This is a genomic window from Massilia atriviolacea (assembly GCF_003953935.1).
GTDB classification, from domain to species: Bacteria; Pseudomonadota; Gammaproteobacteria; order Burkholderiales; family Burkholderiaceae_D; genus Telluria_A; species Telluria_A atriviolacea.
In genome coordinates this window covers 455,602-636,599 of the sequence record NZ_RXLQ01000002.1, presented here as the reverse complement: position 1 = coordinate 636,599, position 180,998 = coordinate 455,602, and the positions used below count along the sequence as shown (strand labels likewise).

Genomic DNA, 180,998 nt, shown 5'->3' with positions numbered 1-180,998 from the left:
CTATCGTGGTGTCCGAAATTACTTGACCACAGCACTGCCTCTGTCAAAACGGAACGTAATTCGGCGCCAATCCTTTCGCCCTGCACTCTGAGTTGTTCGCGCATACTTTCTTGCTGGGCCTTTTCGCGCTTTAAGGCACTCAAAAACTGACGCGACTCGATCAGGTCGTTCTCTTTCGCGTGCACCGTCAGCGCAGCCATCATTCCCTGATTGCCCAGGATCCGCGCCGCATCCACCGTCCTCTCATGAATCTGTACTCGTTCGTTCTGCAAATGGATCGACCCGGCGATTTGGGATAGATCGGCGTCAATACCCTTGCGTCGCGTTACAAGCTCTTCGCGCTGGCGCAAGAGTTGATCGCGCCGCGCGTTCGCCTGGCTCGCCTGCAAGTCGAGCTGGCTTCGCTGATTCTCGCGCAGGCTTACTGAAAGCGACTCGCCGTGCTCGAGTCTCGGCGTGGAAGAGACAAACATGAGAACTTGCCCACCTCGCACGCGATCGCCCTCATTGACAAGTACCCGCTCTGCAATGCCGGATTTCGTTGCCATAATTCGAAACGTTCCCGCTGCCGGCGTCACTTGTCCAATGACAGTTTGTTTGTGCGCGTAATGCGTAGTACAGACAAACCAGGCCGCGACGGCAAACAGGGAGGCGAGCAATAGGGTCAGGCTCCACTGCGGTATCCCAGCGGGCATCGCAGGCACACCAAAGCCCTCAGCCTCAGTCAGGCGGACCTCCCGCCTGAACAGTTCTGCAGCCTGCTGCTCCTGACTAGCCTCGTCGTACATTTTTCGAACCATGCGTGATATGGCATGCCGACATTCGTGACGACCACCTTGTGTGCTTCGATGCGACCGTACGAATTTAGTTCCGAACCCGCATAAAAAAATTTTGGCGAATCCATCAACCTGAACTTGTTTCATCCGTTTGCAAGTACAAAGACCCGCCGTGAGACCTGTTGGATGGCACGCGAAACACAGTGTTGGCTGTTACATATCACCCGTGCTCAGGACAAGGCTGCCAGCTCATCCTCGGTAAACCCCGCCCGCCGGCGCGCCTCCAGATTGAACGGGCCCTTGAGCACCGGCGCTTCGTAGCGCAGCGCCAGCGCGGCGTATGCCGCCTGCGGATCGAGCGCGCGCGCGTCGCACAGATGGCGATACCAGCGGTTGCCGATTTCCACATGCCCGACCTCGTCGCGCAGGATGATATCGAGGATCGCGGCCGCCGCCATGTCGCCCGCCTGCGCGATTTTTGCGCGCAGCGGCGGAATCGCATCGAGCCCGCGCGCCTCAAGCGTGCGCGGCACCAGCGCCATGCGGGCCAGCACGTCGCCCTTGGTCTTCTCGACCATCTCCCACAAGCTGTCGTGCGCCGCGAAGTCGCCGTAAGCGTAACCGAGCACCTCCAGGTGCGCGGCCAGCATCGAGAAGTGATACGCCTCCTCCTTGGCCACGCGCAGCCAGTCGGTGTAATAGGCGTCCGGCAGGCCGGGGAAGCGCCACAGCGCGTCGAGCGCCAGGTTCATGGCGTTGAACTCGATGTGGGCCAGCGAATGGACCATCATCGCGCGCCCCTCCACCGTCACCATCGAGCGCCGCCCGACCAGGCGCGGCGGCACCAGCTGCGGGCGCTCCGGCCGGCCCGGAATCGGTCGCACGACCTCGAACGCGGCCTCGCTGTCGACGCGCCAATCGCCGTCCAGCCGCGCTTGCGCCAGCGCGGCGATGGCCGCCGTCTTGGTGGCCGGATCGGGTTCGAGTAAGCACTGCAGCGCATGCGCGCGCAGTTCCAGCGGGTGGGCCATGGCATTACCTTGTACGTGAAATGGCCGCAGTATACCAAGCCGGCCCGCCGGCGCCGCTCAGAAGCGGTACGACTCGCCGTCGGCCGGCACCAGCACGCGCTGCGCATCCATCTTCATCCCGGCGATGTAGTCGCGCATGTCCTGACGCGTCTGCATGGCGTGGTTCACGGCTTCCATGTGGATGCCGACCACGGTCGCCTTGGGCGCCAGCTGGTAAGCCTTGTACAAGTCTTCCTTGCCCATGATGATCGATCCGTCCATGCCTGTCACGCGCGCGTAGCCGGTGTTAAGCACGATGACGTCGGGCTGGAAACGCGTGATCGCCGCCTCCACATCGCCATTCCAGATGGTGTCGCCGGCCACGTACACGCGCTTGTAGCCTTCGCGCTCGAACACGATGCCCGAGGCGGTGCCCAGCAGCGCCGCGAGCGGCTTAACGCGCATCATCCGGTCGGTGCCGTGCTGGCCGCCGGTCCGGATCAGTCGCGTGCCCTTGAACACCGTGTTCGCGTCCAGCGAGCGCACATTGGTAAAGCCATCCTTGCGGATGCTTTGCGCGTCGTCCTCGTTCTGCGTAAAGATCGGCATGTCCTTGGGCAGGCCCTGTTTGGCCGCATCGTCCCAGTGGTCGAGGTGGGTATGGGTGACGACGATGGCGTCGGCTTTCATCACCTCGGCCAGCGGCAGCGGGAGCTCGACCAGCGGGTTGCGCAGCTGGCTGTTGTAGGTGCCTTCGAAGCCGGGATACGCGCCCTTTTTTGCGAGCATCGGATCGACCAGGAAGGTGGTGCCGGCGTAACTGAGCTTGATGGTCGCGTTGCGGATGTGCTGGAACTGCACGGCGTCGTTGCCAACGCCCGGGCCGGCGCAGGCCGCGAGCGAGGTGGTCAGGGCGGCGGCGGCGGCGTAGCGCGTCAGGTTCTCGGTGGTGGACACAGGGTTCTCCTTAAAGGGTTTAACAGAGCGGGAAAGTGCGGTCTCCCGGCGACTGGGCGTATCTTGCGCCGATCCGGACAAGGCAAAAAGTGGCCCGAAGGCCGATCTTCGATATAATCGGGCCATGCGAAAAAACCTCCCGCTTCCGGCCGCCCGCAAAGTGGCCATCATCGCCTTCGACGGCATCACCCCCTTCCACCTGTCGGTGCCCTGCCTGGTATTCGGCACCGATGCCGGCGACGGCGCGGCGGCGCGCTTCGAGCTTGCCGTCTGCGCGGTCGAAGCAGGCCCGCTGCGCACCTCGGCCGGCTTTGCCATCGCGCCCGAATCCGGCCTCGCCGCGCTGGACGACGCCGACATCGTCGTCATGCCGGCCTGGCACGACGACTGCCGCAGCGCGCCGCCGGTCCTGCTCGACGCCCTGCGGCGCGCCCACGCGCGCGGCGCGCGGGTGGTGGGCCTGTGCCTCGGCGCCTTTCCGCTGGCGCAGGCGGGCCTGCTCGATGGCCGGACCGCCGCCACGCACTGGGCGGCGGCGGACGCGTTCGCGAGCCTGTATCCCAAGGTGCAGGTCAACCAGGAAGTGCTGTACGTGGACCAGGGCGATGTGCTCACGTCCGCCGGGGTGGCGGCCGGCCTCGATTGCTGCCTGCACCTGCTGCGCCAGCTGTGCGGCGCCGAGATTGCCAACCGCGTGGCGCGGCGCCTGCTGATCGCGCCCCACCGCGATGGCGGACAGGCGCAGTTCATCGAGCGTCCGCTGCCCGTGTCGCACAGCGAGGGCCGCTTTGCGCAGGTACTCGACTGGGTGGCCAGGCATCCGCAGCACGCGCACAGCATCGACGCCCTGGCCGAACGCGCCGCCATGAGCCGGCGTAACTTCACGCGCCACTTCCGCCAGAGCACCGGCACCTCGTTCAAGCAATGGCTGCTGAACCAGCGCATGGCGCACGCCCAGCGCATGCTCGAAAGCGGCGACGCCTCCATCGAAGTGGTGGCGCAGGAAGCGGGCTTCGGCACTGCGCTCTCGCTCAGGCAGCACTTCCGCACCGTCCTGCGCACCTCGCCATCGGCCTACCGCAAGCTGTTCCGCTCGGACCAGCCGGCGGCCGCCTGATCTACAAGGAAACAATATTATGGTTTAGATAAATTATGTAAAAAATCAAGGTTTGGCCCATGCATTGGAAATACAGTTTCCAGACTGTTCAAGCCGAAAGGCAATGCGATGAGCAGCGTTGTTGAAGGGCATGTCCGATGCCCTCGACGTGGGAGTCTTACCTTGAACCTGGAGTGAAAATGAATAAGCAAAGCACCAATCGCATTCATTTGAAAACCGCAGCAATCTGTCTCGGCCTGCTGGCCGGACTGGCCGGCCCGACTGCTTCCGCACAGTCGACCCCCTCGGCCAAAGCGACGTTCGCTTACACCTCGCTCACCGTTCTGCCGCCTTGCAACAGCACCGATGCCGCCGGCTGCGACGGCAAAGGCAGCGATGGCTGGACCAGCATCCTCAAGCAGCAGCTGAAAACGGCGAACCAGAAAGACCTGTTCGTCAACGCGTCGCTGCAATGCGGCATCGTGACCGATACCACCGTCAAAAGCGTCAACGGCTCGCTCGATACGGCGGAAGCGCGCGCAACCATCCGCGTGAAGGTGAAGATCACCAGCCCGACCGGCGTCGTCTCGTATGCCCAGCCCGCCACCGGCAGCGATGCCATGAACGCGGTCGGCGACGGCATCGTGTTTTGCGACCGTTCGCAGACGCTCAAGGCCAAGTTTTCCGGCCTGAACTGCAAGGCCGATGCCTACGGCACGGTGACCTGCGCCGATCCGGAAGAACTCCAGCTGATCCTCAAGACCCTCAACGCCAACGCCTTCAATTTCGTGGCGCCTGCCATGGGCAGCGGCGTGAACACCATCGAGGTGCTGGCGCGCTCGTCGGCCAGCGGATCCGCCACCGGCACCAACGGTTCGCTCGGTAGCGCCAATGCCTTCGTCGGCGCGGGCTCGGTCGCCGTCGAAGAAGTTCGCATGATCAAGGGCAATACCGGCGAAACCATCAGCTTCTGATCCAACGGCGCAATGCCGCTGGCTGCCTTGGGCGGTGCATGACGCCGCTCGAGGCACGCGTCCCACCTCGCTGCCATCCCGCGCAGCACGCAGCACGCTCTCCCGCAAGCGACGCATTTACCGGTTTCACCAACTGAGCGTGAAGTCGACCTGCCGGTATGCCGGGACGACAAACCATGTTGTCCGTCGTGACATAGTGACTATTCGTTAGTATTCCCGAAAGCAAAGATAGTAGACTCTGGGGAATAGTGGGCAAGCGCGGTGCTGCCCACGCTGACGACTCTCTCCAGAAACGGAACGTATGAAATTGACCAGGATTTGCGCAGCTGCGCTGCTCTCGATTCAACTGGCAGGCTGTTCGGGTAATGCCGAACTCGATGCCGCCAATGCGAAAATCGCCTCGCTGGAAGCGCAGCTGGCGAGCGAGAAAGCCCGCATCGGCGGCGCGGACGCGTCCAGCGCCGGCGGCAAGAACGGCGCCAAGGATGCGCCGGCGGCCGCAAAGGCCAGCGCCAGCGCCAGCGCCCCGGCACCCGGCGGCCAGCAATGGAAATACGACGCCGACGAAGACAAGATGACCGGAACGACGGTCTATCATGCGACCGTGAAAAGCAGCAATACGGTCGACTTCACGCCCCCGTATTCCGGCGCGCAGCATGGGTCCCTGGTTTTACGCTCTGGCAAGGGAAGCGGAAAGGACGTCATTTTCACGATTCAAAAAGGTCAGATCATGTGCCACTCGTACCAGGATTGCCATGTCCTGGTCCGCTTCGACGACGAGAAGCCCGTGGTGTACGCCGCGGCCGGGCCGTCGGATAACAGTTCCGAGACGATTTTCCTGCGCGGTTACGACAAGTTCGCAGCCAGGATGCGCAAGGCCAAGATGGTGCGGATCTCGGTCGACATCTTCCAGCAAGGCTCGCCGGTGTTCGAGTTCGATGTGAGCGGCTTCGATCCCGACAGATTCCAGCCCAAGGGCAAATAATCCACGCACCGGAGCGTCATGGATCGAGCAAGCGGCTTGCGCGCCATCCAGGCCGCAAGCCCGCCGCGCGCGAGCCGCGCGAGCTGAAGTCGACATCGTCGAACGGCTCCGGCGAGAACATCGACCAGTGGCCGGTCTTGACGGCGATCAGCGCCACTTTCAGGCGGATCCGCATGCGCTGGTTTTCGTCCGGAACCAGCGCACCGAGGATCGGCACCCAGGACACCACCTCGGTCGACAGGTTTTCCCTGCCCGATTCCAGCACGCCCCAATACACCATGATCTTTTCGGTACCGCTGCGCGCGGCCGCCAGGCGCAGGTGGCCGGCGTAGGTCGCCCCGCTAAGCAAAATATGCAGTCGGTGCCGGTCTCTTTGTGACGAAAAGTTTCACCGCCGTCGGCGCCGCGCGACACATCGCGCAAGCGGGATGTCAACCGAATGGCGCCGCCATGCGCTATGGATAAACAGGCCGGCGCCACAAGCACGCCGCCTGTCCGCCATCCTGTTCAACAAGCCCGAAAGGAAGCGCCATGCCCGCACGCCCACAACGCGTCACACCCGAGGACGCCTTCATCATCGTGCAACAGCGCGGACATGACCGCGTCGTGTTCGAAGTCAACGCCGGCAAGATGGTCTCGATTCGCGTCGAGCCGGAACCGGATCGCGCGCCCGGCGACGACATCACACACGAGACCGCCTTGGCGGAGATGGATACCCGGGGCAGTTGCTGACAGAGCGCTTCAAGCGTCAGGCCAGCATCGCAAAAATACAGTACGCTTGTCGTTCTCGAACGATTGTCCGGCCGGTGACGGCGATGCAAGCAGACGGAAAGGGATGACATGACACTGGCGACCGATCAGGACGGCGGCGCCCGGCCATTGTCCGCAGTGGCGATGGCGCTGGAGGGGATCCGGGAACCGGTGCTGGAGCACTGGGCGATGCTGGTCCGGCGCCATGTGCGCGGCGCCCGGTTCCTGCTCACGCCGATCCTGATCAACACCCTGCCCTCGTTCTACGCCAACCTCATGCAGGCGCTCACGCCCGGCTATCCGCGCGACGACGCCACCAGCCACTCCAGCGCCGCCATCGCGCACGCCGGCGAGCGCGCCCGCATGACCGACTACGGCGCCGAACAGCTGATCCACGAATACCAGCTGTTCCAGGAAGCGATCCGGGATGTCAGCGCCGCCCACAAGCTGGTCATCAGCAGCGCCGACTGGCTGCTCATCGAACGCTCGATTAACGCCGCCATCCGCGAAGCGGTGCGCGCATTCACCGCGATTCATGAAGAACTGCGCCACAAGGTGGCGGCCGCGCTGTCGCACGACATGCGCACGCCGCTGGCCGTGATCGCCAACGGCGCGCAGCTGATCGAACTGGCCGAGGACCTGGCGCAGGCCAGGCGCCTGGGCACAAAAATCGCGGCCAATGCGATCCGCCTCGAGAACATGGTCGGCGAAGTGCTCGACGCCCTCACCGCGCACAACGGCGCGCGCCTGCCGCTGCGCCTGTCGCGCTTCGACATGCGCGAGCTGATCGTCGAGGTGCAGCGCGAATTCGCCGACCGCTACCCCGCCGCGCTGGAGGTGGCCGCGCCCAGCGTGACCGGCTGGTGGTGCCGCGAAACGCTGCGCCGCGCGCTCGAAAACCTGGTCGCGAATGCGATCAAATACGGCGACGGCGGCCCGATTCGCATCGCGCTGGCCGAGACGCGCGGGAATATCGTGCTCACCGTGCACAACACCGGCAATCCGCTGGACGAGGATCAGCGCTGCCGCATCTTCGACTACCTGCGGCGCGAACAGCAGGTGCAGGCGCAGGGCTGGGGCATCGGCCTGCCCTTCGTCAAGCAGGCTGCCGAAAGCCACGGCGGCAGCGTGGCCGTCGACAGCGCACCCGCCACCGGCACCACCTTCCTGATCGATGTGCCGGTCGACTGCCGTCCGTATGTCGATGCGGACAGCCGCGCGGCACCGCCGCTCTGCGCAGCCGAGCGCCAGTCCGTGTCCGACTGACACCGTTCGCACCGCCCATTCCTTGAAGACAGTGCGTTGCAATAGTTGCCATGCTATGCATATAACCACTTTTTGCTGGCCTACGCGACGACCGGGATCCTTGCGACCGTGTTTCACCACATGGAGCGAAGCGCTGGCGAATCTGGGCTTTGTTCTGGCCGACGACGGTGCCAGGCTACCATCCGCTATTGCCGCTGCGCTCGGCGCGCGTCACATGGTGCATCACGCTGGCGCAGATGCTCTCTGCCAATTGCTCCTGCAAACGGATAGCCTGCCCGGCCTCGGCATCGAACTGGCCGCTCCAGGCGATCGCGCCGGCGCCGATCTCGATCGCGCGGATCAGCACCCGGGTGCGCTCCTCGTCGCGCCGGATGCTGCCTTCGATGGCGTGGCTGGGCGCGGCGCCCTGGGCGCACTGGGCCACGAAGCGGTCGCCCAGCACGCTGTACATCTGGTGCGTCAGCTGTTCGTTCAAACCTTGCGCAAATGAAATATCAGGGGCGCGCTCGCTCATGCACACCAGCGGCGTCAGGGTCAGCCTGCGGCGCTGCGCGCACAGGCCGGCGGGCCCGGCCAGCGCCTCGATCTCCGGCAAATATTTCCCAAGTGGAATAACAAACCTATATTGTCCTCCCCTGCCCGCGCCAGCGTAGTACGTGCGCAGGCGTTCGCGCAACCGTCCCATCTGGACCCGCACGATCGGATCTTCGCCGGCGTGGTAGGTCGCCTCGTCGCGTCCGAAAGCGGCAATGCCGAGCGCATACTGGCTCAATTCGTGCTCGCGGTCGGCCAGGCGCGCCTCGACAATGAACTGAAGCAAATGGCGCATGCGCTGCGCCTTGACGAATTCCTCGCTGGCCAGCACCTCGGCCAACATTGCCCTTATGCAAACTTCTTGTGGGACCGCGCCGGCGGCGGAATGGTGTAATTGGCTGAACATGGCAAGTCTCCGAAAGAGCGGACAGAAATATGGTCTTTTTGCAAATGCCGGTGTAGGATGGCATTGAAGGCAAGCTTAGCGAATCCGTACGGCGACATTCTTCTGAAAACCTTCCCCTCCCAAGTGATTGATTTTCTTATGATTTTATTTTCCGTCTCACGCACAGGCGGCATACCCGCCGGTCCTCCTGGTAGCCGCGCTTGAGCCGCCAGCCATTCCGCTTCGGCGAATGGATGGTCGATCCGGCCACCAATTCGATCAGTTCGGCGGACTTGCTGAAGAAAATGGAGCCGAGGGCGATGGACGTCCTGATGGCCTTGTGTCAAAAAGCCAACACCGTCGTCAGTACAGAGCAATTGCTTGAGCAATGTTGGGGATCAACTTTGCCTGGCGATAATCAAGTTCACAAAGTCATCGGCCAGCTGCGGCAGGTGCTCGGCGACGACGTCTCGGTCGGCGACTATATCCAGACCATCCGCAAGCGCGGCTACCGCACGGTGGCGCCGGTCGAGTGGCTGGAAGTTGCGCCGGCGGCGCGGCCGGCCTGGCATGGCGACTCGCCCTTTCGCGGCTTGCAGGCATTCCAGGAAGAACACGCCGCCGTGTTTTTCGGCCGCAACGACGCCACCGTCCAGCTCAAGCAAGCCCTGCTCGCGCAGGCCGCGAGCGGGCTGGCCCTGATGCTGGTGCTCGGTCCCAGCGCGGCCGGCAAGACCTCGCTGGTGCGGGCCGGCTTGCTGCCGGCGCTGGCCGGCCCCCAGGCGCATGACTGGAGCGTGGCCTCGGCCATGACCATGGACCTGGGCGAAATCGGCGAACTGGGCCTGCTCGACGCCCTCGGCAGCGTGATCCTCGACTGGCACACCGACGGCCACCCGGTGTTCGCCGGCGCCAGCGCGGTCGCCCTGGCGCAGCGCATGGCCAACGACAGCGGCGCCGTCATCGGCGAACTGGCGCGCGCGCTGAGCGCCGCCCACGGCCCCGGCCGCAGCCGCTGCGCGCTCTTCATCGACCGCTTCGAGGCCCTGTTTACCCTGCCCCATATCGACGAGGCGGCGCGCCAGCAGTTTATCGACGTCATCGAAGCCTTTGCCCGCAGCGCATCGGTATTGGTCGTCATCGGTTGCCGCAACGACTTTTATCCGCGCATCGCCGAGTACCCTTTCCTGATGGTCTCGAAATCCACGGGCGGCCATTTCGACCTGGGACGCCCCTCGCATGCCGACATCGCGCAAATCATCCGCCTGCCGGCCCTGGCTGCGAACTTGCGCTTCGGCATCGATCCCGTCTCGCAGGCGCGCCTGGACGACATCCTGTGCGACAGCGCCCTGCACGGCCAGGATGCGCTGCCCCTGCTGCAATACACGCTGCAAGAACTGTACCGCCTGCGCACGCCCGAGGGCGAGCTGACGGTCGAAGCCTTCCAGCGGCTGGGCGGCATCGAGGGCGTGATCGGCCTGCGCGCCGAGGAAATGATCGGCGCCATGGACCAGGCGGTGCAGGAGGCGGTGCCGCGCGTGCTGTCGCTGGTGGTGACGCTGTCGGCCAACGAAGACAGCGTCACCAGCCGGCGCGCGCCCTGGACCGCGCTCCAGAACGGCGCCGAGCGCGCGCTGGTCAACACCCTGGTCGAAGCGCGCCTGTTCGTGAGCGAACTGGTGGGGGGCGAACCCGGCTTCGGCATCGCGCATGAAGCGATCCTGCGGCGCTGGCCGCGCGCGGTGGCGTGGATCGGCGCGCACCGCTCGGCCCTGCTGATCCGCGCCCGGATCCACCTGCTGGCCGGGCGCTGGGCCGCCGAGGGCCGCGCCAGCGATATGCTCATTCCCGCAGGCAAGCAGCTCGATGAAGCCCTCAGCCTGCTCGATGCCACCGCGTTTTCGCTCGCGCCCGACGAACTGGCGCTGGTGCGGGCGTCGCAGGCGCGCGCGCGGCGCCGCGTGCGCCTGCGCTATGCGACCTTCGGCCTGGTACTGTGCCTGGCCCTGTTCGCGGGGCTGGCCGCGCTCAGCGCCATGCAGTCCAGGGCGGCCGAGCAACAGCGGCGTGCCGAAGCGGAAGGCCTGATCGGCTTCATGCTGGACAACCTGGCCGAGAAGCTGCGCCCGCTGGCACGGCTGGACTTGCTCGATGACATAGGCGTGCGCGCGATCCAGTATCTGTCGCTCTCGCGCAGCGACGAGTTGAGTCAGGTATCGCTGGCGCACCAGGCCAAGGCCCTGCAAACCATCGGCGAGGTGCGCAGCGCGCGCGGCGACCCCGAGGGTGCGCTGGCGGCCCTGCAGGCGGCGCGCGCGATCACCTCGCGCCAGTTACTCATTGCGCCCAAGGATCCCGTGCTCCTCATGAATGCCGGCACCAACGCTGCCTTGATCGGGGAACTGCATCTGAAACGAAGCGAGTGGGACAAGGCGGGCGAGCTGTTCGGCGCTAACCGCGACTTCAGCGACCGTCTGGCGGCCGTGCGCCCTGGCGACCCGAATGCCTGGCTCGAACAATCGTACGCCCACAACAACCTCGGCACCCTGGCCATCATGCGCGGCAGGACGCGCGAAGCGCAAGCCGAATTCGCCCGCTCGCTGGCGCTCAAAACCCAGGCCTTCGGCGCCAGGCCGGACGACCGCTCGCTGGCGGCGGACCTGGCAGACACCCTGTCGTGGACGGCATCGGCCAAGGAAGAGCTGGGCGAGCTGGCGGCGGCGATGACGCTCTTCGAACAGGCACTGGCGCTGGCCGAGTCGCTACACCGGCGCGCGCCCAAGGATGCACTGTGGACCCACAAATATGCGCGCGCCTTGCAGCAACGTGCCGAACTGAGCCGGCACATGGGTCGCGACACAGCGGCGCTGGCCGACTTCGCGCTGGCCAGGCGCCTGTTAAGCGCCATCATTGAGGCCGAACCGAACAACCGCGTGTGGCAAGCCAACCTGGTATCGCTCTCGCTGGGCGAGCTGCGCATCCTGGGTGCGCGCGCCGACCCGCGCGCGCAGCCTGGCGCGCTGGACGCGGTGTTGGCCCGCATCGGCGAACTGACCAGGCTCGACCCGGGCAATGCCGAGTGGTCAAAGCTGGAAGCGACCGCCCTGCTGCGCGCTGTGCAGGCGCGCGCGCCGATGCGCTACGGTGCCGAAGCGCTGGACATGCTGCGCCGGGCCGACGCGCTGGCCGCCAGCGTCCACGCCAAGAACGAGTCCGATCTGCGCGCCCGCGCCATCCTGGCCGAGGCGGCGCTGACGCGCGCCCAGGTCGACCAGGCCGGCGGCGACCAGCCAGCAGCGCGGCGCCATTGCGGCAAGGCGATCGAGATACTGGGCAGCGAAGCTGCGGGGAGCATGAATTTCCGGCTGTTGAACCCCTTGGTGCGGGCCAAGCTGTGTTTGGGGGAGCAGGAAGATGCCATTGCCTCCATGGCAGTATTGGAGAAGATGGCGTTTAAAGAAGTAACTTACCAGATGTTTCTCTCGACTTACTCGAGCAAAGGAAAATAATGAATCAAGACACCGAGCCATTTGTAAAAACGACAGCCATCTGCATCGATACGGTTGCCTCCGGAAGTGGTAACGCGGGAGCGAACAATCAATACATGGTCTCCTATTCACCGTCGTCAGTAACGGTCAACGAGTACAACACGCTGCTCGTGTATTGGATCGTCCCGAAGACGGGGGCGAACTTTGTCTTTTACAATTACGCCGAAACCCAACCCGACGGTTTCCCACCGCAGTTGAGCAAGTCTGGGATTGTGTCGAACGACGGAAGCATCATGGCCATGTTCGACGCGGATTCGAACACGACGTGTATCGATCTCTCGATCACATTCACGTTTGTTGATAAATCCATCTCTCCGCCTGTCTATTTCTGCTTCGATCCGCAGGTCGGCAACGACGTTCGCGCCAAACCTTGAGTCGCACGCCGGCCGCGACGATGCCGGGGCCGGTTTTCATCGTTGAGCACTGTTGACGTGTAGAATGGAAACATTGCAACTTTTAACAGATCCCGATGCGCCGCGCCGCCCCTGTCCTCTCCTTGCGCCAGTTTGGCGCCACGCTTGCCATCGTGGCAACGATCGCCACGCCCGCGCTTGCCGAGCAAGCAGCGGGCACGCTCCCGCCCGTTGCGGAGACAAGCATGGCGCGCCTGAATTTGCCCGCCTGCGCCAAGCCGGTCTATCCCAAGCAATCCCTGCGCGAAGAGCAGCAAGGCACGGTTACGCTGGCGTTCCTCATCGGCACCGATGGCGCGGTAAAAGATTCCAAAATCGTCACATCGAGCGGTTTCCCCTTGCTCGACCAGGCCGCCCAGGACGGCATCGGGCGCTGCAAGTTCCTGCCCACCCGTATCAACGGCAAGGCGGAAGAAGCCTGGATGAAGATGCAATACGTCTGGACCTTGGGCGACCCCACCCCGGCCCAGGCAGCTGCCACGCTGGCGCATGCCCGGCTCAACGCCGAACGCGGCAAGCCGGAATCGCAGTATCAACTGGGCACGATCCTCATGAACACGTCCAACCCCGCCCACAACCAGGCCGAAGCCATGGACTGGCTGCGCAAGGCGGCGGACCAGGGCTATGCGCGCGCGCAATTGATGCTGGGCGCGATCATGCAAGCAGGCCGCGCCGGCAAACCGGATGCGGAACAAGCCATGGCCTGGTACCGCAAGGCCGCCGAACAGGGCATGCCGGAAGCTCAGCATGCGCTGGCGCTGGCGCTGCTGGTCGGCGACCGTCCGGAAGACACGTCAACGGCGGTCGACTGGCTGCATCGCGCGGCAACGCAAGGCTACGCCCGCAGCCAGGCGGTGTACGGCGCGCTGCTGACCGACCAGAGTGCTCCGGAATCGGTCGCGCAGGGAATCGACCTGCTCCGCAAGGCGGCAGCCCAGGGCGACGCCTACGGCCAGCTTGAGCTTGCGCGCAACTACGGCGCCGGACGCGGCATGGAGCGCAACGATGCCGAGGCGGCCGTCTGGTATGAAAGAGCTGCACTCGGCGGCAACAAGCAGGCGCAGCGCACGCTGGCCGAGCTCTACCAACGCGGCCAGGGCGTCGCTGCCGACGCGGCCAAGGCCGCCCGCTGGCAGAAAGCCGCCGACGCGCCACCCGCGCGCCCGCGCTGACGCAGAGCGCGCCCGGCCTTGCTGGCGCTGGCAGCGCAGGCGATGCACGCGCTTTTCGAAAGACACGGCCGCGAAGCGGCTTCATCCAGGGAGGCAGCATGACAGTGTTTTCGGCGTATCTGGCGCGGATGGAAGTGCCATCGCAACAGGCGCGCGCACAGGCGGTGCTCGACTGGGTCGCAACGACATACCCGGCGCTGGAGCGGCGAATCGCCTGGAACCAGCCCATGTTCACCGACCACGGCACCTTCATCATCGCGTTCAGCACGGCAAAAAACCATTTGGCTGTCGCGCCGGAGGCGGCCGCCATCGCCCGGTTTTCCAGCCAGATCGCCGAGGCGGGCTACCAGCACACCAAACTGTTGATCCGCATTCCCTGGAACGCCGAGGTCGACTTTTCCCTGCTCGGACAGCTGATCGACTTCAACATCGCCGACAAAGCCGATTGCGCGACGTTCTGGCGCAAGGCTGGCAAAGCCTAGCTGCGCCCCAGCGCCGCACGCAGTTGCGCGAGCTTGTCCAGCACCGCGCCGCGTGTTTCCTGCGCCCGCGCGACCACCTGCACCTCGATCGACAGCAGGCGTGACACGGCCGGCGGCAGCGCGCGGTAGGCCACGCCGATGCGCGATGTCGCCCGCATCGATTGCGGGCACAGCGCCACGCCCTCGCCCGCCGCCACGGCGGCCAGCAGCAAGGTGAAGTCCTTCGGCTCGGGCCGGCGCGGCGGCGCGTAGCCGAGGCGCCTGAAACCGCGTTCGCATTTATCGTAGAACGCCGGATTGTCGGCGCGTGCAAACCAGAACAGCGGCAGCTCGCCGAGCGCGGCCAGGTCGACCTCCTCGCCGGCCGCGGCCGGATGGTGCGCCGGCAGCGCCACGATCATCGCTTCATGAGCGAGCGGCTCGAGCGCCAGGTCGGCGCCCGGGGCGGCGATATCGCCCACGATCGCCAGGTCGAGCTCGCCGGCGCGCACGCGCTCGACCAGTTGCCGCGACCAGGCCCGTTCCAGCGCCCGTCCGCCGGTCCACGCCGGATCGGTCACCAGCGCGTGCAGGGACGGCATCAGCGACGGATTGATCACGCTGGTCAGGCCGATGCGCAAGGGAGCGGCAGCGGCTTTTCCATCGTGAAAGCGCGCCTTGGCCGTAGCGACCGCCGCATCGAGGGCGAGCAGGATGGCCTGGGCCTCCTGCCTGAACGCTTCGCCGGCCTCGGTCAGGCTGACCCGCTGCGTGTCGCGCTCGATCAGGCGCACCCGCAGCATCTCTTCCAGGCTCCTGATCTGGCGCGACAGCGGCGGCTGCGACATGTGCATCAGCTCGGCGGCGCGGCGGAAGTTGAGCTCCTGCGCCACCGCCAGGAAGCATTGCAGGGTCCTGGTGCTGGGCAGGTGCCTGGACAGCAAGAGCATGAGGGGTTCTCCAAAACCGGATGCGCGCAGGGTGCGGCACCAGGCTGGCATTATCCCACTCTCACCTCATCGATTGCCAGCCGCATTGCTGCCGAGGGCGGCAAACTCGGTGCTGTCGTCGAAGGTGGTCGCCTGCAGCGACATGACCTTGTCGAACACGCGCGCCGCCCGGTCCACCGGGGCCAGGACATTCCACGGCGGAAAGGCCGGGTTTTCCGCGCCCACCGTGGCCGGCGAATAGTTGCTGGTGTCGATCTGCGCCGCCAGATTGCCCGTGTGTTGCTTGAGCAAGGTATCGATGTCCTGGTCGAGCTGGGTGAAATAGCCGATCACGTCGCCCACCACGTTCAGTTGCAAACCCTGGGTGGCGCCGAGGGAACTGAGCATGGTGCCGATGTTCAGCAGCGTCACCAGGATCACCTCGTCCTGGCCGATCTGGGTGCCCAGCGTGCGGATATCGAGCAGGTCCTGCAGGGTCTTGTCGTTGAGCTCGATCACCTTGACCAGCCCCTTCACATAGGCCACGCCCATCTGCACGCCGGCCGAGACCACGCCGCCCACGTTTTCCTCGGCTGCGGCGCCGGCCAGGGTCACGCCCTGCTCGATCTCGGTGCCGGCGGTGTCGATGAAGGTGTCCAGCACCGCCGCATTGTTTTCGGCGATATTGTCCTGCAGGCTGGCAACCTTGGCTTGCAGGGAGCCGATCACGGTGGACACGGTGCCGACCTCGGCCAGGACGCGGTCGAAGTCCTTGTTGAAGGCGGCCAGCGCCGCTCCCAGCGCGCTTTCATAGTCCGATACCGATGTGGCGGCGCCCTTGACGCCGGCCAGGATTTCTTCCAGCAAGCCCTTGAAGCGGGTCAGCTCGTTCAGGACGCCGGCCTCGTCCTTGTTGTAGGCGCAGGCGATCAGGGTCCCGTACTCCTGGTCCATGTGGCGCGCGAAGCGGCTGAAAGCGAGCACCGTGTCCTGCACCAGGTCCTTGACCGCGCTCGACGAGAGCAGCGCATTGCCGACTTCCCATTGCGTGGCGATGTTGGTGGCGCTGTCGAAGTGCGTGTCGATCATGCTCATGATCAGGGTCAGCTGCTCCTGGCTGAGCGTGGCGTTGGCCGGCGGCAGCGCCGGTTTGGCCATTTCCAGCAGGACGTTGGCGGTCTGGGTGTTTTGTCCGTAAGCGGTCACCTGGACCACGTGGGCGACCAGCGGGTCCGGCAGATCGAAGATGTTGACGGTCATGTTCTCTCTCCTGTAGGCGTGGGCGGGTTCAGGATGCGCTCTGCACGTCGACCACCTTGCTCATCTGCGACTGCGAGACGACCTGGGTGGGAACCGGCGTCAACAGCGTGTTGCACAGGGCTTGCAGGGTGTCGTAGTCGGACTTGACGTAGGCGGCGTCGCTCGACAGGTCGTCGGCGGTGGCGCCGCTGGTCACGTCGCTGATGAAGCTGTCGATGTCCTGGGCGGCCGCGCTGAAGTCGTCCGCCATCGACACCAGCTCCGTCGAGATCGCTTCCGCCGCATTCACCCCCGTGCTCAGGCTGGAAACGGCATTCTTGATCGCATACAGGGGATGCAGGATGGCCTGTTCATCCTCGGTCAGCGCCAGGTTCTGCATGTCGGTATTCTTCTGCACGACGTCGGCCGCTTTCTTGCCCACCATCTCGATCTCGCCGAAGGCGGTCAGGCCGGCGGCGACCCAGCCGATCGGATTCCAGAAATTGGTGATCGCGATCAGGCCGCCGACCACGCCCACCGACACTTCGCCGAAAGTCAGCCAGTTGATGTCTTTCTGGAGCGAGGCGATATCGTCGTTGAGCGAATTGACCTGGTCGGTCAATTGCTGGGCGGCCTGCGCTTCGGTGAGCGTGGACAGGTTCAGCACCTTGCCGTCGGCCGGCGGAATGGCGGTCTGCAGCGCCTGGAAGTCGGAGTTCAGCTTGGCTTCCCAGGCCTGCAGCGCCTTGACCGCGCTGTCGTTGTTGGTCTGGGCGGTCTGCACGCTCGATTCCAGGCGCGTGGCGTTCTGCGCCATCCGCTGCAGCTGCGCGGCCAGGTCGACCCGGTCGAGCGGCGCGCCGCCGCTGTACGCGACGATGGCCTGGGTGATCTGGCCGATCGTGATCTCGCTGTGGCGCGTGTAGGTGGCGGCGGCCGTGATCACGTCGGTGATCGCGTTGATCTGTGTCACCAGCCCGCTGGCGGTCGCCTGCGCGCCCTTGAAATCGTTACCCAGTTGCGTGATCGCCGTGTTGGCGGCGTTCGTCACGCTGGCGGACACCTGGTCGTTGGCGGGCAGCTGGGGCGGCACGCCGACCGAGGTGATGTAATTGACGAAGGCCTGCATGATCTGCTGGTAGGCGCCGAGGCTGCCGATGGTCTGCTGCAAGGTCCCGGTGCCGAGCTTGGCGGCGAGTGCGGATGTGTTGGTAGGTGTCACCATATTGAACGTCTCCTGTTATCAAGAACCATCGTGGAATGATCGTGGGTGAAACATGTTCCGCTTACAGCACCTTGGCCAGCGTGGCCGCCACCGCTTGCCAGTCCGAGATGGCATACGCCAGATCGGCCTGCACCTCGGCCGGGGTGGTATCGGCCAGCACCGCCTGCAGGTCCTGCTGCAGCGCCCCGATGCCGTCCGCCATGCTGCGCCATGTGACCTGCAGCGAGGTCGACACCGAGGCGATGTCGCCAAGCCGGCCGACCATCTGCGACAGGCCGTCGATGGCGTTGTTGTTGAGCATCAGCACGTATTCGGCCTGCTGGATCTGGCCAGAAGTCTGCTCCAGTTGCTGCCTGAGGTTGCCGAAGGCCATCTGGAAGGCCTGGCCGATCTGGTCGCAGCAATTCCCGCTGGTCATATCGTGCATCTGCTGCTTCAGCGCTTGCGCCTTCTGCGCCAGGCAGGCGTCCTGCTGTTCCAGCTGTTGCTTGCAGGTGTTCAGTGCCGCCGAGGCGTTGTTGGCCGTGCTTTGAAAGTTGCTCAGGATTTGGCTGGCGTTGAGCGCCGCCGCCTGGATCGCGCTGGCCGCGATTTCCAGCATGTTGAAGTGACCGCTGAGCACAAGCGTCAGCGGCTGCCCCGATTGCCCCTGCGCCTGGGCTGCGGTCTGGTTCAGTGCGGCGATGAAGGCGCTCATGCGCTGGGCGAGCAGGTCGAGGTCTTGCCCGGCCGTCTGTCCCATGTTCAACAGCGGAACGACGAACTGCGCCAGGAGCGGCGCCAGCTGCTGCTGGACCGGCCCGGGCGCGCCCCGGACGGTGGCAACTGTCTGGCTCAGCATGGTTTCGGCATTGTTCATCGACTGCAGGTTATCGGCCAGCCTGGTGGTCTGCACGCTCACCCCGGGGGGCGCCGACAGCGCGCTGCGAATCTGGTCAACGCTCATGACAATCCTCTTTACATGTGTGCGGCATCGATGTCTCCAGTTGCGTCATGGAATTGGTCGCCCAGCCAACCGGGCACGCGCTGCAGGCCGGCCGGGGTCAAGCTTATGGTAGACCCCGCCAGCCCTCTGACACAAGTAACAACGTTGTAACGCGCGCATGAAAAAACGACAGTCTGTTGCCTCTGCGAATGCTTTAAAGTTTGATGCCGAGCACGTTCACCAGCCGGTTCAGATCGCCCTCTTCGCGCAGGATTTCGGCGATCACCTCCGGCAAGGGCATGCGCCCCCAGTTGAGCGCGCGCCGCAGCAGGAACGGGGTCGGGCTGTGCGGCTCCAGCACGCTCAGGTAGTCGGCCAGCGCCTCCAGCGTGGCGTAGGCCTCGGCCCGGTTGCGCCAGTTGGCCCCGGCGACCGGCGCTGGCGTGGACGCAGGCGCAGCGGCCTGCGGCGCCGGGACACTTGCTTGCGCCACTGCCTGCTCGTACTCCATCGGGCCATCCTCCTGTTCGGGTTGGAATTGCAGCAGCACGCGCTGGGCCGCTTCCAGCACGCCGCGCAACGTCGCCAGCCTGGGCGCCTGCGGTCCCAGCCGCTCGTCGAGAAAGGCGACCAGCGCGTGCAGGTAATCGAGGCTGTGGAACACCGCCGCGTCGGTCACCGCCACGGCGGCCGGCATGCGGCGCGCATCCGCGATCACGTCCGCGCGCGCGGGCGGCGCCGCGTCGCCGTTCTGCTTGCCGGCCTTCCCGGCGTCTTCCGGCGCGGCCATGTCCTGGGCCGTCATGCGCTCCCAATCGGCCAAGGTCACCGGCGCGCGCGTGTCGCCGTCCTGCACCAGCAGCGCCGCGTGCACGCGCAGGGTGGCGCTCAGCGAGGCGTTGAGCCACTCCAGCGGCGCCAGGCGCGCGTCGCAGTCGCCGTCGTCCTCGATCAGCGGATGCAGCGCCGGCCAGTAGCTGCGCACCAGCGTGTCGAGCAGGCGCACGCCGTGGAACAGGCCCACATAGCCGTGCTGGCGCGTCCACGCTTCGAGCAGCCACACGGCGATCTGCAGATCCTTCGAGCGCGTGCCCAGCGTCGTCGTGCACAGGGCTTCGATGCGGCTCCAGTCGGCGCGCTTGAGCGGACGCTCCCACTGGCCCATCGGCAGGCTCGGGTCGTCCTCCTCGCGCAGCAGGCGGATGTCGGTGAACACGGGGTCGTGGCGCGCCACAGGGCCGCACGGCGCCTCGTCCGCCAGGGGCGCCAGCAGCGCATCGAGCACCTGCTGGTCGGCAGCACTGGCCAGAAAATCGGGTATCGCATTCATGGATGGCTCGTTTCGGTGGTTGGTCAAGGCTGCGCGCAGCTTGCTAAGCAGTTTCATGGGGTCTCGCTGGCGCGCCGATCAGGGTGCCGAGTTGCTGGACCAGGAACTTGGCCGCCAGCGGCGAGGTGGATTTATGCAGGTCGACCACCGAGGCCGTGGGCGGAAAATAGATCTTTTCCGACAGCGCCACCAGCGCCCCGGTGTCGAAGCCGTCGTCGACCTGGTGCAGCGCGATGACGGCATGGTCGAGCCCATCGTCGAGCAGCGCCTGGAAGGGATTCGGTCCGGCGTAGCCCGACGGCCAGCCATCGTCCACGCACGGGTGCAGATTGTAGAAGCCCAGGCGCGGATAACCGTGCAGGCGGGCGTCGATGCGCTGGCCGAAGGTGGCCGCGATGCACAGGTCGGGGCGCCAGTCGTTCTCGTACAGCTGGTAGAAGTGCTCGCACTTGACGCGCCCCTTGTACGCCGGCAGGCCGTGCGCGGCGGCCAGTTCTTCGACCATCGATTCCTCGCCGGCGCAGTGCGGATAGGCCCACACGCGCCGCTCGCGGCTGACGAAACCGCCGCCGACGTCGTCGGTCGCCACGCCCACCACCTGCACGCGCGCGCCGAACGGTCCCTTGAGCAGTTCGCTCAACACGTGGAAACCCCGGTAAAAGCTGCCGAACACCGCGACCCGCACCGGTTCCGCGCGGCCGCAATGGCTTGTATCCATCTGCGCCATGATCCACCCTCCTTATTATTGCGCCAGTTGACCGAGCGGCGGCGGCCGCAGCGGATCGTCGGCCGCCATCACCGCGTCCTGCCACGGCGGCGCCTGGGCCGGAAACACCGATGGCCAGGCCAGCGGCGTGCGTTTGCCGGGCGCGCTGACCGACAGGCGCAAAAATACCCGCGCGCGCGACACCATGGCGGCCTGTGCCCCCGTCCCCTGCACCGGAAACTCGAAACGCAGCAGCGGCGCGCGGCCGTCGCCCGCCGCCTCGCTGTCGCGGTAGGCCCCGATGAAGCTGAACAGCGCCCACGGATCGTCGAAACGCACGCTGACGGTGCGCTCGGCCACCCGCATGTTCGAGTGCCCCGGTTCGGCGCGCGGCACGCCCGGGCCGTCGCGCGCCATGCGCAGCGTGAGCAGCACCGGCATGCCCGGCTCCCAGCGCAGCGCGCGCGCCGGCTCGCCCAGTCGCACGCTGCCGGCGCCGATCGCCAGGCTCCAGTCGATGATCTTGTTGGCCTCGGCCTCGGCGCCCGGATTGGCGCGGAACTGCGCCGTCACGTCCAGTCCGCCGGCCTGCCCCGCTTCGGCCGGATACAGCGGCGCCAGCACCTCGCGCACCAGGCGCAGTTGCTGGTCGGCGCGGCGCACGGCGGGACTGGCGGCCGGCCGCGCCGGATCGCGTTCGGCCAGCACGCTGGCGGCGCGCGCGCGGTCGTACAGCTTCATGGCGGCGCCGACATCGTCGTGGTCGGCCGCCGGTGTGGCGCCCTCGGCGCCGGCGGCGGGCGCGAACGGCGTGCGCTGGCCCAGGTCGCGGTTATACGCTTCGGCAAAGCGCTCCCACTCGGTGCGGTACTGATACGCCGTCAGGTCGCGGCAGCGCGCCATCAGGCCGCTCTGGAGCTTGTGCAGGCGCTCGGCGAACAGGTCGGCGCCGCGCCGCTGCGCCAGGCGTTCGCCCAGCTTGTCGGCGCAGTTGGCGATCTCGATCTCGGCGCTGCCCTGGATGAACTGCTCGACCGCGATCAGCGAACTGGCCGGGCTTTTCAGGCGGTAGCGCCGCAGGTCGGCCTGGATCGCCTGCCAGCGCGCCACGACCGGATGCTGGCTGGCCACGCCATTGAGCTGCGCCAGCACGCCTTCGGACTGGCGCGCCGCGACGTCGATGAATTCGAGCTGCTGCGCCAGGTAGCCGCCCAGGGCGGCGCCATCGCCCGCGGCAAAGGCGTCGAGCAGCGCGCCCTTTTCGCCCTTCCAGCCCTGGAAATTGCGCTCGCGCGGCACGAACACGTCGGCCGCGTTGAACACCTCGTCGAGCCGCTGCAGGCGGCTCAGGGCGTCGCGCGTGAGCACCGCATCGAGTTCGGCGCCGAGCTGGCGCGCCCCCAGTTCGTCCAGCCAGGTGCGCAGTCGCAGCACGCTGGCGCGTTCGGCGTCGGCGGCGGCGCTGGGCAAGGTGGCCGCCGACACGGTCAGTGCCTGCGCCAGCGCGGCGTGCACGCGCGCGACCAGGGCCTGGTCGACCAGCGCGCTGGCGGCCTGCTGCAAGCCCGCCGGCAGGCGCGCGTGCGCGCCGCCCTGGAAGGCCTTGCGCGCATCGGCCAGGGAGATCGCGCGTTCGAGCTGGGTCTTGTCCCAGCTGACGCTGGACCCGGGCGCCACCTCGGCCAGGCGCGCCGGCGCGTCGGCCAGCATATAGGGCTGCGCCAGCAGGTCGGCCACGGCGTCGCGCAGCGCCTTGCGCTCGGGCGTAAAGGTCCAGCCGGCGCTGGCCTCGTCCCAGACCACGCCGGCCTGGCCGAAGGCCGGCACGGCGTCGCCCCAGTCCCTGGAAAAACGCTCGAAGCCCTGCACCGCCATGCGCCGGGTGTCGTCGGCGGCGAGCGTTCCCAGCAGGGTATTGGCGCCGATCCGCCCCAGCATGGCCTGGTGCACCGCGCCCAGGTCGGCGCCGCTGCGGTGCATCCAGGCGCCCTTGCCGGGCGCCAGGTGCTTGTGCTGTTCGTCGAGCGCCGCGCGCAGCGCCTGCCACGGGCGCAGTTGCGCGGCCAGTCCGGCGCCATGCCCGGCGGGGTCGAACAGGGCCGCGCTGCTGGCGCCGACCGCCCGTTCCGCGCGCAGCAGGGCATTTTCGTCGTACAAGCCCTGGTACATCGACTGGGCGCCCTGGCGCAGCGCGCAGCGCGCGGCCTGCTGCATCGGCTCGACCGCCAGCGGCGGCATGCCCTGCGCCACCTGGCGGAACAGGGCCGCCGTGCGGGCCGGCTTGCCGTTCAGCTCCGCCCCCAGCAGCACGCGCACCGCCAGCGCCAGGTCCTCCCCGGCCGCCGGCGCCACTTCCGGACCGGCCAGGCGCTGCATGGCGCCGACCGCGTCTTCCAGTTCGTCGAGGCGCGCCAGATAGCGCAGCATCGCCAGGTAGCGCGGCATGTCTTCCAGGTCGAGCGCGTTGGCGGCCTGCCCCGCCTCGTTCCAGCGCGCCGGCAAGGTGCATTGGGCGCCGGCGATCAGGCTGCCCGTGGCCGGGTCGAGCGGCACGCCGGTCAGCTGGCCCAGTTGCGCGTAGGCGGCCTGGCGCAGCGGCGCGAACGCGTGCTCGGCGAAGCCCTGTTCCAGGCGTTCCTGCATCTGCTCGTGCAGGTTGGAGAAGACCTGCCACGATCCGGGCATGAAGACCGAGCGAAAGCGTTCGGCGCCGAGCTGCTCGATATTGAGCAGGGCCGCGACCGCGCGCTGGCTGCGCTGGCGCGCATCGGCGCCGCCGGCGCGCAGCTCGCCGTTGAGCGCCTTCAGGTCGCCCAGCACCTGCTCGCCCAGGTAGTGCAACTGGAAGGTGGCGACCACCACGCCCACGGCCCACAGGCCCGGCGCGAGCAGCAGCGGCCAGTAGGCCAGCCGCTGGCGCGCGGTGTGCCTGACGCGCTTGGACGCCGACTGCACCAGTCCCGCCTCGGGGAAGATCTTGCGCTCGAAAACATCGCGCAAGAACACCGGCATGCCTTCGCGCTGGCCTTCGCCGGCCGCAGCTTCCTCCCCGGGGTCGGGCGGACCGTCGCCGTCGGCCAGCAGGGCCGAGGTGGCGCTGGCGTCGCCGGTCAGGTAGATCCCGCGCAGCAGGAAGGGCTCGTGGTAGGCGCTCGGGCGCATCAGTTCTTCGCAGAAGACGGTCAGGCCGGCGCGCAGGCGCTCGACTTCCCTGGGCAGCAGGAAGTAGGCGCTGCTGTCGGCGCCGGCCGGCTCCAGCGCGCACAGTTCAGCGCAACCGTCGGCCACCGCGCCGACCACCTGGTCCATCGCGGTGTCGATCCATTGCACCTGGAACGGCGCCACCAGTTCGTAGGGCGAGGCCCAGCCCAGGATCGAGCGGCGCAGCGCTTCCGGCAAGGCGGCGCCGAAGCTGGCAAAGCCGGGAAGCAGCTCGCAGCCGGTCAGCATCACGTGCACCGGAAAGCGCAGGGCCAGCCGGTTCTGCGCCAGCCACAGGCGCCGGCTGATCGACTTGGCGCGCGCCACCAGCTCCAGCTGGCCCTGCGCCTCACCGTTGAGCAACAGCGCGCAGGGAATCGCCAGCACGATGCCGTCGAACGGGCGCTGCGGACGGTAGCGCGCGCACAGGCCGAGGAAGTCGTTCCAGATGCCGTCCTGGGCGGCGCTGTCGGGGTCGGGCGACCCGAGGCTGGCGGCCTGCAGCTGCACCACCACGCCCTCGTCGAAGAAGTTCCAGTTCATCCCCAGCGCCGCCGCGCTCTGGCTGCTGTCGGCGCTGAGCGCGCTGTGCAGGCCGGACTGGAGCAGCGGCACGTCGGCGCCGCCTTCGTTGAGCAGCAGGGTCCACGACAGGTCGTAGCGCTTGGCGCTGGGCGCGAGGTTCGCTTCGATCAGTTCGACCGCGCCATGGAACGACTGGCGCAGCGATTCCGAGCCGAGCAGGCGCAGCGCGCCGGCGCTGCCGGCCGCCCCGGGCGGCGCCGCGCCGCGCAGGGCCGCGCTCATCACCATGGCCAGCAGGACCAGGACCAGCACCGTCACCAGCAGGAGCGTGGCGATGGCGATATTGTCGGATAAGAAGTTCAGCATGGGGTGGCTCCTTGCGTCTTGCAGGCCGAATCCGGCGTGCCGGGTTGGACGGTCAATTCGGCCAGGGCCGCGCGCACCGGCCACGACTGCCACAGCCACAGGATTTCGGACATCGCCAGCACCAGCAGCAGTGCCGCCAGCATGCTGCCGCCGCCCCGCACCAGGGTCGAGACGCGCCGCGCCGCGCTGTACGACAGCGTGCTGGCGTAGGGCTGGTCGGTGAGCACGGCGTCGCGCGCGCGCAGGCCCGGTTCGCGCTGGTACACGAAGCGAAACAGTTCGCCGCGGTAGGCGGCGATCCTGGCCTGCTCGTCCTGGCCCCGGTGGCGGCCCTGGAATCCGAGCGAGAGCAGGTGCAGGTACAGCCGCGCCACGCCGCGCCTGGCCGGTTCGCGCTCGCGCAGCAGCTGGTCCAGGTCGGCGAAGACCTGCTGGCCGGCCTGGCCCGAACGGAACAGGGTCGCTTCGACCAGCACGTGGCGCCACCAGGTGCGTCCGGCCCAATCGGTATGCAGCAGCACTTCGTCGGCCAGCGCCGCCTTCAGGAAGCGCGCCTGCATGTCGGTGTCGACGCCGGCCTTGCCGCCCTGGCGCGCCGCTTCCAGGGTCTGTTCCTCGATCAGCTGGCACAGCGCGCGGCTGATCTTCTCGGCACCGGCCTGGCCCTCGGTCGCGGGCAGGCTGGCCCCCTGCGCCACCTCCTGGCGCAGGCGCGCCACGAAGCGCCGGAACTGGACCGAGGCCAGGTCGTTGCCGTCGCCGCCGGCGCCCGGGACGACGCCGGCGGCGGGACGTGGGAGTGTCTTGGAGAGGTTCATGGATCAGCCTTTGATAAACAGGACGATTTCCTGCGGACGCAGGGCTTGCACGTGTTCGTGGATGTTGCTGATTAATAGGTCCTGGTCGGCCACGATCGATTGCGGCGAGACCTCGATGGCATACAGGGTGCAGCCCGGGCTGCCGCGCAAGCCCAGTTCGGGCGCGGCGTCGATCTTGCTGCGCTCGGCGCCCAGGGTGCGGCAATCGTTGAGCCAGACCGACACCGTGCGCGAGCCGATCGCCGCCCCCGCCATCCACGGCGCCGGATCGCCGTCGCCGTTGCCGCGCAGGCCCACCACCAGGCGCGCGCCCAGCCACTCGGCGCGCATCGGCAGGGCAAACACCTGGCCGTCGAAATTGAAGGTGATGCTTTTCCACTCCTGGCTCACCTCCCCGACCAGCGCTTCGAGGTCGCGCAGCACGGCGTCGAAGGCGCCCTGGCTGTTCGCATGCGCATACGGCGGCGGCGCCATCGGCACCGCGCCGGGACGCAGCGCGGCCAGGGGGCCGAGCTGCGCGCACAGCGCCAGGTACAGCGCCTGCGGCTGCACCACCTCCAGCTGCAGCACGGCGTCGAGCACGGGCAGGTTCAGGGTCAGGCTCGACAGGCGCGCCTTTTGCTCCAGCATGGCCAGGCGGTCTTCCACCCGCGACGAGCCGGACGCCGTCTGGCGCCCGAGGAACACGGCCTTGTTGCGCATCAGGGCGGCCAGCCCCTGGGCGCGCTGGCGGATCGGCGCCGTCGCCGGCACCGCCAGCTGCGCCGGCCAGAAGGCGGTGCGGCGCACGATCTCGTTTTCCTTGCGCAGGCTCATCAAATGCAGATGGGTGTACGCGGCGCCCGGCGCCGGACCGGCCATCAGCACCAGGTTGGGCGCCATGCGCGGCACCTCGTCGGGCAGCGCCTCGGACACTTCATCCTCGACCAGGCTGCCCTGGATGCCGCGAAACATGGCCGGCTGGCCCGCCAGGCGCAGCGAGCGCGCGCAGCCTGTCGCCAGGTACACCGGCAGGTCGTGCTGTTCCATCGCGGCGCCGTGCGGCGCCAGGTCCAGTTCCAGGGTGGCGCCCTGGGCCTGGCCGGCGTCGTACCAGACCGCCATGCCGTTCGGCAGAATCGCCTCGACCAGGCTGACGCGCAGCACGCCGCAGGTCAGCGCCGCCTCGTCGATCAGCAGCCGGCGCACGCCCCAGGCGCAGGGCTGGCCGGCCAGCGCCTGCCAGCCCACCAGCGCATCGACGCGGCAGCTCTCCTGCTGGAATTGCTGCGGGGTCAGGAGCATGCCCTCGTGCCAGCGGATACGGTCGAATAAGAGTGCTTCAGCCATGACGGTTCTTCCTCGGTTAGCGGGCGGCGCCCGGCTTGATATCGCTGGCAACGAAGCCTTGCGCGTTCAGTTGCAGCACGTAGCCCCGGCTGGTGAGCAGCAGGCGCTCGCGGTGTTCGCCCGGATTGGCGTAATTGGCGTACGCCAGCGCCGCCCACACGCGCTCCCTGGCGAAGCGCCGCTCGTCGAGCTGGATCACCTGGCCCGGCGTGATCTCGACGGCCAGCACCGTGAACGCTTCGGGAAAGGTGCGCTGCAACTCGGTGCGGGCGGCAAAATATTTGGCGGCCGACATCGCGGCCAGGCTGTCGAGCACCGCCTTGTCCTTGACCAGCACCACATCCACCGCCAGCGCGCTGTTGGTATTGGCGTCGTCGGCGGCGGCGATCGCCAGGGTGGTCCAGTCGGGCTTGACGGGGCGCGGGTCCATGCCCACCAGCGCACGGGCGCCGGCCACCGCGCCGCAGCCGCCCAGCAGGCCGGCGGCCAGCAGGGGCAGCAGAACGCGCGGCAGGACGAGAATCGGATTGTTCATGGCATCCTCTTAAAAAGTGGTCAGTAAAATCTTGCGCAGCCCGACACCCAGGCCGGCGCAAAAGACGGACAGCAAGGCGCCCGCCGCCAGCAGCATGCCGAGCAGGGCCTGGCGCCGGGGCAGGACGAGAACCAGCGGCACCAGCGGCGCCAGCGGCGCGACCGTGGCCGCCTGCGCCGGCCTGGCCTTCTGCGGATCGAGCAGGTCGCTGCCGGCGGCGACCAGCACGGCGGCGGCCAGGTAGGACACCAGGTTGCGCGCCCCCTCGCACAGCGCGTCGACCATCAGCAGGACGGGCAGCATGGCGTCCAGCGGCAGGCCGAGCGACTGCTGCAGCACGCCGGCCCACAGCACCACCTTCGCACCGGGCACGCCGGTCGATCCCAGCGCCACCGCGCACGACAACAGGCCGATCGCCAGGATCTCCAGCGCGCCCGGCGCCCGTCCATACACATTGGCGATGAACACCGCCAGCACCGCGAAAAACAGGGCCTCGCCGGTCCGGACGAACACCGGGCAGACGGAAGCGAGCAGCTCCACGACGGCGCGGCTGAAACCGAGGCGCACGCTGAGCGCTTCGATAAACTCCGGCAGCGCCGCCGCCCCCACCGGCGCCAGCAGGCACACCGTCACCGGCTCGCGCAGCGCGGTCAGCACCTGCCAGGGATGGGCCTTGGCGCGCCACGCCAGCAGCGCCACCGCCGCCGCACCGGCCAGCAGCACGGCGCCGAACCAGGTGCCTAAAAAGCTGGCCAGCAGCGCCACCGGTTCGGCCCCGGCGGCGCTGCCGGCGGCGGCCGCCAGTACAAAAGCGATTAATGGCAGGCCGGTATTGAGCACGCCGATGGCCAGCTCCATGGCGCGCTTGACCGCATCGAGGATGGCATTCAGATGGTCGGCCTGTTCGCGCTGCTGCACCGCCACGGCGGCGCCGAACAGCAACACGCCGATCAGCACGAAAGGCGCCGCGCCGAAGGCCATGACCGCGTACAGGTTGTGCGGCACCAGCGCGGATGCTTCCGGCGCCGCGAGCGCCACGGCGGGTGCGGCGCCCAGGCTCACTTCCGGCGCGCCGTCGCGCAATGCCAGGCGGCCCAGCGCGGCCTGCTGCGCCGTGTCCATGCCGGCGCCGGCGGCGCTGACGCTGGCGAGCAGCGCGCCACCCAGCGCGCACGCCAGCATGACGGCCAGCGCGAGCACCGCCAGCGCCGCCATGCGGCGCCATTGCCAGCCCGCCGAAGCCATGCACTGCAGCCCGAAATACACGGCCAGCACCAGGAACGGCAGCGCCACCGCCTGGATCAGCGACAGGTAGATGCCCGACAGGGCGCCGAACAGCGCACCGCACTGCGGCCACAGCATGCCGGCCCACGCCCCCAGCAGCACGGCGCCGAGCAGCACGACCGGATGGCGGAAGACTTCCCTGAGCAGCTTCATGGCACCCTCACAGCTTGACCGGGCGCGCGCAGATCAGCGACACGGCGGCGCAGTTGACGATCACGGTCACCGCCGTGCGCGCCATGGCGCACACCGGGTCGACCGCCACGAACAGCACGAACGCGGCTTCGAAAGGCAACGCCAGGTGCGCGCACACGACGCCCATCAGCGACACCGTCACCACCCCGGCCATGCCCGACGATGCAAACCCGGTAACGGCGGCCATCCCCACCAGCAGCGCCAGGTCGGCCCCCGACAGCGGGCGCCCGTACAGCGCGGCGATGAACATGGTGCCGCAGACGAAGTACGCCACCGGCCCGGCGCGCAGCAGCGCCACGCTGAGCGGCACCAGCAGCTCGACCCTGGCGCGCGCAAAACCGAGCCGCCCGACCAGGGCCGCCACCATGGCCGGCATGCAGGCGGCGCTGTTATTGGTCGCCACGCCCAGCGCAAACGGCTCGCGCATGGCCGTCATGACCGCACCGACACCGACCCCGGCACGCTGGCGCACCAGCATCATCGCCACAGCGATCACCAGCGCGCTGACGGCCAGGAAGCCGATCACGAAGCCGGCCATGGCGGCCAGCGGCGCGACCCCGCTGCGCGCCACCTGGCCGGCCGACATGCAGATCAGGATAAAAGGCAGCGGCAGGTTGATCCAGCCGGTCAGGGTCTGGCAGGCCTTGTACACGGTTTCCAGTGCGTTTTGCAGGCCGCCCGAAATGCGGCCCGGCACCTGCCCCACCGCAAAGCCGAACAGCAGTGCGAACACCAGGGCCTTGAGCGTTTCGCCGTTGGCCAGCGCGGCGAAGATATTCGACGGAATCAGGCTGCGCACGATTTCCTGCGCGCTGGCCGACGCCGGCGGCGGCACGCTCTTGAACAGCGCGATGGCGACGTTGCCCCGCTCCCCCGCGTCGCCCACGATCTGCCCCAGCGCGGCGCGGGTGCTGTCCGACATGCCGCCGCCGGGATGCACCAGCAGCGTGCCGATGGCCGCCAGCGCCGCGGCGGCCAGCGCCAGCAGCAGGAACACCAGCACCACGCGCTGCACGATGCGTCCGGCCCCGCCTTCGCGGTACAGCTGCTGCAGGCTCAATACCACCGCCGCCATCATGAAGGGCAGCACCACCATGGTCAGCAAGTCCACGTACACCAGGCCGACCAGCGCCAGCGGACGCGCCGCGTCGGGCGCCGCCCAGCCCAAGGTGGCCCCCAGCAGCACGCAGGCCAGCACCGTGAGAGGATTAATGGCCAGCGACTGGAAGCGTTGCAGCGCGCTGCGTTGAGGAAGGTCGGTCATGGCGTTCACTTGTTCCGGGAGAGGGTCGGATGGGTTGGATGGGTTGGCCGCGCAACGCCGCGCTCGCGCCGCGCCGCGATCACCTCGTTGACGAAGGAGAGCAAGGTGGCGTCGCGCACCCCGACCATCACGCTCAGGGCCGATTCGGCATCGCTGAAACTGACGGTGCGCAGGGTCAGGGCCAGGCGCGCGTCGCGTTCGAGTACGGCGCGCACTTCCAGTTCGTCGCGGTAGGCGGCCACCACCTCGCCGCGCTTGACCGCCTCGACCAGCGCTTCCCAGCCCGGGTAGGCCTTCAGCGTCGCCTGCGGAAAGGACAGGCGGCCGAATTCTTCCCACGAGGTGTTGCCGATCACGCCGATCTGCCCCTTGAAGTTGCGCATGACCTGGTCCAGCGTACGCTCGCCGGCAATCTGCGCAAAGCGCACCCGGTTGATCAGCATGGCGTGGCGCAGCGACATGTAGGGCGTCGAGAAATGCACGATCTGGCTGCGCTTGAGGGTGCGTCCGAGGCGGCCGATGGCCAGGTCGGCCTGGCCGTTGCCGACCATTTCGACCACGGCGTCGATGGTGGCGCCGCTGCGCTCGAAGCGCACCTTCACCCCGAGTTCGCGCCCGATGGTGCGCGCCAGGTCGACGTCGATCCCGCTTAACACGCCATCCTTCTCCGAAAAGAAGGGAGCGCTGTCGGTGCGCGGCATGGCCACCAGCAGTTCGCCGCGCCCGACGATACGGGCCACATCGGGCGCCATCAGGCGGCCATCGGCGCCCCGCACCAGGGGCGACGCCGGTGCGGGAGCGGCCATCGCGCCGCCGGCAAATAGAAACAGCGCCAGCAGCGCGGCAAAGGCGGCGTTCATGGCGCCGCCTTCGCCTGCACGGCGGCACGCACCTTGGCGGCGGCCGCATCGGCCGGCACGCCGGAACGGGCCATGCCCTGCCCGAGCTGGAAACCCAGCGCGAACAACAGCACCAGCAAGGCCACGCTGGCGAACAATCCGAGCGCCACCAGGCGCGGAGTCAGGCTTAAACGGTATTCCATGAGAGACCTCGCCAATCAGGGTTAAGGAACGGCCACGGTGGTTTGACCGGGCATGCAGATTTCGATCACGCCGCCGGCTGTGCATATCAGCTTCGAGGCGTTGTTCAGGGCTGGCATATTGCCCAGCAAGACCGTGGGCGAACCCGGTGCCCACGGCGCCGCCGTCATCGGAATGCAGGGCATCGGCACCAGCACGCCGAGCGCCGCCGCGGTGGCCGCCGCCACCAGCGGATTGGCCAGCGAGGTGCACATGCCGAACGGCGCGATGTTGACGATCGGCTTGTTGTCCATGATGTTGGCGTCCGGGACGGCCGTCATCACCTGGCTGGCCGGCAGCACCAGCAGGGTGCCGGGTGCGAGCCCGAACGAGCATTTGAGCATCGCGCCGTTGCATACGAGTTGTCCCATCAGTCGCCCCTTAACAGTTGTTTGATCCGGTCGAACAGGGCCGGCGCCGCCGCTACGTTGTCGATGCGCGCCCCCTGTGCGTCGAAGCGCGCCGGTGGCCCGAGCGGCACGCCGTCCCGGTACATGGTCTCTTCCATCAGCGCGCCGTCGGGCCAGTAACGCCGCACCGCGCCGTGCAGCAGGTTGGCGCGGTAGGTACAGCGCTGCACCACCTGGCCGTCGGCGTCGAAGTCGACCGACTCGCCGTCGAGCAGGCCGGCGCGGTACACGGCGCTGCGCACCTGGCGACCCTGGTGGAAGAACGCCGCAGGTCCGTCCGGCTGGCCCGCCAGCAGTTCCATCTGCGCGGTCAGCTGGCCCGCTTCATCGTAGGCCAGCGACGGTCCGCTGGCGACACCGTCGGCCATGGTCTGGGCCGAGATGCGGCGCCCATGCACGAAGGTCTCGACCAGGCCGTGCGCCAGGCCGTGGCGGTAGGCGCTGCGCTGCACCAGCACGCCGTCGGCGCCGTACAGCGCCATCGGGCCATGCAGCTTGCCGGCCTCGAAATGGGCGGCCATGGACGGCAGGCCGCCAGGACCGAACTGCTGCAAGGGGCCATGCAGCACGCCGCCGGCCATGGCGGTGCGCAGCAGCAGCGCGCCATCGGGGCCGTGTTCTTCGATTGTCGTGAGGGGCGCGGTCATCTAGTTCACCTTGGCCATCGCGCCCTTGAGCGTGAGCATGGCGCCCGCTTCCACGGTCTGGGTGGCGTCGGCCTTGCTGTTGATGATCGGCGCCTTGCTGTCGATCTGCAGGCCGGCCTGGTGCAGCAGCGCCTTGCCGGCCTTGCCGGTCAGGTCGGTCCCGGCTTCATACAGCAGTTCGGTGCCCGCCTTGTTGGTCAATGCGCTGCCCGCCTTGGCCGAGAAGGTGCTGCCGGATTCCAGCGCCACCGCATCGTCCGACACCATCTTGATGGCGCCCTTGACCGTGATGGTCAGGCTGCCGTCGATGGTCAGCGCATAGTCGCCCTTGACGGTGTGGGTGAACGCGGCCTCGTTGGCATGCGTCTCGGCGCCGGTCACCGCCAGGTCGCGCGTGCCGGCCACCTTGTGCAGCTCCTTGCCCTTTTTGAGTTCGACGGTGCGGTCGCCCTCTTCGAGGGTGTGCAGCTCGGCGCCTTTTTTAAGCGTGGTGGTGAGCGCATTCTCGATCTCGACCATCATGTCCTTTTGCGCGTGCAGGTACAGGTGTTCGGCATCCTTCTTGTCCTCGAAGCGCAGCTCGTTGCCGGCGCTGCCCTGCTTGGACGAGAGCGTGCGCAGGATCGACTGGGTCTGGTTGGCCGGCAGCGTGGCCGGGGTGACGTTGTTGCCGTTGTAGACGCTGCCCGTCACCAGCGGCCGGTCGGGATCTCCGTTCAGATAGGTGATCACGACCTCGTGGCCCACGCGCGGCAGGAAGAGTGCGCCGACGCCCTTGCCCGCCACCGACTGCGCCACGCGAATCCACGGCGCGCGCGTGTCGTCGCTGGCGTCGCGGTCCCAGGGAAAGCGCACCTTGACGCGGCCATGCTGGTCAGTCCAGATTTCTTCGCCAGCCGGGCCCACCACCAGCGCCGTTTCGCAGCCGACCGCGCGCGGGCGCGCCATCTGCACCGGCGGGCGAAACGGCACGCCGGCCGGAAACGCCTCGAAGGAATTGGTGTACAAGTCGCCGCGCACGGTATGGTGCACGCGGCGCAGCACGAAGGCGCCGTTCAGGGCTGCGACAAAATGCTCCGACAAGGTAAAGCGCGTGCCCGCCGTGAAGGGGTAGCAGTAGCTGTCGCCGCGCAGGACCGCGGCGTTGGCCTGGCTGGCCTCCACCCGCAGCTGGGCGATGGCGCGCGCGGCGTCGACGCTGGCGTGGCCGGTGGCGTATTCGTAAGTGGCGCCGCTGCCGGCGGATGCCGCAAAGCTGCCTTCAAGCGCGGTGTCGGGCGTGACGAAATCGTAATCGTTGACGGTGGCCTTCTTGATCGCGATCCGGTATTCGTAGGCGAAGCGCGCCACGGTGTCGACCGGATTGAGCATGCCGGTGGCGGGCCAGAAGCGCACCTTGGCCGCGCCGGGGCAGTCGGCAAAATGGTCCGGCGCGTCGGCCAGGACCATCGTGTGGCCGGCGCTGGCGAAGGTGAAGAAGTAGAAGATTCCGGCCTGCTCCATCAGGCGCGAGATGAAGTCGAACGCGGTTTCGTCGTACTGCACGCAGTAGTCGCGCTTGGCGTAGGTGCCGCTCAACTTGGCGTCGAACACGATGGCAAAACTCCCCAGGACCTGCTTGATCACTTCGTCCACGCTCATGTTCGGATAGATCTTGCGGTCGCGCGAGAGCGTCAACAGCCACAGGGCCGGCACCAGTTCGGCCTCGTAGATGGCGAAATCGCGATCCTGGCCGCTCTGGATGAAGCGCGCCACCATGCCGCTGACATGGCGCGTGGCCGCGCCGGGAAGGGCGACGGCAACGGTCATGTCCGTGCCGACCACGCTTGCCGCGTCCAGGCTGGTGCTGGCCGAACGCATATGGAGGCTGAACTTGAACAGCTCGGACAGGCCTTCGCTGCCCTCCATGCTGTCGAGCAGGAGATCGTCGGCGCCCAGCATGGACGTGAGGCGCATCAGGCCGGGCGGCTGGATGAAATTCTCTCTCATGCCTGCCCCCGTGGCTGGGAATCGCGAAATCGGTAGGCGAACTGCTGCCCGTTCGAGACCGTCATGTGGACCGCTGAAAAAGCCGATGCGGTGGCGATGCGTTCCAGGACCTGGCCGGACAACTGCGGCAGCACGCTCTGGGTGAGGATCAGATCGATATTGCGCGCGCCGCTGTCGGCCTGCGTGCAGCGCGCGGTAATCGCCGCCGTGACCGCGTCGTCCCAACTGAAGCGGGCTTGGTGGTTGGCGGCGAAGCGCTCGGCCAGGCGCGCCAGTTTCATGTCGGCGATGACGCCGAGCGCCGCGTCGTCGAGCGGATAGTAAGGCACCAGCACCACCCGGCCGAGGAAGGCTGGGCTGAACCGGCTTAGCAGCGCTGGCCGCAATAGCGCGACCAGGGCGTCGGGAGTGGGCATGCGGGCGTGGCGGCAGGCGTCGGCGATCACCTCCTGGGCCGCGTTCGACGTCAGCAGGATCAGGGTATGCTTGAAATCGATGCTGACGCCCTCGCCGTCTTCCATGCTGCCCTTGTCGAACACCTGGAAGAACAGCTCCAGCACGTCCGGGTGGGCCTTTTCCATCTCGTCGAGCAGCAGCACGCAATAGGGCCGCCGCCGCACCGCCTCGGTCAGTACCCCTCCCTTGCCGTAGCCGACATAGCCGGGTGGCGCGCCCTTGAGGCCTGAAACCGAATGCGCTTCCTGGAATTCCGACATATTAATGACGATCATATTGCGCTCGCCGCCGTACAGCATGTCGGCCAGGGCGCAGGCGGTTTCGGTCTTGCCCACGCCGCTGGGACCGACCAGCATGAATACGCCGACCGGCTTGGCCGGGTCGTCCAGTCCCGCGCGGAAGGTGCGCACGCGGCGGGCGATGGCGTCGAGCGCCTGGTCCTGGCCCACCACGCGCTCGCACAGGCGCTCGTGCAAGTGCAGCACCGTGTGGACCTCGTCGGCCAGCATTTTGCCGACCGGGATACCGGTCCAGCCGGAGATGACGCCGGCCACCATGGCCGAATCGACGCAGAGCGGCACCAGCGTCTCGTCGTCGCGGATCGCTTCCAGGCCTTTTTGCAGGCGCTGGAGCTGGGCGGCCATGTCGCTTGCGTCGTCGCCCGTGTGCGTCGCGATGCGGCGGCGCAGAAGCAGGATCTCGTCGACCGCGCTGCGTTCGTCGGCCAGCTTGGCCTGCAGGCCGGCGTGACGCGCGGTGAGCCGTGCCAGCGCGCCGGCCTGGCGCTCGATGCCCCCGCCATCGCCTTCGCCGCGCCCGCGCTGCTGGCGCAGCAGCTCCAGCGCTTCCGTCGCCAGCACGATCTCGTGTTCGATCGCTTCGAGCTGCGGCGGCATGCCTGCCAGGCCGATGGCCACGCGCGCGCAGGCGGTATCGAGCACGCTGACGGCTTTGTCGGGCAGCTGGCGCCCGGCGATGTGACGCTGCGACAGGCGCACCGCGTCGCGTACCGCCTCGTCGAGGATTTCCACCTGGTGGTGGCGTTCCAGCGTGGGGACCATGGCGCGCAGCATGCCGATGGCCGCTTCCGGCGTGGGTTCTTCCACCTTGACCACCTGGAAGCGGCGCGCCAGGGCCGGATCGCGCTCGACGTGCTTTTTGTATTCCAGCCAGGTGGTGGCCGCGATGGTGCGCAGTTCGCCGCGCGCCAGGGCCGGTTTGAGCAGGTTGGCGGCATCGCCCTGCCCTTCGCTGCCGCCCGCGCCGATCAGCTGGTGGGCTTCGTCGATAAACAGGATCACCGGTGTGGCGGCGGCGCGCACGTCGGCGATGACAGCCTTGAGGCGCTGTTCGAATTCGCCGCGCATGCCGGCGCCGGCCTGCAGCAAGGCCAGGTCGAGTGCGCAGATGCGCACGTCGGCCAGCACCGCCGGCACCTTGCCTTCGGCGATGCGCAGGGCGAAGCCTTCCACCACGGCGGTCTTGCCCACGCCCGCTTCGCCGGTGAGGATGGGGTTGTTCTGGCGACGGCGCAGCAGGATGTCGATGATCTGGCGGATTTCGGCATTGCGTCCGCGTACCGGGTCGATGCGGCCGGCGCGCGCCTCGACGGTCAGGTCGACGGTGTACAGGTCGAGTGCATGGGCGATGCTGGCATCTTCTTCGAAGTCGGCCAGGAGGCCCGGCATGCTGGCCTGGAGGCGGTCGGGCGTGATCGCCAGCAGTGCCGGGGCGGATTGGGCCAGCGTTGGGTGCTCGACGATCGCCAGCAGGAGCGCCCCGGAGCGGATTTTTCCGGCGCGCGGCCAGGCGTCGCGCAGCAGGCCGACGATACTTTGCGACAGCGCAGGCGTGGCACCGTTGCCGCGTTTGAATGCATCCAGGCGGGCCTGGGCCTGGGCGCGTACCAGCGTCGCATCGACGCCGAAGTGGGCCAGCAGCAGGGTCAGGTCGGGTGCGCCGGTATCGAGCAAGGCGACCACCAGGTGCTCTACCTCGACGTTGAAATGCGCGTGGCGCGCGCACAGTTCGGCCGCGCCGTCCATGGCGCGCTTGCAGGACGGATTGAGGCGCGCCAGCAGCATGCGAAGGTCGATGTCCATGGCTGTCAGCTCCGCTCTGGCGCCAGCTCGAAGCGGGCACGCTGGTACAGGGATGCCGGACGCGCCGCGTTGGTGCGGCTGCCCAGCCAGGCGCTGTGACCCAGCCTTGGCGGCAGGGCCTGGGCAAGGCGGCCGGCCAGCCGGGTGGCCGGTGCGGCCTTCAATTCCAGCGCAATGGTGACCGTGATGTCGCGCTGGAGGTGGCGCGCCACCAGCCAGCCGACCAGCGCGAAGCGCGGCCCGGTCGGCAGCAGCGCGGCAAAATCGCGCGGATCCAGCGGCGGCGCGGTAAGCGCCATGCCGGCCGCCTGGTCCCAGGCGCGCGCACCGAGGCACGCGCCCATGCCGAGCGCCTGCGGTCGGCGGCTTTGCAGGCGCGCCTTGTCGCCTGCTGCCAGGGCGTGCCAGTGGCCGACGAACTGCTCGCCGTCGAACGGCACGCCGGTGCGGTCGCGCAGCAATGCCAGCAAGGTCGCCATGGAACGCGGCGCGGCGCCTTGCAGGCCGGCGTGGCGCAGCCAGCCCAGTTCCCCGGCCGGGCCATGCGCACCCTCGGCGCGGCCAAGGCCGGACAAGGCGTCCAGGCTGCGCGGCAGCGGCGACGGTCCGGGCGCCTGCAGCGCCAGGTGATGCTTGGCGCGCGCGCGGTGCCAGAAGCCGAGCAGGCGCTGGTTGAACATATCGAGGAAGTCGAGGCCGGCGCTGTCGCGCTGACGGCGGCGCGCCAGCAGCATGTCGGTAAACGGTGCGGCCAGCGGACCCTGGGCGCCGGCCAGCGACAGTGCGGCGGTGCGCAGGGTGAGCCCCGGCCCGGGACGGGCGCTGTCGGCCAGGCTGGCGATGTCGCTGGGGGCGAAGGCCATGTCCACCTGGGCGGCCAGGCGCACCGCTTCATCCATGCCCAGGCCGGCGCCGACGGGTGCGCATTCGGGGGCGCCGCGTTCGAGCAGGCTGATGGCCTGGAACAGGTCGAACGATTGCGGCGCGCGGCGCAGCTGGGAGATCAGATCAGGCATTGTCGCCCCGTCATGGCAGGCCACTGCATCCAGCATTCGCCGGCGCGCCAGACCGACAGGCGCACGAAGGAATTGGCAGAGGTGTAAAGCGCGAAAAAGCGCGCCAGCACGCTGGCCAGTACCAGCGGCGAGGTGCCGGCGAAAGCGTCGGTGTCGAATTCGAGGACGATGTCGGTGCCCCGGCAGTGGCCGCGCCAGCTGTCGCCCCCCAGGCGCGCGGTGCCGACGCTGGCGGTCAACTGCTTGATGCCGCGGATCTGCACCTGCTCGCGCAGGCTGCCGCCGGCGAACAGCGAGAGCATGTCGCGCAAGGTGGCCACGCCGGTGGTGCCGCCGACCAGCGATCCGTGATTTAAGCGCAGCAGGGACACCAGCGACCACAGGGCCTTGTTGGCCATGGTGGGCGGACGCTGGGCGCTGGGCTGGTACAGCGCCCGGATGGTGGTGGAGGTGGCGACGCCCTCCCCGTAAAAGCGCGTGCCGGGTGCGATCTGGTCGGCCAGCAGGCGGTTGGTGCACAGGAGCTGGGCGTACACCACCGGTTGCGGCAGGTCGGTATGGACGTCGCCGTGGTCGACAAAGCCGAGGTAGACGTCGGTGCCGCTGATGCCCTTACGCAGGCTCACTTCGCGGCGCATGGTCCACGACAGGCCGGTTTCGCCGTCGCTGCCGTCGGCGTCCGCAAACGCGCTGGGGATGGTCATGCAGCGCTCGGCGCGCGGGTCGGACGCCGTGACCGAGACGATCGAGTGGATTTCGGTGACGGCATCGCGCTTGCGGTCGGCCAGCAGCAGGTACTCGTACTGGCGGCGGTCGAAGGCAATCGGCTCGCTGGTGACGGGGAACAGGTTCAGGGCGGGCACGCAGCCGAGCAGCAGGTTGTCCGGCGCGAGCAGCGAGAGCACGCGCGCGCTGTGGGTGAACACCAGGCGCAGAGAAAACACGCTGCCGCTGCCCAGGCGATGTTTCAAGCCGCTGACGTCGAAGAACTGGAACTTGCGCGGGAAGGCAAAATACTCCTGCAGCAGGCCGTAGGCGGGATGGGCGTGGGCCGGGCTGGCCAGCATGGCTTCGTCCTCGGCGAAACCGGCGGCGGCCAGGTGGCGCGGCGCCATGCGCTGCACGCCGGCGCTGCCGGAGACTTCGAGGTATTGCAGGCCGCTGATCAGCAGTTCGTGCAGCGGCATGGTGGTGAGCAGCTCGCCCGACAGGTGCAGGCGCAAGGTGTCGATATCGAGTTCGGCGAGGTCGATGCCGGGGTCGCACTGGAAGTCCAGGCGCAGGGTGCGCGGGTCTTCCTGGGCCACGGCGTGCACGCGCAGGGGCCACAGGGTGGTGTCCCAGCCAGTCTGGAAGCGGCATTGCTGGCCGCTGGCGGCGGTGGTCGACAGCATGGTGCCGCGCGCGACCCGGGTGCCGGCGGTGACCTTGCCTTCGGCCGGGTCGAGCGTGAGCTGCATGACGGTCATGGCGGGCACGGGTTGCGTGAGGCTGGGGCACAGCTTGTCGAGCATGGCGGCGGCCACGGTGGGGAAATCGCGGTCAAGCTCGCGATGCACGCGGGCGCTGAGGAAGGCGACCGATTCGATCAGGTGTTCGGTGTGCGGGTCGGGCGCTTCGGCCCCGGTGAGCACCAGGCGCTGCGCGACCTTGGGGTAGCGCGCGGCGAAATCGGCCGACTGCGTGCGCAGGTAGCTCATTTCGCGGCGGTAGTATTCGAGCAGTTCGTCCTGGGCGTTCATGGTGGGTTTTCCTTGGGGCTCAGGCGGCGGCGTCGAGGCGCGCGGCCTGGGCGTCCAGGACGACGTCGAAGTGGACCTGGCACAGCTGCCGGCCGAGGGCGACGGCGGCGCCGATGGTGACGCGGGCGGCCATGGGGTTGCTGGCATCCGCGGTCACCAGCACGCGTACCTGCGACAGGCGCGGCTCGTACAGGGCGATGGCGCGCGCCATGACCAGTTCCCAGCGGCGCAGGTCGGATGCCGATTGCGGCGACAGGGCCAGGGTGTCGGGCAGGCCGTAGTCGAGCACTGTCGGGACGTCGCCCAGGAACTGGTCGATCGCCAGGGAATTGCGCACGTTGAAGAGGCGAACCAGGTCGTGCTGGAGCGACTGCTGCAGGCCGGCGGCGTCGAGTATGCGGCCGTCGGCGGAAGCGGCCAGGTCGCCGCCGAGGCGGTCGAACAATGGAACCAGGGAACCGGACAGCAGAGTAGTCATCAAAATCACCAATCTAACGTTGCGCAGGAAAGCGGCACAAACGACTGTTGCCGGTAGTGCTGTGTAAATCGCTTCATCTGGAATTGATGTTAGGACCCGCCGATCCCGTAACACAAGTATCAAGTGGGTATCAACGGTACTGTAGAGTGAATGGAATTGTCGGCGCCTGCGAACGGTGACATGGCGAGGCCGTGAGACGTGGCACCGAAGCGCTGATATGTTTGCGAGATGATGTTCAAAACGATCGATGGTGTGGCATTACGGACGTCAAGAACGCGCTCAGATGGATATCAGCCGTCCGTAGCCCGTTCCTGAGCGGCGTTCTATCTTACGAGTGATCAAGTCGGCACAATCCCCTCCGAGTTCAACAACACGGAGCCGGACATGTACAAGCTAGAGTCTCGCACCTCTAAGGAAGCCGCCTGGCGTAACCGCTTGCTCCGGCATGCGCAAAGCGGCAAGACCATCGCTGTCTTCTGCCGAGATGAATCAGTGTGAACGGCCCGCTTCCATCTTTGGCGGTCGAAGCTGGCCGCCGCCAGAGAGCGCGCGGCCCAGCTCGCACAGCCAGCAGCATTCATTGACCTCGGCACCATTGCGAGTACAGCTGACGTCACGTCCATGGCCCATTCGCCTGCATCGGCGCCGGGGCCGGCCGCCGCAACTGACGTTAGGACCGATCTTGGCGGTGGTGTTGTCCTGACGATCTGGAAGCGCTGATGTGCTTCCCTGAAGGCCAAGTGCCGGTATTCCTGTACGGGCAGCTGGTCAACATGCGCCTGTCGTTCGATGTCCTCTACGCGCTGGCGAAGCACGTCATGCATCAGGATCCGCTATTTAGGAACCTGTTCGCGTTGCTCAATCGCCGTGCCGCCCAGATCCGCGTTTGTACTCCGCCCGGATCGGTCTTTGCGTATGGGTTAAGCGTCTCGAGCAAGGTTGGTTTCTCAGCAACTGGGCTGATGTCGCAAGCTGCGAAATGGACTGGACGGGCCTCAAACTGCTGCTCGGTCGGATCGAACCGAAACAGGTGCGCAAGCGCCACAAAAAAACCTGTCATCGGGACCCAAAATCACCCGGCTCACCCGGCGAACATTTTATGATATTGCCATGCCTTCCGACCAATATTCCGCCTCTGAAACCGCCAGTCCAGCAACAGGATGATTGTGCCGCAGATGAGCGCTTTGCTCGACGCGAAGGAGCGCAAAATCGTCTGCCTGGGCCGCCAAGTGGGGTGGTTCCATCGGCAGAATTTCGGGCAGAAAAGCGTCGGTTGCCGGAACCGGAAGGCATCAAGGATACACTGGGCGAGGCGTTCGACGTCGTTCCCGATGAGGCGGCGTCGGCTAAAACGAACAGGATCGCGGCGCATGAGCGCACCCAGGAACGAAAACATGAATCTCATCGATGGCAACGATGGCGCGGCCCTGTTGTTTGACGAGTCGAAGGTACCGGTCGAGGTTATCGCCGTGGGCAATGACGAGGCGGCAGGACTTGATCCGGCAGACTTCGAGGTGATCGGCGAGAAGGTCAGCTATCGCCTGAACCGGCGTCCCGGCAGCTACGTCATCCTCAGGTATGTGCGCCCGGTTATCAGACTTCGCGCTGATCAGGCTCTGCGCGGCGTAACATCGTTGATGCCAGGGAGATCGAGCCGGCGCAAACTGACCAGGCACGGCACGCGATCGCCCCTCTCTTCAAGGTCGAGCGGCAAATTCGCGACGATGGCCTGAAAGGACAGCCGAAGTTGGCAAAGCGACAGGAGCGCGCGAACCCTGTCCTCGAGCGATTCTTCACCTGGATCCACGAGCAGCTCGACAAGCGGGGCTTTCTGCCGCATGCGTAAAAAGAACTGCCTGTCCAGTTGGACCGAGCTGAGCGCCAAGCACGTCGGCATTGTGCAAAGCCTGCTAGCCACCTGCCGGCTGCACGACATCAATCCGTACGACAACTTCGTGGACGTGCTGCAGCGTGTCGACCAGCACCCGGCGTCACTGGTGCATCAGCTCACGCCACGGATCTGGAAAGGGATGTTCGCGGATAATCCGCTGCAGTCCGACCTGCATGACATTGGCGGGCTACGCACACGCGCCGCCACGTGACCGCTTAGTCGCGTCTTACCGGGGAACGCATAACGGAGCGCCATAAGTGGCCTATTTTTTGACCAGCAAGTGCGCAAAAGTATACTGCCAGCACTCAAATCGCTTGGTTAGATCAGCCGCCACAGTGTCCATCTCGGCGCTGAAGAGACCTTCGTTCGAATCGAAAAAATATATCGCCGGCGCTTCGTAACTGAGGACGACCGAATGCCCCTCGCTAGGATTCTGCAAGTCCAGCATGACGCAGGTCTTTCCAGCTTTCCTGCTCAGCGAAATAAGCCGCTGGATCATCGTCTCGGTGCCACCTTCATAGAAGGAAGTAAGCGTGCCGATGTTCTTGATTCCGAAGGCTGCGATCAGATCCTGGACGACGTTATGGCGCAGCTGAATTGCGATACCCTCGTTGATCTGTCCCGCCAGGCTGGTCGCCCCGAATTTCATCTCGCCCCCAGTATCGGGGATAAACATGGGCTTTGCGACCGCGTGGATCCGGCTATCCTGAGCTTTCATATAGAGTTCAGCCTTCTCAGCGACTGAAGCCTTTTCATCCACCATTGACGCAATTGCCTGCAACGCACCGTGGTCGAGTGCCCGCCGGCAAAAATCGATCGAGATCCCCCAGCAGGAGCCGTCCTTGCGAGCGTCGAATACGGACTGCTTGCATCCATAAATATTTTTGAGTGCCATTTGTCAACTCCTGTCGAAAAACAAACGTCGCGGACCGTCAATCCGCCTTCATCGTCCCTACGTCCCAATTCCCCGTCCCCGTTCGTTTCGGTCTGGACACGCGTGGGACGATTGCGTCCCATCCATTTCTGCGAGCTCTCCGACATCACAGCCACGCTCGTTGGATCTGCCGGCCGAAAGTTGACCGATGGGGGAGGTGCAGAGGCGACCCGGCAGTCCCTTGCCGTCGAGCTGACTGTTAAGCAGGGATGGTTTGAATGGACGGTAGAAGTCCGCTTTCGCGTAACACAAGTAACAAGCCTGTATCGCAAAGCCATACATCACCCCTCTGTCGCTCTCCAATCCGTAACCGCTTACGCGGGTGACGAGCACACATCCGAGACCAGCGCCCGGTTGCTGCAAGCGCCCCGGATTGCCGTTGGAGTCCACAAAAAAGCCGGTTACAGCCGTCCGGTTGCGTTGCCTTGTCGGCGGCGCTTCTGCTTCTCCGCTGCGGCATGAAAGGCGTTTGATGCTAGACGTCCGCTCGAGAAAATTCGTTGAGTATCATCGTGAAAGTTCTTCCCTGCAACAAATCCAGTTAATACGCCATAAATACCTAGACGCATCTTGAATTTGATTGATCGTGCTGCAAATGTAAGAAAGTGAAATCACGCCCTGTTTGGTCGATCCTATCTTGCCAGTATCGACAAGCCACGATGCCTTATCGTTTTTTACCGCGTGGAGAATCGCTTCGATCAGATTGGATTTCACTTGCGCTCCAGGATGTGGAGCGGGTTCACCGCTCGCCAGAGCCCATGTGAAATATTTTTCGGAGGAGCCAACCGCGAGTTCAACCGGCCCTTTTTCGGGATTTCCGGCCACGTCATACGGATTGAGCTGCGCGGAATACAGCTCCTTGTCTTTAACCCAGTATGCTACCGTCATGTTAGTTGGTATTGCTATCCGGGGGATGTCATGCCCGAATCGTCCACCATGGCCATGCACATTCAGACATTTGCAATTCTCTGGCACAGGGTCACCAACCCGCTTAACTTCCTGTGCAGTGAGGTCTACACTACCCAATAGACGACAGCACTTTCCGCAGTAATTTTTCTCAAGTTTGTCGGGGACGCATCCGTTGGCGCAGGCCATAATAATCACTCCTTTATAGACTTGATAAATTTACCTGCTGACTTGCCGCTGAGATGCACCGGGCCGACGGCACACGGCCACCTCAGCGTGGACAACCAACTGCGCCCCGACCCTCTATCGCCTTCAAGTCTGCACTCCACCAATCCAGGCAAAATCAGGCAATCGGAGAAAATCCGCGCACGATCAATCCGCCTTCATCGTTTCCAGGTTCCAGTTCCACGTACCCGTTCCCTTGGCCGTCGAATCCGTCTGCTGCTGCGTAAACAACGCCTCGATCTTGGTGAAGTTGATGGAGAACGAATCGTTCGGAATCCCGCCGCCACCGCTGCAACTCATCTGCGAAATCATCGCGTTGCTCATGGTATAAGTCATGAAATTCATGTACACGCCGTTTTCGACGCGGCCGATATTTAATTTGGCCGGGCCGAGCTTGGCGCCCTGGGTACAGGATTTGAACAGCGCCGTCGTCGACAGATCGGATGACTTCGAGAACGACATCTCCGATAAAACCGGACGGCCCATGGTGCGTTCGGTGTTGCCGGCGTCGCTGCCCATCGGCAGATAAGCGCTATGAGAAAACGAACTGACAATGATCTGATTCTCATAGCCTTTGATTGTGCAGTTACCCTTGAGGTCTTTACCTAAATCCAGAATAAGAACGTCCGACATATATAACTCCGCAATGTGAGTGCAGCGGCAACTGCGCCTTGCGCGTGCCGTGCGGGTTTAAGGTGAGAAAACAGCCTGGTACCGGCGGCGCCAGTCCGTCAGGCCGCGGCGGCCGGCAGTTCGGCGACCAAACGGATCGACGTGGTCAACTCCTCCATCTGGAAGTGCGGTTTCAAAAATACCGTGGCACGATAAGCGCCTGGCTTGCCTGCCACTTCGGTGACGTCGACGCGGCCTTCGGACAAGGGGAAACGCGCCTTCTCGCCTTGCGTCGCATTCGCGCTCAGCAGCACGTAGTCGCTCAGCCAGTTATTGAGGAAGTTTTCCACGGCCGCGCGCGTCTGGAAGCTGCCGATCTTGTCGCGCATGATGACCTTGATGTAATGCGCAAAGCGCGACGCCGCCAGCACATACGGCAGCCGCGACGACAGCGCCGCGTTGGCATTGGCCGAATCCAGGTTGTACAGCTTCGGCTTGTTGACCGACTGCCCGCCGAAAAACGCCGCCGTATCCGAGCCCTTGGAATTGACCACGGCGATAAAGCCCAGGTCATTCAATTCCTTTTCGCGCCGGTCGGTAATGGTCACCTCGGTCGGGCACTTGAGCACCACGTCGCCATCATCGGTCTTGAACGCATGCGCCGTCATGCCGGTGATCTTGCCGCCGCCTTCCACGCCGCGGATCGCCGTGGTCCAGCTATGCTTGGCGAACGAATCGGTAATGCGCAGCCCCAGCTGGTAAGCCGAATTGGCCCACAGGTACTTGCTATGGTCCTTGCCGTCCACGTCTTCCTCGAACGCGAACGATTCCACCGGGATGGTCTTGGCGCCATACGGCAGCCGTGCGGCGTAGCGCGGCAGCACCAGGGCTACATAACGCGAGTCTTCCGATTCGCGGAAGCCGCGCCAGGTGGTCAGCTCGGCGCTGTCGAAGATTTTCGACATATCGCGCGGCACGCCCAGTTCCGTGAACGATGTCATGTCGAACAGAGACGGCGCCGCAGCGGCGATAAACGGCGCATGCGCGGCGGCCGCCACTTTCGAGAGCCGCTCGATCAGCGCCATATCCTGCGGATGGCGGCCGAAATAATAGTCGCCGATGAACAGCGAATACGGATTGCCGCCGAAGGTGCCGTATTCTTCTTCGTAAATTTTCTTGAACAGCACGCTCATGTCGTGATCGACCGCGCCTTCCAGGTCTTTGAGCAGCTCTTTCTTGGACACGTTCAGCAGCCGCAGTTTCAGCTTGGGACCGGTCTCGGTGCCCATCACCATGTCGCGCAGGCCGCGCCAGGAGCCTTCCAGCGCCTGGAAGCCTTCGCTGTGCATGATGGCGTTGACCTGGTCGCTGAGAATGGTGTCGATCTGCGAGACGCGCTCGTTGATCATGGCGACGATGCCCTTGTCCGGCGCCTTGGTCATGCCCTCGTCCAGCACCTGGGTGGCGAACTGCCCCAACAGGGCGCGGGCGTAGGTTTTTTGCGATGGCTCGACCGCCATCTTGCCTTCCTGGATGATGCGATCCAGCAGGCTCATGTCGTGGTTGGTGGTGCTGCTCGCACCGGCCTGTACTGCTTGGTTGCTGGCCATGGTTGTACTCTCTCGGTAGTGTGGAGAAAACAGCGCGCAAGCGCTATCAGGAGGGAACCGGTTCGGCCGGCTCGGCTTCGGCTTCGGCGGGCGCCGGCGAGCCGTCGGCCTGCAGCGCCTTGAGCTCTTCCGTGTTCTGCACGATGTTTTCCAGCATCGTGTCGAGCTCGTCGTTGCCGTCGAGCTTGCCGAGCAGGTCGCGCAGCTGCTGGCGCACTTCCAGCAGCTTGGCCAGGCGCGGCACCTGGCGCACGATCGATTCGGGATGGAAGTGATCGAATTCGGTGAAGTTCAATTCGATCTTCAGGTTGCCGTCCTTCTTGAAGGTGTCCGGCACCGACAGGTCCAGGCGCGGCGCAATCTTGGCCATGACCTCGTTGAAGTTGTCGCGGTCGATGTCGACCAGGCGGCGCGCCTTCAGTTTTGGCGGCGCCACCAGCGGCTGGCCGGACAGGTCCGCCAGCAGGCCCACCACCAGCGGTAATTCCTTCTTCTCGACGGCGCCGCCAATTTCAACGTCGTAGGTAATCTGCACGCGCGGCGGACGATTCCGTCCCACCCATTTTTGCAAGCTGTCTGCCATCACACCCTCACTAAAAAATTTGAACTGGACCGACGATCGAACAGGTCATCCGGACCCCGGCCACAACGTCAGCACGCTTTGTAAATCGGTTGGTTCGAAAGTCATGGTAGGAGTCGGCTGGCACGTAACACAAGTATCAACGTGGTATCAGGCGGCGCAAAAAGCGACGCTATGTTTGCGCCGGTGCGGATGCCGCCTTTGCAGCCTGCTCCGCAAGCATGTCGGCCCAGGTGGCGGGGTCGGATTCGGCTGCGGCTTGATCGAGCAGCTCCGCGATTTTTGCGTTGCGATCGCTGGCTGCGTTGGCGGCTTGCACCAGCAGCTCGCTGTCGGGCGCGGCGATTTGTTCGGCGGCGGCGAGTGCGTCCGCAATAGCATCGGCGCCAGGTTCAACGACAGGTGCCAATGCTGTGTCAAGCGCTGCCGCCTGCACTGCCGCCGGCCTCGATTCCGGCCGCGCGGATGCAGGCGTGCCGCCAGGTTCCTGCAGGGTCCCTCGTTCGCCCTCGCCGGACGGTGGCGGCGGCGTAAGCGGCGCTTTCGCTTCGGTCTCGGGCTCCAGGTCCGGCTCCGATGATGGCATGTCGGCTGCGCCGTCCAATGCTGGCGTAGAGGGCGCGTCCCGCTCGCTCGATTGGGGAACCGCCGCAGCATCTCCCGGCGAGTCCGCGGACGGCTGCGCCACATCGTCTTTCGCGCCGGCTTCGCCGGTTGACGACACCGATGCCGGACCGGCCGCCTGCGCAGGCGCTTCGGCGCTGCCCTGGCCTGTGGCGGGCGCCTCGTTCACTGGCTGCGCCGATGTGTCGGCCGCAGCACCGCTATTGCCGGTGCCGTCTGCGGCGGTGTGACCGGAGGACCCAGCGGCAGCGGCGCTCTCACTGGCGGCATCTGCCGTGGTGGATATCCCTGCCTCATCGGCCGCACCATCCTTGGCGGACGCGCTGGATCCACCGCCATCGCCGCCAGCCGCAGCGGCTTCACCGTCCGCGCCACCGGCCTTCTCCTTCGCGGCATCCGGTTCAGCCTTGTTCGACGTGCCTCCATGTTCCGCCACCGCGGCGTCGACGATGGACTCGGCCGAGATGACATCCGCACGCGCCGCGTTGACCTGCGCCTGTACCGATTCCACCTTCTCCAGCGCGGCGTTGCATCCCGCCTGCGCCTCGTCCTTGCAGGCCTCGGTCTCGGCCAGCGCTTTCTCGACAGCCGCATTCACCTGCGCCGACGCTTCCGTAATGCCCGCCTCGACATCGCGCCCGGCCTGCTGCGCCGCCTCGGCCGCCGCCAAGGCGTCGTCCTTGACCGACTCGATATCGGCCATCAGCGCGTCGCTGGCGGCGGCGTAATCCTCCACCACCTTGTCGGCATCGGAACGGGCGCTGTCCACCCTGTCCTTCATGTCCTCCATCGCCGACCCGGCCTGCGCGATCGCGTCCTCGCTCTGCTGCCGCATATCGGCAAAGGAAGCCTCGATCCGCTCCCTGATCTCGCCGACATCCACCACGTCGGCCGCCGCGCGCTGCGCGTCGTCCCTGACGCCATCGGCGGCGGCCTGCACCTGCACGAGTCCCTGGCGCGCCATGTCCGCGCCCTGCTCGCAGCGCGCGCTCCACCGCGCCTGCACCTGCTGCACCTCGTCCTCCCAGTTGACGATCGCGTCGCCCAGCCGGGCCAGCGACAGGTCGGCGCCTGCCTTGCCCAACAGCTCATCGAGCGCGCTCTTCATCGCGGCCAACTGCCCGGGCGGAACCAGCGCCGCCACCACGCCGTCCCAGGTGATGCCGGCGATGCTGCTTTCCGCCTCGTCGATGCGCGCCATGACGCCGTCGCGGGCCTCGCTCACGCGCCGGCCCGCCGCGTCGGACATCGACTGCACGCGCGGCTGCATTCCCTCGACTTCGCCGGCCAACCGTTCGGGATACGATTGCGCCTGCTGGTGCACCTCGCGCAGCGCTCCGGCGACCTGGCCCAGGCCATCGCGCGCGGCTGCAACAGCCTGCCGCACGCCCGCCTTGCCCTGCGCCAGCGCATCGCGCAGGGGCGCGGCCGACTCCTGCAACTGCGCCTCGATGGGCGCGAGCGTACTGTCGATCAGCGCGTCAAGCTCCGCCTTGACCTTTTCCACCTGTTCCTTGCATTGCAGTTGTGCGATGCAATCCTCGGCCGCGCCGCGCAGCTGCGCCACCACGTCGTCGGCTGCGGCGCAGGCCGATTCGATCTGCTCGTCGATGGCCGGCGGCGCCGCCGCCAGCGTCTCATCCACCTGCGCCAGTGCGGCCTTGAGCTTGTCCAGCTGCGCGCCCAGCAGGTCGATCACGACCTGAAGCTGCGCGATGGCCTGGTCCAGCACCGGATTGAGCGCCTCCACCGCCGCCACGGCCTGCTGCATCAGGCCCGTGGCCTGTTCGCCCGCAGCACGCACCGCGCCGCGCGCCGCCACGATGGTCGCCTTCACGCCCGGCACCATGGCCTTGACTCCGACGAACAGCATGCGCGCCACCGCCAGCGACGCCACGCGCGGCATGTAGCGCGTGCAGATCGTGATGGCGTTGTCGCACAAGACGTCCGCCTGGTCCATTTCGCTGGCGGCGCGGTCGAGCGCCGCGTTGGCTGCGGCCACGAACTGCGGAATGCGCGCGGCGATGTCGTTGATCAGCGCCACCGCGTCGCCGATCATGCCGCGCACCGGGTCGAAGTAGCCGGGCAGCGTGGCCAGCATGGCGCGCGCTTCGTCGAGCGCGGTGTCCAGTTCGGCCAGCAGCGCCCGCACCTGCTCCACCTCCTCAGCAATCGTGGCCGACAGCGCGCGCAGCGCCTGCGCCACCTCCCGCAAGCGGGTGTCGAGGGCGTCGAGCGGGTCGAGCGCCTTTTGCATCAGCGCGTCGACGCCCTCGCCCACGGCCGTCAGTTCGGCCATGACCTGGTCCACCTGCGCGCGCGCCGCCGCCAGCGGTTCGGTCAACAGCTCGCCCAGCCGGTCCAGCTGCGCGGCGCCGTCGTCGAACAATGCGTCGCAGGCGGCGCCTTCGCGTTGCAGTGCGGCGTCGATCTCGTCCACATACACGATCTGGCTTTGCACCGGCTCCAGCAGCGCCGCGCCCCTGGAGCGGATAGTGCCCGCCAGTCCGGCCAGCGTGTCGTTGGCCTGGCCGGTGGCCAGCGCCAGTTGGGCGTTCAGGTCGGCCACGTTGGTGCCGATGGTGCCGCGCAGGCTTGCCAGCTGCGCCAGGCTGTCGCTTTGCAGTTGCGCCGCCTGGGCCTGTGCACTTTCCACGCCGGCGCCGGGCAGCGCAGCCAGGCCGCTGCCGTATGCCGAAACGATGCCCACGCTGCCCTGCGCCAGCGCCACCAGTGCCCGCCCTCGTGCGGGCACGCTGTTGAACGTCGCCACGTGCGGCGCCACATCCGGCACCAGGTCTGCCAGCGATGGCAGGATGGTGCCGCACGAATCGACCGCCCTGGCTGCGGCGGCAATCACCGGTTCCACCTCGGACGCCTGCCGCAGCAGGCGTTCCGGAATCGCAGCCGCGTCGTCCGCAAGGCGGCGCAGGTCGGACACGGCGCGCTGCAGGCCATCGGTGCAGCATGCGATCACGGGCGCGGGATCCAGGATGCCCGGTAGCGTCGCCAGCCGGTCGCGCAGCGCGGCCATGTCGGTCGCCATCGACGCGGCGCAGGCGCTCACGTCGCCGGCAAATCCCTGGCCCTGCTGCGCCACCGTTTGCGCGGCCTGTTGCAGGGCGGCGGCAATGCGCGCGGCGCTTTGCGGCAGGACGGTCAGGCAATCGTCGACGATTTTCATGGAACGTTCCGGGTCACGATGAGGACAGGGTAGCCTGGGCCTCGTCGGCGGCGGCCTTCATGGCGGCGGCGATCTGCGCCACCTTGTCGGGCGCCGGGTCGAGCGAGAGCGACGCGCCGGAGAATCTGGCGATGGACAGTTCGACCTCGGCCAGCGACTGGTCGAGTTCCGGCAACACTTCGGCGCCTTCGATGCGCAGCTCTTCCAGCACCGGCAGGATCGGCACGACCACCGGTACCTTGGGCTGCGACGCCAGCGACGGCAAGGCCGCGAGCGAGGCTGCGGCTGCGGCGCCACCGCCGGCGGCCACCAGGCGTCCGGGCATCGCTTGCCGGTTCAGTTCTTCCATCACCAGCACCTCCCCGCCGACGATGCGCGCCGCCAGTGCGTGCAGCCAGCCATCGTCGCCTGCGCGCGCGGTCGACAGCGAGGGGCCGGAGCGTTGCAGCAGCCAGCCCAGTTCCGCGCGCGCGGCCGGTTCGCCCATCCAGTGGCGCAGGTAATGGTAGGCGTCGTCGTTGCTCGTGAAGGTGCGCGGCGCGCCGGCCATGGACTGCTGGTGCAGCCGGTCGGGCGCGGCGAATCGCGCCTGGCTTCCCGACTCGTAGAACGTCACACGGCAGTTATGCCGCCACAGGCTGCAAAGGGGATGGAGCATGGGGTGTCGAAGGTCCGGTTGCGAAGCGCGCCGCCATGGCGCTGTCCGTCGAACCTTAGCGCCGATGGCGCAGCGGCGTCAGTATCTTGGGGTAACAGCGCCGCTGTTACCCCGCGCTCCGTCGCCCTTCCCGGACGGCGCGCCAAGCGCCTCGATCAGCGCGCGCGCGGCGGCCGACGGACGCCGGTGACCCGCGTAAATCGCCGAAAACGTCCGCGTGCGCCCGCCCAGCTGCGGCAGCAGCTCGACCAGTTCGCCCCGCTCGATGCGTTCGCGCACGATAAAATCGTAGCTCTGGCACACGCCCAGGCCGTGGGCCGCCAGCGACACCACGCCCAGCACATCGTCCGACACGGTGATGCGCGCGTCCGGCGACCAGTCCACATCGCCCGCCGCGTCGCGCAGCAGCCAGGGCGAGACGCGCCCGCTGCTCGGCATGACGAAGCAGATGCAGGCATGCCGCTGCAATTGCTCGAACGAGGCCGGCGTGCCTTCGCGCCGCAGATACGCGGGCGAAGCCACCAGGCACAGCGGCGCGTCTTCCAGCTTGCGCGCCACCATGCCGCTGTCGGGCAGCTCGCCCAGGCGCACCGCCACATCGAAACCTTCCGCCACCAGGTCCACGTTGCGGTTGGCGATGTTGAGCTCGACCCGCACCAGCGGATATTGCCGCGCGAATGCGTCCAGCAGCTGCGGCAGGCGGTAATGGCCGTAAGTGGTCGGCACGCTCAGCCGCACGCGGCCCGCCACCTCGCCGGCCTGTCCCTGGATGGCGCGTTCGGCGTTGTCGATCAGCGCGAACGCGGCCAGCGACTGTTCCAGGTACAGCTGGCCCGCATCGGTAATGCGCAGGCTGCGCGTGGTGCGCCGGAACAGCTGGCTGCCGAGGCGCTGCTCCAGCCTGCCCAGCGCGCGGCTGATGACCGATGCCGTGGTCGCCAGCGTGACCGCCGCCGCTGTGAGCGAACCGTGCTCGGCCACCGCCAAAAAGATTTCCACATCGCCCAGGTGTCCGTAACGCCGCGCCATTTTTGCCTTTCAAGAACTAATCATTGCCTCGGCAGGTAGTTTATCTCCTTTATGGCTGTGAATATAGTCATGCCTACGCTAACTACCGAAGGAAACCGACCATGAAGCTGCTTAACCCCCTCCTCGCCGCCATGCTGTTCAGCCTGGCAGGCGCCAGCCAGGCCGCCAACGTGCTGGTGGTCCTGTCCGATGCCGACCACCTCGACCTGAAGGATGGCAAGACCTATCCGACCGGCTTTTATCTCAACGAACTGGCCCAGCCGCTCAAGCTCCTGCTCGACGCCGGCCACGACGTCACCTTCGCCACGCCCAACGGCAAAGCGCCGGCGGTCGACGCCACCTCGCTCGACCCGATGTATTTCGGCGGCGACGCGGCCAGCATGAAGCAGCACCAGGGCCTGGTCGACAGGCTGGACATCAGCTCCCGCCAGCGCTCTCCGGTGATCAGCCTGGCGCGGGCCGAGCAGATCGGCTATGCACGCTACGACGCCGTCTACATCCCGGGCGGCCACGCGCCGATGCAAGACCTGATCCGCAGCGCCCCGCTCGGGCGCCTGCTGAGCCATTTCCACCACGCCGGCAAGACAACCGCGCTGGTGTGCCACGGTCCGGCGGCGTTGTTGTCGGCCCTGCCAGATGCGCGAGCCAGCGTGGCCCGCATGGAAAAAGGCGGCAAGACAAAGCCGCCGGGCTGGATCTACGCCGGCTACCGCATGACCGTGATCAGCAACCAGGAAGAAGGCCTGGCGAAGGCGGCGCTCAAAGGCGGCACGATGAAGCTGCTGCCCCAGACCGCGCTGGAAACCGCCGGCGCCCGCTACAGCAGCAATGCCACGCCGTGGACCGGCTATGTCGTCACCGACCGCGAACTGATCACCGGCCAGAATCCGGCATCGGCCTTGCAGGTCGGGCAAGCCTTGCTGGACCGCCTGAAAAAATAGCACCGGCCACGGTGGGCGAGCGCGCTTCTAAGCTTATGTGAAATGCGTCGTTCTGTTAACTCCAGGCACCCTCTATAGTGACACCCCGCTTGGCCGCAGTGCCGGCGCCCCACTACTGAGGAGTCAACAGAATGAAGCAACACGGTTTTCAGCGCGCCCCCGCAGGTCTGCGTCTCTGCATCCTGGCCATGTCGATCGCGGCGCTGCACGCGCCAGGCATGGCCCAGACCGGCGGCTCCGGTGCCGCTGTCGCCGCCGACGCCGCAGCGCCGGCCGTGGTGGTAACCGGCACCCGCGTGTCGAACCGTTCCGTGCTGGACACGGCCTCGCCGGTCGACGTGGTATCGGCCGAGCTGATCAACAACAATGGCGTCACCGAAGTCAGCCAGGCGCTGTCGGCCGCCCTGCCCGCGCTGAACTTCCCGCGTCCGGGCCTGACCGACGGCACCGACACCGTGCGTCCGGTCACCCTGCGCGGCCTCGCGCCGGACCAGGCCCTGGTGCTGGTCAATTCCAAACGGCGCCATGCGTCGGCACTGGTCAACGTCAACGGCACCGTGGGGCGCGGTTCGGCCTCGGCCGACCTGAACACCATCCCGGCAGGCATCATCCAGACGGTGGAAGTGCTGCGCGACGGCGCCGCCGCCCAGTACGGCTCGGATGCGATTGCCGGCGTCATCAACTTCCGCCTGCGCGAAAACCGCAGCGGCGGCGAGTTCAGCGCCAGCACCGGCGCACGCATCTCCGAATACGATTACCACACCGGCAGCGTGCCGGCCGGGCTGGCGCTCGACGTGCCGAACAAGCGCAAGCGCACCGACGGCCAGACCACCACCGTCAGCGGCTGGAAGGGCTTTACGCTGGGCGAGGATGGATTCCTGACGGTCGCGGCGGAATACAAGAAGCAATCGCATACCGAGCGCAGCGCCTACGACGTGCGCCAGCAGTATCCGCTCGTCAACGGCAAATTCGACCCGCGCGAGCAAACCATCAAGCGCTACAACACCTGGGGCGGCGAACCGGAACTGACGCAGTCGACCATCTTCGCCAACGCCGGCATTCCCCTGCAGGGCGACGTCAAGCTGTACGGTTCGGCCAGCTACCAGCGGCGCGATTCGAGCGCGGCCGGCTTCTTCCGGCGCCCGCTGCAAGATGAGAACATTGCCTCGGTGTACCCGGACGGCTACCTGCCCGTCATCGCGCCGACGGTCGACGATGTCAGCGGCACCGGCGGCCTGGCCTGGAGCGCACAGGGCTGGGACTTCGACGCCTCGCTCGGCTTCGGCCGCAACAAGATGGCATTCACGGTCGAAAACTCGCTCAACCGCTCGCTCGGCGCGGCCAGCAAGACCGACTTCGACGCCGGCGGCTTTGCCTACGACCAGCTGACCCTGAACTTTTCGGCCGTGAAACCGCTCAGCGTCGCCATCCTGCCGGCGCCGCTGAACGTGGCCGTGGGCGCCGAAGCGCGCCGCGAAAACTACGAGCTGTGGGCCGGCGAGCCCGATTCCTACCGTTACGGCGGGGTTACCCTGGCCGACGGCCGTCCGAGCGCGGCCGGCTCCCAGGTTTTCCCCGGCTACACACCCGCCAACGCCATCGACAGCGGGCGTCATTCGATCGGCGCCTTCCTCGACCTGGAAACCAAGCTGACGCCGGAGTTGCTGACCTCGCTCGCGGTGCGCGCCGAACGGTATTCCGACTTCGGCAGCAACGTCACCGGCAAGCTGGCCACGCGCTACGACTTCTCGCCGGCCTTCGGCCTGCGCGGCTCGCTGCAGAACGGCTTGCGCGCGCCATCGCCGCAGCAGCAGTTCTATACGTCTACCGCGATGACCTTCATCGATGGCGCGGCCTTCAATATCGCCACCTTCCGGCCCGACGATCCGGTCGCCGTCGCGCTCGGCGCAAAGCCGCTGGAGGCGGAAAAATCGGTCAACGTCGCGCTCGGTGCGGTGGCGCGGATCGGCCAGCTCAACCTGACGGTCGACGCCTACCGCATCAAGATTCGCGACCGCATCGTGCTCAGTGAAAACCTGACCCAAGCCAATGTGCGCCAGTTCCTGAGCGCGAATGGCTATACCGGCGTGGGCGGCAGCCGCTTCTTCATCAATGGCGTGAACTCGACGACGACCGGCGTCGACGTGGTGGCGAACCTGCCGCTGCGCAGTACTGCGGGTCTGCTCGACCTGACCCTGGCGGGCAATTTCAATACGACCGACGTGACGCGCGTGCCGGTCACGGCGCAGCTGGCAGCGCTCAGTCCGGCGCCATCGCTGTTCGGGCGTGCCAATGTATTGGGGATCGAAGAGGGCCAGCCGAAGAACAAGATCAGTGCGAGTGCGCGCTGGAAGCTGGCGCAGTGGGGCGCGACCTTCAATGCCACGCGCTACGGCAAGGTTTTGTCGGCGGGCAGCACGGCAGCTACCGACTTCTGGCTCACGCCGAAGACGGTGGTGAACCTGGAAGCGCGCTACACGCTGGCTGGCGGCGCCACCCTGGCATTGGGTGCGGACAATCTGTTCGACGTGTACTCCGACCCGGTGCCGGCCTCGCTCAACACCACGGCGGCGGTTCCGTACGCCAACCGCGCACCGTTCGGGCGCTCGGGACGGTTCGTGTACGCGCGGGCCAGCTACAAGTTCTGACGCGCGCGATTGGTGTCCACCTGGATGTCCACTTCGGTGTCAGGTCTGACAAATGTCCACTTCGGTGTCAGGTCTGACAAATGTCCACTTCGGTGTCAGGTCTGACAAATGTCCACTTCGGTGTCAGGTCTGACAAATGTCCACTTCGGTGTCAGGTCTGACAAATGTCCACTTCGGTGTCAGGTCTGACAAACGGACACGAGCTCTGCTTTTGTCCAGCTGGGTGCCTGTCACCGAAGTGGACACGGGCTCGGCCTTAAATGTCCACCTGGATGCCTGTCACCGAAGTGGACATGAGCTCTGCTATAAGGGCTGGCCTGTCTCGGCTCAGCTCACCTTGTATTTGTCCACTTCGGTGTCAGGTCTGACAAACGGACACGAGCTCTGCTTTTGTCCAGCTGGGTGCCTGTCACCGAAGTGGACACGGGCTCGGCCTTAAATGTCCACCTGGATGGCTGTCACCGAAGTGGACATGAGCTCTGCTATAAGGGCTGGCCTGTCTCGGCTCAGCTCACCTTGTATTTGTCCACTTCGGTGTCAGGTCTGACAAACGGACACGAGCTCTGCTTTTGTCCAGCTGGGTGCCTGTCACCGAAGTGGACACGGGCTCGGCCTTAAATGTCCACCTGGATGCCTGTCACCGAAGTGGACATGAGCTCTGCTATAAGGGCTGGCCTGTCTCGGCTCAGCTCACCTTGTATTTGTCCACTTCGGTGTCAGGTCTGACAAACGGACACGAGCTCTGCTTTTGTCCACCTGGTGCCTGTCCACCTGGTGCCTGTCACCGAAGTGGACACGGGCTCAGCCTTGATTGTCCACCTGGGTGCCTGTCACCGAAGTGGACATGAGCTCTGCTATAAGGGTTGGCCTGTCTCGGCCCAGCTCACCTTGCATTAATCCCAGCTATCCAATTCGCCCGCTGCGACGAGGATGTCGATCGCTGCGCCAATCCGCTTATTTGCCGATTGCATCAGTTGCGCGGGATCTTCACCCAGCAGCGCGCGCATCAATGCCGGCGCAAGAACGAGGTCGATGAACTGTGCGGCAGGCGCGCTGGCCCTCGCCACCGCATCGCCGCCCGAGGCGCCCGCCGCGATGGCCTCGGCGACGCGCCGCACGCCCATCCGCCAGCGCAACTGATCGGCGCTGAGCACCATGTCCCGCAAACGCGGCGCTTCCGCCACCAGCAAACGTAGCAAAGCGACCGCATCCGGCTGCAAAGCTTCCTCCACCACGCACATGCCGGCCGCTGTCATGCGTTCGCGCAAGGAGCCACCGGCGACCTGCGCCATGTCGCCGCCGCCGAACAAGCGCGCAAGATTACTCTCAACCACCGCAGCAAACAGCGCCCCCTTGTTGGCATAGCGCGCGTAGATGCTCTCCTTGCCCGCGCGCGCATCGATGGCAACCTGGTCGCAGCTGGTGGCGTCGAAGCCCGAGGCCAGGAACAAGCGCGTTGCCGCGTCGAGAATCCGGACATCGACCTCGCCCTTGCGTCCCGCCGCGGGCCGCCCTCCGGCGCCTCGCTTGTCGTGTTCTACCGCGTCCATACGTTCCTTCCAACTCCATCGTGCGTTGTACCGAATGAAACTGTGTTAATCCAGACTGAACCGTTCAGTTCAGTTTAAAACCAGCAATTCCGCTGATTGTACCCGCGTCCCACCTGCCCTGCCGCCGCCGCCGGCCAGCCCATGCACACCATGAGGGAAACACCATGTCCGACTCAGTTCATCCATTCCACCTGTCCATTCCCCAGGCCGACCTCGACGATCTGCAACGCCGCCTCGCCCACACCCGCTGGCCCGATGAGGATACCGTGCCCGACACCAGCCAGGGCCCGCAACTGGCCAAGCTGCGCGCGCTGGTCGCCCGCTGGCAGGATGGCTACGACTGGCGCCGCTGCGAGACCCTGCTCAACGGTTGGGGCCAGTATCGGACCGGGATCGATGGGCTCGACATCCATTTCCTGCACGTGCGCTCGCCCGAGCCCGATGCGATTGCGCTGCTGCTCACGCACGGCTGGCCGGGGTCGGTGCTGGAATTTCGCAAGGTCATCGGCGCGCTCACCGATCCGGCCGCCCACGGCGGCAAGGCCAGCGACGCCTTTCATCTGGTGATTCCCTCGCTGCCCGGCTTCGGCTTCTGGCGCAAGCCGGCCGGCACCGGCTGGAACGTCGGCCGCATCGCGCAGGCGTGGACGGCGCTGATGGACCGCTTGGGCTACGCACGCTGGGCGGCGCAAGGAGGCGACTGGGGCGCCGCCGTCACCACGACGCTGGGCTATATGGCGCCGCCGGGCCTGATCGGCATCCACCTGAACATGGCCATGTTCCAGCCCACCGAACAGGAACGCGCCGACGCCACCCCGGACGAACAGGCGATGCTCGACGACGCCCGGCGCTACGAGCAGGAATTCTCGGGCTATTACAAGCTGCAGAGCACGCGCCCGCAATCGGTCGGCTTCGGCCTGGCGGACTCGCCGGTGGGCCTGGCGGCATGGATCTACGCGCTGTTCCAGGATGTGTCCGACAGCGGCAGCAACGCCGAGAGCGCTTTCGAACTGGACGAGATCATCGACGACATCATGCTGTACTGGCTGCCCAACACGGGCGCCAGCTCGGCGCGTTTATATTGGGAAGCCATGCAGGCAATGCGCCACGGCGGCATGCCATCGGCGCCGATGCCGACGCCGACCGGAATCAGCATGTTCCCGGGTGAACAGATCCGGCTGTCGAAGCGCTGGGCGGAACGGCGCTTTGCCATGCTGGTCCACTTTAACGAGCTGGAGCACGGCGGGCATTTTGCCGCGCTGGAACAGCCTGCGGTCTTCGTCGACGAGGTTCGGGCGACCTTCCGTGTCGCGCGCTAATCCGGGCTGCGACGACCTCGAAAAAACTACTTGGGGACCACAAGGTTTGGCGCATCGAATTCGCACTTTTCTGTCGTGAATACATACCCAGTGTTTGTTAGACGCGCCACCGACGCCCATCCGTCGTCCATATATACAACTGGAAGGCTGGCATCGATATTGTGACAGGCCCCGCCAGTTCGATATTCGAGCACTACCAGCGCTCGGGCGAGTGACGGCCGCAAAATTGGATAACCGTCGATGAGCATCTGCAAACCTCCCCCGAGCACGACAACGACCGCCATTTTCGCCATCGGCGACACGATCAGCGAAATCTCCGACTGCGATAGAAACTCGAAACGCAGTTCGGTGCCCGCTGGAGGTTTTTTCCCGTTACGGATGCGGTACCAGAACAGGGATAGTCTGTCCCGCGTTCTCTTTTCGACAAACGGCTTCGCTTGCGCAAAGAGAGAGTTACCTATCGCCAGCAGTCCAACGAGCAGAACCTGAAAAAACGCAAAAACTGCCAGCAATGCAGCGGCAATGGTCATGTAAATTAACGGCAACACGAGCGATGCCAGTATTGCGGTGAACTCGGCCAGATATTTGGGATCGATACGCGATAGTGAGTGAACGATCTGCTTCGAAAATGAAAGGCTTGCCGCCGCGAGGATCACGCATAAGGAAAATGCCAGAACCTTCCCGACGGTCGGCGCCCAGGCGAAACGAATGGCACGTGATGTGCTGACCGTGATCTCGCAGACGCCAGCCACAGTCAATAAAAGCCCGGCAATGGCGAAACTGATCTCGTGCGCCAGCGTCCATCCTGCAAGCCAGAGCGCACTTGCGAGTAAAACACTCGCCAACCCCAGGAGATGCAGCATCTCTACAATCACTGCGCGTTTTGCAAATGCTCGCCATGACCGAATGATGCGCATTTGTCGACGCAGGATGCGCTGGCGTTCACTTTGCCAACGCCGCACGAACTTTAAAAAAAGAAGTGCCGACATTGCAGCGAGTATTAACGCGACAATCGATTTTGCCATACTGTGTCAGCCGAGGCTTTCCTGCATGTTTATACAATAGCCGGACTCAAACAATCCGCCACATCGGGCGACGTGGCGTATTCAGGTTGAAGGAACCGGCATGGTCACCGCGATTGGTATCAGATCTGACAAGCGTATGCGACCTCGGCCCTAAAGCAATGAGCAAGCAACCTTATGCTGAGCTCGTGTCCGATTGTCAGACCTGGCACCAGAGTGGACAGATTGTCAGACCTGGCACCAGAGTGGACAATGCTGAGCTCGTGTCCGATTGTCAGACCTGGCACCAGAGTGGACATGGCACCAGAGTGGACATCGATCAGCGACGCGCCGCCACCTGATGTCGCCGCCGGACCACGCCCGCCGCCGCCAGCCCGATTCCGACCAGCAGGAAGCTTTCCGGTTCCGGCACCACCTGCACCGTCGCCCCGTCTGCCACGACGGCAATCTCGTTCTGATTAGCATCGAGGAACAGCACGTCGGACAAGGTCACCGCCGCATTGCCGTTGCCGAAACTATCGAAACTGAACAGCCCCAGCTGTCCGCTGCCGGAGGCGCCCGCCCCCGCGCCGATCAAGGTGTTGAACACGTACGAAATCGTGCCGGTCGCGTTGTCGACCGTGCCGCCGTCGCTGAAGGTGGCGCCGGCGCCGCTCAAAAACGTGCCCTCGGTGAAAACGCTCGCCTTCAGCAGCGCCGCATCGAAGCTCAGGGTGAACTGGTATCCGTACAGGTCGGTAATATCCGAAATGTTCACCGCCAGGTCCACCTTGCCACCGGACACCACCGGCGCCGGCTGTGCGCTCACCGACAGCGTCGGAACGGCAAAGGCCTGCGTGCTGGCAGCGAGCAGCATGCCCGCAAAGATTTTTTTGAATGTCGTCATCTGATTCGTCCTATCGCCCCATGGGGCTCAATATGCGGTAAGGGCCGGGCGCAAGCGCGCACGCCCGCCCGGCCATGCGTCGGTCAGTTGCAGGCGGCGCCTTTTGCCAGGCGCTGCGCTACGAAAGTGAGGTCGCGTGCATTGACCATGCCGTCGGCCACCACGTCGGCGCGCGCATCGAAGCCTTCCTGGCCCGTGCGTTTGCCGAACGCGGCCTTGACCAGCGCCAGGTCGACGCAGTCGACATTGCCGTCGAGGTTCTGGTCGCCCGCCAGGTGAATGCCGACATCCGCATTCGAAATGTCGAAGAACACATTCCCGACCGCTTCCACCTTGATCCGCGCCGCCGAGGCCGGCGCCGACGGCAAGGTAACCGTGGCGCTGCCGTTGTTCGGCACGCCTTCAGCGAGCAACACCGGCCAGGTCTTGCCGCCGTCGGTCGACAGCGCAATGTTCACGCTGCCCACGCCGACCGGCGCCACATCGGTGTTGGCGACGTCCCAGGTGACGGTCTGCAGCGAACCCGGATCGAGCGTCGCCGCCGTATTCTGCGACGTCACCAGGAACGGGCCGGCGCCCGGCGCCAGCACCAGCCTGGTGCCGGCACTGTTGACGCCGCCCCTGCCGTCGCGCACCGTCAGCTTGAAGTTGAGCGAGGCCGGCGAGGCATTGGTGCCGGCCAGTCCGACGTAGGCGGCGGTCGGCAGGTACTCCGAGTAGCACTCGATGTTGGCCAGGCTCGGCGGCGTGGCGGCGGTGGCGCAGGCGCCCGTGACGGCGTTGGTGTTATTCGACAGGATCTGCAGCATGTCCGGGAACACCCGCGTCGGGTCGGCCGTCGTGTGGTTTTCGCCCGGCGAGTTGTATTCGATCGTGCCGGCCGCGGTGACGGTGGCGCGGGTGCCGAACTGGCGGAACAGCGGACCGTTGAGCTTGGTGTTGCTGGTCAGGCCGGTGCCGCTGGACGCACCCCGGTCGTTCTGCTCCCACATGTAGGTGAGCGGGTCGCCATCGGCGTCGGATGCGCTGCCGGTCAGCGCGAACGGCGTGCGCACCGGAATCGTGTAGCTGGCCGGCACGGTCACGACAGGCGCGTTGTTGCCGGTCGACGCCACGGTGCCGCCGCGCTTGGTCGGCCCGCCCACGGCCACTTCGCCGAAGAAGCCGCTGCAGCCCGCCGTGCAGTCCACCAGTTGCAATGGTGCGACATCGACGCCGGCCAGGGCGCCGTTGAAGGTCACGGTAAACGCGCTGTCGGACAGGGCGCTGACGGTCACCGTGGCGCCCGCCGGCCAGCCCGGGCTGCCTTCCAGCGCGGCCTTGACCCCGCCGGTGGTGAAATTCGTCCCGCGTACGATCGGCGCCGACAGGTTGCCGTTGACGCTGATGCGGAATTGCTGGCCGGCCGTGTTGAAGCCGCGCAGCGCGGCAATCTGCACTTCGTTCAGGGTCGATTCGGCGCTCGATGTGTAGGCCACGATTTCGTCGAAGCTGCGCTGCGACCAGTACGGATCGCTGTGCGGTTGCAGGTTGTCGGTGCTGCAGATGCCGGCATAGGCCATGATCGACGAGCCGCTGCCGACTTCGACCGAGGTGCCGGGATTGCGGTTGCCGCCGCTGCAGTTGGAGGTCACGCCGTTGAAGGTGTGGTTGCCCGCAAACTGGTGGCCGAGTTCATGCGCGACGTAGTCGACCGCGAACGAGTCGCCGATCGGCACCGGCAGGCCGGTGCAGCCCTGCGCCTTGGCATTGGCGCCGACCACGCCCAGGCTTGCGACGCCGCCGCCGTTCAGGCCGAGGGCAATGTGGCCGACGTCGAAGTTGCCGGCCCCGGCCAGCAGGCCCGTGACGACGCGGTTGCGCGTCAGGGTGCCGCTGCCGCAACCGGAGGCCTGGGCCGGCGTGAAGCAGGCCGCCGTGCCGCACGGGCCGTTGGCTTCGGTCATCTGGGCCGGGGTGTCGAGGTTGAGGGCGTCGGTGGCGTCGATCAGCACCAGGCGGATCGCGGTTTCGTCTTCGTAGATCTGGGTGACGCGGTTGATCAGGGTGACCTTGGCGGCGGTCACATTGGCCGACCCGCCGAAATAGCTGGCGTAGGTCGGGTCGGTGACCAGCGCCAGCCGGTAGGTGCGCAACTGGTCGGCCACGGCCACATTGGGCGCCATGTCGCCATCCATCACGCGGAACGGCGCGGCGCTGGCACTCTTGCCGTCGGTGGCGGACAGTTCGAACGCGCCGGCGCGGCCGGCCGGCAAGGTGACGCTGATCGTGCCTTTGGCGTCGGCCGTGGCGACGGCGCTGTGCAGCGCGGCGCTATCGCCTTCGCCGCGCACGGTCAGGCTGACGCTGGCGCCGGGCACGAAACCGGTGCCGCGCACCTCGACCGGGACCCCTTCTTTATAGAAGGACTGCGACAGCGCCAGTTGCGCTTCCGGCAGCGCGCCTTCGATCAGCGGGCCATGCTGGTTGATCAGGTCGCTGCGGCTGTAGCTGGCGTACAGGCTGGTGTCGAGATGATAATAGGGGTCGACATACCAGCCGCCATTGGCCGAGCGCACCGAGGCGTGCAGGCCGAGCGGGGTGATGTCCATGCGCAAGGTGGCGCTAGGGTCGTCGATGCCCCTGCCCTTGTAGGTCTTGATGCCGGGATGCCTGGCAGCCAGGCCGGCTTCCATGATGGGCGATTCGACCAGGGTGAAGCGCTGGTAGCCGCCGTCCGGATGCGGAAGGGAAATCGTCTGGCTGGCGGCCAGTGTGCCGCTGCCGCGTTCGAGCGGGGCGCTGGCGGTGAGCGATGCCATGCCGGCCGCGTCCAGGGTGGCGCCACGGAAGCGCTTGAGCGCGAGGGCCGGGGTCTTGGCGCTGGCGATGCCCATGCGGCCGGTGGCGACTGTCGCGTCCTGCCAGTACGGGGCGGCGCGTTGGGTGGAAACTGCCGCTGCTGCGGCGGCGGGACCGGCTGCGGCCGCCTGCGCGACTGGCGCGGCGGCGGCAAAGGCCAGGGCAATACATAAGGCAAGAGAGGATTTCTTGCATGCGGCGCTACGCGGATGGTGCAACCCGCCGTTGTACAGCGGATTCCAAGGCTTCATTGTCATGCGTTACCCTTTCGCGGCTTGGTGAATAATCGTTCGTCGTGAGATGTCTTCCTGTGCTTGGTTCCGTATCTGAGGACAGGCTGTCGCTAAATGCCGCCCTGGTCTCGCTGCAATTAAAGCAACTAAACTGTTGTCATAGTATTGCTGGATTACCATTTGGCACAAGATTAATTTTTTCTTTTTGAAAAGACGACATAAGCCGGCCACAGCGGGGCGACTACTCGCTTGCCAGCCGCTCCGCTCCGCTGTCCTGCCAGCCACCGCCGAGCGCCTTGAAGGCCGCCACCGCCGCGCGCGCGGACGCGGTCCGCGCCTGTACCCGCATATCGGTGGCGCGCCGCCGGGCCGTGGGCGAGACCGTGCCCGCGCAACCGATTGAAATTGCCATGCAATACGGGTGTCGTCTATAATGATAATAATTCTCATTCACATTTGTCGGTGCAGGGCACCTGACCAGGAATCGTGCCATGTCCGTTGCCGCGCCGGCGCTTCTTCAGCAGCAGGTCCACCAGCTCTACAGCCACCACCACGGATGGCTGCACGGCTGGCTGCGCAATAAGCTCGGCTGCTCGCAGCGCGCCGCCGATCTCGCGCATGACGTCTTCCTGCGCCTGCTGGCGCGCGAGGAACCGGTCGCGATCGGGCAGCCGCGCGCCTTCCTCACCACCGTGGCCCAGCGCACCCTGGCCAACCACTGGCGCCGCGAACAGATCGAACGGGCCTACCTGGACGCGCTGGCGCTGGTGCCGGCGCCGCTCGCGCCCTCGCCCGAAGAACGCGCCATCCTGCTCGAAACGCTGGTCGAGATCGACACCGCGCTGGCCGGCCTGCCGGCCGAGGTCAAGCGCGCCTTCCTGCTGGCCCAGCTCGACGGCATGAACCAGGCCGATATCGCGGCCGAACTCGGCATCTCGCTGAGCACGGTCAAGCGCCACCTGGTGCGCGCCGGCGCGCAGTGCTACTTCGGCCTGACGCCCGATTGATGGCGGCGCGCGATCCTGGCGCCAGCGTCCCGGTCCGCGCCGCCGTGGCGCGCCAGGCGGTCGAGTGGCTGGTCGAACTGCAGTCCGGCGAGGCCGGCGACGCCACCCGCGCCGCCGTGCAGCAATGGCGCGCCGCCCACCCCGAGCACGAACGCGCCTGGCAGCACATCGCCGCCGTCAACGCGCGCTGGCGCGGCGCGGCCGTGCCCTCGCCGCTGGCCCACGCGGTGCTGCTCGATACGCCGGCCGTCCCCGCGCGTCCCCTGCCCCGGCGCGCCGCCGCCAAGACCGTGGCCGCCCTGCTGTGCGCCGGCGGCGGCGCCTGGCTGGCGCACCAGGCGACGCCGTGGCGCGAATGGCGCGCCGATGCCCGCACCGGCACCGGCCAGCGCCGCACCATCGTGCTGGCCGACGGCAGCCAGGTATCGCTCAACAGCGGCAGCGCGGTCGACGTGCGCTTCAGCGCCGGCGAACGGCGCCTGCGCCTCGTCAGCGGCGACATCCTGGTCAGCACCGCCAGGGACCGCGCCGCCCGCCCCTTCATCGTCGCCACCGCCGAAGGCGAACTGCGCCCGCTCGGCACCCGCTTCGCCGTGCGCCAGCACGCCGGCAGCAGCCGCGTCGACGTGTTCGAAGGCGCGGTGGCGATCCGCCCGCGCGACGCCGGGCAGGCGCCGCCGCGCGTGCTCCAGGCCGGCCAGCAGGCCCGTTTCAGCGCCGCCGCGGTGGCCGACACCCGTCCCGCCGACGGCGACAGCGTCGCCTGGGCCGACGGCATGCTGGTCGCCAGCGGCATGCGCCTGGCCGACTTTCTTGCCGAGCTCGGACGCCACCGGCACGGCCGCCTGGGCTGCGACGCCGCCGTCGCCGACCTGCGCGTGTCCGGCAGCTACCCGCTGGCCGACACCGGCCGCATCCTCGACACCCTGCGCGCCACCTTGCCGGTGGAGATCCATTTCATCACGCGCTACTGGGTCAGCGTGCGCCCGGCGCGGCGCTAAAAAATATTTTCAAAAAAAGTGAGCTGTTTCCGGTTCTCGCGTGACATGCAAGGTGAGCACTCAACACCGTCAACTTTGCAAAAGGAATCCACCATGCGGCCACGCACCCACGCGTCCCACCATCCACACCCCCGTTCGCGGCCCCATTTTGCCCAGCGCGCCCTGCTGGTCGCCATCGGCCACGCGCTGGCCGGCGGCGTCCTCGCCTCGGCCGTCCTGCCCGGCGCCGCCCTGGCCGCCGAGGCCGCGCCGGCGCGCAAGAGCTACGCCATCCCCGCCGGAGCGCTGGAAGGCGCGCTGAACCGCTTCGGGCGCGAAGCGGGCATCTTGCTGTCCTTCCCCACCGCCAGCGCGGCGGGCCTGCAAAGCCCTGGGCTGAACGGCAGCTACGGCGTGGCCGACGGCCTGGCCGCCCTGTTGCAGGGCAGCGGCCTGACTGCCGTGGCGCAAGCCAATGGCGGCTACGTGCTGCTCAGGCAGGCCCCCGCGCCCGCCGCCGCACCGGCGGCGGCGCCGCCGGCACGCACCCAGGCCCTGTCCGACATTACGGTCACGGCCCAGGCCGACGGCGGGAGCGCCACCGCGCCGCTGGCCGGCTACGTCGCCAAACGCAGCAGCACGGGCAGCAAGAGCGACACCGCCACGCGCGAAATTGCGCAGTCGATCTCGGTCGTCACGCGCGACAACCTCGATGCGCGCGGCGTCTCCAACCTGGCCGAAGCGCTCGAATACGTGCCGGGCTTTACGCCGCGCACCTATGGCCGCGACGACCGCTATGACTGGTCGATCGTGCGCGGCATCGGCAACACCAACGGCGGCAACTACCGCGACGGCTTGCGCGACGCCGGCAATATGTACGCGGTGCCGCGCCTGAACAGCTACGGCGTGGAGCGCGTCGAATTCCTGCGCGGCCCGGCCTCCCTGCTGTTCGGCAGCACCGTTCCCGGCGGCACCGTCAATTCGATCACCAAGCGGCCGACCGACGAGGCCCAGGGCGAACTGCGCGTGCGCGCCGGCGACATCGACCGGCGCGGCGTGGCCGGCGACATTGCCGGCCCCCTGAACGCGGACGGCTCGCTGCTGTACCGCCTGGTCGGCCTGAACGAGCAGTACGACCTGATGACGCCGGGCAGCACCAAGAAGGAGCGCTACATCGCGCCCTCGCTGACCTGGAAGATCGACCGCGACACCAGCCTGACCGTGCTGGCCAACTACCAGGAAGACCGCATCGCCGGCGACGCCTATCCCTTCAAATATCCCGAGGTGCTGGGCTATTACATCCCGGTCGCGCAGAAAGGCTGGGACGGCTTCGAGCGCGATCAATGGTCGGCCGGGGTGCTGTTCGACAAGCGCATCAACGAGCAGCTCAGCTTTCACAGCCGCAGCCGCTACGCCACGGTCAAGCTCGATTACCGGGTCCATTTCCTCACCGGCCTGGTCAGCAACACGGTGGTCACGCGCCGCGCGCAGTACATCGCCGACGACACCGACACGCGCCAGACCGACAACTACATGGAGTTCAAGTGGAACGCCGGCAAGTGGGCCAACACGACCATCGCCGGCGTCGACCTGAGCAAGATCACCGGCGCCTCCTTCCGCGGCACCCCGCCCGACACGCGCTTCGACCTGGTCACCGGCAGCGGCCCGTTCAGCGAGCCGCAGCTGCGCCCCGACTACCAGGCCAGCACGCGCCAGACCGGCGTGTACCTGCAAAACCAGGCCAAGTTCGACGAGCGCTTCGTGATCGTGGCCGGCTTGCGGCGCGACCGCTTCCGCGAACACGCGATCGCCGCCTGGGTCGACGGCCCGGTCAACACCAACAAGACCACCGGCCGCCTGGGCGCAGTCTGGCTGCTGCCGGGCGGGGTGTCGCCGTACGCGGGCTATTCCACCTCGTTCGAGCCGCAGAGCGGCGCCACCTTCGACGGCGTCAGGTTCAAGCCGACCGGCGGGCGCCAGTACGAGGTCGGCGTGCGCTACGAGCCGGCCGGCACCAACGCCATGCTGTCGGCCGCCGTGTTCGACATCGTCCAGCAAAACGTGGCCGCCGCCGATCCCCTGCACCAGGGCTTCAACGTGCAGCGCGGCGAAGTCGGCTCGCGCGGCCTGGAGCTCGAAGCGAACGCCAGCCTGGCGCGCGGAATCGATACCACCGCCAGCTACAGCTACACCGACGCGCGGGTGACGCGCGACACCAATCCGGCATTGGTGGGACGCAAGAACGGCCTGGTGCCGGCCCACAAGGCGACCCTGTGGCTGAACGCGCGCGTGCCGGGCGACTGGGCGGGCGGCCTGAAAGCCGGCGTCGGCGTGCGTTATAACAGCAAGGTGCCGGACTTCCAGAACACGCGCTGGGTGCCGGGCGTGACCCTGTTCGATGCGCGCCTCGGCTACCACATCGGCACGCATTGGGAATTATCCTTGAACGCGCGCAACCTGTTCGACAAGAAACATCTCGGCAATTGCAGCGACGGCGACTGCTATCCGGGCGACCGGCGCGAGCTCGTTGCCACTGCTCATTATCGCTGGTGATACGGCGGCGGCGTACTAGCTCAGCAGTAAGCGCCGCCTGAGCTGCTTTTACAACACCCGAAAAAAATAGCTAGCAAGTCAGCCGTGCGCACGCTTGCTTTGCGCTATAGTTTTTGCATAGGAAACTTAGCCAAGAAACTATTTTTTGGGGGTGGCGTACCGTATGGAAATTACCGGTTCCACAGTTCTACTTCAGCCTGGCATGTACATCCTGCGCCATCCCAAGCAGGGCATGGCACCGCTGTCCATCGCACGCGCTCCCGGCACGCCCGGCGAGGGCAAGATGGAAACGCTGGGCACGGCGGGCACCCACCATGCGCTCCTGCGCGACGGCAGCGATTGCATCGTCGTGCACATCAGCGAGGGTCCCGTCAGCCTGCTCGTCACCGCCTTCCTCGCACAACAGGGCGACCCGGTGCCGGCGCTGCGGGTCGACCAGATCGGACTCGACCGGCCTTCATCCCCCACATCCGCGACATCCGCGACACCCGCCGCCGCTCGCACCCTGGCGCCGCGCGCCGTCCCGGCGCCCGCGCCGGCGCCGGCACCGGCGGGCATCGAAGTCGGCCTCCACGGCATCACCCTGATCGGCCATGTCGAGCGCCACGGCGATGTCGTCGCCGCGCCCGGCCAGCCGCTGGGCGACCCGGACAGCCCGCTGCGCCTGGAAGGCTTCCAGGTGGTGTGGCCCGACCGACCCGACGGCGTCGACCTGGCCTACAACATCGTGGTCGAAGGCGGCGGCGCGCTGCCGATGGTCAAGAGCGGTAAATTCTGCGGCACCCGCGGCGAAGCTCGCCGCATCATCGCCGTCACCTTCGCGCTGATCGGTCCGTGCGCCAGCCAATGGCGCCTGGACGGAACAGCTTACTTCAGCGGCGGCTTTCAGGTCCCGCTGCAATCTGCCGTCCCGCTGAGCGGGCCATCCGGGCTCGAACATCTGACGGCAGTCACCCTGAGCGCACGATTGGACGAGCAGGCCGGCGCCCAGCGCAATCCCTGGCAGGAATCGGCCAGCACCAAGGTTTTCAAGACGGGCGCCACGGCACAGCAACTGGTTTCCTGAGCCGCATGGCACGGACAGGCCCGACTTGAATACGCGTCTCAACGACACGAGGAGAACGACCTATGTATGAATTACCTGGCTCTACCGCTATCACGACGCTGCGCAGCTCGAATCCGATCGCCTTCAACCAGGCGACCATCGACCGGATCCTGGCGCTGTCCACCAAGGCGGGCGACAGCACGGTGCGTTTCGATACCGTCGCGCCCGACACCAACGGCAAGATTACCGCTCCGACAGGCGCCGAGGTCGTGCTGGTCGCGTCGTCGGACAATTTCGTTCACGTCATCAATCCGCCATCGGACGCCCCGGTGGTTGTGTTCCAGGGCAAGGGCGGCGTCACCGTGCGCTTTAACGACAGCGGCCCCGACACCGTTCCCGGCAGCCTGGTCGACCGCGTGGTGATCGGCACCTCGGGCACCGACAACTACACCCTCGCCGATACCCGCAACACCCAGCTCACCCTGGGCAGCGGCAACAGCAAGGTGCAGACCGGCGGCGGCGACGATACCGTGATTGCCGGACTGGGCAACAGCACCATCGTCGGCGGCAGCGGCGACGCCATCGTCCAGCTGGCAGGCAACGCGGCCGACTACAAGGTGACGGTCAAGGATGGCCACGCCGTGGTCACCCACAACACCAGCCAGAAGGTCACCGACATCAGCAAGATCCAGTTCGTCCAGCTCGACAACGGCAAGGCGCTGGTGTTCGCCGAGGACTTCAAGGAAGCCGGCGTGGCCACCATCTACGAAGCCGCGCTGGGCCGCGCACCGGACGCCAAGGGCCTCGATTTCTGGCTCGATGCCGTCCGCGCCGGCGTCACGCTGGAAAGCATCGCCCAGAGCTTCCTCGACTCGAGCGAGTACAAGGCCCTGCCGGCCCAGGATAACCAGCAATTCCTGACCACCTTGTACAAGAACACCTTCGCCCGGGCGCCGGATGCCGAGGGACTGGCCTGGTGGACCAAGGTGCTCGAAAGCGGTGTCTCGCGCGCTTCGGTGCTGGCCGGTTTCGTGTCCGATGCCGGACAAAGCCTGGACGGCACCGCCGCCCACGTCGAGCCGGTGGTCGTCGGATCGGTGACCGTCGTCCACAATATCGTCTGAACGTGGTGGCGAGCGCGCCGGCGACGGCGCTGCCATCGGCCTGGCGCTCGCCACGCCTGCGCGACGACTTCCTGTTGTCGCGCGCGGTCGAGGCGTTACAGGCCGGTTTTCCCGGCGACGCCCTGCTCGGCGCGGAAGCGCTGTGCAGGCGCCATCCCGACCTGCCGGCGCCAGCCCTGCTGCGCGCCGTCATCCTGCAATCGCTCGGATCCCCTCTGGCTGGCGCGGCGTTCCTGCGCGCCTGGCGCTGCGATCCGCACGACCCCGACTTGCAGGACAAACTGCTGGCCGCGTGGCTGGCCGCCGGCGAACACGCCAAGGTAGCGGCGCTGGCGCAGTCGCTGCTGGCGCAGCGCTGCAAGGCGGGCAATCACGCCAGCCTGCTGGCAATGGCGCGCGCGGCGGGCCTGGCCGCGCCCGGCGCATGCTGGCGCGAAGGCGATGCCATCGAAGGCCTGCTGTGCGACCCCGGACCATCCCCCCGCCTGCTGCTGCGCGACGAACACGGCGGACAGCAGTACGAAGTCCGCCCCGAGGGCGCGCGCTTCCGCTTCACGCCGCCGCATCCGGACGGCGTCTGGTCGCTGGCCCTGGCCGGCGCCGCCGACGCCCTGCCCGGCTCGCCGCTGGCCTTCGCCGCGCCACGGCCGGCTGCCGGCACGCTGCCGGCGCCGGCGCCGCTGACCGTGCTGGTGCCGCTGTACCGTGGCCTGGAACAGGCGCGCGCCTGCGTGGCCAGCGTGCTGGCCAGCCTGCCGGCCAATCGGGCCGGGGCCCGCCTGCTGCTGATCGACGACGCCAGCGGCGAGCCGGCGCTGTCCTCCTGGCTGGCCAGCCTGGAGGCGCACGAGCGCGTGAGCGTGCTGCGCAACCGCTACAACCTCGGCTTCATCGAAAGCGTCAACCGCGGCCTGCGCCAGTGCGCCGGGCATGACGTGTTGCTGCTCAACGCGGACACCCTGGTCCACGGCGACTGGATCGACCGCCTGCGCGCCGCGCTGTACCGCGCTCCCGACATCGCCTCGGTGTCGCCCTGGTCCAACAACGGCGAAATCAGCAGCTTTCCCGACATCGGGCGCGCCGCGCCGGTGCCCGGCGCCGCCCGCCTGCGCCTGCTCGACGACAGCGCCGCCGCGCTGCACCGCGACGGCGCCACCGCCGACGTCGAGGTGCCGGCCTGCTGCGGCTTCGCCATGCTGATGCGGGCCGGCGCGCTGGCGGCCATCGGCACGCTCGACGGCGCGGCGCTCGAACGCGGCTACGGCGAAGAAGTCGACTGGTGCCTGCGCGCGCGCGCGGCCGGCTACCGCCACTGCGTGGCCACCGGCGTGTTCGTCGCGCACGCCGGCGGCGTCTCGTTCGGCGCCGAAAAGCACCTGCGGGTGCGCCAGAACCGCGCCGTGCTGCTGGCGCGCTATCCCGACTACTACAGCAGCTACCAGCGCTTCCTGCGCGACGATCCGCTGGCCGGCGCGCGCGCCGCGCTGGCCGCGCGCGCCGGCCAGGACGCGGACGGCCAGGGCGCGGACGGCGCGCCCCCGCGTCCGCCCGCACCGGTCTTCGCCGGCGCGCCGGCGTCGTCCTGCACCCGCATCGCGCTCTGGCATCACCGCATCGGCTCGCCCCAGGCCGCGCAAGTGCTGGCACTGGCGCGCCTGGTGGCCGCGCGCGCCGACGACAGCGTGCGCCTGCTGGTCATCGGCGAAGCGAGCGAACTGCTGTGGGCCACCGGCGTGGTCGACGCCCTGCCGCAAGCCGGCCCCCACGGCGACGCGCTGCTGGACGACACCGCCCTGCTGGCCGTCGGCGCCTGCGCCGTGGTGCTGCTGTGCGACGGCGACGACCTGCCGGTCGACATCGACACCGTGCGCCTCGGCCCCGCCTTCGACGCCCGCTACTGGTTCAGCGCCTGGCTGGACGCGCCGGCGGCCGCCGCGCCGCTGCGCTACGCCCACAACGGCGCCCGATGAGCAGCGCAGCGGCGCCATGCCTGCACCCTGACCCCGACGCGGCGAGCGATGCGCGCGTGCGCCGCCTGCTGCACGTCGGCTGCGGCGCGCGCAACGGCCGCGCGCTGCCGGCCTGCTGGCAAGGCCCGGCGTGGCAGGAGATCCGCCTCGATATCGATCCGAACGTCGAACCCGACATCGTCGCCAGCATCTGCGACCTGTCGATGCTGGCCGACGCCAGCGTCGACGCGCTGTACTCTTCGCACAACCTGGAGCACCTCGACGCCTTCGAGGTGCCGCGCGCGCTGGCCGAATTCCGGCGCGTGCTGCGCCCGGACGGCTACGCGCTCATCACCCTGCCCGACCTGCGCGCGATCGCCCTGCACATCGCCAGCGGCCAGCTCGACGCGCCGCTGTACCACTCCGCCGCCGGGGCCATCAGCCCGCTCGACATGCTGTTCGGCCACCAGGCCTCGCTGGCCGCCGGCCACCGCTACATGGCGCACCGCACCGGCTTTACCTCCGCCACCCTGGGCCGCAGCCTGCTGCAGGCCGGCTTTGCCGAGGCGCGCGTGCACGAAGGCAGCCGCTGGGACCTGTGGGCGCTGGCCTGCATGCCCGCCACCGGCGCCGCCGTGTGGGACGAGCTGGCCGGGGTGCTGGCATGAAGATCCTGTTCATCCACCAGAATTTTCCGGCCCAGTTCCTGCACCTGGCGGCCGACCTGGCGCAAACGCCGGGCAACCAGGTGGTGGCGCTGTGCATGCACCAGCGCGCCGCGCCGGCCGGCGTCACCGTGCGCCGCTACCAGATGCTGCGCCCGGCCAGCCCCGACATCCACCCGCTGCTGGCCGACCAGGAAACCCATGTGCGCCATGCCGAAGCCTGCGCCGCCGCCGCCATGCAGCTGCGGCGCGACGGCTTTGCGCCGGACGTCGTCCTTGCCCATCCCGGCTGGGGCGAGGCCCTGTTCATCAAGGATGTGTTCCCGCACGCGAAGCTGCTGCTCTACTGCGAATATTATTACGCGCTCGAAGGCCAGGACGTCGGCTTCGATCCCGCGCTGCCGCCCCTGAGCCTGCCCGAACGCTGGCGCCTGCGCCTGCGCAACAGCACCAACCTGCTCAGCATGGAGCTGGCCGACGGCGCCGTCTCGCCGACCCGCTGGCAGCGCGCCACCTATCCGGCCTGGGCGCAGGAAAAGATCGGCGTCATCCACGACGGCATCGACAGCGAGCGGCTGCGCTTCGATCCCGGCGCGCGCCTGGCGCTGACGCTCGGCGACGGCACGACCCGCAGCTTCCAGCCCGGCGACGAAGTGGTCAGCTACGTGGCGCGCCACCTGGAACCGATGCGCGGCTTCCAGGTGTTCATGCGCGCCCTGCCCGAACTGCTGCGGCGCCGTCCGCAGGCGCACGTGATCGTGGCCGGCGCCGAGGCCTGCGGCTACGGCCACGCGGCGCCCGGCGGGGCCAGCTGGAAGCAGCACATGCTCGACGAAGTCGGCGCCGGCATCGACCTCGGGCGCGTGCATTTCACCGGCCAGCTGGCGCCCGGCGACTACCTGGCCCTGCTCAGCATCAGCCGCGTGCATGCCTACTGGAGCGTGCCCTTCGTGCTGTCATGGTCGTTCCTGGAAGCGGCCATCAGCGGCTTGCCGGTGATCGCCTCGGCCACGCCGCCGGTGCTCGAATTCGCCAGCCGCCTGGACGTGCCCACCATCGCGTTTTTCGACGCCGCCGCCTTTGCCGGCGCCCTCGCCGAGCGCTGCGCGGCGGCTCCGCAGGGGCCGCGCCAGCCGCGCCACCTGGCCGAGACCGACCTGGCGCAGTGCCTGGCGCGCCAGCGCCATTGGCTCGCGACCAGCTAGCGGCCGTCTTCCCCACACCAGGACCGATACAGGAGAGAGCATGGATATCAGCAGCAGCGGGGTGTCGAACAACGGGGTGTCGAACAATGGGGCATCGAACGACCATGCCGGCGACGGCGCGCGCGCCATTCGCGGCATGATCGAGCGCATCGGCCCGGACGGGGTCAGCGGCTGGTGCCTGGACCTGAACTGCCCCCGGGAGCAGCTGGCGCTGGAGTTTCGCGCCGGCGGCAAGCCGATCGGCTTTACCACCTGCAGCATCGAGCGCGACGACGTCGATGGCGAGGAAGGGGCCTTCGGCTTTCACTGGCCGCTGCCGCGCCATATGCCCCAGGTCGCGCTCGACACCCTCGAAGCCTGGGTTTTCGACACCACCGTCAAGCTGGCGCGCGCCCCCGCGCAAGGGGACGGCACGGCGGCCGCCCGCCGCGCCGGCGGCGCCATCGCGCTCGGCCAGGTGGAAGCGGCCGGCATCGGCGGCACCATCTTCGGCGCCGAAGCGGGCCAGGCCGTCACCATCGAACTGCATGCCGACGGCCGGATGCTCTCGACGCAGGCGGCCGGCCCCGTGTTCCTGGTGCCGGTGCCGGACGCGCTGTTCGACGGCCGCGTGCACCAGCTGACCCTGCGCGTGCCGGAACTCGACGCCCAGCTGGCCCTGCCGCGCGAACTGAGCGTGTTCACGGCGCTCGATGCCGGCAGCTACCACGTCCGCAACGGCATCCTGTACGGCTGGATCGATCCGCTCAAGGTGCCCGGCGGCTCGGCCGAGCTGCGCGTGGACGACGGCGCGCGCAGCCTCGGGCGCATGCCGGTCGACGCCGCTGCCGAGCCGGGCGCGCCGTTCAACTTCAAGTTCGAACTGCCTTTCAGCCTGTACGACGGCGCAGCGCACGCCATCGCCATCAACCTGCACGGCACGCGCTGTCGCCTGCGCGCCCAGGGCGGCGCGCCCTCGCTCGGATGGCGCCATCCGGTGGTCGGCCGGGTCGACCAGGTCGGCGCCAACAGCCTGCAGGGCTGGGCGCTCGACACGCGCGACAGCGGCCAGGTCCTCAGCGTCGGCCTGTACGATGGCGAGCAGCTGCTGTGCCAGTGCCAGACGCAGGTGCTCCGGCGCGACGTCAACCAGCTGCTGCAGACGGAGGGCAAGCACGGCTTCGAACTGGTTTTCCCGGCCGCGCTGTACGACGGCCAGGCGCGCCGCATCGGCGTGCGGGTGGACGGCACGCCGCTCAACTTCCGGCTCGAACACGACGTGCCGCTGCAGCTCACGCCGGAGCAACTGGCGCAGATCCCCCCGGCCGAGCGCTACCACGGCCATGTCGAGCAACTCAACACCGGCGCGATCATGGGCTGGGCCTGGGACCGCAAGAATCCGGCGCTGCCGCTCCACGTCGCGATCTACATCGATGGCGAGCTGCTGGCGGTGGAAAAAGCGAACCGCTTCAACGCACGCCTGCGCAGCGACGACCGGCACGGCCACCATGTCTTCATGGCCCGCTTCCCGGCCCGCCTGATGAATGGCGCGATGCGCAAGGTCAGGGCCGTGATCGTCGAGGGCAACCTGGACATCAAGATCGAGAACGACAGCCTGCGCTTCCCCCTGGTCGACTTTTTCGGGCGCCAGATCGCGCCGCAGCCGGACGGCCACTACAGCCACCGCGCGCCGCCGCAACTGTGGCAAGGCAAGCGCGCGCGCCTGCCGGCGCCGGCGGCGGAGCCGGGCCTGCCGCTGATCTCGATCATCGTCCTGAACTGGAACGGCGCCACCATCCTGCGCGACCTGCTCGAATCGATGCTGCGCGTGGACTGGCTGCACGACTACGAACTGCTGCTGATCGACCATGGCTCGGTCGACGACAGCCTGGCCGTGGCAGCCGGGTATGCCGAGCGCCTGCCCTTGCGCATCGTCGCGCGCGGCGTCAATTTTTCGTTCTCGGCCTCCAACAACTACGGCGCCACCCTGGCGCGCGGGCGCTACCTGGTGTTCGCCAACAACGACCTGGTCATGCTGCACGACTGCCTGGCGGCAATGCGCGCCCACCTGGACGACCCACGGGTCGGCGCGGTCGGCCTGAAGCTGCTCGAACCGCTGGCCAGCGGCCCCGACGCATGGCGCTACGTCACCCACCACCAGGGCGTGCAGTTCAAGGTCGACATCCTGGCCGGCAAGGGCCAGCGCTACTACGCGCCGATGGAAGTGGGCGAGCAGCCGCACGCCGACCTGGCCGGCTGCTACGACCTGCCGGTGGCCACCGGGGCCCTGCTGATGTGCCGCGCCGACGAATTCAAGGAGGTCGGCGGGTTTTACGAAGGGTATGTGTACGGCATGGAAGACGTCGACCTGTGCCTGGCCCTGCGCCTGCGCCTCGGCAAGGCGGTGCTGTGCGATACCGCCGCCGTGGCCCTGCACAACCGCAGCGCCACGCGCGACTCCAAGATCCGCGCCGGCGACCAGCAAAAGATGTACTCGACCAAGCTGCACGCCAACAACCGCAAGCTGTACATCCAGCGCTACGGCCGCCAGCTGACGCGCACCATCATGCGCTCGCTGGTCGAGGGCGAGACCATGTGGCGCCCCACGCCGCTGCGGGTAACCATCGCGGTGACCGCGACCGCCATCGGCACGGCGGCCGGCGACTTTTTCACCGCACTGGAACTGGGCGAGGCCCTGCACCGCCTGTACGGCTGGGAAGTCATGTTCGCCGCGAATACCACCCACCAGCTGCCCGGCACCGATGTGCTGGTGGCGATGCGCCACGACTACGCGATCGACAAGATCAGCGAGGCCAATCCCGGCCTGGTCACGGTGGCCTGGGTGCGCAACCGGGTCGACCAGTGGCTCGACGCGCCGCACCTGCAAGCCTACCAGCTGATCTTTGCCTCCTCGCACAAGGCCATCGCGCATATCCGCGACGCCACCGGCATCGAGGCCACCCTGCTGCCGATCGCCGCCAACGCCGGGCGCTTCAAGCCGCTGCCGGCGGCGCCCGAACACGCCAGCGACGTCACCTTCACCGGCAGCTACTGGGGCGCCGAGCGCGAAGCCATCGGGCTGCAAGACCTGGAGCGCGAGCGCTACCGCTTCGCCATCTACGGCCACGGCTGGCAAGACCGGCCCGACTGGAAGGCCAACTGGCGCGGCGCCGTGCCTTACGCGGCGCTGCCCGGGATCTACAACGCCGCCAAGATCGTGCTCGACGACGGCCACCCGGTCACGCGCAGCTGGAATTCGCTCAACTCGCGCGTGTTCGACGCCCTCGCCAGCGGCAAGCTGGTGCTGACCAACTGCCGCGGCGGCGCCGACGAACTGTTCCCCGGCCTGCTGCCGGCCTTCGACGACGGCCAGCAGCTGCAGGCCCTGCTGCGCCACTACCTCGACCATGACGAAGAACGCGAGGCGCTCGCGGCCCGGCTGCACAAGGAGGTGCTGGAAAAGCACACCTACGACCAGCGCGCCGCCACCTTCCGCGAGGGCTTGCGCGGCCTGCTGGCGCATACCCTGCGCTTTGCCATCAAGATCGGGGTGCCGGCCATGGACCAGCGCGAGCAATGGGGCGACTGGCACTTCGCGCTCGGCATCAAGCGCGCGCTGGAAAAGCGCGGCCATGTTGCGCGCATCGACATCCTGCCCGACTGGTACAGCGGCCTGGCCGCCGCCGACGACGTGGTGATCGTGCTGCGCGGGCTGTCGCAGTACCAGCCGCAGCCGACCGCCATCAACCTGGCCTGGCTGATCAGCCACCCGGACGAGGTGACGGTGACCGAACTGCAGCAATACGACCACGCCTTCGTGGCCTCGACCAGTTTTGCGGCATGGCTGGGCGAACGCATGGGCGACCAGGTCAGCCCGCTGCTGCAATGCACCGATCCGGCCCTGTTCTATCCGGAGCTCGACGAGGAACTGGAGGTGCCGGAGGTCGTTTTCGTCGGCAATTCGCGCGGCCAGCTGCGCGAGGTGGTGCAGTATGCGCTGGCCGGCGGGGTCGACTTCAGCGTGTACGGCGGCCTGTGGGAAGGGATCCTGCCGCCGCAGATGGTGCGCGCGACCTACATCCCGAACCAGCGCCTGCGCCATTACTACAGCGCCGCCAGGGTGGTTCTCAACGACCATTGGAGCGACATGCGCAGCCAGGGATTCATCTCGAACCGCCTGTTCGATGCCGGCGCCTGCGGCGCGACCATCGTCAGCGACGACATGCAAGCGTGTCGCGCTCTGTTCGGCGATGCGGTACATTACTACAGCACGCCGGACAACCTGGCGGACGAGGTCGCGAAGCTACAACGCGGCAAGACAAAAACGGATAAGGGGGGCAAGCGCTTGCGTGAACTGATCATCAACCACCATACTTTCCAGCACCGGGTCGACGAGATCCTGCAGGTCGTCGCCAGGCTCGCGCCGGACACGGCCGCCATGCCCCGCGCCGCAGCCACGGGAGCGGCGGCATGAGCGCCGTCCTCGACCCCGGCGTGGCCGAACGCCCGCTGATGCCGCCGGCGAACCTGCGCTTCATGGCGGAGAGCGAAGACGCGTTTTTCCCGATCTGCGACCACCTGTGCCAGAACGTGCTCGACCGCAAGGTCAGCCTCGACGCCGACCTGCTCGACATCGGCTGCGGCTACGGCCGCCTGGCGTACGGACTGCGCCGCGCCGGCTTCAAGGGCAGCTACCGCGGTTTCGACATCCTGTCCCAGCAGATCGGCTGGCTCAACCGGCACTTCGCGGGACCGGACGACGGCGCGCGCTACAACTTCGACTTCCACAACGTGCACAACGCCCGCTACAACCCGTCCGGGCTGCCCTTCGAAGACGTGGCAGTGCCGTATGCCGAAGCGAGCTTCGACTGCGTGACCTCGTTCTCGGTGTTCACCCACATGTTCGAAGACGATATCCGCCAGTACCTGCGGCGCATCCATCCGCTGGTGCGCGCCGACGGCATCTGGATCGCCACCTTCTTCAGCCTGCCGGACGACTTTTCGCTGGCCAGGCAGCACCCCGGCGTGCGCTACCGGCTGACGGAGCAGGTTTCCGACCACTGCTACCTGCACAACGCGGCCGAACCGCTGCATGTGATCGCCTACAAGGAAACCTTCCTGCGCCAGCTGTTCGACGAAGAAGGCTGGGAAGTGGCCGCCTTGCAGCGCGGCAGCTGGCTGCGCGACCCCGGCGACGACGAGTTCCAGGACTGGTTCGTGCTGCGCCACAAGCGGGCGGCAAAGGAAGCGGCGCCGCCCGCCTGCAATATCTGCGGCGGCAGCGACTTCGGCCCCGGCCCGGCCGGCCGCCTGGCCAGCACCGGCGCCCCGCCCTGCTGCCGCGCGTGCGGCGCGCTGGAGCGCCAGCGCGTGGTGCGCCACATGTTCCAGGCGCTGCCGGTGGGCTTTCTCGACTGGCGCCGCAGCCTGCAGTTCAGCCCGGACCAGGCGCACAATCCGGCCTGGTTCCGCAGCCACGAGGTATCGGTGTACGAAGGCGAAGGCAGCCTCGACATCCAGGCGATCGACCGGCAGGACGCCAGCTACGATTACGTCACAGTCAGCCACGTGCTCGAATGCATTCCGCGCGACCTGGCCGCCTTCGACGAACTGTATCGCGTGCTCTCGCCGCGCGGCCTGCTGCACATCGGTTTCGGCGGGGCCCACACGCGCGAAGCGACCGAGGATTTCGCGGTGCCGGTCGACCGCTACGCCAACCTGCACCGCTACGGGCGCGACGTGTACCAGCGCTTCGGCTGCGCCGCCAAGGGCATGGGCATGCTGGCCGTGCAAGGGACCGACCCGGTCACCGGCGCCATCGACGTGGCCCACCTGTTCGCCAGGGACCCGGCCGATATCGCGCGCCTCAAAGCCTGGCTGCTCGCCTGGGATCCGGCACTGCGCATCGCCGACGAACAGCTGCCATGAACCGCGACCCCACGGCGGCCTGCCACCGCACGGATGCGCAATGCAATCTGTGCGGGGCCGGCATGCACGCCGCCGCGGGCGCACCTTGTCCGCAGTGTGCCAGCACGCCGCGCCAGCGCCTCATGCGCAGCGCATTCCAGGCGCTGCCGCACGGTTTGCTGGCCTGGCGCACGCTGGCGCCCGCGTCCGGCCCGCACGGGCTGGACGCGCGCTGGTTCACGGGCCGCGCCACGCCGGCCGATCTGGCCGTCGCCAGCCTTCCCGGCGCGCTCGATGCGCTCGACGCCCTGTCGGCGCGCGGCGTGGTGTACGTCGATGGCGATGGCGATGGCGCCGCCCTGCCTGCGCAGTTGGCACTGAACGCCGCCAGCTGTACGCTGATCGCCATCGACGCTGGCGATCGGCGTACAGCTGGCGGCGGCGCGCGCCTGTGCGCCAGCCTGCTGCTGCGCGACGCGGCCGACGCGGCGCGCTGGCTGCCGTACCTGCAAGCGTGGCACGGGCCGGGCGCCGTCACGGCGAGCGTGGTCGACGATCCGTTCGCGCCGCTGCGCACCGAACTGGCGGTCTGGCAAGCCGAAGGGCGCGAGTGCAGCTTCTGGTGGCGCGACGACGACCTGGTCGCCGACAGCCCCGCCTTGCGCCGCCTGGCCGCGCTGTCGCAGCGCCACGCGGCGCCGGTGCTGGTGGCGGTCATTCCCGAGCAGGCCGACGCCGCCCTGGCGTGCGCCACCGGCGAGGGCATGCCGACCCTGGTCTTTTGCCAGCACGGCTGGGGCCACGTCAACCATGCCGCAGCGGACCAGCCCAACAGCGAATTCGGCCCTGGCCGCGAGCAGGAAGAGGCCGAGGCCGACCTGGCGCGCGGCAGCGCGCGCATGCGCGCGCTGTTCGGCGAGCGCTTCATGCCGGTCATGGTGCCGCCCTGGAACAAGCTGGCGCCGGCGCTGGCGGCGCGCCTGCCCGCGCTCGGCCTCGCCGGCGTGTCGCAATACCTGTCCGAGCCGCATGCCCCGGTGGACGGGCTGGTAAGGATCGACACCCACCTCGACATCGTCGACTGGCGCAACGGCGCCGGCGTGCGCGATCCGGCGGCGCTGATCGAGCGCCTGGTGGCGATCTTGCAGATGGGCCGCAACGGCCAGTTGCGCGAACCGGTCGGTGTGCTCAGCCACCACCGCGTCATGGCCGACGGCACCTGGCGCTTCCTCGACCGGCTGCTGGCCGTAACGGCCGAATTTGCCTGCGTGCGCTGGCTGCACCCGCACGAGGTGTTTCAAGGGATGAACTCCATGCTCCACCAGGAAGCGCCATGCGCTGCCTGATCGTCGGCGCCGGCAAGACCGGCACCACGGCGCTGCTGTACGCGGTGGCGCAAGCCATGGGCGGCGAGCCGGCCATCCATTTCGAGGACCGCATCGCGGCCCTGCCGCCGCTGGCGCCGCACACGGCGGCCAAGGTGCTGTTCGAAGACGAGCGCGCCGACCACATCGCCGCCTTCGGGAACCGATTCGATCGCCGTGTCCTGCTGGTGCGCGACCCGCGCGATAACCTCATCAGCCAGCTGCTGTACGCGGTCGCGACGCACCGGGTCCAGATGGACGATCCGGGCTGGCTGCGCACCATCGCCCTGCTGCTGCAACGCAAACAGGAAAACCCGGCCTCGGTCGCCTTGCAGGATTTCCCGCAACTCAAGCCGCCTTCGGCCCTGCTGGACCTGGTCTGCGCCGCCAACCGCTCGCTGGCCGCCTTCGCCCGCGCGCATGCCGGGGACTGGTTCATCCTGCGCTACGAAGACATGGTGGCGGGCCGGCTCGAGGCCCTGTCGGCCTACCTGGGCCTGACCGTGCAGCCCGACCCCAAGATCGATCCGGCCTACCAGCGCGTGGCGCGCACCAAGGGCGCCGGCGACTGGCGCCACTGGTTCACCCGCGAGGACGTGGCGCATTACCGGCCGCTGCTGGCGCCCCTGATGGCCGGCCTGGGCTACGCCGACGACTGGACCCTGGCCGACCCGCCGCACATCGCGCCCGAGCACAGCTGGGTGTATTTCGAGCGCCTGGTGCGCGAACGGCGCCAGTTCTTCGGCCTGCCGCCGCTGGCGCTGCCCGCGCCCGGCCAGCACGATCCTGACACCCCGATCCGCATCGGCAAGGCCGACGTCATCAACCGCCTGGTACGCCAGTTCGGCTACAAGCGCTATCTCGAATACAATAAGCTCGACGGCGGAAAATGCTTTGCCGACGTCGTCTGCGAGAGCAAGACCCTGGCCTTCATTCCCGAACACGCCTACCTCGACGCGGACGCCACCGAGCGCCTGCTGGGCACCACCGCCACCTTCGGGACGCGCGACATCCTGACCCTGCCGCAACTGCTGGAGCGGCATGCCGGAGAACGCTTCGACCTGATCCTGTACGACCCGGTGCACGTGCGCCCGGAGGTCGACCAGGTGGCGCGCGCGCTGCCGGCCCTGCTCAACCCGGGCGGGATCCTGATCGTGCACGACTGCAATCCCGAAAAAGAGGAAATCACCACCGTCAAGCGCTGTCCCGGCGCCTGGGTCGGCGAAACCTACAAGGCGTTTGCGCTGCTGCGCCACCATAATCCGGGCAAGGCGCTCACCGTGGGCGAGGATTTCGGCTGCGGCCTGGTCTGGAACAAGGACCTGGTGCTGGACTACCCGCTCGACGCCGACCTCAGCTACCAGCAATTCGACGCCCAGCGCGCCTCGTACACCGGCTTGATCGGCTACCATCAATTCCTGCAGAAGACCGCCTCGGGCAACATCGCCGACCTGTTCGCCGCGCCGCCCGCCCCCGCGCCGCTGCGCTTCCAGCGCAAGCCGGCGCCGCCGCCGCGCATGGAAAGCCAGCTGTTCTGGTGCGGGCCGGAGCAGGATTTCAGCGAGGAACAGTCGCTGATCCTGCCGATCGCGCTCGACGGCAACCCGCAGGCGCTGCTGTTTACCTTTCCGCCGGCGGCGGGCCCGATCGGGCGCCTGCGTTTCGATCCGGCCGACGGCGTCGTCGCGCTGCGCCTGGCCTCGCTGGAACTGATCAGCGCGAAGGGTGCGCTGATGTGGCGCTGGGACGCCGACGGGCATGCCGGCCAGGATTGGCGCGGCGTGCGCTTTTGCGAGGTCGGCGGCGACACCCTGCTGCTGACCACGGGCAGCGATCCGCAGTTCCACCCGGCCCTGCCCGCCAGCGTGCGCGCCCGGCTCGGGGCCGGCTGCAGCCTGTCGGTGGTGATGGCGCCGCAGCCGCCGCTGGCCGGCACCCTGCTGGCGGCGCTGGAGGCGGCGCGCCGGGAGGCAGCGCATGAATGAAGCGGAACAGACCGCCGCGCACTGGAACGCGCCGCCGCCGCTACCGAAGCGCACGCGCTGGTGGCAATCGCACGCCATCATCCGCCATATCAACCGCCGCATCGCGGGCGAGGAAAGCGAGGGCACCGCCGGCGGCGACGCGGCCCTGCTGCGCGCGCAAAACGGCGGCGCCGCATTCGGACGCGCCGTCTCGGTCGGCTGCGGCACCGGGTATCACGAGCTCGAATTGCTGCGCGCGGGCGTGGTCGGGCACTTCGACCTGTACGAAATCGCTCCCAGCCGGGTGGCGGCGATCCACGCGCGCGCCAGCGAGCTGGGATTGAGCACCCGGGTGTCGGTCAGCAGCACGGATCCCTTCGCCGGGGCCGCGCCGGAACAATACGACCTGGTCTACTGGCGCGACGCCCTGCACCACATGAATCCGACGCTCGACGCGGTGGCCTGGAGCCGGCGCGTGCTGAAAACCGGGGGCCTGTTCTACATGCACGAGTGCGTGGCGCCCAGCTACATGCAATGGAGCGAGCATCAGCTCGACCTGGCCGAGCGCATCCGCCAGATGCTGCCGCCGCGCTACCTGGCCGATCCGTATGCGCCGGAACGCCTGGTGCCGCTGCGCCGCACCCGCCCGACCATCGCCGGCATGCGCGCGGCCGATCCGAGCGAATGCATCGACAGCGCCAACATCCTGCCCAGCGTGCGGGCGGTGTTCCCGAACGCGGCCATCGTGCCGGCCGGCGGCATCGTCTACATGCTGGCGCTGAACGATATCCTGGCCAACCTGGACGAAGAGCGCGACGACGGCCTGCTGGCCGCCTTGCTCGGCATCGACGATCTGTACTGCGAGGCGGGCGAGTTCGTGTATGCGGTGGCGCATGCGCGCAAATGCGACCCGGCCGCCGCCTACATCTGATGCAGGACGCGCCGTTCGCGCAGCAGGACCAGCAGCGAGGCCAGGGCGTCGTCGACCGAGCCGCCGGCGGTGTCGAGCACCAGGTCGGGCGCGGCCGGCGCTTCGTAGGGCGAGGAGATGCCGGTGAACTGGGGCAGCCGGCCGTCGCGCGCGCGCCGGTACAGGCCCTTGACGTCGCGCTCCTCGCACACCGCGAGCGGGCAGCGGCAAAAGATTTCGAGGAAGTCGCCGCCCGGCGCCAATGCGCGGGCGCGCGCGCGGTCCTCGGCGAAGGGCGAGATGAAGGCGCAGATGACGATCATGCCGGCATCGGCGAACAGCGCGGCCAGTTCGCCGGCGCGGCGGATGTTTTCGCTGCGGGCGGCGTCGGAAAAGCCCAGGTCCGAGCACAGGCCGCTGCGCAGCTGGTCGCCGTCGAGCACGTAGCTGCGGCAGTCCATCTCGAACAGGCGCCGCGCCAGCGCCTGGGCCACGGTCGACTTGCCGGCGCCGGACAGGCCGGTCAGCCACAGCACGGCGCCACGGTGGCGGTTCTGGGTAGCGCGCTCGGCGCGGGTGATGCTGGGGGCAGTCGATGGCATGGCGGGACTCGGCAAAAGGGGTTGAGCGGAATGGCGCGACGATATATTCACATAAACAATGCCTTCGCGACAGGTTTTCCGGACGCGCGGAGCAGATTTTTTCGGATCGGGGCGCATGGACACGCAATCGGCGATTGAACGCATGCAGGCGCCGGCGGCGCCGCTGTGCAACCTGTGCGGCGGCACGCAGTTCGGCCCCGGTCCGGGCGGACGGCTGGGCAAGGACCGGCTCGGCCCGCACTGCCTGGCCTGCGGCTCGCTGGAGCGGCACCGCGCCGGCGCGCGCGTGCTGCAGGCGCTGCACCAGGGCGACCTGGACTGGCGCCACGCCCTGCTGCTGGGAAGCGAACACGGCGCCGACCCGCGCTGGTTCGCCCGCTGCCAGGCGCTGCCGTCCGAACGGCCCGGCAGCTTGCCGGCGGCGCTGGCCGGGCGGACCGCCGGCAGCGTCGATTTCATCGGGCTGATCCATATGTTCGAATACCTGGACGACGACCGCGCCGCCTTCGCCCGCTTGCTGCGCCTGCTGTCGCCGCGCGGCATCCTGCAGGTCTGCTTCGCCGATCCGCTGGCGCGGCCGTGGACCGCGATCCAGGCCGGTCCGGCGGGCAGCGTGCGGCGCTGGTACGGACGCGACCTGGCCCGGCATTTCCGCTGCGACGCGCAGCGCATCGAGGTGCGCATGCACGAAGCGGCCGACCCCGGCACCGGCCTGGTGCTGCCGGTCCACCTTTTTTATCACCAGCCATGAAAGCGCCACGCCGATGAACGCCGACGAACTCGCCAGCAAGAAGGACTACATCCGCCAGCGCGTCAAGGGCCTGGACAAGGCGCTGCTGCCGCTGGGCGACCCGGCGGGCAAGGACGTGCTGGTGTTCGGCTGCGGCCTGGGCAACGAAGTGCTGTGGAGCGCGCGGCGCGGGGCGCGTTCCGTGCTCGGCATCGACCTCGGCATCAGGGGCCACGAACCGCTGGCCGAGCTGATGGCGGAAGAAGGCTTCGGCGATTTCTGCTACGCCATGCACGAATGCAATGTGCATGACCTGGCGCTCGACCATCCGGGCCGCTACGACCTGATCGTCTCGAACGGGGTGTTCGAGCACGTGAGCGACCTCAAGGGTGTGCTGAACGCGCTGCGCCCGCTGCTGCGGCCAGGCGGGCGGATGGCGCTCTACGCCGACGGGCTGTGGTTTTCGGCCATCGGCGGCCATCTCGGCAAATGCAACTGGGAACACCTGTGGATGGCGCCGCACGAGATCAAGGAGCAGTTCCCGGATCGCTGGCACGCGTATATCAGCAACCTGAACCGCATGACGGCGGCCGACTTCCTGCAGGCCGTGCGCGACGTGGGCGCGCTGGTGTTGCAGTTTAACGTGCGCAGCGATCCCTACCTGCCGAACCTGGCGCCGCTGATGGCATCGATCCGGGCGCGCCAGCAAGTCTCGCCGACCGACCTGTCGATCACCTCGGTCGGCTGCGAGCTGTGTTTTCTGGAGCATCTGTGATGGTGCGAATGTTAAACAATTCGATACCCGTGGCGCCGCATTTCACATAAAATCGGCATGTCGAATTGCCGACCTTCAAGGGATACCCCATGATTCTTGTAACCGGTGGTGCCGGCTTTATCGGATCGAATTTCATCCTCGACTGGCTCGCGCACAGCGACGAGCCGGTGCTCAATCTCGACAAACTGACGTACGCGGGCAACCTGGATAACCTGGCGCCGCTGCGCAACGATGCGCGCCATATCTTCGTGCAGGGCGATATCGGCGAGCGCGCGCTGGTGTCGACGCTGCTCGCCAGGCACCGTCCGCGCGCGCTGCTGCATTTTGCCGCCGAGAGCCATGTGGACCGCTCGATCGATTCGCCGGGGGAATTCATCGCCACCAATATCAACGGCACCTTTACCCTGCTGGAGGCGGCGCGCGCGTACTGGCAGGAACTGGACGGCGCCCGGAAAAGCGCCTTCCGCTTCCTGCACGTGTCGACCGACGAAGTGTACGGCACCCTGGGGCCGAACGATCCGGCATTTACCGAGCAATCGGCGTATGCGCCGAACAGCCCGTACGCGGCGTCCAAGGCCGCTTCCGACCATCTGGTGCGGGCCAGCCATCACACCTACGGCTTGCCGACCCTGACCAGCAATTGCTCGAACAATTACGGGCCTTGCCAGTTCCCCGAAAAGCTCATTCCGCTGATGATCGCCAATGCGCTGGCCGGCAAGGCGCTGCCGGTCTATGGCGACGGGCGGCAGATCCGCGACTGGCTGTATGTGGGCGACCATTGCGCGGCGCTGCGCCGCATTCTCGAGGCCGGCCGTCCGGGCGACGTCTATAACGTGGGAGGGCAAAACGAAATGAGCAATATCGACGTGGTGCACACGCTGTGCGACCTGCTCGACGCCGAAGCGCCGGCGCAGGCCAGCTATCGCGCACAGATCGCGCACGTGACCGACCGCGCGGGCCACGACCGCCGCTACGCGGTCGACGCCGGCAAGCTGCAGCGCGAACTGGGCTGGGCGCCGGCCGAGGACTTTGCCAGCGGGCTGGCGCGCACCGTGCGCTGGTACCTGGCGCACCGCGACTGGGCCGGGGCGATCGCCTCGGGCGCGTACCGGGACGTGCGCTGGCCGGCGGGAGTGGCGGCATGAGCGCGCCCTTGCAGCGCAAGGGCATCATCCTGGCCGGCGGTTCCGGATCGCGCCTGTATCCGGTCACGACCAGCATTTCCAAGCAACTGCTGCCGGTGTACGACAAGCCGATGATCTACTATCCGCTGACCACGCTGATGCTGGCCGGGATCCGCGATATCCTGATCATTTCGACCCCGCAGGATACGCCGCGTTTTCGCGAGCTGCTGGGCGACGGCAGCAGCTGGGGCCTCAACCTCGAATATGCGGTGCAGCCCGCGCCGGACGGCCTGGCGCAGGCCTTCATCATCGGGCGCGCATTCGTCGGCAACCGGCCGTCGGCGCTGATCCTGGGCGACAATATCTATTACGGCCATGAACTCGACAACAAGCTGAAAAAGGCCAACGACCACCACGACGGCGCCACCGTCTTCGCCTATCACGTGCTCGATCCGGAACGCTACGGCGTGGTCGAATTCGGCGACGAGCAGAATGCCTTGTCGATCGAAGAAAAACCGAAGGCGCCGAAGTCGAATTACGCGGTGACCGGGCTGTATTTCTACGACCGCCAGGTGTGCGACATCGCCGCCGAGATCCGCCCGTCGGCGCGCGGCGAGCTGGAAATCACCGACGTCAACCGCGCCTATCTGGCCGCCGGACAATTGCACGTGGAAGTGATGGGGCGCGGCATGGCCTGGCTCGATACCGGGACCCACGAATCGCTGCTCGATGCGTCGCAGTTCATCGCCACCATCGAAAAGCGCCAGGGACTGAAGATCGCGGTGCCGGAAGAAGTCGCGTACCGCAAGGGCTTTATCGGCGCCGAGGAACTGGAAGCGCTGGCGCGGCCGATCAAGGACAATGCCTACGGCAAGTATCTGCTGCGCGTGCTGTACGACCGGATTTTTTAGCAATCCCGCGTTGCCGGGACCGAAACGGACAACCCTCCATGCCCGCGGTTCTATTCGCGACGGCCATCGGACCCCGATCTTTTGCGAAGGCTATGGATTGCCGGGCAAATAGTCCACATGGCTGATGTAATTGCGCACATCCTGTTTAAGCAGATTTCCTGTGGGATGGTGGCGGCGATGCGGATTGTGCAAGGTCACACCGTTGTCGTCGAGTACCGCTACGACATAGACGTGATCTTCCAGCAAACCGTTGAAGGCTGCACCCAGCCCCGCCAGGTCCACCGACATGTCGGCCAGCCCGACGCTCAGGTCCGCATTCTTCTTGGTCGTCATCGTCATGGCGGCCTGCTTGTCGAACTGCTCGGTTTTGAGATTGGCCCAGTTTGCGTCGTCCATTGCCGAGCCGCTCAGGCGCGTCGCTGCGCCGCCGCCGAGCATTGTAAAGCCGAGCCGGGCTTCTTTGTCATCCAGCGCCTGGTAGCCACCCATCACGGTGGCTGCGGCTTTCTCGAAAATCGCGGGCCAGATGGCGGTCGTCGTCGGCGCCTGGTCGAACGCATCGGGAAGCCCCTGCTGCTGGCCGGCATACACCAGTTCGCGGACCTGCGAGGTGGTATCGGCCGCGCTGTAGGTGGCAAGATGACCGCTGACGGTTTGCTGCAGGGTCGCGAGTGCGCCCGTTGCACCGACCTGAAACAGGCGGACGGTGAAGTCCCTGGCATTGATGGCAAAGCTGGTTTGCAGATACGCGCGCCATTTGGTCGATTGCGCCATGGCCGCGAGCGGACCGATCAGCCAACAATCGCCTGTGTTTCCTTCCGAGACATCATCGCGACTGAAGGCTGGCTGTGCATTGGTATGGTAGTCCTTGTATTCGAGGCCGCCAGGTTGGTTAAGAGCGTTGCCGTGTTCATCATCGTCCAGCCTCGGCAGCACGCTGGCGAAGCTGCCATCATGTGCCTCGGAGACATAGCGGCCGTCGACGTCGGCCGCGTGATCATGGACGACGGCGTAGTTGATTCCCTGCTCCGCCTCGTTTGCCGTGACCGTCACCAGACTGTCGGTGGCAATCGTCGACGCGGTGTCGACGGCCGTCAGGCGCTTTTTCGCCCGCTTGTTCTTGCGCATCATCCTGAGCCGGCGATCGAATGAGGCGACCGCAGCCGTTGCCCGATACGTCCGGCCCTGGGCCAGCGCACGCTGCAGCGGCAAAGCATCGCCCGCGTTGAGGATCATGTCCCGGCCTGTGCCGGCCGGGTCCGGCCCCGGCCCTTGCAAAAGCGCTCGCGCCCCCATCGCATCGGCCTCCGCCTCCAGCCCCGCATCGTCATTGAGGGCGGTCCCGCCCTTCATCTGCACGGTCGGCCGAACCCGCCCCTGCGCCTGCTGAACGACATGCCAGGCCTCATGCGGCAAATGCCGCTCTTGACCAGGCGCAAGATGAATCTCGGTTCCCTGCGCATACGCGTTCGCCTGCAATTGCGCCGGCTTGTCCGAGTTGTAGTGCACTGTCACGCGATCCAAGCTCATGCCGGACAGGGACTCCATGCCCGACTTCAAGCGATCGGGCAGGCCGGTATTGTTCGGTCTTTCTTCGCGCTGCACAGGACCTGCGGTTGGCGCGGCAGGGGCGGCCTCGCCAGCAACGATCATCCCTGCCTGACGCCGCAGTGGCGCCACCCGGGGCGAGCTGTCCGCCATCCGCTGATAACGTTGCAGCCTCGCCGATGCCGGGGCGATTGCCATCAGCTCAGCCTGCTGCTTCAACTGTACGGCCTCGGGTGAACCATTCGCCAGCGCCTGATAACGCCGCAGGGTCGATACGGTGCCGCGGTTGTCCACAATCGCCGTGCTGGCGCCGTCCTGCGGCGCATCGGCCTGGAAAGCGCCAGCGAGCCGCCGCCCTGCATGCGTTTCTGCTTGATGTGTTCCGTGCGTTTTCATTGTCCTGGTTTCTACAATCAATGAAGCGGGATCAGAAGAAATGTGCGCCGCGCCGGGCAGGAGACGCAGGCCCTGTCGGCAATACGGATCCTCCACAGGATACGGCAAAAAACCTGATGGCTATCAAGAATTTTCTCGTCACCGGCCGCCATCGGGTACGCTGCCTCCCTTCATCTGGAAAAATGACATCGGCCCGTTTATAATGCCCGCATGAGTTCCCTGGCAAAGCGACAAACGCTGCACCTCTGGATCGCCTTCCTGGCCATCCTGTTCGGTGCCCTCGCGCCCGCCATCGGCAGCGCCGCCATGGCGTCCGGGACGATGGAAGTGTGTACCAGCGAAGGCGTCAGGCTGATCCAGGTCGGCGACAGCGGCGACGCCTCCGGCTCATCCCATCACGCCATGCAGCATTGCGCCTTCTGCACCACCCACGCCGGCACCCACCTGCCGCCGGCGCCGCCGGGCGGCATGCTGGTGCTCGACATCGGCCGCTCTGCCTACCCATCGCTGTTCTACCGCGCGCCGCAGCCGCTGCACGCCTGGTCCGCGGCCAATCCGCGCGCGCCGCCCCTCCTCGCCTGATCCGTCCGCGCACCCATGCCGGTGCGCCCGCGGTCCATCCAGTACCCGTTTTGCGCACCGGCTTGCCGGGGCCTCCTGCCGCCTGCGCGCGGCAACCTGAAACCTGTCTGACGAGGATGTATCTTGAAACCGACCCCTGTCGCTTCAGCGACCACGCTCGCCATCGCGATGCGAACGCTGCGCTGCTTTAACGCCGCCGCCTTCTCCGCCCTGGCCTTCTTCTATTTCGCATCGTACTGCCTGCCGGCGGCGCCCTTCTTCGCGCTGCAACTCGTGCCCGCCGCCACGACCAGCTTCACCACGCCATCACTTTCCGCCAGCAAGGACGCATCATGAAACACCGCCATCTTCCCGCCTTCCTTGTCATGGCCGGCGCCGCCCTCAACGCCGGCGCGCAGGACGCCTCCGGCATCGCCATCGAACCACGCATGCGGGTGATCGTCTCGGCCATCGGCGAAGGCTGGCGCGCGCCGCACGACGGCAGCGGCAACACCGCCCTCCTGCTGGCCGCCGCGCCGGGCTACAGCGTGGCCCAGGGCGGCGGCGTGTCCGGCCTGCCGATGGTCAACGGCCTCGGTGACGAGCGCCTGAAAATCCGCATCGACGGCATGGAAATCACTTCCGCCTGCGCCAATCACATGAACGCGCCGCTGTCCTACATCGACCCGACCCAGATCGGCCGCATCGAGGTGCTGGCCGGGGTGACGCCGGTCAGCACGGGCGGCGACAGTATCGGCGGCACCCTGACCGTCAAATCGGCCGCGCCCGCCTTCGCCACCCAGGACGAACACCTGGTCACCAGCGGCAAGCTGACCCTGAGCGGGCGCAGCAACGGCGAAGCGGTCGACGCCGGCCTCTCCGCCAGCATCGCCAGCGACCGCCTGAGCTTCGGCTACAGCATCGCGCAGGCGCGCGGCCACAGCTACGACGATGGCGACGGGCGCCGCGTCCTCGCCAGCATGTACCGCAGCACCAACCAGTCGGCCGTGCTGGCCCTGCGCGGCGACGGCCAGCGCGTCACGCTGCGCGCCGGCACCCAGCGCATTCCTTACCAGGGCTTCCCCAACCAGTTCATGGACATGACCGGCAACGACGCCACGTTCGCCAACCTGAACTGGCTGTCGACCTTCGGCTGGGGCGAGCTGGAAGCGAACGCCTACTGGCAATCGACCAAACACGAGATGGGCTTCTTCACGCCCGAACGGCCGGGCAGCATGCCGATGCTGACCGACGGCCGCAACACCGGCTATGCGGTCAAACTCACGCTGCCTGCCGGCGACGCGATGCGCGTGCGCCTCGGCCACGAACTGCACACTTTCCGGCTGGGCGACGTCTGGCCCGCCGTGCCGGGCTCGATGATGATGGGACCGAACACCTATATCAACGTCAACGACGGCCGGCGCGCCCGCGTCGCCCTGTTCGGCGAAGCCGAAACCCGCCATGACGCGCGCTGGACCTCGCTGCTCGGCGCGCGCTGGGAAACGGTGCGCATGGATGCGGGCACGGTCCAGTCCTACGGCAGCAATATGATGAACGCGGCCGACATGGCGGCGGCAAAGGCATTCAACGCGCGCGACCGGCGCCAGCGCGACGGCAACCTGGACCTGACCGCGCTGGCCCGCTTCGAAGCCGATGCGAATACGACCTACGAACTGGCGGCGGCGCGCAAGTCGCGCTCGCCCAATCTGTACGAACGCTACTCCTGGGGGCGCGGCACGATGGCCATGACCATGACCAACTGGTTTGGCGACGGCAACGGCTATGTCGGCGATATCGGCCTCAAGCCCGAAACGGCCAACACGCTGGCCTTCACCGCGCACTGGCATGGCGGCGCGGCGGACGGCTGGTTCGTCAAGCTCAATCCCTACTACAACCGGGTGAGCGACTACATCGACGTCGATACGCTGGGCCAGTTCAACCCGTACTCCAGCAAGAGCGCGCGCGGCGCCCTGCTGCGCTTCGCCAACCATGATGCCAGGCTGTACGGAGCCAATCTGTCGTGGCGCATGCCGCTGGCCGGCGCGCTGGCATTCACGGGCAATGCCGCCTACACGCGCGGCAAGCGCGCCGATGGCGGCGACCTGTATCACATCATGCCGACGAACGCCCTGCTGGCGCTGGAGCACCACAGCGGCGCCTGGACCAGCCAGGTCGACAGCAAACTGGTGGCGCGCAAGGACCATGCCGACGCGCGCCGGCTGGAACCGCAAACGGCAGGCTACGCCCTGCTCAACGCGCGCACCGCTTACCGGCTGCGCAAAGACGTGCGCCTGTCGGCCGGCGTGAGCAATCTGCTGGACAGGCAATACGCCGACCCGCTGGGCGGCGTGTATCTGTCGGGACTCAAGCTGCAGCGCGGCGCCCTGCAGGCCTTGCCCGGCTACGGCCGTTCGTTCGAGCTGGGGCTGACGGTCGCATTCTGATCCGAGGTCAATCCTGCGTACCAGGCGGCGTAAGGCGTGTTGGCGACCATGCGCCGGTTGAAGTCCGGCGCGCCATCGGTCCACCACACGGGTCCCCGTTCGCCCAGCGCGCGCTTGGCCGCGTCGACTGCGGCGCGGGCCTGGCGCTCCGCGTCGGCGTCGGCGGCCTTGCGCGCCGCGCCGACCTGCCTGCGCGCGTCCATGAGCTGGTCGACCAGTTGTTGGCGTACGTCCGGCGCGAGGCCGGGATCACTGCTGCGCCACAGGCGGCCCGCCACGACGAAGTAGCGTCCGTCGGGCGTGCCCGGATGCCTGGACGGGGCAGGCGCGCCGGCTGCAGGGCCTTGCTTAGCCAACGTACGCCTCGAGAAACTCGGCCGGCATGCGGCGCACCTTGCCGCTGCTGATCTCGATGCACACCAGGTCCCAGCGCCCGCGCAGCACGGTCACGCCGTCGCGCTCGCGGATCAGTTGAAAACGCCGTTCCATCGCTATCTTGCCATCGCCGCCGGTCAGCCAGGTGGCCAGCATCAGCGCCTCGCCCAGCACGGTCGGCAGCAGATAGTCGTATTCGCCGCGCCGGATCGCCATGGCGCGGTCGAGGCGGCGGTAATCGTCCAGGTTCAGGCCGAGCTGCTCGGAATGCGCCCAGCCGATCTGTTCGCACCACTGGACGTACACGGCATTGTTGGTGTGATCGAGTCCGTCGATATCGCCCGGCTGCGGCGTGATCGCCCGCACGAACGGATTTGCATAGTCCCAGTCCAAGACAACCCCTTTTCTAGTCAATTCGCCGCGCCACGGTCAGCCGAAGCGCGCCTGGTAATCGCTCGGCACCACGCCCAGCTGCGCGGCAAAGGCGCGGCGCAAATTGTACTCGCTGCCGAAGCCGCTCTGGCTGGCGGCGCGCTTGACAGTCATGCCGGGGCGTTCCAGCAGGCCGCAGGCGGCTTCCATGCGCAGGCGCAGCAGCAGCTGGGCGGGCGACAGGCCCGCCGCCTGGCGCAGTTGCCGGTGCAGCGTGCGCACCGACAAGGCGCACGCGGCCGCCATCTGTTCGACGTCGATGCGCTGGTGCAGGCGCGGCCGCAGCCAGGCGCTCAGGCGGCCATGCACGTCCTGCGGATCGTCCTGCGCCAGCAGCTGGGAGCTGAACTGGCGCTGGCCGCCCGGCCGCTTGAAGAACACCACCATCCGCTTGGCCACCGCCAGGCTGACGGCGCGGCCCAGGTCTTCGGCCACCAGGCTGAGCGCCAGGTCCATGCCGGCGGCGATGCCGGCCGAGGTGTACAGCGGACCGTCCTTGATGTAGATCGCGTCGTCCTGCACCTCGATGGCGGGAAACTGCGCCTGCAGCAGGGCCGCGTCGCGCCAGTGCGTCACGGCGCGGCGACCGTCGAGCAGGCCGGCGCGCGCCAGCACGAAGGCGCCGTTGCACACCGAGCAGCAGCGCGCCACCCGGGCCGCCGCCCGCCTGACCCAGGGCAGCACGTCTTGGTCGTGCGGGCCGCCGGCCGCCTCCATGCCGCGCCCGCCGGAGACGATCAGGGTCGACCCGGCCAGCGCGGCGCCCGCCGCCGGCAGCGGCTCGGCCAGGATCGCCACCCCGCACGAGGACGCCACCGCGCCGCCGCCGGGCGCGGTCATGCGGATCCGGTACGGCGGCGGGAGGCCCGCATCGCGCGCCTCGTCGTTGGCGCTGGCGAAGACCTGGGCGGGTCCGGTGGCGTCCAGCAGGACGAAGCCGGGCACCACCAGCAGCCAGATATCGGTCGTTTTCATATGGCAGATATTCCACCATGAATGTCATTTGTGTCAATCGCCAGCGTGGCATGATGGGCTTTTCCACCAGGGAGTCCGTATGACGCGCACCATCGGTATCTATGTATTCGACGACGTCGAAGTGCTCGATTTCGCCGGGCCTTACGAAGTGTTCACCTGCGCCACGCGCATGGCCGCCAGGCTGACGCCGCACGCCCCGGCGCCGTTCCGCGTGCGCACCATCGGCGCCACGCAGGCGATGCTGCGCGCCCGCGCCGGCCTGAGCGTGCTGCCCGAGGCCGATTTTGCCAACGCCGGCCGCATCGATGTCCTGATCGTCCCGGGCGGCGTGGTCACGGCCGAACTGGCAAAGCCGCCCGTGATCGACTGGATCGCCGCCACCGCCGGCGCCTCCGAACTGACGGCCTCGGTATGCACCGGCGCCTTCCTGCTGGCCACGGCGGGCCTGCTCGACGGCCAGGCGGCGACCACGCACTGGGCCGACGTGGCCGACCTGCGCGCAGCCTTCCCGCAGGTGCGGGTCGAGACGGAGCGGCGCTGGATCGACAACGGCGCCATCGTCACCTCAGGCGGCATTTCGGCCGGCATCGACATGTCGCTGCACCTGGTCGAGCGGCTGGCGGGGCGCGAACTGGCGCAGCGCACGGCGCGCCAGATGGAATACGACTGGAACGAAGGATGAACATCGTGCGCAGCAGGGACTACACGGCGGCGCGCGCCTGGGATGCGCTGGCGCTTGCCGTTATGCGGGACGCCACCGTGCGCCTGCACTGGACCGACCAGCCCTACCCCTGGCACGTCAACGACGGCGAGGAAGTCTTCGCGGTGCTCGACGGCGAGGTGGCGATGCACTACCGCGAGAACGGGCGCGAGCTGGTGGCCCAGCTGCGCGCGGGCGACATTTTTTATGCCGCCGAGGGCGACGCCCACAGCGCGCATCCGCTGGGACAGGCGCGCATCCTCGTCGTCGAGCGCGCCGGCAGTGCGTAAACAGTCTTCGACCGGGAACCACGCACTAATGATAGGAAAGGCAGATACGTTTGGACATTCCTGCTTCACGCCCGTACGATGGATTGTCAATCCATGGCACACATGACATATCTGCAGTCCTCACGAGGAGATCAGCATGACGACGGATGCGAACGTTATCGAAGAGACACTGAGCAAACGCTTATCCAAACAGCTCGACAAGAACGAAATCATCCAGCTCGCCCGCCTGATCGCCTCCTTTTCCGACAAAAAGATCGAAATCGACGACGTGTTCCCATATGGAATCCCAGCCCAGCTCGATACGATTTCGGTACGGGGCTATCTCACGCGGGATCAGCTTGGGGAACTGGGGACGATTATCCCGATGGTCACGGGCCTTAAGGATTACCGCATTTTCCCTCGCGGTATCGTCGAACCCGACCGCTACCGGATGCACCTGAATATCTATCGCTGAGATCGCGCGCGCGACATGCACGGCGACGCGTCATCGGTGTTTCACCTGCACCCATTAAAACGGTGCAACTTGCGCTGCCTGCACTGCTATTCCAACAGCTCGCCTCAGGCCACGGAGTTACTCTCGCCGCAACTTGCGCGCACCGTCATGGCGCAGGCAGCGCGCTGGGGCTACCGGGCGCTGGCCGTGTCGGGCGGCGAGCCGATGCTGTACCCCGCACTCGCGTCGCTGCTGCATTATGGCGCCGACCTCGGCATGAGCACATCGGTGGTGACAAACGGGCTCCTTTGCCGCACCCGCAAAGACCTTGCCACCTTGCGCCATGCCGACACGGTTACGGTCAGCATCGACGGCCTGGTGGCCCAGCACGACCATATGCGCCAGCGCACGGGCGCATACGAGGGTGCGGCCAATGCGGTGCGGCGCCTGGCGGATGCGGATGCGTGCGTGTGGGTAGCGTGCGGCGTCACGACGGCGAATGTCGACGACATCGAGCAGCTGGCCGCGAACGCAGCCTGCTGGGGAGCGCGCGGGATCGCATTTCATCTGGTCGAACCGGCCGGCCGCGCGGCAGCCCTGCCGCGCGAGGCATTGCTGAACGACGACGCTCGCCTGCTGCTGTATGCAACGGTGGCGCTGCTGGGCGCCTTGCTGCAAGCAGCGATCGATATCCGTCTGGACCTCATCCATCGCGACACGATCCTGCGTTGCCCGGCCCTGATCCATGCATCCCCGCCTCCGCCCGACGCGCTGCCAGCGCAGGCGGTGCCGGTGCTCGTCATGGATACCGATGGCAAACTGGTTCCGGTGTGTCATGGGTTCCATGACCGGTTCGCGCTGGGATACGCGGGCAGTCATGCAGACCTGCAGTCCTTGTGGAACGCCTTCGCCCTGACGACGCTTCCCGGCATCACAGCCCTGGCCATCCGGGCCTTGGACGAACTGCGCCGACCGGCCGCGCCGCAGGTAATCAACCCAGGAGACTGGCTCGCCGGGCAGTCGCACCGGGACGTGCCCCTGTTCTGGCAGCCGCACCCGGCGCGTGCATCCGCACCGGCCGGATTCCGGCCGCCTCAATAGCGCCACTGGACGGTCAGCTCGGCGTGGCGCCGCTCGCCCAGCAGGTACTGGCTGCCGCCGTACGAGGTGCTGGCGTACAGCCTGTCGGCCAGGTTGCGCAGGTTCAGCTGCACCAGCACGTGGCGGCTGGCCTGCCAGCCGACGCTGGCGTCGAGCGTGGTGTAGGCCGGCAGCGATTGCGTATTGGCGTTGTCGATGAAGCGCTCGCCGACGTAGCGCGCACCGGCGCCGCCGCGCCAGCCGGCGGCGCGGTAGCTGAGCCAGAGGTTGGCCGAGGAGGTCGGCGTATCGGACGGACGCTTGCCGGCGCGCGAGACATTGCCGCTCTCGACCAGCGTGTCGAACGCCGCGTCGGTATAGACGGCGTTGCCTTCCAGGCGCCAGGCCGGCGCCAGGGCCACGCTGGCGCTGATTTCGGCGCCGCGCGACGATTGCGAACCGCCCTGGATCGACAGCGCCGGGTTGGCCGGGTCGCGCGTGATGATGTCGTCCTTGCGGATGCGGTACAGGGCCGCCGTCCACTCGGCCTTGCCGCCGGCCAGCGATTGCTTGACGCCGGTTTCCAGCTGGCGCGAGCGGGTCAGCTTGTAGCGGCTGTTGGCCAGGTTCAGCGACAGCAGGCTGGTGACCGGATCGCTGCCGCTGCTGAACTGGCCGTAGAGCGAAGTGTCTGGCGCCAGCGTCCAGGTCAGCCCCAGGCGCGCGGCGGTCGACTGCAGGGTGGCGTCAAAACCGGCCGCGCCCTGCAGGCTGGTGCGCGCGACCTGGTAGCGGTCGTGGCGCAGCCCCGCCAGCAGCAGCAGGCGTTCGCTGAGCCGATACGCGTCTTCCGCGTATACCGCGTGGCTGACGGTATCGGTGCGGAAGTTCGGACGCAGCGGGTCGGGACTGTCGAAACGGCCCGGGTCGAAGCCGGTCGGGGCCACGCTCGATGCGCCGCCGTAGGGCGCATTATTGGTATGGGTGAAATCGATGGCGGCCGCTTCCCAGCCGGCCACCAGGCGGTTCGCGCCGGCGTCCCAGCGCGCCTCCAGCCGGTTGCCGGCCTGCTCCTGGGCGTGGCCGATGGCGATGTAGTCGCTGCGCTCGACCAGCCTGGCCTGCGGATTGTAGAAATACGATTCCACATTGCGCCAGTGTCGGCGCGCCTTCATGTACACCAGTTCGTCGCTGACCGTGAGCGCCGGCGTCACGCGCCAGCTCAGGCGAGCCAGCGCCTTGGAATCGTTGAATTCGATGTCGGCGTCGCCCACATTGTAGTTCTGCCTGCGCAGCGCGCGCGACAGGCCGCCATCGACCAGCGGCGTGCCGAAATAGCGCTGCGGCTTCTGCTGCGCATGGTCGAGCTGCAGGTCGAGGTCCAGCCCCGGCGCCAGCGCAAAGGCGGCGCTGGTGAGCAGCTTGGCGTGGCGCGCGTCGCCGCGCTCGATCAGGCCGTCGCTGCGGCCGGCCGAGGCATCCACCCGAAACGCCCCGCCCTGCCCCAGCGCGCCGCTGGCGCCGACGCCGGCCCGCAGCGCGCGCCCGGCGCCGATGCCGGCCATCGCCTCGAGCGCACCGGCGCGCGTGGGCGCCTTGCGCACCGCGTTGATGGTGGCGCCGGTGGTGCCGCTGCCGTGGACCACCGAGCCCGGCCCGCGCAGCACCTCGATGTAGTCGTAGCCCCACGGATCGGACGGCGTGGTCGCCGTGCCCGAGCCGACCTGCGGGCGCTGGCCGTTTTCCAGGAGCGCGATGGCGCTGTTGCCGCTGAAGCCGCGCGCCGCATAGGCGATGCCGTTGCCGGGCGAGCTGATGTCGGTCAGGCCGGTGCTGCGGGTCACGGCATCCTTGAGCAGCACGTCGCCGCGCGCCTCGATCGCCGCCGCGCCGAGCGACTCGACGCTGGCCGGCAGCTCGCGCGCCTCCAGGCCGAGCCGGCTGGCCGTGGCGACCTGGCGCGCCAGCCCCAGTCCCTCGCCCGACTCCGCCTGGATGGTCACGACCGGCATGATCGCCGTTTGCTGGGCCCAGGCGGCCGGGGCGCACAGCAGTGCGATGGCGGCGGCGATGGGGCGGATGGGAGTGGAACTGGCTTGGCTGGAGAGGATCATGAAAGCGTCTGACGTAGTGAATTGGCCGGGTCGCCCGGCGGTTAGGTTCGCCAACGCGCACGCAGTCGCCATGGCCCGTACCGCGCGCAGGGCGAACGGAAACACGGACGCCGGCGGCGTGCGCTTGCATAGGCAACACAGAAAAAGAACGAACACATAGCAGGCAACCCCACACCCCGGGCGTTGCGCGCGTATCGTGACTGGCCGGTCTTCTGGCTCGCCTTCATCCTTCCCTGGTCTTGCCTTCCCATGCGGTGCACAGTGGCGTTCGATCAGCGTCGTCAGGCTTACAGCAGCGGGGGCTGCGCCGGACTGGCATGAGATGAAAATCCCGTGCGTCACCGGCTTCCCGTTTCACCCTCCAGCCGACAGGCGGGAGGGCACCATTCACGTATCGGGACGCATTCTACATTCAGGAAAGCATGTTTGTCACATCTTTCCGGCACCAGCCAGCGGGATGGTGCTGTCGCGACCCGCACTGCGGATTTACAACAAAATTACCCGTTTGCGATAGTTTTCGAACAAGACGAATGCTTAATTAGCACGATTGTTCGTAATTGAAATACATTGGGATGCCCGCGTTCAGGATTGCCGGCATGGCGCGCCTGACGGACGGGTCCAACTATAAGGAGACGCTTCATGAGCATTCGCTTTCGTCGTTCTTTGTACACCTTGTTACCGCTGTTCGCCTTCCTCGCTGCCAGTTCCCAGGCCAGCGCCAGTACCCTGACCCAGAACGCCTCGTGGACCATCGACCGCGCCGGCACCGCCACCAAGTACCGCTCGGTGGCGTACGGCGACTCGATCTATGCCGGCTATAACGGCTCGGTCAGCAACGCGGCCAAGTATTCCGGCCCGACCGTGCATGCCGAATACCTGTCGGCGCAGTGGGGCGCGGACATCGAAAGCGTGCGCCGCACCAAGTCCGGGGCGGTCGCCGAAGACGTCTACAACAACAAGATCGTGGCCGAGCGCTCGTACATGCAGGCCAGTAACACGCGCGTCGTCACCTTCGAAATGTGCGGCAACGACGCCCTGCAGGCGCGCTCCGCCTTCAAGAGCCAGACCGGCACCTGCAACTACAGCGGCCTGACCGCCGCCGAAAACAGCTGCAGGAAATACGTGACGGCGGCCATGGACTACATCAACGCCAACGCCTATGCCGGCGTCAAGCTGAAGATCATCTCCAACATCCATTACCCCGGCTATGCGGTCGACAATACGCAAAGCAGCTGCAAGGATGCGACCAGCGGCGCCACGGTCAAGATGCAGGACACCTTCCTGCCCGCGCTGGCCAGGATGAACTTCATGATGTGCGACGTGGCGCGTCAAAAAGGCTTCCAGTGCGCCGACAGTTTTGCGCAGTACATGGCGGCCGACTACGACAGCAACGGCGACGGCATGGTCGACGCCGAGGCGATCCGCTACGTCAACGGCGAGAGCCAGGCCAGCTACGTCAACCGCATCACCTCGAGCCTGCGCTCGACCATCCGCGATGCCAATACCCACTTCGTGTCGGCGAGCAGCAGCTACGACTACATCCAGTCCGATGACGTCCACCCGACCTACAACGGCAGCACCATCAGCGCCGGCCTGTTCGGCAGCACCACCGGCAGCGGCGCGCCGCGCTATACCTCGTTTAGCGGCGGCAAGAACCCGATCTGGAACCAGTACGGGCATGAGCGCATAGGCTGGGCCGTCTCGGCCTACAATCCGGCAACGCCGTAAGCAGCGGGCGCCGATCCGTGGAGACGCCTGCGCGTTCCCGGCCGGCGCCGTCCGGCAGCGAGCACATCGCTGCCGGACGCGCCTGGCGGCCCTCCCGGGGCCGTGCCGTCATCGTGGTGCTGCTGGCGATTGCCTGCGGCGCCGCGCTGTTTCTTTTATGGACGCCGGGCCGCCCCGTGGCCGAGCGCGTCGATGCCGCCTCCGTGGCGCCGCCGCCTGCGCCGGCCGATCGGCCGCTGGCGGGCACGGCCCCGGTCCCCGCGCCCGCCCCCGCAGCGCCGGCGCCCCAGGGCGAGGGCGATGCCGACCCCACGCGCGACCTGTCCAGCTACGTCGCGCGCGGCGAGAATCCCAGCATGGCCCAGGTGATCGAACGCCTGCACCAGCAAGGTGTGCATTCGGGCCTGGGCGCCTTTACGCCGCCGGGAACCAGTCCGCCGCTGGTGGGGCTGGCGGTGCCCGAGGACTTTGCCTTGCCGAAGGGGTATGTGCGCCACCATCAAGCCACCGACGACGGCCAGCGCATCGAGGCGATCCTGATGTTCGCGCCCGATTTTCAACTGTTCGATGCCAATAACAAGCCGATCGAGATGCCCAAGAACCTTGTCGTCCCACCGGAACTGGCGCCGCCCGGCATGCCGATCCGCCGCATTGCGATTCCGGCCGCCAGCGACGCGGCGCGTGCCGGCCGATGAGCGCGCTGTCGCTGTGGTCGAGGCCATCGTGGCGCAGCGGCGGCGCCATCCTCGCCAGCGCGGCCATGGTGGCGCTGTATGTGCGCGGCGGCGCCGCCTGGGTGCTCGGCTTCATGCTGCTGGTGCCGTGGCTGCGCGCGCTCGACGCCAGTCCCACCCTGGCCGCGACCCTGCTGCGCGGCTATCTGATGTCGCTGGCCTACACGGCGGCCGCCTTCGCCTGGTTCGGCAGCGCGCTCGGCCTGTACGTGCAGGTCGGCGCGGCCGCCGGGCTGGCGCTGCTGCTGCTCGCCGCCCCGCTGTTCCAGCCCCAGTTCATCGTCTTCGCGCTGGTGCGCCACATCACGCTGCGCCGTTATGGGGCGGTGCTGGCCGCGCTGGCCGGCGCGGCGGCCTGGGTCGCGACCCAGAGGCTGGCGCCCGGCGTGCTCGGCGACACGCTCGGCCACGGCTTGTATCCGTCGCGCCTGCTGCGCCAGGGCGCCGACGTGGGCGGCACCGCCGGCCTGACGCTGCTGCTGTTGCTGTCCAATCAAGCGCTCAATGCGGCGCTGGCGCGGCGCAAGCAGGGCTGGCGCGCGCTCGCCAGGCCGCTCGCGGCCGCCGCCGTGGCGCCGCTGCTGCTGGCCGGCTACGGTGCGGCGGTGCTGTCGGCCAGTCCGCAAGCGTCGGGTCAAGCGCTGCGGGTGGGGGTCATCCAGACCAACATCGTCGCCTACGAACGCCAGCGCCAGGACAGGGGCACCTACGAGGTGGTGCGCGAGGTGCTCGATACGCATTTTGCGATGAGCTACGACGCCGTGGTGCGCCAGCGCGCCGACGCGGTGCTGTGGCCCGAGACCGCGTATCCGACCACCTTCGGCAATCCGAAGAGCGAAGCGGGCGCCGACTTCGACCGCGAAATCCTGGACATCGTCAATGCCGCCGGCGTGCCCTTCGTGTTCGGCACCTACGAGCGCGACAGCGCCGGCGAATACAATGCCGCCGCCTTCGTGCAGCCCGGCAGCGGCCTGCTGGGGTTCTACCGCAAGACGCGCCTGTTCCCGCTCACCGAGTACGTGCCGGCCTGGCTGGACGGGCCGCGCTTGCGGCGCGCGCTGCCGTGGACCGGCGACTGGCGGGCCGGCAACGGGGCACGGGTGTTTCCCTTGCGCCTGGCCGACGGGCGCGAGATTCCGGTGCTGCCCCTGATCTGCCTCGACGATGTCGATACCGGCCTGGCCATCGACGGCGCCCGGCTCGGGGCGCAGGCGATCCTGACCATGTCCAACGATGCCTGGTTTACCGCCAATCCGCTGGGCGCGGAGCTGCACCAGGCGGCAGCGGCGTTTCGCAGCATCGAAACGCGCCTGCCGCAGTTTCGCGCCACCACCAACGGCTTCAGCGCGGCCATCGACGCCAGCGGCAGCGTGCTTGCCGGCACGCGCATGGGCGAACGCACGCTGGTGATCGCCGACGTCCCGGTCGGCATCCCGCCGCGCACGCTGATGGTCCTCTGGGGCGACTGGGTCGGGCTGGCCGCCGCCGCTTTCCTGCTGCTGCTGGCGGCATGGTCCATCCTGCCGGCATGGCGCCCGCTGGCAGTGCGGCCCGGATCGATGACGCAGCCGGTCGACGTGGCGGTGTTGCCGCCGGCCGCCAGGATCGCTTCCGGCGCCCTGCATGTCTTCGCGCGCGCCAGCCTGCTCTGGCTTGGCGCGGCGATCCTGCTCGACGACGCCTTGCGCGCCAATACGCTGATGCAGGTGCGCCTGTTCGCCGCCCTCTTCCTGGCCCCATGCGCGGCGTCGTGGTGCGTGCTGTTCCTGTTTTCGGCAAAGGCGTCGCTCGCCGCCGGCAAGCTGGTGTTGCAGCGCGATGGACAGTGCCTCGACATCGGGCTGGACGAGATCGACAGCGTGCGGCCGTGGCGCCTGCCGATTCCCTGCCCCGGCATCGCGCTGCGGCTCGCCGGCGGCAGGCGCTACGCGCTCGCGCTGGCCGACTCGCACCAGTTGGCGGCCGCGCTCGCTGCCGCTGGCGCGCCGCCGGCCCCGGAACGTTCGCGCGCAAGCGCGGCGATGCGGGCGTATGCGCAAGCCGGGCTGGCGATCCGGCGCACCCGGCTCGATCATCCGTTTGCCAAATACGTGCTGCTGCCGCTGGCGCTGGCGCTGCCGGCTTTCCACCTGCACCAGCATATTTCGTATGGCGGGCCTTTGGGCGAATACTACAGCTTCGGGCTGAAGGCTTACCTGAGCGCCTTTGCGCTCTGGTGGGCAGCCTGGGCCATCGGCGTGGTGCTCAGCGCGGCGCTGCTGCGCTCGGCCATCGAAAGCGGGACCTTGCTGGCGGCATGGCTGCGCCCCGCGCACGCCATCGACGTGCGGCACCGGCTCGAACGCGGCGGCCATGTGGCGCTGTTCCTCGGACTGCCGGCGTGGCTGATGCTGACCATTTTGCGGGCGTAGAGCTGCGCCCATCCTCGCCATAGCGGCAGTGTGACAAATGCCGATGTGACAATGTGTGTATTTACGCACAGAATAAAGCAGTAAACTTAGCCGGTCGTATAGCCAGCACACACAACAGTACGCAGCCCGGCGCGGCATCCGGGCCACGATTATCGAGTGTAGAGCGATCGGAGGCGATGGTGCAGCACCCTCGTGAAGCAAACCGTTCAGCAAGCGCGCAAGCCGGGGCCGAGGCCCCGCAAAGTCAACAGGCCGCAGCGCCATCGATTTCCCTGCCCAAAGGCGGCGGCGCGATCAGCGGCATCGGCGAGAAGTTCTCCAGCAACCCGGCCACCGGCACCGGATCGATGTCGGTACCGGTCGCAACCAGTCCGGGACGCGGCGGTTTCGGTCCCCAGCTCGCGCTCGGCTACGATTCCGGCAGCGGCAACAGCGCCTTCGGTTTCGGCTGGAACCTGTCGCTGTCGTCCATCACGCGCAAGACCAGCAAGGGCCTGCCGCGCTATGACGACGGCGACGAGTCCGACGTGTTCATCCTGGCCGGCGCCGAAGACCTGGTGCCGGTGCTCGAACCCGGCGGCGAGCGCCAGCGCGACTGCGCCGGCAATCCCGGCTACACCGTGCGGCGCTACCGGCCGCGCATCGAGGGTCTGTTCGCGCGCATCGAACGCTGGACCCGCGATGCCGACGGCGACACGCACTGGCGCGTCTGGTCGAAGGACAATGTCCTTACCATGTATGGACTGGATGAGGAATCGCGCATCGCCGCCGGCGCGCGCGGCGAGCCGCAACGCGTGTTCAGCTGGCTGATCAGCGAGGCGCGCGACGACAGGGGCAACGCCATCCGCTACCGCTACAAGGCCGAAGACGGCGCCGGCGTCGACCTCGGCCAGGCCCACCAGCGCAACCGGGGCCCGCGCGATGCCGGCAGCCGGGGCGCCAACCGCTATCCGAAACGCATCCTCTACGGCAACCGCGTCCCGCTGCTGGTCGCGGGCGAGCGCCCGGCCGCGCTGCCCGACGTCGATCCGGACTGGATGTTCGAAGTGGTGTTCGATTACGGCGACCATGCGCCCGAGGCGCCGGGCCCGCGCGACGACAGCGCCAGGGACGCGGCCGGCGCCTTGCTGCATCCCTGGCCCGAGCGTCCCGACGCTTTTTCGAGCTATCGCGCCGGCTTCGAGGTGCGCAGCGCGCGCCTGTGCCGGCGCGTGCTGATGTTTCACCATTTCGCCTGCGAGCCGGAAGTCGGGCGCGATTGCTTGGTGCGCTCGACCGATTTATGCCACGCGCGGCAGGATGCGAAGGACGTGCACGCGGCCGCGTCGTACAGCTTCCTGCAAGCGGTCACCCACAGCGCTTACCGCCGCTGCGCGGACGGCTACGCGCGCAGCAGCATGCCGCCGCTCGAGTTTCATTATTCCAAACCCGTGGTCCAGGAGCAGGTCGAGGAAGTCGATGCCGACAGCCTGGCCAACCTGCCGGTGGGCCTCGATGGCAGCGCGTATCGCTGGGCCGACCTGCATGGCGAGGGCGTGCCGGGCATCCTCACCGAGCAAGGCGGATCCTGGTACTACATGCGCAATACCAGCCCCCTGGCGGGACGCGCGCAGTTCGCGCCGCTCGAAACGGTGATGCTCCGGCCGAATGCCTCGCTTGGCGATGGCGTCCAGTTGCTCGACCTGGCCGGCGACGGCCGGCCCGACGTGGTGGTGATGGATGGCGCCATGCCGGGCCTGTACGAACACGACGACGGCGAAGGCTGGCAAGCCTTCAAACCGTTCCGCGCGCCGCTGAACCGGCCGCCGCGCGACCCCAGGCTGCGCTTCATCGACCTCGACGGCGACGGCCGCGCCGATGTCCTGCTCACCGAAGACGACGCCCTGCTCTGGCACCCCTCGCTCGGCGAGGACGGTTTCGGTCCGGCGCAGCGCGTGTTCCCGGCCCTGGACGAGGAAATAGGCCCGCGCGTGGTGTTCGCCGATGGCGGCGAGTCGATCCACCTGGCCGACCTGTCCGGCGACGGCCTGAGCGATATCGTGCGCGTCCGCAACGGCGAGGTCTGCTATTGGCCGAACCTCGGCTACGGCCGCTTCGGCGCCAAGGTCAGCATGGACAATCCGCCCTGGTTCGACCACGCAGGCCGGTTCGACCAGCGGCGCATCCGCCTGGCCGACATCGACGGCAGCGGCACCACCGACATCATCTACCTGCACAGCGAAGGCGTGCGCCTGTACTTCAACCAGTCGGGCAACGCCTGGAGCGAGCCGCACCGGATGCAGGTGTTCCCGCGCGTCGACGAGCTGGTCGACATCGTGCCGCTCGACCTGCTCGGCAACGGCACCATCTGCCTGGTCTGGTCCTCGCCGCTGCCGGCCGATGCGGGCCGGCCGATGCGCTACGTGAATCTGATGGGGGAGCGCAAACCCCATCTGCTGCTGCGGACCGACAACAACATGGGGGCCGAAACGCTCCTCGACTACGCCACCTCGACCCGCTTCTACCTGCGCGACAAGCGCGACGGCAAGCCCTGGCTCACGCGGCTGCCGTTCCCGGTGCACGTGGTCGAGCGCGTCGAGACGCGCGACCATATCGGCCGCAGCCGCTTTGTCAGCCGCTACGCCTACCACCACGGCTACTTCGATGGCGAAGAACGCGAATTTCGCGGTTTCGGGATGGTCGAGCAATGGGACACGGAAGAGTTCGACACGCTGGCCGGCGGCGCGCCGGCGGCCGACAACATCGCCGCAGCCTCGCATGTGGCGCCGATCCATACCAAGACCTGGTTTCATACCGGCGCCTGGCCCGGGCGCGACCGGATTGCGGACTGTTTCGACGCGCCGCCGCACGCGCGCGGCCGCGGCGAGTATTTCCGCGAACCGGGACTGGACGAGCGCGAGGCGCGCGCCCTGCTGCTGCCGGACACGCCGCTGCCGGCCGGCCTGACCCTGGCCGAAGAGCGCGAAGCCTGCCGCGCGCTGGCTGGCGTCACGCTGCGCCGGGAAGTCTACGCCGACGACGCCGCTCCCGGCGCCGCGCCGTGGCAGCAGGCACGCGCCTGCACGCCCTACAGCGTCACCGAACAGAATTTTCATGTGCGCCTGCTGCAGGCGGCGGGCTGCAACCGGCACGCCGTGTTCCTGACCCATGCCAACGAAACGCTCACCTACCACTACGAGCGCAATCCGGCCGATCCGCGCATCGGGCACGCGCTGACCCTGGAGGTCGATGCCTGGGGCAATGTGCTCAAGCAGGCTGCCATCGGCTACGGGCGGCGCCGCGAGGTGCGCGCCGTCGACAGTCAAGGCCAGCCCTGCCGGATCGCCAATCCCGGCCTCGCCTGCCTCGACGAAGCCGACCAGGACAGGCAGACTGGCGCACTGCTCACCTATACCGAAAACCGCTTCACCAACGCCGTCGATTCGCCCGGCATGCGCCGCTCGCCCCAGCCGGCCGAGACGATCACCTACGAGCTGACCGGCTACCCGGCCAGCGGGCCCGCCGGGCGCTACCAGGCAGCGGACTTCGTCGAGACCGCCCCCACCCTGCGCCACCGGTTCACGGCGCCGCAAGTGGCCTATGAGGACACCGCCAGCGGATGCCGGCGGCGCCGTCCGGTCGAGGTGCTGCGCACGCTGTACCGGCCGGACGACCTGTGCGGCCTGCTGCCGCTCGGCGAGGTGCAGGCGCGCGCCCTGCCCGGCGAAAACTACCGGCTGGCATTCACCCCCGGTCTGCTGGCCGCCGTGTTCCGGCGTCCTTGCGGAGAGGCCCTGCTGCCCGATCCGGCGGCGCTGCTGGGCGGCCAGGGCGGCTACGTGGCAAGCCAGACGCTCAGGCAAGCGGGCCTGTTTCCCGCCTGCGATGACGACGGTCACTGGTGGGTTCCGTCAGGCCGCGCCTTCTTCAGCGCCGGGCCGGACGCGGGTGCCCCGGACGAACTGGCGCAGGCGCTTGGGCATTTCTTCCTGCCGCGCCGCTACCGCGACGCCTTCGGCTACGACACCGTGGTCGACTTCGACAGGTACGATCTGCTGCTGCGCGAAACCCGCGACGCGCTCGGCAACCGCGTCACAGTCGAGGCCAACGATTACCGCGTCCTCAAGGCGCGCCTGGTGAGCGACCCGAATCGCAACCAGACCGAAGTCGCCTACGACACGCTCGGCATGGTTGCCGGCAGCGCCATCATGGGCAAGCCGCTGCCCAGCCCGGTCGAAGGCGACAGCCTGGCCGGCTTCGCCGCCGACCTCGGCGACGCGCAGCGCGACGCCTTCTTTGGCGCCGCCGACCCGCACGCGATGGCGCCGGCCCTGCTGCGCGACGCCAGCACGCGCGTCGTGTACGACCTGCACCGGTTCCGGCGCAGCCGCGAGGCATATCCGGACGATCCGGCCCGCTGGCAGCCGGCCTGGAGCGCGATACTGGCGCGCGAGACCCACGCCAGCGCCCCGCTGCCGCCCCAGGGGCTGAAGATCCAGCTCGGCTTTGCCTACTCCGACGGCGCCGGGCGCGAGATCCAGAAAAAACTCCAGGCCGAGCCCGGGCCTCTGGCCGAGGGTGGCGCCATTGTCGATCCGCGCTGGGTCGGCAGCGGCTGGACCATCTTCAACAACAAGGGCAAGCCGGTGCGCCAGTACGAACCGTTTTTCAGCGCCGCCCACGCCTTCGAATACGGGGTGCGGGTGGGCGTCAGCCCGGTCCTGTTCTACGACCCGGCCGGACGCGTGGTGGCCACGCTGTATCCGAACCACACCTACGACAAGGTGCTGTTCGATCCCTGGCGCCAGGCCAGCTACGACGTCAACGACACCTGCGCTGCGCGCCACGCCCGGAGCGGCGATCCGCGCACCGATCCCGACGTCGCGGGCCACATGGCGCGCCATTTCACCGCCCTGGGGCCGGAGGCGGCCGACTGGCGCAGCTGGTACGCCGAGCGCATCGACGGCGCGCTCGGGGAGCACGAGCGCGCGGCGGCCGAACGCGCGGCCGCCCATGCGGACACGCCGACCACGGCCCACGCCGACGCCCTCGGACGCGCCGTGCTGACGGTCGCGCACAACCGGGTGGCCTGCCCCGGCCATGTGCTCGACGGGACCGAAGAGCTGATTGCCACGCGTGTCGACCTGGACATCGAAGGCAGGCAGCGTGCCGCGCGCGACGAACGCCGCGTGCCCGTCGGACACCTGCCGGCCGGGCCGGTCGAACAGCGCCTGGTGATGCGCTATGCCTACGACATGCTCGGCAATACCATTCATCAGAGCAGCATGGACGCCGGTGCGCGCTGGATGCTGAACGATGTCGCGGGCCAGCCGATCCGCGTCTGGGACAGCCGAGGTCATGAAGTCCGCAGCACCTATGACGCGCTGCGCCGTCCGCTCGGCCAGACCGTGCGCGGCGGCGTCGCCGCCGGCGAGGCCGCATCCGACCTGCGCACGCTGGAGCGCGCCACGCTGGTATCGCGCATCGAGTACGGCGAACCCGGGCCTGACGCCACCCCGGCCGAGGAAGCGCAAGCCCGGCGCCTCAACCTGCGCACGCGCATCTACCGCCACTTCGATTCCGCCGGCGTGGCCACCAACGCCGCGCTCGACGCCGACGGCAATCCGACCGACGCCTACGACTTCAAGGGCAACCTGCTGCGCAGCACGCGCCGTCTCGCGCGCGACCACACCCGGCTACCCGACTGGTCGCTGCCGGCGCAAGCGCAACTGGCGTCCGAGTCGTTCGAGGCCGCCACCCGCTACGACGCCCTGAACCGCCACACCCAGGCGATCCCGCCGCACAGCGGCATGACGCGCGGGCGCGCCTGCCACGGCATCCAGGTGATCCAGCCGCACTACAACGCGGCCAACCTGCTGGAACGGGTGGACGTGTGGCTCGACCACGCATGCGAACCGGCCGCCCTGCTCGATCCGGACCAGCTGCCGCCGTCGCCGGTCGGCATCGCCAACGTGGATTACGATGCCAAGGGACAGCGCCGGCGCGTCGACTACAAGAACGGCGCCAGTACCGTGCGCGGCTACGACCCGCTGACCTTCCGGCTACGTTCGCTGGTCACCCGGCGCCACGGCGCCGCCTGGCCCGCCAGCGAGCTCCAGAACCTGCACTACACCTACGACCCGGCCGGCAACATCACCCATATCGACGACGCTGCCCAGCAGGCCGTGTATTTCCGCAACCGGCACGTCGAGGCCGGCAACGACTACGTGTACGACGCCCTGTATCGCCTGATCCAGGCGGGCGGGCGCGAACACCTGGGCCAGCAGGCCGCCGGCGCGCGCCGGGCGCCGGCGGCGTGCGAAGCCTTTCATGCAGCGCTCGACCATCCCGGCGACGGCAACGCCATGGGCACGTACATCGAGCGCTATGTGTACGATGCGGTCGGCAACCTGCTGCAATGGCAGCACCGCGGCAGCGACCCCGCCCACCGTGGCTGGACCCGGACCTGCGACTATCTCGAACACAGTCCGGACGAGGACGGCCGCGCCGGCCCGGCGCGCACCAGCAACCGGCTCAGCCGCTCGACGCTGGACCCGAACGGCGCCGGCCAGGCGCGCGCCGGCGCCTTCCGCCACGACGCCCACGGCAATATGGTGCGCATGCCGCACCTGGGCGCGGGATGCGACAGGCAGCATATGTACTGGGACTACAAGGACCAGCTGCGCCAGGTCGAACTGGGCGGCGGCGGCACGGCGTACTACGTCTACGATGCCTCGGGCCAGCGCGTGCGCAAGGTGTGGGAAAAGGCGCCGGGACTGATCGAGGAGCGCATCTACTTCGGCGGCATCGAGTTCTTCCGCAAGCATGCCGGCCCGATCGGCGACGATAGCGTGGTGCTGGAACGCGAGACGCTGCATGTGCTCGACGGCGCCCAGCGCCTCGCCATGGTGGAGACACGCACCCTCGACACGGCCGCTGCCGACCAGGCACCGCGCCAGTCGATCCGCTACCAGTTCGCCAATCACCTCGGCACGGCCAGCCTGGAACTGGACGAGCGGGCGCAGATCATCTCCTACCAGGAGCATTCGCCGTATGGCTGCGCGACCTACCAGGCGGTGCGCAGCCAGAACGAGACCGCGCAGCGCTATCGCTTCACAGGCAAGGAGCGTGACGAGGAGAGCGGGCTGTACTACCACGGGGCGCGCTATTACGCGCCGTGGCTGGGAAGGTGGACCAGTTGCGATCCGATCGGCATCGCCGATTCGATCAACCTGTACGCCTACGTCAGGAACAACCCGGTCGTCAACACCGACCCCACCGGCATGGCCTGCGACCCCACCATCGCCACGTGCATCGATGCGCCCGGCGACGACATCAATTTCACGGCCGGCGAGATGCGCCGCGTGCCCTTCCGCCTGCATGTCGACGAGGCCGAAGCGGTCAGGGGCAACCTGGCCGGCGGCGTGGCCGGTTCCCCGTCCGATCCCGCCAACAAGCAGTTCCTCGATTCGCGCACCAACGTCCAGTCCAAGAACAACTTCGTCAGCGACGCGCCGCGCAATGCGCGTCCGAACGTGTCGCTCGCGGATTCACCGGACGATGCGGCCAACCGGATCCTGACCGGCAGGTTCTCCGAGATCGATGAAGTGCGCGCCCTGGCCGACGACGCGACCGCCAATACCCGGGCCGGCCTGCGCACCAACGCGGGCCTGCGCGCCAGGATGAGCGCCAGTCCGGTCGTGCGCAGCGCGCTGTCCAGGCTCGGCATCAATCCCGATACCTTTACCGTGGAAAATCCTCCCGGCGTGTCCCAGTTCTCGAGCGCCAGCTCGGTCAGCTTCTCGCCGCTCGACGCCGATGTCGATCCGCGCACCGGCCTGGTCGTGCCCGGCCCGAAAACCAGCGCCGCGATGGAGCGGCGCGCCGCTGCCATGCCCCCCCCGGCAGTCAGTGCGCCCGCACCGGCGCCAGCGCCAGTTGCAACGCCGGGCGCCAGCGGGCCCGGCATGTCAGGCGGGACGATACGCAATGCCGTGGGCAACGTCGGGGTCCAGCTGGTTCCCGGCGCGGCCGAGGGCATCGCCGCCACCGAGATCCTGGCGTCGACCGCCGCCAGTTCCGGCTTCCCGAGGCTGGCGGCGGCGGCCATGTCGGGCGCGAAGGCACCCGGGCCGGCCATTGTCGGCGGCCTGGTCGGGGCGCCGGCCGGCTACATCGTCGAAGGCGCGGCCAGGGATGCCGGCCTGGGCGAAGGCGCATCGGTCGCGGTCGGCGGCGCCGGCGCGGTCGCGACCGGGGCCCTGGTCGCGGCCGGCGCGGTGCTGCTGGTGGCGACGGCGCCGGTCTCGCTGACCGTGCTGGCGGGCGCCGCCATCGCCGGCGGCCTGGCCGCCGGGTTCGGCTATTTTTCCTCGCGCGCCATGCAGTAAGGAGCGCACCGTGCAGGCAGCATCATTCGTCCATCGCATCCGAGGCTCAACCACAGGAGACACCTCATGCCGCAAGTGATCATCGTCCGCCTCACCCCGACAAAACCGACCAGCGGCGCCGACTTCACGCGCTATCTGGACGACCTGTCGATCAAGCTGTTCGATCTTTCCTTCGGCGACCCGGCAGTCGGCACCCTGCTGGGCCAGGCCAGCGGCGCCTGGGTCCCGAACGGCGGCCCCGCGGCCGTCGGGCCGGCCTTCACGCCGGCCACCCAGAAAATCGTCCAGCACCTGACCATCATCCCGCCCGCCCCGCCGGCGCGGCCAGACTACATCATCGGCCTGAACGCGGTCGCCAGCGCGCTCATTCCGGTGACCCTGCCCGCCGCCGAAGCGGGCAGCAGCGACCTGCGCCTGGAAATCCGCCAGGCCGGCGTGCTGGTCGCCTACCAGCGCCTCGACTTCAACGTCGCGCTCCTGCCGGACGCGCCGCTGTCGACCGACCCCACCGACTACATGCAGGCCGAGCCGCCCGCGGTAGTGGTGGCCCTGGCCGATCCGGACGCCGGCGCCGGCGCCGTGGTGCTGCCGTCCGACGGCAGCGCGCCGGCCTTCGGGCCGCTGGCCGCCGCCATCGACGCGGTGCTGGCGCAGGACCCGGGCGGCGCCACGCTCGCCAGCCAGGGCGCGCTCACGCTGCCGCAGGCGCGCCACATCGCGCGCGAAATCACCTGGAACCGCCAGATCTCCCCTGCGCCGGAACGTCCCCACCAGCGCTCGCTGGAAGAAATGTATACCCGCCCCGAAACCGTGCTCCCGGCCTGGGACGACGACGAGCGCGACAAGGCCGACATGGACCGCCTGCAGTACGAGGCCAGCCTGCTCGGCTTCTACGCGCTGCAGGACGCCAACGCCGAGCGCCTGGCCCAGTATGTGTTTTCGGCGGCGGCCGCCGTGTGGGCGCAGCAGCAAAGCGCCAGACCGGGCCGGGTCGGCCTGCGCTTCCCGATCGAAGCCGCTCTCCCGCCGCCGCCTGGCGCGACCTTGCGCGAAGCCGACGTGGTGATCGCCGACGCGCCGCCGCTGCTGCTCGACTTCACGGTCCCGGCGGCCTACTTCTATGCGTTGGCGGTGGTGCTCCCGCCGGGCATCGGCGCCCTGGAGCGCTACCGCATGGCCACCGACGAATCGGAACAGCACCTGGCGTCGAGTATCCAGGCGGCGCGCGAAGCCGGCACCATCGCCGCCGGCGCCATCACCCCCGACAACGCGGCGCGGCGCCTGGCGGCGATCGGACGCGGGCGCGCGGCGAACCCGGTGCTGGCCGTGTTCAACGCGCAGGTCGGCACGCTGCTGACGGCATGGCTGGCGCACGCGGCGCCGTCGATCGACAGCTTCTGGCAGGCCAGCCCCTTCCCCGCCGCCCTGGTGCCGGGCCACCTCGAGCTGGTGCTGGCCGCCGTGCTGCAGCAAACCGTCCTGCCCGATCCGGCCGACCCGAACACCCTGCTGGCGGCCATCAAGGCCATCCCGGTGGGCAGCGTCGCCGCGCTCAAGGCCATCGACGCCACCGCCTGGCGCACCTGGTTCCTGCCGGCCCGGGTCGAGCTGCTGCCCGAGTTTACCAGGCCCGGCACGCCGGAAGAGCGGGTCGCCGCCTTCATCCGCCGCCTGCGCAAGTTCTTCGAGGTGCAGGCGACGGTGGCGGCGCCCGATCCCGGCGCGGCGCCGTCCGCGCCTTCGATCGCACTGGCGGCCGGCGACCCGTTCAAGGCCTTCCTGGCGGCCATGCCCGGCTTTTCCCTGCCGGTGGCCGACTGGTCCGACCCGGCCATCGCCACCGCGCTGGCGGCGGTCTTCCCGAACGACGCCGAGGCCCAGGCCTGGCTGCTCGAAGCGCTGCGCACGCTGGGCGAGCTGTCCGCCGCCAGCGACATTGCGGGGACCTCGGCCGGCCTGCGCTTCTCCCTGATGGAAGCGCTGTACGCCAGGGGCTACACCTCGCGCGCCGCGATCCGGGCGCTGGGCGCGCCGGAATTCGCGCATGCGCTGAGCGGTACCATCGCCTACCCGTGGGCGGCGCATATCCAGGCAGCCGCCGGCGGCGCCAACCCGGCGGCGGAACCTCCCGCAGCCGGGCCGTTTTCGGCGGTCAATCCCGACGCGTCCCTGATTAACTGCATCCCGCCTTGGCACCTCTCGCCCTTCGGGCCCGTGAAATACCTGCAAGACCTGCTCGCCACCGGCATCGGCGCCACCTGCGACGCGCCGCAGGCCAGCGGCGCCACCCTGGCCGAATTGATCGCGCCCCGGCGCGGCGCGCCAGGAACGCTGCTGGCGACAGCTGCCAACCTGCACACCCCGATTCCGCTGATCGACATCGTCAACGAGAACCTCGAATACCTGGCCGACGGCGGCGCCTCCGGCATCGTGCGCGACAGCGGCGCCACCACGGTGGGCGGACATGCGCTGCGGCGCGCCGGCGAAGAGGTGGCGGACGAGGGGGACGGCCACGCGCCGGCCACCCTGTTCGCCGCGCTGCCCGAACACGCCAGCCCGGCCGCGCCGGGTGCGCTGCCGAACGCCTACGTCAAGCTGGCTGCCGATTTTTCGGCGCCCGCGCTGCCGTATGCGCAAACCCTGGATGTATCGCGCAGCTACCTGCGCGCCATGGGCGTGAGCCGCTATGCCACCATGCGCGCCTTCCGCGAGAATATCACCGAGTACGCGCTCGACGCCAACGCCGAAGCGGCCGACTTCCAGAAGCACCTGTGGCGCTATCCGGTGCGCATCGAACTGGCGCTGGAATACCTGTGCCTGTCGCCGGCCGAATACGACACCCTGTACCGCAACAACATCGGGCCGGCGCTGCTGCGCACCATGTACGGCTTCCCCAATGACAGCCACGAGGGCGTGAGCTGGAAGGTGGTGGTGCTGCGCGTGCCGCAGTTCCTCAAGCGCACCGGCCTCGATTACTGCGACTTCCTCGACCTGTGGCAGTCCGGCTTCGTCGCCTTCGAGCGCGGCCGGGTGCCGAACCCGCGCGAGGAGGAGCCCGACCGGGAGACCGGGTTTCCGCCGTGCGAGCCGTGCTGCCCGGACGACCTGCTGATCCGCCTGCCCGGACGCGCCTCGCTCGACGACGCCCTGCGCCGCCTGATGGTCTTCATCCGCCTGTGGCGCAGCCTGCGCTGCGTGGCGGGGGCGCGCTACAGCTTCACCGAACTGGCCGACATCGCCGAGGTGCTGGGCCTGTTCAACGGCACCAGCATCAATCCGGAATTCATCCGCCAGCTGGCGGCATTCCAGATCCTGCGCGACGACTGGGGGCTCGACCTCGGCGTCGACCCGTATGCGGCGCCCGGCGCCCACGGGGCCGACCGTCGCCGCCTGCTGGGACTGTGGGCCGGCCCCGCCCACCCGTCGCACGCCTGGGCGGTCGATCACCTGCTGGCCCGCATCCAGGACCGCGCCGAACGCGAACATGCCCACGCAGGCCGGCGCCGGCGCGCGCCGGAGGTCATGAAGATCCTGCGCGCCAATCTCGATGCGCTGTCGGTGCTGGCCGGCTTCGCGCCCGCCAGCGCGCCGTGGCACAGCGCGCCGACCGGCACGCTGCGCTTTGCCGAAATCCTGGCCAAGATCGAGGCCTCGTCCTTCGGCAGCGGCGAACTGCTGTACCTGTTCTCGGCCGACCAGCACGTGAGCGGCGACGATCCCTTCTTCCAGCAAGACCGCACCGAAGCGCTGGAACAACCGTTCGACTACCCCGAAGAAGGCCATCCCTTCGACCTGTGGCGCCTGCGCCGCGCGCTGCTGGAGGTCTGCGTCGACGACGGCCAGGCCGCGTGCCTGAGCTGGTTCGCCCTCGACAGCGCCATGCGCGCCGACTTCGGCTACGATCCCGCCCCCGGCAGCGATCCGCTGCGCGAGCTGGCCAGCCACTTCTTCCCGGCCATGATGCGCCGCCTGGGCCTGGCCTCGGGGCCGCAGGCATGGCAGTACCGTACCAGCCTGCTCGACACCCGGGCCGGCATGTGGAACCAGCTGCCCGATGGCCCCTTCCAGTACGACGCGGCCGCCAGGGAACTGTTCACGGCGCTGCCGCTGCGCGATAGCGCCGTGCTGGCCAAGCTGAACGCCATCGAGCAGCTGACGCATGACGAGATGCGGGCCGTCCAGCAGCTGTACTTCAGCCCGCGCGCGCAACTGGCCCGGTTTTCCTTCCTGTTCGCCGACCTGCACGAAGCCGAGCAAGCCCTGATCGAAGAAGCGGACGAAGAGCGCCGCTGGGCCTATTTTGCGCGCAGCTTCCTCGCCTTTGCCTGGCGCGCGCAAGCGGTGGCCGCGCACCTTTCCTGCCATGTGGCGCACGCCAGCGACGGCGAAGACGTCGAGGAAGGATTGGCGCCACTGATCCTGCGCAGCCTGCGCGGCGACGAGAACCTGGCCATGTCGGCATGGGAGGCGGACGACGGCAAGCCCCCGGCCGACTTCCAGTGGCCGCAGCCGGCCGGCGGCGCCTACGCGGCGCTGACGGCGCTGGCCGGCACCGGCCTGCTCGGCGACTACCGCAGCGACAGCGGCAGGACCTGGCAGGAAACGCGCGGGCCGATGCTCGCCTTCGGCGCGGCGCGCTCGCACTGGAACGCCCCGGTCCCGACCGTGATCCCGGAACTCGGCCTGCCCGCGCCCGGCGCGGCGCTGAAGTTCGCGATCCTGCGCAACGGCTTCGCCCTGCGCGAGTCGGACGGCATGGCGCTGGGCGGCGCCGAGGGCTTTACGGTGCGCTGGCGCGGCGTGCTGATCGTCGACGAAGGCGGCCCCTGCACCTTCTTCGCGGGCGCGCCGAGCCCGGACGGCGAAGCGCCCGAGTTCGCCTGCTGCGGCCACCAGCGCTGGCGCGTCAACCTGCGGCGCGGGCAGAAGACCTGGCTGCTGCTTAACTATCGCTGGGATGGCGAACAGGCGCCGGACCACGTTTCGGCGCCGCTGCACCTCAAGCGCGGCGCGTACTTTATCGATATCGACTTCGAGGAAGACGCGCCCGAGTTCGACGAAAAGCTGGAACTGGCGCCGGCCCGCACCGGTTTCACGGTCAAGTACGCCGGGCCTGATACCTGCGGACGCATCCTGGCCATGCCGGCCGAGCGCCTGTACCGCGACGTGGCCGAAGGGCCGCTGCGTGGCGACGAGAACCTGGCGCCGGCCGCGCAGGACTATCTGCAAGCGCAGTACAGCGGCAGCCTGCGCGACATCCGGCGCACCTACCAGCGCGCCTTCAAGGCCCTGCTGCTGTCGCACCGGCTGCGCCTGTCGGCGCGGCTGCCGGCGCGCGCCAGCGTCTCGGAAATGCACTACCTGCTGTCCGCGCCGGCGCTGTTCGCGGGCGTGAGCTATGTGCCGGGTGCGCCGGCCACCTCGCATCGCGCCTGGTTCGATGTCAACCTGCTGCCGCTGGGCGACACCTACGACGGCGACCCGGAGCGCAAGCCGGCGGCCGTGCCGGACCAGCGTTCGGCGCCCTCGCCCGAACGGCGCCAGGCGCTGTTCGACTGGTTCGAACGGCTGGCCGACTACGCCGCGATGCGGCGCGCGGTGGCGCGCCAGTCCGGGCGCCAGGCCTGGCTGACCTTCGTGGAAGCGTCCAACCAGCAGCCGGACGACGTGCTGCCCCTGCTGCTCGACCTCGGCATCGACCTCGATCACGCCCCCCTGCTGCTGGAGTTCCACAGCGGCCTCGCGCCCGACTGGCTGATGCTGGCCGACGATCGCTGGGCGAATCGCGTGTGGCGCGCCTCGCTCTGGGTGCGCCAGCTGCTCCGGCATGTGGTGCCGCTCGACCTCGGCGCGGCCACGCCCGGCCTGTGGGCCGCCGATGCCGACGCTGCGCTGGCCGGCGCCAATGCCGGCCTGACGGCGTTCTACCGCAACGGCATGATCGAACGCGGCCACCCGCGCCGCTATGCCGACATCGACACCCTCAACAACGCCCTGCGCGAGCGCGCGCGCAGCGCCCTGCTGGCCTACCTGACCGCCCAGGACCGGGTGGCCCTGCCGTTCGCGCCGGGCAGCCATGCGCGCACCCCGAACGACCTGAGCGCCCTGCTGCTGCTCGACGTCGAAGCCGGCATCTGCCAGAAGGCGAGCCGCATCGAGGAGGCCATCGGCGCCGTGCACGCCTTCGTCGAGCGGGCCCGCCTGTCGCTGGAACCGACGCTGCCGGTGACGGCGGCGTTTTCCAGGGCCTGGGACAAGCTGTTCGCCAGCCTGGCCACGTGGCAGGCCTGCCGCCGCCGCACCTTGTACTCCGAGAATTACGTCGAGTGGGCCGAACATGGCGAGGCCGCGCGCACCGAAGCATTCCGCCTGCTCGAACGCGAACTGCGCAGCGCCACCTTCAGCGCCCCGGCGCCGGGCGGCAAGGAGTACTGGCCCGGTCCGCACTGGCCGGCCCATCCCGGCATCGCCCCGATGCAGCAGCGCGAGCCGTCGCAGCTGGCGCAGCTCGCGCAGCCGGAAAACCTGGGCCTGACGGGACGCCCCGAGCGCCATGCGCGCCCGTCCTGGCTGGCGGCCTCGCAGCGCCAGTTCGGCAATCGCGACGACCGGCCGACGCCGCTGCCCGACCAGGATCATGACCTGAGCACCCAGGTGCCGGGGGACGCCCAGGCGCAGCGCCTGCCGCTGTGGATCGAGGCCGCGGTGCGCCTGGGTACGCGCTTCCTGCGCATCGCCGCGGCCGGCGAGCCGTCGGCCTGGTCGCGCTTCGCGCCATCGCACGCGGCTCCCGCAAGCTGCTGCGCCCAATGCGGCGAGGTGCATGCGCCGGTCATGGACGAATACTATTTCTGGCTCGAAGACGGCAGCTACCACGACCCGGCCAGCCTCAATCCGGACCAGCCGGCCCTGCCGCAGGACGCCGCCTGGGGCAGCACCGCGAACGACGCCACCTCCGACTGGCACCGCGCCGACAAGCTGCCCAAGCTGCTCGCATGGCCGAGCAGGAAAATGGTGCGACTGGCCTGGTGCCGCGTGCATAACGGCCAGTTCCAGACGCCGCGCTATTCGGACGGCGGCGCCCATGTGTCGGACGCGCCGGGCCAGGCCAGGCTCGAATTTGCCGGGCGCGAACGCGACACGCTGCGCTTTACCATCACCCACGCCGGGCCCTTGCCGCAAGGGCATGCCGATAGCTCGCCATGGGGCTTCCGCTACGATATGGCGCCCGACAGCGCCGTGGTGCTGCCGCAGGTGCTGGCGCCGACGCCGGGCTCGCTGCCGCTGGCGCCCGGACTGGGCGGCCTGGAAGCGTATCCCTTCTTCGTGTTCTTCAGCCCCGGCGCGCCGCTCGAACCGTCGCTGTACGCCACCAGCATGACCGTGGCGGGCGCCTTGCGCAGCCACTGCCGCCACGAGGCGGCGCTGAAATGGTACGAGGCGCTCGGCGCGCCGGGCCGGATCGACCTGCGCTGGTCGACCTGCCGCACGCCGGTGCGCCAGCCGGACGATCCGCCGCCGCACGAGCGCGGGCCGAACGACGAACCGGTGCCGGCGCGGGGCCGCGCCCGCAGCGCCGCAGCCCGCCGCGCGGGCGCGGAACCGGCAAGCGCGCGCGTGGCGCGCCAGCAGCCGGGCACGACCCGGGAGGATCCCTGCTGCGATACGCTGGCGCACAGCGGCGTCGACGCGCGCCGCCGCAGCACCGTGCTGGCCTACCTGGAAACCCTGCTGGAGCACGCAAACGCGGCACTGTGCGGCAACAACGGCGAAGCGCATGCACTGGCGCGGCTGCGGCTCGACACCGCCGCGCGCTACCTCGGCCAGCGCCCGCGCACGCTCTTCGGCCAGGACGACGACCCCACACCGCCGACGGTGGCGGCCTTCGTGCCCCGGCTGGCGCCGCTCAATCCGCGCCTGATGGACCTGTACGACCGCCTGGACGACCAGTTGGCCACACTGCACCGCTGCCTGGGCAAGGCGCGCCTGGCCGGCGCCGCCCGCGGCGAGCGCTCGTACTGGGGCGAGGCGGCCCTGCGGCGCGGCTGGAAGGAGCTGGAGGCGGCCTGCGCCGACGACGACGCCTGCTGCTGCCCTCCGAGTCCGTATCGCTTCCCGTTCCTGATCGAACGGGCACTGGCGACGGCCGGCGAGGTGCGTGGTTTCGGCGCGGCGCTGCTGGCCGCCTACGAAAAAGGCGACGCCGAGTTCCTGGCGGCGCTGCGCATGGCGCACGAGCGCGAGCTGGCCAGCCTGGCCGCCGACATCCGCCAGATGGAATGGCGCGAGGCCGATTGGACGGTGCAATCCCTGCGCAAGAGCAAGCAGGCGGCGCAGACGCGGCGCCAGTATTACGCCGACCTCATCGCAGGCGGCCTGATCGGGGAAGAACAGGCCTACCGCAATCTGACCCAGGGATCGATGGCGAGCCGCACGGCCGGCAACGTGGTCGAAGCCATTGCCCAGGTCATGAACCTGATTCCCGACATGACCACCGGGGTCGCCGGGGTCGCCTCATCGCCCGTATCGGTGTTCCAGATGCCGATCGGGACCAAGCTGGCGCACGCCTTTTCGGCGGCCGCGCGCATCCTGCTGACGGTCGGCGACGTGCTCGGCACCGAAGCGGGACTGGCGCTGACCGATGGCGGCTGGGTGCGGCGCGAAGCCGACTGGGTGTTCCAGGTCTCGGTGCTCGATGTCGAGATCGAGCAGATCGAACGCCAGATCCTGGCCGCCGAGCGGCGGCGCGACGCCTCGCTGCGCCAGCTCAACAGCCAGGTACGGCAGAAGCAGCAAGCCGCCGAGGTGCAGGATTTCTTGCGCGACAAGTTCACCAACCACGCCCTCTACCTCTTCCTGCAACAGGAAACGGCGGCGCTGCACCGGCAGATGGCCGACATCGCCTGGTGCTGGGCGCGCCAGGCGCAGCGCGCGTTCCAGTTCGAGCGCGAACTCGGCGCGCAGCAGTTTCTTGCCGTGCCGTCGCACGACGGTCTGCACGAAGGCTTGCTGGCCGGCGACGTGCTGACCACCGCCCTGCGCGGCATGGAAAAAGCCTACTTCGACCAGCACCGGCGCGAGCAGGAACTGACGACCCGGCTGTCGCTGCGCATGGACTTCCCGCTGGCCTTCCTCGAACTGAAGGCGACCGGCGCCTGCGAAGTCGAGATTCCCGAATGGCGCTTCGATCGCGAGTATCCGGGGCACTACCTGCGCAGGATCAAGTCGATCAACCTGACCATCCCGGCGGTGACGGGACCGGCCAGCGGGGTGCACTGCAAACTGACCCTGCTCGCCAGCGCCACCCGGGTCGACCCGGCCCTGACCGACATGCAGGAATGCTGCCCGGGCGCGTGCGCCTGCGGCTGCTGCGACGGCAAACGCTACCGGGCCAGCCTGGACGATCCGCGCATCGTCAAGCGCTTCGGCGCGACCGAGGCGATCGCCACGTCGAGCGGGCAGAACGACAGCGGCCTGTTCGAACTCAATTTCCGCGACGAGCGCTACCTGCCGTTCGAATATGCCGGGGCCGTCAGCCGCTGGCGCATCGAACTGCCGGCCGAACACAACGCCTTCGATGTCGACAGCGTCAGCGACGTGCTGTTCCAGATGAGCTACACCGCCAGGGAGGGAGGCAGCGCGCTGCGCGACGCCAGCTGGGCCGAGGCGTCCTGCATCCTGCCCGGCGGCGCCCTGCGCTTCTTCGACTGGCGCCAGGATTTCTCGGAATCGTGGCAGCGCTTCAAGGGCAAGCCGGCGCCGTCGGACGAAGGCTGCCGCGCGCTGGGCCTGCGCATGAGCCGCGCCATGTTCCCCTATCTTCCGGGGGAGCGGCCGGTGCGCATGCGGCGCGTCGAAATCTGGTTCGAGACCTGTGCCGGGCAAGGCGTGCGCAATCACGAGATCGAGTTCGTGCCCGACCCCGGCTGCGGCTGCGCCAGCGACAGCGAGGAGTGCTGCGAGCGGTATCTGCTGACCTGCGTGGCGAGCGTGGACTGGCCCTGCCTGTATCACGGCGTGCTGGAGTATCCCTTCCCGTGGCTGGACGAGGAATGCCCGGTGAAGATCGGCGACTTCCTGTTCCCGCAGCATGTGGGGGCGCTGCGCAAGGCCTACCTGGTGTGTTCGTACGAGGCGGGGCCGCCGCGCCGCTGCCTGCCGCCGGGCCGGCCGTGCGGGGGTGGGTGCACGACGGCTTGTTGAGGTGACAGCGCGTGGCGTCGCGGCGGGCGCGCACTTTGCCTTAAGTCCATGAAAATAAAGGGGAAATATGGTAGAATCCGGGATAAACAATGAACTGCCCTGGATGATTGCATGACTGTTCTGGACAAACTTCGCATTTCGATCAAGCGCATGGACGGGCAGGTAATTCTGCGTTCGGAACTTGCCGCTTTGGGGGGGCAGTCGCAACTTACCGTTGCGCTCAGAAAACTGATCGACGATGGTGTGCTTCTGCGGATGGCACCGGGCGTGTTTGCCAAGGCAAAAAAAAATCCCGGTGGATGTCCAGAATTACTGAATGGCCCTCCAGAAGCGGCGTTCCGGGAGTTTTTTTTGAAGCAACAGATCGACGCGACATTCGTTCATATCGAGCACCGCCTCGGACTGTACACTTGTTTTGTCGATACCGGCAAAGTCCGACGTTCCAAGGCACTTCAGCTCGGCAACCATGTGCTTGGTTATTGCAATGCCAAGCAACTGCCGCCGCCAGCGGAAGTGCCGCAAGACCTCAGCCAGATCCCCCAAAAGAACGTGGCAATGTATATTTGCGCTGTGGCCAGGCAGCACAACATTCAATACGAACGTTCAAGGCTTGACGATTGGGTGGAAGCAGTCACGCGCGCTTCGGGCGACGACGTGCAGCTCGATGCTACCGGCCAGATCCTGGTCGCCCTGTTCAAGGCAAAAGTCATCAATGGCGCCCAGATGTCCAGATTAATGACCAATTATTTGTTCGAGAAAAAAGACAAGTACGATTCATCAGCTCATTCCGGGCAGTTGGCCTCATCCGCAGAAGACAGCCGATACTTGTTGTCGTAAGTACTCGCCCAGAAATAAATGTGTTTTTGGCCAGAACTCACATTTATTTCGGGTCAAGTACTTAGCCGGTGTCAAAGTCCGTTTGCGTGACGGTCCCGACTGCGCACGCATGACACACCTAGCGCCCCCCACCGCAAATCCAATGACAAGGATCAACAATGTTCGACCCATTCGGCGATGTTGACACCCGTGGGTATCTGCGCAATCACGAAGGCTTGACTGAACTGGACTTTGTGCGAGTGCAGGAACATTTGCATTTCACGGCGAACGTCGAAGAAGCCCTGGATTACCTGTCCCCGCAACAGTCTCCTGCAATTAGTTATGCAACGTTCCTGGAGGTGCACAGAATCTTGTTCAGCCACTTCTATCCATGGGCCGGCGTGGATCGGCACAGCCTTGATGTGGGAAGATACCTTTCAAAGGGTGAACGCGTCCAGTTCGAGCGCTCGGACCTTTCGCAGCGCGCAATCGAGTGGGGACTGCGCATGGCAGCGGACGCGAAGATCATGCGCCGCAAGCCCGGCACGGTGATGGGTAGTTTCGCTTGGGGCCATCCATTCTTGGATGGCAACGGCCGCACGATGTTGTTAGTACATTCCGAACTGTGCGCTCGCGCCGGATTCGCGATCAATTGGTTAGCCTCTCCCAAGAATGCGTATCTCGAGGCTTTAACCAATGAGCTCGCGATGCCTGATAAAGGCATTCTCGACAATTACTTCGAACCCCTGATATGCGCCATTCCCCCTGCCGCGGATCGGCTGGACCGCATTCTGTCAATTCATGGTTTGGATGGGGCGGCGGGGATCGATCTCAACATTGCCTACAGGGGAGATGATCCGGCCGGACCGGTGAAATACGCCGAAATGAAACAGCGACGAGACGCTAGCCTGGACCGCAGCGACTAAGGTCCAGCCGATGTGCGGATCTGACGTTGAGCGTGCATCGCAATGCTGCTTTTATGTATGTCGGTTTGCCGGGCATCGTTTCTCGACTGGGGATCTTATTGCCATAAATAATGCTAAAATGAAATTTCCGTTAATAACCTGGAAGTTAATGATGGCAAGCTTGAAATTGAAACTGGGTCAGGAAGTCGATATCAACAAAGTGGACAGTACGATCGCTGTCGCCGGAAAAGAGGGCAAACTGGGGAAACTGGTCTTCAGTAAAGGTTCCGTCGAATGGTGGCCAGCAAATAACTCGGTAAATTGCCTGACATTCTCGTGGGAGCAACTGGCCAAGGTACTGGAAAAAAATGGGACGCCCAAGAAAGTCCCAAAAACCAAATCAGCCGGCAAGTCTGCCGCACCAGCAAAAGCAAAGACAGATTCAAAGGCTTAAAGAGTCGCGGCTGATCGTGCCCGGATTCGCCCTACCCGGCATTCTTGCCGGGTATACGTCAATATAACGCGCCAGTCATTTTCGCAAAAGCGAAACTGCCCGGCTAAGGCTACGCGCCGCCGGCTGTCCCGCAATGCCACGAAAGGCGCGCGCGGGTGCCGTCTGCGCCGCTGTCGATCGCAATGGCGATGCCCACACGCTCGCCAAGCCGGCGCGCGATCGACAGGCCCAGGCCGAACCCGGCGCTGGCCTCGCCCTTGGCGCCCGCTTCGAACAGGCGCTCGCGCAGGACCGGCGCGATCCCCGGCCCGCTATCGGACACGACCAGGCTGCCGCCTTCCATATAGATCCGTATCAGGCCCTGCCGGGTATGCCCGAACGCGTTGCCGACCAGGTTGGACAGCAGGATCGCCAGTGCCGCGCGATGGCTCTCGACCACCGCGTCCGGCGCCACCTCGACGCTGACCTCGACTTCCTTGCCGTCCAACAGATGCGCAAACTGCACCACCGCGTCCTCGACCAGCGGCAGCAGGGCCACCGGCTCGGGCAGTGAGGCGTCGAGTTCCTCGCGCGCCAGCGACAGCAGGGTTGCCACCGTCTGCGCCATCTGCGCCGCCGCGCTGCGCACGCGCTGCAACTGGGCGCCCGCCTGGGCCGGCATCGGCTGCTGCGCCAGCAACTGCGCCGCGCCTTCGATCACCGCCAGCGGCGTGCGCAGCTCGTGGCTGGCGTCGCGCGTGAAATGCTGCTCGCGTTCGATGAAGGCGGCGATGCGCGCCATCGCCTCGTCCAGCTTGCGCGCCAGCGCGCCGATTTCGTTATCCGGAAAATCGTGCGCGAAGCGCTGCGGCAGCTGGCCCGGTTGGGCCTGCGATACCAGCAGCGCCAGCCGCGTCAAGGGCGCCGTGGCGCGCCGCGCCAGCCAGTAGCCGACGGCCAGTGTCACGGCCAGGATCGCCAGCGTGGATACGCCCAGAAAGCCGAGGATGAAGGGCATGCGCGGCCGCACCACCAGGTCGCGGCTCACCTCCGCCACCAGGTAAGCCGGGGCATCGCCCAGGACCAGGGTGCGCACGTGGTAGTGCCGACCCTGGTCCCCGAAAAACTCGCCCTTGCGCGCCGCGCCCGCCATCTGGCGCGCCAGGTCGGCCGGAAAGGTGTCCAGGCTGCGATGCACCGCGATGTTATCGTGCAGCGGCGCGGCCGGCATGCCCGAGGCACGCCAGCTGTGCTCCTGGCGCGCGGCCTCCTGCCGCAGCAGCTTGTCGAAAAAACTGTCTTCGACCGAATACACGAACAGCACGCTGAACAGGCTGAAACACAGCGCCGTCGCCAGCGCAAACAGCGCGAACGCGGCCATCATCCTGGCGCGCAGGGAGTGTGCGCCCTTCATGCGCCGGCATCGAGCTTGAACCCGACTCCGTGCACCGTCAGCAGCATGGCGCCGCCGAAGGGCTTGTCGAGACTCTGGCGCAGCTGGTAGAGGTGCGTGCGCAAGGCGTCCGAATCGGGCGGCGCGTCGTGCCACAGGGTCTGCGTCAGCTCCGAACGGGTCAGCACGCGCGGATGCGCCTCCGCCAGGGTCAGCAAAATCCGGTAACCGACCGGATTGACCCTGACCGCCCGCCCCTCGCGCGTGACCGTCTGCGCCTGGCGGTCGATGCGCAGGCTGCCGATGGCCAAGGTGTGGTCCTGGTGCAGCGTGTGCCGGCGCGCCAGCACATTGCAGCGCGCAAGCAGTTCTTCCAGTGCGAACGGCTTGACCAGGTAATCGTCGGCGCCGCTGTCGAAGCCGCCGAGCTTGTCGTGCAGGGCGTCGCGCGCGGTCAGCATCAGCACCGGCATGCGCCGCGTCAGCTTGGCGCGCAGGCGCCGGCACACTTCCAGGCCATCGATGCCGGGCAGGCCCAGGTCGAGGATCATCAGGTCGTAGTGCTGTTCCAGGGCCAGCTTGAGTCCCAGTTCGCCGTTATCGGCAAAATCGGCGGTGTGGCCGTGCAGCGCCAGCCCGTCCGCAAGATTTTGCGCGAGCATGGCATGGTCTTCGACGACGAGAATATGCAGGGGCATCCGGTTCCTTATCCGTTGGCGAGGCGCTGAAGGTTGACGGCATCGGCCGCGCGCCACTGCATGGCGGCCACCACCGAATGCATCAGCACCAGCATTTTATCGAATCGCGGCAGCGCCGCCTGTTCCGCGCGGGCCGCGTCCAGGCCGTCGCGGTAGTAGGTGGCCAGCAGGCGCACGCTGATTTCCTCCGCCGTGCGCTCGCGCGCCACGGGCCGGTGCCCCAGCGCGGCGACCATCGCTTCGGCCACCGACCAGGTGGACCAGGCGTTCTGCCCGGTGACCAGGCGGCCGTCGACGATGGTGTTGTCGATGTATTTGGGGCCGGCCACAAAGCGCGCCCCTTCGGCGACGGCGCGTTCCTCCAGCAGGAAGCCAAAGCGCGTGCGCGCGTCCTTCATCAGGAACAGTTCCTCTTCGTTGGTGAAGCCTGTCATGCGGCGGCCGGCCAGCAGCGCCTTGCCGTCGGCCCGTTTCACGCCCAGCAATGCCGCCGGCCCGTGGCAGACCGCGCCGACCACGCCGCGCGCGGCGATGTCGTTGACGATGCGGGCCACGTCCGGGTGGTCGGGCAAGTCATGCATGGCGCCCTTGCCGCCGACAAAATACACGGCCGCGTAGCGGCTGGCGTCGACCCGGGCCAGCGCGGTCGAATCGGCGACCTTGCGCTGTGCGCCGGCGTCGTTCAGGAAAGCGTAGTCGGCGTCGCCCATGTCGTCCAGGTCGATCCGTTCGGGCGGCTTGCCGCCTTTGGGCGAGGCGATGTCGACCTCGTAGCCGTTGGCCTGGAACACATAGTAGGCGCGGGCGAGTTCGGTCAGCTCGTAGCCGGCCCGCTTCATCCCAGGCCCGCCGCGCCCGGTGCTGCTGACCACGGCCAGGATGCGCCCGCGTTTCTGCGTCGTCGCGTTGTGCAGGAACGCCAGGTCGGCCACGGTGGCCTGCGGATTGGCCTTGGGCAGCTGGTCCAGGCCCAGGCTGCGGTAGTAGAGATACGCGCCAGCGGCGAGCAGGACCAGGGTCGCTCCCAGCCAGGCCCCCACGCGTAAGAGTGTCTTGAGCATTGCCACCTCCATTGTTGTCGAATGGAATCACGATAGCGTGGGCAATGTGAACCGGACGTGAACGGCCCGGATGTCGCCGGTGGCAAAAGGGCGCCGCCGCCGAGCTCATGTCGAGGTGAACGTGCAGTAACGTTGCCAAATTACTCAGCAGCCTTTATGATTGCCAGGTTTTGGTGCTCGCGGCCTTGCTCTGAAGGCCGCAGTTAAACGGGAAACACGCGCTGGCATGCCGGCGGCAAACGTGTGCTGTCCCCGCAACGGTAAAACAGGCGCCGCATCCCGTCCAACGAGGTGCGGCCGGTTGTCTCAGTAGTCCACTGTGCCATCGGCATGGGAAGGCGAGGCGATCCGACCTGTCAGCCCGGATACCGGCCAGGACGCATGGAAGCAAGCGGCCGGGAATTGTCGTGTTTGTGGATCGTCCGGGACCGCGCGCAATGCCGCCGTTCCCACCTCTCCATCGACCATCACGCCTCTGTCGGCCGCCACTTCTTTTTTCTCGGTGCACGGGGATGTGCGCCGTATAAAAAACAGGCCGGCCAGTCCGGCCTTAACAGAGAGTACCCGTGAAAAATACCAACCTTAGCGCGCCGCTGCCCCGGCTGCGCCTGCTGTCGTCCCTGCTGCTGCTCGCCTTGCCCGCCCTCGCCAACGCCACGCCCGAAGGCGATGCTCCCTCCCCCGTCCAGCAAGTGCGCGTGTCCGCCAGCCTGATACCGCTCGGTGTCGCCGATTCGGCCAACCAGGGCACGGTGACCGCCAGGCAGCTCGAAAACCGTCCCCTGCTGCGCACCGGCGAGCTGCTCGAAGCGGTGCCGGGCCTGATCGTGACCCAGCACGCCGGCGATGGAAAGGCCAATCAATACTTCGCGCGCGGGTTCAATCTCGACCACGGTACCGATTTCCGCACCACGGTCATGGGCATGCCGGTCAACCTGCCGACCAACGCGCACGGCCAGGGCTATTCGGACCTGAACTTCCTGATTCCGGAGCTGGTCGGCACCATCGCGTACAAGAAGGGCACCTACTACGCGGAGGAAGGCGATTTTTCCGTCGCCGGCGCGGCCGCTTTCGATTACGTGCGGCAGATGGAGCAAGGCTTGCTCAGCGTGGAGGCGGGCCAGAACCGTTTCAAGCGCGTGCTGGTCGCCGATTCGGCCGAGCGCGCCGGCGGCACGCTGCTGTACGCCCTCGAACGCGCGGGCCAGGACGGCCCCTGGGAGACGCCGGAAGATTACAAGCGCATCAACGGCGTGCTCTCGTACAGCTGGCGCCGCGGCGACGACGAGGTGCGGGTGACGGCGATGGGCATGCATTCCTCATGGACGTCGACCGACCAGGTGCCGCGGCGCGCGCTCGACGCCGGCCTGATCGGCCGCTACGGCACCCTGGCGCCCACGGATGGCGGCGAGACCTCGCGCTACAGCCTCTCCGGCGAGTGGAGCCGGCAGTTCGGCAACGGCGGCGCCAGGGTCAACGCCTACTTCATCAAGTCGCGGCTCGACCTGTTCAGCGACTTTACCTATGCGCTCGACGATCCCGGGCACGGCGACCAGTTCCACCAGGCCGAAAGCCGGCGCATCCTGGGCCTGAACGCGGAGCGCACCTGGCGCCACGGGCTCGGTCCCTTCGCTTCCGAGACCGCGCTCGGCGTCCAGCTGCGCGAGGACCGGCTGGACCCGGTCGGCTTGTACCTGAGCGAGGAACGCCGGCGCCTGTCGACCGTGCGCGAGGACGAGGTTAGCGAGCGCAGCGGCGCGCTGTACCTGTCCAACAGCACCGCCTGGACACCCTGGCTGCGCACGGTCGCCGGGCTGCGCTCGGACCGCTACGCCTTCGACGTGCGCAGCGACACCCCCGCCAACTCGGGCAAGGTCGATGCCGGCATCACCAGTCCGAAGTTCACGACCATCTTCACGCTCGGCAAACACGCGGAGGTGTACCTGAACTGGGGACGGGGCTTCCACAGCAACGACGCGCGCGGCGTGACCGGCAGCGTCGATCCCAGGACCGGCCTGGCGGTGGACGCCGACGGCGTCGCCATCGAACGCGCTACGCCGCTGGTGCGCGGCACGGGCAAGGAGGCCGGCCTGCGCCTGGCGGGCCTGGTGCCGGGCATGCAGACCACCATCGCCGCCTGGCGCCTCGATCTCGATTCCGAACTGATCTTCATCGGCGACGCCGGCACCACCGAGGCAGGCCGCCCGAGCCGGCGCCACGGCATCGAGCTGGCCAATTTCTACACCCCTGCCAGGGACTGGATCATCGACGCCAACCTGGCCTGGTCGCACGCGCGCTTTCGCGACAGCGACCCGGCCGGCGCCTTCATTCCCGGTTCGATCAGCCGCACCGCCTCGCTCGGTGTGTCCGGCGCGGCCGGGCCATGGTCGGGCGGGCTGCGGCTGCGCTATTTCGGTCCGCGCGCGCTGGTGGAAGACGATTCGGTGCGCTCGCCCTCGTCCGCCCTGCTCAACATGAAGCTCGGTTACCGGGTCACGCCGCGCCTCAAGCTCACCCTGGAAGTGCTGAACCTGCTTGACCGCCGCGTGAGCGACATCGACTACTATTACGAGTCGCAGCTGCCGGGCGAGCCGGCGCCGGTGGCCGATATCCACACCCATCCGGGCGAAATGCGCACCCTGCGGGCAGGCCTGGCATGGCGCTTCTGAGGAGCCGGGTGCGCGGCAGTGCGGGCCTGCCGCCGTTTCCGGTTTTCATCGTACGCTGTTACAATCCTCGCATGTTAATGACGAGAGCAGCGCAACGATCGACGGCAGGGCCAGCGTGCCCGGAGTGCCAGCGATGCGCATGAACCGCAAGGCGTTTGCCCTGGCGTGCTGGATGGCCATGCTGGCCATGCTCATGTCCTTGCTCGCGCCGACGCTCTCGCACGCCTTGCCCGGCGACGCCACGGCGCCCTACCTCTCGGCCGACATCTGCCGGGCCGGCAGCGCGGCGGCGGCCGACGGCGCAAGCGTCGGCGGCGAGGCCGCGCCGTCGCCGCACGAAGGAAAACTCAAGCACTGTCCGTACTGCCATCACAGCAACGGCATCCTCCTGCTGCCGCAGGCGCCCTGCCCGCTGGCGCTTGCCCTGTCCGACGCGCCGCCCGGCGCGCGCCTCCCCGACGCGCCCAAGCCCGGATTCTCCTGGACGGCGGCGCAACCGCGCGGCCCGCCACGGGTCTGATCCCCTAAGTATTTGAGCGGAAATAAATGTAAGTTCTGGCAGCCAAAAACACATCTATTTCTGGGCAAGTACTTCGTACTTCGCTCACGAATCGGTGCAGTTCGAAGCGCAGGCGTCCTGCGCCTGTGACGCTGCTGCGCCCGGTCCGTCCAGCATGTGTGGCGCCGCCAGCGGTGCCCGTTTCCACGCGCCTGTATCCAGGCAAAAGAACAAGAGCAAGACATGAAGACTAATCCATTCCACGCGGCTACGCTGGCACTCGCCTGCACCGCCATGCCCCTCCACGCGCGCGCCGACGAGCCGCTTCCCACGGTGGAAATCACCGGTAGCGCGCCGCGCGCCAACGGCAAGCTGAACCTCGACACAGCCTCCAGCACCGGCAGCCGCCTCGGCCTGACGCCGCGCGAAACGCCGGCCAGCGTCACCTTGATCGACCGCGCCACGATCGACGCGCGCGGCGCCCAGGATACCCAGGAAATCCTGCGCGCGATTGCCGGCGTGACCGCCCACAATGCGCCGGGCAATATCGGCGTCAGTTACCGCGGCTTCGGCAGCGGCTCGGTCAGCCAGCTTTTCAACGGCATCAACGTGCAGTATTCGATCGCGGCACGCCCGGTCGACAGCTGGATCTACGACCGGGTGGAAGCCATCGGCGGGCCCTCGAGTTTCCTGTTCGGCTCGGGGGCGGTCGGCGGTTCCATCAACTACATCAGCAAGGTGGCCGAACGGCGCGCGTTCGGCGAGGCGCAGCTACGCCTGGGCACGCATGGCTTGAAAGAAGCGTCCATCGGCCTGAACCGGCGCCTGGCCGACGAGCATCACGTCCGCATCGACCTCAACCATCGCAACGCGGATAGCTGGATCGATGCCAGCGGCGCCCGCTCGACCCAGCTGGCCGCCTCGCTGCGCTCCGACATCGGGTCGCGCCTGAGCCATACCCTGGCCTACGAGTTCCAGGACGAGGACGTGGAACGGCCCTACTGGGGCACGCCGCTTCTTAACCCGGTCGCCGGCCGCGCGCGCATCGACCCGGCCACCCGCTTCAAGAACTACAACAGCGCCGACGGCGTCTACGCCCAGCGCGTGCACTGGCTGCGTTCGGTCGCCGAATGGCGCGCCAGCGAGGCGGTCCAACTCAGCAATACCGTGTACGCCTACGATGCGGTGCGCGACTTCCGCAATGTCGAAACGTACCGCTTCAATCCGGCCAACACGGCGGTGGCACGCTCCGGCATCCTGCTGCAGCACCACGAACAGCGCATGGTCGGCGACCGCTTCGATGCAACCTACAAGGGTGAGCTGGCGGGCCGGCGCAGCGACTGGGCGGCCGGCATCGACGTCAGCGTCAACAAGCAGACCCGCTTTCCGACCAGCCTGACGGCTTCGCTCGGCAACGTCGACCCCTATGACTTCGCGACCGAGCGCTTCTTCGACATTCCGGGCATGAGCCCGGCGTTGCGGCCGGACCGCGACAACAAGGTCACGACCCGCGCCATGTATGTCGAGAACCGCACCGCCATCGTGCCTACGCTGAACCTGGTGACTGCGCTGCGCCACGAGCGCATCGAGCTCGACCTGGTCAACCGGCGCGAGGTCACTGCGGCCAACCCGGCCAGCTTTGCGCGCCGCTACAGTCCGACCACCGGCCGCGCCGGGCTGGTGTGGGACATCACGGCGGCGGCCAGCGCCTACGTCCAGTACGCCACCGCCGCCGACCCGCCGTCGGGGGTGTTGTCGACCGCCTCGTTCGCCGACGTGCGCAACAACAGCGAACTGACGACCGGACGCCAGGGTGAAGCCGGCGCCAAGCTGGACTTCTGGCAGGGCAAAGGCTCGGCCACCGTCGCGGCCTACCGCATCGAGCGCAAGCATATCGCCACCCAGGACCCCGACAACAGCGCCCTGACCGTGCTCGTCGGTGAGCAGTCGGCCAGGGGCGTCGAGCTGTCGCTGGGCTTGCAGCCGACGCGCAACTGGTCGATCCAGGGCAACCTGACCCGCGTCGATGCGCAATACGAGCAATACCGCCAGGGCGGCATCTCGCTGGCAGGCAAGACGCCGACCAATACCCCGCGCACCGTCGCCAACCTGTGGCTCGGCTACGCCATCGCGCCCGCCGTCAAGGCCAGCGCCGGGCTGCGCCACGTGGGCAGCGTGTATGCGGACGCGGCCAACACGATCGACTGGCCGTCCTACACCCTGCTCGACCTCGGCCTCAGTTACCAGCTGAGCGGCGACATGACGCTGGTCGGACGGGTGCGCAATGCCGGGAACCGGGTCCACGCCGTCCATCTCGGCACCGCCATGGCCTACCTTGGCGCGCCGCGCACGGCCGACCTGGCCCTGCGCCTGGCGTTCTGAGGCCGCCGATGGGAAGCTCCTTCAAGCGCCTGCTGTTCCTGGGCCACCGCTGGCTGGGCATCGTCCTGTGCCTGTTTTTCGCCATGTGGTTCGTGTCCGGCGTGGTGATGATGTACGTCGGCTATCCGAAACTGACCGATGCCGAGCGCCTGCGCCACCTGCCGGCCTTGCAGGGCGGCGCGCCGCTGCTCGGGCCGCAACAGGCCATGGCTGTGGCCGGCCTCACGGGGCCGTTCAAGGACCTCAGGCTGGCGGCGGCCAGCGGCGGGCGCGCGGTGTACCTGGTCCAGCCGGCCGGCGCACAGCGCGGCGCCGCCGCCATCGCGGTCGATGCGCACAGCGGCGCCCGGGTAGCCGTCACGGATGAGGCGCGCGCCATGGCCAGTGCCGCCGCCTTCGCCGGTCCCGGTGTCGGCGCCCGCTACCTGGGCACGGTCGACGAAGACGCGTTCACCCACTCGCGTGGACTGGATGGGCACCGCCCCTTGCACCGCGTGCAATTGGCCGACCCAGGGCAAACGCTGCTGTATGTATCGGGCCGGACCGGCGAAGTCGTGCGCGATGCGCCGCGTGCCGAGCGCCTGTGGAACTATGCCGGCGCCTGGCTGCACTGGCTGTATCCCTTGCGCGGCAATGCGTTCGATCCTTACTGGGCCGATATCGTCAACTGGCTCGCCATCGCAGGCACGGTCATGGTGCTGAGCGGGGCGACGGTCGGCCTGCTGCGCTGGCGCTTCAAGGCGCCCTACCGCAGCGGTTCGCGCTCCCCCTATCCGGGCGCGATGATGCGCTGGCACCATATCGGCGGCCTGCTGTTCGGCCTGGTGACGGCCACCTGGATCTTCAGCGGCCTGATGTCGATGAACCCCTGGCGCATCTTCGACGGCGGCGCGGCGCCGCTGCGCATGCAGGCGCTGGAAGGAAGTGCGCTGCTGCCGTCCGCGCTCGACGCGGCGCCGGCGGCGCTGCTGGCGGCGGCGGGACCGGGTATCCGCGAGCTCAGGTGGACGCGGGTGCTGGGCAAGACGCTGGTATTGGCCCAGCCCGGCGCAGGCGCGCCGCTCGTGCTGGACGCACACAGTGGGCGGCCTGCAGCGCTCGACGCCAGCGCCCTGCTTGCTGCCGCGCGCGCCCTGCTGCCCGATCCGGTCGCCAGCGTCGAACGCCTGGACGCCTACGATCTGTATTACTACAGCCGCGACGCCCACAGCATGACAGGGGGCAGCGGCAAGCCGCTTCCGGTGTGGCGCATCGCCTACGCCGATCCGCACCAGAGCTGGGTGTATCTCGATCCGCACACGGGCGCGCTGGCCGGGCGCAGCGACAGGCACAAGCGCGCGAGCCGCTGGCTGTTCGCCATGCTGCACAGCTGGGATTGGCTGCCCCTGCTGGAGCGCCGGCCCTTGTGGGACATGGTCCTGGTGGCGCTCAGCCTCGGCGGCGCCCTCATGAGCGTCACCGGCGTGGTGCTCGGCTGGCGCAGGCTGGGGCGCAAGCTGGGCGCTGCCGGCGGCACGCACGCCAGGGTCCTGCCGCGCGACTCCTCGCGCCCAGCCTGAGGCGGGCCGATGGCGCTTGTGCGGGGTAATGAGTCCCCCGGCAAGCGCCGGCACGCCGGCCATCGCCCCCCTGTCGCCGCTCGAAAATTCCAGAAAACCACTTACCCTGCCCGCATCGATGGTGTTAATAATGTTGCATTATTGATACTTCATAAACTCACCAAAACTCACGAAATGCAGGGGAAATGGCGGCGACACGCCGGATTTTCGTTCCTGCAGGCATTCAAACCAGTCCAATCCGACCCGCTGCGGCTAAGTGTGAATATTCACCGCCGCGTCGGGGCATGATGAAACTCATCATCGCTATCTTGCGGGAATGGGATGGCCGCGCACGCACTGCCGGGAAATCGGTTTCATGTACACGCAGGGAAAATTGCTTGCCAAGTCAACACTTGGAATTCCCGGCGATAAGCTGCGTGAACCTCGCTTCGGCGACAGGAAATGTTGACAAATTTATTTCATAATCGAATACAACAAAGCGCAAATGAAACCGTGTTCTTCTCACCAAAACGGTGCAGCTGCCGCTGCAGCGCAACATCGCAGCAAGCGTGCGCAGGCCCCGCGCCGGCGCGCCCTGCCACGCTTTCAGGGCAATGTGAAATTCTGTGACAATTTGTAAATACATCGCATTTCCACGCTTCTTGCGCTAACTATCACCCATCCATTCCCAACTTCACTTAGTTTGCGCAACCTGCAGCGCGCTGTCCGACCCGCCGCGGCACCTAGCGGTCACGATTTTCCGGCCGCTGCCTACCTATTCATCCTGATAGCTAGGGAGTGAAACAGGGGGCAGGTTAAAGTTTCTTCGCCTTTACATATAAGCAAGAATTTCGGAAGCGCATGACTACAGCAGTTTTTGTTGTAGATCCGAAGGGACGGCAACGAAATGCCCGTCGCTCATTCGCTGACGCGCGTTTTCATAAGATTGATCCGCTTGCCAAGAGAGCGGCGGGCCGCTGGTCCGAAACGGAAAACACGCTAACCACATCGATCATTGCTGCACCATGCTGTCGCCGCCAGGCGCCCCATGCCACAGCCGGACTCAGCCGGCCGGCCGAAGGCTTGCCTGAGCGACTCGACACAATGCGGCCCGGTCACACTGGTGACGTATCTTGATTAACCAAAGGGAACTCTGGATGACGAACTATTCTGACATTTGTATCGTTGGCGCCGGACTGGGCGGCTTGTCGTGCGCGACAGGCTTGCTCAACGCCGGTCTTGGCAAGCATTTGGACATCCGCGTGTTCGATTCGGACACGGCAGTGGGTGGCCGCATCCGGTCGCGCAAGGTCGACGGCGAGGAAATCGCCGAACTCGGCGCGGCGCGCTACTCGCCCCAGCTGCACCCGAACTTCCAGCAACTCATGCAGGAAAGCGGACTGGCCAATGCGATCTATCCGTTTACCCAGGTGGTGTCGCCCGACCAGGCGCAGGAAAAACTCAAGGCGACCCTGCTCAAGCTGGCCCCGATGCTGAAAGACCATCCGAACGATTCCTTCCTCGATTTCGTCAGCCACTACCTGGGCGCCGTCGAAGCGACCCGCATGATCAAGGCCACCGGCTACGATGCCCTGCTGCTGCCGGTGGTCTCGGCCGCCATGGCCTACGACATCATCAAGAAGCACCCGGAAACCCAGCACTTCACCGAAAACGCCGCCAACCAGTGGCTGTACGCCACCGACGGCTACGGCCAGCTGCTCAGCCAGCTGCAACGCCAGGCCCAGGAAGCCGGCGTGGACTTCAAGCTGGGCCGCCGCGTGCTGTCGGTCGAGCGCGACGGCGACGAGTACCTGCTGGCCGTGCGCCACATGGGCGATACCCAGATCTACCGCACCCGCCACCTGATCATGACCCTGCCGCCGACCGCCATGGCGCGCCTGAACCTGGACTTCCCGGCCGCCTTCAGCCCCTTCCAGTACGATTCCCTGCCCCTGTTCAAGGGTTTCCTGACCTTCGACGACGCCTGGTGGGAAGCGCTGGGCCTGACCGACAAGGTGCTGATGGCCGATAACCCGCTGCGCAAGGTCTACTTCAAGGGCGACAAATACCTGGTGTTCTACACCGACAGCGCCAGCGCCACCTATTGGCGGGACTGCCTCGAACAGGGCGAAGACGTGTATCTGGAACGGGTGCGCCATTACCTGAAGGAAGTGCTGCCCCTGAACGGCATGCCGCTGCCGCAGATCAAGGACCATTTCTACAAGCACTGGCCGCATGGCGTCGAGTTCTGCCTGGAGCCGGAAGCCGACCATCCGGGCGTGCTGCTGCACCGCGACGGCATCATTTCCTGCTCGGACGCCTACACCCCGCATTGCGGCTGGATGGAAGGCAGCCTGATCAGCGCCGGCCACGCGACCCGCCTGCTGGCCGAGCGCATCGGCGATCCTGCCGGGCACGTGGCGCGCCCACGCGTGTCCGCCCCGTCCGCCGTGGCGCGCGCATGAGCGTTCTCGATTTTCCCCGTTTTCATTTCCGGGGATTTGCGCGCGCCAACGTGCCGACGGCGAACCGCAATACGCACGGCCAGCTCGACATCGCCACCAATGTGGTGTCGATGGCGGGCCAGCCGGTCGACCTGGACCGGCCGCCGTCGGAGTTCCATGCGTATCTGAAGCAGCTGGCGCCCCGCTTCAACGCGGCGGGCCAGCCGGACGAGGACGGCATCTTCAGCCAGGCGGCCGGCCACAATTTTTGCGGGAACAATCACTTCGCCTGGGAAAACGCGTGCATCACCGGGGTCCAGCTGGGCGCCGGCGATGTCGATACCGACGACGCCCTGGTGGGCGCCAGACTGGCCTTGTGGGGACACTACAACGACTACCTGCGCACCACCGTCAACCGCGCGCGCTGGGTCGACTGCGATCCCAGCGAGCCGGACACGACGCTGATCTACGCCGGCCAGTTCACCCTCAGCGGCAAGCAGGCCGGCGCCAACACGCCATCGCTGTTCAGCGCCGACATCGGCCCGCCGCACGCGGTGCGCTGGGTCGGCAGCGGCCATGCGGGCGAGCGGAGCGGGCATTTCCTGGACGACGATATCGGCCGTTCCCGCCTGTTCCAGTTTTCCGTGGCCAAGGGCGATCCGCATTTCCTGTTCAACCAGGATGCCCCGCTGCCGGCCAGCCTGCACGCCCTGCAGGAAGCGCTGGCCGGCGACGATGTGCTGGGACTGACGATCCAGTATTCGCTGTTCAATATGTCGACGCCACTGCGGCCCGACTCGCAAGTGTTCTACGACATGGCAGGCAGCATCGGCCTGTGGCGGCGCGACGAACTGGCCACCTGCCCGGCCGGCCGCCTGCTGCTGCCGCGCCAGGCCAACCTGGGGCCGGTGCTGGTGCGGGTGGGCGCGGACCGGGTGTCGCTCAATATGCCGACCGCGATTCCCTTCAGCACGCGCGCGCCGCATGCCGTGTCGGAACAGCATCCCACCCACGCGCTGGGCGAGAAGCGCGCCCTGGGCGAGCTGCTGCTGCACGGCGCCTCCGGCAAGCTGGTCGCGCGCATTCCGGAAGCGCTGTACCGCGACTACTGGCGCCATCACGGCGTGTTCGACGTGCCGCTGCTGCACGCCGCCGCGGCGGCCGGCTCGCTGACCTTGAGCAGCGCCGAAGCGCACTGGGAAGAAACCGACTGGGTCGTGCAGACCGAGCGCAATCAGCTCTACCTGGAAGCGCCGAACCACGCCAGCGGCGAGGATTTTCCGCAGACCATCGTCGTGCAGAGCCGCCTGCGCGGCGAGCTGCGCGCCCACCCGGCGCTTGCCGTGCAGGCCGACAAGGGCGAGCTGGTCGGCGCCGAGCTGGCCCCGTGCGCGCTGGGGCCGGGCTACGCCGCGCTGACCCTGACCGGGCGCCGCCCCGGCGCTACCCGCATCATGCTGGGCGAGGCCAGCGGCCGCCAGTTCATCGGCGCGCGCGTGCTGCCCGACGACTGGCATCTGGACAAGGTTCCCGCCGAACAGGTCGACTACGCCTTCCTGTACAAGCACGTGATGAGCTATTACGAGCTGATGTATCCATTCATGTCGGACAAGGTCTTCAGCCTGGCCGACCACTGCAAGTGCGAAACCTATTCGCGCCTGATGTGGCAGATGTGCGATCCGCAAAACCGCGACAAGAGTTACTACATGCCGAGTACGCGCGAACTGTCGCTGCCGAAGTCGCGCCTGTTCCTGAAATACCTGACCCAGGTCGAAGCCGCCGCCAAGGCGCCGCCGGCCCCAGCGGGCGCGGCGCACGCGATCTCCTGCAAGGCCGAGCTGGTCGACGAGCTGAAAAAGGCGGTCGACCTGGAATTGTCGCTCATGCTGCAATACCTGTACGCCGCCTACGCCATTCCCAATTACGCCCAGGGCGAAGCGCTGGTCGCGGCCGGCCAGTGGACGCCGGACGAACTGGAACTGGCCTGCGGCGGCGCCGACCGGCTGCGCGACAGCGGCACGCGCGGCGCGCTGCTCGCCATCGCCCATGAAGAAATGATTCACTACCTCCTGGTCAACAATGTGCTGATGGCGCTCGGCGAGCCCTTCCATGCCGGCCAGCCGGTGCTGGGGCAGGAGGCCAGCGAGCGCTTCGGCCTGGACACGGAATTTGCCTTCGAACCGTTTTCGGAAAACGTGCTGGCCCGCTTCGTGCGCTTCGAATGGCCCGACTACCTGCCGACGCCGGGCAAATCGATCGCCACCTTCTACAAGGCGATCCGCCAGGCCGTGGCCGACCTGCCCGGGCTGTTCGAGCCTGGTGCCGGCAAGCGCGGCGGCGAGCATCACCTGTTCCTGAAGGAACTGACCAACCGCGCCTTTCCCGCCTACCAGCTGGAAGTGGGCGACCGCGACAGCGCGCTGTTCGCGCTCGACTTCGTCACCGAACAGGGCGAAGGCGTGGCGCTCGATTCGCCGCATTTTTCCAGCTCGCATTTCCAGCGCCTGCGCACCCTGGCGGGACGCTTTGCGGCACGCGCCAAACCCTTCGAGCCGGCCATGCCGGCGCTCAAGAATCCGGTGCTGGAAGCGCGCGCCGGCTGCAACGTCGTCACCGACCCCAGCGCCCGTTCGCTGATGCGCCTGTACCAGGGTTGCCACGAGCTGACCCTGGCGCTGATGGCCCACCATTTTGCGCAGCAGCCGCTGGGCAGCCTGCGCCGCTCGCGCCTGATGAACGCGTCGATCGACATCATGACGGGTTGCCTGCGCCCGCTCTCGGCCGCGCTGATGAGCATGCCGTCCGGCGTAGCCGGCCGCAGCGCCGGCCCGCCGGTGCCCGGCGCGCCCGGCGCCGCCGTCGACAGCGACTACGCGCGCGGCTGCGCCATGCTGGCCGAGCGCTGCCGCGCGCTGGCGCAGTACGCGCGCAGCCTGGACGCCGGTGTGGTTGGCGCGGCCCAGATCGGCATGCTGGAATTCTTCAATCAACAATTGACCGATTTATCTCGGGGAACCATGTCTAGAGAGGCTTGAATGCATAAAATGATTATCGTCGGCGGCGGTCTGGCCGGAAGCCTGGCTGCCATCTACCTGGCGCAGCGCGGCCATGAGGTCCACGTCGTCGAAAAACGTGGCAACCCCCTGCAGGAAAATGCCGCCAATGCCGACCCGGTCGCCTCGCGCGCCATCGGCGTGAGCATGACCGTGCGCGGCATCAAGGCGGTGCTCGGCGCCGGCATCGCCAAGCGCGACCTCGACGCCTGCGGCGAACCGGTGGTCGGGATGGCGTTTTCGGTGGGCGGCCAGTTCCGGGTGCGCGAACTGACGCCGCTCGAAGGCCTGTTTCCGCTGTCGCTAGACCGCAGCGCCTTCCAGCGCATGCTGAACCGCTACGCCGAGACGCACAAGGTGCGCTATTACTTCGAGCACAAATGCCTCGATCTCGACCTCGACAAAAAGAGCGTGCTGATCCAGGGACCGGACGGCGTCCTGCAGCACCTGCAGGGCGACATGATCATCGGCGCCGACGGCGCCCACTCGGCGGTGCGGCGCGCCATGCAGAGCGGCATGCGCCGCTTCCAGTTCGAGCAATCGTTCTTCCGCCACGGCTACAAGACCCTGGTGTTGCCGAACGCCTCAGAACTGGGCTTCCGCAAGGACCTGCTGTACTTCTTCGGCATGGATTCGAAGGGCCAGTTCGCCGGACGCGCCGCCACCATTCCGGACGGCAGCATCAGCTTCGCACTCTGCCTGCCGTATGCCGGCGCGGTCAGCCTGACCAGCCAGGACCGTCCGGCGATGACCGCATTTTTCGCGCGCTACTTCGGCACCCTGCCGCCGGACTGCCGCGAAAAGCTGCTGGAACAATTCTTCGCCCTGCCCAGCAACGACCTCATCAATGTTCGCTCGAGCACCTTCCACTACAAGAGCAATGTGCTGCTGATCGGCGATTCGGCCCACGCCACCGCGCCCTTCCTCGGCCAGGGCATGAACATGGCGCTGGAAGACGTGCAGGTCATGGTCGAGCTGCTGGAGCGGCACGGCGAGGACATCGGCCAGGCCATGGCCGAGTTTACCGAGCGGCGCAAGGTGCAGGCCGACGCCATGCAGGACATGGCGATCGCCAACTATGAAGCGCTGAGCAACCCGAATTTCATTTTCTTCCTGCAAACGCGCTACACGCGCTACATGCACAAGAAATTCCCGCGCATCTATCCGCCCGACATGGCGGAGAAACTGTACTTCACATCGGTTCCTTACGATGAGCTGCAGCAAATCCAGAAGAAGCAAAACGTGTGGTACAAACTTGGAAGGGTAAACTAATGAAGATCCTCGTCATCGGCGCCGGACCAGCCGGCCTGATTTTTGCCAGCCAGATGAAAAAAGCCCAGCCCGACTGGGATATCCGCATCGCCGAAAAAAGCACCGAGCAGGAGGTGCTGGGCTGGGGCGTGGTGCTGCCGGGCCGTCCGCCGCAGCATCCGGCCAATCCCCTGTCCTACCTGGACCAGCCGGAATTGCTCGATCCGCAATTCCTGGAAGAATTCAAACTGGTGCACAATGACCAGCCCAACCTGATGAGCACGGGCGTGACCCTGTGCGGCGTCGGCCGCCGCGTGCTGGTGCAGGCGCTGCGCGCCACATGCGTCGCCGCCGGCATTCCGGTCAGCTACGAAACGCCGCTGGCCAGCGTGGCCGAGCTGGAAGCCGAGTACGACCTGGTGGTGGTATCGAACGGCATCAACCACAAATCGCTGGCGCTGCCGCCGGCCCTGGCGCCGCAGGTCGAATTCGGCAACAACAAATACATCTGGTACGGCACCACCCAGCTGTTCGACCAGATGAACCTGGTGTTCCGCAAGAACGGCAACGGCATCTTCATCGGCCATTCCTACAAGTACTCGTCGACCATGAGCACCTTCATCGTCGAATGCAGCCAGGAAACCTATGTGCGCGCCGAACTGGAGAGCCGCTCCGAAAAAGACGCGGCAGCCTACATCGCCAAGGTGTTCCAGGCCGAACTGGGCGAGCACGCCCTGGTCAGCCAGCCGGGCCAGGGCTGGCGCAACTTCATGACCCTGAGCCACGACGTGGCGCGCGACGGCAAGTTCGTGCTGATCGGCGACGCCTTGCAGTCGGGTCACTTCTCGATCGGCCACGGCACCACCATGGCGGTCGTGGTGGCCCAGCTGCTGGTCAAGTCGCTCGCTTCCGGGCCGGACACCGCCGCCGCGCTGGAGAACTTCAACGCGCGCGCCGTGCCGCTGGTGCAGCTGTTCAAGCAGCACGCCGAAGCGAGCCGCCTGTGGTTCGAAAGCGTGGGCGAGCGCATCGGCCTGTCCAACGAGGAACTGACCGCCAGCTTCGACGCCCGCCGCAAGGAAGCGCCGCCGCTGCAGGATGCGCTGATGGCCAACCTGGGCTACGCCCTGGGCCGCTGAGGAGACGCCATGCCATGCCACGCCGCGCCCCCGCTGCTGCCCGCCCAATGGAGCAGCGCCTATGTCTCTTACTGGACGCCGATGCGCCAGGAAGACCAGCTCACCTCGGGCTATTGCTGGTTCGACTACACGCGCGACATCTGCCGCATCGACGGCCTGTTCAACCCCTGGTCGGAACAGGACACCGGCCACCGGCTCTGGATGTCGGAAATCGGCGACGCCGGGCGCGCCCGCACCCGCAAGCAGAAAGTGGCATACGCCAGGGAAGCCATGCCGACCGGCGAGCAACTCTATGAGCGCGTGCTGGAGGACGAACTCGGGCCCTTCCCCGGGCTGTTCCTGCCGCAGGCGATCCTGCGCGATGGCGACGCGCGCCACGGCGGCGTCCACAGCGTGCTGGGACGCGAGGCCGACGCCTGGATCGTCGAGCGGCCCGGCAAGGCCGCCTCGGTGTATTACCTGGAGGCGGGCGGCAACCGCCTGCTGCGCATGGTGACCGGCAACGACGCTGCGCATCAGTCGGTACGCGACTTCCCCAACTTCGCCACCGATCCGATTCCGGGGAGCGTGTTCGACGCCGGCCCGGGCGCCGCACCTTGACGGCGCAGCCCGCGCGTGTCGGCTTCAGCGGCCGGCGCGCGCGGGCTGGTCCCCTTCCCTATCCCGATTTTCTTTTTCCCCTGCAAGGAGTAGCAATGCCGTTGCTTGTTTACATTCTCGGTCTGACGATCTTCTCGATCACGACCTCCGAATTCATGGTCGCCGGCATGATGCCTTCGCTGGCCCAGGGCCTCGGCGTGCCGGTGGCGAAGGTGGGCTACCTGATCGCCCTGTACGCCATCGGCATGGTGGTCGGCGGGCCGATCACCACGGTCGGCCTGCTCAAGCTGCGCATCCCCAACAAACAGGGCTTGCTTTGCCTGCTGGGCCTGTACGCCCTGGCCCAGTCGGTGGCGGCCTCGGCCACCAGCTACGAGGTCATGGCCTTCGCCCGTGTCGCCACCGGCGTGGCCGGCGCCGCCTGCTTCGGCATGTCGCTGGCGATTTGCGCCGAGCTGGTCAGCCCCGAGGTGCGCGGGCGCGCCGCCGGCGTCGTCATCGGCGGCCTGATGCTGGCCTCGGTCCTGGGCGTGCCGATGGCGACCCTGGTCGACCAGCACATGGGATGGCGCGCCAGCTTCTGGCTGGTGGTGATCCTCACCCTGGGCTGCGCGCTGCTGATCGCGCTGCTGGTGCCGCGCTCGCGCGCCGCCGACGCGGTCGGCCTGAGCGAGGAACTGGGCGAGTTCAAGAACCCGCAGTTGTGGGCGGCCTATGCCAGCAGCGGCCTGATCATCGGCGCGGTGTTTTCGGCGTTCAGCTACTACACGCCGATCCTGACCGAGATCAGCGGCTTCCCGGCGTCCTCGATTCCCTGGCTGCTGGGCGCCTACGGCGTCGCCAACGTGGTCGGCAACGGCGTGGTGGGACGGTTTGCCGACCAGTACACCTTTCCGATCATGATCGGCGGCATGATCATGATGGGCATCAGCCTGGCCCTGTTTGCCTTCTTCGCGCACAGCAAACCGATCAGCGTCACCTTGCTGGTGGTGACCGGGCTGGTCGGCATGTCCATGAATCCGGCCATCATCGCGCGCGTGATGAAGACCGTCCATCCGGGGCCGCTGGTGAATACCGTGCACACCTCGGTGATCAACATCGGCCTGGGACTGGGCTCGTGGGCCGGCGGGCTGGGGATTGCGGCAGGCTGGGGACTGCTCTCGCCGCTGTGGGTCGGGGTGGCCCTGTCCGTGCTCGCGCTGGCGAGCCTGCTGCCGTACGTGGGGCGCAAGCCGCTGGCGGCCGCGCCGGAGCCGTTCGGACGCAGCGGCAAGGCCGGCAGCCGCTGACTTCCTTAGGCGGCGCCGCCGCTGCGGCGCAGCCAGAAGCGCTCGCGGGCATGGCGCGTCACCGCCGCATAGGTGTCGGCCAGGCGCTGGCGGTAGCGCTCCTGCACCGAACGCATGCCGTCAAGGTAGCGCTGGCGCGCATCCCTGTCGCCATCGAGGTAGCCCCCGATGGCCTGGGCGCAACTGTCGGCCGTGGCCAGGGCGTTAAACAAGCCCTGGGAGGCGATCGGGTCGAACGACAGCATGGCGTCGCCGATGGCGAAAAAGCCGTCGGGCAGTGCGGCCGTGGCGTCCGGATCGAGCCCGCCGCCGCCGGCCGGCTGCGCGTGCACCTGGAAATCCATCGTCGCGGGCCGGATCTCGGCGAGTAGCCGATGGCGCTGCGCCCTGGCCAGCAAGCGTGCCGGATCGCGCAAGGCCTTGATCCCGGCATCGTCGGCATCGAGGTGAAAGGCCAACACCCGTTGCCCGGACGGCACGCGCACGCTGTACCACCAGCCGTTGGCGTCGGCGCACAGGCGGGTGGCCTGGTCCTCGTCGCTGTCGTCCGGCGGCAAATGCGCGTACAGGCAGACCAGGCGGTCCTGGCCGCGCCGCTCGAGTCCGAGCCGCCTGGCGACGGCCATGCTGCGGCCGCTGGCGTCGACCAGGACCGGCGTGCGGTGCGTTTGCCGCGATGGCGCCCTGCCTCCCTGCGCCAGGCATTCGACATCGACGCGCCAGCGCCCGCCTTCATGCCCTTCATGCCCTTCATGCGCGACCGCCAGCTGCCGCACCGTGGGGGCCAGCGCGGCGCCCGCCGCCAGCGCGCCTTCGCGCAGGCCGGCATCGAAACGCGGGCGGTCGAGGTGCCATCCGGCGCCATGGGGATCGCGAACCGGATCGAACCACACCGGCGTGTCCGACTCCCACTGCGAGACCGAGGCGCCGCGCTGCACATGGCCCTGCGCCAGAAAGCGCTCGTACGCCCTTTGACGCCGGAGCAGCGCGCGCGCCGCCCCCGGCAGGGATTCGCCGATGCGGGATGCTCCTGCTGCGCCCGCCTGCGGCCGGTCCAGCAGCAACACCCGATGGCGCGGCCGCAGGCAGCGCGCCAGGGCCGCGCCGGCCGGCCCCGCGCCCACGACGACGACGTCCCACTGCGTCGCGCGGACGCAGCTCACGCGGCAGGCCTTGGCGTGCCGCGCCGCACGATCTGGCGCATTTCGCTGTCGGTGGCCTGGCGCTCGGCGTCGGTAAACGGTTCGCCGCCGCGATCCTCGACCTGCATCACCGGCGGGAAGTCCGGGTCGTCGGGAATGCCCTCGCGCACCTCCACGATGCCCTGCCTGTCGAAATGGTCCACCATCACCTGCAACTGCTGCAGGTGTCCGGGGCCAAGGGTGCGGTCCCAGTCCATGCGTTCGTTGAACGCCGCCAGCCGGTCCGCGCGGCACAGGTCCAGGTTCATCACCTTGTTGTAGTTGCCGACGCTGAGCACCTGGTTCGGCACGCGCGCCGGCCAGAACGTCGGCAGGTAGGGATCGTACTGCGGGTCGTAGCCGGAACGGCAGCTGGCCGTGTCGGTCTGCCAGGGTACCGCCATCCAGCGCGTGACCGAGCCGGGAAACTGCCCGTACAAGGGGCCGTTGAAGGAACACGCCTCGCTCGGGCTGAGCGTCTTGCCGTAGTCCGGCTCCGGATCGTCCGCGGCGCGGTGGCGCCAGCGAAAGGCCTCGCTGTACATCGAGGCGTGGCGCACCGGCCAGGTCATCTCGCAGCCGGGATGGAAGGCGTCGGCCAGGCAGAACTCCATGGCGGCGCGGTCGAGCATGGCCGCCTGCTGCGCCAGCGGCACGGCGTCGATCTCCTGCGCGCCGGGATCCGGGTTATCGGGATCGTAATCGGCGATGAACTTGCCGTCCGCCCACAAGGTCAGCATCGCCAGTTGCGTGGTGGTCAGCGCGTTCATGGCGCGCGGGATCGGCGGCATCGGCACATCCATCGCATCGCCATAGATCCAGGGCCAGACCTTCATCGATGCGTCCTCGTACTGCGGGTTGCGGAAGGCGTTGGCAACCGTCTTGCGCAGCTGCTTATAGGTGTCCCCCTCCTGCGAGAGCTTGCGCAGGTAGTCCGGCGCCATGAAATTCTGCGGCATGCCGTGGCCGAAGCCCGCCGCGAAGCCGCCGTTCATCCATTGCAGGTCGCACAGCGCCTTGAAGATCGGCAGAAGATCGTGCCTGAACGACGGTCGGGTCGGTACCGGCAGATGTCCGGATGCGATGGCGACGTCGGTCATCAGGGCGTACATGGTGCGGACCGCTTTCTGTTGCGGCCCGTAGTTGGGCGGCGCCACCACCACCCATGCCGGGGCCACGGACAGTGCACGTCCGCCCACCCGCACGGTCGCGGTCACCGGGCCGTCGCTGGTGTCGTCGTACCAGCCATCGTTGTTGGCGAAGGTGACGGGAGCGCTGCCGTCGAGCGAGGCCGAGGTCCCGTGTCCGCCGAACACCCACAGGCGGCCGCGCGGATCGGTGCGCAATTCGCCGAGCGGCACCGGAATCCCAAAGCAGCTGCCGCCATCGAAATGGTAGCGCTGCCCGGAGGCGCCAGCTTCCTTGATGGTGCGCGCTCCGGGCTCGATCGACAGGCTGCCGCGCTGGGGCAGCGCCACGTTGGCGTTGCGGCGCGTGGTCGGCGGCGCGGTCGCGGCCTCGGGAATGTCCAGCGCCAGCTCGAAGTTGTACCAGGCCGCCTTGTGGTTGGCCAGTTCGACCGTCCATTCGATCTCCACGCCGTCCTGCATGGACAGCTCGCATACCACCTGCCCGTGCGCGTCGTAACCGTAGATGCGGAACTCGGCCACCTCGCGTTTCAGCGCGCCGGTGCTGTCGCGGTAGAAGTTCTGGGGCTTGGGCAAGGGATCGGCCACCTGGGGGCCGACGTAGAAACCATCCTCTTTTTTCGAATTACCCACCCGCGCAACGCCGACGGACGGGTGGATTTTGGCGTACGCGACCTGCTCTGCAAACTTGCTTTCACTGCTCATGACAGCCCCTTTCAAGGTGGTAGTGTTGCTTCTGCAATGGCTGACGCTGGCCAGACATTTATGGCGAACTGATCGGGCGGAGGAAATGGCCGGGCGGCTGGATGGACGGCATGGACCTGACACCGGTAGTGAGGATGGTGCAATATTGCCTCACTCCCGGGGCGAATTTAAAAGAAATATTGTCGTCGTTCTCATCCTGCCACTTGTGACAATGTGTGATCAATCGGCGGGCGGATGAGGGTATGCTGGTGCTGGCGGGGCATGTTGCGGCCGCGGTTCGGGCCTGGGCCGCTCACGTGCAGAGGCGTCTGCGCAGGATGTTGCGCCCACCGAGGCGGCGCCAGCCCGGCCCTGCAAGGCCGCTGCGCGCAATCCGTGCTGTTGCGGCGGCCTAGGCGGCCATGAGGACGGGAACGCTGGCCGCCATCAGCACGCTTCGGGTGGTTCCGCCAAGAAGCAGTTCGCGCACCCGGGAGTGCCCATAGCAGCCCATCACGAGCAGGTCGGCCCGGCTGGCGACCGCCAGTTCCATCAGCGCGTGGCCCACCTCGCTCTCGCCGCGTTTTGGAACGATATTCGCGTCCACGCCGTAGCGGCCCAGCAGCTGGCGGATTTCGGCCGAGGCGCATACCTGCAGCACGGGGGCGGCAATCTCGCCGAACATCACCACATCGACCACCTCGGCGCCCTGCAACAGGGGCATGGCGCCGCGCAGGGCAAGCACCGCCTCGCGGCTGGCATTCCATGCCAGCAGAATGCGGCGCGGCGGCATCGATGGCCGCATTCCCTGCGGGAGCAGCAGGACCGGACAAGCGCTCCTGGCCGTGACCTCGGCGCCCACCTGCCAGTAGCGCCCGTCCGGACGCGGCGCGGCGCCGTAGTGATCGAGCACGATCAGGTCGGCATACGGACCGAGTGCGCCGATGAGCTCGAAAGGGGCCTGGTCGGTCTGGCGCCGTTCGACGCTCTGCACGCCGGCGTCGGCCGCCGCCCTGGAAAAGCGGTCCAGCGCATGCACGGCGCGCTGGCGCAGGGTGTCGAGATAGGGAGCGATGGCGGGACTGGATAGATCGGTCGCCACCACGTCCCGGGAAAAACCGGTCACGCCACTGCTGGCAAGGCCAATCAGGTGCGCCTGCGCGCTGCGGGCCAGTTGCGCAGCCGCGTTGAAACGGTCGTCGGCGCCGGGCGCATCGTCGACATGCACAAGAATCGTCGTATAGTTCATTGGCGTGCGCGGGACTGCCCGGCCGGGGCGGCGGGTGTCGTATCCCTCCTCTGTCAACACACTGTATGCCCGTCAAATCGATATCGTTTGAGGCGAATCAAGGTGCGCCGGCGCACGTGGTATTTTATCCGCCGCGCCCGGCCCGCCGGCACGCAGCCGGGCAGCCAGCCGGCCGGGCATCGGGCTCAGTGCCTGCCTGTGCGGCGCCGCACGGACTTTTCGGCTTCGACTGCCAGCCACAACAGCACGCCGAAGGCGGCGATGCGTCCCCAAGCATCGAGCGCCAGGCCGGCGCTGCCGAACCAGGACTGGACCGGTTCCCAATACGTCAGCACGGCCTGGCATGCCAGCGACACCAGCGCTGCCAGCACAGCGATGCGGTTGCCCGTGAAGGCTTCCCGCGAGAACGGGCTCGCGCCGGTGCGCCGGGTGTTGAACAGATAGGCGATGTGGCTGACAACGAGCGTATTGACAACCACCGTGCGGGCCTGCTCCAGGCTGGCGCCATGGCGGAGTTCCCACAGGTAGAGGGTCATGCAGCCGCCCACCATCAGCAGACTCACGAAGACGATCCGCCACACCAGGAAGCCCGTCAACAAGGGTTCGGCCGGATGCCGGGGCGGCCGCCGCATGACGTCCGCCTCGGGCCGTTCGAAGGCGAGCGCCAGCGACAGGGTCACCTCGGTGATCATGTTGACCCACAGTATCTGAAGCGGGGTGATCGGCAGCGTCATGCCGGACAGGATCGCCACGATCAGCATGCCAGCCTCGCCGCCGTTGGTCGGCAAGGTGAACACGATGCTCTTGCGGATATTCTCGTAGACGACCCGCCCCTCTTCGACGGCGGCGGCGAGGGTGGCGAAGTTGTCGTCCGCAAGGACGATCTGCGCGGCCTCCTTGGCCGCTTCGGTGCCTTTCCGGCCCATTGCCACGCCGACATCGGCGCGTTTCAGCGCGGGGGCATCGTTGACGCCGTCGCCGGTCATCGCCACCACCTCGCCGCCGCGCTGCAGCGCCAGCACCAGGCGCAGCTTGTTCTGCGGCGAGGCGCGCGCGAACACGTCGGTCGTCGCCAGCGCGTTGGCGAGCGCGTCATCGTCCATGGCGTCCATCTCCTCGCCGCCGATGGTGCGCACCGGGCGCGGAAAACCGAGCTGCTCTCCGATCGCCCTTGCCGTTACAGCGTGGTCGCCGGTAATCATCTTGACGCGGATGCCCGCTGCCAGGCAGCTTGCAACGGCCGCAACCGCCTCGTCGCGCGGCGCATCGGCCATGGCCAGCATGCCGAGCAGCGTGAAGCCGCCAGCCTCGACATCGGGAAAGTCCAGTCCGGCCTTCCCCGGCGGCGCGGCGCGCGTCGCCACCGCGATCAGGCGCATCCCCTTGCCGGCGGCATCGGCGATGCGGCCGTGCCAGGCACTGGCGGCGACCGGAAGCGGCCGGCCAGCGTGGCTTTCGGTGTCGCACAGCGGCAGGACGCGCTCGGGAGCGCCCTTGAGGACAATCCGAAGGCCGTTGCCCGGCTGCGCATGCAGGGTCGCCATGTAGCCGTGCTCCGACTCGAACGGAATGACATCGATGCGCGGATACGCGGCGCGCTCGCGCGGCCCGTCGATGCCGGCCTTCATTGCCAGACTGAGCAACGCGCCTTCGGTGGGGTCGCCGCTCAGTTCCCAGCGCTCGCCCTTGCGGTCGAGCTGTGCATCGTTGCACAACAGGCAGGCAAGCGCGATCTCGCGCAGATAGCCGGCGCTGTCCGGATCGACCTCCTTTGCGCAGCACGTGAAGGCCCCGTACGGAGCGTAGCCGCTGGCGCCGACATCGAGCACGCCATCGGCGAAAATCAGCTGCTGCACCGCCATCTCGTTGCGCGTGAGCGTCCCCGTCTTGTCGCTACAGATGACGGTCACCGCGCCCAGCGCCTCGACTGCCGGCAAGCGCCGGACGATCGCCCGGCGGCGCGCCATGCGGCGCACGCCGATCGCCAGCGTGACAGTCATCACGGCGGGAAGCCCTTCGGGCACGGAGGCGACAGCAAAGCTGACGGCGGCGGCGAACATCTCGAAGGCGGAATAGCCCCGCACCAGCGTACCGAACGCAAACATTGCGCCGCCCAGGACAAACGCGGTCGCGCTGATCCAGCGCCCGAAAGCGGCCATCTTGCGCTGCAAGGGTGTTGCCAGCGGCTCGATGTGTTCGAGCATCGCACCGATGCGGCCGATTTCGGTCGCCGGGCCGGTCGCCACCACCACCCCGCTAGCGGTACCGTGGCGCACGATGGAACCGGAGTAAGCCATGCAAGCGCGTTCGCCGATGCCAGCGCCGGGCTCGACCGCCGCCGGCGTCTTGTCCGCCGCGACGGATTCGCCGGTCAGGGTCGATTCGTCGATGCGCAGGCCGCGCGCCGCCAGCAGACGCATATCGGCCGGCACCTTGTCGCCCGATGCAAGAAAAACGAGATCGCCCGGAACCAACTCGGCGGCCGGCAACTGACGGCGCTGGCGTTGCCGCAATACGGTTGTCGTGAACGGCAAGAGCGCGCGGATGGACCGCAGCGCGCGCTCGGCATTGCCCTCCTGGATAAAACCGATCGCTGCGTTGATCAGCACGACAGCCAGGATGACTGCCGCGTCGATCCGGTCGCCCATGGCAAAGGTGACGGCTGACGCGACCAGCAACAAATAGATCAGTACATTGTTAAACTGGGCAAGAAACCGCAACAGCGGCGCGCGCGCGGGCCGCTCCGGCAAAACATTGCTGCCTGAAACCAGCCGGCGTTGCGCCGCCTGGGCGTCGTCCAGCCCGCAGGCGCCATCCACGCCGAGCCCGCGCAGGACATCGTCCGCCGCCTGCGCGTGCCAGGTCCGATGCTGGCCCTGTTCCGCCGCCTCCCCATGCCACCCGATTCGCATGTCGCCCCCCCGCGCCCGATCTGGCGAGGCTACCGAAACGGATGCCCAGGCACTATGATGCACATCAATGCAGGGACAGATGAGCGGCAGCGCCAGTTGCTGGGGAACCACACCCGATCCCGCTTCTGCTAGACTTGGGGCCGCCTCAAGCCCTATAAAGCGTTGCCAATCGATGACATCAAGCAGCTTCAGCCTTTCCAGCGGCGCCCCGGCCGGCGCCAGCCTGCCGCTAGACGCCGGGCACATCGATCTCTGGCTCGTGTTTTACCAACAGATCGCCGAGCCTGCCCTGCTCTCATCCCTGCTCACCTTGCTGAACGAGGCCGAGCGCACGCAGCAGCTGCGCTTTCATTTTGCGGACGACCGCCTGCGCTACCTTGCCACGCGCGCCCTGGTGCGCACCGTGCTGTCGCGCTACGCTCCGCTGGCACCGGCCGACTGGACGTTCACCCCCAACGATTACGGGCGTCCGGCCATCGCCAACGCCCACCCGCAGGCGCGCACGCTCAGCTTCAACCTGTCGCATACGCGCGGCCTGATCGCCATGGCCGTCACGCGCGACCGGGTGCTGGGGGTCGATGTCGAAAACCTGACGACGCGCCAGGTCTCGGGCGGCATCGCCGAACACTTCTTCTCGCCGACCGAAGTGGCGGAACTGGCCACAGTGCCGCAAGAACGGCGCCAGGACCGCTTCTTCGAGTACTGGACCTTCAAGGAGGCCTATATCAAGGCGCGCGGGATGGGGCTGTCGATCCCGCTCGACCGCTTCAGCTTCCACTTCCCGGACGAGCGCCAGGTCGGCCTGCGCATCGAAGCGGACCTCGGCGACGATGCCGCGCGCTGGCGCTTCTGGCAATTCCAGCCGACCCCGGACTACCTGCTCGCGCTCTGCGCCGAGCGCCTGGACGGCACGGAGCCGCTGCTGACCGTGCGCAGCGCCATCCCGACCGTGTCCGACGCCCCCTTCGCATGGACGCTGCTCAAGGCCGGCCCACGCTAGTTCAAGAACATCGAGGCGAACCGCTGCGCAATCGTGGGATCGAGCTCATAGCCCGCCGGATCGACCGCGAAGCGCTGCGCGATCTGCGCCACCTTGGCCAATTCGTCCGGATTCTGCATGCAGTGCTGGAGCAGGCTGCCCGTCTGCTGCTCCAGCTCGGCGCCAGCGGCCAGGCCGCGCGGGTCGCAGCGCGGCAGCCTGGAAAACGCCTGCGCAGGCAGCACGTCCGGCTGCCACTGGAACGACAGGGCGCTGCCGTTGTGCCGGGCCACCAGCGGCAATGTCTGGCCGGCATCGACGCGCGCTTCCGGCAGGTATTGCAGGCCCTGCTTCCAGTGCGGCACCTGGGCGGCGCAGGGATCGTTCGACAGCCAGTCCCCCTCGCCCATCCCCAGGTCGAACCAGAACAGCACCGCACCGGCCGTGCCGGACGCAGTGGCCGGCACGGAGAGCAGCTTGTCCTCAGGCTGCGGGCCGGCACTGGCAAAGTCGAACGCAAACACATCGAACGGTTCGCTCAAGGCCCGGTAGTCCAGCGTTGCCGCATCGACGTTCAGAAACGTGGACGACGCCTGGTAGGGATTGAGCAGATTGGCGTCGATATCCCAGATACGGTCGATGCGGTGCTCGACCAGCATGGCGCGGATGCGCGCCCGGGCAGGCACGAAGCGCGCTTTATCCGTGAGCAAGTGGTCGCGCGCGTACGCCAGGAAGTGCAGGATGCCTTCGCCGATCAGGCTGCAGTCGAACAGTGCGAACACGGCCAGGTCTGCGCGCTCGGGCATGTCTTCCGGCACCTTGAGCTTGCGGCAATCCTTGCCGACCAACACGACTTGCTCCGCGAAACCGTTGCGCGCGACCAGCTCCCTGCCCGCTGCAAGAATCGCCGGGTCGATTTCGCAGCCGACCACCTGCGCGGCGCCCGCCTGCGCCGCCATCATCGACAGCAGGCCGCAGCCGGCGCCGATATCGAGAACCAGTGTCGCGGGCTGCCCAGCCAGCGCCGCCTGAAAAGCCGCGTTGCGCGCGCGGTCGGCCAGCATCGGCACATACCAGGCCGGCAGGGCCCGCGTGCGCGGCAGGCGCGCGGCGGGCTCGGTACGCAAGTGCAGCCGCGTTTCGCCCACGTGCGCACGCAGCGCCAGCGCCGTCCCGCGCTCGACGGCGATCGGATCGGTGTACTGGATGGCCGGCTTGATGCAGCGCAGCGGGCCGCCCGGCGCGTTGCCGATGCGCGCACTGCCCAGTTCCAGCTCGAACCAGTAGACGATGGCGTCGACCTTGCCTTCCGTCGTGACGGTCAGCGGCACATTCCATGTGGCCTCGGAAAAATCTTCGAAATCGATCTCGCCCGCCAGCACCGGCTCGGTCAGCGCGCTCCAGCATTCCGGCCCGAGGTCGAGCGCTTGCGGATACATGCTCCAGCGCAGCTTATTGACCGGTTCCAGCGCAAAGTCCGTTCCCGCGTAATTCCACTCGACCGCCATCGCGAATACCCTGGCCCTGGCGGGCAGCACGCGCGCCGGCGCGCCCCTGCCATCGGCCGCATACTGGCGCAGGGCCTTGACGATGCCGGTGCCGAGCAGGCTGTGATCGATGTTCGGAAACACAAAACAGTCGCCCCGCGCCGCCATGGCCGGCGCACTGGCGGCCGTGGCAATCTCGATGCCACTCGTAAAGTCGTCGAACGAGGCGCGCCGTTCCTCCTCGCTCCAGCCGGCAATCGCAGCGCCGTTGCGCGCATGCCAGGGACCGAGAAAATGCTTCTGCACCATGCCGGTGGCGATGCGCGCATCGACAGCCGACGTCTCCATGCACAGCGCATGCGCGGCGCCGTGATGCAGCGCGCGCAAGGCGAAAACCCCGAGCTCGCTGCCACGGAACAGCACCCGCTCTCCGGCACAGCCCGCCAACGCCTCATCCCACGCGGCCAGCCAGACGGGATCGCCCAGCCGGCTGATGGCATTGCGCGGCGACAGTTGCGCGCTGTAGCGCCACAGGTGCTGCCGGAGCCCGTCCACCCGGAAGGCATCGGCCGACGCCGGCATCGACGGGTCTTCCAGCAGCGCAGGATCGAAGCTCACCCGTGGCGCTGGGGGCAATTCGACATGCGGCGTTTCCTGCGTGCTCGCGCGTCGCTCCAGCTTGTCCAGCAGGCGCGCGCGTTCGGCCTGCCAGCCGGCATGGTCGGGCACCGCCTGCAGCAGACGCTCGTAGTAGCTCAGCGATTCCTCCAGCTTGCCGTCGCGCGCGCTCGATTTGGCCAGCGTTGCCAGGTAAGGCAGCGCTTTTTCCAGCACCTCCTTCGGCACCCGCTCCAGCATGGCTTTCATCAACGCCGGGTCGCCCGAGGCGAGCGCCTCGCCGAGATCGTTATTCCAGTCAGCCATGCTGTTCCATTTTCCGTGGGTGGGCGTCGCTGGCCAGCCTGGCCAGGTTGTTCAGGTCCTGACCGTACGGCGTCAGGGTCGCGTGCGCGGTGGAGGCGGATGCGTCGGGCAGGGCGTACTTGACGAAGGTGGCCAGCGTTCCCGACGGCCCGACATCGATGTAGCGATGCCTGCCCTGCCCTTCCAGCGAGGCAATCGCTTCGCGAAAGCGGATCGGCTGGCGCACCACGCGCCAGAAGTAGTCGTCGCTCAATTGCTTGAGCGCGGCGCCGCGCTCGCAGCACACCAGCGGCAGCCTTGCGCTGGCGCACGGGATGGATTTCATGAACCATGCGAACTGTTCCTCGGCAAGGTCGATCCGCGCCGAATGGAAGGCGTACGACACCGCCAGCCGCTGGTAAGTGATGCCGCGCTGGCGCAGCACGGCTTCGATGGGGGCAAGATCGGCGTGGGCGGCCGATACCGCAAAATGCGTGCTGAAATTGATCGCCGCCAGCGTGCTGTGGCGCCGCAAAAAATCGTCTTCGTACAGCGATGGATCGGCCAGGATGGCGATCATGCCGCCGCGCTCGCAGGAGGCGGCGAACGCCGCCGCCTGTTCCAGCACGGCCGCCAGCGCGTCCTCCGGCTCGATATACCCTGCCACGGCCGCCGCCGCGAACGAACCGAGGCTGGAACCGAGAGTCATGTCGGGCACGATTGCGCGCGCGATCAGGCACTGCGCCAGCGCATATTCGACCATGAAAATCGCCGCATGGGTATAGTCGATGGCGTCGAATACCTCCGACTTGGGCGCCGCATACACCGCCTCGATGATACGGTGTCCGGCAATCCTGCAGGCCAGGTCGTCCAGCCGGGTCATCCAGCTGCGGAATACCGGATCGGCATCGAACAGCTGTTTCCCCATCTGGTAATACTGCGACCCCTGGCCGGAAAACATGAATACGGTGTTTGCCGTCATGATCAACAACGCCCTGTCACGACGTGAATGCCGAGGGTGCGGTAATACTCGCACCAGAAACTCGCCGAATCCCTGGCGTCTTCCGCCGACGGCGCCAGTTCGATTTCGAAGATGTCGATCCGGCCGCCGTCGCGTGCCTGTTTCACCCAGTCGGCGATATCGTGGCTGCCGCTTTCCGCCACCTCCGAGAAAATCTGTTCCTTCTCTTCGTCGAGGCTTCGTTGGGTCCAGCCGATGTAGTGAAGATCGTCGTTATCCGAGCCGATGCCGAAAATACGATATTGAGCGATTGTCATATGAACACCTCTACGATGAACTGCGTGGTTGCGGAAAACGGGGCAAGGCGTCACATCGGCGTCAGTTCGTCCAGCGCAAAATAGCCGTTATAGCCCTTCAGGTAGACCGCCGCCCGGTGCCCGAACAGCAGCACGGCATCGGTCCGGGTTTCCAGATCGTCCAGATTGAGCAGCGACGACCTGACCCTGGTGCCGATCGGGTGCATCTTTTTCCAGTGAGCGATTTTTTCCTGCGCGTCGTTCAGCTGGATCGGCGCGGAGACCGGCGCTTCGGCCGCCTCGCCAGCAAGGCCATCCTTGATCAACTGGTCGAGCACGGTTTCCGGCGTCTGCAGCTTGATCGTCATGGCCAGCTTGGTCAGCACATCGCCATGGCCCAGTTCCTCGAAGACGGGCGCGGCGCCGCGCGCACGGCCCAGGGCCAGCAGGTACTGGATGCTTTCCGACCAGCGCACGGTGCTGGCGATCTGGGCCGACAAGGTGTCGAGCATGGCGTCGGCGCGGTACGGCCTGGCGGTCACGTTGGCGATCACGGGAATCGTCGGCGCGGCGAAGGTGAATTCTTTCAGGAAGTCGCGGAATTTCTCCATCGCGTCCTGCATGAAGGCCGAATGAAAGGCGCCGCTGGTCGCCAGCGGGTAATAGCGCATCTTCCCGGCCTGGAAAAATTTCTGCACGGCCGCGATTTCTTCCGACAAGCCCGACAGCACGATCTGCGAGGGCGTATTGTAATTGGCCAGATACACCTGACTGATGCCGTTGGCCTTCAGAATGCCTTCGATATCTTCCTTGCTCGCATTGAGTACCGCCGCCATGGCGCCGTTGCCGACCTGCGCCATCAGCTCGCCGCGTTTCTGCACCAGTTTCAGGCCGGTCTCGAAATCGAAGCAATCCGCCGCCAGCAGGGCGTTGAATTCGCCGAGGCTGTGGCCGGCCAAAAAGTCGGGCGCCTGGCCGCTGTCTTCCAGCTTCCTGTAATACGACAGCGCATTGACGACATACAGCGCCGGCTGGGTGAACCGGGTTTTCCCGAGTTCGTCGCGCGGGTCCTGCATGCACAGTTCTTCGATCGAATAGCCGAGAATGCGGTCGGCCTTGGCCGTCAGCTCGGGATAGCGCTCGAACAGGCCGGCGCCCATTTCCTTGGACTGCGAACCCTGGCCGGGAAACATATAGGTCTTCATTAATACGGCTCCAAAAAGTAAATCAAGCGTTCATCAATAGCGTTGCAGGCACACTGCGGTATTCACGCCGCCGAACCCCATGGACAGGTTCAGCGCGTTGTCGATCGTGTGCGCCTGCGCTTCTTTTCCGACCCATTTCATGGCCGTTTCCATCGGCGTGTCCAGGTTCCTGGATGGATGCAGGCGGCCTTCCTTCATTTGCAGCATGACCGCGATCAGTTCCACGCAGCCGGCGGCGCTCAGCCCGTGGCCGGTCACCGATTTGGTGGCGTTGAGCCAGGCGTGGCCGAGGCGGCATTCGCGGATGCTTTCGAGCTCGGTGATGTCGCCAAGCGGCGAGCCGGTGCCGTGCGGGTTGATGTAATCGATGTCCTGCGGGGACAGGCCGGCGCCCGCGAGCGCGCCCTTGATCGCCTTCATCTCGCCCTCGACCGAGGGATTCGGGTTGCGCTGCGCGTCCATCGCCATGGCCCAGCCGGCCAGGCGCGCATACGGCGCCCGGTCCACCCGGCGCGCGCTGTCGGCACGCTCCACCACCACCGCGCCGCAGGCTTCGCCGAAGATGAAGCCGTCGCGGTCGCGGTCGAACGGGCGGCAGGCCAGCGCCGGCTCGCTTGCGAAGGCCGTCGAGCCCATCGCGCCCAGCGAGCGGAAACCCTGGCATTCCCAGTACGACAGATCCATCAGCGCGCCGATGGCGATGCACACGTCCACCCTGCCCGACTCGACCGCCCGCATGGCTTCGATCACCGCCAGCTGCCCGCTGGCGGACGCGCCGCCGACGGTGTAGGCAAAACCCCGGATCCCGAATTCCTCCGTGCACATGCCGCACAGGTCGCTGTCCATGAAGGCCATGCCGTAGGTCGGGCGCAGGAATTGCTCGCGGCCACGGTAGTTGTCGTGCGCCAGGGTCAGTTCGCGCTGCTGCACGTTCGAGCCGCCCACGATCAGGCCGATCCGCTCCGGCGCCACTTCGCCCAGCGCGGCGTCAAGCCACGCCTCGTGCAGGGTCGCCAGCGCCACCTGCCCCGACAGCGAGGCGGTGCGCAGCACGCTGCGCGGTATCGCGCCGGGCATGGCCAGCTCGCCGATTTCGGCGCCGATGAAGCCCGCGCCGTCATTGCCGGGCCGCTGGCGCCCAGGCCTGCGCATGATGTCGAAACGGTGGCGCCCGCCCATCAGCGCCGCCAGAAAGGCATCCCGCCCCTGGCCGATGGCCGAGGTCACGCCGACGCCGCTCACGACCAGGTCGGAAACGCTAGGACTTTTCATGGATCATGCGCGCCAGATCGCCGATGTTGTCCGCCTTTGCGAGCAGCATCAGGGGAATGTCGAGCTCCAGCGATTCCAGCGTCATCATGATGATGTCGGCGCGGTCGATCGAATTGGCGCCCAGCGCCTTGAGCGAATCGGTCTGCTGGAACGGGTGGCCGTCCAGGCTGGGCACCACCTCGCGCGTATGGCCGACGATGATCTCGTAAATGCGGTCTTTGCTCACAATACTCTCCTGTTGAATGAACTACTTGCCGAAAAATGCGTCGATGCGCTGCCTGACTTCGGGCTGATGAAAGGTCAGCGCGTGCATGGCGATCTCGTCTTCGATAAAGGCCGCCAGCTGTTTTCGCAGCGGCAGCACCAGATGGTCTTTCAAGGTCACCAGCGAAAACCTGGGCTTCTCGGCCAGGGAGCGCGCCAGTTCCAGCGCCTGCTCCAGCACCTTGTCGCGCGCTACCACCGGAAACGGCACGCCGCGCTTTTGCAGTTCCTCGCCACGGTAGGTGGCGGCGGTCAGCATCATTTCGCCGGCCAGGCTGATGCCCAGCTTTTGCGGCAGGATGAAGGTCGAGCCCATGCCGGGCGTAAAGCCGTATTTCATGAAGTTGGCCGTGTACACGCTTTCGCGCGCGAGGATCACGAAGTCGGCGAACATGCCCATCACGAAGCCGCCGCCGATGCCGTGGCCCTGCATTGCCGCGATCACGGGAATCGGGCAATTCAGCGCCAGGCTGTACAGGTCCTTGTCGGTGAACTTCATCTTGCCTTCGGACAGGTCGCGCAAGCCTTCCTGGGTGCCGCCGCTGGAAAAATAGCTGTCGTAGCCGGTCAGGATGACCACCTTGCAGTCCTGGCGCGCGCCGATGCCGGCGAAGGCCGTGGTCAGGCCGGCGATCAGCCCGTCGGTGAAGGTGTTCTTGTTGACCCGGTCCTGCATGGTGACCTGGACGATGCCCGCCTCAAGCTCCCTGACCGCGACGATGGGTTCGAGCATCAATCTGCCTCCCACGGAAATTTGCCGGTCCGCACATAACGCGCGATGGCGTGCAGGTTGCCCGGGTCGGTGAACACGTCCAGGTTGGCGGCCAGCGCCTTCGGCCTGGCGGCCGCCAGCGTATCGTCCAGCCCGGCGCAATAGCGCTTGTAGCGCGCAATGCCATCCTTGCCGAGCCGGCGCAGGCGTAACAGATGCTTGCGCACCAGGTTGTCGCTGTTGTCGTCGCAGGCGTCGACCAGGCCCCATTCCATCGCCTGGGCGGCCGACACCGGCTGCGTCATCAGGGTCATGTAGTTGGCCTTGGCAAAACCGACCCGGCGAATCAGGAAGGGCAGCACGCAGGCCGGCATCAGCCCGAACAGCAGTTCGGACAGGCTGTACACGGCCTTGCTGTCGCTCAGGACGATGTCGCAGGCCGCCACGAAGCCGATGCCGCCGGCGTTGGCACGCCCGCGCACGTGGGCCACCGTCACGAACGGGCCACAGGCGAGCTGGTGCCACAGGTCGTACAGCGGCCCCGGGTCTTGCCCGCCCTGGCCGCCATCGGCGTCGAAGCGGGTCTGGATTTGCTTGAAGTCAGCGCCGGAACAGAACGCTTCCGGCAAGCCTTCCAGCACCACCACCTTGGCGTGGCCGACGCAGGCGCCCAGCGCGTGGCCCAGCTCGTCGATCAAGCGATTGTCGATCGCGTTGCCGGAGTCGGGCCGATGCATCTGCACGAAGCAGATGTCATCGTCGAAGCGCACGCGCAGCGTGTCGTAGCTGCTGGTCAGGACACCCATTCGTATTCTCGGTGAAATTCTTTGATCTGCTTGAGCAGCAGGGTCGGCTGGTTCAGGGTGGTGCGCGCCCCGGCAATGAAGCTGGCGTCCGGCACCATGTTGCGCGTGCCGAATTTGAGCTCGCGGCTCTTTTCCAGCAGGCGGTCGTATTGCTCCATCGACAGCTCGTAGCGCTTGTCCAGCGTTTCCTTGATCTTCAGTTCGCGCAGGCGCTGCTGGCCTTCCTTGCGCACCACGCCGCTGAAGAACTCCGAACAGCAGCCGGACCCGTAGGAAAAGATGCCGACCCGCTTGGGCTGGTCGAAGTCGCCGTTGTCGATGGTGCTGGCCAGCGCCAGCGCGGCGGTGGCGCCCATGATGTTGCCGACCCGCTGGCAGTGGGTCAGGCTCGGGGTGACCCGGGTCTGGAAGTCGATTTCGATCTCGGCCGGCTTGGCCTTGACCAGCTTGCGCATCATATTGCGGTGCGCGCCCTTGACCATGCCGCCGAACGGCGTGTGGTAGGCCAGGTAGCCGAAGGTATCGCCGAAGTGGGCGCCGTCGACCCGTTTTTGATACTCCAGGTAAGCGTTCTCGCAGCAATTGAGGTAGGACAGCAGGGACAGGTCGGTGTCGCCGGCATCGGTGTCGGCCGACGGACGGCAGGTATCCATGACTTCGAAGCCGTAGTAGCCGTTGGCGCCCACATCGATCTGGAACACGTGCGGGCGGTCGCTGACCAGCATCGCCACCGCGCCCGAACCGCCGCTCGGCTCGGCGAACGACCAGTCGGCCGAGAGCGCGTCGCCGCCCTCTTCCACCATGAAGCGCGACACGTCGGTGGCGATGACCAGCACCTTGCCGCCGGGCGAGGTCTGCGAGAGCACGAAGTTGATGGCCATCTGCAAGCCGGCCACGCCCGAGTAGCACGCGTTTTTCAGTTCGAACAGGCGGCAGTTGCGGTTCAGCCCCAGCAGGTCGTGGCAATAGGTGCTCATCGACTTGCCGAAGTCGAACGACGATTCGGTGCAGGTGATGACCATTTCGATCCGGTCCTTCTCTTCCGGGCTCAGGGCATCGACGATCGGCTTGGCCGCGTTGACGGCGAAGGTGATCGGGTCCTCGTAGGGCAAGGCGACGGTTTTCTCCTTCATCAACAGGTTTTCAAACCGGCTCATGTCCAGCTGGCGGTGCGCGGCCAGCTTGGTGACATCCAAAAATGCCGTGCCGGCAAACAAATTCATTGCTTCGATTCCAACGATGCTCACGTGCTTCCTCCGGTGGTGGGGATACCTCGGTATCCCGGGCTAGACAAAGTTCACTCAGACAAAATCAAACAAGGCGCGCGCGCTTTGCCCCTTCCTCAGACGAAAGGCGGCAAAGCTGTGCTTGTCGGGGAAATGCAGGTACATGTTGTAGCTAAGAACGTCCGCAAACCGTTGCCCAGGCGGCCGCGCATAGGTGTGGCCCGGGTAGATCCGGGTCTCCGGGCGCAGGCGGAACTTGAGGCGCTGCAGGCTGTCGAACATGGCGTGCGCCGCGTCGGTGCCGTTGCAGATGCCGCAGCCTTCGGCAAACAGCACATCGCCGGTGAACAGATGGTCGCCGATCAGGTAGCAGACGCAACCGGGTGTGTGTCCTGGCGTCAGGATCGGCGCGATGCGCATCGCGCCCACCCGCCACGGCGTTTCGTCGATGGCGATCAGTTGCCGCGCGCTAAAGCCCGACGCGGCAATTTCCTGCTTCGACATCCAGATCGGGCAGTTGTAGAAGTCCGCCAGCGGCCGTGCCAGGTCGATGTGATCGGGATGCGCATGCGTAAGCAAAATGCCGCGCAGGCTCGCCTGGGTGTTGGCCAGGGCCTTGTGGAGGGTGTCGATCTGCCAGGCCGGATCGACCAGCACGGCCTGGTGCGTAGCCGGGTCGACGATCAGATAATTGTTGTTCTTCATCATCTGACGCGCGACCTTGATCACGAACACGCACGGTCCCAGCGCATCGCTGTCGCCGTCGCCGTCGCCGTCGCCGTCGCCGTCGTCCAGATCGTCATCCATCGCCCGAAACTTGTCCACCGTCTTCCCCTGTGCCCCGTGCGCCGCCGAAGCTGGCACGCGGAGAATTTGACAGCGCCGCAGTCGTTCGACGGGCGCGCATGTTGTTACTTTTCGTGACTATCTGAGCCGATCAAAACATGCCCCGAATCTCTTTGTCAAACTGAAATGTTAATTTATGCACCATGCATATCACCTACTCGGGCAGCACCAGGGTGCCGCTGCCGGCGCCCTGCGGCATATGCGAGCCGGGTAGCGCGCGCAGGTAAAAGTTGTTGAGTCTGACAAGCGGCTCGCCGCTTTCGCTCAGCAGGCAAATGTTAAATTGCTTGATGTCCTGATTCGCGGCACTGCCCTGGCCGGCATGCTCGACGTAGGCGTAGCAGGTCTCCGGCAGCGGGCGCAGCAGTTCCACATCGTCCAGTGCGAACGGCAGGTAGGGGGTGTCCGGCGTTTCCCCCGCAGCCATGCCGACGACGGTTTGCAAGGCGCCGTCGATGATGCTCGGATGCAAGATGTACTGGTCGAAGCTGGCGCGCAGCTGGTCCGCCAGTTGCAGGCGGGACAGCACGAAGTCGCTGCCGATGTGCAATTCCTGGATGGTCTGGAAGCACGGACCGTAATGGAAACCGGCGCTCGCAAGCGCTCTGTAGCAATCCGCGCCCTGCACGATCCTGGCGGCGCGTTGCTTGAGCTGCGCGACCGGATACGCCGGCGCCCCGCCGGCGCCATGCCGGCTGGCGGGGCCGTGCGACATGCGCCCTTCCGCATGCACGACCCGCTCGTTGTCGTCGTCGAACGAGACGATGACGAATTCGGTGCTGCTGCCGATGGCCTTGAGGAAGGTCTTGACCTGCTGCGCGTCCTTGCCGAGTTTGAGCGGCTGTACCCAGACGATGTCTTCTATCCGGAGCACCGATTCTTCGCCGGCGATGGTGCCTGTCACGCAAGCCAGTTCCAGGAAACCCGCGCCCGGGAAGAAGCGTTCGCCGTTGACCTGGTGGTCGCGGCCGTAGAATGCGTCGCCGGACAGGTTCGATGCGAAGCTCACTTCCCTCAGCGTCGATGCGTTGCTCGATACCAGCGGGTGCAGCTGGGTGCCTGGCACGCCGGCGCTGGCGCGCCTGATTGCAGCCGGCGCATCGGACACCCAATAGCGTTCCTTTGCGAACGGATAGCTCGGCAGCGGCAGGCGGAACGGGCGCTCGCCCCGGTAAAAATCCTCCCATTCGATGCTGCGGCCCTCGATCCACATGCCCATCAGCGCATGCATGTCGCCCTTGTCGAACAGCGCCCTGGTGCGGCCGCGTTCGTCCTGGTTGGGGCCTTTTTTCTTGCGGTGCGGCTCCAGTGTCGCCAGGCTCAGCGCAGAAACGGCCTTGCCGCCGATGTAGGCCGACAATCCGCTCAGCAGTTCTCCCGCACTGGCCACCACCATCGCCAGACGCTCATCCATGGCCTCGCGCCCGACTTGCAAGGTGTACGACAAGGCGGCCAGGTCGATCTCGCGCTCGCTCGTCAGATAGTCGCGCAACTGGGCCGCGCGCTCCTTCAGGCGCGCTGCATCACGCGCCGACAGCACCATCAGGTAGCCGGCTTTGCCGGCGCACGCCGGCTGCGCGGCCGGCCGCTGGTATTGCTCCAGGATCAGGCAGGCGTTCACGCCGCCCGCGCCGAAGGAATTGATCAGGGCGCGGCGCGCCTGGCCGTCGCCGGTGTCCCATGGCGTCAGCGCATGCTGCAAATAAAACGGCGAGCTGGCGAAATCGATGTTCGGATTGACGATGTCGGAATGAATCGTCGGGGCAATCTGGCGATGCTTGAATTGCAGCAGGATCTTCGCCACGCCGGCAATTCCGGCCGCCGATTCCGCATGGCCGACATTGGCCTTGACCGAACCGAGCGGGCAAAACGCCTTGTTGTGGCTGCGCTTGCGGAACGCTTGCGTCATCGACAGCACTTCCAGGCTGTCGCCCAGCCTGGTCCCCGTGCCGTGCCCCTCGACGTAGCCGATCTCGTCCGGACCGATCCCCGCCTTGCTCATCACCTGCTCGATGAGCTGGGCCTGCGAATTGGGATTGGGCGCCGAGTAGCCGTTCGACCGGCCACTGTGCTGGTACGCGCTGGCGGCGACCACTCCATATATATGGTCGTTGTCCGCCACCGCGCGTGCCAGCGGCTTGAGCAGGAAGGCGCCCACGCCCTCGCCGGGGATAAAGCCGTCGTCGCCATCGCCGAAGCTGCGGCATTTGCCGTCCACCGCCAGCATGCGCTTGCGGCACAGCGACTGGTACTTGGCCGGGTGCAGGTACAGATTGACCCCGCCGGCGACCGCGAGCTGGCAGTCCTTGCGCTTCAGGCTCTCGCACGCCATGTGGATCGCCACCAGCGCGGACGAGCACGCGGTGTCGACCGGCATGCTGGGGCCCTGGAAATCGAAGAAGTACGAAACCCGGTTCGCAATCGACCACGGCAGCGCGGCCGGGTTGACCATGTTGCCACGGCTCCACTCGTCGGCGGTCAGCAGGTGGTAGGAGTTGGTCGTGACGCCGACGAAGACGCCGACATCGGCGCTTTTCGCCTTGGGATAGTGCTTTTTCAGGCTGTCGCGCGTGTAGCCGGCGTCTTCCACCGCGCCCCAGACCGACTGGATGAACATGCGCTCCTGCGGATCGATCATGCGCGCGTCGTCGGGCGATATGCTGAAGAAAGCGGCGTCGAACTTGTCGACATCGTCCAGGAAGCCGCCTGATGTGCAATAGATCTTGCCATCCTCGGCGGCTTGCGGGTCGGCATCGAAGAACCCGGCCGCATCCCAGCGGCTTGCCGGCACCGGCGCGATCAGGTCGCGGCCCGTGCTCAGGTTCTCCCAGAACGCGGCCAGGGTGGCGGATTGGGGGAACTGGCCGTTGACGCCGATGATGGCAATCGCGCCAATGTCTTCCACCACGGCTGGGGGCGCAGGCGCAGGCGCTGGCACCGCCTCGAGCGGCACCGGCGCGGCGGGCGCGACCTTGAAACGCCGGGCCAATGCGGCATGCGCCTGCTGCACAAGATAGCCGGCCAGCTCTTCGATGGTGGCGTATTCGTAAAAGAGCGTTTTGGGCAACTCGCCCAGGTCGCGTTCGAGGTCGGCGTTGATGCGGCTGATCATCATCGAATCCACGCCGAACGCGTCGAAGCGTTCCTGCGCATCGATGCGCTCGACGGCCAGCTTGATCTGTTCGCTCAGCAGGGTCTTGAGATAGTGCTCGGTCGCTTCGCGCAAGGGCTGGGCGTCCAGGTCAGCTAGCGCGACCCGTGCCGATGCCGCCTTGCCGCGCGCGAGGTAGGCCTCGATCCGGGTTGCGTCGCCGTACAGGGCGATCGCCTGGGCCTCTTTGCCTTGCAACGCGGATTCGAAAAAGCCGATCCCGGCGTTTGAAGGCAAGGGAGACAAGCCCGAACGCTCTTCCATCAATGCCACATCGCCTTGCGACAATTGCATGCCGCCGTCCTGCCACAACGGCCAGTTGATCGACAGCGATTTGCCCGGTCCCTGGCGCTGTTCCGCGTAGCCATCCATGAAGGCGTTCGCGAAGGCATAGTCGGACTGGCCGACGTTGCCGAGCGCGCCCGCCACGGACGAGAACGTGACGAACAGGTCCAGATCGTCATCCCTGGTGGCGAGGTCGAGGTTGATCGTGCCGTCCACCTTGGCGGCGAACACGGCTTCCATCTCGGCGCGCGTCTTGTTCAGCACGAATGCGTCGCGGTGAACGCCCGCGCTGTGGATGACGCCGTCGATGCGTCCGAAGCGATGTCTGGCTTCGCGCACGAGCGCATCGACCTGGCTGCGGTCGGCGATATCCGCCTGAACATACATGACGTTGTCGCCCGAGCGCTGTCCGGCAGGCGGGGCGGAGCGGCCTGTGAGTACCAGCCGGGCGCCGTATTGCTGGCGCAGGTACTGGCTGAACAGCTCTCCCAGCCCGCCCATGCCGCCGGTGATGATGTACACGCCGTTGTGCTTGATGACGGCGCCAGGCCTGGCGCGGGCGCCGGCGGGCGCACGCAGGGTTTCACGCACCTCGCGCTGGGCGCCGCGGTAGCGCACTTCAGCGGCGCGCCAGTGCGCATCGCGCAATTCGTCGGACACGATGCGGGCCATATCGCCGTCGATCTCGATGGTTTTCCACGAAAATTGCGGATTTTCCAGTGCCAGGCTTTTCAGGTATCCGGCCGTGCCGCGATGTTGCGCGGCAGAGGCATTCCCTGCGCGTACCGACACAATCCTGATGCCGTCGGTCGGCTTGCGCTTCAGGATGGACTGGCACAGCGCATGCAGCGCGAAGATACCGTTCTTGACGCTGCCTGCCGCATCCGCGACGTGGACAATGGCCGCCGGCAGGATGCTGGTGTCCTGGGTCGCGCCCGGATGCAGGCGCTCGATCTGGGCAAACAAGGCAAGGTCGGCGCCCACGACCAGCAGCGGGCCGGAGAAATCGGCCGCGACAAGCGGCTGCGCCGCGCGCCACTCGGTGCGGTAATGCAGCAGTTGCTTGCGGATCGCCTGAACCGGCGCCATACCGGCCGCCATCCAGAAACGCTCGCGGGCAAAGGGGTAAGTCGGCAGCGAGACCCGCTGCATGCGCTCCGTCCCGTACAGCCGGGCCCAATCGACGTCGACGCCACAGACCCACTGGGCGGCGAGGCCCTCCTGACTGTCGGGTCCGTGTCCGATTGTCAGACCTGGCACCGAAGTGGACACGGCGCGGGCGTTCTTTGTACTTCCCTCCAGCACATCGTCCGCTGCGCCGTGCTGGCGCCATTGGCGCAGCTTTGCCTTGAGTTCCGCTTTGCTAGCGGCTACAACGGCCAGGCGTTCCTGCATCGCCGTGCGGCCGAGCTGGGACGTGAAGGCCATGTCGGCCAGCGCTATTTCATCGGCATCGTCGAGGAAGGCGAGCATCCTGTCGGCACAGGCCAGCAGCCCATCGCGGTTGCGCGCCGACATGACAAAGGCGTAGGGACGGTCTTGCCGCTGCGCAGGCACGCGCTTGTCGACGAAGTCTTCCAGTATCAGATGCGCGTTCGACCCGCCGGCGCCGAAGGAACTGACGCCAACGCGGCGCGGACGCTGGTCCGGGCGCTTCCACTCCTGCAACGCGGTCTGCACATAGAACGGGGTGTTCGGAAAATCGATATGCGGATTGAGTTGCTCCGCATGCAGAGAGGGCACCAGTTGGCCGTGCTTCATCTGCAGCAGCACCTTGGTGAGCGCCGCAATGCCGGCGGCCGATTCCAGGTGACCGATGTTCGACTTGACCGATCCGATCGGGCAACGCTGCTTGCCGAGCGGCCGGCCCGCGCCCTCGAAGGCCTGCACCAGGCCGGTCACTTCGATCGGGTCGCCCAAGGAGGTTCCCGTGCCGTGGGTTTCGATGTACGAGATCGTGGCCGGGTCGATGCCGGCCTTGCCCAGCGCCTCCAGTATCAATGCCGATTGCGCGACCGGATTCGGCACGGTGTAGCCGTTGGTCTTGCCGCCATGGTTGATGGCGCTCGATTTGACGATGGCGTAGATCTGGTCGCCATCGGCAATCGCCTTGTCCAAGGGCTTGAGCAGCACCGCGCCGACGCCCTCGCCCGGCACATAGCCGTCGCCGCCGTCGCCAAAACTGCGGCAGCGGCCGTCGGTGGAAGCGAAGTTGCCCTGGCTGAGGCTGAGGTACTTGTTCGGGTGGATCGATACGTTGACACCGCCGGCGATGGCAAGGTCGACGCCGCCCTTGCGCACTTCTTCCGTGGCAAGGTGAATCGCCGTCAGGGACGAGGAGCACATCGTGTCCAGCGCCAGGCTCGGCCCCTGGAAGTTGAAAAAGTACGACACGCGGTTGGCAATCGACGCAAACGAGGAACTGGGCGTGCCGGCCGCGCCGGCTGCGGCGCCGTACAGCTCGTACTGGCCCCACATCACGCCGACGTACACGCCGACCCGGTTGCGGGCGATGGCATCCTTGCTGTAGCCGGCGTCTTCGATGGTTTCCCACACGGTTTCGATGAACAGGCGTTCCTGCGGGTCGATCAGTTCCGCTTCTTTCGGAGAAATATTGAAGAACAGCGCGTCGAACTGATCCACGCCGTCGATGAAACCGCCCCACTTGCTGTAGGCCTTGCCGGGCTGGTTGCGCTCGGTCGTGTAGAACGGCGCGTGATCCCAGCGCTCGTCCGGAATCTCGGTGATGCAATCGCGCCCGGACTGCAGGTTCTGCCAGAATTCGCGCAGATTGTTTGCCTGCGGATATCGCCCGGCCACGCCGACGATGGCGACATCCAGCGATGTTGGCGCCTGCGCGGCAAAGCGCAGCTTGCTGCGTGCCGGTGCCGGGATAGGGATCGCGGCGGCAAGCTGCGCGCTGGCCTGGCCCGCCTTGTCTGCCGCCAGCACATGCGGGAAGGCCTTGGCCAGATACCCGGCCAGGCGCGCAATGGTCTGGTATTCGAAAAACAGCGTCTTCGACAGGGAGCCGAAGGTGCGTTCGAGCTGCTTGGTCAGCTTCATCGCCAGCACCGAATCCATGCCGTACTGCTCCAGCGGCGCCTTGGGATCGACTTCGTGGGACGGCATTTTCAGAAGGCTTGCCAACTCGTCGACCAGATACTGTTGCGCGCTGTCCAGCAAGCCGCCGGCATCCCCGCCCGGGACTGCCGCCGGCTCCAGCGCGACCGGCGCATGGCGCTGCGCCAGTGCCCGGCGCAGGCGATTCAGGCGGCCTTCGATCACCAGCGCCTGGGACGTGCCCAGCGCCACGCTGCGGTAGAACGCCTGCATGCCATTGGCGCTGGTCAGCGGCTGCATGCCCGAGGCGTCGGCGAGCATCGCCAGGGTATCGGCATCGAGCCGCATGCCGCCGTCCTGCCAGAGCGGCCAGTTGATGGAGACGGTGTTCTTGCGCTGCGCGGCGAATTGGTCCATGAAGCCGTTCGCGGCGGCATAGTCGGCCTGGCCGGCATTGCCCATCGCCGAGGCCAGCGACGAGAACAGCACCATGAAATCGAGGTTCAGGTGCCTTGTGGCGGAATCCAGGTTGACCGTGCCGGCCACCTTGGGCGCGAGCACCTGCGCAAATTGCGCGCTCGTCTTGTTGATGATGAAGTTGTCTCGCGTCATGCCGGCGCTGTGGATGACGCCATTTAGCGCGCCGAATTCGCTCACGATGCCGTCGACAAGGGAACGGACCTGAGCCGGCTGGGTCAGGTCGAGCTGGCGGTACACCACTCGCCCGCCCGGCATCGGCAGCGCATGTTCGGCCGCGCGGCCGCTCAGGACGACGACCGCGTCGCTGGTCGTGTCGACGATGGCGCGCGCAAACAGCAGGCCAAGGCCGCCGGTGCCGCCCGTGATCAGGTAGACGCCGCCGTCTTTGAACGCCACGTCGGCGGCGCCGGCCTCCTGTTCCATCCAGCGCCGCACGGTGGGCAGGCCGCCTTCATGTTTGAGCACGGATTCACCCGAGCGCAACATCGACTCGCGCAACTGCGCCGCCAGCGCCGCTTCGCCGACATGGCGCTCCGTCACGATCAGCTGGGCGATCAGGTCCGGGTTTTCCAGCCGCGCCGTGTCGATCAGGCCGGAAAGCCCGGCCAGCACACTGTCGCCGCCGATCACGAGCTGGAACAGCATCTTCCCGCTGGATGCCGATGTGAGCATCGCCTGCACCTGTTCGAAGCAGGCGATGGCGGCCGCGCTGTAACGCGCGGCGGCATCGTGCGCGCCGTCGGCCGTCAAACGCCGCACGTCCATCGCCGGCATGCGGTCCGGGTCGATATGGTCCAGATCGCACAGCAGCACCACGTGACGACTGTAATCGACCGCGCCGTGGGCCGCGCCGGCAGGCTCCCAGCGCGGCACCGCGATCAGGGTACCGCTATCGTCCGCCTGCATCGCGCGCGAGGCCAGGCCGGCCAGGCGGGCGCACAGCGTGCCATCGTGCTCGCACAGGTCGATGTCGATCTTCTCGCCCGCACGGCGCACCCAGGCGAACATGCGCGCCGTGAACGGCCGATGCACGGCCAGGGAATCGAGCGCAAACGGCACCGACGGCTGCCCGGGCAGATGGTCGATGTCGGCGACGAGGCCGATGGACGCCTGCAAGGCGCTGTCGAACATGCCGGGATGGAGGGTGAATCCATCCGCCTCGCCCTGCAAGGTCAGCTCGGCCAGCACCTGCCCTTCGCCGCGCGCGAGCGCCGTCATGCAGCGGAACGACGGCCCGTAGTGGATGTGCATTCCCCTGAAGGCGCCGTAGGCCGTATCCACATCCAGCTCACCGAGGTGCATGCCGGCGCGGATGGCGGCCAGGTCGATCCGCCCGGCGCCCGATGCTTCCGACAGCACGACCTGCCCCTGGCAGTGCGTCCCGCCTTGGCCGGTATGGACCTCGAAATCGATCGTGCTTTCGCCGCGCGGCGCCAGCGCGATGCTCACCTCCTGGCCGCCATCGACGACAATCGGCTGCGTCCAGACCACGTTGTTGATCGTCAGCGCCTGGCCACCGGCCGGCATTGCCAGTTCCACCGCGGCGCGCACCATTTCCAGGTACGCGACGCCAGGCAGGATTTTCTGCCGCGCGGCGCCGATGCGGTGATCGGCCAGGAAGAATTCGTCGCCGCTGAAGTGGGCGCTGTAGCGTTGTTCGACAAAGTCGGACGTATTCGCGTGCACCAGCGGGTGCAGCAGCGCGGCACCACCCATGCCGCGCTTGCCCGCCGCGCGGCTGATCCAGTAGCGGTCCTTGGCAAACGGGTACGCCGGAAGGCTGATCAAGGCCGGCTTGCGTCCGGTGTGCAGCCGGCGCCAGTCGATTTCCAGGTTGTTGACCCAGAGTTCGGCCAGTTTCGGCAGCTTTTTGCGGGCGATCCATTTGGCGATGGTCTCCATCATGTCATCGTCCTGGCTGAGGACCGACATGCCGTCCTTGTCCTTGTCCTTGTCGGCCTGGCCAAGGTAGAACTGGTCGATGCCATCTTCACCGCGGCCGAACGCGGCCAGTTTCGCGGCCAGTTGCGCCACCGAGTCCACCACGAGCGCCAGGCGCGCATCCATGACTTCGCGCCCGACTTGCAGCGTGTACGCCATGGCGTCCAGGTCGACAGCGCTGTCCTGGCGTTCGATAAAGGCGAGCAGCTCGCTCGCCTTGCGCTTTAACTGCGCCGGCGTGCGGGCGGACAGCACGATCACCACTGCCTCCTGTTGCGGCGCCAGCGCCTTGACGGCGGCATACTCCTCGACGATCAGGTGCGCGTTGGAGCCGCCCGCGCCGAACGAGGAAATGCCGGCGATGCGGGGCACCCGCCTGCCATCGACCTCCGGCTGCTCCCACGCGCGCAGGGCCTGGTTGACGACAAAGGGCGACGCCGCGAAATCGATATACGGATTGAGGACCGACGAATGCAGCGACGGCACGATCATCCGGTGCTTCATCTGCAGCAGCACCTTGGTCAGGCCGGCAATGCCGGCGGCCGATTCGCAGTGGCCGATATTCGACTTGGCCGACCCGATGGCGCAGAACTGGCGCTCCTTTGTGTACTCGCCGAAGACCTGGCTCAGTGCGGCGATTTCAATCGGGTCGCCCAGTCTGGTGCCGGTGCCGTGCGCTTCGATGTAGCTGACGTGGCGCGCATCGATGCCGTATTCCTTCAGCGCCAGGCCGATCACGTTCGCCTGCGCCTTGGGGTTCGGCACCGAGTAGCCGTTGGTCTTGCCGCCGTGATTGAGCGCGCTGCCCTTGATGACGCCATAGATGTGATTTCCGTCGCGCTCGGCGTCAGACAGGCGCTTGAGGACCACCGCGCCCACGCCTTCGCCGGGAATGTAGCCGTCGCCGCCCTCGCCGAAACTCTGGCAGTGGCCGTCGCTGGAGATGAACTGCCCGGCGCTGAGGATCAGGTATTTGTTCGGGTGGATCGATACGTTGATGCCGCCGGCAATGGCCAGGTGCGTGCGGCCCTGCTTCAGGTCCTGGCAGGCAAGGTGAATCGCGGTCAGCGAGGACGAACACATGGTGTCCAGGGTCATGCTCGGACCGTGCAGGTTGAGGATGTACGAGACCCGGTTGGCGATGCTGGCGTAACTGACCGGCACCCCGACGCGCGCGCCCTGCAAGCTCGCTTCGGCGCCGAACAGCTGGTATTCGCCATACATCACGCCCACGTACACGCCGACCTGGCCGGCCTGCTCTTGCCTGTGCGCGGTCTTGAGGGCGGCGCGGGTGTATCCGGCGTCTTCGATCGCCATCCACGTATGCTGCAGGAACAGGCGCTCCTGGGGATCGATCATCTCCGCGTCGACCGGCGGGATGTTGAAGAACAGCGGATCGAATTCGTCCACCCCACTGATGAAGCCACCCCATTTGCTGTAGTGGCAGCCCTCGGCGGTCCGGTCTTCGCTGTAGTAGTCGCGCCAGTCCCAGCGTTCTTTCGGGATCTCGACGATGCAGTCCTTGCCATCGCGCAGATTGTCCCAGAACGCTTCGAGGTCGGGCGACTCGGGGTAGCGCCCGCTCAGGCCCACGATGGCGATCGCTTCGTCGTGGCGCACGCCCTGGGCTGCCGGGACGATGCCACGGCCGGACCGCTTGCGTGGCGCCGCGTCCAACGGCGGCGCTGGCGGCGCCGTCACCCGCACGGTTTGCGCTACGGAGAACAGCGTCGCCAGCGTCGGCGCGTGGCTGCGCACAAAGTAGTCGGTCAGTTCGTCGATGCTCTGGTGTTCGAAAAACAGCGTCTTGGACAGCGGACCGAAGGTTTTTTCGAGCTGGCGCGTCAGGTCCATCGACAGGATCGAGTCGATCCCGTATTTTTCCAGGGCCGCGCGCGGGTCGACCTTGCCGTACGGGAGTTTGAACAGCTCGGCGAACTGCTTGCGCAGGTAGTCGCGCGTCTGCTCGTGCAGGTTCGCGGCTGGCTGCGCGGCCACTGGCGCCGCCGCTTCCGCCATCCCCGGCGCCTGTTCGAACAGGACCTGCCTGATTTTCTGCATGTCGCCTTCGATCGCCACCGTCTGCGTCTGCCCTTCCAGGCAGCGCAGGAAGGCGTGCATGCCGCTGCCGGTCTGCATCGGATGCATGCCGGTGTGCTCGCGCATGGCGTCCTGGTCGCGCTGCGGCATGCGCATGCCGCCTTCCGCCCACAGCGGCCAGTTGATGGCGATCGTCCTGCCCTTGCGCTGGCCGGCGGCGGCCAGCCGGTTGCGATGCTCCGCAAACTGGTCGAGGAAGCCGTTGGCGACCGCGTAGTCGGCTTGCCCGACATTGCCCATCACCGAAGCGCCGGATGAAAACAGCGCCATGAAATCCAGGTCGACGTCGCCGCTGGCCGCATCCAGGTTGACCGTACCGCTTACCTTGGGCGCGAGCACCTGCGCGAATTCGTCGCGCGTTTTCTTGACGATCAGGCTGTCGGCGACCATGCCGGCGCTGTGGAGGATGCCATTGAGCTGGCCGTGCGCGGCGACGATATCGGCCACGACCTGGCGCACCTGTACAGCGTGCGTCAGGTCCATGGTGCGGTATTCGATCCGGCCGTCGCCGGACAGCGCATCGAGCTTGTCCTGCACACCTTGCGACGAGGCCGAGCGCCCCGTCAGTACGACCCTGGCGCCCGCCGTCTGGCGCACGATCTCCTGCGCAAACAGGCTACCCAGGCCACCCAAGCCGCCGGTGATGAGATACACGCCGCCCTCCTTGAAGGCGATGGCCGGCGCTGCGGCGCCGTCCTGCGCTTCTTCCCAGCCCATCGCTTCCCGCACGCCGTTCCGGTAGCGGACTACGGCATCGTGCGCCGGCTCGGCGTGGATCTCCTGCGCCGCCAGCGCATCGACAAGCAGGAGCTGGCCCTGGACGTCCGGGTGCTCCAGCGCGGCGGACTTCAACAGCCCGGACAGGCCGGCCAGCAGGTTCGCTTGCGCCGCATCGGGCACGACCAGCTGGATGAACACGCCAGCGGCGGTCCTGTTGGCGATAATCTCGCGCACCACGTCGAAGCAGCCCAGCGCCAGGTCGATGTAGCGCTGCGCCACGTCGCCCTGGGCGGCCGTCACGTGGTGTACTTGCGCATCGGGAATCGCGCTGGCGGCGAGGTCGCAAAACAGGACATGGCGCTGGGCGCCGCCGGAGCGCACAGGCCCGCGCGGGCTGGCTGTCCACACCGGATTGGCGAGCACCAGACCGACCTTCTCGCGCCGTGCATCCGGCCGCACGCTCAGGGTCCGCGACGAAAAGCCCCGGAGCTGCACGCAGACCTTGCCGTCGGCGTCGCACAGGTCGATATCGAGCCTGGCGACCTTGTCGTTGACGGCCGCGCCTTGCGCATGCCGTATCCACGCCACCATCTCCCGCGTGCACGCCGACAGGATCCGCACCGATTCCAGCGCAAACGGCAGCGACGGGTGGCTCGGCAGCACCCGCAGGTCGCCGAGCAGGCCGATGGCCGCCTGCAGCGCGCCGTCCATCAGGCTCGGATGCAGCTCGTACGCGCCCAGCGTATCGGCCACCGATGCCGGCAGGGTCAGACGCGCCACGACTTCCCTCTCGCCCCGGTCGACCAGGGTGAGCGCCTGATGCCCCGGCCCGAACTGCATGCCCATGGCCCGGTACGCCGGATACACGGCGCCGGCGTCCAGCTGCCCGGCGCCCATGCGCGCGGTGAGCGCATCGACGTCCAGCCGTTCGGCCACCGGTTCGGCGGCGACAATGGCGCTGCCCCGGCAATGCACCACTTCTTCACCGTCGGCGTCGTCGCTGAAAATCTCGAATTCGATTGCGTTGCCGCCCGATGAAAGGGCAATGCACACGTCCTGACGCGCGCCGACGACCAGCGGCTTGACCCAGACCACATCGTTCAGCTGGATCCGGCCTGCGCCCGGCATCGCGTCGGCCAGCGCGGCGCGCGCCATTTCCAGGTAGGCCACCCCCGGCAGCACGCGCAGCGCGGGGCCGCCATCGGCCAGCACCCGGTGGTCGTTCAAAAAGAACTCGTCGCCTGTGAACGACGAACGGTAGCATTGCTGATGCATATCCGAGACATTCCGGTGCAGCAGCGGATGCAGCGATGCCGCACCGCCGGACGCCCCATTCCCGGAGAACTGCCTGATCAAATTGACCGCATTTTCTTTCGACAGCCTTCTGTTCTTGAGTTCCGAAACAACATACTCGATAAAGTCGATCATTGTTTTTGCACTTTCTCGCGGGAGCGGCGCTTGTTTGATTGGATTGGCTTTTTTTGGAGTCGCAGAGGGCTTACACGAGCTTTCTCAACAGTTGGGCGCCCTGGGTGGCGTCGAGCGACGATTCGTCGATCCGGTCGATCAGGTCTTCGATCAGTCGCAAACTTGCATGGGGTGCTGGCACGCGCTCGGCCTTCGCGGGCGGGCGCAGCACGGCGCTGTCGATCCAGTATTCATCCCGGGCGAACGGATACGTCGGCAGTTGCATGCGGCCTGGCGTGATGGCGCCGTGCAGCCGGCTCCAGTCGAAGTCCATCCCCCTGGCCCACAGTTCCAGCAGCTTCGAGAACTTTTTACGCGCGATCCATTTGTCGATCGCCTCGCTGATGTCTTCGTCGTGCATAAAGCTGCTCAGGCCATCGTTATTGCGCTGGACCTGGCCCCGGCAGGAACCGTCGATATCGCTGTCGCCATCGACGTAGGCGCCCAGATTGGCCAGCAACTGGCCGACGCCGGTCACCACGAAGCCGACCCGCATTTCCATCGGCTCGCGCCCCACCTGCAAGGTGTAGGCGAGCGCGCCGAGATCGACGCCGGCGCCGGAAGCACGCAGGAAGTCGCGCAGGTCCACGGCTTTCTGGCGCAGCTGTTCCGCGCTCTTGGCCGACAGCGGCACGATCACCGCGTCGTCCGGATTGCGCTGCGCAGCCGCACTGCGGGCCGCCTGGTATTCCTGCACGATCACGTGCGCGTTGGCCCCACCGGCGCCGAAGGAGGAAATGCCGGCGATACGCGGCTTGACCCTGCCGTCGACCAGCGGCCGCTCCCACGCCGCCAGGGCCTGATTGACCTTGAACGGCGTCTTCTCGAAGCGGATATGCGGGTTCAGGGTGGACGCGTGCAGGGACGGCGCAAGCTGTTCGTGCTTCAACTGCAGCAGCACCTTGGTCAGTCCGGCGATGCCGGCGGCCGCTTCCAGGTGGCCGATATTCGACTTGGCCGAGCCGACCATGCAGTAGCCCTTGTCCTGCGTATCCTTCGCGAACGCCTGCTGCAAGCCGGCGATTTCGATCGGGTCGCCCAGTTCCGTCCCGGTGCCGTGCGCTTCGATGTAGCTGATGTCGCGCGCGCTGATGCCGGCCTTGTCGATGGCGATGCGCACCAGCTCGGCCTGCGCGACCGGGTTCGGCACGGTGAAGCCGTTGGTCTTGCCGCCGTGGTTGACGTGGGTCGAGAGAATCACGCCATGGATGATGTCCTTGTCGCGCAGCGCCTGCTCCAGCGACTTGAGCAGCACTACGCCGACGCCCTCGCCCGGCACGAAGCCATTGCCCGCTTCGCCGAAGCTCTTGCACATGCCGTCTTTCGACAGCATGTGCTGGGACGACATGTCGACGTAGCTGGTCGGATGCAGGTACAGATTGACGCCGCCGGCGAACGCCAGGTCGCAATCGCCATCGTTGATGTGCTTGCATGCCTCGTGGATCGCCGTCAGCGACGACGAGCACATGGTGTCGACCGGCAAGCTTGGGCCGTTCAGGTCCATGAAATAGGACAAGCGGTTGGCGACCGAGCTGAACGAGGTGCGCGGCCAGAATTTATCGTCGCTCTGCGCTGTGTTGCGGTACAGGCTGTAGCCGGCCCGGGTGATGCCGGCGAACACGCCTACCCTGCCCTTGAAATTGCGCTTGAACACGCTACGGGTGTAGGCGGCATTTTCCATCGCGCTCCACGATGCCTGCATGAACAGGCGTTCCTGCGGGTCCATATTCAGCGCTTCGCGCGGCGGAATGCCGAAGAACAGCGTGTCGAATTCGGCAAAGCGGTCGATGAAACCGCCGCGTTTGGAATAGCTCTTGCCTTGTTCGACCGCCTTGTGCTCATCCGGCTCGTAGAAGCCATCCATCGCCCAGCGCTTTTCCGGAATGTCGCCGATGGAATCCTTGCCGGATTTCAGGTTTTCCCAGAACTGCTCCAGGCTGTCCGCACCGGGATACATGCCGCTGATGCCGATGATGGCGATAGCTTTCTGCTGGCCCGTCCGGGGACTGGCCGGCCCCATGCGGCGCTGTCGGGCACGCACCGGACGTGCCGCCGGCACGGTCGCCTGCGGCGCGGAATTTTCCAGCGCAAACATCCGAGCCAGGGCCGGGCCCTGCGTTTCCACCAGGTGGCCGGCCAGCGCGTGCACGGTCTGGAACTGGTACAGCAAGGTGCTGCCGACATCGCCAAAATGCTGTTGCAACTGCTGGTTGACCAGGCTCACCGACACCGAATCGATGCCGTAGAGTTCCAGCGATTGCTCCGGATCGATCAGCTGGCGGTCGATCTTGAGCGCTTTTCCGAACAGTTGCTGACAGAATTGCACGGTCTTGGCGCGCAATGCCTCATCGCCGACGACGGGTGCGGCGGCGCGCACGGCCACGGGTGCGGGCGCCTGGGCGGAACGGTCGGCCTCGAACAGGCTCTCCAGTTTCTCCAGCTGGGTGTCGATCAGATGGGCGGCGATCGCCTCCACGGTCTGGAACTCGTACAGCAAGGTGCTGCCGATCTCGTCGAAGTGCTTTTGCAGCTCCTGGTTGACCAGCCCGATGATGATCGAATCGATGCCATAGCGCTCCAGCGGCTCGCTGGCGTCGATGTCGTGGCTGGTGATCTTGAGCGCCTTGCCGATCACCTGCTTGCAGAACTGGACTGTCTTGTCCCTGAGCAGGTCGCCGCTGCCCGCGCCCGGCGCAGCCAGGCGCGGCGCGGCGGTCTGGACGCCGGCTGCGGGCGCCTTGACCACGGCGCGCTGGCGCACCACGCCGTCGCTGAAAGCCATGATGATCTGCTGCCCCGCAGCATGCCCTTCGCTGCAAGGAAAGCGCACCGAGTGGAAGCCCTCTTCCTCCAGCACCATTTTCCAGGCGTCGGGATAGAGTCCGGGCGAGCCGGGAATCCGGACTTCGTCGTCCTCGTTCAGCCACCAGCCGTCCAGCAGGCCGAAAGTGAGGTGGCCGCAGATGGATTTGTCGCTGATTTCGTTCAGGAGCAGCATGCCGCCCTTGCGCAGCACGGCCTTGGCGTTACGCACGGCATTGCGGATGTTCTTGGTGGCATGGATCACGTTGGCCGCAATCACCACATCGTAGCTGCCGGCTTCGACCTGCTGCGCTACCGGCTGTTCGACATTGAAGATGCGCGTGACGAGGTAGGGCGCGCGCGGGGCGTAATTGTTCTCCGCATGGAACAGGAAGGCCTTGGAAAGATCGGTGTAGCAATATTCGGCGATCCGGTCCTGGTACGGCCTCAGTTTGTCCAGGATACTGACCGTGGTCGCGCCGGTGCCTGCGCCGATTTCCAGCATCCTGATGCGCGCGTCGGGCTCGACCTTGAGGCGGGCTTGCACGGCGGCAACCAGCGTCTCGCTCAGGCTGACGTTGTAGGCGAGCGAGAGGGTATCCGACTTGTAGACCCGTTCGACCAGTTCCAGCGACGAATTGGGGAAGAGGACATCGGTCGCCTTCCGCTTTCCGGTCAGGATGTCCGGCAAGGCGCGCAGGCATTTGTCGACCAGCTGGCATAGCGCTGCCCTGCCCTCCACCTGTTGCCAGGCAATCATCGCCTCGTCCCATTCGGCCCACAATGCCGCCAGCGGCGTGGCTTCCCGCATGGCGATCAGCGTGCTCTCGGTGCGCCAGCGTTCGTACGCCGGCAACACGGCCGGCGTGTCCGCCAAGATGGCGCCCAGCAGGCGTGCGATGAGCGCTTCCATTTCCTGTCCGGCGTGCTGTTTCATGTGCACGAATGGCGACTGCCGGTTCATGCGGTCGATATCGGCGTGCGCCACCACCATGGCGGCGGCAGCCTCATTGTCGTAGCTGCTCATCCACTCTTCCGCGCCGGCGTGCGGCACGGTGCTCGCGATGGACATCTGGCCGATGCCGCTGGCGATGAAGCGGTCCAGCGCCCGCATGCCTTGCACCGGGTCGAGCGGCCGGTAACCGATCTCCTTGAAATAGGCCTTGGTCGCGTCGCTCAGGGCCTCGCCAGCGCCGACCGACCAGTAACCCCAGTTAACGACCTTGACGGCGCAATCCCAGTGCTTGCCCAGCTGGAGCGCAAATGCGTCCTTGAAGGTGCAGCCGGCCGAATA

Annotated in this window: 122 protein-coding genes, 2 pseudogenes and 2 riboswitches (1 of these 126 running past the window's edge); of the genes and pseudogenes, 59 read left to right on the top strand and 65 right to left on the bottom strand. The window is 67.2% G+C overall.

The annotated features are described in order from the left end of the window. The 3 genes from EJB06_RS05300 to EJB06_RS05290 all read right to left on the bottom strand — a co-directional run. Nucleotides 1-788: HlyD family secretion protein (locus EJB06_RS05300; RefSeq protein ID WP_164557820.1), on the bottom strand; the 788-nt coding region annotated here is incomplete at its 3' end. Between the two features lie 218 nt (nucleotides 789-1,006). Beyond that, nucleotides 1,007-1,807 carry a ferritin-like domain-containing protein gene (locus tag EJB06_RS05295; RefSeq protein WP_126072939.1) on the bottom strand — a complete coding sequence of 267 codons (801 nt, stop codon included), beginning with the start codon at nucleotides 1,805-1,807 and terminating at the stop codon, nucleotides 1,007-1,009. Nucleotides 1,808-1,864: 57 nt separating this feature from the next. Next, nucleotides 1,865-2,743 (bottom strand): MBL fold metallo-hydrolase, encoded by an 879-nt coding sequence (locus EJB06_RS05290; RefSeq protein ID WP_229426938.1) that lies wholly within the window; start codon nucleotides 2,741-2,743, stop codon nucleotides 1,865-1,867. 124 nt (nucleotides 2,744-2,867) lie between these two features. On the opposite strand from EJB06_RS05290, the gene EJB06_RS05285 reads away from it, so the two are divergent. From EJB06_RS05285 to EJB06_RS05275, 3 genes are all read left to right on the top strand, one after another. Then, a complete protein-coding gene (locus EJB06_RS05285) occupies nucleotides 2,868-3,860 on the top strand; it encodes a GlxA family transcriptional regulator (RefSeq protein ID WP_126072937.1) in 993 nt (330 codons plus the stop codon). Nucleotides 3,861-4,039: 179 nt separating this feature from the next. Beyond that, nucleotides 4,040-4,813, top strand: a complete 774-nt coding sequence (locus tag EJB06_RS05280; protein ID WP_126072936.1) for a hypothetical protein — start codon at nucleotides 4,040-4,042, stop codon at nucleotides 4,811-4,813. A 301-nt stretch (nucleotides 4,814-5,114) separates the two neighbouring features. Continuing rightward, nucleotides 5,115-5,798, top strand: a complete 684-nt coding sequence (locus tag EJB06_RS05275; protein ID WP_126072935.1) for a hypothetical protein — start codon at nucleotides 5,115-5,117, stop codon at nucleotides 5,796-5,798. Nucleotides 5,799-5,814: 16 nt separating this feature from the next. On the opposite strand, the gene EJB06_RS05270 is transcribed toward EJB06_RS05275, so the two are convergent. Continuing rightward, the gene (locus EJB06_RS05270; protein WP_126072934.1) at nucleotides 5,815-6,147 is read right to left on the bottom strand and encodes a lipoprotein YafT; all 333 of its coding nucleotides are present in this window, start codon (nucleotides 6,145-6,147) and stop codon (nucleotides 5,815-5,817) included. Between the two features lie 182 nt (nucleotides 6,148-6,329). Here EJB06_RS05270 and EJB06_RS05265 point away from each other — a divergent pair, with 182 nt between their 5' ends. Together EJB06_RS05265 and EJB06_RS05260 are read left to right on the top strand one after the other, a co-directional pair. After that, the gene (locus tag EJB06_RS05265; RefSeq protein ID WP_126072933.1) at nucleotides 6,330-6,530 is read left to right on the top strand and encodes a hypothetical protein; all 201 of its coding nucleotides are present in this window, start codon (nucleotides 6,330-6,332) and stop codon (nucleotides 6,528-6,530) included. A gap of 108 nt (nucleotides 6,531-6,638) precedes the next feature. Next, the gene (locus EJB06_RS05260) at nucleotides 6,639-7,814 is read left to right on the top strand and encodes a sensor histidine kinase (RefSeq protein WP_126072932.1); all 1,176 of its coding nucleotides are present in this window, start codon (nucleotides 6,639-6,641) and stop codon (nucleotides 7,812-7,814) included. A gap of 175 nt (nucleotides 7,815-7,989) precedes the next feature. Here EJB06_RS05260 and EJB06_RS05255 read toward each other — a convergent pair whose 3' ends face one another. Then, entirely contained in the window at nucleotides 7,990-8,691 is a 702-nt protein-coding gene (locus EJB06_RS05255; protein ID WP_126072931.1) for a hypothetical protein, read from the bottom strand. Nucleotides 8,692-8,954: 263 nt separating this feature from the next. Here EJB06_RS05255 and EJB06_RS05250 point away from each other — a divergent pair, with 263 nt between their 5' ends. From EJB06_RS05250 to EJB06_RS05235, 4 genes are all read left to right on the top strand, one after another. Next, nucleotides 8,955-12,242: an nSTAND1 domain-containing NTPase gene (locus EJB06_RS05250; protein WP_126072930.1), complete on the top strand. Its 3,288-nt coding sequence runs from the start codon at nucleotides 8,955-8,957 to the stop codon at nucleotides 12,240-12,242. Next, nucleotides 12,242-12,655 (top strand): DP-EP family protein, encoded by a 414-nt coding sequence (locus EJB06_RS05245; RefSeq protein ID WP_126072929.1) that lies wholly within the window; start codon nucleotides 12,242-12,244, stop codon nucleotides 12,653-12,655. The genes EJB06_RS05250 and EJB06_RS05245 overlap by 1 nt, the downstream gene beginning before the upstream one ends. Before the next feature lie 224 nt (nucleotides 12,656-12,879). Then, nucleotides 12,880-13,866, top strand: a complete 987-nt coding sequence (locus tag EJB06_RS05240) for a TonB family protein (protein WP_164557819.1) — start codon at nucleotides 12,880-12,882, stop codon at nucleotides 13,864-13,866. Nucleotides 13,867-13,994: 128 nt separating this feature from the next. Next, entirely contained in the window at nucleotides 13,995-14,348 is a 354-nt protein-coding gene (locus EJB06_RS05235; protein WP_307720437.1) for an iron chaperone, read from the top strand. Here EJB06_RS05235 and EJB06_RS05230 read toward each other — a convergent pair. From EJB06_RS05230 to tssE, 21 genes are all read right to left on the bottom strand, one after another. Continuing rightward, nucleotides 14,345-15,277: a LysR family transcriptional regulator gene (locus EJB06_RS05230; protein ID WP_164557818.1), complete on the bottom strand. Its 933-nt coding sequence runs from the start codon at nucleotides 15,275-15,277 to the stop codon at nucleotides 14,345-14,347. The two genes, EJB06_RS05235 and EJB06_RS05230, sit on opposite strands and share 4 nt — an antisense overlap. Nucleotides 15,278-15,343: 66 nt before the next feature. Beyond that, nucleotides 15,344-16,516, bottom strand: coding sequence for a hypothetical protein (locus EJB06_RS05225; RefSeq protein ID WP_126072925.1), 1,173 nt, complete (start codon nucleotides 16,514-16,516; stop codon nucleotides 15,344-15,346). A 28-nt stretch (nucleotides 16,517-16,544) separates the two neighbouring features. After that, nucleotides 16,545-17,720 (bottom strand): hypothetical protein, encoded by a 1,176-nt coding sequence (locus EJB06_RS05220; RefSeq protein ID WP_126072924.1) that lies wholly within the window; start codon nucleotides 17,718-17,720, stop codon nucleotides 16,545-16,547. A 61-nt stretch (nucleotides 17,721-17,781) separates the two neighbouring features. Continuing rightward, nucleotides 17,782-18,666, bottom strand: a complete 885-nt coding sequence (locus EJB06_RS05215) for a hypothetical protein (protein ID WP_126072923.1) — start codon at nucleotides 18,664-18,666, stop codon at nucleotides 17,782-17,784. A 193-nt stretch (nucleotides 18,667-18,859) separates the two neighbouring features. After that, the gene (tssA, locus tag EJB06_RS05210) at nucleotides 18,860-19,975 is read right to left on the bottom strand and encodes a type VI secretion system protein TssA (RefSeq protein ID WP_126072922.1); all 1,116 of its coding nucleotides are present in this window, start codon (nucleotides 19,973-19,975) and stop codon (nucleotides 18,860-18,862) included. A 43-nt stretch (nucleotides 19,976-20,018) separates the two neighbouring features. After that, nucleotides 20,019-20,702: a formyltransferase family protein gene (locus tag EJB06_RS05205; RefSeq protein WP_229426937.1), complete on the bottom strand. Its 684-nt coding sequence runs from the start codon at nucleotides 20,700-20,702 to the stop codon at nucleotides 20,019-20,021. Between the two features lie 15 nt (nucleotides 20,703-20,717). Then, the gene (locus tag EJB06_RS05200; RefSeq protein WP_126072921.1) at nucleotides 20,718-24,773 is read right to left on the bottom strand and encodes a type VI secretion system protein; all 4,056 of its coding nucleotides are present in this window, start codon (nucleotides 24,771-24,773) and stop codon (nucleotides 20,718-20,720) included. Next, the gene (locus EJB06_RS05195) at nucleotides 24,767-25,591 is read right to left on the bottom strand and encodes a DotU family type IV/VI secretion system protein (RefSeq protein WP_126072920.1); all 825 of its coding nucleotides are present in this window, start codon (nucleotides 25,589-25,591) and stop codon (nucleotides 24,767-24,769) included. Before EJB06_RS05195 ends, EJB06_RS05200 begins: the two co-directional genes overlap by 7 nt. A 3-nt stretch (nucleotides 25,592-25,594) precedes the next feature. Then, nucleotides 25,595-26,920 carry a type VI secretion system baseplate subunit TssK gene (gene tssK, locus EJB06_RS05190; protein WP_126072919.1) on the bottom strand — a complete coding sequence of 442 codons (1,326 nt, stop codon included), beginning with the start codon at nucleotides 26,918-26,920 and terminating at the stop codon, nucleotides 25,595-25,597. A gap of 16 nt (nucleotides 26,921-26,936) precedes the next feature. Further along, complete coding sequence (locus tag EJB06_RS05185) at nucleotides 26,937-27,455, bottom strand: hypothetical protein (protein WP_126072918.1); 519 nt, start codon at nucleotides 27,453-27,455, stop codon at nucleotides 26,937-26,939. Nucleotides 27,456-27,464: 9 nt separating this feature from the next. Continuing rightward, nucleotides 27,465-28,892: a cation:dicarboxylate symporter family transporter gene (locus EJB06_RS05180; RefSeq protein WP_126072917.1), complete on the bottom strand. Its 1,428-nt coding sequence runs from the start codon at nucleotides 28,890-28,892 to the stop codon at nucleotides 27,465-27,467. A 7-nt stretch (nucleotides 28,893-28,899) separates the two neighbouring features. After that, a complete protein-coding gene (locus tag EJB06_RS05175; protein WP_229426936.1) occupies nucleotides 28,900-30,195 on the bottom strand; it encodes a dicarboxylate/amino acid:cation symporter in 1,296 nt (431 codons plus the stop codon). A 5-nt stretch (nucleotides 30,196-30,200) separates the two neighbouring features. Beyond that, nucleotides 30,201-31,055 carry a substrate-binding periplasmic protein gene (locus EJB06_RS05170; protein WP_126072916.1) on the bottom strand — a complete coding sequence of 285 codons (855 nt, stop codon included), beginning with the start codon at nucleotides 31,053-31,055 and terminating at the stop codon, nucleotides 30,201-30,203. After that, the gene (locus EJB06_RS05165; RefSeq protein WP_126072915.1) at nucleotides 31,052-31,237 is read right to left on the bottom strand and encodes a hypothetical protein; all 186 of its coding nucleotides are present in this window, start codon (nucleotides 31,235-31,237) and stop codon (nucleotides 31,052-31,054) included. Before EJB06_RS05165 ends, EJB06_RS05170 begins: the two co-directional genes overlap by 4 nt. A 21-nt stretch (nucleotides 31,238-31,258) precedes the next feature. Further along, nucleotides 31,259-31,645 carry a DUF4280 domain-containing protein gene (locus EJB06_RS05160; protein ID WP_126072914.1) on the bottom strand — a complete coding sequence of 129 codons (387 nt, stop codon included), beginning with the start codon at nucleotides 31,643-31,645 and terminating at the stop codon, nucleotides 31,259-31,261. After that, nucleotides 31,645-32,331: a toxin-antitoxin system YwqK family antitoxin gene (locus EJB06_RS05155; protein WP_126072913.1), complete on the bottom strand. Its 687-nt coding sequence runs from the start codon at nucleotides 32,329-32,331 to the stop codon at nucleotides 31,645-31,647. Before EJB06_RS05155 ends, EJB06_RS05160 begins: the two co-directional genes overlap by 1 nt. Continuing rightward, nucleotides 32,332-34,320, bottom strand: a complete 1,989-nt coding sequence (locus tag EJB06_RS05150) for a type VI secretion system Vgr family protein (RefSeq protein WP_126072912.1) — start codon at nucleotides 34,318-34,320, stop codon at nucleotides 32,332-32,334. It lies immediately after the preceding gene. Further along, complete coding sequence (gene tssH / locus EJB06_RS05145; protein WP_126072911.1) at nucleotides 34,317-36,878, bottom strand: type VI secretion system ATPase TssH; 2,562 nt, start codon at nucleotides 36,876-36,878, stop codon at nucleotides 34,317-34,319. The genes EJB06_RS05150 and tssH overlap by 4 nt, the downstream gene beginning before the upstream one ends. Before the next feature lie 5 nt (nucleotides 36,879-36,883). Beyond that, nucleotides 36,884-37,894 carry a type VI secretion system baseplate subunit TssG gene (gene tssG / locus EJB06_RS05140; RefSeq protein WP_126072910.1) on the bottom strand — a complete coding sequence of 337 codons (1,011 nt, stop codon included), beginning with the start codon at nucleotides 37,892-37,894 and terminating at the stop codon, nucleotides 36,884-36,886. Further along, a complete protein-coding gene (tssF, locus tag EJB06_RS05135; RefSeq protein ID WP_126072909.1) occupies nucleotides 37,882-39,636 on the bottom strand; it encodes a type VI secretion system baseplate subunit TssF in 1,755 nt (584 codons plus the stop codon). The genes tssG and tssF overlap by 13 nt, the downstream gene beginning before the upstream one ends. A gap of 19 nt (nucleotides 39,637-39,655) precedes the next feature. Next, complete coding sequence (tssE, locus tag EJB06_RS05130) at nucleotides 39,656-40,114, bottom strand: type VI secretion system baseplate subunit TssE (RefSeq protein ID WP_126072908.1); 459 nt, start codon at nucleotides 40,112-40,114, stop codon at nucleotides 39,656-39,658. A 719-nt stretch (nucleotides 40,115-40,833) separates the two neighbouring features. Between tssE and tnpB the strand changes: the two genes are divergently transcribed. Next, the gene (tnpB, locus tag EJB06_RS33080; RefSeq protein ID WP_126072907.1) at nucleotides 40,834-41,217 is read left to right on the top strand and encodes an IS66 family insertion sequence element accessory protein TnpB; all 384 of its coding nucleotides are present in this window, start codon (nucleotides 40,834-40,836) and stop codon (nucleotides 41,215-41,217) included. Here tnpB and EJB06_RS31730 read toward each other — a convergent pair. After that, nucleotides 41,196-41,510 (bottom strand): hypothetical protein, encoded by a 315-nt coding sequence (locus tag EJB06_RS31730; protein WP_164557801.1) that lies wholly within the window; start codon nucleotides 41,508-41,510, stop codon nucleotides 41,196-41,198. The two genes, tnpB and EJB06_RS31730, sit on opposite strands and share 22 nt — an antisense overlap. Before the next feature lie 19 nt (nucleotides 41,511-41,529). On the opposite strand from EJB06_RS31730, the pseudogene EJB06_RS33210 reads away from it, so the two are divergent. The 3 genes and pseudogenes from EJB06_RS33210 to EJB06_RS05110 all read left to right on the top strand — a co-directional run. Beyond that, a pseudogene (locus EJB06_RS33210) lies at nucleotides 41,530-41,712 on the top strand (IS66 family transposase); the annotation flags it as partial. A gap of 32 nt (nucleotides 41,713-41,744) precedes the next feature. After that, the gene (locus EJB06_RS33075) at nucleotides 41,745-41,960 is read left to right on the top strand and encodes an IS66 family transposase (RefSeq protein WP_198420773.1); all 216 of its coding nucleotides are present in this window, start codon (nucleotides 41,745-41,747) and stop codon (nucleotides 41,958-41,960) included. Continuing rightward, nucleotides 41,953-42,216 (top strand): annotated as a pseudogene (locus tag EJB06_RS05110) (transposase domain-containing protein); the annotation flags it as partial. The gene EJB06_RS33075 and the pseudogene EJB06_RS05110, both read left to right, overlap by 8 nt. A 51-nt stretch (nucleotides 42,217-42,267) precedes the next feature. On the opposite strand, the gene EJB06_RS05105 reads toward EJB06_RS05110, so the two are convergent. The 8 genes from EJB06_RS05105 to EJB06_RS05070 all read right to left on the bottom strand — a co-directional run bounded on the left by EJB06_RS05105 (nucleotide 42,268) and on the right by EJB06_RS05070 (nucleotide 52,367). Further along, a complete protein-coding gene (locus EJB06_RS05105; protein ID WP_126072904.1) occupies nucleotides 42,268-42,900 on the bottom strand; it encodes a hypothetical protein in 633 nt (210 codons plus the stop codon). A 546-nt stretch (nucleotides 42,901-43,446) separates the two neighbouring features. Continuing rightward, nucleotides 43,447-44,034, bottom strand: a complete 588-nt coding sequence (locus EJB06_RS05100; RefSeq protein ID WP_126072903.1) for a hypothetical protein — start codon at nucleotides 44,032-44,034, stop codon at nucleotides 43,447-43,449. Nucleotides 44,035-44,217: 183 nt separating this feature from the next. Next, nucleotides 44,218-44,703 carry an Hcp family type VI secretion system effector gene (locus EJB06_RS05095; protein ID WP_126072902.1) on the bottom strand — a complete coding sequence of 162 codons (486 nt, stop codon included), beginning with the start codon at nucleotides 44,701-44,703 and terminating at the stop codon, nucleotides 44,218-44,220. Between the two features lie 98 nt (nucleotides 44,704-44,801). Further along, entirely contained in the window at nucleotides 44,802-46,292 is a 1,491-nt protein-coding gene (tssC, locus tag EJB06_RS05090) for a type VI secretion system contractile sheath large subunit (protein ID WP_126072901.1), read from the bottom strand. Nucleotides 46,293-46,338: 46 nt separating this feature from the next. Next, complete coding sequence (gene tssB / locus EJB06_RS05085) at nucleotides 46,339-46,875, bottom strand: type VI secretion system contractile sheath small subunit (RefSeq protein ID WP_126072900.1); 537 nt, start codon at nucleotides 46,873-46,875, stop codon at nucleotides 46,339-46,341. A 169-nt stretch (nucleotides 46,876-47,044) separates the two neighbouring features. After that, nucleotides 47,045-50,680 (bottom strand): hypothetical protein, encoded by a 3,636-nt coding sequence (locus EJB06_RS05080; protein WP_126072899.1) that lies wholly within the window; start codon nucleotides 50,678-50,680, stop codon nucleotides 47,045-47,047. A gap of 13 nt (nucleotides 50,681-50,693) precedes the next feature. Next, nucleotides 50,694-51,338: a hypothetical protein gene (locus EJB06_RS05075; RefSeq protein ID WP_126072898.1), complete on the bottom strand. Its 645-nt coding sequence runs from the start codon at nucleotides 51,336-51,338 to the stop codon at nucleotides 50,694-50,696. A 78-nt stretch (nucleotides 51,339-51,416) separates the two neighbouring features. Then, entirely contained in the window at nucleotides 51,417-52,367 is a 951-nt protein-coding gene (locus EJB06_RS05070) for a LysR family transcriptional regulator (protein ID WP_126072897.1), read from the bottom strand. A gap of 101 nt (nucleotides 52,368-52,468) precedes the next feature. On the opposite strand from EJB06_RS05070, the gene EJB06_RS05065 reads away from it, so the two are divergent. Continuing rightward, nucleotides 52,469-53,308: a type 1 glutamine amidotransferase domain-containing protein gene (locus EJB06_RS05065; protein ID WP_126072896.1), complete on the top strand. Its 840-nt coding sequence runs from the start codon at nucleotides 52,469-52,471 to the stop codon at nucleotides 53,306-53,308. A 131-nt stretch (nucleotides 53,309-53,439) separates the two neighbouring features. After that, a complete protein-coding gene (locus EJB06_RS05060; protein ID WP_126072895.1) occupies nucleotides 53,440-55,956 on the top strand; it encodes a TonB-dependent receptor plug domain-containing protein in 2,517 nt (838 codons plus the stop codon). 893 nt (nucleotides 55,957-56,849) lie between these two features. Here EJB06_RS05060 and EJB06_RS05055 read toward each other — a convergent pair. Next, on the bottom strand, nucleotides 56,850-57,506 hold the full coding sequence (locus EJB06_RS05055; protein ID WP_126072894.1) for a TetR/AcrR family transcriptional regulator: 657 nt from the start codon (nucleotides 57,504-57,506) through the stop codon (nucleotides 56,850-56,852). Between the two features lie 164 nt (nucleotides 57,507-57,670). Between EJB06_RS05055 and EJB06_RS05050 the strand changes: the two genes are divergently transcribed. Further along, a complete protein-coding gene (locus EJB06_RS05050) occupies nucleotides 57,671-58,825 on the top strand; it encodes an epoxide hydrolase family protein (RefSeq protein WP_126072893.1) in 1,155 nt (384 codons plus the stop codon). Nucleotides 58,826-58,851: 26 nt separating this feature from the next. Here EJB06_RS05050 and EJB06_RS05045 read toward each other — a convergent pair whose 3' ends face one another. From EJB06_RS05045 to EJB06_RS31725, 4 genes are all read right to left on the bottom strand, one after another. After that, the gene (locus EJB06_RS05045; RefSeq protein ID WP_126072892.1) at nucleotides 58,852-59,850 is read right to left on the bottom strand and encodes a hypothetical protein; all 999 of its coding nucleotides are present in this window, start codon (nucleotides 59,848-59,850) and stop codon (nucleotides 58,852-58,854) included. Between the two features lie 316 nt (nucleotides 59,851-60,166). After that, on the bottom strand, nucleotides 60,167-60,733 hold the full coding sequence (locus EJB06_RS05040) for a cohesin domain-containing protein (RefSeq protein WP_126072891.1): 567 nt from the start codon (nucleotides 60,731-60,733) through the stop codon (nucleotides 60,167-60,169). Nucleotides 60,734-60,816: 83 nt separating this feature from the next. Then, a complete protein-coding gene (locus EJB06_RS05035; protein ID WP_229426935.1) occupies nucleotides 60,817-63,831 on the bottom strand; it encodes a reprolysin-like metallopeptidase in 3,015 nt (1,004 codons plus the stop codon). Between the two features lie 217 nt (nucleotides 63,832-64,048). Continuing rightward, nucleotides 64,049-64,219: a hypothetical protein gene (locus EJB06_RS31725; RefSeq protein ID WP_164557800.1), complete on the bottom strand. Its 171-nt coding sequence runs from the start codon at nucleotides 64,217-64,219 to the stop codon at nucleotides 64,049-64,051. Nucleotides 64,220-64,298: 79 nt separating this feature from the next. On the opposite strand from EJB06_RS31725, the gene EJB06_RS05030 reads away from it, so the two are divergent. The 13 genes from EJB06_RS05030 (at nucleotide 64,299) to EJB06_RS04970 (ending at nucleotide 84,480) form a co-directional block, all read left to right on the top strand. Continuing rightward, entirely contained in the window at nucleotides 64,299-64,814 is a 516-nt protein-coding gene (locus EJB06_RS05030; RefSeq protein ID WP_126072890.1) for a sigma-70 family RNA polymerase sigma factor, read from the top strand. After that, nucleotides 64,814-65,815: a FecR domain-containing protein gene (locus EJB06_RS05025; protein WP_126072889.1), complete on the top strand. Its 1,002-nt coding sequence runs from the start codon at nucleotides 64,814-64,816 to the stop codon at nucleotides 65,813-65,815. Before EJB06_RS05030 ends, EJB06_RS05025 begins: the two co-directional genes overlap by 1 nt. Nucleotides 65,816-65,908: 93 nt before the next feature. Further along, complete coding sequence (locus tag EJB06_RS05020) at nucleotides 65,909-68,347, top strand: TonB-dependent siderophore receptor (RefSeq protein ID WP_126072888.1); 2,439 nt, start codon at nucleotides 65,909-65,911, stop codon at nucleotides 68,345-68,347. 163 nt (nucleotides 68,348-68,510) lie between these two features. Next, the gene (locus tag EJB06_RS05015) at nucleotides 68,511-69,413 is read left to right on the top strand and encodes a hypothetical protein (RefSeq protein WP_126072887.1); all 903 of its coding nucleotides are present in this window, start codon (nucleotides 68,511-68,513) and stop codon (nucleotides 69,411-69,413) included. Between the two features lie 62 nt (nucleotides 69,414-69,475). Next, nucleotides 69,476-70,516 (top strand): DUF4214 domain-containing protein, encoded by a 1,041-nt coding sequence (locus EJB06_RS05010; RefSeq protein WP_126072886.1) that lies wholly within the window; start codon nucleotides 69,476-69,478, stop codon nucleotides 70,514-70,516. Nucleotides 70,517-70,521: 5 nt separating this feature from the next. Then, entirely contained in the window at nucleotides 70,522-72,486 is a 1,965-nt protein-coding gene (locus EJB06_RS05005; protein WP_126072885.1) for a glycosyltransferase family 2 protein, read from the top strand. After that, nucleotides 72,483-73,133, top strand: a complete 651-nt coding sequence (locus EJB06_RS05000) for a class I SAM-dependent methyltransferase (RefSeq protein WP_126072884.1) — start codon at nucleotides 72,483-72,485, stop codon at nucleotides 73,131-73,133. The genes EJB06_RS05005 and EJB06_RS05000 overlap by 4 nt, the downstream gene beginning before the upstream one ends. After that, complete coding sequence (locus tag EJB06_RS04995) at nucleotides 73,130-74,335, top strand: glycosyltransferase (RefSeq protein ID WP_126072883.1); 1,206 nt, start codon at nucleotides 73,130-73,132, stop codon at nucleotides 74,333-74,335. The genes EJB06_RS05000 and EJB06_RS04995 overlap by 4 nt, the downstream gene beginning before the upstream one ends. Before the next feature lie 40 nt (nucleotides 74,336-74,375). After that, complete coding sequence (locus EJB06_RS04990) at nucleotides 74,376-78,788, top strand: glycosyltransferase family protein (RefSeq protein WP_126072882.1); 4,413 nt, start codon at nucleotides 74,376-74,378, stop codon at nucleotides 78,786-78,788. Then, nucleotides 78,785-80,242 (top strand): methyltransferase domain-containing protein, encoded by a 1,458-nt coding sequence (locus tag EJB06_RS04985; protein ID WP_126072881.1) that lies wholly within the window; start codon nucleotides 78,785-78,787, stop codon nucleotides 80,240-80,242. Before EJB06_RS04990 ends, EJB06_RS04985 begins: the two co-directional genes overlap by 4 nt. Beyond that, the gene (locus EJB06_RS04980) at nucleotides 80,239-81,567 is read left to right on the top strand and encodes a polysaccharide deacetylase family protein (protein WP_126072880.1); all 1,329 of its coding nucleotides are present in this window, start codon (nucleotides 80,239-80,241) and stop codon (nucleotides 81,565-81,567) included. Before EJB06_RS04985 ends, EJB06_RS04980 begins: the two co-directional genes overlap by 4 nt. After that, nucleotides 81,555-83,570 carry a hypothetical protein gene (locus EJB06_RS04975; protein WP_126072879.1) on the top strand — a complete coding sequence of 672 codons (2,016 nt, stop codon included), beginning with the start codon at nucleotides 81,555-81,557 and terminating at the stop codon, nucleotides 83,568-83,570. Before EJB06_RS04980 ends, EJB06_RS04975 begins: the two co-directional genes overlap by 13 nt. After that, nucleotides 83,563-84,480 carry a class I SAM-dependent methyltransferase gene (locus EJB06_RS04970; protein WP_126072878.1) on the top strand — a complete coding sequence of 306 codons (918 nt, stop codon included), beginning with the start codon at nucleotides 83,563-83,565 and terminating at the stop codon, nucleotides 84,478-84,480. The genes EJB06_RS04975 and EJB06_RS04970 overlap by 8 nt, the downstream gene beginning before the upstream one ends. On the opposite strand, the gene cysC is transcribed toward EJB06_RS04970, so the two are convergent. Then, on the bottom strand, nucleotides 84,471-85,061 hold the full coding sequence (gene cysC, locus EJB06_RS04965) for an adenylyl-sulfate kinase (RefSeq protein WP_126072877.1): 591 nt from the start codon (nucleotides 85,059-85,061) through the stop codon (nucleotides 84,471-84,473). The genes EJB06_RS04970 and cysC overlap by 10 nt on opposite strands. 115 nt (nucleotides 85,062-85,176) lie before the next feature. On the opposite strand from cysC, the gene EJB06_RS04960 reads away from it, so the two are divergent. The 4 genes from EJB06_RS04960 (at nucleotide 85,177) to rfbA (ending at nucleotide 88,601) form a co-directional block, all read left to right on the top strand. Then, nucleotides 85,177-85,812 (top strand): class I SAM-dependent methyltransferase, encoded by a 636-nt coding sequence (locus EJB06_RS04960; RefSeq protein WP_126072876.1) that lies wholly within the window; start codon nucleotides 85,177-85,179, stop codon nucleotides 85,810-85,812. A gap of 13 nt (nucleotides 85,813-85,825) precedes the next feature. Further along, complete coding sequence (locus EJB06_RS04955) at nucleotides 85,826-86,566, top strand: class I SAM-dependent methyltransferase (protein WP_126072875.1); 741 nt, start codon at nucleotides 85,826-85,828, stop codon at nucleotides 86,564-86,566. A gap of 89 nt (nucleotides 86,567-86,655) precedes the next feature. Further along, nucleotides 86,656-87,711, top strand: a complete 1,056-nt coding sequence (gene rfbB, locus EJB06_RS04950; RefSeq protein WP_126072874.1) for a dTDP-glucose 4,6-dehydratase — start codon at nucleotides 86,656-86,658, stop codon at nucleotides 87,709-87,711. Beyond that, nucleotides 87,708-88,601, top strand: coding sequence for a glucose-1-phosphate thymidylyltransferase RfbA (gene rfbA / locus EJB06_RS04945; protein WP_126072873.1), 894 nt, complete (start codon nucleotides 87,708-87,710; stop codon nucleotides 88,599-88,601). Before rfbB ends, rfbA begins: the two co-directional genes overlap by 4 nt. Before the next feature lie 90 nt (nucleotides 88,602-88,691). Here rfbA and EJB06_RS31720 read toward each other — a convergent pair whose 3' ends face one another. Then, nucleotides 88,692-90,545, bottom strand: coding sequence for a C2 family cysteine protease (locus EJB06_RS31720; protein WP_164557817.1), 1,854 nt, complete (start codon nucleotides 90,543-90,545; stop codon nucleotides 88,692-88,694). A 210-nt stretch (nucleotides 90,546-90,755) separates the two neighbouring features. On the opposite strand from EJB06_RS31720, the gene EJB06_RS04935 reads away from it, so the two are divergent. The 3 genes from EJB06_RS04935 (at nucleotide 90,756) to EJB06_RS04925 (ending at nucleotide 93,550) form a co-directional block, all read left to right on the top strand. Then, the gene (locus EJB06_RS04935) at nucleotides 90,756-91,127 is read left to right on the top strand and encodes a DUF2946 domain-containing protein (protein WP_126072872.1); all 372 of its coding nucleotides are present in this window, start codon (nucleotides 90,756-90,758) and stop codon (nucleotides 91,125-91,127) included. Nucleotides 91,128-91,250: 123 nt separating this feature from the next. Beyond that, complete coding sequence (locus EJB06_RS04930) at nucleotides 91,251-91,463, top strand: hypothetical protein (protein WP_126072871.1); 213 nt, start codon at nucleotides 91,251-91,253, stop codon at nucleotides 91,461-91,463. Further along, entirely contained in the window at nucleotides 91,460-93,550 is a 2,091-nt protein-coding gene (locus EJB06_RS04925) for a TonB-dependent receptor (protein ID WP_126072870.1), read from the top strand. The genes EJB06_RS04930 and EJB06_RS04925 overlap by 4 nt, the downstream gene beginning before the upstream one ends. Here the strand turns inward: EJB06_RS04925 and EJB06_RS32415 are convergent. Genes EJB06_RS32415 through EJB06_RS04910 form a run of 3 tightly spaced genes read right to left on the bottom strand, consistent with a single transcriptional unit; the run spans nucleotide 93,508 to nucleotide 95,332 of the window. Next, complete coding sequence (locus EJB06_RS32415; RefSeq protein WP_126072869.1) at nucleotides 93,508-93,906, bottom strand: hypothetical protein; 399 nt, start codon at nucleotides 93,904-93,906, stop codon at nucleotides 93,508-93,510. The genes EJB06_RS04925 and EJB06_RS32415 overlap by 43 nt on opposite strands. Then, on the bottom strand, nucleotides 93,899-94,318 hold the full coding sequence (locus tag EJB06_RS04915) for an acyl-CoA thioesterase (RefSeq protein ID WP_126072868.1): 420 nt from the start codon (nucleotides 94,316-94,318) through the stop codon (nucleotides 93,899-93,901). Before EJB06_RS04915 ends, EJB06_RS32415 begins: the two co-directional genes overlap by 8 nt. 36 nt (nucleotides 94,319-94,354) lie before the next feature. Beyond that, nucleotides 94,355-95,332, bottom strand: a complete 978-nt coding sequence (locus tag EJB06_RS04910) for a GlxA family transcriptional regulator (RefSeq protein ID WP_126072867.1) — start codon at nucleotides 95,330-95,332, stop codon at nucleotides 94,355-94,357. 79 nt (nucleotides 95,333-95,411) lie between these two features. On the opposite strand from EJB06_RS04910, the gene EJB06_RS04905 reads away from it, so the two are divergent. The 4 genes from EJB06_RS04905 to EJB06_RS04890 all read left to right on the top strand — a co-directional run bounded on the left by EJB06_RS04905 (nucleotide 95,412) and on the right by EJB06_RS04890 (nucleotide 97,856). Then, on the top strand, nucleotides 95,412-96,014 hold the full coding sequence (locus tag EJB06_RS04905) for a DJ-1/PfpI family protein (RefSeq protein ID WP_126072866.1): 603 nt from the start codon (nucleotides 95,412-95,414) through the stop codon (nucleotides 96,012-96,014). After that, a complete protein-coding gene (locus tag EJB06_RS04900; protein ID WP_126072865.1) occupies nucleotides 96,011-96,322 on the top strand; it encodes a cupin domain-containing protein in 312 nt (103 codons plus the stop codon). Before EJB06_RS04905 ends, EJB06_RS04900 begins: the two co-directional genes overlap by 4 nt. Nucleotides 96,323-96,458: 136 nt before the next feature. After that, on the top strand, nucleotides 96,459-96,776 hold the full coding sequence (locus EJB06_RS04895) for a hypothetical protein (RefSeq protein ID WP_126072864.1): 318 nt from the start codon (nucleotides 96,459-96,461) through the stop codon (nucleotides 96,774-96,776). Between the two features lie 15 nt (nucleotides 96,777-96,791). Next, the gene (locus EJB06_RS04890) at nucleotides 96,792-97,856 is read left to right on the top strand and encodes a radical SAM protein (RefSeq protein WP_126072863.1); all 1,065 of its coding nucleotides are present in this window, start codon (nucleotides 96,792-96,794) and stop codon (nucleotides 97,854-97,856) included. Here the strand turns inward: EJB06_RS04890 and EJB06_RS04885 are convergent. Then, complete coding sequence (locus tag EJB06_RS04885; protein WP_164557816.1) at nucleotides 97,850-99,949, bottom strand: TonB-dependent receptor; 2,100 nt, start codon at nucleotides 99,947-99,949, stop codon at nucleotides 97,850-97,852. The genes EJB06_RS04890 and EJB06_RS04885 overlap by 7 nt on opposite strands. Before the next feature lie 185 nt (nucleotides 99,950-100,134). After that, a riboswitch (cobalamin riboswitch) is annotated at nucleotides 100,135-100,352 on the bottom strand. A 236-nt stretch (nucleotides 100,353-100,588) separates the two neighbouring features. On the opposite strand from EJB06_RS04885, the gene EJB06_RS04880 reads away from it, so the two are divergent. The 8 genes from EJB06_RS04880 to EJB06_RS04845 all read left to right on the top strand — a co-directional run bounded on the left by EJB06_RS04880 (nucleotide 100,589) and on the right by EJB06_RS04845 (nucleotide 125,569). Further along, complete coding sequence (locus tag EJB06_RS04880; protein ID WP_126072861.1) at nucleotides 100,589-101,677, top strand: SGNH/GDSL hydrolase family protein; 1,089 nt, start codon at nucleotides 100,589-100,591, stop codon at nucleotides 101,675-101,677. Between the two features lie 17 nt (nucleotides 101,678-101,694). Beyond that, nucleotides 101,695-102,372: a hypothetical protein gene (locus EJB06_RS04875; protein WP_229426934.1), complete on the top strand. Its 678-nt coding sequence runs from the start codon at nucleotides 101,695-101,697 to the stop codon at nucleotides 102,370-102,372. Next, nucleotides 102,369-104,822, top strand: coding sequence for an apolipoprotein N-acyltransferase (gene lnt / locus EJB06_RS04870; protein ID WP_126072860.1), 2,454 nt, complete (start codon nucleotides 102,369-102,371; stop codon nucleotides 104,820-104,822). The genes EJB06_RS04875 and lnt overlap by 4 nt, the downstream gene beginning before the upstream one ends. Before the next feature lie 179 nt (nucleotides 104,823-105,001). After that, nucleotides 105,002-113,191, top strand: a complete 8,190-nt coding sequence (locus EJB06_RS04865) for a SpvB/TcaC N-terminal domain-containing protein (RefSeq protein ID WP_229426933.1) — start codon at nucleotides 105,002-105,004, stop codon at nucleotides 113,189-113,191. Between the two features lie 66 nt (nucleotides 113,192-113,257). Continuing rightward, entirely contained in the window at nucleotides 113,258-123,394 is a 10,137-nt protein-coding gene (locus EJB06_RS04860) for a Tc toxin subunit A-related protein (protein ID WP_126072859.1), read from the top strand. A gap of 111 nt (nucleotides 123,395-123,505) precedes the next feature. Continuing rightward, entirely contained in the window at nucleotides 123,506-124,231 is a 726-nt protein-coding gene (locus EJB06_RS04855; protein ID WP_126072858.1) for a hypothetical protein, read from the top strand. Nucleotides 124,232-124,389: 158 nt separating this feature from the next. After that, nucleotides 124,390-125,136 carry a Fic family protein gene (locus tag EJB06_RS04850; protein ID WP_126072857.1) on the top strand — a complete coding sequence of 249 codons (747 nt, stop codon included), beginning with the start codon at nucleotides 124,390-124,392 and terminating at the stop codon, nucleotides 125,134-125,136. A gap of 160 nt (nucleotides 125,137-125,296) precedes the next feature. Continuing rightward, entirely contained in the window at nucleotides 125,297-125,569 is a 273-nt protein-coding gene (locus tag EJB06_RS04845) for a hypothetical protein (RefSeq protein ID WP_164557815.1), read from the top strand. A gap of 109 nt (nucleotides 125,570-125,678) precedes the next feature. Here the strand turns inward: EJB06_RS04845 and EJB06_RS04840 are convergent, their stop codons facing one another. The 3 genes from EJB06_RS04840 to EJB06_RS04830 are packed head-to-tail and all read right to left on the bottom strand — an operon-like array spanning nucleotide 125,679 to nucleotide 128,700. Next, nucleotides 125,679-126,962, bottom strand: a complete 1,284-nt coding sequence (locus EJB06_RS04840) for a sensor histidine kinase (protein ID WP_126072855.1) — start codon at nucleotides 126,960-126,962, stop codon at nucleotides 125,679-125,681. Next, nucleotides 126,959-127,639 carry a response regulator transcription factor gene (locus EJB06_RS04835; RefSeq protein WP_126072854.1) on the bottom strand — a complete coding sequence of 227 codons (681 nt, stop codon included), beginning with the start codon at nucleotides 127,637-127,639 and terminating at the stop codon, nucleotides 126,959-126,961. Before EJB06_RS04835 ends, EJB06_RS04840 begins: the two co-directional genes overlap by 4 nt. Nucleotides 127,640-127,647: 8 nt before the next feature. Beyond that, entirely contained in the window at nucleotides 127,648-128,700 is a 1,053-nt protein-coding gene (locus EJB06_RS04830; RefSeq protein WP_198420758.1) for a type 1 glutamine amidotransferase domain-containing protein, read from the bottom strand. A 154-nt stretch (nucleotides 128,701-128,854) separates the two neighbouring features. Then, nucleotides 128,855-129,091, top strand: a riboswitch (cobalamin riboswitch). 175 nt (nucleotides 129,092-129,266) lie between these two features. Between EJB06_RS04830 and EJB06_RS04825 the strand changes: the two genes are divergently transcribed. The 10 genes from EJB06_RS04825 (at nucleotide 129,267) to EJB06_RS04780 (ending at nucleotide 145,564) form a co-directional block, all read left to right on the top strand. Then, nucleotides 129,267-131,369: a TonB-dependent receptor gene (locus EJB06_RS04825; protein WP_126072853.1), complete on the top strand. Its 2,103-nt coding sequence runs from the start codon at nucleotides 129,267-129,269 to the stop codon at nucleotides 131,367-131,369. Nucleotides 131,370-131,502: 133 nt separating this feature from the next. Beyond that, the gene (locus EJB06_RS04820; protein WP_126072852.1) at nucleotides 131,503-131,889 is read left to right on the top strand and encodes a DUF2946 domain-containing protein; all 387 of its coding nucleotides are present in this window, start codon (nucleotides 131,503-131,505) and stop codon (nucleotides 131,887-131,889) included. Between the two features lie 222 nt (nucleotides 131,890-132,111). After that, nucleotides 132,112-134,250, top strand: a complete 2,139-nt coding sequence (locus tag EJB06_RS04815; protein ID WP_126072851.1) for a TonB-dependent receptor — start codon at nucleotides 132,112-132,114, stop codon at nucleotides 134,248-134,250. Between the two features lie 8 nt (nucleotides 134,251-134,258). Continuing rightward, nucleotides 134,259-135,809: a PepSY domain-containing protein gene (locus EJB06_RS04810; protein ID WP_126072850.1), complete on the top strand. Its 1,551-nt coding sequence runs from the start codon at nucleotides 134,259-134,261 to the stop codon at nucleotides 135,807-135,809. Nucleotides 135,810-136,945: 1,136 nt separating this feature from the next. Continuing rightward, nucleotides 136,946-138,253: a flavin-dependent violacein biosynthesis tryptophan-2 monooxygenase VioA gene (vioA, locus tag EJB06_RS04805; RefSeq protein ID WP_126072849.1), complete on the top strand. Its 1,308-nt coding sequence runs from the start codon at nucleotides 136,946-136,948 to the stop codon at nucleotides 138,251-138,253. Then, nucleotides 138,250-141,267, top strand: coding sequence for an iminophenyl-pyruvate dimer synthase VioB (vioB, locus tag EJB06_RS04800; protein ID WP_126072848.1), 3,018 nt, complete (start codon nucleotides 138,250-138,252; stop codon nucleotides 141,265-141,267). The genes vioA and vioB overlap by 4 nt, the downstream gene beginning before the upstream one ends. Then, on the top strand, nucleotides 141,268-142,557 hold the full coding sequence (gene vioC, locus EJB06_RS04795; protein WP_126072847.1) for an NADP-dependent violacein biosynthesis oxygenase VioC: 1,290 nt from the start codon (nucleotides 141,268-141,270) through the stop codon (nucleotides 142,555-142,557). Next, entirely contained in the window at nucleotides 142,557-143,675 is a 1,119-nt protein-coding gene (vioD, locus tag EJB06_RS04790; RefSeq protein ID WP_126072846.1) for a flavin-dependent violacein biosynthesis monooxygenase VioD, read from the top strand. The genes vioC and vioD overlap by 1 nt, the downstream gene beginning before the upstream one ends. Before the next feature lie 9 nt (nucleotides 143,676-143,684). Next, nucleotides 143,685-144,275 carry a violacein biosynthesis enzyme VioE gene (gene vioE, locus EJB06_RS04785; RefSeq protein WP_126072845.1) on the top strand — a complete coding sequence of 197 codons (591 nt, stop codon included), beginning with the start codon at nucleotides 143,685-143,687 and terminating at the stop codon, nucleotides 144,273-144,275. Nucleotides 144,276-144,370: 95 nt separating this feature from the next. Next, on the top strand, nucleotides 144,371-145,564 hold the full coding sequence (locus EJB06_RS04780) for an MFS transporter (protein WP_126072844.1): 1,194 nt from the start codon (nucleotides 144,371-144,373) through the stop codon (nucleotides 145,562-145,564). A 5-nt stretch (nucleotides 145,565-145,569) separates the two neighbouring features. Here EJB06_RS04780 and EJB06_RS04775 read toward each other — a convergent pair whose 3' ends face one another. The 4 genes from EJB06_RS04775 to EJB06_RS04760 form a co-directional block, all read right to left on the bottom strand. Further along, nucleotides 145,570-146,727, bottom strand: coding sequence for an NAD(P)/FAD-dependent oxidoreductase (locus tag EJB06_RS04775; protein WP_126072843.1), 1,158 nt, complete (start codon nucleotides 146,725-146,727; stop codon nucleotides 145,570-145,572). Continuing rightward, complete coding sequence (locus EJB06_RS04770; protein ID WP_126072842.1) at nucleotides 146,724-148,598, bottom strand: LodA/GoxA family CTQ-dependent oxidase; 1,875 nt, start codon at nucleotides 148,596-148,598, stop codon at nucleotides 146,724-146,726. Before EJB06_RS04770 ends, EJB06_RS04775 begins: the two co-directional genes overlap by 4 nt. A gap of 391 nt (nucleotides 148,599-148,989) precedes the next feature. Then, the gene (locus tag EJB06_RS04765) at nucleotides 148,990-149,826 is read right to left on the bottom strand and encodes a universal stress protein (RefSeq protein ID WP_126072841.1); all 837 of its coding nucleotides are present in this window, start codon (nucleotides 149,824-149,826) and stop codon (nucleotides 148,990-148,992) included. A 185-nt stretch (nucleotides 149,827-150,011) separates the two neighbouring features. Then, complete coding sequence (locus tag EJB06_RS04760) at nucleotides 150,012-152,738, bottom strand: HAD-IC family P-type ATPase (protein WP_126072840.1); 2,727 nt, start codon at nucleotides 152,736-152,738, stop codon at nucleotides 150,012-150,014. Nucleotides 152,739-152,910: 172 nt separating this feature from the next. Here EJB06_RS04760 and EJB06_RS04755 point away from each other — a divergent pair, with 172 nt between their 5' ends. Continuing rightward, nucleotides 152,911-153,738, top strand: coding sequence for a 4'-phosphopantetheinyl transferase family protein (locus EJB06_RS04755; RefSeq protein ID WP_126072839.1), 828 nt, complete (start codon nucleotides 152,911-152,913; stop codon nucleotides 153,736-153,738). Here EJB06_RS04755 and EJB06_RS04750 read toward each other — a convergent pair. From EJB06_RS04750 to EJB06_RS04695, 12 genes are all read right to left on the bottom strand, one after another. Beyond that, nucleotides 153,735-156,128, bottom strand: a complete 2,394-nt coding sequence (locus tag EJB06_RS04750) for a methyltransferase domain-containing protein (protein ID WP_126072838.1) — start codon at nucleotides 156,126-156,128, stop codon at nucleotides 153,735-153,737. The genes EJB06_RS04755 and EJB06_RS04750 overlap by 4 nt on opposite strands. After that, the gene (locus EJB06_RS04745) at nucleotides 156,121-157,089 is read right to left on the bottom strand and encodes an acyltransferase domain-containing protein (RefSeq protein ID WP_126072837.1); all 969 of its coding nucleotides are present in this window, start codon (nucleotides 157,087-157,089) and stop codon (nucleotides 156,121-156,123) included. Before EJB06_RS04745 ends, EJB06_RS04750 begins: the two co-directional genes overlap by 8 nt. 2 nt (nucleotides 157,090-157,091) lie before the next feature. After that, nucleotides 157,092-157,385 (bottom strand): hypothetical protein, encoded by a 294-nt coding sequence (locus EJB06_RS04740; protein ID WP_126072836.1) that lies wholly within the window; start codon nucleotides 157,383-157,385, stop codon nucleotides 157,092-157,094. Nucleotides 157,386-157,435: 50 nt separating this feature from the next. Beyond that, nucleotides 157,436-158,569, bottom strand: coding sequence for an ACP S-malonyltransferase (fabD, locus tag EJB06_RS04735; RefSeq protein ID WP_126072835.1), 1,134 nt, complete (start codon nucleotides 158,567-158,569; stop codon nucleotides 157,436-157,438). Nucleotides 158,570-158,602: 33 nt separating this feature from the next. Next, entirely contained in the window at nucleotides 158,603-159,841 is a 1,239-nt protein-coding gene (locus EJB06_RS04730; RefSeq protein ID WP_126072834.1) for a beta-ketoacyl synthase N-terminal-like domain-containing protein, read from the bottom strand. Beyond that, nucleotides 159,828-160,067, bottom strand: coding sequence for an acyl carrier protein (locus tag EJB06_RS04725; RefSeq protein ID WP_126072833.1), 240 nt, complete (start codon nucleotides 160,065-160,067; stop codon nucleotides 159,828-159,830). Before EJB06_RS04725 ends, EJB06_RS04730 begins: the two co-directional genes overlap by 14 nt. 21 nt (nucleotides 160,068-160,088) lie before the next feature. Further along, complete coding sequence (locus EJB06_RS04720) at nucleotides 160,089-160,838, bottom strand: polyketide synthase (RefSeq protein WP_126072832.1); 750 nt, start codon at nucleotides 160,836-160,838, stop codon at nucleotides 160,089-160,091. After that, nucleotides 160,838-161,623, bottom strand: a complete 786-nt coding sequence (locus EJB06_RS04715; protein WP_126072831.1) for an enoyl-CoA hydratase/isomerase — start codon at nucleotides 161,621-161,623, stop codon at nucleotides 160,838-160,840. Before EJB06_RS04715 ends, EJB06_RS04720 begins: the two co-directional genes overlap by 1 nt. Continuing rightward, a complete protein-coding gene (locus tag EJB06_RS04710; protein ID WP_126072830.1) occupies nucleotides 161,611-162,870 on the bottom strand; it encodes a hydroxymethylglutaryl-CoA synthase family protein in 1,260 nt (419 codons plus the stop codon). The genes EJB06_RS04715 and EJB06_RS04710 overlap by 13 nt, the downstream gene beginning before the upstream one ends. Nucleotides 162,871-162,924: 54 nt before the next feature. Further along, nucleotides 162,925-163,674, bottom strand: coding sequence for an MBL fold metallo-hydrolase (locus EJB06_RS04705; protein ID WP_198420757.1), 750 nt, complete (start codon nucleotides 163,672-163,674; stop codon nucleotides 162,925-162,927). A 175-nt stretch (nucleotides 163,675-163,849) separates the two neighbouring features. Further along, nucleotides 163,850-176,863 (bottom strand): SDR family NAD(P)-dependent oxidoreductase, encoded by a 13,014-nt coding sequence (locus tag EJB06_RS04700; protein WP_126072829.1) that lies wholly within the window; start codon nucleotides 176,861-176,863, stop codon nucleotides 163,850-163,852. Nucleotides 176,864-176,933: 70 nt separating this feature from the next. Continuing rightward, nucleotides 176,934-180,998: the 3' portion of an SDR family NAD(P)-dependent oxidoreductase gene (locus tag EJB06_RS04695; RefSeq protein ID WP_126072828.1), read on the bottom strand. 10,032 nt of this gene lie beyond the right edge of the window; only the last 4,065 of its 14,097 coding nucleotides appear in the window; its start codon lies off the right edge, out of view; the stop codon is at nucleotides 176,934-176,936.

Bases quoted from the DNA above. Each gene is read 5' to 3' on its own strand.
- rfbA (WP_126072873.1), top strand. From the start codon at position 87,708: ATGAGCGCGCCCTTGCAGCGCAAGGGCATCATCCTGGCCGGCGGTTCC.
- EJB06_RS05285 (WP_126072937.1), top strand. From the start codon at position 2,868: ATGCGAAAAAACCTCCCGCTTCCGGCCGCCCGCAAAGTGGCCATCATC.
- EJB06_RS04985 (WP_126072881.1), top strand. From the start codon at position 78,785: ATGAGCGCCGTCCTCGACCCCGGCGTGGCCGAACGCCCGCTGATGCCG.
- EJB06_RS05050 (WP_126072893.1), top strand. From the start codon at position 57,671: ATGTCCGACTCAGTTCATCCATTCCACCTGTCCATTCCCCAGGCCGAC.
- EJB06_RS05295 (WP_126072939.1), bottom strand. From the start codon at position 1,807: ATGGCCCACCCGCTGGAACTGCGCGCGCATGCGCTGCAGTGCTTACTC.
- tssK (WP_126072919.1), bottom strand. From the start codon at position 26,920: ATGGCTGAAGCACTCTTATTCGACCGTATCCGCTGGCACGAGGGCATG.
- EJB06_RS04730 (WP_126072834.1), bottom strand. From the start codon at position 159,841: ATGAAAAGTCCTAGCGTTTCCGACCTGGTCGTGAGCGGCGTCGGCGTG.
- EJB06_RS04755 (WP_126072839.1), top strand. From the start codon at position 152,911: ATGACATCAAGCAGCTTCAGCCTTTCCAGCGGCGCCCCGGCCGGCGCC.
- EJB06_RS04780 (WP_126072844.1), top strand. From the start codon at position 144,371: ATGCCGTTGCTTGTTTACATTCTCGGTCTGACGATCTTCTCGATCACG.
- EJB06_RS04880 (WP_126072861.1), top strand. From the start codon at position 100,589: ATGAGCATTCGCTTTCGTCGTTCTTTGTACACCTTGTTACCGCTGTTC.
- EJB06_RS05060 (WP_126072895.1), top strand. From the start codon at position 53,440: ATGAAGCAACACGGTTTTCAGCGCGCCCCCGCAGGTCTGCGTCTCTGC.
- EJB06_RS05100 (WP_126072903.1), bottom strand. From the start codon at position 44,034: ATGGCCTGCGCCAACGGATGCGTCCCCGACAAACTTGAGAAAAATTAC.
- EJB06_RS04860 (WP_126072859.1), top strand. From the start codon at position 113,258: ATGCCGCAAGTGATCATCGTCCGCCTCACCCCGACAAAACCGACCAGC.
- EJB06_RS04850 (WP_126072857.1), top strand. From the start codon at position 124,390: ATGTTCGACCCATTCGGCGATGTTGACACCCGTGGGTATCTGCGCAAT.
- EJB06_RS05175 (WP_229426936.1), bottom strand. From the start codon at position 30,195: ATGACCGACCTTCCTCAACGCAGCGCGCTGCAACGCTTCCAGTCGCTG.
- vioA (WP_126072849.1), top strand. From the start codon at position 136,946: ATGACGAACTATTCTGACATTTGTATCGTTGGCGCCGGACTGGGCGGC.
- EJB06_RS05220 (WP_126072924.1), bottom strand. From the start codon at position 17,720: ATGGTGACACCTACCAACACATCCGCACTCGCCGCCAAGCTCGGCACC.
- EJB06_RS05105 (WP_126072904.1), bottom strand. From the start codon at position 42,900: ATGGCACTCAAAAATATTTATGGATGCAAGCAGTCCGTATTCGACGCT.
- EJB06_RS05010 (WP_126072886.1), top strand. From the start codon at position 69,476: ATGTATGAATTACCTGGCTCTACCGCTATCACGACGCTGCGCAGCTCG.
- EJB06_RS04765 (WP_126072841.1), bottom strand. From the start codon at position 149,826: ATGAACTATACGACGATTCTTGTGCATGTCGACGATGCGCCCGGCGCC.
- EJB06_RS05230 (WP_164557818.1), bottom strand. From the start codon at position 15,277: ATGCTCTTGCTGTCCAGGCACCTGCCCAGCACCAGGACCCTGCAATGC.
- cysC (WP_126072877.1), bottom strand. From the start codon at position 85,061: ATGCCATCGACTGCCCCCAGCATCACCCGCGCCGAGCGCGCTACCCAG.
- EJB06_RS04885 (WP_164557816.1), bottom strand. From the start codon at position 99,949: ATGATCCTCTCCAGCCAAGCCAGTTCCACTCCCATCCGCCCCATCGCC.
- EJB06_RS04700 (WP_126072829.1), bottom strand. From the start codon at position 176,863: ATGATCGACTTTATCGAGTATGTTGTTTCGGAACTCAAGAACAGAAGG.
- fabD (WP_126072835.1), bottom strand. From the start codon at position 158,569: ATGAAGACCTATATGTTTCCCGGCCAGGGTTCGCAGTCCAAGGAAATG.
- EJB06_RS05235 (WP_307720437.1), top strand. From the start codon at position 13,995: ATGGAAGTGCCATCGCAACAGGCGCGCGCACAGGCGGTGCTCGACTGG.
- EJB06_RS05040 (WP_126072891.1), bottom strand. From the start codon at position 60,733: ATGACGACATTCAAAAAAATCTTTGCGGGCATGCTGCTCGCTGCCAGC.
- EJB06_RS04890 (WP_126072863.1), top strand. From the start codon at position 96,792: ATGCACGGCGACGCGTCATCGGTGTTTCACCTGCACCCATTAAAACGG.
- lnt (WP_126072860.1), top strand. From the start codon at position 102,369: ATGAGCGCGCTGTCGCTGTGGTCGAGGCCATCGTGGCGCAGCGGCGGC.
- EJB06_RS04980 (WP_126072880.1), top strand. From the start codon at position 80,239: ATGAACCGCGACCCCACGGCGGCCTGCCACCGCACGGATGCGCAATGC.
- tssE (WP_126072908.1), bottom strand. From the start codon at position 40,114: ATGACTACTCTGCTGTCCGGTTCCCTGGTTCCATTGTTCGACCGCCTC.
- vioC (WP_126072847.1), top strand. From the start codon at position 141,268: ATGCATAAAATGATTATCGTCGGCGGCGGTCTGGCCGGAAGCCTGGCT.
- EJB06_RS04760 (WP_126072840.1), bottom strand. From the start codon at position 152,738: ATGCGAATCGGGTGGCATGGGGAGGCGGCGGAACAGGGCCAGCATCGG.
- EJB06_RS05275 (WP_126072935.1), top strand. From the start codon at position 5,115: ATGAAATTGACCAGGATTTGCGCAGCTGCGCTGCTCTCGATTCAACTG.
- EJB06_RS05200 (WP_126072921.1), bottom strand. From the start codon at position 24,773: ATGCTGAACTTCTTATCCGACAATATCGCCATCGCCACGCTCCTGCTG.
- tssH (WP_126072911.1), bottom strand. From the start codon at position 36,878: ATGGACATCGACCTTCGCATGCTGCTGGCGCGCCTCAATCCGTCCTGC.
- EJB06_RS05155 (WP_126072913.1), bottom strand. From the start codon at position 32,331: ATGACCGCGCCCCTCACGACAATCGAAGAACACGGCCCCGATGGCGCG.
- EJB06_RS05020 (WP_126072888.1), top strand. From the start codon at position 65,909: ATGCGGCCACGCACCCACGCGTCCCACCATCCACACCCCCGTTCGCGG.
- EJB06_RS05025 (WP_126072889.1), top strand. From the start codon at position 64,814: ATGGCGGCGCGCGATCCTGGCGCCAGCGTCCCGGTCCGCGCCGCCGTG.
- EJB06_RS05160 (WP_126072914.1), bottom strand. From the start codon at position 31,645: ATGGGACAACTCGTATGCAACGGCGCGATGCTCAAATGCTCGTTCGGG.
- vioB (WP_126072848.1), top strand. From the start codon at position 138,250: ATGAGCGTTCTCGATTTTCCCCGTTTTCATTTCCGGGGATTTGCGCGC.
- EJB06_RS04895 (WP_126072864.1), top strand. From the start codon at position 96,459: ATGACGACGGATGCGAACGTTATCGAAGAGACACTGAGCAAACGCTTA.
- EJB06_RS05015 (WP_126072887.1), top strand. From the start codon at position 68,511: ATGGAAATTACCGGTTCCACAGTTCTACTTCAGCCTGGCATGTACATC.
- EJB06_RS05095 (WP_126072902.1), bottom strand. From the start codon at position 44,703: ATGTCGGACGTTCTTATTCTGGATTTAGGTAAAGACCTCAAGGGTAAC.
- tssB (WP_126072900.1), bottom strand. From the start codon at position 46,875: ATGGCAGACAGCTTGCAAAAATGGGTGGGACGGAATCGTCCGCCGCGC.
- EJB06_RS05245 (WP_126072929.1), top strand. From the start codon at position 12,242: ATGAATCAAGACACCGAGCCATTTGTAAAAACGACAGCCATCTGCATC.
- EJB06_RS05170 (WP_126072916.1), bottom strand. From the start codon at position 31,055: ATGAACGCCGCCTTTGCCGCGCTGCTGGCGCTGTTTCTATTTGCCGGC.
- EJB06_RS05080 (WP_126072899.1), bottom strand. From the start codon at position 50,680: ATGAAAATCGTCGACGATTGCCTGACCGTCCTGCCGCAAAGCGCCGCG.
- EJB06_RS05255 (WP_126072931.1), bottom strand. From the start codon at position 8,691: ATGTTGGCCGAGGTGCTGGCCAGCGAGGAATTCGTCAAGGCGCAGCGC.
- EJB06_RS31720 (WP_164557817.1), bottom strand. From the start codon at position 90,545: ATGAAAACGCACGGAACACATCAAGCAGAAACGCATGCAGGGCGGCGG.
- EJB06_RS05185 (WP_126072918.1), bottom strand. From the start codon at position 27,455: ATGAACAATCCGATTCTCGTCCTGCCGCGCGTTCTGCTGCCCCTGCTG.
- EJB06_RS04970 (WP_126072878.1), top strand. From the start codon at position 83,563: ATGAATGAAGCGGAACAGACCGCCGCGCACTGGAACGCGCCGCCGCCG.
- EJB06_RS05150 (WP_126072912.1), bottom strand. From the start codon at position 34,320: ATGAGAGAGAATTTCATCCAGCCGCCCGGCCTGATGCGCCTCACGTCC.
- EJB06_RS05225 (WP_126072925.1), bottom strand. From the start codon at position 16,516: ATGACCGTCAACATCTTCGATCTGCCGGACCCGCTGGTCGCCCACGTG.
- EJB06_RS05055 (WP_126072894.1), bottom strand. From the start codon at position 57,506: ATGGACGCGGTAGAACACGACAAGCGAGGCGCCGGAGGGCGGCCCGCG.
- EJB06_RS05260 (WP_126072932.1), top strand. From the start codon at position 6,639: ATGACACTGGCGACCGATCAGGACGGCGGCGCCCGGCCATTGTCCGCA.
- EJB06_RS31730 (WP_164557801.1), bottom strand. From the start codon at position 41,510: ATGTTTTCGTTCCTGGGTGCGCTCATGCGCCGCGATCCTGTTCGTTTT.
- tssC (WP_126072901.1), bottom strand. From the start codon at position 46,292: ATGGCCAGCAACCAAGCAGTACAGGCCGGTGCGAGCAGCACCACCAAC.
- EJB06_RS04855 (WP_126072858.1), top strand. From the start codon at position 123,506: ATGACTGTTCTGGACAAACTTCGCATTTCGATCAAGCGCATGGACGGG.
- EJB06_RS04990 (WP_126072882.1), top strand. From the start codon at position 74,376: ATGGATATCAGCAGCAGCGGGGTGTCGAACAACGGGGTGTCGAACAAT.
- EJB06_RS04955 (WP_126072875.1), top strand. From the start codon at position 85,826: ATGAACGCCGACGAACTCGCCAGCAAGAAGGACTACATCCGCCAGCGC.
- EJB06_RS05070 (WP_126072897.1), bottom strand. From the start codon at position 52,367: ATGGCGCGGCGTTACGGACACCTGGGCGATGTGGAAATCTTTTTGGCG.
- EJB06_RS04995 (WP_126072883.1), top strand. From the start codon at position 73,130: ATGAAGATCCTGTTCATCCACCAGAATTTTCCGGCCCAGTTCCTGCAC.
- vioE (WP_126072845.1), top strand. From the start codon at position 143,685: ATGCCATGCCACGCCGCGCCCCCGCTGCTGCCCGCCCAATGGAGCAGC.
- EJB06_RS05195 (WP_126072920.1), bottom strand. From the start codon at position 25,591: ATGAACCTCTCCAAGACACTCCCACGTCCCGCCGCCGGCGTCGTCCCG.
- EJB06_RS04750 (WP_126072838.1), bottom strand. From the start codon at position 156,128: ATGGCTGACTGGAATAACGATCTCGGCGAGGCGCTCGCCTCGGGCGAC.
- EJB06_RS31725 (WP_164557800.1), bottom strand. From the start codon at position 64,219: ATGGCAATTTCAATCGGTTGCGCGGGCACGGTCTCGCCCACGGCCCGG.
- EJB06_RS04975 (WP_126072879.1), top strand. From the start codon at position 81,555: ATGCGCTGCCTGATCGTCGGCGCCGGCAAGACCGGCACCACGGCGCTG.
- EJB06_RS05205 (WP_229426937.1), bottom strand. From the start codon at position 20,702: ATGGCGCAGATGGATACAAGCCATTGCGGCCGCGCGGAACCGGTGCGG.
- EJB06_RS05045 (WP_126072892.1), bottom strand. From the start codon at position 59,850: ATGGCAAAATCGATTGTCGCGTTAATACTCGCTGCAATGTCGGCACTT.
- EJB06_RS05000 (WP_126072884.1), top strand. From the start codon at position 72,483: ATGAGCAGCGCAGCGGCGCCATGCCTGCACCCTGACCCCGACGCGGCG.
- EJB06_RS04830 (WP_198420758.1), bottom strand. From the start codon at position 128,700: ATGCTCAAGACACTCTTACGCGTGGGGGCCTGGCTGGGAGCGACCCTG.
- EJB06_RS04960 (WP_126072876.1), top strand. From the start codon at position 85,177: ATGGACACGCAATCGGCGATTGAACGCATGCAGGCGCCGGCGGCGCCG.
- tssF (WP_126072909.1), bottom strand. From the start codon at position 39,636: ATGAACGCCCAGGACGAACTGCTCGAATACTACCGCCGCGAAATGAGC.
- tssA (WP_126072922.1), bottom strand. From the start codon at position 19,975: ATGAATGCGATACCCGATTTTCTGGCCAGTGCTGCCGACCAGCAGGTG.
- EJB06_RS04715 (WP_126072831.1), bottom strand. From the start codon at position 161,623: ATGGGTGTCCTGACCAGCAGCTACGACACGCTGCGCGTGCGCTTCGAC.
- EJB06_RS05265 (WP_126072933.1), top strand. From the start codon at position 6,330: ATGCCCGCACGCCCACAACGCGTCACACCCGAGGACGCCTTCATCATC.
- EJB06_RS04815 (WP_126072851.1), top strand. From the start codon at position 132,112: ATGAAGACTAATCCATTCCACGCGGCTACGCTGGCACTCGCCTGCACC.
- EJB06_RS05165 (WP_126072915.1), bottom strand. From the start codon at position 31,237: ATGGAATACCGTTTAAGCCTGACTCCGCGCCTGGTGGCGCTCGGATTG.
- EJB06_RS04935 (WP_126072872.1), top strand. From the start codon at position 90,756: ATGAGTTCCCTGGCAAAGCGACAAACGCTGCACCTCTGGATCGCCTTC.
- EJB06_RS05280 (WP_126072936.1), top strand. From the start codon at position 4,040: ATGAATAAGCAAAGCACCAATCGCATTCATTTGAAAACCGCAGCAATC.
- tnpB (WP_126072907.1), top strand. From the start codon at position 40,834: ATGTGCTTCCCTGAAGGCCAAGTGCCGGTATTCCTGTACGGGCAGCTG.
- EJB06_RS05240 (WP_164557819.1), top strand. From the start codon at position 12,880: ATGGCGCGCCTGAATTTGCCCGCCTGCGCCAAGCCGGTCTATCCCAAG.
- EJB06_RS05215 (WP_126072923.1), bottom strand. From the start codon at position 18,666: ATGAGCGTTGACCAGATTCGCAGCGCGCTGTCGGCGCCCCCCGGGGTG.
- EJB06_RS04720 (WP_126072832.1), bottom strand. From the start codon at position 160,838: ATGCTCGAACCCATCGTCGCGGTCAGGGAGCTTGAGGCGGGCATCGTC.
- vioD (WP_126072846.1), top strand. From the start codon at position 142,557: ATGAAGATCCTCGTCATCGGCGCCGGACCAGCCGGCCTGATTTTTGCC.
- EJB06_RS04740 (WP_126072836.1), bottom strand. From the start codon at position 157,385: ATGACAATCGCTCAATATCGTATTTTCGGCATCGGCTCGGATAACGAC.
- EJB06_RS04925 (WP_126072870.1), top strand. From the start codon at position 91,460: ATGAAACACCGCCATCTTCCCGCCTTCCTTGTCATGGCCGGCGCCGCC.
- EJB06_RS05035 (WP_229426935.1), bottom strand. From the start codon at position 63,831: ATGACAATGAAGCCTTGGAATCCGCTGTACAACGGCGGGTTGCACCAT.
- rfbB (WP_126072874.1), top strand. From the start codon at position 86,656: ATGATTCTTGTAACCGGTGGTGCCGGCTTTATCGGATCGAATTTCATC.
- EJB06_RS05065 (WP_126072896.1), top strand. From the start codon at position 52,469: ATGAAGCTGCTTAACCCCCTCCTCGCCGCCATGCTGTTCAGCCTGGCA.
- EJB06_RS04820 (WP_126072852.1), top strand. From the start codon at position 131,503: ATGCGCATGAACCGCAAGGCGTTTGCCCTGGCGTGCTGGATGGCCATG.
- EJB06_RS04810 (WP_126072850.1), top strand. From the start codon at position 134,259: ATGGGAAGCTCCTTCAAGCGCCTGCTGTTCCTGGGCCACCGCTGGCTG.
- EJB06_RS05075 (WP_126072898.1), bottom strand. From the start codon at position 51,338: ATGCTCCATCCCCTTTGCAGCCTGTGGCGGCATAACTGCCGTGTGACG.
- EJB06_RS04835 (WP_126072854.1), bottom strand. From the start codon at position 127,639: ATGCCCCTGCATATTCTCGTCGTCGAAGACCATGCCATGCTCGCGCAA.
- EJB06_RS05030 (WP_126072890.1), top strand. From the start codon at position 64,299: ATGTCCGTTGCCGCGCCGGCGCTTCTTCAGCAGCAGGTCCACCAGCTC.
- EJB06_RS04910 (WP_126072867.1), bottom strand. From the start codon at position 95,332: ATGAAAACGACCGATATCTGGCTGCTGGTGGTGCCCGGCTTCGTCCTG.
- tssG (WP_126072910.1), bottom strand. From the start codon at position 37,894: ATGCCTGATCTGATCTCCCAGCTGCGCCGCGCGCCGCAATCGTTCGAC.
- EJB06_RS04770 (WP_126072842.1), bottom strand. From the start codon at position 148,598: ATGAGCAGTGAAAGCAAGTTTGCAGAGCAGGTCGCGTACGCCAAAATC.
- EJB06_RS05180 (WP_126072917.1), bottom strand. From the start codon at position 28,892: ATGAAGCTGCTCAGGGAAGTCTTCCGCCATCCGGTCGTGCTGCTCGGC.
- EJB06_RS04900 (WP_126072865.1), top strand. From the start codon at position 96,011: ATGAACATCGTGCGCAGCAGGGACTACACGGCGGCGCGCGCCTGGGAT.
- EJB06_RS04905 (WP_126072866.1), top strand. From the start codon at position 95,412: ATGACGCGCACCATCGGTATCTATGTATTCGACGACGTCGAAGTGCTC.
- EJB06_RS04745 (WP_126072837.1), bottom strand. From the start codon at position 157,089: ATGACGGCAAACACCGTATTCATGTTTTCCGGCCAGGGGTCGCAGTAT.
- EJB06_RS04840 (WP_126072855.1), bottom strand. From the start codon at position 126,962: ATGAAGGGCGCACACTCCCTGCGCGCCAGGATGATGGCCGCGTTCGCG.